A 230,686-nucleotide genomic window follows, 5' to 3' on the forward strand; every position below is an offset into this window, starting at 1 on the left:
CCGATTATTCTATTTACTCTTTTAACGGATAATCTGCTTCATACTTGGCAATTGACGGACTGGTTAGCGCAATTTAGCTTATGGTTAATTGAACCGCTTTCTCATTCTTGGATAACACTTTCTTTGCAAAACCAATGGCATTTGCTGGCCTTTAACGTGCTGATTTTGGTGGGAATTTATGCCAAAAGCTGGATGAAATCTTGGCAATTTTTTGCCAAATTCAGCACGATTTTAGCCTCTATTTATCTAGCGGGGCTTTGCTACCTGAAAAAAGATCATTACATTGAATGGGTTACTTTTGATATTGGTCAGGGTTTGGCCCAAGCCTTGATTTACCAAGATACAAGCGGTCAAAAACAAGCAATTTTTTACGATACGGGGGCAAGTTGGGGCGAAGGTTCGCAACGCAATTCAATGGCAAATTTAGAAGTATTGCCGTATTTAAAACGCAATAATATTCAAATTAAAGCGATTTTTATCAGCCACGATGATAACGATCACTCAGGAGGCGTTGCCGATCTGCTGGAGGCATACCCTCATGCTCAGCTCTTTTCAAGTGGACAAACGGCTTATGCTCAGCGTATTCCAGAGCCTTGTATTGCAAGCAAAGAATGGCAATTTGACAGCATAAAGCTGACTGCAATTTTCCCAGAACAAATAACAAAGCGAGCAGAAAACCAACATTCTTGCATTTTATTAGTCGAAATAGACCGCTTGAAATTGCTTTTTACGGGCGATGCAGGCGTAGCACAAGAGCGAATTTTTTCTCCGATAATTGGAAAAATCGATTTCTTACAAGTCGGGCATCATGGTAGTAAAACGAGCACAGGCGAGATTTTAGTGGCAATAACCAAACCTAATATTGCGGTGATTTCAGTTGGGCGTTGGAATGCGTGGAAAATGCCGAATAAAAATGTCGTCGAACGACTAGAAAAACATGGAGTGCAGATTTTAGATACATCCAAAGTGGGTATGGTGAAGATTATTTTTGAGGAAGGAAAATATCAGATAAAAACAAGCCGAACACGAAGTTCGGCTTGGTATCAAGGTTATTTTAATCACAACCCTAAGGATTAGTTCATTATAAAACGCCTTGTTCTAGCATCGCGGTTGCTACTTTTTTGAAGCCTGCGATATTTGCACCGTTTACATAGTTTACATAGCCGTCTGCTTCTGTCCCGTTTTCTACACAGTTTTCGTGGATTGCGGTCATAATGCCGAATAAACGTTGGTCAACTTCTTCACGGCTCCAAGATAGACGGATGGCGTTTTGGCTCATTTCTAAGCCTGAAGTTGCTACACCACCTGCGTTCGCTGCTTTACCTGGTGCGTAAAGGATTTTTGCTGTGATAAATACTTCCACACCCTCTAATGTCGTTGGCATATTCGCTCCTTCTGCCACACAGATACAGCCGTTTTTCACTAACTCTTTCGCGGCTTCGCCATCTAATTCATTTTGAGTTGCACACGGAAGAGCGATATCACATTTCACGCCCCAAGGTTTTTGACCTTCGAAGTATTGAATGCCTTGCTCTGCTGCATAAACTGATAAACGTTCACGGCGTTCATTTTTAAGCACTAATAAATCTGCTAATTGTTTTTCAGTCATACCTGAATCTGGGAATAACACATAGCCATTTGAGTCTGAAACCGTTAATACTTTCGAGCCTTTTTGGATTGCTTTTTCCGCAGCATATTGTGCTACGTTACCCGAACCAGAAATCACCACACGTTTGCCTTCAAAGCCTTGACCGCGTGTTGCTAACATCGCATCAGCAAAGTACACAGCACCGTAACCTGTCGCTTCAGGACGAATTAAGCTACCGCCCCAAGTTAAGCCTTTACCTGTTAACACAGAAGCAAATTCGTTGCGTAATTTTTTGTATTGACCATACATATAACCGATTTCACGACCGCCCACGCCGATATCGCCAGCTGGTACGTCTGTGTCTGCTCCGATGTGACGAGATAATTCAGTCATAAACGCTTGGCAGAAACGCATGACTTCCGCGTCAGATTTGCCTTTCGGATCGAAGTCAGAACCGCCTTTACCGCCACCCATTGGCAATGTCGTTAATGCGTTTTTGAAAACTTGTTCAAAAGCTAAGAATTTTAATACGCCTAAATCAACAGTTGGGTGGAAACGGATACCGCCTTTATAAGGACCAATCGCAGAGTTCATTTGTACGCGATAACCACGGTTCACTTGCACGTTACCTTTATCGTCCACCCAGGTTACACGGAAAGTAATTACACGTTCAGGCTCAACAATACGCTCTAAAATACCGTGTTTAGTATATTGCGGATTTTTTGCAAGGAACGGCGCTAAAGAACCGAAAACTTCTTCAACCGCTTGGTGGAATGGTGCTTGGTTAGGATCACGTTGTTTGATTTTTTGGAACAGTGCGTTTAAATCGCTCATGATGTACTCCTGTGTAAAGATAGTTTAAATTTGTTAAGAATGTTGTGTTTTGGAATGACTCGCAATGTATCAAAACTTTTTTGGCTTGAAAAGAGGGATAATAAAAAATAATGCAATAAATTAGAAAAATTAGGTTTAAGTGGTTATTTTTTGAACTTAAAACGTATTGAAATGGTTTAAAAGGAGCCTTTTTAAGCAAAAATAAGGGAAGGAAATAAATTTTATAAATAGAAATTTTATGATTAAAAATTCTAATGTTTAATTTTAGCAAAAAGAAAGCGGTCATTTTCTTACAACGTTTTGTAGAAATCTAACCGCTTATCATTTATTGTGCTTTTTTTTCAACTACTTTCTGATTTTTAATATCATCAAGTTTAATATCTGTCACAATACCTTTATTATCAAAATAAACTAACAGAGTGCGTTGGATAGGATCATTATGCCCTTCGCGTTTGATGAAAACATAATCCCAACGATTTTCTGCAAAAACATCTCTTAACACAGGTGTACCGAGTAAATATTGCACTTGAACTTGATTCATCCCAATTTGTAACTGATCAATTTTATCTTGCTCTAAATAGTTACCTTGAGGAACATCAATGCGATAAACCACTTTTTTTACAGTTGAACAAGCTGTAACGCCCATCGCAAGTAAAATTATCGCTAAAAGAGATTTCATTTTCATATCAATACCTTAATAAATTGAAATTTGTCCAGATCATACCGAAATTGGCTGAAAAAAACTATCATTTATTGCGTTCAAGTTGATCACGCAAGTTTGCGGGTAATCCTTTGATTGTTAAAGTATCATTTAGTTCATCCCAAATTAAACGCTCACCTAATAATTCTGCATTAAAACTAATTGTTACCCCTTTACCTGAACCTGAATATTTGGTTAAGCCTTTTAAAGCTCTACGAACTGGTGGGATAGAATCTTCCAAACCATACTCTTTTTCTTGAGTAAATTGAGCAAAATTTAACTCATTTAAGGTTGGTAAAGATTCGGAAAGCTCGTTGATCGCAATCTCTTCACCTTGATTGATTTGTCCTTTGCAATATTCAAATGCCTGTTTTTTAACTTCGCGAGTTTGTGGTACTGAAAGTTCACCTTGTTCACAGAAATCGTTTACCGCTTGCAATAAAGTTTGGTTTTGAACCTGTGGGTTTAACCCTTCTTCCGCACTTAAGAAATCCATAAAGAAATCAGCAACTTTACGCCCTACACGACCTTTAATAAAGGTAAGATAACGGTTTGAGGTGGCATTAATGCTAAGTTCCGTTAAGTTAATTCGGCAAGCAATATCGTATTGAGTGATGTCTAAATATTGAGTGCTTTTTACATCTAAATGGTCATCTACCAAGATGGAAGAACGGCTATCGATTAACGCAATAAAGAGATAATCAGTTGCTAAAAAATTATATCGACAGAGAATAAAAGTTCCGCCTGAAGCAAAAGGATATTTCGCTAATTCAGTCGCTAACATATTAGCAGATTGGTGGCTAAATGGTAGAAAATCAGTCTCTTTTTCCAGAAAACGATTAAGCTGTTGTGCAAATACAGATTCGCTCTTGAACACACCATAGCCTTTTGCTTTACTCTGATAGGCTTGGTGTAATTGCAACATCATTTGCTCGGCCGCAGGGCTAATAGGCAGTAATTCCTCACGCAATACCGTTTTGAGTTCCACATTCTCTCCTTCAACGTGATGCTGAATTTGGTGTAAAACAATTTCTTCTAAATTTATGCTCATAAAATCGACTCTCTTCTTTTCTGTTTATTAAAATTTACGCACAAATAGGAATAATATTAAAATGAGCTGACTGACTTGCTTTCCATAAATCATAGTTTGCTTGTTGATAAAGCCAGCTCTCTGCAGATGGGCTATTTTCACCAAGCCATTGATGCAAACGAAGTGCCATATCTGCACTAATTCCCATTTTTCCATTAAGCAAGCGAGAAAGTGTTACTCTATTTACACCAAGTTGTTTGGCTGCCTCTGTCACTGTAAGCCCAAGTTCAGGCAAAATATCTTCTTTTAAAACTTCCGCTGGATGCAGCGGATTAAACATACGCATCATATTTCTTCTAATGATAATCTTGATAATCAACAACTTCAGGATGACCGCTTTCAAATTTAAAGGTCATGTGCCAGTTTTCCATTTACTTTTACAGACCAGCATCCTGCTAAATTCCTACTTAATTGGTGAAGCACCCAACCAGGTAAATTCGTTGGGTGTTTTTGCGCTATCAAGTCGAGCTAATATCCTTGCTAGTTTTGACTTATTGACAACTTGAATACCTGCAGTTGAGTCTGTTAAGAAATGCTTCAGTCCTTTATGCTTAAATGAAATAATCATTATTATCCTCTCTTCTTACTTATTGTAGCCAGTTATGCAACAGCTGCAAATAAAAAAGAGATATTTTCTCTGTTTTAAAATAGAATTTTTTAGCATAAAATCGTATCGCTTATTTATTTTATTAAGATTAAGGAAATACTATGACTAAAGTCATTCACACAGAAAATGCCCCTGCGGCTATCGGACCTTACGTACAAGCGGTTGATTTAGGTAATCTTGTTTTCACATCAGGTCAAATCCCCGTTAATCCTAAAACAGGTGAAGTGTCAGCAGATATTACCGAGCAAGCACGCCAAGCGCTTGAAAATGTTAAAGCCATTTTAGAACAAGCAGGCTTGAGTGTTGCAAACATCATCAAAACAACGGTTTTTGTGAAAGATTTGAACGACTTCGCAACTGTAAATGCTGAATATGAAAAATTCTTCCGTGAAAATAACCACCCAGCGTTCCCTACTCGCTCTTGCGTAGAAGTAGCTCGCTTACCAAAAGATGTTGGCTTAGAAATTGAAGCGATTGCCGTTCGTCCATAAGCTTACAAGCGGTTGTTTTTTCAAAATAAAATGCAGAAATAAAAAGGGAGTGTGAATGAACGCAATTTATCCAAATTGGCAAGCACCGAAAAATATTAAAGCTCTCACGACCGTGAGATCGGGCGGTGTAAGTCTTCCGCCATTTGATAGCTTTAATTTAGGCGATCACGTTTGCGATGACCCAAAAGCTGTGCAACAAAATCGCTCTTTACTTGTGGATAAATTTGACTTACCTCATCAGCCCCTTTTTCTTACACAAACCCACAGTACGAAAGTCATTGAATTACCTTTTACGGGAAGCAATGTTGAGGCTGATGCGGTTTACACCCAACAAGCGAATCAAGTTTGTTTAGTAATGACCGCAGATTGTTTGCCTGTACTCTTCTTCAATAAAGAAGGCACAGAAGTTGCAGCAGCTCACGCAGGCTGGCGAGGTTTATGTGATGGCATTTTGGAAGAAACAGTCGCAAAATTTAAATGCCCAACTTCTGATATTATTGCTTGGCTAGGCCCCGCTATCGGACCAACCGCTTTCCAAGTAGGTGAAGAGATTATCGAACAATTTTGTGCCTTTGATTCTAATGCTAAACTAGCTTTTACACCTGATCTTACTACAAGCGGTAAATTTCTCGGCAATCTTTACCAACTGGCGACTCAACGCTTAAATAAGCTCGGCATTACCGAAATCTCAGGCGGAGGGCATTGCACTTACACAGAGCAAGACAAATTTTTCTCCTACCGCCGAGATAAGCAAACGGGCAGAATGGCATCTCTTATTTGGATTGAGTAGTTGCTTGCTTTTTAAACGAACAAGCCGAAAAAGATAGACGAAATCAGTACTTTCTTTTATAATGTAACTCTCTTTCAATCCCCCCTTAGCTCAGTCGGTTAGAGCAGGCGACTCATAATCGCTTGGTCACTGGTTCAAGTCCGGTAGGGGGGACCATTCGATTTTCTCTTCTTTTATCAATTCCTGATTTACTTATAAATTAGTTATTATGTATCTATATGCCTTTCATACTGCTAGGTAATAAAAAAGGACACCAACAGGTGCCCTAATTTTATCTAAACTTTAAATTAAAGTGCAGATTTTGCTTTTTCAACTAATGCAGCGAATGCTACTTTATCGAATACAGCGATGTCAGCTAAGATCTTACGGTCGATTTCAACAGAAGCTTTTTTCAAGCCATTGATGAATTTGCTGTAAGATAAACCGTTTTGACGTGCCGCAGCATTGATACGTGCAATCCATAATTGACGGAATTGACGTTTACGTTGACGACGGTCACGGTATGCATATTGACCAGCTTTAATTACTGCTTGGAACGCAACACGATAAACACGTGAACGCGCACCATAATAACCTTTAGCAGCCTTAAGAACTTTCTTATGGCGTGCTCTTGCAATAACACCACGTTTTACACGAGCCATTATTTAATCTCCTAATGTATATTTAAAAACTAAAATTCACTAAAGTACGTCTTCACGCAAACGCTTATGCGTATGGTAAACACGCTACTACTAATACTTGGTCTGCTTTCGCTACCATTGATTTGTGGCGTAAGTGACGTTTACGTTTAGTGGTTTTCTTAGTCAAAATATGACGTAAGTGAGATTGTTTACGTTTGAAACCGCCTGAAGCTGTTTTCTTGAAACGCTTAGCAGCACCACGTACTGTTTTAATTTTAGGCATTGTTTTAAAAACTCCGCATTGTTTTGTTAATCATTAGTAATTAGGCGAGCATTATTACTAATGTTGCTTGTTAAGCACTAATTACATCTCAAGCAATAAATATATTGCATTATTTAAATTAAAAGCGACTCAGGCTGCGTAGTGTGCCTGTTGTCATCTTTATTTTCTAGTAAAAGAAAACGGGGGAATTTTACAGAAACATTGCCTGTTCTGCAAGCGATAATTTTTGAAATAAAAAATGCAAGCTCACATTTTCTACCAGCTTGCATTCATTTAATTCATTGTAATGAGAAATTATTTTTTCTTCGGTGCGATAACCATTACTGCTTGACGGCCTTCTAATTTACCCGGTGCAGATTCAACCGCTGCAATTTCGGCGGTATCTTGTTTTACACGCTCTAATACATCTAAACCGATGTCTTGGTGAGCCATTTCACGACCACGGAAACGCACGGTAATTTTTACTTTATCGCCATCTTCCAAGAAACGCATAATGCTGCGTAATTTAACTTGGTAGTCGCCTTCATCTGTACCTGGACGGAATTTGATTTCCTTCACTTGAACGACTTTCTGTTTTTTCTTCTGCTCTTTTGCCGCTTTTTCTTTTTCATAAATGAACTTACCGTAGTTCATAATACGACAAACTGGCGGTTCAGCATTCGGGCTGATTTCTACTAAGTCTAACTCAGCTTCTTCCGCTCTCGCTAAAGCATCTTGAATTGACACGATACCAACTTGCTCGCCATTTTCATCAGTTAAGCGAACTTCCTTCACGCCACGGATTTCTTCGTTAAGACGGTGAGCGCGATTTGACTGAACACGTTTTACAGGTTTAATAGTATTATTCCTCTAGTTAGTTTATATGTAAGCTGCATCAAAGCAGATTTTGTTTAAATCGTTTGCATTTTAAGACAAAAACGGGCGGAATTCTAGCGGATCTAAAGTGATTATGCAATAGTCAATCGATTGAGGCACGAAAACTTATGGCAAAAATGGCATTTAAGCGTAAGGCTCGCTATAATAAGCCATTCTAATTTGAGGTTTTTATGAATTTACAGTGGCAAAAATATCCGCAAAACGCGAGAAAACTTTTTAAACTCACTATTCCTATTTTTATCTCCCAACTTTCCGCTTCAGGTATGGGACTTGCGGATATTGTAATGGCAGGCTTAGTCAGCGATGACGATGTTTCCGCCATCGCGGTAAGTAACTCGATTTATTTCCCCCTTTTCTTGTTTGTGCTGGGTTTATTGAATGCCATTACTCCAACGGTTTCTTATTTGAATGGCTCGAACCAACGCCATCTTATTGCTCACCAAGTGCGACAAGGCTTCTGGCTTGTGCTGACTATGTCCATTCCGCTGATTTTGATTTTCTGCAATAGCCATCTGATTTTGGACTATATGCATACGCCCGAATCGTTTTCAATTAAATCACAGCAATATTTGATGATTATGGCAATCGGTATTGTGCCTGCTTTGCTTGCCATCAATCTTCGCTGTATGAATGATGGTTTATCCAATCCAAAACCTGCGATGAGCATTACCTTTTTTGGCTTGCTACTGAATATTCCGCTTAACTACATCTTTATTTTTGGTAAATTTGGCTTGCCTGAAATGGGTTCCGTTGGCTGTGGTATTGCGACGGCTATTGTGAACTGGGTGATGTTCTTGATGATGTTCTATTACTGCTACACCAACAAATCGCAACGCGATATTGGCTTATTTAGTAAATGGATGGAAATGCCAAGCGGTCAAACTTTGCTAAAAATTTGCAAACTCGGCTTACCCATCGGCTTTGCGACTTTCACTGAAGTGATGCTGTTTTCCACCTCAGCACTTTTCCTTTCACCATTAGGTGCACAAGTAGTGGCAAGCCATCAAGCAGCATTACAAACTAGCTCGCTCTTTTTTATGATCCCGATGTCATTTAGCATCGCAACGACGATTGTAATCGGGCAAACTTTAGGACAAAAACGCTTAGACGATGCAAAAGTGTTAAGTTATCACGCCCTGCTTACAGGCTTAGTTTTTGCAACGATGGCGGCGGTAGTTATTGTGTTGCTCGACCAATACATTCCACTTGCTTTTACACGCGATCCGATTTCGATTTCGATTGCTGCTCACTTACTCTTATTTGCAGCGGTTTACCAAATTCCCGACGCACTCCAAGCCGTTGCGAATGGGGTATTACGTGGCTACAAGCACACGCAACCGATTTTGTATGTCACCATTATCTGTTATTGGATTGTCGGCATGCCGCTCGGCTATCTTCTCGCCAGAACGGATTTTATTACTGAACCGATGGCGGCACAAGGCTTCTGGACAACATTTTGCATCAGCTTAAGCCTTGCAAGCGGTCTATTAATTTGGCAAATTAGCAAAATTCAGAAAGTGCCGCACGAAGTGTTAATTCAGAAATTGGAACGGATAAAATAATCTATGCAAACGCTCAACCCTCTCACACTTCCGCTTAACTGTGCCAGCCTCATTGAAGCCTCGGCTGGCACGGGCAAAACACATACGATCAAAAACCTCTATCTTCGCTTATTACTGGGTATCAGCCACGATGGTGAACCTCTAGAACCATTAACAGTTGAGCAAATCTTAGTGGTAACCTTCACCAAAGCGGCAACTGAAGAACTTAAAGACCGTATCCGCCAAAATATTCAAGATTGCTACGCCTATTTTTCGGCAAAACTCACCGAGCAAGCGGTGAAAAATGATGATTTTTTTGCAGAACTTTTCGAGAAAGTCGAAAAGAAAGAGGAGGCGTTGCTCCGCTTGCGAATTGCCGAGCGAGAGATTGATTTTGCGAGTGTGTTTACTATTCACAGCTTCTGCCAAAAGATGCTCTATCAATTTGCATTCGATTCGGGTATCAGTTTTGAGTTTGAACTGCAACAAAACGAACAGCAATTGCTTAAACGCCTTGCCAAAGAAGTGTGGCGTGAGCAGTTCTACCCGATGAATTTGAGCGAAACACGCATTGTTGCGGATGAGCTCAAAACACCACAAGACGCATTGGATGCGGTGCGAGCTTATCTGACAGAAACTTTGCCTGAGTTAAACGACGATCAACAAGGCATTAACCAACCTTTTGCCGAGCATTTAAAAGCCTATCAACAATTATTGGCAGAAGTTCGCCAATATTGGCGTGCCAACCGTGAGGAAATTGTAAGCCCAATCATCAATGAACTGGATAAAAAATATAAAACTGGCGTGAAAAAAGCATTAAATCGCCGCTCATATCAAATGCGTTATGTGGAAAATTGGTTAAAATCGGTAGACGAGTGGGCAGAAAGTGAAGCCATTTATTTCCCCGCAGAGCATTTTTCACGCTTTTGCCAAACAAGTCTTATTGAAAAAGCAGAAGAGGGAGCAGAACCGCTAACATCAACGCATTTCGCAACTAATCAAGCATTTTTGACCGCTTATCAAAGTCAATTTGAAGCAAAACAGAAATCAGTCTTGCTTTATCAATTCTTAATGCATTTGCGGGAAAAATTGGCAGCTTATAAAGCCACACATACTGAAAAAAGTTTTGATGACTTGCTGATTATGCTCAATCACGCCTTAAAAAACACCCGTGGCAAGCAGTTGGCAAGCCAGATCCGCCAACAATATCCGTTTGCGATGATTGACGAATTTCAAGATACCGACCAAACCCAATATGAAATCTTTAGCCAAATCTATATGGCAGAAGAGGCTCAAAATCAGGGCTTTATTATGATTGGAGATCCCAAACAGTCGATCTATAAATTCCGTGGGGCGGATATTTTTACCTATTTGAAGGCATCAGAGCAAGCGGATGAAAAACGCACATTAGATAAAAACTGGCGTTCTTTGCCGAAGGTTGTTGAAGCCGTAAATCAGATTTTTACCTTCCCAGAAAATAGCGGAAACCATCCGTTTTTATATCAAGGCATTCCATTTCAAGCGGTAAAAGCCAAAACGCCAGAGGAAGAATTAATCGGTAGTGAAAATGTGGTTTGCTATTTGCAGCCTGAATTTAACGAGAATGAGGCGGCTGAACATTGTGCCGATCAAATTCAGAAACAATTAATGGCGATGCAAGCGGGTGAAATTTACCTAAAAGATGCAAAAGACAGTAGTCAAATTCGCTTTGAGGCGAAAGACATTGCGATTTTGGTGCGAAGCAATAATCAAGCCAAATTGATGAAACGTGCGTTAGCCAAACGAGGTTTGAAATCTGTTTTCCTGTCTGAGCGTAGTCGTGTTTATGAGAGCGAAGTTGCACCAGAATTAGCGTGGGTATTAAAAGCCTGCTTAAATCCGTATCAACAGAAAACCTTGCTCTGTGCCTTGGGTTCGAGCTTGTGGGGCTTAACTGCACAAGAGATTTATCAGCTTAAAAATGATGAGCAGCAATGGGAAAACTATGTTGATAAATTCGTTCATTATCAACAGATTTGGCAATCGCAAGGCGTGCTACCGATGTTGCATCAACTTTTCTTGCAAGAAGGTGTGATCGAACGATTGAAAGCACGAGCAAATGCGGATCGTTTATTAACCGACCTCTTCCACCTTGCGGAAATTTTACAATCGGCAATGCAAGAGGTGGAAAATGAGAGTGCCTTAGTGCGTTGGTATGAACAGACGTTAAACGACGCCAAAAATGGCGACGACACCCATACTTTGCGTTTAGAAAGCGAAGAGGCGTTGATTAAAATTGTGACCATTCACGGCTCTAAAGGATTGCAATATCCTGTTGTTTGGCTACCATTCATTGGTAAAAACAGCACCAGCGTAAAAGCATCTGCGCTTTCTATTTACCACGATGAGAATGCTCAAAAGCAGTGGGATTTTAGTGGAAGAGAGGAAGCCATCCAACAGCTCAAAAACCAAGCAGAATATGCGGAAGATCTACGTTTGCTTTATGTCGCCTTAACCCGTGCCGAATCGCAACTGAACTTGATTTTGCCAGCTCAATTTGGCAAAGGTTGGAATAGTATTCACTATTTGCTTAGCAATGGCGAAATCGGTTTAACAGGTACCGAAACAAGCAGTAGCACAGAAACCTATTTTGCAGAGAAAGGATTAAATTGCACGTTACAAACGCTTGCAGAAAGTGCCGAAGAACGTTTTTGGTCGCCAAGGCAAGAGACAGAAGCATTACTGCAAGTGCGTGAATTTAACCACACAATCCCGACAGTTCAAGGACAGATCACGAGTTTTAGTGCTTTAAGCAACTATAACGATTGGGCATTAGAAAGCCACAATAAGGCTCAAACAGATTACTTCACCGAAATCAACGATTTTGCACAAGATTACGATAATCAGACCGCTTACAACGAGTCATTATTTGAGATGGAGACTGAACAAGCGGGCGATTTTGTGGAGGATATTGCAAATAGTTTGAACGCTTACCAATTCCCGCACAGCACTAAAGTGGGGAATATTTTGCACCGTTTTATGGAGCATTGCGACTTCCAACAAGCGGTTAAAATTGAAGATGTTTTGCCAATTTGTGAACAGCTCAATTTAGGCGATGAGTGGCAAGAACCCGTTCAGCGATGGATGGAAGAAGTTCGCACTACGCCATTTGCCGAAAATTTAGCATTGAGTGATTTTTCCAATGAACAGCGTTTAAATGAGTGGCAATTCTTCTTACGCTTAAAAAATGAAGAGGGCTTACGCAAGCTCAATCAACTTCTACAAGAACATAGCGAATTGGCTCGCCAATTACCGCCATTGCGATTGCCACAACTTTCAGGCTATGTGCGCGGTTTTATTGACTGTATTGCCAAAGCGAATGGTAAATTTTATGTAATTGATTATAAATCGAACTTCTTAGGCTATTTACCGCAAGATTACCGCCAAACACGCCTTGCGAAAACAATCGGACAATATCGCTACGACTTACAATACTTGCTCTACACCCTTGCGGTACATCGTTACCTACGTGCTCGCTTAGGTGAGAGTTACGACTATAGCCGAGATTTTGGCGGCGTTGCCTATTTATTCTTGCGTGGAATGAATGGTGAGCCGAACAGTGGAGTATATTTCGATAAACCGAGCAAGGCATTGATTGATGGAATGGATTTGTTGTTTAGTTAATATATAAAGGGCAGTTTGAAATAACCAAACTGCCCTTGCTTCTAGTTTTTACGTCTCATCACCGCCAATGCCATAATCAACGTGCTCAAACTATAAAGCACCGTATTGCCCCATAAACTAAAAGGCGTTTTACTGATGACAGGAGAAACCTGAGCGATAAGCACTCCTTTCTCAAATTGCGGCAACTGCTGAACCACTTTGCCGTTTGCATCTACTATTGCAGTAATTCCTGTATTGGCAGAGCGAAGAAGTGGCTTGCCAAGTTCTAAAGCTCGCATTCTTGCCATTTGGAAATGTTGCCAAGGGCCAATAGAAGTTCCAAACCATGCATCATTAGTAATAGTTAAGAGATAATCGCTATTGTGGTTTTTTTGGTTTTGTTGCACTTGATCGCCAAAGATAATCTCATAGCAAATCGCTAAATTAAAACGGGTATTTTTCGTCTGTAATGCAGGCTGAACAAATTCCCCTTGAGATAAATTGATTGGCAGAATAAAGACCTCACGCATCCAATCTAACACCGAGCCAAAAGGCACGTATTCGCCAAAAGGCACGAGATGATGCTTTTTATAGCGAGGTACTTGTTCAGCATCATAAGGTTGTTCATTCAGTAATAACGCGCTGTTAAAGAGTTGATTTTGATTATCTTGATAAAGCGTGCCGATAATAATGTCACTTTGGCTTTCCATCGCAGCGTTTTGCATCGAACTAAGCAACGGTGAAATCTGATTTTCCAATGCTGGAATTGCCGATTCAGGCAGAATAATCACGTCACTTTTTCCAAGCAATGGACGAATAAGATCCACATAGGTTTGCACCGAATAGTCGAAATGAGCAGGATCCCATTTCATTTTTTGTTCAATATTGCCTTGCACAAGGCTCACGGTAAGCGGTTGTTTTTCAGCATCAATTTGCCAGAAATTGGCAAAACGTGTGGCAACGCCGACCGCTATGAGCAATGTAAAAGTCGCAAGCGGTTTAATTTTTCGATTTTCTTGCAAAATAAATTGAACAAGATAAGTAGCAATCACAATAATGAAGAAAGTAACACCTTCTACGCCAAAAATCGGGGCGATATGGGCAAAAGGGCTATCAACTTGACTATAACCGAGCTGAAGCCAAGGAAAACCAGTGAGAATGATGCCTCGGAGATATTCTGTTCCAGTGAAAAGGCTTGCAAGCACAAACGGATTTTTCAGCTTAAATTTATGCACACCCCAAGTAAATAGCAAATTATAAAGTGCTAAATAGCAAGCTAGAAGAAGAACTGCAAGATAGCTAATCACGACAGGCACACCACCAAATTGGATCATACTCACGTGAATCCAATTTACGCCAATCGCAAAATAGCCAATCGACCAAGCAAAAGTTGCCCACAATGCGGTTTTGCGTTGCGATAAAGTGGCTGACCAGATTAAGCCAAAGACGGAAACAAAGGCGATAATCCAGTAATCAAAAGGGGAAAAAGCAAGTGTGCCGATCGCACCAAAGAGAAAACTGATGATGCAAGCGGTTAAAAATGGGGGATTTTTTACGAAATTTGACATATAACGTAGGGCGGATGTTAATCCGCCAATAGGTAAGTTAAATAAAAGGCGGACTGAAGCCCGCCCTACGCATTATTGCTATTATTCTTCTTCAGCTTCTACCTGACGGCTTTCCATCCGTTCTAATTGCTCGTCTGAAACGGTTACACGCAATTGAATCAAACGACGGTTATCCGCAGAAGTCACTTTTACATCCATCTGCTCAAACTCAATCTGCTCACCACGTTGTGGCAAGTGTCCGAAAGCTTGCATGATTAAACCACCGAAGGTATCTACCTCTTCATCTGTAAATTCGGTGGCGAAAAACGCATTGAATTTTTCAATATCTGTTAAGGCAGAAACGGCATAAGTATGGCGAGAAAGCTGGCGGATTGGCTCGACTTCTTCTTCATCAAACTCATCCTCAATATCGCCCACAATTTGCTCTAAAATATCTTCAATGGTGACTAAACCAGACATCGCTCCGAACTCATCGACTACCAATGCCATATGGAAACGCTCTGAGCGGAATTCTTTGAGCATTCTATCCACGCGTTTACTCTCTGGCACAATTACCGCAGGGCGAAGGATAGCCTCCATATTAAATTCTTCCGCATCAGAACGGAGATATTTGAGTAGATCTTTCGCAAGCAAAATGCCTTGAATGCTATCTTTGCCATCATCTAAAATTACAGGGAAACGCGAATGGGCAGATTCAATAATAGTATCCACACAGGCTTCAAGTGGCAGTTTTGAATCAATTGAAATAATTTGAGGGCGCGGGATCATAATATCACGCACACGAAGTTCGGAAATTTCCATCACTCCTTCAATCATCTCTTTGGTATCGCTATCGATCAACTCATTTTCGACCGAATCACGGATCACTTCTACCAAATCTTCACGATTTTTAGGTTCTGTTTGGAAAATACCTAAAAACGACTGAATTAAATTCTTTTTCTCTGTTTTTTCTATTGAGCCGAGGCTCTGATATTCATCACTCATAATTATTCCTGTTAAAAAATTAGCGTGATTTTCCCACAAAAATAACGCTTTGATAATAAAATTATTTCTATTTTATTTAATTTAGCATAGCATAGGCATAACTTTTTTCAAATCCATGCAATTTAAGGAAGTATTATGAAATTAGCAAAATTGATGATGACTACAACCGCTTGTTTAGCTGCAACTTTTGCGACTGCAGGCACGTTAAAAACCCCTAATACCGTGGAAATGTTAGCCTTAGATGGTCAGTCGGTAAAACGTTGGGAAGATGTCCAAATTAACGATAACAAAACACACCAAGTGGTGGTGAGTGTAGGAGACATTGTAGATGGTAAATATTTCTCAATGAATCCAATCGTATTAACTTTTGAGGGAACACCTGAAGAAATGACACTTGTTGTGCCTCAATTCCGCTCATCTCACGATGTGAATAAATTTCAAGCTAATCCAACCTTTAAAATTCAAACTGCAGCTGGTAAAGAAATTCCCTTTAAACAAGATATGTTAAAAGGAGAAGGTTTCGCTCCAAATAGCCGAATTGAAGACAACCTTGCTAAATATAATGCTGGCAAAGGCGTAGCAGCTGTGCCAGAATTTGTAAATGCGACTTTTGAAGCAAAAGGTCAAATTGTGGTAGAAACCAAAAATATTAAAGAAGAACAATTGCAATTACTCTTCTCTAAAGCTGATAAAGAAACCCAAAAACGCTTCTTAGACTGGGCGAAGAAAAATGTAAAATAATTTACAAAATCATTTAATAACGAAAGACATAGTGTAGTGCTATGTCTTTATTTTTTTGCTAAAGCCGATTAGAATAAAAAGTTCTTTTAACAATTCATTAGGACTTATATGCAAACTCTTCTCAAACTTACGCAATTCATCAGCAAAACCTTCGCGCTCTGGGCGATCGTTTTTGCTGTTCTTGCGTTCTACTTTCCCGCTGAATTTAAAATCTTTGCGCCTTACATTCCTTACTTATTAGGCTTGGTTATGTTTGGTATGGGCATCACGCTTACCTTCAATGATTTCGGTGAAGTGGCAAAACACCCAAAATCAGTCGCGATTGGCGTAGTTGGACAATTTGTGATTATGCCCTCTATCGCTTTTGTTCTCGCTAAAGCCTTTGACTTACCACCTGATTTAGCTGTTGGTGTGATTTTGGTTGGTTCTTGCCCTGGTGGTACATCTTCAAATGTAATGACTTACCTTGCTAAAGGAAATACAGCACTTTCTGTTGCTTGTACAACGATTTCAACATTGCTTTCGCCATTATTAACACCTGCAATTTTTTACGTTCTTGCCAGCCAATGGTTAGAAATTGATGCATCCGCAATGTTCTTATCCGTATTAAAAATGGTACTTTTTCCAATCTTCTTGGGGCTAGTTGTGCGTGCATTATTTAAGAAAACAATTGAACAAGCCAGCCAAACCATGCCGTTAGTGTCAGTTATTTCAATCGTATTGATTTTGGCGGCTGTCGTCGCGGTAAGCAAAGATAAGATTGTAGAATCAGGTTTGTTGATTTTTACTGTAGTGGTATTGCACAACTGTTTAGGCTATTTAATCGGCTACTGGGCAGCTAAACTCTTCAAATTAAATGTCGCTGATAGCAAAGCAATTGCTATTGAAGTAGGGATGCAAAACTCGGGTTTAGGCGCCGCATTAGCTGCCGCACATTTCAATCCAATTGCTGCTGTACCAAGTGCTTTATTTAGTTTCTGGCACAATGTTTCAGGGCCAATTCTGGCGAATATTTTCTCAAATATGAAAAATGAGAAATAATAGATATAATATTGTTATTTAAGAAAAAAGAAGGCATTGTTTTCATCACAATGCCTTCTTTTTTTACGCTGCTTTCGCCATTTCAAACTCAATCAACATCATTAAAATGTGGATGACTTTGATATGGATTTCTTGCGTGCGGTCTGCATAACGGAAGTGTGGTACGCGAATTTCAACATCCGCAAGACCTGCCATTTGACCGCCATCTTTACCCGTCATTGCAATCACTTTCATTCCTTTTTCTTTGGCTGCTTTGATTGCATTTAAGACATTTTTAGAGTTGCCTGAGGTTGATAAACCGAAAAGCACATCGCCTTTTTGACCAACTGCTTCAACATAGCGAGAGAACACGTATTCATAACCGAAATCGTTACTTACACAGCTTAAATGGCTCACATCTGAAATCGCGATAGCTGGGTAACCTGGGCGATTTTCGCGGTAACGGCCGGTTAATTCTTCTGCAAAGTGCATAGCATCACAGTGTGAACCACCATTACCGCAAGAGAGCACTTTACCGCCTTGTTTGAAGCTGTTTGAGATAAGCAATGCCGCTTCTTGAATAAGCTGAATATTTTTTTCATCGTGCATAAATTTATCTAGCACATCTGCAGCCTCTTGTAGTTCGGCTTTGATTTGATCTAAATACATAAAAGTTCCTTAATAATGTAAAAAAAGAGGAAAAATTTTACCGCTTGTAGGGCAAAATGATTGTGGAAAAGTCTAGGGGATTAGGCTTGGAATGTAAATATAAATTTCATTGTTCTTGCTGTAAACAAAACTTTCCAAAAATAGATTTTCAGAGTATGATCTGCTCATCAATTTTGAGGATTTTACTATGAACACAACTCAGTATGCCACTCAGAACACTACGCCATTTGACCAAATCTTAACTCAATCTCCGAATATGCAAAATGTGATTGAGCAAGCTAAAAAGTTTGCTCTGCTCAATGCACCGCTGTTAATTGAGGGCGAAACAGGCACGGGCAAGGACTTACTTGCTAAAGCTTGCCATCAATTTAGCCATCGTGCAGAACAAAAATTCATTGCTGTGAATTGTGCGGGCTTGCCTGAAGAAGAGGCAGAAACGGAGATGTTTGGGCATCGAGGGACACAAAATGAGAGTGTGGGCTTTTTTGAATATGCGAATGGCGGTACGGTGTTGCTTGATGCTGTGTCGGAACTTTCGCTTGAAATGCAAGCGAAGCTGTTACGTTTTTTGAATGATGGTTCATTTCGTCGCGTAGGCGAAGATCAAGAACGCAAAGTGGATATTCGTGTGATTTGTACTAGCCAAAAACCGCTTAATCAGTTAGTGGCTGAGGGGAAAGTACGTGAGGATTTATATTATCGCTTAAATGTACTCACTCTTAAGTTGCCGCCCTTGCGTGAACGTTTGGACGATTTACCGTTGCTGGTAGAGCATTTTGTAAGCGAAATCAGCAATCAACTGGGTTTCTCAAAATTAGAGTACAATCACGCCTTTTTAAATGCCCTTTCTCGCTATAGCTGGGCGGGCAACCTGCGTGAGTTGCACAATGTGCTTTACCGAGCTTGCACCTTGTCACATAGCTATCGTTTATCTGTTAAAGATCTCAATTTACCCAATACAACCTTGAACACGGCAGAAATCGCCACTCATCTTCCCGAAACAGGTACCTTAGATGAAATGATGGCACAGTATGAAGCTGAGCTACTACGTAAATTTTATGCTGAATATCCAAGTACACGAAAACTCGCCCAACGGCTTGGCATTTCACACACCGCTATCGCCAATAAATTGCGTGCGTATGGAATCAACAGCAAATAGGATGGGGTAGTTATGAAATCTCTTGTTCAAGCGGTGAAATTTCTCTGTAGTTTTGCAATTCTTGGGCTAAATCCGACCGCTTATTCCGCGCCTCGCATACCTGATGAGCTGCGTGAGAGTAGTTTGATTTATTGCACCAATGCTTCTAGCTTTTCGCTCAATCCGCAACAGGCAGATATGGGCACGAACGTGAATGTAGTGACCGATCAACTGTATGACAAACTGTTTGAACTTGATCCAAAAACAAATCAGCTCAAGCCGATGCTTGTCGAGCATTACAATGTTAGCTCGGATGGGCTGACAATCACCTTGCATTTACGTAAAAACGTGTCGTTTCACAGCACGCGTTGGTTCACGCCAACGCACAAATTCAATGCGGAAGATGTGATTTTTTCACTGAATCGAATGATGGGCATTGCAGGCGATTTACCTGCGTTAAACCGTGAAAGTAGCGAAAGTGGTGAATTTCATCAGGCTCAAGCGATGGCATATCGCACTAAAGCGAATTTGGCGCACTATCCCTATTTTGAGAGCATTGCGCTAAAGCAAAAAATTGCTCAAATAAAAGACATTAGTACTCATACCGTACAAATTACGCTAACCGAGCCTGACCAAGCGTTATTATCGCACTTGGCGAGTCAATATGCGGTGATTTTATCGAAAGAATACGCATTGCAACTTAATGCGGATGAAAACTTACCTCAGCTTGATCTTTTGCCTGTTGGAACAGGTCCGTATCAGCTTACAAGCCTGACGCAATCGGACTACATCCGCCTGCAACTGCATCCAAAATATTGGGGTAAAAAGGCACATATTGAGAATATGGTGGTCGATTTTTCCTCTGATGGCACGGGCAGATTGGCAAAATTTTTAAACAACGAGTGTGATGTGGTGGCTTTCCCTGAACCAAGCCAGCTTTCGCAAATTCCAACCGAGCAACGCATTGAAAATGATGGGGCAAACTTAGCGTTTTTAGCCTTTAATATGCAGAGCTCTGTGATGCAAAATATCACGCTTCGCCAAGCGATTGCCCAAGCTGTTGATCGTCATCGTTTGGTTTCGCGTCTCTTTTTTGGCACAGCCCACGTCGCTGATCAAGTGTTGCCCGAAGTGTTATGGCAAGATCCATACGGCAAAGTGCCTTTTGATTACGCAACAAGCCATGCGCAGCCTTCGTTGCAAAAACCGCTTAAGTTTTGGGTAGTAGATGAAAAACGGGTGTTTAATTTGCACCCAATGAAAATGGCAGAAATGCTCCGCTTCGACCTTGCTCAAAAAGGGATTCCTACCACGCTCATTCCTGTGAATCGAGCCTATATTGCGCAACAATTGGCAAATGGCAAGGCAGATTACGATCTGATTTTAACGGGCTGGCTTGCGAATAATGCGGATTTAAATGGCTTTTTAAAACCCATTTTATCGTGCGATACCAAACGTGATGTGACCAATTTAGCGAATTGGTGTAACCCTTATTTTGACCTGTTGCTTAACCTAGCTAAAACCACATCAAGCAAGGCAACACAAAATATGATTTACCATCTCAGTCAATCGATTTTGCAACAAGAACTGCCAATTTTACCGCTTGTGAATGCCAAACGCTTGTTGTTGGTAAGCGATAGCGTGAGTGACATTGCGATTAATGCGATGGGGCAAGTAAAATTGTCGGAAATTCGGTTAAAAAAACATCATAAATAAAGTGATAAAACAATGCTTATTGCTCTCTTACGAAAATTTTTATTAACGCTGATTACGCTTATCATCCTCTCAATGATTAGCTACAATATTTTGCTTCGCGATCCGTTAAACTCGCTCAATGGTATTGGTGTGATGACGGGCTATTTCCGTTATGTCGCAAGCTTATTACAAGCAGATTTAGGAATTAGTTACATCAATGGCGAGCCTTTAACGGTGCAGGTGTTGAGCGTGTTTCCTGCAACTATCACGTTGTGTGTGTCAGCTTTGTTACTTTCACTGTTAATTGGCTTACCGCTTGGCTTTTGGGTGGCGTATATTCAAAAAAGTACGCTAGGCAAAGTGATGACTTGGTTGGGCTCATTAAGCTTTTCAATGCCCGTGTTTTGGCTGGCGTTACTGCTACTTTATAGTGCTTCCATCAACCGTTGGGAAATTGCCGCCGTTGGTGATCTGCATCCCATTTATGCAATTCAACCGCTTACAGGCTTTCGTATTTTGGATATTCTCTCAACCGACTCGCCTCATCAACTTAAAATGATGCAAAGTGCTTTACACCATCTGATTTTACCAACATTGGTACTTGGTATTCCGTCCATTTTGGAAGTGATGCGCTTTACCCAAGAACGGGCGAATTATGTGATGAAGCAGAATTATATCAAAGTAGCACAAACGCGGGGATGGTCGGCATTTCGGATTTTTCGTAGTCACGTGCTTGGCAACTCTTTACCTGCGTTAATTCCAACCATTGCTCGCCATTTTACCGTGATTTTTGCCTTTGGGATGTTGATTGAAAATATCTTTAGCTGGGGCGGTATTGGGCGCTGGCTGATTAACGCTTTAGCGGAGCAAGATTACAATGCGATTTCCGCAGGTGTAGTGGTCATTGGCGGATTTGTACTTTTGATTGATCTCTTTACCAGTTTTCTCAAAACGCTGTTAGATCCCTCACAGAAAAAGGATTGGTACACAAAATGATCGCAACGCAAAATAAAGAACCAGAATATTTCCGCGAAAGCCACTATTTCCTCTCCTTCTGGCAGAGCTTTCGCGAAGATAAAATCGCCCTTATCAGCCTCTATCTTTTTCTTGCTTTGTTAGTGTTAGTATTTGGCGGGGCATTTATTGCACCTTATCACTACGAGCAACAGTTTGTTGGGCTGGAATTGCAACCGCCTTCGTGGGATGCAAGCGGTCAAATTCGCCACTTTTTTGGCACAGACGATTTGGGGCGAGATATTTTCAGCCGAATCATTGCAGGTTTCTATTATACGGTTGGCGCTTCGCTGCTGGTTTGCCTTGCTATCGGAGTTATTGGCGGCATTATTGGCATTTTCGCAGGCTTGAACCAAGGGAAATCGGTGTCATTTTTGAGTCATTTATTCGATATTTTCTCATTTATTCCTGTATTGCTGATTACGATTATTATCGCAGCACTAATGGAAGCCAGCTTACCCAATGCGATGTTTGCGATTTTTTTAGCCCTTCTGCCGCATTTTATTCATCGTATTTATCAGGTAACCCAACTGGAGTTAAAGCGTGAATATGCGGTGACTTTACGATTAGATGGTGCGAACAAAAAAACACTTATTCGTGAGGTGATTTTGCCTAATTTAACTGTGGTAGTAATCAAGGAAATTTCGGTCTATTTTATCTTTAGCATTCTGGATATTACCGCGCTGAGTTTTATTGCCCTTGGGGCAAAAAGTGGCACGCCAGAATGGGGCATCATGCTTCGCGATTCAGCTGAATTGGTGTACATTGCTCCGTGGACGATTGTGCTCCCAGGGCTTGCGATTACCTTTAGCATTCTGATTATTACGTTATTAAGTAACAGCTTGATCCGCGTGCTTAAAAAGCATCGAGCGTCTTCCTATTTTTAATCGAGAATGGATGGTGATGAATGGCTCTTTTAGATATTCGACATCTCAGTATTGAGATCAACACGCCAAACGGACGCGTGAAAATGGTAGATAACATCAACCTGACTTTAGATGAAGGGGAGGTATGTGGCTTGGTGGGCGAATCGGGCTCGGGTAAAAGTTTGATTGCCAAAGTGATTTGCGGTGTACTCAAAGATGAGTGGATGGTCAGAGCGGATCGCTTCCGCTTTAATGATATTGAATTGCTCAAACTGCCTGTAGCACAACGCCGAAAAGTGGTAGGTGAGCAGATTTCAATGGTCTTTCAAGATGCGTTGTTAAGCTTAGATCCGAGTGAAACAATCGGCAAACAGCTCATTAAAAGCGTGCAATTTAAAGGCAAATGGTGGCAATGGTTTGGCTGGAAAAGGAGAAGATCCATTGAGCTATTGCACCGTGTAGGGATTCGTGATCACAAAGACATTATGCGGAGCTACCCAAGCGATATTACCGAAGGCGAAGCGCAAAAAGTGATGATTGCAATGGCAATCGCCAACCAACCTCGATTGTTGGTGGCGGATGAGCCGACCAATACAATGGAGGCAACCACGCAGCTACAAATCTACCGCTTGCTTTCCAGTATGAATAAAAACCTTGGCACATCAATTTTGCTAGTGAGCAGCGATATGAAAAATATTGCCCCGTGGGTAGATTCGTTTAACGTGCTCTATTGTGGGCAGACGGTCGAGATTGGCGATAAAGAGGATATTCTGACCAAGCCTTTGCATCCTTATACATCCGCGTTGCTCAATAGCATTCCTGATTTCTCGCAACCGCTTGTAAGCAAAAGCCATTTAAACACGCTCAAAGGTAGTATTCCTATGCTACAAGAGATGCCAATTGGTTGCCGATTAGGACCTCGCTGTCCTTTTGCGCAGAAAAAATGCATTCAAAAACCACCGCTTAAAAAGTTCAAACAACGCGAATTTGCCTGCCATTTCCCGATTAACTTTAGGGAGGTAAACGTAAACCGCAAGGCAGAGTTTGAGCCTGTTGTGGTGGAGATGGAGTAAACCTATCGTTTTCTATATGAAATAAGCGATAGAGTTTAAAACAATTTTGCAAAAATAAAGGGTAGCAGATCAGTGCTACCCTTTAAGTTAATGTTTGCTAGGCTGCAAATATTCCTCTCGATTTGGATCAACCGTTTTTGATTTTCTGATCATCGGTTCAATGGTTGAACCTTGTACGAGAATTGAGAACATTACGACGGCATAAGTCATCACCAAAATCAAATCTTTCACATCAATGGAGCCTGCAAACGCAGTTTTGCTTGGAATGGAAAGCGCCATTGCCAATGCTAAGCCACCACGTAAACCACCCCAGGTCATAATTTTAAGCGTGTAAGGGTTGTAGGTTCTGAATTGCTGCATTCCTTTAAATGGAATCCAGAGACTGAGATAACGCGAAATCAAACAAACAGGAATCGCGATAATCATCAGCACAATCCCGTAGAATTCAAAGTCTACTAACAATAACGCAAAGCCGATCAGGAAGAAGAGCAGTGAGTTTAAGAAGTGGTCGATCATCTCCCAGAAGTGATCGAGATAACGTTGGCTCTGTTCCGAGAAACCTGAACGACGCGTCCAGTTACCAATCATAATCCCTGCAACAACCATTGCCAAAGCACCAGAAACATGCAAGATGTTGGAAGCAAACATAAAGCCAGCGGTTGGGATGGTAAGAGTGATGAGAATTTCCATTGAGCCATCATCGGTTGAGGAAATCAGCACGTGGGCGATAAAACCGAGCAAGAAGCCGAATAAAATCCCGCCAATGGCTTCATGCATAAAAAGACTAAAAATATTGCCAATAGAAGTTTCTTGACCACCAAAAGCCACCGCAAAAACGGTTACGAAAATCACTAAGCCGACCCCATCGTTAAACAGCGATTCCCCTTCAACTTGCATTGAAAGACGTTTAGGAGCTCGTAGATTTTTGATAATTGCCAACACCGCGATTGGGTCGGTTGGAGAAATCAAGGCACCAAAAACGACGCAATAGATAAAGTCAATTGGCAAGCCGATAAGGTTGGCAGGTGCCCAAATCAATAATGCAATCAGGAAAGTGGAAATGAGGGTTGAGATAAGAGCGAATGCGGTAATTTCCCATTTTTGGTCTTTAAGCACGGGTAATTTTACTCCTAAAGAGCCGGCAAAAAGCAAGAAGCCCAAAATCCCGTTGAGCAAGAAACTTTTAAAATCGATTTGCTCCATCACATTTTTGGCGATAACGTCAATTTTAAACCAACCGAAAGAACCTAAGATCCAGACTAATAGCGAGCAAACCATTGCTGCTGCAGTAATAGCGATGGTTGATTGTACGCGAGCGGAAATTTTGCTTGTAATAAACCCAAGTAAGATAGAAAGTGCTGCCAGAAAGCAAATATAGGTATAAATATTCATCAAGAAAATCCTGTATGTTTCTGAATAGAGAAATGAAAAGAGCGTGCATTCTATCACAAATCAATTGATAAAGAATGGAAAAATCAGATTTGAGAAAAGTTGACTTTACAGTATAATTCACAGCATTTTCTGATTTTAAACTTAGGAAACTTCTATGATTGAAAAATGGCATGAAAAAAGCAACGGGATTGCTTTCAAAATTATTTTTGCCCTTGTATCGCTTTCGTTTGTGTTAGCAGGTGTAGGTACTGGATTTATTGGGGTAAATACCTCAGCGGTGAAAGTGAATGGTAAAGAGATTTCTCAGCGTGAATTTAGTGATGCAAAAAATCGCCAGCAACAAACGATGGCGAACCAAATGGGATCTCAATTCTGGGATTTAATGGATGATCCAAAATTTGCTGCGGAGTTTGATCAATCTGTTCTGAATAACCTGATTAATGATGAATTGCTTCGCCAATATATTGATGAATTAAAATTAGGCGTGAGTGTAGATCAAATTAAATCGGAAATTGTGCACAGCTCTTATTTCCAAAATAATGGCAAGTTTGATAATAATTTATATCAACAAACTTTACGTAACGCGGGCTTAAACGCTGACGGATATGCTCAAATTGTAGGACAAGGCATTCTCTTTTCTCAAATGGAAGAGGGCGTGTTAGGGACGAACTTCAATGTGCCTGCTCAAGAAGAAACTTTAGCCAAATTGTTATTCCAAAAACGCCAAGTGCGTTTAGCTTCTTACTCTTTAGCAAATGAAGTGAAAAAACAGACTGCTTCACAAGAAGAGTTGCAAGCTTTCTACGATAAACATAAAGCGCAATTAGTGTTGCCAGAGCAGTTTGTGGTGGAATATGTGACCTTATCGCCAAAACAAGTAGAAAATAAAGTCCAGATTACGGACGAGCAAATTGCAACTTATTATGAGGCGAATAAAGCGCAATATGTTACTAAAAGCGAATCTCAACTTGCACATATTCAAGTAGCAAATGAAAAAGAAGCACAAGCCATTGAACAGCAATTAAAATCAGGTACTGATTTTGCAACCCTTGCAAAAGAAAAATCATTAGATAAATTATCAGCAACCAAAGGCGGCGATTTAGGTTGGGCAAAAGCAGGGACATTCCCAACTGAATTTGAAAAGGCAGCAAATGCATTGCAAGTAGGGCAAGTTAGCCAACCTGTTAAAATGGGCAACGAATATCACATTATTAAAGTGTTAGATCGTAAACCGGAGACAGCTCTACCACTTGAAAAAGTGAAAGAAAACATTGTGAATACTTTGCGTCAAGAATTAGTTGGGGCTGAGTACTCAACGGTGACGCGTGATATGGCAACTTCTGCGTATGAAAATGCGGGCTCATTGGAAGCAGTCGCAAAAGTGGCAGATGTTGAAGTTCAAACTACCCCTATGTTTACTCGTGAGACATTGCCAGAAGCATTAAAATCTGATTCGGTAACTAAAGTACTATTTGAGGGTGATTTAGCTCAATCAGGTCAAAATTCAGAAGCGTTAGAAGTGGGTAATGAAAATGCATCTCGTACAATGTTTCTTCGCGTAAAACAGTATCAGCCACAGCGTGAGAAAACGTTTGATGAAGCAAAATCAGAAGTGGAAGCAATGGTAAAACGTGAAAAAGCGGAAACGGCATTATTAGCTCAAGCAGAGGCTCAAGTAAAAGCGTTAAGCGAAGGCAAAAATGAAGTTACTTTCGGCGGAGCTCAAACACTGGTTTATGTTCAAGCACAAGCAGAACAACCTGCATTTGCTAAAGCAGTATTTGCAATGCCAAAACCGACAGATAAACCAACTTTCAGTGTCGCCCATAATGCTCAAGGCGATGTGCTATTGGTGGCATTAGATAAAGTAGAAGATGGTTCATTAAGTGAATTTAAACCACTTCAAGCTCAATTTAGTGAAGCAAATCGCACCACGTTACGTGCTGATTTAATCAACAATTTACGTGAGCGTGCGTCAATTGATGTGAATGAAGAGTTTATGCAACAACTAAATTCTACAGCGCAGTAATCAGCTATTGCGTTATTTTAGGGCGGAGATAATTTCCGTCCTTTTCTTTATCAATTTTCCTAAATTAGCGTATAATAGCCATAGTTTAGAAATCTACTCAGGTATTTGTATGGCTTATTCTCTTTTTCAATCTCAAGCGGTGAAATTTGCAAAAAATCTTGCAATCTTTACCGCTTGTTTTTGTTTCTTTTTGCCTGCAAATGCCAAAACGGTGGAAAAAGTCTCTTCGCCAGCTAAACTTTGCACTTATTTTTACGATTTTAATTTTCATGATCCGCAGTTAAAAAAGCCTGAAGTTCGCCGAGCCATTAAAGCAATGATCTTTTCAAATCGAATTAAATACGAAAATGGCGAAACCAATCCCCATATTTTACCTAAATCGTTACAAGTTGAGACCGAAAGTTATTGGTCTCCTGCCGTTGTCGAACCGCCACTGACACAAAGTGGCATACGCCCCAAATCTCCCTTGCATTTAAATATTCTGTTTGAAAATCAAAAACCGCATAATGTGATTGGAAGGCAAATTAGCCGTGCATTAGCACAATCGGATCTTATTCGAGTAAATCCACAAGCGGTCAAAAAATCTGAACTGATTGCACAGCGAAATAAAGGTAATTATCAGCTTATTCGTAATGAGCAATGTATCGACAAACCTGATCCTACACTGTTCTTATGGCAATTTTATTCAAAAAGCAAAGAAAATAAGAATGGTTATGCAAATCCAGAGGTGGATAAATTACTCTCAAAACTACAACAGCAGAAATTGAGTAAATCTAAACGTCAGGCGGTGATTCGACAAATTGTTGAGCTATTAGAACAAGATGTGGCAATTTTGCCATTATATGAATTTTCTAAATAAAATTTTTAGCCCTTTTTAGGGATTGTTTTTCTTTATTAATTCGCATACTTTGCGGTAATTACCTGTATCAATTAAGGATTATTATGAACCAACTCACTGAACAACAACTAAACGACATTAAGTTTGTGCTCCAAAATTTCACGCATGAAACGTTACAGAAAGATTTAATTGCACTGAATACGCTTAAAAAAGCGGAGCTAGGTGCAGGCATTTTACGTCTTGAATTCACTATGCCCTTTGCGTGGAATAGTGGCTTTGAAGCCTTAAAACAAGCAACGGAAGTAAAGTTAAAAGAAGTCACTGGTGCAACCGAAATTAAGTGGATTCTGAACTACAATATCGCGACCTTAAAACGTGCAAATCAGCATCCTGCAGTTAACGGGGTGAAAAATATCATTGCAGTTACTTCAGGCAAAGGCGGTGTAGGGAAATCAACTACGTCGGTAAACTTGGCGTTAGCGTTAAAAGCACAAGGGGCTAAAGTGGGGATCTTGGATGCGGATATTTACGGCCCATCTATTCCACATATGTTAGGCGCGAAAGATCAGCGTCCGACTTCGCCAGATAATAAACACATCACACCAATTGAAACTTATGGCATTCAGTCAAACTCTATCGGTTATTTGATGGCGGAAGATAATGCAACTATTTGGCGTGGACCAATGGCGAGCAGTGCATTAAGCCAATTGCTTAACGAGACTTGGTGGAATGAGTTAGATTATTTGGTTATCGATATGCCACCAGGCACAGGCGATATTCAACTTACCCTTTCACAACAAATTCCAGTTACAGGTGCGGTAGTCGTAACAACACCACAAGACATCGCATTGCTTGATGCAATTAAAGGGATTTCTATGTTCCAAAAAGTGTCTGTACCTGTATTGGGTATTATTGAAAATATGAGTGTGCACATCTGCCAAAATTGTGGACACCACGAAGATATTTTTGGCACAGGCGGAGCAGAAAAAATTGCGAAACGCTACGGCACGCAAGTATTAGGGCAAATGCCGTTGCACATTCGTTTGCGTCAAGATTTAGATGCAGGAATACCAACCGTTGAGGCAGATCCAACCCACGAAATCAGCCAAGCTTATATTGAGTTAGCTGGCAAAGTGGCTTCTGAATTATACTGGCAAGGTCAGGTTATTCCGTCTGAAATTATGATTCGTGAAGTGAAATAATTCCTTTCAAAATCTTTTGAAAATTCTAAAAGGGCAATAGATAATAACGCTATTGCCTTTTCTCTTTTGAGCCGATGAAATAAGCTTATGAAACTAATCCGCGTTGCTTTACCCGTGCCATTAAATCGCTATTTCGACTACCTTTTGCCTGATTTTCTCTCAGTAATAAAAGGGGCGAGAGTCTCTGTGCCTTTTGGTTCGCAAACCAAAGTTGGCATTGTGATTGATTTTCCTGAAATAAGTGACGTTCCAGACGAAAAACTCAAGCCAATCAAAGCAGTATTAGATTTAGAACCGATTTTTGATGAAGAGATGTTTAAGCTGCTTAACTGGGCTGCAAGCTATTATCACGCCCCCATCGGCGAAGTATTGAGTAGTGCGCTGCCTGTTAAGCTTCGACAAGGTGATTCAACCCAGCGAACTCCGCCAGACTATTTTGTTGTGTCTGAACTCGGGCATTCCACCCTTGAATTAGGCAAGCTTAAGCGGGCGAAAAAGCAGCAAGATTTGCTAAATGAATTGGCACAATTGGAAAATTTGTTTGAAAAACCGACCGCTTGTAGCCCATCGGCTTGGAAAGGATTGCTTGAAAAAGGCCTTATCGAAAAAGTCAATATGTCATTTATACCGCAATCTTGGCAAGAAAAATTGGGAAATAGGCCGCTTGTCCATAGTCAAAATCGCTTGGTATTGAATAAGCAACAGACTTTAGTCGTCAGCCGTTTGAGTATTCGTAACGGGTTTGAAACTTTTTTGCTCAATGGCGTGACAGGTTCTGGCAAAACCGAAGTCTATTTGCAGGCGATTGAAAGTGTGCTTAATCGCGGCGAGCAGGTGCTTGTGCTGGTGCCTGAAATTGGTTTAACACCGCAAACCATTCAGCGTTTTAAAGCTCGTTTTAATGTGGAAATGGATGTGCTGCATTCCAATATGAATGAGACTGAACGCCTGAATGCGTGGCTTCGTGCAAGAAATGGTGAGAGTGCGATTGTAATCGGTACGCGTTCAGCACTTTTCACTCAATTCCAAAATTTGGGCTTAATTATTATTGATGAAGAGCACGATAGCTCATTCAAACAGCAAGAGGGCTGGCGTTATCACGCTCGTGATTTAGCGGTTATTCGTGCAAAAAATCTGGCGATTCCAATCATTTTAGGTTCAGCCACGCCAAGTTTAGAAAGTGTTCAAAATGTACAGAAAGGCAAGTTTACTGAGCTTACTTTAACTACTCGGGCGGGTAATGCTCTGCAGGTCAAGCAACAGATTATTGACTTAAAAACGCAGCGAGTGACAGCTGGGCTTTCTGAGCAGTTGCTTGCTAAAATGAAATCGCATTTAGCCAAAGGCAATCAAGTGATGCTATTTCTGAACCGTCGTGGTTTTGCTCCTGTTTTGCTCTGCCACGAATGCGGTTGGATATGTCAGTGTGAGGCGTGCGATAAACCTTACACTTATCATCAAAAACAGCGTGTGTTGCGCTGCCATCACTGCTCTTCGCAACGGGTTATTCCTCGCCAATGCGGTCATTGCGGTTCAACCAATTTAATCACAACTGGCTTAGGCACGGAACAGCTTGAACAAGTACTTATCGAACAATTCCCCGATTATAAAATCAGCCGAATTGACCGCGACTCGACCGTTCGCAAAGGTTCGTTAGAAACACATCTCAACGATATTCGTGAGGGCAAAAGCCAGATTTTGATTGGCACGCAGATGCTTGCAAAAGGGCATCACTTTCCGAATGTGACTTTGGTGGCGATTATCAACGTAGATTCAGCGTTGTTTTCAACCGATTTTCGAGCAGAAGAGCGACTTGCTCAGCTTTATTTGCAAGTTTCAGGACGGGCAGGACGTGCTGAAAAACAGGGGGAAGTTGTGTTGCAAACCCATTATCCAGACCATCCTTTGCTAAAAAGTTTGGTGGAAAAGGGCTACGAAGCTTTTGCAGAAGAAGCGCTAAAAATGCGTCAATTGATGATGCTTCCGCCATTCTCTTCGCAAGTGTTGTTTAAAGCGACGAGCAAAAACAGCGAACAAGCGGTACAATTTTTACAAGAACTGGCAAATTTCTTTGCTCAAAAAGCAAATAACTTGGGCTTACGAGATTTGCAAATCCGCCAACCTTTTTCTGCACCACTCGCGAAAAAGGCTGGCTATTACCGTTGGTTACTGCTCATTCAACATCCATCCCGAATGGTGTTGCAAAAACTACTGAACATGTTTGATGCTGAAAAAGAACAGATAGCTGTATCAAGTTCAATTAAGCTGGCAATGGATATTGATCCGATGGATCTTGGGTAACAAAGCTCTATATGAAAAAGACCACATTTCTCAATGTGGTCTTTATTTCTAATATTTCACCGTATGCCCGTAACTTTCAATAATGCCTTTGATGCGCTCTAGCGTCTCTTTCGGTGGTGGTAATACGCCTTCGAGTTCATATTTGTAACCTAAAGTTTCCCATTTATGAGCCCCTAAACGGTGGTAAGGAAGAAGTTCAACTTTTTCAATGTTTTCCATACCTTGAATAAATTTTCCTAAACGATGAGCAGAATCATCATCATCAGTATAACCTGGTACAACCACATAGCGAATCCATGTGCGTTTATTAAGTTTTTGTAGGTAACGAGCAAAATCAAGAGTGCGTTTGTTTGATACACCGACGAGATCCTGGTGAATTTCATCGTTGAGCTGTTTTAAATCAAGCATTACCAAATCGGTCACTTCCAACATTTCATCGACAACAGGACTATAATGACGCACAAAGCCATTGGTATCTAAGCAGGTATCAATGCCTTCAGCTTTACACGCTCTAAACCAATCACGTACAAACTCCATTTGAAGCACAGCTTCACCACCTGATGCAGTAACGCCACCGCCTGTCGCTTTCATAAAATGCTTATAGGTAATCACTTCTTTCATTAAATCTTCAACACTGATTTCTTTACCACCATCTAAATCCCAAGTGTCGCGGTTATGACAGTATTTACAACGCATTAAACAGCCTTGTAAAAACAAAATGAAACGGATACCAGGACCATCAACTGTTCCACAAGATTCATAAGAATGATAACGTGCCATAACTGACATAATTCTCTCCTAATACAATGCTGAAATTCGATAATATATTGAAATAAAGAATCTGTACTAGCTCATTTATTTCAAGACATTAAATGAAACAAGCGGTCAGATTATACAATAATTTTGCAGAACCTGACCGCTTTTCCTTAGAACACTAAGTGTTAATTACATACATTCTGTGAATGTACGAGTAATTACGTCTTGTTGTTGTTCTTTAGTTAATGAGTTGAAACGTACTGCGTAGCCTGAAACACGGATTGTTAATTGTGGGTATTTTTCAGGATGTTCAACCGCATCTAATAAGGTTTCACGGTTTAATACGTTTACGTTTAAGTGTTGACCACCTTCCACTTCTGCTTCATGGTGGAAGTAACCATCCATTAGGCCAGCAAGGTTACGTTTTTGTGCTTCGTAATCTTTACCTAATGCATTTGGTACGATTGAGAAGGTATAAGAAATACCATCTTTCGCATACGCAAATGGAAGTTTAGCCACCGAAGTTAATGACGCTACTGCACCTTTTTGGTCACGGCCGTGCATTGGGTTTGCACCTGGGCCGAATGGCGCACCTGCACGACGACCATCTGGGGTATTACCTGTTTTTTTACCATATACCACGTTAGAAGTGATAGTAAGAACAGATTGAGTAGGTACTGCGTTACGGTAAGTTTTGTGCGTTTGGATTTTTTTCATGAAACGTTCAACTAGGTCGCATGCGATGTCATCTACGCGGTTGTCGTTGTTACCAAATTGTGGGTATTCACCTTCGATTTCGAAGTCTAATGCTACGTTTGTAGCCACCACGTTGCCATCTTTATCTTTGATGTCGCCACGAATTGGTTTCACTTTCGCATATTTAATTGCAGATAATGAGTCAGCCGCAACAGAAAGACCTGCGATACCACACGCCATTGTACGATATACATCACGATCGTGGAACGCCATTAACGCTGCTTCGTAGCTGTATTTATCGTGCATAAAGTGGATGATGTTTAATGCAGTCACATATTGTGTTGCTAACCAATCCATGAAGTGATCCATACGGCTCATTACATCATCAAAGTCTAGGTATTCAGATGTAATTGGTGCTGTTTTAGGACCCACTTGTGCACCAGATTTTTCATCAATACCACCGTTGATTGCGTATAGCATTGTTTTCGCCAAGTTCGCACGTGCACCGAAGAATTGCATTTGTTTACCCACAACCATTGGTGATACACAACACGCGATTGCGTAGTCATCATTGTTGAAGTCTGGACGCATTAAGTCATCGTTTTCATATTGAACTGATGAAGTATCAATTGAAACTTTTGCACAATAGCGTTTGAAGCCATCTGGTAATTGTTCAGACCAAAGGATGGTTAAGTTTGGCTCTGGAGATGGCCCCATGGTGTAAAGGGTATTTAAGATACGGAAGCTGTTTTTGGTTACTAATGTACGACCATCTAAGCCCATACCGGCTAAAGTTTCAGTTGCCCACATTGGGTCGCCTGAGAATAATTGATCGTATTCAGGCGTACGTAAGAAACGCACCATACGTAATTTCATTACTAAGTGGTCAATTAATTCTTGTGCTTCTTCTTCTGTGATTTTGCCTGCTTTTAAGTCACGTTCGATATAGATATCTAAGAATGAAGAGACACGACCGAATGACATCGCTGCACCGTTTTGTGATTTAACTGCAGCAAGGTATGCGAAGTATGTCCATTGAACCGCTTCTTGTGCTGTTTCTGCAGGACGTGAAACGTCGAAACCGTATGAAGCAGCCATTTGTTTGATTTGACCTAAAGCACGGTGTTGTTCAGCAATTTCTTCACGTAATTGAATGGTTGCTTGAATATCTTCACCTGCTTCTAAACGAGGTTGTAATGATGCAAATTGACGTTGTTTGTCTTTCATTAAGAAATCTGCACCATAGATTGCTAAACGACGGTAGTCACCGATGATACGACCACGACCATACGCATCTGGTAAACCTGTGATAACACCTGATTTACGGCAACGTAAGATGTCTGGCGTATAAACATCGAATACACCTTGGTTGTGAGTTTTGCGGTATTCAGTAAAGATTTTTTCTACTTCAGGATTTAACGTACGACGATAAACATCGCAAGAACCTTTAACCATTTTGATACCACCGAATGGGATGATGGCACGTTTTAATGGAGCATCTGTTTGAAGACCAACGATTTTTTCTAATGCTTGGTCGATATAACCTGGTTTGTGAGAAGTAATCGTAGAAGGAATATCGCAGTCGATATCGTACGGTTCGTGCGTTTTATTCTCAACTTTGATTTTTTCCATCACTTCTTCCCATAATTTAGTGGTTGCAGCAGTTGCACCCGCTAAGAAAGACTCATCGCCTTCATATGGAGTATAGTTTTTTTGGATAAAATCACGCACGTTTACTTCGGTTTGCCAGTCACCAGCAGTAAAACCTTCCCATGCTTTTTGTTGAGCTTCTGTTAATTGAGTCATTTTAAATCCTCTATTTGTTTTAAATGAAATTTGTGATGCCGAAACATCGGAGTTTGTAAAATCTCTGCGAAATTTGACCGCTTACATCTCTGTTCAACTTCTCGCCAGATTTATAAATAGGTTATTTTTAGTGCTTACGAATATATAAGAACCACTGCACTAAGCCGATAAAGAATACGCCACCTACGATATTACCTAAGGTAACAGGAATTAAGTTCTTCACCACAAAATGATATAAATCTAAGTCTGCATATTGCATAGGATCAACACCAATCGCTGTCCAGAATGATGCATCTGAAGTATTAGCTATCACCATTCCCATTGGGATCATAAACATATTTGCCACACAGTGCTCAAAGCCAGACGAAACGAATAATGCGATAGGTAAAATCATGATGAATGCTTTATCAGTCAATGATTTTCCTGCATTAGCCATCCAAACCGCAATACACACCATAATGTTACACAAAATACCAAGGGTAAAAGCTTCCATCCAAGTATGATGAATTTTATGTTGGGCTGTTTTTAAAATAGTCAAGCCCCATTGCCCATTCGCTGCCATCATCTGACCTGAAAGCCAAATCAATACCACAACACTTAAACCGCCAACAAAATTACCGCCATAAACGACAAACCAGTTTCTAAACATTTGAAACCAAGTAATACGATGAGTTGCTTTTGCGACAGCAGTTAATGTAGATGAAGTGAAAAGTTCTGCGCCAAAAATTACGCACATAATCACACCAAGAGAGAACACGATACCGCCTACTAATTTAGATAAGCCCCAAGCAACATCCGCTGTACCTGTTTGCGTTGTGGTATAAAAAACAAAAGCCAGACCGATAAAACCGCCTGCTAAAATTGCAGAGATAAAAGAATAGAGTTGATGTTTAGTTGCTTTATAAACTGCACCATCTTCGGTAATTTTTGCCATTTCAGCAGGAGAAAACATGGATAATCCCTTTGTGTTAACATTGATGATTATTCAAAAACACTTCTGAATAAACTAAAATTGAAGACATAATAAGATTTGCGTGGAATTATAGACTTGTTCCGCTTGTCTGAAAATCAAAAACTTACCTATTTAAGGGGATTTGAGCATCTTTTTTTGATGTATCTCAACTTTATAAAAAATATCAAACTTTTGTTAAAATTTATTTAACTTTTTATTAACTTTTAACCAACTTTATGATCACAGATTACCTCACTTCTCTTTTTAGCTTGCTTTTTTCAAGCGAATATCAATTTGTCGTGATGTTTGTCAGTAGCCTAATTAGCTCATCATTATTACCAGGAAATTCTGAGATCGTATTTACCACTATTGCAAGCCAACTTATTATTTCAGAACGTTCACTTTACTCTTTTTCATTATTTGGACTAATAGCGGTTGCAACCATTGGCAACACATTAGGAAGCTTGATTACTTTTGCGATGGGAAAATTATTGCCAGAACCTAAAGCACAAGAAAATAAATATGCTGATTGGGCAATTGACAAGCTAAATCGCTATGGCACGTTAATGCTTTTATTAAGCTGGTTACCCATTGTTGGCGATCTGCTATGTGGATTAGCTGGTTGGTTACGCCTACCCATTCTGCAAAGTACGATTTGCATTTTGATCGGAAAATTTGCCCGTTATATAGTACTTTTAGTGGGCGTTTATCCGATTGTGAAGTATATAATGTAATTTAAAGATATTTTATTGCAAAAAATCCCGCTAAAATGACCGCTTTTAACGATCTTGCAATTGCTGAACGAGGGAAAAATGAGCGAATTTGATGCCAAAACGTTTTTAGCTAATGTGCCGCATCTGCCAGGGGTCTATCGAATGTATGATAGCAAAGGTACGATTATCTATGTGGGCAAGGCTAAAGATCTGAAAAAACGCTTGTCGAGCTATTTTCGCACCAACCTCGCCAGCCGAAAAACGGAAGCATTAGTTTCACAAATTGCCCATATTGAAACCACCATTACCCATTCCGAAACAGAAGCCCTGTTGCTAGAGCACAATTACATCAAGGAAAATCAGCCTCGCTACAATGTATTGCTCCGCGATGATAAATCTTACCCTTACATTTTGCTTACCAAACATAAGCATCCGCGATTAGCAAGTTTCCGTGGTAGTAAAAAAATTGCAGGCGAATATTTTGGCCCTTATCCGAACGCAGGTGCAGTGCGAGAAACGTTGAATTTACTGCAAAAAATTTTCCCGATTCGTCAATGTGAAGATAATTTCTACAAAAACCGCTCCCGCCCTTGCTTGCAATATCAAATTGGGCGTTGCCTTGCACCTTGTGTGGAAGGCTATTATTCGCAACAGGAATATGATCAACAAGTCAATCTGGTGCGACTCTTTCTGCAAGGCAAAGATAGCCAAGTGGTTGAGCATTTAATCGGCAAAATGGAAAAGGCAGCGGAAGAGTTGGATTTTGAAGTAGCCGCACGTTTTCGCGATCAGATCCAACAGGTGCGAGCGGTGCAAGAGAAACAGTTTGTCTCAAACGAACGTTTAGACGATTTGGATATTATCTCCATTGCCTACCAACACGGCATGGCTTGCGTGCATATTTTATTTGTGCGTCAGGGTAAGATTTTAGGAAATCGAAGTTACTTCCCGAAAGTGCCAAGCCATACCGAATTTGAAGAGCTGAGTGATACCTTTATTGGGCAATTTTATTTGCAGATGAACCAGCATCGTACTATTCCGCACCAGATCATTATTGACCATAAAGTGAGTGAAGCGAAGGCATTGGAAGAAGTGCTGTCTGAGCAAGCAGGGCATAAAGTGAGCATTACCGCGAATGTACGGGGCGAAAAAAGCCGTTATCTTGCCTTGGCGAAAACGAATGCACAAGCCGCATTGACACTGCAATTACAACAAGATGCTCACATTAAAACCCGCTACGAAGCCTTACAAGCGGTACTTTCTTTACCGAAAATTGCAAGAATGGAGTGCTTTGATATTAGCCATACGATGGGCAATCAAACTGTCGCTTCTTGCGTAGTGTTTGATGAAAATGGGCCACTAAAATCGGATTACCGCCGCTTTAATATTGAAGGTATCACAGGCGGGGACGATTACGCTGCAATGGAACAAGCCTTGCTGAAGCGTTATGATAAGCGACTTGAGCCAGAGAAAATCCCAGATATTATTTTTATTGATGGTGGCAAAGGGCAACTAAACCGTGCGTTGGAAACTTTTGCCAATTTGAAGGTGTCGTGGGATAAATCAAAACCACTTTTAATTGGTGTGGCAAAAGGTGTTGAACGTAAAGCGGGTTTGGAAACCTTGTTGATTAGTAAATGGGATAAGGAAATTCATCTCCCACCTGACAGCCCTGCATTGCATTTAATTCAGCATATTCGCGATGAGTCACACAACCATGCCATTACAGGACACCGTAAAAAACGCCAAAAAGCCTTTACCGAAAGCGGATTAGAAGCCATTGCGGGCGTTGGAGCCAAACGCCGCCAAGCCTTGTTGAAATATTTAGGTGGAATGCAAGGTGTGAAATCGGCAACGTTGGAAGAAATTGAATCTGTACCAGGAATTTCCAAAGCCTTGGCGGAAGTAATTTTTGATACGTTGCAGAATGGGTAAATTAAACTCATTTCTCTGTAAATAGTAGATATTCACAAGTTTATCAAATGAAAATAAAACTCTACCACTACACTATCCCTTGTCGCACAGGCGTCGTGCTTCGCAAACAGCCTTTAACCGAGCGGCAAGGCTTGATTATTCGCCTAGAGAAAAATGGCAATATCGGCTGGGGAGAAATCGCCCCACTACCAACTTTTAGCCGTGAAACCTTGGCAGAATGTGAAGCCCAAGTTCGCCAATGGCTTAAAAAGCCAACTGACTTGATGGATAACTTCGCTCCTTCTGTTGCCTTTGGCATCAGCTGTGCATTGGCAGAATTAAACGGAACATTACAGCCCGAAGGTAATTTCCGCTCTGCGATTTTATGCGATGGTGATGTTGCAAAATTTTCGGCAAAATTAACCGCTTGTCAGGCTCATTTAGGCAAAATCAAAATCGGGTTTAATGCGGAGAAAGAGGGTGAACTTGCCAACCTGTTGCTTATGCAGTTTCCTGATTTACAACTCAGATTAGATGCAAATCGTGTTTTCTCGCTCAAGCAAGCGGTAAAATTTGCCGAGAAAATTGCAAAACCACTGCGATCTCGCATTCAATTTATTGAAGAACCTTGCCAAACACCCGCTCTTTCCCGCCAATTTGCAGAGATGACGGGCATCCATATTGCGTGGGATGAAAGTGTACGTGAACCTCATTTTTTGGTAAAAGACAAACCTAATTTGACCGCTATAGTGATTAAACCAACATTAACAGGCTCGCTTGAAAAATGCGTTTCACTCATTCAACAAGCCCATTCGCAAGGGATAAGTGCGGTAATTAGCTCCAGTATTGAAAGCAGTTTGGGATTAACGCAGTTGGCACGCATTGCTAAACAATATACGCCTGACATGGTGGCAGGGCTGGATACGTTACATTTGATGCAGTGGCAATTGTTACGTCAATGGCAAGGATCAGATTTGCCTTTAATTGAGGAAAACAGCGAATTTTTGCGTTTAATTTTAGAAAGTGAAGATTAGGGCGTATAATAAATTCAATTGAAATAAAAATAAGAGAATACAATGCGTTTAGATAAATTTATTGCAGAAAACACAGGCTTAACCCGCTCACAGGCAGCGAAGGTGTTGAAAAGCGGTTTAGTGACCGTGAATGATGAAATTGTGAAAATTGGTTCAGTTAAAATTACCGAACAAGATCGGATTTGCTACGAGGGCGAACCGCTTGAATGGATGGACGAAGGGCAATATTTTATGCTTTACAAACCACAGGGATATATTTGTTCGAATGATGATGGCGAATATCCAACCGTTTATCAATTTTTTGATTATCCGCTGATGACGAAACTACATACAGCTGGGCGTTTGGATGTTGATACCACAGGCTTGGTGCTTTTAACCGATGATGGTAAATGGTCGCACCGTGTTACTTCGCCAAAGCATCATTGTGAGAAAACCTATTTGGTAACGTTGGCTGATCCTGTTGAAGATTTTTATGCTGAAAAATTAGCAGAGGGGATTTTGCTACGTGGAGAGAAAGATCCGTGCTTGCCTGCTCAATTAGAAATTATTGATGACTATAACGTGAACTTAACCATCAGCGAAGGGCGTTATCATCAAGTAAAACGAATGTTTGCAGCCTTGGGTAATAAGGTGGAAGCCTTGCACCGTTGGCGAATTGGCGATGTGGTTTTAGATGAAACATTAGAAGAAGGCGAATTCCGCACGCTTACAAACGAAGAAATTGGGAGTTTTTAATGAGTGAGAAAAAACCGCATCCGTGTTTTTTTATTATTTTAGGAATGATGGCAATGCTTCCACCGCTTGCCATTGATATGTATTTACCGTCATTTTTAGATATTGCGAGAGATTTAGCTGTTTCCCAAGAAAAGGTGCAAACCACCTTAGCGGTCTTTACCTTTGGCTTTGCAGTCGGTCAGCTTTTCTGGGGGCCTGTTGCCGATAGCTTCGGGCGTAAACCGATTATTTTGATTGGTTTAGCAGGGGCAGCATTAGCCGCCTATTTTTTAACGCAAGTAGAAGATATTAACACCTTCTATTTTTTACGTTTAACCCAAGGTTTGTTTGGAGCTGCACCTGCGGTAGTGCTTGGAGCGTTGGTTCGAGATTTGTTTGAGCGTAACCGCTTTGCACAAATGATGTCGGTGATTATGATTATTACCTTGCTTGCCCCGCTCGTTGCCCCTGTATTGGGCGGTTATATTGCTAAATATCTGCATTGGCACTCTATTTTCTATACGCTAGTTGCAATGGGGATTGCTTGTGTGGTGTTGGTGGCATGGAAAATCCCAGAAACGTTAGTGCCAGAAAAACGCCAATCGATAAATTTCAAACAGGTTCTCATCAACTATGCAAAACTGCTTTCGCATAAACCAACTTTGGGTTATGTGATTGTAGGCGGGCTTACTTTTGCGGGAATGTTCTGTTTCTTAACTTCTGGCTCGCTGGTTTACATTGGAATCTACGGTGTTTCGCAAGAGCACTTTGGTTACTTCTTTATGCTCAATATGGTGGTGATGATTTCCATGACGGCAATTAACGGTAAGTTAGTCACTAAACTTGGCTCTGAAACCATGCTCCGAATTGGTTTAATCACTATGTTAACAGCAGGTATTTGGTTGTCGATTGTAGCAACCTTTGAATTGAATTTCTGGTTAATGGTGGTAGCTGTACCGTTCTATGTTGGGATGCTTTCAACCGTCGGCAGTAATGCAACGGCAGCGGTGTTAGATAAATTTCCGCAAATGGCAGGCACGGCAAATGCGGTTGCGGGTACGATGCGATTTGGTATTGGCTCTCTTGTTGGTGCATTGCTTTCACAAATTGCAGTCACTAATGCTAAACCAATGCTTTATGCGATGGCTCTTTGCGTAGTTTTAGCTGCGATAATCTATTATGTTTGTTGTGTGAAAGCGGTTGAAAAAGCAGAGTAGTTTGCAAATTAACTCTATTAAGCTATAGAGATTGAGCATTTACTATATAAACAATACAATGCCCTCAAATAACGGAGGGTATTTTTATGTTTAAAAAGGTTATGATGAAATATATAAAATCCCCTTTTGCTCCCTTTTTATGCTATAATCCGCTCAATTTTCGCCTTTAGAAATAAATGAAATGAAGGCTATCTTTTTCACAAACTTGATTAGGAAATTTCAATGAGCGAATTAGCCAAAGATATTACCCCCGTCAGTATCGAAGACGAACTGAAAACGTCTTATCTCGACTATGCAATGTCCGTGATTGTTGGGCGTGCATTACCTGATGTGCGTGATGGATTAAAACCTGTTCACCGTCGCGTGTTGTTTTCGATGGATCAAAACAACAATACTTACAATCGCCCACACGTTAAATCTGCACGTGTGGTAGGTGATGTAATCGGTAAATACCACCCGCACGGTGATTCAGCGGTGTATGACACCATTGTGCGTATGGCACAGCCGTTCTCACTTCGTTATATGTTGGTTGACGGGCAAGGTAACTTTGGTTCGATCGATGGCGATGCACCAGCTGCGATGCGTTATACCGAAGTGCGTATGCAAAAAATTACGCAGGAATTGCTCACTGATTTAGATAAAGAAACCGTGGATTTCTCACCAAACTATGATGGCAAAGAGATGATCCCTGATGTGCTTCCAACCAAAATTCCAGCCTTGTTAGTCAATGGTTCATCAGGGATTGCGGTGGGTATGGCAACTAACATTCCTCCACACAACTTAAACGAAGTGTTAGATGGTTGCTTGGCTTATATCGAAAATGAAGAAATTTCGATTGATGAGTTGATGCAATATATTCCTGGCCCAGATTTCCCAACAGGGGCGTTAATCAATGGTCGTAAAGGGATTGTAGACGCTTATCAAACTGGTCGTGGTAAAGTATATGTGCGAGCGAAAGCAAGCATTGAAACGACCGATAAAGGTCGCGAGCATATTGTTGTGACTGAGTTACCTTATCAAGTTAATAAAGCCAAATTAATTGAAAAGATTGCTGAGCTCATTAAAGATAAAAAAATTGAAGGCATCAGCAAAATTGATGACTATTCCGACAAAAAAGGGATTTCCATTGTTATCGAAGTAAAACGCGATGCAGTTGCGGAAGTGGTATTAAACCATCTTTACTCGCTCACGCAAATGCAGGTGACTTTTGGTATCAATATGGTCGCACTAGACAACGGTCAGCCAAAAGTATTGAATCTCAAGCAGATCATTGCAGCCTTTATCAAACATCGTCGCGAAGTGGTGACGCGCCGTACTATTTTTGAACTTCGTAAAGCACGCGAGCGCGCACATATCTTAGAAGGTTTGGCAATTTCATTAGCGAATATCGACCCAGTTATCGCCTTGATCCGTAATTCAAAAACGGCGGAAGAAGCGCGTGAAGGTTTGCTTTCTCGCTCTTGGGAATTAGGTAATGTAGCGGCAATGTTAGATGCAGCCGGTGTTGATGCCTCTCGTCCTGAAGATCTACCTGAACATTTAGGCGTGCGTGGTAGCGAATATTACCTTTCTGAAGCGCAAGCTCGTGCAATTTTAGAATTACGCTTACACCGTTTAACAGGTTTAGAGCACGAAAAAATTGTTGATGAATACAAAGAATTACTCACTGAAATTGCGGAATTATTACACATTTTAAATAGCGCAGATCGCTTAATGGAAGTGATCCGTGAAGAGCTAGAAGTCGTAAAAGCAAGCTTTGGTGATGAACGCCGTACAGAAATTACGGCAGCTTCAGGCGATATCAATCTTGAAGATTTAATTGCCCAAGAAGATGTAGTGGTAACTCTTTCTCACGCAGGTTATGTGAAATATCAACCACTTTCAGACTATGAGGCACAGCGCCGTGGTGGTAAAGGTAAATCAGCGACGAAGATGAAAGAAGATGACTTCATCGAGAAATTATTGGTGGCGAATACCCATGACACCATCCTTTGCTTCTCAAGCCGTGGTCGCTTATATCAATTGAAAGTGTATCAATTACCGCAAGCAAGCCGTGGGGCACGTGGTACGCCAATCGTGAATATTTTACCGCTTGTAAAAGAAGAAAATGAACGTATTACCGCAATTTTACCAATTCCAAACGGTGAGTTCTCGGCAGATAAATTTGTCTTTATGGCAACCGCAAGTGGCGTAGTAAAAAAAGTTGCATTAGATGCATTTAGTAATGTGCGTGCGAACGGTCTTATCGCACTCACACTCCGCGAGGGCGATGAGCTTATCGGTGTTGATATTACCAACGGTGAAAGCGAAATTATGTTGTTCTCTGCGCAAGGTCGTGTGGTTCGTTTCGAAGAAAAAGCTGTGCGCGCAATGGGACGAACCGCAACAGGGGTGCGCGGTATTAAACTGGCAACCACAGAAATCAGCGATGAAGTGGAAGAAGCGGAAATCGTTGATATTGAAAGCGAAGAGAGTGATGAAAGCATCAATCTCAACACCGATAAGGTTGTTTCACTTGTCATTCCACATACTGAAGGCGACATCTTAACCGTTACCCAAAATGGTTATGGTAAACGTACCGTACTTGCAGAATACCCTGTGAAATCTCGAGCAACCAAAGGTGTGGTTTCAATCAAGGTGAATGAACGTAACGGTAAAGTGGTTGCTGCAGTTCAAGTGGCAGAAACTGACCAAATTATGTTGATTACCGATGCGGGTACATTGGTGCGTACTCGTGTTTCAGAAGTAAGCCTTGTTGGTCGTAACACCCAAGGGGTTCGCATTATTCGCACTGCAGAAGACGAGCAAGTGGTAAGTCTTGAGCGCATTTGTGATGCGGATGACGAAGAAATAGATGAAGCTACATCGGAAGAGTAAACTATCTATTTTTATTCGTTGAATAAAATAGCCCGTAAAGGGCTATTTTTTAGCCAATGCTAGCAATCGTTTGCGTAACCGTTTGCCTAAAAGGTTGCAAATCCGTATAATCCGCCTCAGTGTTTTTACTTTGAGGCTTATATGCAAACTTTACGTTATCCTGTTGATTCAAAACCTCCTTTCGGATTAACTCTTCTCTTAGCTCTTCAACATCTTCTTGCTGCACTTGGCGGCATCATCGCAGTTCCTCTTGTTATTGGCAACGTGTTAAAACTTCCAACGCCAGACACTATTGTACTTGTGAATGCTGCGCTGTTAGTTTCAGGCATTGTCACTATTATTCAATGTCGTGGGATTGGCCCTATCGGTTTGCGTTTGCCAAGCGTAATGGGCACCAGTTTTACGTTCGTCGCGGCGGCATTGGCTATTGGTTTTAGTGAGCACGGTGTAGCGGGCATTTTAGGGGCTTCATTAGTGGGCTCATTTGTGATGATCATTGGTAGCTTCTTTATGCCTTATGTGCGTAAATTATTTCCACCAGTAGTAACTGGCGTGGTGGTGGTGATGATTGGTTTAAGCCTCATTCCTGTGGCGGTAGACTGGTTTGCAGGTGGTCAAAAAGGCGATGTTAATTATGCCGATCCCGCTAATCTTGCGATGGCAACTTTTGTGCTTGTGCTCGTGGTTATTTTGGTGCAATGGGGTAAAGGAATTTTCTCGGCTGCGGCTATCGTTATTGGGATGATGGTAGGTTATGTGGTGGCATTAATTTTAGGTTGGATCAACTTTGAAGCGGTCAAAAATGCAGAAATTGTTGCAATTCCTCAACCTCTGCACTTCGGTTTAGCGTTCCCAATTTCGGGAATTATTGGGATGTCGATTGCTTATTTAGTTACCATTGTGGAATCAAGTGGTAACTTCTTAGCATTGGGTAATGCCACTCAAACAGAGATTACAGGCAAGCATTTACGCGGTGGCGTATTGTGTGATGGGGTAGGCTCAGCCTTTGCAGCAATTATGTCTACCACACCATTTTCATCATTCGCTCAAAATATTGGCGTGATTTCATTAACGGGTGTAGCAAGCCGCCACGTCGTGACGGTAATGGGCGTATTGCTCATTTTCGCAGGTATTTTCCCCTGGTTTGGGGCGTTAATTGTTTCTATACCAAGTCCTGTATTAGGGGGCGCTGGCTTGATGATGTTTGCAATGATTATCGCCGCTGGTATTCAAATGCTCGATAAAGTAGAGCGCTCAAAACGCAATGGCTTAATTATTGCGATTTCCATCGGCTGTGGTTTAGCGGTTACCACTCGTCCAGAATTGCTTGATAAATTGCCAAGTTTCTTTAAAGAAGTCTTTGGTTCAGGCATTACCGTAGGTTCAGTGTTAGCTCTTGTGCTTAACCTAATTTTGCCTAAAGATAAAGAGTAAAATTATCAAAGCAATTGGAAAAATAGACTTGAAATCGGTTGGTTGAAACCTTATCTTAACGCCAACCGAACACCACTGATTTCTCGGTGGTGTTTTTCTTTTATTTAAATAATGTAAACAAGGAATTAATTATGACTTTACAAGTTACCGATGCAACATTTGAACAAGAAGTACTAAAATCAGATGTACCAGTATTATTAGATTTCTGGGCACCTTGGTGTGGTCCTTGTCGTATGGTGGCTCCAATTTTAGATGAGTTAGCAGAAGAGTTTGCAGGTCGTGCGAAAATTGCCAAAGTGAATGTAGATGAAAATCAACAAGTGCCAGCCCAATTCGGTATTCGTTCAATCCCAACATTAATTCTTTTTAAAGATGGTCAAGTAGTTGCAACACAAGTAGGTGCATTACCAAAATCTCAATTAGCGGCTTTTGTTGAACAAGCGTTATAATTTCAGTAAAGATTAAATAAAAATAGCTAGGATTTATTTCCTAGCTATTTTTTTTATGCAGTTTGCAAACTAGAAACGAATTTCAACCGCTCCTGCAAAATTGCGACCTGGGGCGTAGAAACGTTCTAGGCCTTTGCGTTGTGGGTCAACGGCATCGGTTGTGCTAATATAATTGATACCACGTAAAGTATCCCAAGTATGATATTTACGATTCAATAAATTATATACACCTGCACGTAAAATTATATTTTTATTGACTTTGTAGAATCCATAAACATCAAATAAAGTCGCCGAACCATTCAAATAAGGGTATGTTTGAACACGTTTACGCCACAGAATTTGTGCGTCTTTCGCTTTTTTTGCACCTAAATAAGTTGCTCTTACATTTAAGCCCCAGCGTTCTTCAGGATCTTCATAACCAAAACCTACAATAACTTTTAATGGTTGAATAGACAGTAAACTGTTCTCGCTTCCTTTTAATCGAGCTTTAGAATAACCTAAATTAGCAAGGAGCTTCCATCCTTCAGGAATAACTGAGAACACTTGATCTAAATTCATTTTGCTATTTAGTTCAATACCAGAAATACTTGCTCTATCAATATTTACCATTTGTTGACCTAGTTGGTATTCAAATGGCTGTGCTCCATAATAAGCAGAATATTCATTGTAATCTGTATTTGCAACCAAATCCTCTGTTTCCTGTTCAATTAAGAAATCTTTATAGCGACTATGGTAGATGTTCATACCAAACAAGCCTATTCGATGTTCAGCTTGAATATTAATTGATTGGTTAAGTGCTTGTTCTGCTTTTAAATTAGGATTTGGATACCAGTTACCTAATTTATTAGTGAAAGAGAAATACATTTCTGATGCCGTTGGTACTCGATATCCAGTAGAAACATTATAGCCGACTTTCCAAGTATCGTTTAACTGAGCATCTAGTCCTAATGAACCACTTAAGCTTTGGAATGTATTAGATGCTGGTGTTGCAGTACATGCTTGACAAGGCGATTTTATATGTTGTGGCATAAGTTCTTCCCAATCATATCTCACCCCTAACTGACTAGAAAACATATCATTCCATACAACTTTATCTTGTAATTGGCTATAAAATGCTCTAGTTATTACTGGATGCTGAATTGAACCATTTTCTTTTAATGTTTTACCACCTCGATAAAGCTCTTTGTCGTTTCGGTTATCAAAATCTTTCTGAGAGATACCTGAACGAAGTGTAAAAATATGTGTACCCCATTTGGTTTCCCAAGATGCAGAATCTAAACGAATAGAAGCTCGTTTTACTTTAGTTAACATATGAGTATCTTGAAGCTCATCTGCACGCTTAATATAGATAAGTCTTTCATTCGCATCTCTATTATAAAGACCTTTATAATTTTTAGAGCTAATATCTGTTTCTTGCCAATCTATATCTGCACGTAAATAACCTAAATATTTATTATTTTCTGGAAAATACTCATACGCAAAATTGGCGGTATAGCGTGAATTGATATCATTAACTAAACGCCAACTACTTTCTGAATAACTATACGACTTTTCATCTACTTCATTGTTAAGTTTCTGACCATTAAAAGAAGCGCTGACTTTATGAGATGGTGTAATGAAATATCCTACTTTTGCTAAATAACTGTGATTTTTATGATAGGCTGGATCTGGTATTCCTCTTGCACTTCCTGTAATATCGTCTCCACTACCATTACTTTTCATTTCATGCCCGTTACGGTAAGAATAAAGCAAGGCAATATCTACTTTGTCATTTCTATAACCCGTTCCAACAGTGTGAGTCCATTCACGGTTTTTACTCGCGTAGCCATTTTTGAGTAACACGCCCCAATTATTTCCTGGCAAGATAATGTTATCTACACCTAGAGTACGATAGTTTACCGATCCACCTAACGCCCCACTTCCTGAATTAAAGGAGTCTGAACCTCGCATAATATCGATCCCCTGCACTAATTCAGGATCGATTCCTAAACGAGAGCTATTGAAGTTGCCATAACGGGCGTAAAGAGAGTTCTCTTCAGAATCAGGTAGATTTACACCATCTACACTAATACCAACCCGATTTCCCTCAACGCCTCTCATAGCAAAACCTTTCTTACGACGACCATTATCGCTAATACCGACATCTGTTGTATAACGCACTAAATCATAATTGTCCGCAATCAATTCCTCCTGAATTGCTTTACGCGTTTTTTTAATTTGGTTTGCTTTGATTTGAGTACCATCAACGCGGATGGTACCTAAAGTAGTTTCTTCTTGAGCATAGCTGTTTAATGCCATAGCAACACAAACAGCTCCCAATGATAGAACAAATTGACGAGCCATATTTTCACCTAAAATATAAAAAAGATATAAATTCAGTTTACGAAAATTTAATAAGTTTTACAAGAGTATTGAAAATCATTTTTGTTTAGTTTAATCTATTCAAAGTTTTCTTCTACTCTAATTACATAATATAGGTCACTATTATGAATAAATTTAAATTTACTTTACTTACTGTATCTTGTGCTGCTTTTTTAACCGCTTGCTCATCAAGCTCTAAAGGAGGTACAGATAATTCTGATCAAATTCGTAAAACAGAATCCACACTAACGCAAAAAATTGCGGATCTTACTCAGCAAGTAAAAACAGCTCAACAACAAGCTCAAAATAATCAATCAAATTACAATACAGCTAAGTCTGAAGCAGATAAAGCTCAAGCTACTGTAACTCAGCTCACTGCTGAAGTTGCCAAACTTACTAAAGAATTAGCTGAATTAAATCAAAAACAAGCTGAACTAGCAGCTGAACAAACTAATTCCCAACTAGCTAACGCAAAACAAAACCTTGAGAATCAAGACGCATTAAAAAAACTAGAAGAAAAAGCACAAAAAGCAGCAGAAGATCTGGCTAACGCAAAGCAAAATTTAGAGAAAGCTCAAAAAGATGCTGAAGTAGCAAACAAATCTGTTGAAGAACTCAATGCAAAAGCAGCTGAACAAGCGAAAAAACGTCAAGAAGCCGAAGAATATGCTAAACAGCTAGAAAATCTTCGTGCAGATGAAAAATCAAGAATTCCACTTAGCGATAAAGTATTCGGAGGAATTTCTGGCGTGATGACTGATGCTGTATCTGGTGGTGTCATTAACTTAAAAGATGGCAAAGCAACTGTTGAGCGTACCCAAGCTCGAGATATTCGTGATATTGCAATTGTTGATAGCTATGGTATTAGAGATCAAGTACTTTCTTTAGCTGATTCAGAATATAATGACTATATCGGACAGGTTGAATATAGTTCAAATATTGCTAATACAGGTGATTTCAAATCAACTACTTTTGGTATCTATGCAACAGATCCATACAACCCAACTGAAAAAATGATTTATGCCCAAGGTAAACCAACCGATGTATCTCAAATTCCTACTTCAGGTACAATTCAATACACGGGCGGAGCTGCATATGTTAAAGATGGTGTTTCATATGCTAGAACATCAAAAATGAATGCGACGGCTGATTTCGATAAAAAAGTAATTGATATTACAATTAATGAAAAAGTAAATACTTATTACAATACAGTTCAAGTGCCAAAAATGAACTTCGGCGGCAAAATTACTGGCAACAGTTTTGCTGGTGAAGTAAATGGCATTAAAACCCAAGGTGGTTTCTTCGGTGAAAATGCCAAAGAGTTATCGGGTATATTCACTAATGAAGCTGATAAATCACGTGGTGTATTTGGTGCAATTAAACAAGAAGCAGCTCAATAAGCGGTAGGATTTTATTGGAAAATGACAAATCTCACAGAAAAGATTACCGCTTATATTGCGGAAAATCCACAGGCGATCACACTGGATATGGCAGCCCATTTTGAGCTGCCTGAAGGTAAAATTTTAGTGGCACTGCCAGAACAATTTGTGCGTGTGTTTGAGGCAAATCGTGCCGAAGAGATTTTTGCCCAAATCGCCCAATGGGGCACCTTTACCACCATTATTGAAAAATGCGGTTCGATCTTTGAAATTAAAGATCGTTTCCCCGAAGGTATTGTAGGGCGTGGCTACTACAATCTGAATATGAAAGGCGATCAAGGTGCCTTGCACGGGCATTTGAAATTAGATGGCATTGCTCAAATTGCTTTTGTTAGCTTACCTTTCCGTGGTAAAGAGAGCTACAACATCGCCTTTATTGCTCATAATGGCGAGACCATTTTTAAAGTGTATTTAGGGCGTGATGAGCAACGCCAACTTTTCCCTGAACAAGTGGAAAAATTCAATGCCTTTCAATAGGGATTTTTATTAAGGAGAAAACAATGACTGCTCGTCAAGAAGTACTACAGAACCGCTTAGGGCCACAAATTCAAGAGTTGAAGGAACAATGCCGTACGATTATGTTGGCAACCTTAGATGAAGAAGGCAACCCAAACGTCAGTTATGCACCGTTTGTAATTCATAATGGCAAATATGTGGTGTTAATTTCAGAAATTGCACGCCACGCCCGCAATCTACAAAAAGTATCGAAAGTATCGTTGATGTTGATTGAAGATGAGAACTTAAGCCGTCAAATTTTTGCCCGCAAGCGGTTAAGTTTTGATGCAACTTCGCAAGTGATTGATAAACTTTCAGAAGAAGGTCAGGCTTGTTTAGCAGAACTTAAAGCCCGCCACGGTGATTTAATTGATGAGTTAGCACAAAATGCCGACTTTAAAATCTTCGGCTTCACACCAAGCCAAGGCTTATTCGTTAAAGGGTTCGGTCAAGCGTTCCAAGTAAGCCCATCTGATTTAGTTGATGTGGTGCATTTGGAGATTGGTCACATTAAAGAAGAGTAGCAAAAAGAATTTACTCAATTAAAGGCTGGATACTATATTTTGTAGCATTCAGCCTATTATTTTTTAAATAACCAACCGCCCAATTCCCGAATAAACCGTTGCTTTGCCTTTTCGGGTAAAGCCGAGTAAAGTAAATCCGTTTTCTTGTGCCATTTTGGCTGCCATTTCGGTGGCGGCGGAAATGGCACATAGCATTTCAATGCCTACTGCAACGCATTTTTGCACCATTTCAAAACTGGCTCGGCTGGTGACAAACACAAAGCCAAGTGGTTCGTTATTTGAAACGTACCAACCGATAAGTTTATCTAAAGCGACGTGTCTGCCGACATCTTCTCGAATGGCAAGTAATTCACCCTCGGGGCTAAAAAATGCGGCTGCGTGGCTTGCCCCTGTTTCTTTGGAAAGTTGTTGCGTTTGTTCGAGTTGCTCAAGTGAGTGATTAAAAATAAGTGGGTTGATATTCGACAAGCGGTCAGATTTTTTAGCTAAATTGCAACTCTGTTTTACCTGTTCTAATTGTTCAACGCCACAAATGCCACAGCCAGTTCTTCCTGTCATTGAGCGGCGTTTTTCTTTTAATTCAACAAAACGACGAGTGCTAATTTCTAATTGCACTTCAATGCCATCGCATTGTTCAATAATATCGATGCCATAAATTTCTGATTTGTTAGAAATAATTCCTTCCGAAAGTGAAAAGCCAATCGCAAAATCTTCTAAATTATTTGGCGTGCACATCATCACTGCGTGAGAAATGCCGTTATAAACCAGAGCAACCGCAATTTCACTAATTAGGTTATCTTCGCATGGTTTGGCTGTTATGACTTGATCAATCAAGGTTAAACGGGTAGCATTTATTTTGTGTAAAATATTCATATATTTTTTAATATTTAATTTTAATAAATAAGAATTATTCTCAATAATTTAATTTTAATAAATTAAATTTTAAATAGATCAAAAAATAATTAGATTTATTAAATTTACTAAAGATGGGGTATGGTTTATTATAGCTAAAGGTAAAATAATTGTTAAATAATACAACTCGATAAAATTGGGGTTGTAATATGACGATGTATTTTACATTTTAAACATCACATTGGCAAAATGTTGCTAATGTTACTAGTAGGAGTGATTTATGCAGGTCTCAAGACGTAAGTTTTTCAAGATCTGTGCAGGTGGTATGGCAGGGACTTCTGCAGCAATGCTTGGTTTTGCACCAAGTGAAGCGTTAGCAGCCCCTCGCGAGTACAAGCTTTTACGAGCTAAAGAAACTCGCCAATCCTGTACTTATTGTGCCGTAGGCTGCGGTATGTTGATGTATAGCCTCGGTGATGGAGCAATGAATTCACGTGGTAAATTGTTCCACGTGGAAGGTGACCCAGACCATCCAGTTAGCCGCGGGGCATTATGTCCTAAAGGGGCAGGGGTGCTGGATTATGTAAACAGTCCAAACCGCTTGCAATATCCAGAATATCGTGCGCCAGGTTCTGACAAGTGGGAACGCATTTCTTGGCACGACGCCATTCATAAAGTTGCGAAATTATTAAAAGAAGACCGTGATGCTAACTGGGAAGCCACCAATGCGGAAGGTACGCCCGTTAATCGTTGGGCAACCACAGGTTTCTTGACGGCTTCTGCTGCAAGTAATGAAACGGCACTTTTAACCCAAAAATTTGGTCGTGCCTTTGGTATGTTGGTTTTAGATAACCAAGCGAGTACCTGACACGGACCTACGGTAGCAAGTCTTGCTCCTAGTTTTGGTCGCGGTGCGATGACCAACCATTGGGTTGATATTAAAAATGCGGATGTTGTGGTAGTAATGGGCGGTAACGCTGCTGAAGCTCACCCTGTTGGCTTCCGTTGGGCTATTGAAGCGAAAAAACAAAATGGTGCGAAGTTAATGGTGGTTGATCCACGTTTTAACCGTACGGCTTCTGTGGCAGATTTCTATTCTCCAATTCGCTCAGGTACAGATATTACACTTTTATTAGGTGTGATTAAGTATCTTTTAGATAACGATAAAATTCAACACGAATATGTAAAACATTACACCAATGCAAGCTTCTTAATTCACGAAGGATTTGGTTTTGAAGATGGCTTATTCACAGGCTATAACCCTGAAACACGTTCTTATGATAAATCAACGTGGTCTTATCAATTAGACGAAAATGGTCAGCCAAAACGTGATATGACACTTCAAGATCCGCGTTGTGTTATTAATCTTCTGAAAAAACACGTTGAACGTTATACCCCAGAAATGGTGGAACGTATTTGTGGTACAAAACAAAAAGCGTTCCAAGAGTTTGCGGAAACCATTGCTTCAACGGCTGATCCAAAACGTACAACGACATTCTTGTACGCATTAGGTTGGACACAGCACACAGTTGGTACGCAAAATATTCGTTCAATGGCAATGATCCAGTTACTTTTAGGTAATATCGGGATGTCTGGCGGTGGTGTAAACGCATTGCGTGGTCACTCAAACGTACAAGGTACAACAGATATGGGCTTATTCCCATCTATGTTACCAGGCTATATTCCATTACCAATTGAAACAGATACTACTTTAGATGCTTTCCTAAAACGTATTACACCAAAAACAACGGTGGATGGTCAGACAAACTACTGGCAAAACACCCCGAAATTTATGGTAAGTATGCTTAAAGCCTTCTATGGCGAGAATGCAACTAAAGATAATGAGTTCGGCTACCACAATTTACCGAAACAATATAAGAAAAAAATGGACCATATGAGATTTATCGAATTGATGGATCAAGGCAAAATCAATGGTTATATCTGCCAAGGTTATAACCCATTAGCCTCTTATCCAGATAAGAATAAAATCTCAAGTGCGTTACGTAAATTAAAATTCTTAATTATTTGCGATCCATTAGCAACAGATACCTCTGAATTCTGGCAACATCATGGCGAATACAACGATGTAAACCCAGCCGATATTCAAACTGAGGTTATCCGTTTACCAACCATCTGTTTTGCTGAAGAAGATGGCTCAATTGCGAACTCTGGTCGTTGGTTACAATGGCACTGGAAAGCAGCTGAACCACCAAAAGAAGCAAAACCAGATGTGGATATTTTAGCGGAAATCCGTGAAGTGATGCTTGAAATGTATCACGAAGAAAAAGCTCAAGGTAAAACGCCAGTTTCACTTGAAACTATTGAAGCCATGACTTGGAATTACAAAAATCCATTAGAACCGAAATCGGAAGAGCTTGCTAAAGAGAATAATGGTTATGCACTAGAAGATCTTTATGATGCAAGCGGTAAATTAATTGCGAAGAAAGGCGAATTACTTTCAACATTTGCTCACCTTCGTGATGATGGTTCAACTTCATCGGCGATTTGGATTTACACAGGTCAATGGACAGAAAAAGGTAACCAAATGGCAAACCGCGATAACAGCGATCCATCTGGTTTAGGTAATACATTAGGTTGGGCATTCTCATGGCCTCTTAACCGTCGTGTACTTTATAATCGAGCCTCTGCAGACTTATCAGGTAAACCGTGGAACCCGAAACGCCAGCTTGTAAAATGGAATGGCAAAAACTGGAACTACATTGATGTCGCAGACTTCGGCACTGCTCCACCAAACAGCAATGTAACACCATTCATTATGCAACCTGAAGGTGTTAGTCGCTTATTTGGCTTGAATAAAATGGCGGAGGGACCGTTCCCTGAGCACTATGAACCGATTGAAACCCCAATTGGTACGAACCCACTTCACCCGAATGTGATTTCAAACCCAACAGCTCGTATTTTAGAGAGTGACAAAGATCGTTTCGGTGATGCAAGTCAGTTCCCTTATGTGGGTACAACTTACCGCTTAACTGAGCACTTCCACTTCTGGACCAAACAATCTAACCTCAATATGATTGCTCAGCCAGAACCGTTTGTGGAAATTAGTGAAGAGTTGGCAAAAGAGAAAGGCATTGAAAATGGTGATGTGGTAAAAGTCACTTCAAAACGTGGTTATATTAAAACCAAAGCCGTTGTAACAAAACGTGTTCGTTCAATTGATGCTGACGGTAAACGTATTCACACTGTGGGTATTCCACTCCACGGCGGCTTTGCAACAGTAGGCAAAAAATCATTCTTGGCGAATACCTTAACGGGACGTGTGGGTGATGCAAATACGCAAACCCCTGAATATAAAACGTTCCTTGTGAACATTGAGAAAGTAACGGAGGCAGTATAATGTCAGGTGTACAAGATCAAAACATTATTAAAGTATCTGCAACTTCGTTCGTAACACCACCACCACAAACACGTGATCACGTGGTGGAAGTTGCAAAGCTCATCGATGTTTCAGCCTGTATCGGCTGTAAGGCATGTCAAGTTGGTTGCTCTGAATGGAACGACATTCGTGCTCCGCAGGAAGAATGTGTGGGGGTTTATGATAACCCTCGCGATCTGAACGCAAAACAGTGGACGGTGATGAAATTCAACGAAGTGGAAGAAAACGACCGCTTGGAATGGCTGATCCGTAAAGATGGTTGTATGCACTGTGCTGAACCTGGCTGCTTGAAAGCGTGCCCATCACCAGGTGCGATCATTCAATATGCAAACGGTATTGTGGATTTCCAATCTGATAAATGTATCGGCTGTGGTTACTGTATTGCAGGTTGTCCATTCAATATTCCACGTATGAATGATGAAGATAATCGTGTGTACAAATGTACCCTTTGCGTGGATCGCGTGAATGTGGGCCAAGAGCCGGCTTGCGTGAAAACCTGCCCAACAGGTGCAATTCGATTTGGTTCGAAAGATGAGATGCTTCACTACGCAGAAACACGCGTGAAAGATCTGAAATCTCGCGGCTATCCAAATGCAGGCATTTATAACCCTGAAGGTGTGGGCGGAACACACGTAATGTATGTGTTGCACCACGCAGATAAACCTGAGCTTTATTCTGGCTTACCGAAAGATCCGAAAGTTGATGTGACGGTTGAGCTTTGGAAAGATATTCTCAAACCAGTTGCGGCAGTTGCAATGGGGGGCTTAGCACTTGCAGAAGTAGCTCACTATGTGACCGTTGGACCAAACATTGAAGAAGATGTGGAAGATCACCACGAACACTTAGAAGGTGAACATCAAGAAAAAGGAGGCAAAGATGAGTAAAAAAGTGGAAATCACGAATGATACCCGTATTATTCGCCATAAACCTCTTGCTCGTGTGAGCCACTGGTTCTTGGTTATTTCATTCTTTATGACAATGTTCACTGGGGTTGCATTCTTCTTCCCGGACTTCGCGTGGTTAACTGAAATTCTCGGTACACCGCAATTAGCTCGTGCAATCCACCCATTCACGGGGATTGTGATGTTTATTGCCTTTATCATTATGGCGTTGATTTATTGGGATCATAACATTCCAGAAAAAAATGACCTAAAATGGGCAATGAACGTGCACGAAGTGTTAAAAGGGAATGAGCACGCGGTGGCTTACAATGGTAAATATAACTTTGGTCAAAAAATGTTATTCTGGACATTAAATTTGGCAATGTTTACCTTGTTGATCACAGGGATCATTATGTGGAGAAAATATTTCTCGCATAACTTCTCTATCCAAACATTACGTATTGCGATTTTACTTCACTCTGCCAGTGCCTTTGCGTTATTTACAGGGATTTTAGTCCACATGTATATGGCATTCTGGATTAAAGGCTCAATTCGCGGTATGGTAGAAGGTTGGGTAACGGTTCGCTGGGCGAAAAAACACCACCCAAAATGGTATAACGAAGAAGTGAAACCTGAGCTCGAAAAAGAGCTTGCTGAAGAAGCAAGCAAAGGATAACTTCTGTTAAAGTGCGGTATAATACCGCACTTTCTTTTTAAGTAGGGCGTGAATAGCGTTTACGCACGCAAGCGGTTAATTTTATTCAATATTTTGCAAGCGTGCGTCCATTATCCCAATTCATCCCCTGCCTTTCATTTAAGGACACAAAATGAGCATCCGAATTTTACCTGATACTGAAATCAAACAAGCTGCAAGTTCCTTCGAACATCCACCACTTTTGTTCGCTAACCCTAAAAACTTATACGCACGCCGTGCAAAACGTTTACGTCAATTAGCGGAAGATAATCCGTTCAAAGATTATTTAGAATTCGCTGCAAATTTGGTTGAAGTGCAATTAGATCTGCTTGAAAATCACCCTATTGCAAATGAACAAGAAAAGTTGACCGCTTGCATTACTCAAACGCAAGGTAATAAACCACTGAATGCCAAAAATTTTCCACGTTCAAACGAATGGCAGAAACTTTTACTCGCACTCATTAAGAAGTTTAGACCTTACGCTAATGAAACCACTTTACCAACATTGGAATGGCTAGAAAAAGCGGCGTCTTCTGAGCTCGAAAAATTAGCGACAGATTTGTTTAATGAACGTTATGAACAAGTTGGTGCAGATAAAGCAGTCTTTTTATGGGCAGCTCTTTCACTTTATTGGGTGCAACTCACTCAACAACTGCCACGTAATACTATGACCGAAGTAGGCGAACGTCATACCTGCCCTGTATGTGATGCGGCACCTGTGGCAAGCGTAATTCATTTTGGTAGTGAGCAAGGTTTACGCTATATGCACTGCTCGCTTTGTGAAAGCGAATGGAATATGACCCGCTCGCAATGCTCTAGCTGCGATCAGAGTGGTAAATTAGATTACTGGAGTTTTGATAATGTCGATGCAGGCGTGAAATCTGAAAGCTGTGGTGATTGCGGAAGTTATTTAAAAGTAATGTATCAAGAAAAAGATGCCTATGTTGAACCTGTCGCAGATGATCTTGCTACCATTTTGCTTGATGCTGAAATGGAACAAAAAGAGTTTGCGAAGAGTGGGTTAAATCCTTTTCTTTTTCCTTAATGTTAATTGATTTATAAAATAAGGGTTGTACCTAAATATTGTTGGTGCAACCCCTAAATCATTCTAAATATTAGAATTATTTAAATTCTCCAATCATATTCAAAATCCGCTTATCAGAAATTGGGTATTTTGTGCCGATTTGTTGAGCGAAGAGGCTGACGCGCAGCTCTTCGATCATATAGCGAATTTCTAGCACTTCTGTTGGAATTGTTTTCGATTTTGGCAGTTTAGCCAGCAGCTGTTTGTAGGCTTCTTGAACCTGCTCAACACGTAGTATTTTAGCACGGTCAGTATTGGTATCTGTACCGAGTTTGTCTAAACGCTTGTCAATAGCGGTCAAATATCGGTAAAGATCTGCAAGACGTTGATAGCCAGTTTGAGTCACGAAATTTGGATACACCAAGCTTGCCAACTGGGCTTTAATATCCGACAACGCAAATGCCATCGTGAAGTCCATTTTGCCTTTCATTCGCTTGTTGAGTTCAAATGCTAAGGTTAAGCATTTTTCCACTTGCAAGGCAATTTCTGCGGTGGTGTCGTTCAGATTGGCACGCACAAACTCTTGCAGTTCACGGAATTTTTCTTCCGTCCAGACAAAACCGCCGAACTCATCAATCAACTTATCCACCGCACAGGAAATACAGTCATCAATCAGTTCTAATACCTTGCCAAACGGGGCGAAATATAAGCCAAGTTTAGCTTTATTCGGCAATTTTTCGTGTAAGTATTTAATCGGCGAAGGCACGTTCAGTAACAACAAACGACGTAAACCCGCTTGCATTGCTTGCACTTGCTCAGCTTCAGTTTCAAACAATTTTACTCCTACTGAAGTTTGCTCATCAACAATCGCAGGGTACGCCTTCACGCTGAAATGCTGTTTTTTGTGCTCGTAGCATTGCGGTAAATCCGCGAAGCTCCAGAGATGCAAACCGCTTTGCTCAATGCCATCGTCAGCGATATTAGAAAGTGTACTTTGCACCTGATCTTTGAGCTGGAATTTTAGTGCGTCTAAATCACCACTTTCGGCAATTTTTTTGTCCTTCTCATCAATCACGCGGAAAGTCATTTTCAGGTGTGCAGGCAGTTGTGAGTAATCCCACAATTCAGGCTCTACTGTTACCCCCGTCATTCGGCGAAGCTCGTAAGTCAGGCTTTCTAGTAATGGTTTAGCTAACGGTTCGGCACGCCCTAAAAAGGCCTCGGCATAGTTCGGTGCAGGCACAAAATTACGACGCATTGCTTTTGGTAAGGATTTAATTAGGCTCACCACTAATTCGTGGCGAAGCCCTGGGATCTGCCAGTCAAAGCCTTCAGGCTCTACTTGGTTAAGCAATGGCAGAGGAATATGCACCGTAACCCCATCGGCTTCTGAACCTATTTCAAATTGATAAGTGAGCTTCAATTTGAGCTTACCTTGATACCAGAAATTCGGGAAATCTAGCTCAGAAACCTTGTTTGCCCCTTCGTTCATCAGGAACGATTTTTCAAAATTGAGCAATTCAGGATCGGCTTTGCTTGCCTTTTTCCACCAGCTGTCGAAATGGCGACTAGAGACCACTTCTGTGCCTACACGCTGATCGTAGAAGTCGAACAACACCTGTTCGTCCACCAAAATATCGCGGCGACGAGATTTGTGTTCGAGGTCTTCCACCTCTTTGATCAAGCGGTTATTTTCTTTGAAGAATTTGTAATTATTGATCCATTCGCCTTCGACCATCGCTGAGCGAATAAAAATCTCACGACTGACGATTGGATCAATCGAGCCGTAATTCACTAAGCGTTTTGCCACAATCGGAATGCCGTAGAGGGCAACTTTTTCATACGCCATCACTGCCCCTTTGGACTTCGCCCAATGTGGCTCGCTGTAACTGCTTTTCACCAAATGCTGTGCTAACGGCTCGACCCATTCAGGTTCGATTTTTGCCACGGTTCTTGCCCACAGTTTAGTGGTTTCAACCAGCTCGGAAGCAATGATCCATTTCGGCTGTTTTTTAAAAAGCGCCGAGGTTGGAAAGATGAAAAATTGTGCATTTCTCGCCCCTAGATAGTGCATTTTTTCGCTATCTTTTAAACCTATATGCGAGAGCAAGCCTGCCAATAAAGCGGTGTGAATTTGCTGATAATTTGCTTCAAGCGTGTTAATCGGCAAGCCCATTTCACGCACCGACAAACGGAGCTGATGATAAATATCCTGCCATTCCCGCACGCGTAAATAGTTGAGGTAATCTTTCTGGCACTGCTTGCGGAACTGGTTTTTACTTAGCTCTTTTTGCTGGGTTTGAATGTAGTGCCACAGGTTCACAAATGCCAAGAAGTCCGAATCTTTGTCAGCAAAACGGCGATGTTTTTCATCTGATGCCTGCTGTTTTTCCTGTGGGCGTTCACGCGGGTCTTGAATAGAAAGTGCGGAGACAATCATCATCACTTCGTGCAAACTGCCGTTTTTTGCCGCTTCAATCACCATTCTTCCTAAACGAGGATCAATAGGTAATTGTGCTAATTGGCGACCGATTGGGGTGAGTTCACGTTTTTCGCCAAATTTAGTTTTACGAATGTGAAACGCTTGTAATTCTTCAAGCAAGCGAATTCCATCTTGCACTTGACGAACATCGGGCGAATCCACGAATGGAAACGCAGTAATATCGCTCAACCCAAGTGATGCCATCTGCAAAATAACCGAAGCTAAATTGGTGCGTAAAATCTCGGGATCGGTAAATTCAGGACGGCTGTTAAAATCCTCCTCTGAATATAAACGGATACAAATCCCCTCAGACACACGTCCGCATCGCCCTTTACGTTGATTGGCGGAAGCTTGTGAAATCGGCTCAATCGGCAAACGTTGCACTTTAGTACGATAGCTATAACGTGAAATTCGCGCTGTCCCTGTATCAATCACATATTTAATATTCGGAATGGTAAGTGATGTTTCTGCCACGTTGGTGGCTAAAATAATACGGTTCAAACTACTCGGACGGAAAATGCGTTGTTGCTCTTCGGCAGACAAGCGAGCGTAAAGTGGCAGAATTTCAGTAAAACGCAGATTCTGCTTTTGTAACGCTTCAGCAGTGTCGCGAATTTCACGTTCGCCGTTCATAAAGATCAGAATATCGCCTCGTCCTTCGGCTTGCAGTTCGTCTACCGCATTTAGAATACCTTGCAGTTGGTCTTGATCGTCCTCTTCTACAATCGGGCGATAACGTACTTCTACAGGGAAGGTTCTGCCCGATACTTCAATAATTGGTGCATTATTGAAATGGCGTGAAAAGCGTTCCACATCAATGGTTGCCGAGGTGATGATCACTTTAAGATCAGGGCGTTTATGTAGAATCTGTTTGAGATAACCTAAAATGAAATCGTTGTTAAGGCTGCGTTCGTGGGCTTCGTCAATAATCAAGGTGTCGTACTGATTAAGATAGCGGTCGTTTTGAATTTCAGCCAGTAGAATCCCGTCCGTCATCAATTTTACCAGTGTATTGTCGCTGACTTGATCGTTAAAACGGACTTTATAACCGACCGTCGCTCCTATCTCTGATTGCAATTCTTCCGCAATACGGTTTGCCACTGAGCGGGCAGCAATACGGCGAGGCTGGGTATGCCCAATCAAACCTTTCACGCCACGCCCTAGCTCCAAGCACATTTTCGGTAACTGGGTGGTTTTGCCCGAGCCTGTTTCTCCTGCAATCACTACGACTTGGTTCTCTGCAATTAGCTTGAGAATTTCCTCACGGCGTGACGAAATAGGCAGGTCAGGATAGTTGATGTTAAGGCTTTCTTGATGGGCTTTACGAGCAGAAAAATGGGCTTGTGCTGTGAGAATATCTTGTTCAATTTCTGTTTGAATTGCTTGTTTTGTTTCTGGCTTTTTCACATTTGACAAGCCATAAATCCGTGAACGCAAACGGCGATAGTCGTTAGTAGTCAGATCCTTTAGCTGGGCAATCAGAGCCTTTTGTGTGTTATCAAGCGGTTGGTTTTTAGGATTTTTTTGCGAAGATTGCGGCGAGTTTGGTTTCATTTTACGTTTAAGCATTAGATAGAAAAATTGGCATTATTCTAGCATAGATGTGAGATCGGGCATATAGCTCCACTTGTTACCCCTCTCCCTCCGAAAGGGAAGATGGTATAGTTACGAAAGTGGTTTTATTGTTTTCTTCCCTTGTGGGACAAACGCTTGCGTTTGAACATTGCCTTTGACAACGGTTGCGAAGGGGGAGCGAAGCGAATATTGAAACAGCTTGACACGATGTTCAGTCGTGGCAAGCAGAGAGAGGTGAGAAGATGAAGAGCAGAGCGGTTACTCTTTTTCATACCAAACTCGGTTAATAAACCACATCACTTTACCCGTTGGCGTTTGGACGGTAATTTCATCATCTTCCTGTTTACCAATTAAAGCACGGGCAACAGGGGAATCAATCGAAATCCAATTTTTCGCAGGGGCAAATTCATCGCATCCTACGATGCGATATTTCGCAATCTCACCCGCTTCGTTTTCCAATTCCACCCAAGCACCAAAAAAGACTTTGCCCTCTTGTTGCGGATGGTAATCGACGATTTGTAGCACTTCTAACCGTTTGGAAAGAAACCGCACACGACGGTCGATTTCACGCAAGCGACGTTTGCCGTAGATGTATTCCGCATTTTCGCTGCGATCGCCAAGGGCAGCTGCATCAGAAACGGCTTGGGTCACTTTCGGGCGTTCTTCTTTCCATAAGAATTTCAGCTCTTGGTCTAACATCTGCCAGCCTGAGCGGGTAATATAATTCGATTTTGCCATTCTTTTCCCTAAGCACTAAGCAATAAATTTGCTACTGTTCTTACACCAAGCCCTGTTGCACCAGCTGCCCATAAATCACTTGCGGTCTTACGGAAGGTAGCTGAAGCATCAATATGTAACCAATTTTGTTGGTAATTTTCCACAAAATAAGAGAGAAATGCACAAGCTGTGCTTGCTCCTGCCCCAACAGGCACCGAGCCAATGTTGGCAATATCCGCAAAGTTTGAGCTAATTTGTGATCGATGGAACGGCTCAAATGGCAAACGCCAGAAAGGTTCATTTTGATTTTTTGCGGCAGTGAATAATGCTGAAATCCAGTTTTCATCCATTGAAAGTACGCTGTGATAATCATTCCCCACTGCTACTTTTGCAGCACCTGTGAGTGTTGCTGCATCTAAAATCAACTGTGCATTTTGCTTACTTGCCTCAATTAAACCATCAGCCAACACCAAGCGACCTTCCGCATCGGTGTTTAAAACTTCAACCGTAACACCATTGCGATAGGTAATAATATCGCCCAATTTAAAAGCGTTATGGCTCACCATATTTTCTGCACAGCAGAGATAGAGCTTCACGCGTTTTTGCAAGCCTTGTGCAATCGCTAAACCTAATGCACCTGTAAGCATTGCCGCACCGCCCATATCAGTTCGCATTGTAGACATTGAATCACTTGGTTTTAAGCTATAACCACCTGTGTCAAAGGTAATGCCTTTGCCGACTAAACAGGCTAATACAGGCTCATCTGCCTTGCCCGTTGGATTGAAGTCTAACGCTAAGAAAGCAGGCGGATTTTCAGAACCTTTGCCCACCGTCCAAATGCCTGAATAACCTTGTTTTTTTAAATCTTCGCCTGAAATAATTTCCGCAGAAATTGCAGAATTCAAACCTTTTTTAACCGCTTGTTGAGTGACGAACTCGACCGCTTGTTCAGCTAATTGTACAGGTGTTAATTGGTCAGAGGGTTTATTGATGAGCGTGCGTGTAAATGTGGTGCATTCAAGGCGAGCATCAAATTCCGTTTGTGCTTCTCCCAAATTAGGGTATTGCACTGAGCCTACATTTTTCACGCTGACGTATCCTTGATGAAATGCCCAGCATTGTTCTAAATCCCAGCCTTCTCCTGCAAGCGTTACTGCTAAAATGCCTTGATTTTTAATTTTACGAGCGGCTTGCTGAATAGTGATAAATGCTTCGCTCTCAGGCTTTTCGTTAAGATGAATCGTCATTCCATTTTCATTGGCAGAAAGAATGGCTTTTTTGCCCCATTTTTCGGATGCGGGCGTATTTGACAGGGTGATTTGCATTGACATAATTATTCCTTATTCTGTAAATTGAATGAAGCGGTTGAATTTTAACAAGAATTTGTTAAATGTTCCTATTCATTTTTCCTTCATTTTCGGGTAATCTCAAGCCATTCTTTCTAAAATATCTCAAACACAATCCTACTCTATACAGGAAAAAAAGCATATGAATTTGCACGAATATCAAGCAAAACAACTCTTTAGCCAATACGGGTTACCTATCAATCGTGGCATTGCCTGCCATTCTATTGAAGAAACAGAGCAAGCTCTCAGCCAGCTAAGCGGTGATATTTTTGCCGTGAAATGTCAAATCCACGCAGGCGGACGAGGTAAAGCAGGTGGGGTGAAGTTAGTAAAAAATGCCGAACAAGCTCGCCAGTTTGCGGAACAATGGTTAGGCAAAAGAATGAGAACCTTCCAAACCGATAGCAAAGGCTTACCCGTAAATACCATTTATGTGGAAGAAACTTGCGAGATTGAGCGTGAACTTTATCTTGGGGCGGTTATTGACCGTAGCTCGCAAAAAGTGGTTTTTATGGCATCCAGTGCGGGCGGAATGGAGATTGAAGAGATCGCTAGAAATACGCCTGAGCTTATCCATAAAATTAGCCTCGATCCTCTCACTAATGCTCAACCCTTCCAAGCACGTGAACTTGCATTTAAACTCGGTTTAAAAGGCACAGAAATCCAACAGTTCGTTACCATTTTCCTTCAACTTGCCAAATTATTCCTTGAAAAAGATCTCTCCTTACTTGAAATAAATCCGCTGGTGGTAACTAAACAGCAAAATCTCATCTGTTTAGATGCCAAAGCGGTTATTGACAACAATGCTCTTTATCGTCACCCTGAACTAAAAGCACTTGAAGATGAGAGCCAAGAAGATCCTCGTGAAGCTTATGCTGCACAATGGGAGCTAAATTATGTGGCACTGAACGGTAATATCGGCTGTATGGTAAATGGTGCAGGGCTTGCAATGGGAACCATGGATATGATCAAATTACAAGGTGGCGAACCGGCGAATTTCCTTGATGTGGGCGGTGGTGCAACTAAAGAGCGTGTTGCTGAAGCATTCAAATTAATTTTATCCGACAGCCAAGTAAAAGCAGTGCTTGTTAATATTTTTGGCGGTATTGTACGTTGTGATCTGATTGCCGAGGGGATTATTTCTGCGGTGAATGAAGTGGGCGTAAAAGTCCCTGTAGTCGTGTGTTTAGAAGGTACAAATGCGGAACAAGGCAGGGCTATCTTAGCAAAAAGCGGGCTGAATCTAACGGTTGCTGAAACCTTAACACAAGCGGCGATTTCTGCCGTAAATTTTGCAAATCAAGCATAAAGACTAAAAAAGAAAGGATAGAAAATGGCAATTTTAATTGATAAAAATACGAGAGTGATTTGCCAGGGTTTCACGGGCAGTCAAGGCACATTTCACAGCGAGCAGGCTTTAGCCTACGGCACGCAATTAGTTGGAGGCGTTTCACCAAATAAAGGTGGCACAATACATTTGGGCTTACCAGTGTTTAATACAGTTCGAGAAGCGGTCGAAAAAACAGGGGCAACTGCAACCATTATTTACGTACCTGCCAGCGGTTGTAAAGATGCCATTTTGGAAGCCATTGATGCAGGTATTCAACTGATTGTGTGTATTACTGAAGGTATTCCAACGCTGGATATGCTTGTTGTTAAACAAAAATTAAACGAGATAGGCGTGCGAATGATTGGCCCAAACTGCCCTGGTGTGATTACGCCTGATGAATGCAAAATGGGCATTATGCCTGCTAATATTCACAAAAAAGGCAAAATTGGTATTGTATCGCGTTCAGGCACGCTGACCTATGAAGCGGTAAAACAGACGACAGATGAAGGATTCGGACAATCCACTTGCGTTGGGATTGGTGGCGATCCGATTCCAGGTTCTAGTTTTATTGATATTTTGCGTCTATTTCAAGATGATCCTGAAACTGAAGCCATAGTGATGATTGGCGAAATTGGTGGTTCAGCCGAAGAAGAAGCAGCTCAATTTATAAAAGCACACGTAACTAAACCTGTAGTAAGCTATATTGCAGGTGCAACTGCCCCGAAAGGCAAACGGATGGGGCACGCGGGTGCAATTATCAGTGGCGGTAAAGGCACGGCAGAAGAGAAGTTCCAAGCCTTAGAAGCAGCGGGTGTCACTTGTGTAAGAAGTTTAGCGGAAATAGGTAAGGCATTGCGAGAATGTTTAGCCTAAAATGAGCACTCTTTTATTTAGCCCGTGAAATATGCGTAAAAAAATGCTATATTTCTTGGGCTATATTTTTGCTTTATTTTTATTTATCTTACGGAGAAATCTCAATGGAACTTAACGCTTTAACAGCATTGTCCCCAATTGATGGTCGCTATCAAGACAAAGCGGCAGCCCTTCGCCCAATTTTTAGTGAATTTGGTTTATTAAAATTCCGAGTGACGGTAGAGGTTCGTTGGTTACAAAAACTCGCTTCTCACGCACAAATTGAGGAAGTTCCAGCTTTGTCTAAAAACGCAAACGATTACCTTAATGATATTGTGGCGAATTTTTCTATTGAAGATGCAAACCGTATCAAAACCATTGAACGCACCACCAATCACGATGTAAAAGCGGTGGAATATTTCTTAAAAGAGAAATGCGAAGCCTTGCCAGAGCTTCACAAAATCAACGAATTTATCCACTTTGCTTGTACATCAGAAGACATCAACAATACCTCGCACGCATTAATGCTTAAAACTGCTCGTGAAGAAGTGTTATTGCCAGAGTGGAAAAAAGTGATTGATGCAGTAGTTGAACTTGCTGAGCGTTACAAAAACATCCCATTGCTTTCTCGCACACACGGTCAGCCAGCCAGTCCAACAACGATTGGTAAAGAGATGGCAAACGTAGCTTACCGCCTAAAACGCCAATATAAACAGCTCGAGAATTTAGAAATTTTAGCGAAAATCAATGGTGCAGTAGGTAACTATAATGCCCATTTATCGGCTTATCCAGACATCGACTGGCATACTTTCAGCCAAGAGTTCATCGAACAATCTTTAGGTGTCACTTGGAACCCATACACAACCCAAATTGAACCTCATGATTACATCGCTGAGTTCTTTGATTGTGTCGCTCGTTTCAATACTATCGTGATCGACTTCGACCGTGATATGTGGGGTTATATCGCATTAAATCATTTCAAACAACGCACCATTGCAGGCGAAATTGGTTCTTCAACCATGCCGCACAAGGTAAACCCAATTGATTTCGAAAACTCCGAAGGTAACTTAGGCTTAGCGAATGCAATTATGAGCCATTTAGGTCAAAAATTGCCAATCTCTCGCTGGCAGCGTGACTTAACCGACTCAACTGTATTACGTAACTTAGGTGTCGGCTTAGGCTATGCGCTAATTGCGTATGCTTCAACCTTAAAAGGCATTAGCAAATTAGAGGTAAATGAGCAGCACTTACGTGATGAATTAGATCAAAACTGGGAAGTGTTGGCAGAGCCAATTCAAACGGTAATGCGTCGCTACGGCATCGAAAAACCGTATGAGAAATTAAAAGAGCTCACCCGTGGTAAACGTGTAACAGGCGAAGCAATGCGTGAGTTTATTGATGGCTTAAGCTTGCCAGAAGCAGAAAAAGCTCGCTTAAAAGAGATGACACCAGCAAGCTATATTGGCTATGCGGTGGAGTTGGTTGAGAAACTCTAATTAGCAAAACATTAAAAGAAAATCACCGCTTGACTTAGAATAAGACAAGCGGTGATTTTTTATTTTAAATTCAACACCAAAACCCGCGACTTCCGCTGATGATCGTAATGTTCGCGTTTATAGGCTGGCAAATCTTCTGTGCCTTTAATTTCAAAGCCTCGTTCTTGGAACCATTGTGTTGTACGAGTAGTGAGTACAAAGAGTTTTTCAATGCCCATTTGAATCGCACGGCGTTTAATAGCGTCTAGCAACACATCGCCACGGGAAGAATCGCGATAATCTGGATGCACTGCTACACACGCCATTTCTGCCATTTTTTCATCTAAATAAGGGTTCAATGCCGCACAAGCAATCACAATTCCATCTCGTTCGATAATAGTATAACGGCTGATTTCAACTTCTAATTGCTCGCGCGAACGTTTTACCAAAATGCCTTGTTCTTCAAGCGGTCGAATCAGGTTAAGCAAACCAGGGATGTCGTGCGAAGTCGCAATGCGGATATGCTCCGAACTCTCTTCAGAAAGCTGTGTGCCGATACCATCACGAGAGAAAAGTTCTTGCAAGAGTGAACCATCTTCTTTATAGCTCAGCAAATGTGAGCGTTTGATCCCTGAATAGGACGCTTCGATCGCCGCTTGTAAGAAACGAGCGGCAGAGTTGTGGTAATCGTTATTCTCAATAAATTTATTCAGGTAACGCTTTGCCTCGCGAGGGTGAATATCAGAAATCACTTCACCATTTTCATTCAGCAAACCTTGCTCGCCACAAAAACCAATTAGCTTATCGGCTTTTAGTTTAATCGCAATTTGCGTTGCAATTTCTTCAAATGGGAGATTAAACATTTCGCCCGTTACTGATGGGGCAATTGGTCCAATCATGACAATCGCATCTTGTTCCAACTGTTGCTGAATGCTTTCAACATTGATACGACGAATTTTACCGCTCAAACCAAAGTCGACACCATTTATCACGCCAAGCGGTTGGGCTAAAATCGCATTGCTGCTAACCACATTCAACACGGGCGAGTTTGGCAGGCGAAGAGAGAGTTTGGAGAAAATATCGTAATGCAAACCACCGATCGCTTGCTTTACGTATTCAAGTGTTTCAGGATCGGTCACGCGAATATGGTTGTGGTAGTGAGACAAGCGGTTGTTTTTTGCCAATAATTCGTCAATTTGTAGCCGTCCGCCAAATACAATGACCAACTTAATACCTAGACTGTGTAGTAGGCTGACATCGTTGGCGATACTCACAAAATTGGAATGAGCAATTGCGTTGCCATCTAGCATAATGACGAACGTTTTGCCTCTATGCATATTCACATAGGGCGAGGATTGTCTAAACCATTGGACTAATTCAGTATTACGCATAAGATTTTCTCTCAAATTTTGTGAGTAGTTATAGCTTAGTTTGAATAATTATGCGGATAAAATGAATATTATCTCACTGATAATTTCTCAAATTCCGAAAAATAAGTTGGGAAGGTTTTTGCGGTGCATTTTGGATCTAAAATCGTCACAGGCGTATTAGATAACGCAATCAATGAAAAACACATCGCCATTCGGTGATCGTTATAGGTTGCGATCTCTGCATGCTTGAATTTCTCTAATGCAAGCGGTTGAATTCGGATGAAATCTTCCCCTTCTTCCACTTCCGCCCCTATTTTACGTAGTTCGGTTGCCATTGCAGTTAAGCGGTCGGTCTCTTTTACACGCCAGTTATAGATGTTGCGAATAACAGTTTCGCCTTGTGCGAAGAGAGCGGTAGTCGCAATCGTCATCGCTGCATCAGGAATATGGTTCATATCCATATCAATACCGTGCAAATCGCCCTGTTCGGCTTGAATAAAATCGTCGCCCCATGTGATTTTTGCGCCCATTTTCTCTAACACATCAGCAAACAAGCGGTCGCCTTGGATAGAATTTTTACCAATACCTGTCACTTTCACATTGCCTTTAATTGCTCCAGCCGCTAAGAAATAAGAAGCAGACGAAGCATCGCCTTCCACCAAATATTTGCTTGGCGAAATATAACGCTGATTGCCTTTAACGCAGAAAGTTTGGTAGTTTTGGTTTTCAACGGTTACGCCAAAATCTTTCATCATCGCAAGTGTGATGTCGATATAAGGTTTTGAAACCAGATCACCAATAATCTCAATCTCCATATCGTCTTCTGCAAGCGGCGCTGCCATCAATAATGCCGTTAAGAATTGGCTAGAAATTGAGCCGTCAATTTTCACTTTACCGCCTTGCAAGCCTTTATTACGGATCGCAATAGGTGGGTAGCTGATATTTTCTAAATAGCATACATCAGCCCCAACCTGTTGCAGCGCATCAACCAAGTGCAAAATCGGGCGTTCTTTCATTCTTGGTTCGCCTGTTAAAATTACTTCGGCTTCCTGTTTGCCTTTTAAGCAAAGTGCCGCTGTTAATGGACGCATCGCTGTTCCCGCATTACCTAAAAAGAGCGATAATCCATTTTGCCAATCAAAGGCACCGCCAACGCCTTCAATAGTGCAAACGGTTTTATTTTCGGAAAGTTGGTAGTTCACGCCCAATGCTTTGAGGGCGTTTAGCATATGGCGGATATCATCGCTATCAAGCAAGTTGGTCACGATCGTGGTGCCCTGAGATAATGCAGCAAGTAGCAAAGCACGGTTTGAAAGGCTTTTTGAGCCAGGTAAGTTGATTTCGCCCTCAACACGAGCGATAGGTTGGAGTGTGATTTGTTCGAGTTGTTTTGTCATAAAGATCTAGTGATTAAATGTTGTGTTTGTATACATATCCCTTTCTCTGGCTGCAGATTCTGAACGAATCCGTAGCCTGTCTCTCTCCCACAAGGGAAGAGAGTGGATAAAAAGTAAGGCATAAATTTATGCTGGGTTATCAATATCTACAAAAGTGACATCCAGTTGATACTCTTTAGCAAGCCATTCACCGAGGGCTTTTACGCCATCGCGTTCGGTAGCGTGGTGTCCTGCTGCAAAGAAATAGATCCCTTGCTCGCGGGCTGAATGTGTGGTTTGTTCAGAAATTTCGCCTGTAATAAAGGCATCAATGCCTTTAGCTGCGGCTAAATCAATATAACCTTGTCCGCCACCTGTGCAGATTGCCACAGTTTTGATCAGTTTATGCGGGTAATCCGCAATAAATTCATCGCATACCGTTGGTTTACGGTTTAATGCTTTCTCAATTCGAGCAGCCATCTCTTTGGCAGAAATCGGCGTTTCCAGCTCGCCATAAACAGGGATCGAATGTGGCTTATCTTCCAAACTGACCAGATTACGCACGCCTAAATAGTTCGCAAGTTGGGCATTATTACCCAATTGAGGATGAATATCGAGCGGTAAATGGTAACCGAAAAGGTTGATGTCGTGAATTAAAAGCTGTTTGATGCGTTTACCTTTCATGCCACGGATACAAGGTGTTTCGCTTTTCCAAAAGTAGCCGTGATGCACCAAAATCGCATCGGCATTGAGCTCAATGGCCTTTTCAATCAGCGGAAACGTTGCAGTAACGCCTGTGACGATTTTTTGGATATGTTTACGCCCTTCGACTTGTAAACCGTTAGGTGCATAGTCTGCAATTTGTTTAGCGTTTAGTTTGGTATCTAAGATTTGTTCTAGTTCGAGATTGGTTAGCATGGGAATCCTTTATCTTTTATTTTATATTGCCGCTCTTATTTCGCTCTTCTCGCCTGAAACGAAAAGCATTGATACAGGGGTAATTGGGGCACTCGTGATGGGCTTGATTACCGTTAAGCTTCACAATAAATATCACAATATTCAATTACCACAAATCTTGGGATTCTTTGGTGGCTCGCGCTTTGTGCCTATTGTGACTGCCTTTTCAGCCATTTTTGTGGGTGCAATCTTCTTCCTCATTTGGTCAACATTCCAAAATTGATTGGTCTCAGTAGGTGAATATATTACCTCAATGGGGAGGGGGAATTGGCACTTACTTCTACGGTTTCTTAATGCGTTTATGCGGAGCGGTTAGTTTACACCATATGGTTTCCCCTTTGTTATGCTTGTTTATTTTTAAGGTTATTTATTCATAAATTGATTACTCAATGTAATCATTTGCAAGAACAATGCAAGAGGTGGTTTTTCGCTTTTAATTTGCACACCTTCTGCGTTGAAGTTTTCAACTTGTCCACGGCGATCTAGATGGAATTGTTCGCCGTCTGGCATAATCGCAACATTCCATTGGTGGTTGGACGCCAGTACCCAAAGGCGGTTATTCGGTTTAGATAAATCAATGCCTTGGGTGTAATCATTCGCAGGATTAAGCACACCAAAGAACTGGCTAAAGAGAGTTGGCATAATGTCTAAATGGCTAGAAAGCTGGTTGTATAATTGCCCTTCGCCTTGCCAATAGAACATCAATGGCACTTCTAATCGTTCTGTTGAGAAACTGTTTTTCATTTTCTCTGCGTTAGCTAAATCGGCAGTCAGTATCACCAAGGTTCTACCCATTAGAGCTTTGTTTTCAAGCTGTTGCCAGATTGTTTCAATTTGCTGATTAATCTGGTTTTCAGAGGTCATATTTAACTGTAGATAGCTAAAGAATGGCTTATTTGCTTCCTGTTTTGTCAGCCACGTTTGCCACGCATTCAGTGCTTGTTCATTATCTTCCGTTTTGGCTAAAGGCATATTTGCAAATAACGCACGGTGATAGAGCGGTTCAGCAAAGTTGTTTGCAGAGAATAAGGCGAATTGATAGCCATATTTTTTAAAGGCTGTCATTAACGGCGAACTCGTTTTTTCGTTCAATACCGCATCAATATATTTTCCGCTTAATCCGTAGAAAATCCCCAATGTGCTGGCCATTGGTGTATCGCCACTCGCATAGTGGTGCATAAAGCGGTAGGATTTTCCCGCTATTTTGCGAACAAATGGCATCTGCTCGCCATCAATCGCTTGATTGGTTAAGCCTGAGACGTTAATCAACAACACATTTACTTCAGGCGTTTTGGTCATTTGAAGCATTTGTTTTGGGTAGTCTAAATAGAAAGTATCTAAACGCCCTGTCTGCTCAATGGTTTGTTCCATTTTTTCCATATCGACTAAGCCGTGTTTTTCTAAGAAACTACGTGCTGTCATTGGGTAGGAAAGTGGGTAATTTGCCTTTTGCGAAGTAATTGGGCGATTGATGCTCATATCTGCCCATGCATAAATAAGGTGGGTCGCGATAAAGCAACTCAAGAAAAACATCGCAACATATTTGCCCCACGTTTGGCGGTTGAAACTACGTAATTTTTGCCAACACCAACGGGAGTAGAGCATTTCTGCCAGTAAAATCAGTGGCATTGGTACGAACAGTAATTGCCATTGGCGAGAGAGTTCGCCGTTGTCAGGATTGACTAATAAGTCCCAAACAAGCGGTGATAAATGTAGATAAAATTGCTTAAAGATTTCGGTATCAACCAAGAGCAACGTTTGCCCAATGGTAGCAAAAATGACCGAAAAGCCACGGAAACCGCGCTCATTGCGGATTAAAAAACTAAGTGGGAAAAGGCAGAGTAGATAAAAGGCAAAAACAACGAAGCTGAAATGACCAAAAAGGCTGATGAAAAAATAGAGTTTACCGACCAACGTATTCGGCCAGTCGGCATTAAAAGCATAACGAGAGGCAATTAAAATCGCCACGACAATATTAAAAAGTGCAAACCAATGCCCCCACGTAATACGCTGCGAGGTTTGTTCGCGGTATTGGAGTGTGTTGGTTGGAAATAATTGACGTAGGCGATTAAGCATAGGTTATTTTGCTTTTAAAGAGTGTTTTAACGAATTGGCAAAAGCCTCAGCAAGGCGTTCACGCTGTTGTTCATCTTGCACACGGTTTTGGATAATGTTAGTAACCATATTGCCAAGCACCATAAGTGATAAATCAGCAGGTGCTTTGTGTTGTTCTAATACGATAAATAAATCTTGTAATAAGGTATCGAATTGATTGTTTTGATATTTAGATTTTACAGCCATGTTGATTTTCTTGAGTGAATAATTGGGCAAATACTAGCATATTTTTAGTAAAATAGAGAGAAATAAGCGGTCGAAAATGGATTTTTCTTTGCAAAAAGAGGTAGAAATCTATAAAATGAACAACTGTTCATTTTGGAAAATGGAGAGTGAAATGCAGAAAACGGAAATACAAAAAAACGAAGTGCAAAGTTCATCAAAAGATGAGATGGCTCGCCAAATTCTTTCCGTGACTGAAATACTCATCGCAGAGATTGGCATTCAAAACCTTTCTATGCGAAAAATTGCAACCAGAGCGAACTTAGCATTAGGAACGCTCTATTTATATTTTAAGACCAAAGACGATTTATTAAATAAGCTGGCTTACGATTTATGTGACCGTTTTACGCATTATGTGCAAAATGGCTATGATGAAACTGACACGCTGTTTAATCGTTACCGCAAGATGTTTGAAAACAAGTTGGCATTTTTGCGAGATAACCCAACGGTCGCAACGAATTTATCGCAATATCAAGCGATGCTTGGCTTTAATGAGATTATTGAGCGATTGATTCACGATGATGATTTTATCTGGAATAAGTTTGTGCGAGATGGGCAGAAGCAGGGCGTCATCGCTCAAATGCCAGCGGAATTATTGCACGTTTTGGGTATTGGAATTGTGGTGGAAATTGCTTATTTACAGCAATTGACGCAAAAAGAGTATTCGAAGGAAACAATAGAACAAATGCTATTGTGTTCTTGAAAAGCAATTACGGTGTAAATCGTTTATTTTTATTTAAATATATTGGAGAAAACATGACAACAGAAAACCAAAAGCCTTCTCGTGGCAGAAAGTTTCTTATTGTAGTAACGCTATTGGTTGTGCTTGTTGCTTTTGCAGGCGTAGCAGGAATGCAACGTTTTATCGCAGGCAAGAAAGCGGAAGCTGCAGCGAATATGCCTGAAACGGTGAGTGAAATCACTGCAATGGAGGTGCAACCTCGCGAATGGACGCCTTACCTTTCAGCAGTAGGTTATGTTCGTCCGAACCAAGGGGCGATGTTAGGTGCGGAATCTTCTGGTACGGTAAAAAGTGTGAATGTGAAATCAGGGCAGCGTGTCAATAAAGGTGATTTATTGGTGGAGTTTGATGATGCTGTTGAAGTGGCGACTTTGAAAGCGTCTCAAGCACAATTGCCAAATGCCAAAGTTACCTTAGATCGTTATCGTAACTTAGTGGCATCTAACAGTGCTTCAAAAGCGGAATTAGACAATGCTCAAGCAACCTATAATCAATTAGTGGCAAATATTGAGTCATTAAAAGCTTCAATTGCACGCCGTAAAATTTATGCTCCATTTAGCGGTTTTGCAGGTATCGTGAATGTGAACGTAGGTCAATACATCACAACCGGTACAGAAATTGTGCGTGTTGAAGATCAAAGTTCAATGAAAGTGCGTTTTACGCTTCCTCAAACAGATGTTGAGAATATTTTTGTGGGTCAAAAAGTGACTGCAGAAGTGGATGCGTTAGTGGGGCAAACCTTCCCAGCGGAAATTGTAGCAATCGATCCTGCAGTTGATCGCAATACGGGTTTAATTAACGTTGAAGCGGTAATTACTGAAGGTGGTAACAAATTGCTTTCAGGTATGTTTGTGCGTTTAAATGTGGCATTGCCAACTGAAAAAGCACAAATCGTGGTGCCACAAATTGCGGTTACTTACACGATGTATGGTGAAACTATTTATGTGCTTGAGCAACTTTCAGATGAAGATAAAGCACTTGTAAGCAAAATGGCAGAGCAAAATCCGAAATTAGATGCAAATAAAATGTATCGTGCAAAACAAGTGGAAGTAAGAACCAAAGACCGTAACGGTATCTACGCACAATTAGCGAAAGGCGTGAAAGCGGGTGATGTTATCGTAACGGGCGGTTTCCAGCGTTTAAATAATCATTCACTTATCATTGTTTCTGATCAAGAAGCTGTTGGTGTAACCGTACCTGCGAAAAGTAGTAAACTTTAATTGAGGTAATCAATGAAATTTACCGATCTATTTATTAAACGCCCTGTACTTGCGGTGTGTATTAGCTTGCTGATTACGATCCTTGGCTTGCAATCCATCAATAAGTTACAGGTGCGAGAATACCCTGAGATGACTATCTCCACTGTAACCGTGAGTGTGAACTACTCAGGTGCGGATGCGAGTTTGATGCAAGCACTCGTAACTTCTCAAATTGAAGAAGCGGTTGCACAGGCGGATAACATCGACTATGTGACTTCATCAAGTGGACCAAGCACTTCAACCACTACGATTAAAATGAAATTGAACACCAACCCTCAATTGGCGTTGGCGGATATTTCTTCGAAAGTGAGTGCGATTCGTTCTAATCTTCCGAGCGGGATTGATGATCCATCAATCAGCGTTTCATCAGGTTCGAACGATGCGTTGATGTATATCCGATTTGTCTCTGATGAGTTAAATACGACCCAAATTACCGACTATATTAACCGTGTGGTTAAACCACAATTCTTTACGGTAAATGGGGTATCAAGTGTTGATATTTTCGGTGCAACGACCTTCGGTTTACGTATCTGGTTAGATCCTGACAAAATGGCGGGTAATAATCTCTCTGGTGCACAAGTGTTAGCGGCTTTAACGGCAAACAACTTAAACACTGCCGCGGGTAATGCGAATGGCTACTACACAGTTTATAAAAACAAAGTAGAATCAAGCACGCCATCTGTTTCAGAACTTGAGAACGTAACGATTTCAACCACATCAGACGGTAAAACCATCAAGTTAAAAGACATTGCAAAGGTTGAGTTAGATAAATATCAAGATGCCTCTCGTACTGTTGCAGACGGTAAAGAAGCGGTTGTTTTAGGTGTTTCTGCTGCAACTACAGCAAACTCCATCACTGTGGCTAAAGATATTTATCCTGTATTTGCACAAATGCAGAAAAATTTACCAGAAACAATTAACGGTCAGATTTTATACGACAAAACGATTGCCATTAATAGCTCTATCAATGAAGTTTATAAAACAATTATTGAAGCAACGGTGATTGTATTAGTGGTTATTATCCTATTTTTAGGATCACTGCGAGCGATGATTGTGCCGATCATTACCATTCCAATCTCGCTTATTGGGGTATTGTTCTTCCTACAAATGTTTGGCTTCTCGATCAATCTTTTAACCTTATTGGCGTTAATTCTTGCGATCGGCTTGGTGGTGGACGATGCGATCGTCGTACTTGAGAACGTAGAACGTCACGTGAAAGAGGGTAAATCGCCATTTGATGCAGCGATTATCGGTACGCGTGAAATTGCAATCCCCGTTATCTCAATGACCATCACACTTGGTGCAGTATATTCACCGATGGCATTGATGGAAGGGGTAACAGGTTCACTTTTCAAAGAGTTCGCCTTAACCCTTGCGGGTGCGGTATTCATTTCAGGGATTGCAGCATTAACGCTTTCGCCAATGATGTCGAGCCGTGTGTTAAAAGAACACAACGAAGAACACGAAAGCCGTTTTGCGAAGTGTATCAACGGTATGTTGGATAAAATGACCTCGTGCTACACCAATATGTTGCGTGGAGTTATGGCGGTGCGTTGGGCTATCGTGGTGTTTGCGGTAGTGATTTTTGGTACCTTACCAACCCTTTTAGGCTCACTTTCAAGTGAAGTTGCTCCAACCGAAGACCGAGGCTTTATCGTGGGTATTGGTAGTGGTCCATCAAATACCAACTTAGATTACACCCAAGCGGCAACAGAGAAATTCAACAAAGAAGTTGCTGAAATTCCAGAAGTCTCTGCAATGATGACGATTTCAGGCTTTAATGGCTCGAATAGTGCACTCTCTATCATCTCACTAAAAGATTGGAGTGAGCGTACTCGTGAACGAGCAGAAATTTCAAAAGATGTGGCAGCGATTGCAAAAAATGTTGTTCCAATGGACATCAATGCTATCGCCTTCCCTGAAATTTCCACAGGTGAAAGTGGTTTACCCTTCTCATTAGTGATTACCACAGCGGATAACTACACCAAGTTAGCCGATGTTGCAGGCGAATTCTTGAAAAAAGCACAAGCTTCAGGTCAATTCTTCTTTGCAAACTTAGACTTGAAATTTGATACAGTAACGATGAAATGGAAGTTCGACCGTGAAAAAATGGGGGCTTACGGGATCTCTATGCAGCAAGTAAGTAACACGCTTGGTGCTTACTTATCAGGAGCGATTATTACCCGTGTCGATATTGATTCCCGTGCGTATCCGATCGTATCACAAGCGGTTCGAAAAGATCGTTTAAATCCAGAAGATTTAACGAAATATTACGTAACAGCTGCAAACGGTGAAGCTGTACCATTAAGCTCAATCGTAAGTTTAGAGTTGACTACAGAACCATCTTCATTACCACGTATGAGCCAGCTAAACTCAGCAACGATTGGCGGTGTTGTGTCAGGTTCAATTGGTGACGCAGTAAACTGGGCGAAAGCGGAATTAGACCGAACGCTTCCACAAGGCTATCAATACGATTTTAAATCAGAAGCGCGCCAATATGTACAAGAAGGTAATGCAATGGTAATGACCTTTGGCTTAGCGGTAATTATCATCTACCTTGTACTTGCAATTCAGTTTGAATCTTGGCGTGATCCAATGGTAATTTTGGTATCTGTACCGTTAGCCGTGAGTGGTGCGTTATTAGTGCTTAATGTCTTAGGTATCGCCAAAGTGGCAGGGGCAACCTTGAATATTTACTCTCAGGTGGGTTTGGTAACCTTAGTCGGTTTAATCACCAAACACGGTATCTTAATGTGTGAAGTCGCGAAAGAAGAGCAGTTAAACAACGGTTTATCTCGTTTTGAAGCGATTGTTCACGCAGCAACCATTCGTTTACGTCCGATTATGATGACGACAGCAGCGATGGTGGCGGGCTTAATCCCTCTACTTTTAGCGTCTGGTGCGGGTGCGATTGCACGCTTTAGTATCGGTATCGTAATCGTCGCAGGTTTAAGTATCGGTACACTCTTCACCTTATTCGTATTGCCTGTGATCTATACCTTCTTAGGTCAAGAACACAAACCTTTACGCGAATTTGATGAAGAAAAATACGCCAACCAATCGGTTGAAAAATTAGAAAATCACGCAAATGAGGTGTAATTTCTAACCTTAAATCACAAGCGGTTAGCTTTTTGCAAAAGATTGCAAGAAACTAACCGCTTTTTCTATACAATTTCTGGTAAAATAACCAAAATTTTATTCCTTGTAGGGTATGTCAGCTTGCTGACGCACGTCAGTCAAAATGGTGCGTTAACTTTGTTCACACACTCTACGAGTTATCAAATGTTTTTAAATAAGGAAAATTTTATGACTCAACCATTAAGCGTGGTAATTTTAGCGGCGGGTAAAGGCACGCGTATGTATTCAGATTTACCAAAAGTATTGCACCCAGTTGCGGGTAAACCGATGGTGAAACACGTTATTGATACGGCAAAACAGCTTGATGCTCGTCAAATCAATTTAATTTACGGACACGAGGCGGATTTATTAAAAGCACGCTTGGCAGATGAGCCTGTGAATTGGGTTTTCCAAGCAGAACAATTGGGCACCGGTCACGCAATGCAACAAACTGTCCCATTTTTCGCAGACGATGAAAATATCGTAATGCTTTATGGTGATGCACCGTTAATTCAAAAAGAAACCTTAGAACGTTTAATCGCGGCAAAACCTGAAAATGGTATTGCACTTTTAACAGTGAAATTAGACAACCCGACGGGCTACGGTCGTATTATTCGCGAAAATGGTTCTGTGGTTGCGATTGTGGAGCAAAAAGATGCCAACGAAGAGCAGCTGAAAATCCAAGAAGTGAATACAGGCGTGATGGTGGCAAGCGGTGCGAGCTTCAAAAAATGGTTGGGTAATTTAAATAATAACAACGCACAAGGCGAGTATTACATTACCGATGTGATCGCAATGGCAAATGCAGAAGGCTTCCAAGTGCAGGCTGTTCAAGCTACAGAATATATGGAAGTAGAAGGTGCAAATAATCGTTTGCAACTAGCTGCATTAGAGCGTTTCTACCAACAAAAACAAGCAGAAAAATTATTGTTAGCAGGTGTGACGATTATCGACCCAAGTCGCTTTGATGTACGCGGTACAGTTGAACACGGCAAAGATGTGACTATTGATGTGAACGTGATTTTAGAAGGCTCGGTGAAACTGGGTAACAACGTGAAAATCGGTGCAGGTTGTGTGCTGAAAAACGTAGTAATTGGCGATAACGTCGAAATCAAACCTTATTCTGTGTTGGAAGATGCGGTAGTTGGGGCTAAATCAGCGATTGGTCCGTTCTCTCGTTTGCGTCCAGGTGCGGAATTAGCGGAAGAAACGCACGTCGGTAATTTCGTTGAAATCAAAAAATCAACAATCGGTAAAGGTTCGAAAGTAAACCACTTAACCTATGTGGGCGATGCAGAAGTGGGTAGCAATGTGAATGTCGGTGCAGGCGTGATTACTTGTAACTACGATGGGGCAAACAAATTCAAAACCATCATTGGCGACGATGTATTCGTAGGTTCAGACAGCCAATTAGTTGCTCCTGTTGAAATTGCCAAGGGCGCAACCATTGGTGCAGGAGCGACCATTACCCAAAACGTGGGCGAAAATGAATTAGTGATTACCCGTGTGGCACAAAAACATATTCAAGGTTGGAAACGTCCGACCAAACAGAAATAATCCCCCAAGCGGTCGAAATTTCTGTATAATTTGCAAAATTTTTTAAAGAGGAAAAATTATGGGTTTTTTAACTGGTAAACGCATTTTAATCACAGGTTTAGCAAGCAATCGTTCAATCGCATACGGCATCGCACAAGCGATGCACCGTGAAGGGGCAGAACTTGCATTCACTTATTTAAACGATAAATTAAAAGGGCGTGTAGAAGAGTTCGCAAAAGAGTTCGGTTCAGATATCATTTTACCGATGGATGTGGCACAAGATCAAAACATCACAGATTGTTTTGCTCAATTAAGCCAACGTTGGGAAAAATTTGATGGTTTCGTTCACTCAATTGGTTTTGCACCTGCAGACCAATTAGATGGCGACTATGTAGCAGCAGCAACACGTGAGGGTTTCCGTATCGCTCACGACATCAGTGCATATAGTTTTGTGGCAATGGCACAAGCGGCTCGCCCATTCTTAAACCCTAACTCAGCGTTATTAACCCTTTCATACTTAGGTGCTGAGCGTGCAATCCCTAACTACAACGTAATGTGTTTAGCAAAAGCGTCATTAGAAGCAAGTACACGCGTAATGGCAGCAGATTTAGGTAAAGAAGGCATTCGTGTGAATGCGATTTCTGCAGGTCCAATCCGTACCTTAGCAGCTTCTGGTATTAAAGATTTCAAAAAAATGTTATCGAATTTCGAGAAAACAGCACCTTTACGCCGTACCGTAACCATCGAAGATGTGGGTAACTCTGCAGCGTTCTTATGCTCAGACTTAGCTGGTGGTATTACTGGTGAAGTGGTTCATGTAGATGCAGGGTTCAGCATTGTCGCAATGGGCGATATTAGTGCAGAATAATTGCCAGAGCAACTGCTTAAGTTGAACTAAAATTAACCATTTTTTGCCCGCCCTTGTAGAGGGTGGGCTTTTTATTAAGAGAGAATTATGTTTTCAGATAACCCACTTTTAGCACAATTAAAGCAACGGATGGAGGCCAGCAAAGAGTATGCAGAAGGGCGTGTTAAGGCGACCGATAAATCTTATGGCTTTTTAGAATGCGAAAAAGAGAGCTTTTTTATTCCGCCTACGGAAATGAAAAAAGTGATGCATGGCGACATCGTAAAAGCGGTGGTAAAACGTGAAGGTGATAAGGCTTCAGTAGAAATTGATAGCTTAATTGAACCGATGTTAGAACGCTTTATTGCTCAAGTTCGTTATAATCGTGATGGTAAGCTACAACTTGTGGTAGATCATCCAAGCATCAAAAATAATATTCCAGCGAATCCGCATAAAAATATCAAAGAGAAATTAGCAGAAGGCGACTGGGTTGTAGCGCAATTGAAAACGCATCCATTGCGTGATGATCGCTTTTTCTTTGCCCAAGTGACACAATTTATCTGTGCTGAGAGTGATAACTTTGCCCCTTGGTGGGTAACGCTTGCTCGCCACGAACAACCGCGTGAGCCTGTGGCAACTGAGAAAATTTATAGCTTAAACGATGAACTAACACGCCAAGATTTAACCGATCTTTATTTCACCACCATCGACAGCGAAAGCACGCAAGATATGGATGATGCTTTATTCATTCAGCCAATTGAAGAAAATGGCACGCAAATTGGTTGGCGTTTGGCGGTGGCGATAGCTGATCCAACAGCCTATATTCCTGAAAATTCGGCGATTGAAAAAGCCGCTCGCCAACGTTGTTTTACCAACTATTTGCCAGGCTTTAACATCCCAATGTTACCACGTGAGTTATCGGACGATCTTTGCTCGTTAGTGCCAAATGCAAAACGCCCTGCGTTGGTGGGTTATATTGAAACGGATTTGGCAGGCAACATCAGTAAAGAAGTGGAATTTGTTTCTGCATGGGTGGAGAGCAAAGCTAAATTAGTTTACGACCACGTTTCAGACTATCTAGAAGGCGTAGAAAATGCGTGGCAGCCTGAAAATGAACAAGTCAAACAGCAAATCGACTGGTTGCATCAATTTACGCAAGCCCGTATCAACTGGCGTAAAGAAAATGCCTTGATGTTCAATGAACAAGGCGATTATTCATTCGAATTGAATGAAGATGGCTCGGTGCGAGAAATTCATTTGGAGTTCCGCCGAATTGCAAACCAAATCATTGAAGAGTCGATGATTATCGCGAACATCTGTGCAGCACAATTTTTAGCAAATCACGCTAAAACGGGCGTATTCAACACCCACGCAGGTTTCGACCCGAAAAATATGGAAGCTGTAAAGACCTTCTTGTTGAATACTTTAACAGATGAAATGACCGCAGAAGATAAGCTTGCGGCACTTAATGATCGTTATTCTGCGGAAAAATTGGCAACACTAGAAGGCTATTGTGCAATGCAACGCGATGTGCGTGAGTTCCCAGAAAATTTCTTGGAATTGCGTTTGCGTCGTTATCTCACTTTCGCTGAATTTAAATCTGAAGTTGCTCCGCATTTTGGCTTAGGGATTAGCCATTACGCGACTTGGACTTCGCCAATCCGTAAATATGGCGATATGGTAAACCATCGTTTAATTAAGCAAGTATTGGCAGGCAAAGAGGCAAATTGCGTTGAACAGAGCATTTTAGACCGCTTGCAAGAAGCACGTAAGCAAAACCGAATGGTAGAACGCGATATTGCAGATTGGCTTTACGCTCGTTACTTGCATCCAATGGTGGCACAAGCGGTTGAATTTGAGTGTGAACTTGCCGATGTTTCTCGTGGCGGTTTACGTGCAAGAGTGATTGAAAACGGTGCTTCTATCTTTGTCCCGTTCTCAACCCTTCATGATGAGAAAACTGAAATGGATTTCCGCCCTGAAGAGTTAGCGATTTACATTAAAGGCGAAAAAACTTACCAAATCGGGCAGAAAGTGAAAGTAAAACTCACGGAAGTGCGTTTGGATACCCGCTCGATTGTGGGGCAGTTAGTCGGCTAGCATACAAAAACCTCGCAACTGATTGCGTTTGCGAGGTTTTTTAGAGGGTTATTTCTCTTTCCAATACCCCAACCACTCTTTAAGCAACTGCATCATATTGTCCATTGCGCCCGATTGCGGGACGAAATACATAAAATTGATATATTCCCAAGGTGTTTTGCCATAGCCTACGCCAGCTGGTAGCACATCGAAACCTTGCTGTTCATAGAGCATTTTTGCTCGTTTCATATGCCAATTTTGTGTCACTAAAATGATTTTATTGATGCCTTCTTTTTCAAGCATTTGCTTGGTATAGAGAGCATTCTCTTTGGTCGTTTTTGCCTCACTTTCTTCCCATTTGGTTGACACATCAAAGAATTGTTGGAACTCTTTGGCAATCACTTTTGCTTCTGAATTACCGTTTGGCGATCTGCCTGTGGCTAAAATCGGCAAGCCTGTTTCGTTGTGTAAAAACGCAGCATAACGCATTCGTTCCAGTTCGTTATTGGTCACCGTAATATTTCCATACAACTCTGTGCTATCGCGTAAACCACCGCCAAGCACAACAATCGCTTGAGCTTGTTGGTAATCTTGTAGCGTGAGTTTATTCTCTTCAATCAAAGAATTGCTGAGCATTGTTGCCATAAAAGGCGTGCTGAGAAGATAGAGCATCGCAATGCCCAAAATAGTCAGAAAGCAGCTTATTTTCTTGTAATGCAAGCGGGTTAAAATCAGCGAAAAAATCCAAATCACCGCAATGTTAAAGGGAGGAAGGGCAATTGCAGTTAGAATTTTAGTTAGATAAAAAAACATAGGCACCTCAAAAAGATTTTTGCGTATTTTGCGTGAATTATTGCTAAAATGCACCATTATTTTGAGAGTTTTTAGAACGCTTTTGCGTGAGTGTGGTCTTATCCTCGCTCATTTTTTATTTTACTTTTTGAGAGATTACGATGAACCAAGTGCTTTTAGCATTAAAACAACAATTAAAACAGATTGAAGAAAAAATTATTGATAAAAATGATGTGCTTTATTTTGACTATCCTCTACATCAAAATGTCGGGGATTTATTGATTTACGCAGGCACGGAACAATTTTTCAAGGATTACCAAATCAATATTCGCTTGCGTCGCTGCTTGCAAGCTTTTAACTTAGCGGAAGTGCGTAAATTCGTGCATCCAAACACGACAATTTTATGCCACGGTGGTGGTAACTTTGGTGATCTTTATCCAAGTATTCAAAAAATGCGTGAAGATTTGGTGCAAGCTTTTCCAAATAATCGTATTATTTTGTTGCCACAAACAGCACATTTTTCAAATGAAACTGCGATGAAAAAATCAGCATCTATTTTTTCTCAGCACAAAGATTTGCATCTTTTTTCTCGTGATACAAATACCTTTGAGATGATGAAAGCACATTTTTCACCCAATGTCGCATTATCGCCTGATATGGCTCATCAGCTTTATGGCACATTACCACAAAAAGAAGAAACTTCTGGCAATAACACACTTTATTTCTTACGTAAAGATATTGAAAAGAGCCATATTGAGTCGGAAATTCAAGCGACATTACCTGATTTAAATAATGTTAAAGATTGGGATGATCTTTTATTACCTTCTGATATGAAATTTGAATTATGGTGTAGCCGTTTTTCTGTTTTAGCGAATAAATTTAATTTAGGTTTTGTAAAAGATAAAATTAATGATATGTGGTATCGTCATTCAATGGATGTTATTACCCGTTGTCAAAATATCTTTTTAAACTACGATAATATTATTACAAGTCGTTTACACGGACATATTTTTGCTTGTCTTTTAGGTATCCAAAACGAAGTTTGTGATAATTCTTATGGAAAAAATTCTGGGTATTACAACCAATGGACAAAAGATATTTCTTTTGCAAAATTATATGAGCACAAATCGTAATCTAATTCATCTCATTATTGTTACCCTATTAGGTATGGGATTAACGATGGTAAGTACACTGATACTTGCCCGATTATTATCAGTTGATGACCGCGGAGCTCATCAACTCTTTATTACATCTGTTTCTTATGCGGTAACTTTTGCAACAGGCGGGGTAGGCTTCTCATTTGCTCTTTCAATGCGAAATCAACAATATTTAGGATGGCGAAAATACCTTATCGTATTTTTATTATTAGCCTTAATTACCTCTACAATCGCAACGGCATTTTTTAATATAACAACATTTCATTTATTATTTGTTATCAATGTTTTATTAACAGCGATTATTACCATTACGCTAGAAAAAAGCAAAATTGATGAAAGCCTAAAAATTTATCGAGCAATCAATCTTCAGCAACCGATATTTTTAGTGCTTGTTTATGGAACGGCTTATTTATTATTAGGCGAGCAACCTCTTGAAATTGTTATTTATCTTTTAACTTTATATAGCATTATTCAATCTATTACTTGCTTATTCTATTTACATAAAATAGAAAATAAATTTAAAAAGAAAGAAAATCTACAACCTATCGAACGTAAGTTTTTCTTAAAAACGTGGATTAAGCAAAATCTATACCAAACCTTTGGTGCAACTACTGCTAGCATTGATAAATTTTTAATCGTCGCCCTTCTAGGGCATTATACTTTGGGACTTTATACCGTTTGTATCACTTTTGATTCCTTAGTTACAAAATTTATTAATATGTTGACTGATTACTATTATTCAGGTTTATTAAATAACTTAAATAGATTAAAAACAGTATTGGCAATTATTGCTTTGATGAGTTTGGGGGCCATTATTCTTGTTCCTATTTTAGCAGAACCCGTGATTAAGTTCTTTTTTAGTGCTAAATATATAGAGGTTGCACCAGTCCTTATTTTCTTTGTTATCAACTCTATTATTGCAGGCTTATCTTGGCTATTTTCACAAAATATGCTCATTCAAGGAAAACAAGTTCTGTTATTTATGAGTCAGATTATTTCCATTGCGGTCTTTGTGAGTTTATTCTACCTATTCAAAGGGTATCAATTATATGGCGTAGCCTATGCCTTGTTAGGGGCAAGTATTACGAGACTGATCATCTCAACCATTTATTATTTTAAATATCCTATCGAAAAGAATAAGATTCTAGGCAAATAAAATGAAAAAATATTTAATTTCGTTAGAAAAAGATACCAAAAGACGAGAGATATTTTTCTCTCAACCTGACACCTCTGATTTTGAAATCTTTCGTGCTATCAACACAATGGCGTTAGAAGAAACAGAGTTACAGAATAGATTTAACTTTGAGAAGTTTAAACAACGCTATCACCGCCCAGTCACTAAAGGTGAAATTGGTTGTACATTAAGCCATTTAGCTGTTTATCAACTGATTGCAGAAGATCAAACCATCAATGCTGGCGATTATGTTTTAGTATGTGAAGATGATGCGCTCTTCGCTGCAAATTTTCAGCAAAATTTAACCGCTTTATTAAAGCAAAATCTACAAGCGGATATTATTTTAGTGGGGCAATCGAAAATCTCAACTTTTGATGATGTAGAACTGAAGATTAACTATCCAAGTACATTTACATTCTGGCAAAAACGAATTGAAAATACAGGCTATACTTACTCTTATCCTTACAAAAATTATTTTGCAGGCACCGTAGCTTATTTAATTAAGAAATCGGCGGCGTTACGTTTTCTTGCAGAATTAGAAACGCATAAGCCATATTGGTTAGCGGATGATTTTATTCTATTTGGGCAAGATTTTAATTTAGATATTTTAGTTATTCGCCCACTAATGGTTATTGAAAACCCGAATCTTGGGAGTAATTTAGAAGACTTACGTGGTTCATTAAAAAATAATCTATTTAAAAAATTACTAAAACTACCGCTTAAGAAAGCGTTAGCTATTAAGAGAAATTTATAATGAGTGCTTTAGTAAGTCTTTTTTATTTATATGATCCGTGGTTTTTGCATTTTATCCGAATGGGGCTAATAACAGGCTCCATCGCTCTATTCTTTTTAGTTTATAAATGGTGGAATAAAAGTCAAAAAAGCGTGGTTATTCCGCAAGATAGCCTGATTGCTTGTATCGCATTGCTAATTATTTCTACGATTCCGCTTATCATTAACGGCACGAAAGAAATGGGCGTATTAAGTATGTATGCCAAATCGTTGTTTGTGTTTATCTTGGGGATAACGATTTATAATCTGTTCTACCAACACGAAAATGGCAAACCGCAACTTATCCGCGACCTAAAAATTGGTATTGGCGTGCAAGCATTTATTGGATTTTTTGCTTTAGTTGGCGTGCCGTTTATGATTGATTTTGCGATTAACACCAATTCCAATATGGGCGGGCATTTTGCTCGTTTTATTGGTTCAGAACAGGAATATCGGCTCTATAATTTAACCTCAGCGGCATTTTTCCCGCTTAGCGTGTTTTACGTGCTGTTGCTTCACTTTATGCTTGCTTATCACGCAAAAACTCAAGCATTAAATCCAATCTGGCTATTTTTACTTTTGTGTATCGGGCTGATTGCGGGGCGGTTATTTTTAACTTTTTCATTAGTTAGCTGCTTGCTCTACTTCCGCTCGCGTTATCTGCCTGCGTTACTCGCATTTGTTGCATTAGTGCTCTATTTGGCATATTTTCATGCAGAAAATCGCTATGTTGAACACGCACTCGAACCCGTTATTAACCTGATTAACGGCGGAGAACGACTAAGTTCTTCAACCGATACTCTTATGAACAAGCATCTTTTTATGCCAACAAATAAACAGCTCTTAATGGGTGATGGCTTATATTATCAACCGAATGGTTGGAGCTATTATGGTGGCTCTGACTCTGGTTTTATTCGCCAAGCCTTATATGGTGGCGTTGGTTATATGCTCTCTTGCTTTGCTTTCACCGCTTATTTTGTGAAAAGAGTTGCTGATAACTGGTTTAACGGTAGTTGGTTGTTTATTTTATCAACATTAGGCTTAATGACCATTTGGAACATTAAAGCAGATACTTACGCTTATCCAAGTGTAATGTTTGGCTTGCTGATGTTCCTCTCCTTATTTGGTACAAGCGGTAAAAATTTTATTATTTATTGCAAGAAAAAAGAGGAAGAAAATGTTTAGTATTATTGTCCCTTCCTATAGTCGCAACAGGGAAGTGCTTGAATTACTTGAGAGTTTAAAGGCTCAAACGGTTTATAATTTTGAAGTGATTATTGTTGATGACTGCTCCCCACAAGCTGTTGTTATTGAGCCAAACTATCCTTTTGAAGTGAAGGTTTTTCGTAACGAAACAAATCAAGGGGCAGCTGGTAGCCGTAATGTTGGTGCACAACTCGCTTCACAAGAATGGCTCTTATTTTTAGATGACGATGACCGCTTTGCCAATAATAAATGTGAAGTGATTAGCCAATATATTGAACAATATCCACAAATAAATTTTATTTACCATTCTGCTCAATGTGAAATGGTAAATGAAAAATTCCAATATTTTACAAGCCCAATTGAACCAAATAAAATCAATTTAGATCATATTTTATTAGCTAATAAATTGGGCGGAATGCCGATGATGGGGATTAAAAAATCCTTTTTCATTGCCTTAGGGGGATTAAATTCAGAATTAAAATCATTGGAAGATTATGAATTTGTGTTAAAAGTAGCAGATAGCCCCAATTTAAAAGCAGGATTTATTAATCAACCTTTGAGTATTTGTTACTTCCATACTAAGCGTTCAAGTGTTTCAACCAATACGGAGAATACCGAAAAGGCAATTGAATATATTGAGCATAAATATGTCAAAACAGAAAAGCAAAAACAAAACTTTGCCATTAACTCACTTTATATTCTCTCTTATATTTATGCGATGAATTTATCTCGCAAGGCGGCAAGTTATTATTTTAAAATATTTAAACGTAGCCATAATATAAAGCATTTTGCTATTGCAATTATTAGCTTTATTTCGCCTAAATTAGCAATCAATATGAAAAGGTTTTTCTAATGGAATTTTCAGTATTAATGTCTCTTTATATTAAAGAGAATCCACAATATCTTAAAGAATGTTTTGAAAGTTTAAAAAATCAAACCCTACCCGCAACCGAAATAGTCGTATTATTTGATGGTGCTGTAACAGCTGAATTAGAAGCAATTGTGACCGAATATGAGGCAATTTTACCGATAAAAGCGGTGAAATTTCCTCAGAATCGTGGTTTAGGTAAAACGCTTAATGATGGCTTAAATTATTGTAGCCACGAATGGGTTTTCCGTATGGATACCGATGATATTTGCGTGCCAGAACGTTTTGAAAAACAAGTAAAATTTATTCAGCAGCATCCAAATGTCATTATGCTTGGTGGGCAAATTGCTGAATTTGGCGAAAATATCAATGACATTGTGGCTTATCGTAACGTGCCCACCACGCAGAAAGAGATTGTGCGTTTTACCCGTTTACGTTGCCCGTTCAACCATATGACTGTGGCTTATAAAAAATCGAAAGTGCTTGAATGTGGTGGTTATCAAGGTTTGCAAGAAGATTACACGCTTTGGATTAAAATGGTAGCAACAGGCTTAAATGTAGCAAATTTATCAGATATTTTAGTTTATGCTCGCGTGGGAAATGGAATGGTTGGTCGTCGTCGTGGTTGGAAACAGTTCCAATATGAATGGGAAATTTATAGGCTTAAAAACCAAGTAAAAATCCAAAATCCAATTTCAGGGCTTGCGATCTTCTTAATGCGCGCAATTCCAAGAATTTTGCCGCTGAGTTTACTTCAAGAGGTTTATAAGCTCCTAAGAAAATAATCTAATACCTTTTCTGTTTTTCAGCTTACACTTGTTCTCTTTTTCTGGATTTCTCATTTCAAATCCAGTATATTAGCGAACAATTGTTAGCTGAAATATTAAGGTATTATTAGATGTCTGCTTTAGACTTTCACTTTGTTAATCGTCTTCGTCTTCAAGCAAAAAATTTCGCAAATCGCACCGCTTTACGCTTCCAAAAACAGGGAAAATGGTGTGATATGCAATGGTCTACCTTTCAACAAGAGATCGATAATCTCTCACTTGCTTTAATTGCTCAAGGTATTGAAATTCAAGATAAAATTGGCATTTTTGCTCACAATATGCCTCGTTGGAGCATTGCCGATTTTGGGGCAATGCAAGCACGTGTTGTGACCGTGCCAATTTACGCCACTAACACACCTTCTCAAGTTGAATATATTATCAACGATGCCGATATTAAAATTCTCTTTGTGGGCGAACAAGCTCAGATGGATTGTGCGATTCAAATAGCGAACAGTTGTACACAATTAGTTAAAATTGTGGCGATGAAATCAAGCATCAATCTTCATAATCATCCGCTTGCTTGCCATTGGGAAAGCTTCATTCAAGTAGACAAAAATATGACAGAGCTTGAAGCTCGTATTGCATCAAAACGTTTAGACGATCTTTTTACGCTAATTTACACCTCTGGTACAACAGGCGATCCAAAAGGTGTGATGCTAGATTATGCGAATTTAGCCCATCAACTTCAATCACACGATCAGGCACTCAATATTACCGAGCAAGATGTCTCACTCTCATTTTTACCACTTTCGCATATTTTTGAACGTGCTTGGGTTGCCTATATTTTCCATCGTGGGGCAACTAACTGCTATTTGGAAGATACCAATCAAATCCGCCAAGCCTTAGTTGAAACCAAACCTACGGTGATGTGTGCTGTACCTCGATTCTATGAAAAAATTTATGCAGCGGTGTTAGATAAGGTTGAAAAAGCACCATTTATCCGCAGAACGCTTTTCCATTGGGCGATACAAGCGGGCGAAAAACATTATCAATCTGCAATCCCTTCTCGCTGGTTAAAATGGCAACATAAATGGGCAGACAAACTTGTGCTTTCAAAACTACGTGCCTTATTAGGTGGACAAGTACGAATGATGCCTTGTGGCGGAGCGAAATTAGAACCTACCATCGGTAAGTTTTTCCATAGCTTAGGCGTGAATGTCAAATTAGGCTATGGAATGACTGAAACCACCGCAACCGTTTCTTGCTGGGAAGATCACGGTTTCAATCCAAATTCCATTGGCAAACTGATGCCAAATGTAGAAGTGAAAATTGGCGAAAACAACGAAATTTTGGTCCGTGGCGGAATGGTAATGCGAGGCTATTATAAAAAGCCTGAAGAAACCGCTAATGCCTTTACAGCCGATGGTTTCTTAAAAACAGGTGATGCAGGCGAGATGGATGAGAATGGCAATTTGCACATTACCGACCGTATTAAAGAGTTAATGAAAACTTCAAATGGCAAATATATCGCACCACAATATATTGAAGGAAAAATTGGCAAAGATAAATTTATTGAGCAAATTGCGATTATTGCCGATGCGAAAAAATATGTTTCTGCTTTGATTGTACCGTGCTTTGATAGCCTTGAAGAGTATGCGAAGCAGTTGAATATTAAATATCAGGATAGATTAGAGCTGATTAAACATTCTGAAATTATCCAGATGTTTGAAAAGCGCTTGCACGAAGTGCAGAAAGAGCTAGCAAGTTTTGAGCAAGTCAAAAGATTCACACTTCTGCCTCAAGCTTTCAGTCAAGCAATGGAGGAGATCACGCCAACACTGAAATTACGTCGTAAGGTAATTATGCAGCGTTATCGAGAGCAGATTGAACAGATGTATGAGAGAGTGTAGATATAAGCCTTTTTACCATCCAGCGTGGCTTTAGCTACTATTGACCCCGCATAGGCGATGTTGTTAAAGTTTACTAAGGTAGAATAGTTAAGTGTTTATTGTAGGGATAAATGTAATTTTCCCCTACAAATGAAATATATTGGAGCGTAAATAACCAATTTTGTGAATTTTCCTCTAAATTTAATCGCTTATTGTGAAGTTCGTCACATATTTTTTTTCATAAATCTTCTATACTCGCTCCAAAATTCCAACTAAATTCAATAGAGATATGATTATGAGTGAACAATTTGTCTTAAACGACCATCCGCATCGTCGTTTTAATCCATTAAAAAATCAATGGATCTTAGTCTCTCCGCATCGAGCAAAACGTCCATGGCAAGGACAGCAAGAAGAAGTGGTGGCAGATAATAAACCAAGCTACGATCCAACTTGCTATCTCTGCCCTGGCAATAAACGCATCACAGGTGAGCAAAATCCGCAATATACTAAACCGTTCGTGTTCAAAAACGATTTCTCAGCATTGCTTGCAGATACGCCAGCACCAGAGAAAAACGATGATCCACTGTTCCAAATTTCGCATACGCAAGGTGAAAGCCGTGTGATCTGTTTTTCTCCAGACCATAGCAAAACCTTACCACAACTTAACGTGCTGGAAATTGAGCAAGTGATCCAAGTATGGCAAGAGCAAGCACGTGAGCTAAAACAACGCTACCAATGGGTGCAAATTTTTGAGAACAAAGGCTCAATGATGGGCTGTTCAAATCCTCATCCACATGGTCAAATTTGGGCAAGTAATTTCCTACCGAATGAAATTGCGATTGAAGATGAATGCCAAGCAGAATATTTCAAAAAATATGGCTCACCATTGCTAGTTGATTATGCGAAACGTGAATTAGAAAAACGCGAACGTATTGTCGCTGAAACCGAAGATTGGATTGCAGTAGTGCCTTATTGGGCAGCTTGGCCGTTTGAAACCTTGCTATTACCAAAAGCAAAACAGTTCAAATCAATTGAAGATTTAAACCAAGCGGAACGTGAAGATTTAGCGTTAGCGTTGAAAAAATTAACCACGCGTTACGATAACTTATTTAACATCAGCTTTCCGTATTCCATGGGCTTCCACTTTGCTCCGTTTAATGGCGAAGAAAATGGACACTGGCAATTGCACGCCCACTTCTATCCACCGCTTTTACGTTCAGCCACTGTGCGTAAATTTATGGTAGGTTATGAAATGATGGCGGAAAGTCAACGCGATTTAACCCCAGAACAAGCCGCTGAACGTTTAAATGCAGTAAGCGATAGTGTTCACTATAAAGATAAAAAATAAGGAGATAGCCAATGACCCCACAACAAATTTCTCAACAAAAATTCACTGAGCATTATGGCTATAACGCAGAACAAACCGTTTTCGCACCAGGTCGCGTAAACATCATTGGCGAACATACCGACTACAACGATGGCTTTGTCATGCCTTGTGCGATCAACTACGGAATGGCGGTCAGCTTCGCAAAACGCAACGATAGCATTTGGCGTGTGTATGCGATTGATATTAACGAACAAGATGAATTCGATTTAAGCCAAGATTTCACCCAAAGTGAACATAAATGGGCAAACTACGTGCGTGGCGTGGTAAGATATATTCAAGAACAATGCCCAGAATTTAAACAAGGGGCGGATTTAGTGATGGCCAGCGATGTGCCGATGTCTTCAGGGTTAAGTTCTTCTGCTGCACTTGAGATTTCTATCGGTAAAACCTGTCAAGTATTAGGCGACTTACCGCTTTCGCTTGCTCAAATTGCGCTTATCGGACAAAAAGCAGAGAATAAATTTGTGGGTGCGAATTGCGGTAATATGGATCAACTTACCTCAGCATTAGGGCAAAAAGATCACCTTATTATGATCGATTGCAGAAGCCTTGAGATTACCCCAACCCCTGTGCCACAAGGCTATTCCATTGCGATCATTAATTCCAATGTAAAACACGATTTAGTGACAGGTGAATACAATAGCCGCCGCCAAGAGTGTGAACAAGCAGCAAAATTCTTTGGTGTGAAAGCCTTACGCGACGTATCACCTGAGCAATTCCACGCTCGTGAAAATGAGTTAAAAGCTGAAAGCGAATTGGCTTATAAACGTGCAAAACACGTAGTTTATGAAGATCAACGTGTGCTTGATGCGGTTCAAGCCTTAAAAGCGAATGATATGGTGAAACTCGGTCAATTGATGGGTGAATCTCACGACTCAATGCGTGATGATTTTGAGATTACCATTCCTGAAATTGACTACTTGGTGGAGCTTGCTCAAGTGGCGATTGGCAAAAATGGCGGTGCACGTATGACGGGCGGTGGCTTCGGCGGTTGTATCGTCTGTCTTGTGCCAAATGAGAAAGTAGAGGCGTTACGCCAGTTAATCGCAGATAACTACGAAAAACAAACAGGCATTAAAGAAACCTTCTACCTCTGCACTGCGAGTGATGGGGTGAGAGTGGTTTCATAAACTAAAATAAAATAATTTCTCCGTTTTTTCTTCTGCCAAATCTCCCCTCCCCCCTCTTTGCTAAAGAAGGGGGGAAATCTTAGAAGATTTTTAGATTATCTTTCTATACCACTAAATGTATATGAGGCTATAGCTCTATTTTTACTAAAGAATTCCCCTCTTTAGCAAAGAGGGGGAGGGGAGATTTGACAGTACTTATTTACGGAGAAATTAGTATATACAGCCTTTATTCTTTAAAAAGGAGTTCTCTATGAAAACCTTCACCCTCGAAAATAATCATCTCAAAATTACCCTTTCTAATTTCGGGGCTTCTTGGCTCTCTTGCGTTGTCAAACACCCAAAAGGTGATCGAGAAGTGTTAGTGACGACTACACCAGAACGTTGGGCAGAGCAGTCAGCCTACTTTGGTGCAACTGTTGGACGTTATGCCAACCGTATCGCAAACGGGGAATATCAACTCAATGGTAAAACTTATTTCCTCGCTAAAAATAACGGTGAAAATAATCTACACGGGGGGGAAAAAGGGGCAAGTTTTGTGGAATGGCAAGTGCTAGAACAGAGCCCACAAGCGGTAAAATTTGGCTACACTTTTGCCGATGGTGAGGAAGGCTTTGGCGGGGAAGTGAACGCAAAGGTGACTTATCGCCTAACCGATAATCAGCTGGAAGTCGATTTTGATGCCGTGAGCGACCAAGCAACCCCGCTTTGTTTAACCAATCACGCCTATTTTAACTTGGACGACAGCCCAACTATTCGCCATCATAGCTTGCAAATCAACGCTTCACACTATTTGCCTGTGGGCGAGAACGGCATCCCAAATGGTTTATTAAAATCGGTTGAAAACACTAGCTTTGATTTCCGAGAAGCCAAACGAATTGAAGAAGATTTGCTTGCTGATACAGACCAACGTTCGGTGCGAGGTTACGATCACGCCTTTTTAATTGCAAAAGAAAACCAAAATTTCACCGCTTGTTTAGGCGTTGAAGATTTAAAACTGCAACTAGATACCTCAATGCCAGTCGTGCAACTTTATACTGGTAATTGGCTTGCAGGACAACCTCGTGGCGAGAGTGGTGTGTGCGAAGATTACGCGGGCGTAGCGTTAGAACCAGAATTTTTCCCAGATAGTCCAAACCACCCTGAGCTTGCTGCATTTGGTGGGGTTTCGCAAGCGAATGAGCCATATCACCATAGTGTTTATTATCGGTTTATGTACTAAATTTTTTGTTCCTCTCTCTCTGAAAAATTTCGGCCCGAAATTTTTTCTGTCTCTCTCACAAGGGGAGAGAGTATTTTTTATGGAGATAAAAATGGCTTTACCTAATTACTTCCAAGACCCAAACACGCTTCACATCAACACCACGCCTCATCACGCCTATTTTATTCCGCATCAAACGCTAGAAACCGTTGATACTCGCGAGCAATCGCCTTATTTTACGCTTCTCAATGGTGACTGGGATTTTAACTATTATGAAAGCTATCATGATTTGCCAGAGGATTTTTTGAATACTGCCTTTGAGCACAAAATCCCCGTACCATCAAATTGGCAAAATCACGGTTTTGACCATCATCACTACACCAATATCAACTATCCGTTCCCATTCGATCCGCCCTTTGTGCCACATCAAAATCCATGTGGGCTGTATCATCGCACCTTCCAATTTGAGCCAAACGGCAACCGTTATTTGCTCAATTTTGAAGGCGTAGATTCCTGCCTGTTCCTGTATGTGAACCGTCAATTTGTCGGCTACAGCCAAGTTAGCCATTCCACTAGCGAATTTGATGTGACCGATTTCCTCACCCAAGGCACAAACCACTTGCACGTAGTGGTGTTGAAATGGTGCGATGGTAGCTATCTAGAAGACCAAGATAAATTCCGTATGTCGGGAATTTTCCGAGATGTCTATTTGTTAGAGCGTGGCTCTCATTATATTCAAGATCTTTTTATCAAATATGAGCTTTCCCCTAGTTTAGATAAAGTTACGCTTGATATAGAAGTATTTTATAATGAACTTACTGGGGGCGAATTGATATTTGAATTATGCAGTCCTGATGGACAGCGTGAATGTCAATTTATTCTAACTGATATAAATGAGTCGGTTAGCTCAATTGTTTCTTTATCTACTAAGGATGATTATTTCGATACAAAAGAGCCTGATGTGGTAGCAAATTTCCAAATTAATAACCCGATATTATGGAATGCGGAAAATCCACAGCTTTATACCTTAATTTTACGAGATGGAGATGAAGTTATCGTCCAAAAAATCGGCTTTAGAAAAGCGGAAGTGAAAGATGGCGTGTTTTATTTCAACAACCAGCCGATTAAATTTAAAGGCGTGAACCGTCACGATAGCGATCCGAAAACGGGCTATGCAATTAGTTATGCACAAGCGTTGAAAGATTTACAGCTAATGAAACAGCATAATATCAATGCGATTCGTACTGCACACTACCCGAATGCCCCTTGGTTCACTGAGCTTTGCGACCGTTACGGTTTTTACGTAATTGCCGAGGGTGATGTGGAATCGCACGGAGCTTCAATGTTAGCAGTAAAAACACCTGAGCTGAGCATTTTTTTAAACCATGAGAACGATCTAGAAACGGCTCGCATTCGTCAAGAGACAATTGATAATTTCAGCTATTTCGCTCGTGATCCTGCGTTTAAAAAAGCGATTTTAGACCGCCAACAAGCGAACGTAGAGCGTGATAAAAACCGTACCTCAGTGATTATTTGGTCGCTGGGTAATGAATCGGGCTATGGCGAGAATTTTGAATCAGCGGCTACGTGGATTAAACAACATGACCCGAGCCGTTTGGTGCATTATGAAAGCTCGATTTATCAACATTCAGAGTATCAAAACGATCTGTCCAATTTAGATTTTTACAGCGAAATGTATGGTTCAACTGAAGATATTGACTGCTATTGTGAAACGCTAAAAGCGAAGCCGTTTATTTTGTGCGAATATAGCCATGCGATGGGCAATTCGAACGGTGATATGGAAGATTATTGGCAAACTTTCCACCGTCATCCACAATCTTGTGGTGGCTTTATTTGGGAGTGGTGCGACCATGCTCCGTATCGTGAAAACGGGCAGTTTGGCTATGGTGGCGACTTTGGTGAAACTCCGCATGATGGCAATTTCTGTATGGATGGTTTGGTTTCGCCTGATCGCATTCCACACAGCAATTTGAAGGAAGTGAAAAACGTGAATCGCCCTGTGCGTGCTCGTTTTGATGATGGCAAAATTGTGCTGCATAACTACTTGGACTTCACCAATTTAGCGGATGTTTTAACCGTAAATTACGAATTTGTGCAAAATGGCATCACGACAAGCGGTGGATTTTTAGAGGTCGATTGTGAACCACATCAAAGCGTGATTCTACCGGTTGCCTTGCCTGAAAATAATGGCTCGCATTGGTTGCTCAACCTCTCTTACACGCAGAATTGGGATACAGAGTTGTTAGAGATGGAGCACGAATTAGGCTTTGACCAAATCAATTTGTATCCACAAAATAGCTTGAAAAAACAGCCTCTTGTGGCAACGCAAACGACATTTTTAGTGAATGAAACGGCATTAACTGTTGAAATTCGCAACGAAGATTATCGTTATCTTTTCGATAAACAGAAAGGGATTTTTAGCCAAATTGAGAAAGCTGGCGAGTCATTGATTGAACAGCCGTTAGATTTTCAAATTTGGCGAGCACCAACTGATAACGACCGCTTAATTCGTGCAGCGTGGCAAAATGCAGGTTACGATAATGCTTACACGCGAGCTTACGAAACTGTCGTGAATGTGAGTGAACAAGCGGTAGAAATTCGAGTAACATCTGCAATCGTGTCAATTTCTCGTGGCAGAATTTTAACCCTTGATCTGGTTTATACGATTTTGGCAGATGGACAATTTTCCGTAAAAATTAATGCACAGCGACCTGCATACTTGCCATTTTTACCTCGTTTTGGTTTGCGTTTTGCTTTATCAAAAAACATTGGTGTAGCAGAATATTTTGGTTATGGTGAGTTGGAAAGCTACATTGATAAACATCATCTTGCTAAATTAGGTGTTTATCGAACAACAGCAGAACAGAATCACACTGATTACGTGAAACCTCAAGAAAACGGCAGCCATTTGGGTTGTGAATATGTAAAATTCGACCGCTTGTATGCGACGGCGGATCAGCCGTTTAGCTTTAATCTTTCGCCTTATACTGCGGAAGAATTAACCGCCAAAACACACTGCTATGATTTAGTAAAATCGCCTTATACGATTTTTAATGTCGATCATAAAATGAGCGGAATTGGCTCTAATTCGTGCGGTCCGAATTTGAAAGACGAGTATCGTCTGAATGAGACGGAATTTGAGGTAGAATTTCAGTTTATTTTGGGTTAAAAACTTGTTTTACCTCAAAATGTTTAATGAAATAATTTGTTAAACTTCACCGAAACAAGGCAAAGGAAAGGAGAAAAAAATGTCTGAAGTTTTCCATTTAGGTTTAACCAAAGCGATGTTAAAAGGGGCGACACTCGCGATTATTCCGGGTGACCCTGCACGTAGCGAGCGTATCGCCAAACAATTAGCGAATCCAGAGTTTTTGGCAAGCCATCGCGAATTTAACTCGTGGTTAGGTTTTATTGGTAACCAAGCTGTTGTGGTTTGCTCAACAGGGATTGGTGGACCATCCACCTCAATCTGTGTTGAAGAGCTTGCTCAACTTGGTATCCGCACCTTCTTGCGTGTGGGCACAACTGGGGCAATCCAACCGCATATTGAAGTAGGCAATTTATTGGTTACTACTGGGTCTGTGCGTTTAGATGGTGCAAGCCAACACTTCGCACCACTTGCTTACCCAGCAGTGGCAGACTTTGAATGTACGACCGCACTTTATCAAGCAGCCCAAAAACGAGGCGTGAAAACCTTTGTTGGGATTACAGCCTCATCAGATACATTCTATCCAGGTCAAGAACGATACGACACCTATACTGGCAAAGTGTGTGCTCAATTTAGAGGCTCGCTCAAAGAGTGGCAAGATTTACACGTAATGAACTATGAAATGGAATCAGCGACGCTATTGACAATGTGTTCAGCATTAGGTTTACGTGCAGGGATGGTTGCAGGCGTAATTGTAAATCGCACACAACAAGAGATTCCAAATGAAGCTACAATGAAAGCAACTGAAGAAGCGGCAGTCGCTACGGTAGTAGAAGCAGCGAGAATTTTACTTGAGAAATAATGAAAAAGTGCTTAAACCCTAGATTGTCAGGATTTAAGCACTTTGTTTTATCTACAATATCGCCATTATGCCATCTGCTTTAAGCAACCTTACCCGCCTTCAATCTCGCAAAATAATCTTTTGTTTCGTTAATAATTACTTTACGCAATGCAATCAAGGCGATTAAGTTCGGGAATGCCATTAAGCCATTTACGATGTCGGCAATTGTCCAGATAGTTTGTAATTCCAAGAATGGAGCAGAAGCAATTAACACCACAAATAACAAGCGGTAGAATTTAATCCCTTTAGTGCGACCTTTTGTTAAGTAAACAAAGCAACGCTCGCCGTAATAGCACCAACCTAAAATAGTTGTGAATGCGAAGAACACTAAACCGATAGTCACAATAAATGAACCAACGTTGCTCTCTACCCCTTGATTAAAGGCAAGATTGGTCAGCTCTGCACCTTGTACACCTTGTGTCCAAGCCCCTGTAATCACAATTACAAGCCCTGTCATCGTACACACAATGATGGTATCAAGAAATGTTCCTGTCATTGAAATTAAGCCTTGGCGTACAGGCTCTTTGGTTTGTGCCGCAGCCGCAGCAATGGGTGCTGAACCTAAACCCGATTCATTTGAGAAAATACCACGTGCAACACCCAATTGAATGGCTTGCATTACGGTAAAACCAAATGCACCACCTAAAGCAGCTTCAGGATTAAATGCAGCATAAACAATCAACTTCACGGCTTCTGGGATTTTTTCTGCATTAAGTGCTAACACACACACAGACGCAGCCACATAAGCAATCGCCATAAATGGTACCACGACGCTTGCGATTTTAGAGATGCGTTTCACGCCGCCAAATACAATAGCGATAACAATTAACGTAAGCACAACGGCTGTAAGTACAACAGGAATATCAAAAGTGGATTGTAATGCATGGGTAATTCCGTTCACTTGCGGGAATGTTCCGATGCCAAGCAAAGCTACTAAAATACCAAAGAAGGCGAATGCTTTTGCGAGCCATTTCCACTTTTTGCCCATCCCCATTTCGATGTAATACATTGGGCCTCCTGCGATGAAACCAGAGCGATCACGACCACGGAATTTAATAGCAAGCAGACCTTCTGCATATTTAGTTGCCATTCCGAATAGTGCAATCAGCCACATCCAGAACAATGCGCCAGGTCCACCAGAATAAATTGCCGTTGCTACGCCCACGATGTTCCCCGTACCGATGGTTGCTGCTAATGCAGTAGAAAGTGCAGCAAATGCGGAAATATCGCCTGTTTGTCCTTGTCCTTTTTCAGGCTTAAACATATAGACGAACGCTCGGAAAAGTTGCGTAATTTGAATACCCTTAAGGCTAAGTGTAAAATAAACACCTACGCCAGAGAGCAAAATCAATAACGGTGCTCCCCAGATAAAACTGCTAATTTGGTTAAGAATAGTGTCAATTGACATTTGATGTTCCTCGTAAATTTTGCTTACAAGGAAAGAAAAGCGAAAGCAAGCGGGCGATTTTCGCAAAAGTTTTGCAGAAAATGACCGCTTGTTTATGGAATAACTTTTCTCCCCTGTCCTTTTGCCTGAGCGTTTCACACTTAACGGGCATTAAGCATTTTCGCCTTCGGCGTCCATTTTCTGCATTGCAGATTGGATCTCTCCAAGGGTTCGTCCAGTAACAGTCCTCGCACAATGTGCACCTGAAAGATTTTACCTCGTCGGTGAAATGTTAATTCATTTCTCTCCAGCTACCTTCATCCGAACAGTTCTTTATAAAAAAGAATGCCAGAATTCTAGCAATTCAATTTTTTCAGTCAAGTAAATAATTTAATATTATGTCTAATTAAATATGAGGTTAATTCACTTCTGCCAAATCTCCCCTCCCCTCTTTAGCAAAGAGGGGGAGGGGAGATTTGGCAGTTTTAATTAGCGAAGAAATTACATTGATAGTAAATCGGTTATCCAATCCAAACAAATTTAATCAAAAACAAGATCGACACCACGGCAACAGAAGGGTTGATCTCTTTAAATCTGCCTGTGCAAGCCTTCATCACGCAATAGCTGATAAAGCCGAATGCAATGCCTTCTGTGATGGAGTAAGTAAACGGCATCATTGCGGTAGTGATGAATGCAGGGGTGGCTTCAGTTAAGTCATCCCATTTCACTTCAATCAGGCTTGAAGCCATTAAAATGCCCACAAACACCAGCGCTCCTGCGGTTGCATAAGCAGGCACAACACTTGCCAGTGGAGAGAAGAAAATGGTCAGCAAGAAGAGCACACCAACTACAACTGCCGTTAAGCCTGTGCGGCCACCAACTGATACGCCTGAACCGCTTTCAATGTAAGTACTTACCGCCGATGTGCCCATTAACGAGCCCGCCATTGCTGCGGTGCTATCCACAAAAAGGGCTTGTTTCATACGAGGAAAACGCCCTTGTTTATCTGCAAAACCCGCTTTAGTGGTTACTGCAATTAGCGTGCCTGAGCTATCAAAAAGGTTAACAAGTAAAAATGAGAAAATGATACCAAGCAAACCTAAATCAAACGCACCAGCAACATCCACTTGCCCAACAACAGAATCTAAACTTGGTGGCATAGAAACAATACCGTGGAAAGCTACTGCAGGATCGAAAATCAAGGCAAGCCCTGTGATGAGTGCGATGGAAATTAATACGCCTGAATGAATGCCTTTTGCTGATAAAATCACAATTACAAAGAAGCCGAGCACACCTAACAAGACTTTTGGATCGTGCAAATCGCCCAAAGCAACTAAGGTATCAGCATTCGGCACAACAATGCCCATATTTTTAAAGCCGATTAAGGCAATAAACAAACCGATACCCGCACCAATCCCAACGCGCAAACCGTGCGGAATAGATGCCATAAACCAGTAGCGAATTTTAAGCAATGTGAGTAAGAATAAGCCGATTGAACCTAAGAAAATTGCCCCCATCCCAACTTGCCACGAGTAACCCAATTTTTGCACGACTACAAAAGCAAAAAAGGCATTTAAGCCCATCGCTGGTGCAAGTGCGATTGGAAGATTACTGAATACCCCCATTGCAATCGTACCGAACGCGGCGATTAAACAGGTAGTCACGAACACCACTTGTGTATCCATTCCCGCAATGCCTAAGATCGATGGATTCACAAACACGATATAAACCATTGTGAAGAAAGTGGTAATCCCCGCAATCACTTCAGTTTTAGCATTACTGCCTTTTTCTTTTAATGCGAATAATTTTTCTAGCATTCTCTTTGCCTCAATTAGTAATCTAACACCAATGCCAATAATTCAACCGCTAAAAATGCAAGGCTGAATTTTTGTTCATCGGCAACAGACCAGAACTGCAAGACATTTTCCTCTTTTGCAAGTAACTGGCTGATTTGCAACGCATTTTGCTCTTCATTTTCGCCATTTTTTACCGGCGTTTGTACTTCATTTTCGCTGAAATTAATCCAAGCATTATTTGCCCAATCGGCACTTAATGCTTCCACATCTAATTCATATTCAGACTGGACGGAAACCATTTGCGACACGCCATAGAACACAGGCACTTGCACGGAATGGAAGGTCACTGAAGCGGTTAAATTTGGCAAAACTTTTGCAAGTTGCAATTCAAACACACGCGAGAATGGCAGTCGTTTTTCTTCGCCTTGCACATTCGCAGGCACAACATCAAAGGCAATGCGTTCCACATTGTCATCAAACGGAATACCGTTTAATAAACGTGCGGTTTGCCCTGCTAATTCTTTCACTTTTTCTTCACCAAAATAGGCTGATGGCAGAAGTGAAGTCACGAAAATCTGGCTAAGTTGTTGGTCTAAAATCGGTTGTAGTGCGAGCACTAATTGCGAAATTTGCGGGTTCGCCAATGCCACAATGTTGTGTTCACGAAGGTTAATGAGGGCTTCATTATTCACATTTGGCACAATCACAGGCACATTACCAATCAGCGAGGTAATGCCGAAAAGATCGAGAATAATACAGCCAGCTTGAGCGGCTTTTGCTAAGGTTTCTGCTTGAGCCATTGGCGCAGCAAATAACACGTGGGTGAATTGCGACCAATCGAGGTTATCTAATTCAAATTGTTCAACGGCCTTCGTGCCGAAACGGAGGTTTTGCTCTTCGCCAAAAGGTTCGATTTCAACCGCGGAAACTTTATCAAAGGTCAAATTACTTTTTTCTAATGCTTCAAGTAATTTTTCAGCTAGGGTAAAATCAGCGGCAATGGCGAGATGAATTTGAGACATTTTATCTTCCTTATTTGCATTTAAAGTGCGTAGAGCATAATTATAACCTAATTTCAAGGAGTGAGTGATGACACCAGCGGTAAATCTTTTGAAAAAACAGAAAATTGCTTTCCAACTACACCCATACGAACACGATCCGAATAACACGAATTTTGGGCAAGAAGCGGTCGAAAAATTAGGCATTGATGCAAATCAAACGTTTAAAACGTTGTTAGTGGCAGAAAATGGCGATCAGAAGAAGCTTGCTGTGATGGTTGTGCCCGTTTCAAGCACTTTAAATTTAAAAAAAGCAGCTCACGCATTGGGCGTGAAAAAAGTCGAAATGGCAGATAAAGAAGTTGCTCAAAAAACGACGGGATACTTGCTGGGTGGTATTAGCCCGCTTGGTCAGAAAAAACGTTTACCAACCGTAATTGATGAGTCTGCCACTCAATTTGCAACGATGTTTGTTTCAGGCGGAAAACGTGGTTTAGATGTAGAACTTGCCCCACAAGATTTAGCGAAAGTGTTGGATGCGAAGTTTGTGGAGATTAAGGATGATTAGCAACGTTTTCAGAGAAAATAATCGCTTGTCTTTCCTTTAAGGCTGAAATCGTTATAATCTTGCTATTATTTATTTTTGAGAACAAATTATGTCCCTAGACCTAACCAATATCCGCACACAAATTACCAGCCTTGACCGCCATATTTTAAAGCTATTATCCGAACGCCATCGCTTAGCGTTTGATGTGGTGCGTAGCAAAGAGATTACGCAAAAGCCACTTCGCGATGTTGTTCGTGAGAAAGAACTTTTGCAAGAGTTAGTCAATTTTGCTGAGTCTGAAAATTACCAGCTTGATCCACAATATGTGACCCAAATTTTCCAACGCATTATTGAAGATTCTGTATTAACGCAGCAACATTACCTACAAAATAAATTGAATGAACAAAAAGAAGAGAGACTTTCCATTGCATTTTTAGGGATGCGTGGTTCTTATTCTAATATGGCTGCACGCCAATTTGTGAAGAAATACCAAGGTAATTTGGTGGAACTAAATTGTGCCTCATTTGATGAGATTTTTGCCAAAGTGGAAAAAGGCGAAGCGGATTTTGGTGTGTTACCGCTGGAAAACACGACTTCAGGTTCAATCAACGAAGTTTACGATTTATTACAACATACTGAACTGTCGTTAGTGGGTGAATTGGCTTATCCAATCAAGCATTGTTTGTTGGCAAATGGCAACGTGGATTTAGCTGAAATTGACACCATTTATACTCACTCACAACCTGCTCAGCAATGTAGCCAATTTATTCAAAGCCTTGATCGCGTGCATATCAAATATTGCGAAAGTAGCTCACACGCGATGCAGATGGTCGCACGCTTAAATAAACCAAATGTGGCAGCTATTGGCAATGAAGATGGCGGTAAACTTTATGGTTTAAGTAGTATTAAATCGGAAATTGCCAACCAAGTGAACAACATCACTCGCTTTATTGTAGTGGCAAAAGAGGCTGTTAAAGTCTCTCCGCAAGTGCAAACCAAAACGCTACTATTGATGACGACCACTCAACAAGCAGGTGCTTTAGTAGATGCGTTAGTGGTATTTAAACAATTCGGCATTCGTATGCTGAAATTAGAATCTCGCCCAATATACGGTAAGCCGTGGGAAGAGATGTTCTATGTTGAGCTTGAAACCAATATGCATAACGAAAACACGCAGAAAGCGTTGGAAGCTTTAAAAGAAGTAACCAGTTTCTTAAAAGTGCTAGGCTGTTATCCGAGTGAGATTATTGAGCCTGTAAAAATTTAAAAATAAAAAACGCCATTTGTATCACTTTAAATACAAATGGCGTTTTAATCGTAGTAAAATCGACTCTTTTATTTCCAATTATTCTTTTTAGCTTAATTTCATATTCTAAAGGTTTTTATGCTCCCTCGTTTCGTTCACCTCAAAGTTCACAGTGATTTCTCAATGATCAACGGCTTGGCGAAGGTCAAACCTCTGGTTAAAACCGCTGTGGCAGACAATATGGTCGCGATGGCTCTTACCGATTTCACCAACTTTTGTGGCTTGGTTAAATTCTATGGCGAAGCCCTCAGTTCGGGTTTAAAACCGATTATCGGGGCGGATATTCTTGTGCGTGCTACACCTGAATGTGAAGAGTTGGACGAGCTAACCCTCCTTGCTAAAAACAACACAGGCTATCACAACATCACGATGCTCCTTTCCAAAGCCTATCAGCAAGGTTATATAGACCTGCCAGTGGTGGAAAAAGAATGGCTGACTGAATTGAACGAAGGCATTATCGTCCTTTCTGGTGGACGATCGGGCGATGTGGGCAAGGCTTTACTCAAAGAAAATGCAAAAGAAGCAGAAAATCTGACCGCTTTCTATCAACAATATTTCCCCGAACATTTCTATTTGTCGCTCTGCCGTACGGGGCGAGCGGATGAAGAGAATTACATTAAAGCGGCTGTGCCTTTTGCCTCTCAGCACAACATTCCGTTGGTTGCGGTCAATGATGTGGTGTTCTTGAAACCTGACGATTTTGAGGCTCACGAAATCCGTGTGGCTATTCACGATAGCTACACGTTAGACGATCCGAAACGCCCGAAAAAATATTCCGCACAGCAATATTTCCGCGCCGAAGAAGAGATGTGTCGCCTATTTGCCGACATTCCGAGTGCTTTGGCGAATACGGTAGAAATTGCAAAACGCTGTTCGGTCACAGTACGTTTGGGCGAATATTTCCTACCGAATTTCCCAACAGGCGAGCTTTCAACCGAAGATTATTTGGTGCAAAAATCGCGTGAAGGTTTGGAAGAACGGCTTGAATTTTTATTCCCAGATGAAGAGGAACGCAAAAGCAAGCGGTCGGTTTATGATGAACGTTTGCAAGTTGAGCTGGATGTAATCAACCAAATGGGCTTCCCTGGTTACTTCTTGATCGTGATGGAGTTTATTCAGTGGTCGAAAGAAAACGGCATTCCTGTTGGACCTGGACGAGGTTCTGGAGCGGGCTCGCTTGTGGCGTATGCACTGAAAATTACCGACCTCGATCCGCTTGAATTTGATTTACTCTTTGAGCGTTTCTTAAACCCTGAACGTGTTTCGATGCCAGACTTCGACGTGGATTTTTGTATGGATGGTCGTGATCGCGTGATTGACCATGTGGCGGATACTTACGGTCGCCAAGCGGTATCGCAGATCATCACGTTCGGTACAATGGCGGCAAAAGCGGTAATCCGCGATGTGGGGCGTGTGCTTGGGCATCCGTATAGCTTTGTGGATCGCATTTCTAAATTGATTCCACCAGATCCAGGAATGACGCTAGAAAAAGCTTTTGCCGCAGAGCCAAAATTACCCGAGCTTTACGATAGCGATGAAGAAGTGAAAGCACTGATAGATATGGCACGTAAACTCGAAGGTGTGACCCGAAATGCAGGTAAACACGCAGGGGGGGTGGTAATTGCGCCAACAGCGATTACCGATTTTTCACCGCTTTATTGTGACTCGGAAGGGATGCATCCTGTAACCCACTTCGACAAAAACGATGTGGAATATGCGGGCTTGGTCAAATTTGACTTCTTGGGCTTGCGTACGCTCACCATTATTAAGTGGGCATTGGAGATGATCAATGCTCGAATGGAGGCAGAAGGTAAAGAACCTGTACGGATTGAGAGCATTCCGCTGGATGACAAAAAATCGTTCGATTTGCTGCTGCAATCGAAAACCACGGCGGTGTTCCAGCTAGAGTCTCGTGGGATGAAAGATCTGATTTCTCGCCTCAAGCCCGATTGCTTTGAAGATATTATCGCGTTGGTGGCATTGTTCCGCCCAGGTCCGTTGGAGTCGGGAATGGTGCAGAACTTTATCGATCGTAAGCACGGCAAAGAGGAAGTCTCTTACCCTGATGCACAATATCAGCACGAATGCTTGAAACCGATTTTAGAGCCGACCTATGGTGTTATCGTTTACCAAGAACAGGTAATGCAGATTGCTCAAGAACTGGCGGGCTATACGCTCGGTGGGGCGGACTTATTACGTCGTGCGATGGGTAAGAAAAAGCCTGAAGAAATGGCGGCACAGCGTGAAATTTTCGAAAAGGGAGCAATCAATAAAGGCATTGATGGTAATCTTGCGATGAAAATTTTCGACCTTGTGGAAAAATTCGCAGGCTATGGCTTTAACAAATCACACTCGGCAGCCTACGCTTTGGTTTCTTACCAAACACTCTGGCTTAAAGCCCACTTCCCTGCTGAATTTATGGCAGCGGTAATGTCTTCAGAGATGGATAATACCGATAAAATCGTAGGCTTATACGATGAATGTATGAATATGGGCTTAACTGTTGTACCGCCTGATATTAACAGCGGTAAGCACCGCTTTTCCGTGAATGAAAAAGGCGAAATTGTCTACGGTTTAGGCGCGATTAAGGGCGTGGGCGAAGGTCCGATTGATGCCATTTTATCTGCTCGCCAACAAGATGGCATTTTCAAAGATCTGTTTGATTTAACTGCTCGGGTGGATCTGAAAAAAATCAACCGCCGCACCTTTGATGCGCTGATAATGTCGGGAAGTTTGGATAAACTCGGTCCTCATCGTGCAGCTTTAATGAAAAACTTGGAAGATGCGCTTAAAGCTTCTGATCAACATTCTAAAATGGAAGCGCTTGGGCAGAGCGATATGTTTGGTGTGCTGACTGAAACGCCAGAAGAGGTACAAAATGCCTATGCTAATACGCCAAAATGGAGCGAGCAAACTATTTTAGATGGTGAGCGGGCAACATTAGGCTTGTATTTGAGCGGGCATCCAATTGGGCGATTCCTCAAAGAGCTCGCTCACTATGCGCCTGTGCGCTTAAATGAACTGCAACCGACTTTCCGTGGGCAGAATGCAACTGTGGCAGGAATTGTGGTTGGGTATCGTATCGCAGTGACTAAACGCGGTAGTCGCATTGGGATTGCGACCATTGAAGACCGTTCAGGCAAGTTAGATATTACGTTGTTCTCTGAAGCCTTAGAAACTTATGGGGATCTCATTGAGAAAGAGAGCATCATTATCGCAACAGGTTCAGTGCAGTTCGATGATTTTAGCGGTGGATTAAAAATGTCTGCTCGAGAAATTATGACGCTCGATGACGCTCGCACGCACAATGCCAAAAGCCTTGCCCTTGCAATTAATCAAGAACAATTAGATGCAAAATTTGTGAAGGATTTGACCGCTTGCATCGAACCTTATAAAGAAGGCACATTACCACTGCACTTCTACTATCAAAGCGAACAAGGCAGAGCCTTACTAAAAGGCGGCGTAGAATGGCGAGTAACTCCCAAAGAAGAAATGTTAGTAGGCTTGAGAACTCTGCTTGGCGAAGGGGCTGTTGAGTTGGAGTTTGAATAAAGAACGGTATTCTGTTTAGAATACCGTTTAAGCGGTTAAATTTGAGCAAATAATTCCCAAAATGCTTTAATAATCGGCTCTTGTAAGCGTTTTGTTTGTACACAAATGCCTAATTCGAAAGGCTCAATCGGCTTGTTTAAGTTGAGATAAGAAACCTGATTTGCCACGGGGCTATGCTTAATCACCACATCGGGCAATAATGCCACGCCACAACCTAATGCCACCATCGGGACTATCGCTTCGTGTCCTGCAACGGTGGCATAAATTTTAGGTTCTTTAATTTTCTGCGATTTAAACCACGCTTCAATACGCTGACGTGCGGAGCCTTCAAGCGGTAAGATAAACGGCATATTTTGCCAATCAATCGGGTTTTGCTGAAGCAATTGTGTTGCAGCGCAAGCCACGCGAGGAATAATCAACGAAAGTGTGATGTCATCAATATGCTGAAATTCAATATTATTCGGTAAGTTGTTTGGCTTACCTGCAAGGGAAATATCAGCTTGTAATGAATGAACGGAACTAACTGCGTGAGCTGGGTCGCCCGTAATCAGCTTAATTTCAACCTTAGGGTAACGCTGGCGGAATTTTTCCAAAATGCTTGGCAAATGGCTATAAGCGGCTGTTACCGAGCAGAAAAGTTGTAACTCGCCTTCTAATTCTCCTTGATGAGGCGAAAGGGCATTTTTCATCGCTTGCCAATCCGCCCAGCTCTGTTTTGCAAATTCTAAGAATTTTTCGCCCGCTTCTGTAAGATGCACTTGGCGGTTATCTCTTACCAAAAGCGGTTGCTCTATCTCCTCTTCCATTCGCTGAATATGGCGTGTAAGAGTTGAAGCACTCATATAGTTTTTTTCCGCGGTGCGGATAAAACTGCGGGTTTGAGTGAGGTCGAGAAAGAGTTTTAGGGATTGGAAGTCCATTATTCACACAACCATTCTGATTTTATTTGAGAAAAATCTAATTCATTCACACTTTTATTAAATCGTAAAATATGTGTTAGTGCTAAATTATTTGGTTGCCAATGATTAAAGTTTTCTTCATCTTGGCTATAAAATGCAATAAGTGGTTTATTAAAGCCGGATGCAATATGCACAATTGCAGTATCAGGTGAAATAACGCATTTTGCATTTCTAATTAATTCAATCGTATCAAAAACGGTTTCTGTTTTCTCATAAACAAAAATATTCTGGTATTCTTTTGCTAGAGCTTTCAATTTTTGTGTTACTTCAGGAAAGGTAAGTAATACTATATTCATAGTATTACTTGTTAGATTATCTAACAATGATTTCATTGCTTTGTTATTAAAGCTGCGAGAAGAACTTGCCCCAAAGAAATTAACTGTAACATAGTTCGATAAATTATTTTTAACTAAGAAATATTGAATATTTTTTTTTGCTTTGTCTGTAAATGGAATATCGTAAGCAGTTGAAACTTGTTTGAATCCTATCCGTTCAAGAGCCTGTTTATAAATCTCTGAAAAATGCACACCTTGAGCTGGAATACTTAAGTTAAATAATTTGTAATTTTCTTTTTGATAACCAATGTAATTTTTTGCATTGATTGTACGTAAAAAGAGTAAATCTCTGTTACGAAGTGTTACTGTTGGATCAATTAAAACATCATATTGCTCTTTAGCTAATATTTTACCGCAGCGAATATAATCTCTAATATCTTTTGTTTTAACAAAATAAAGTTGATCAATATAAGGATTTTGTTCAAAAAGATAAGCATTCTTTTTAGAACAAACTACGCCAATTTTGGTATTAGGAGCTTGTTTTTTGATTTCCCTGAAGACAAAAGAACTCACGACATAGTCACCAATCTTGCCATCATGGCGTAAAAATAGAATACTCTTAGGGGGGAATATAATACTGGCAAGCGGTGTTTTTTTATCAAGAATTTGCTTACCAATTTTTAGTCTTAATGTTCTCAGAAAAGATTTAATTGACATTTATATACCTAATTTCAATTTTATATTATAAATAAATTTATTGAGGTTATCTTTAGATAGTAAATACTCATAGCTTTTAACAAGATTTTTCTAAAGAATAGTATCATCTTCTAAGATGATTATATTTTTATTTAACTCAACACATTTTTTCCAAAGCAAGAAGTTACTAGCCCCCAAACATGAGTAAGTACATTGAATTCCCTTTTCTATTCATACGTTTTTCATCGTTATATTTAGAAAACAATGGATGATTTGGTTCTTCTATTCCATATATAGCTTTAAAAATGGATGTATAATCTCCTAAGAAAGAGCATTAAATTGGCTGATTATAAAAGAATGTCTTTCTTTGGATTTTTTTAGATTAATAATAAGTATTTTTGAATTTAAATCCATAACTTTAATTAATATATTTTGTAAATGATTTTATCTTTAGTTTCTTTAAATTTTCTTTTTAAGATTTTAAAGAAAGTAACACTTTCAACATACCAATGCTTAGGTTTATGCTCTAAACTATTCCAAGTTTTGTAAAAGTGTTCAGACTTATTATTTTGAGATTCTGAATGCCAAGGCTTTATTGGACCTGTATGATGGTATATACAAATAGGAAACTCACATAATTCATAATCTTTTAGTGTAATCTTACTCTTTTGATTTTCTTTTATTCTACTTCTATGATTAACTGTAAAATTAAACCTAGAGTTTAGATACATGACTTTCCCCTCGAAAACTCCATTTAAAATATCTTGATCCTGATAAGTAAAATTTTTATGTTGATTTATCCATTTAAGACACAATTGAAACATATTTTCTTTTCGGCATTTATCCAAATCGAAAATTATAATGCCTGCATTAAAATATAAATTACTATTTGACAAACCTATAAGCTTTTTATAATTGTTATTATTTATTTCAATAAAAGGATCTACACAAGCAGCGATAGATTGATTTTTCAGCCCTGTATTCCATAAACTTCTTAAGTCATCATTAACTATTATGTCAATATCAAGATAGATGGTTTTATCTACACCTTGAAGATAATCAGCAATTTTTAGCCTAGCGTAACTAGATTTAGAAATGTATTCAATTGTTTGAGGGAAAACATCGAAATCGCTTTGATCTACGGAAATAAATTTTATTTTTGAATTATTTTTATTTACAAGTTCTGAAATATAATTCTTACTTTCCTCTGAAATACCTAGATCTAATACATAAAAGTTAATTGAATATAATGAACTTCTTTTATCTAAAATATTTTTTATTAAAACAGAAAGATATGGGGAATAATTTTCATCACAATTAAAAGTTATATTCATAGTATGTGAAATAGAAAAAATATAGTTATATGATATAAATAAAAACCTCGCAAATGCGAGGTTCTTTTTACAAAATAGATTATTTTGTACTTGGAATGCTGAAACGTTTGTTGAAGCGTTCAACACGACCACCAGTATCAACAACACGTTGTTTACCAGTGTAGAACGGGTGGCAGTTGCCACATACGTCTAAGTTTAAGTTTTTACCCACTGTTGAGTGAGTTTTGATTACGTTACCGCATGAACATGTTGCAGTAATTTCAGTATATTCTGGGTGAATACCTTGTTTCATTGGAGAACCTCATAAGAAGCCATATCGCTGCTTATCTTGTTTCAACTATTATTTCAATTGAACCGCTGATAAGTACCATATGTGATTGATAATATGTTAAGCTTATGCCTAACGCCTAAAAGAGTGCGTATTCTAAGTGAAAGTTGAGCGAAGATCAACCGCTAATTTAATGCAGAATTTATGTGAACTAGATCACAAAAAGCAGATGATTTTTTTGAGTTTTGAAATAAACTTGATTACAATCACAAACAATCAAAAATAATCTTAATTTAATCAAAATGAATGGGAGAATGACGATGGCTGAGCGTAAAGTTTTAGCAAATGCGATTCGTGTATTAAGTATGGACGCCGTCCAAAAAGCAAATTCTGGTCACCCTGGTGCTCCAATGGGTATGGCAGATATTGCAGAAGTATTATGGCGTGATTTTTTAAAACATAACCCAAATAATCCAAAATGGGCAGATCGCGATCGCTTTGTGCTGTCGAATGGTCATGGTTCGATGTTAATTTATAGCCTTTTACATTTAACAGGCTACGATCTTTCTATTGAAGATTTAAAACAATTCCGTCAATTACACTCAAAAACGCCAGGTCACCCAGAATATGGTTATGCACCAGGTATTGAAACGACAACAGGTCCGCTTGGTCAAGGGATTACCAATGCGGTTGGTATGGCGATTGCAGAGAAAACTTTAGCAGCACAATTTAACCGTGAAGGTCACGAAATTGTGAATCACTATACTTACGCATTTTTAGGCGATGGCTGCTTAATGGAAGGTATTTCTCATGAAGCATGTTCATTAGCAGGTACGCTTGGTTTAGGTAAATTGATTGCGTTCTATGATGACAACAACATCTCAATTGATGGTCACGTTGATGGTTGGTTTACGGATGATACCGCACAACGCTTTGAATCTTATGGCTGGCAAGTGATCCGCAATGTGGATGGTCACGATCCTGAGCAAATCAAATTTGCAATTGAAAATGCACAAGCAGAAAAAGAGCGTCCAACCTTAATTATCTGCAAAACGATTATCGGTTATGGCTCACCAAATAAATGTAATTCTCACGACTGCCACGGTGCACCATTAGGCGAAGCAGAAATTAAGGCTGCTCGTGAATTCTTAAACTGGAAAGATGAACCATTTGTCATTCCATCTGAAATTTATGTAGAGTGGGATGCAAAAGTAAAAGGTGCAGCAGAAGAACAATCTTGGGATGCAAAATTTGCAGCATATTCAACCGCTTACCCAGAATTAGCAGCAGAGTTTAAACGCCGTATGAGCGGTGAATTACCAGCAAATTGGGAAGCAGAAAGCAAAGCATTTATCGAAAAATTACAGGCAAATCCTGCGAATATTGCAAGCCGTAAAGCATCACAAAATGCGATTGAAGCCTACGCTCACGTATTACCAGAATTTTTAGGTGGTTCTGCAGATTTAGCTAGCTCAAACTTGACTTTATGGTCTGGCTCTAAACCAATTCGCGCAGATCACAACATAGATGGTAACTATATCAACTACGGCGTACGTGAATTTGGTATGTCAGCGATTATGAATGGTATCGCTTTACACGGCGGCTTTATTCCTTATGGTGCAACCTTCTTGATGTTCTACGAATACGCCCACAATGCAGTGCGTATGGCAGCATTAATGAAACAACGTGTGTTATTCGTTTATACGCACGACTCAATCGGTTTAGGTGAAGATGGTCCAACTCACCAACCAGTTGAGCAGACTGCCGCATTACGCTACATTCCAAATCTTGAAACGTGGCGCCCAGCTGACCAAGTAGAATCTGCAATTGCGTGGAAAGCGGCCGTTGAACGTCAAGATGGTCCAAGTGCGTTAATCTTCACACGTCAAAATCTTCAACAACAAAATCGCACAGCAGAGCAATTAGCGAATGTAGCACGTGGTGGTTATGTGTTAAAAGACTCAGCAGGTACGCCAGATTTAATCTTAATCGCAACAGGTTCTGAAGTGGAATTAGCGATGAAAGTAGCAGAAGTGCTAGAAGCTGAAGGCAAAAAAGTGCGTGTGGTTTCAATGCCAAGCACCAACGTGTTTGATAAGCAAGATGAGGCTTACCGTGAATCAGTATTACCTCGTGCAGTGACTAAACGTGTTGCAATTGAAGCACAATTGTCTGACTTCTGGTATAAATATGTAGGCTTTGAAGGTCGTATCGTAGGGATGAATAGCTTCGGTGAATCAGCACCAGCAGGCGAATTATTCAAACTTTTCGGTTTCACCGTTGAAAATGTAGTAGCGAAAGCGAAAGAGATTTTGTAATAAACAAACAGATAACATAAAGGCATCAAATTGATGCCTTTTTTGTTAGCTCAACGAGCTTAATGGTTTCATAAAATGAGTGTTTTGGATAGTAAACTAATGCAACAATGCTAGGATCTTCTGCTCAATCCCTTCCGCATTTAACCCAATTTCTGCGTAAGCTTCTGGTTGTGTTGCTTGTGGGATGAAATGGTCTGGAATGCCGAGCATTGCAAGCGGTTTAATTTTGTTGATCGATTGCAAATATTCATTCACGGCACTGCCTGCTCCCCCTTGAATAGCATTTTCTTCAAGGGTTACCAATAAATCGTGCGAATCTGCGAGTTGTTTAATTAGCTCACCATCAATAGGCTTAACAAAACGCATATCAGCAAGGGTGTAGTTGTTACGTTCTGCAACGATTTGTGCTTCGTGCAACATCGTGCCGAAGTTTAAAATCGCGACTTTTTTACCTTTTCGAATAAGGCGACCTTTACCCACTTCCAACACTTGCATTGGTTGTAACTCTACACCTTGTGCATTGCCTCGAGGATAGCGTACTGCTGTTGGCGTATTCATTGAATAAGCCGTGAATAACATCTGGCGCATTTCATTTTCGTCTGATGGTGTCATAATCGTCATATTTGGAATGCAACGCATAAAGCTTAAGTCGAACGCTCCTTGATGGGTTTGTCCGTCTGCCCCCACAATACCCGCACGGTCAATTGCAAAAATGACAGGAAGATTTTGAATTGCCACATCGTGAATTAACTGATCGTAAGCACGTTGCAAGAAGCTAGAGTAAATTGCCACCACAGGTTTAAAGCCTGCAATAGCTAAGCCTGTTGCGAAGGTTACGGCGTGTTGTTCTGCAATCGCCACATCAAAATATTGCTCTGGGAAACGTTTGGAAAACTCCACCATTCCCGAACCTTCACGCATAGCAGGGGTAATGCCGATCAGCTTAGGATCTTGTATCGCTATTTCGCATAACCAGTTGCCAAAAATATCTGAATAGGTTGGAATGGTTTTGGTTTTTGGTAATTTTCCGCTTTCAGGATCGAATTTTGGCACGCCATGGAAACCGATTGGGTCGTTTTCTGCAGGCTGATAACCTTTGCCTTTTTTAGTGCGAATGTGCAAGAATTGCGGGCCTTTTAGGTCACGCATATTTTCCAGCGTTTTCACCAAGTCATCAATGTTATGCCCGTCAATCGGACCAATATAGTTGAAGCCAAGCTCTTCGAAAAGCGTACTTTCAGGCGAGAAAATCACGCCTTTCATATGCTCTTCGCTTTTCTTCATAAAGTTTTTAATGGTCGGCACTTTATCCAGAATTTTCTTACTGCCATCACGCATGGTAGTGTAAAGCGAACCTGAAAAAATGCGTGCGAGGTGGTTGTTTAATGCCCCCACGTTTTCGGAAATCGACATTTCGTTATCGTTTAGGATAACCAACATATCAGTATGTAATGCACCCGCATGGTTTAAGGCTTCAAATGCCATTCCTGCGGTAATTGCACCATCACCAATTACACAAACGGTTTTACGCCCTACATTCTCTTTTTCTGCTGCAACCGCAATACCCAAGCCCGCACTAATGGAAGTAGAGGAGTGCCCCACGCTTAATACATCGTAAACGCTCTCTTCACGCCAAGGAAAAGGATGGATACCATCTTTTTGACGGATGGTTTTGATTTGATCACGACGCCCAGTAAGGATTTTATGCGGATAGGCTTGATGCCCTACATCCCAAATAAGCTGATCAAACGGCGTTTGGTAGACGTAATGCAAGGCAACAGTCAACTCAACTACGCCCAACCCTGACGCTAAATGACCGCTTGATTGGCTTACGCATTCAAGCAAATAGGCTCGCAATTCGTCTGCAAGCGGTTGTAATTGATCTTTATTTAGCAAACGCAAATCTTCAGGCGAGTTGATTTGGCTGAGCAAAGGGTATGATTTTTGCATAAAAGATAATCCATTTGGGCGTAATGTAAAGATGAAACGGCTTTCGACCGCTTATCTGACTTATTTAAGATCTTCTGTTAATACAGGTTGAATGGTGCTTAAAATTTCTTTCACAACACGAGCTTGACCTACAACAAGGTTGCCTGATTTTAAGTAATCTGTACCACCTACAAAGTTGGTTACGATTGCACCTGCTTCACGAGCGATAAGCTCACCCGCGGCACAATCCCAAGGTTTTAAGCCGATTTCAAAGAAACCATCGACACGGTTTGCTGCTACATAAACTAAGTCTAACGCAGCTGAACCTGTACGGCGGAAATCTGCCACGCCATTGTTCATTAAGCCTTCAAGCATATTTAAATGTGCAGGGCGATATTTTGGATTTTTGAATGGGAAACCTGTTGCAAGCACTGTGCCGTTTAAGTCACGACGGCTTGTATCAACACGTAAACGAAATTCATTTAATTTTGCCCCTTCACCGCGCACGCCAGTGAAAAGTTCATTACGGATAGGATCGTAAACTACGCCAACTGTTGTGCGACCATTCTCGCGAACAGCGATAGAAACACAGAAATGCGGTAAACGTTTTACGAAGTTAGTGGTGCCATCTAATGGATCAATCACCCATTGCACACTGCTATCTTTACCTTCAACAATACCTGACTCTTCCGCAACGATAGAGTGATCAGGATAAGATTTACGGATAACCTCAATAATTGCAGCTTCTGCTGCTTTATCAATTTCAGTTACATAGTCATTTGAGCCTTTACGAGCCACTTCGGTATCTTGAGGTGCTTGCTCGTAACCTTTTGCGATAATATTGCCTGCTTTTCGTGCTGCACGAATAGCAATGTTTAACATTGGATTCATATTTCCACCAGATTTTAAAGAACAAAGAAAGATGGCGAATTATAGTATAAAAAGAGTAAGAGAGGAACGACAAGCGGTGGTTTTTAACCATTTATTTACAAAAAAATAGGCACGCACTGTGCCTATTCGTAAAATATTATGCAATTAAACCCGCTTGTTTTAATGCTGCCAACACTTTTGGTTGCGCTTCTTCAGAGAGAGTGGTTAATGGTAAACGTAAATTTGGTTCACTCACTAGACCTAATTTATAGGCTGCCCATTTCACAGGAATTGGGTTTGCTTCCACAAACAGATCGTGGTGCAATGCATTTAAACGTTGGTTAATCGCTTCCGCTTCTTCAAATTTGCCTGCTAGAGCCAATTCACACATTTTAGCCATATCAGCAGCTGCCACGTTATTGGTCACAGAAATAACACCTTGGCCGCCTAATTTCATTGACGCTAAACCTGTTGCATCATCACCGCTTAAGAAGATGAAATCCTCACCAGCTAATTCTTTGATGAGCGGTAAACGACTTAAGTCGCCTGTAGCTTCTTTCACACCAACAATATTTTCAATTTTTGATAAGCGACCAATAGTTTCAGGTTTTAAATCGCTGCCTGTACGACCTGGTACATTATATAAAATTTGCGGTAAATCAGTTGATTCTGCAATCGCTTTATAATGTTGATACATCCCTTCTTGGGTTGGTTTATTGTAATAAGGTACAACGCTCAAACAACCTGCGACGCCACTGTTTGCAAGTAATTTCGTCATTGTGACCGCTTCACTTGTCGCATTTGAGCCTGTGCCTGCAATAATAGGAATACGATCATCAGCAAATTCAACGGTTTTCTTAATCACTTTCACATTTTCATCAATGCTCAGCGTGGTAGATTCCCCAGTTGTTCCGACAGAAACAATCGCGTGTGTTCCAGCCTGAACGTGGTGTTCCACCAAATTTTTTAATTCTTCGTAGTTCACTTCACCGTGTGTCATTGGGGTAATCAGTGCTACAATACTACCGTGAAATAAGGGCATTGCCATAATTCGACTCCTGTTTTTATTATGATTGGCTTTCGTTCATAGATTGCAAAAATACTTCAAAATATGCAAGTGTTTTTTTGCAAGAGTTGTGTTTTTCATTACATTTTAATCGTAAAGGCTAAGATCGCTTTCATTCGGTCGTGTTTTAAAACGGCGGTGCAACCACATATATTGTTCGATCGCATTGAGAATTTCACCTTCAACTACTTTATTCATTTTAGTTGCAGTTTGAACATCATCTTCACAATCTGAAAAATCAACCGCTGGGCTGATTTTTACAGTATAACCCGAAAAATCCTCATTTCGTATTGGCGAAAATGGCACAACCTTTGTTTGTGGAGCAGATTTTAAAAGCATTCTTGTTCCCGCAGTGGTGCACGCTTCTTTTACCGCAAAAAATGGAACAAATACGCTGTTTTTTCGACCGTAATCGTGATCTGGGGCATACCAAATGGTTTCTCTAGCTTTTAATGCTTTAATCATTCCACGTAAATCACTACGATTGAGCATTGCTTTATTTGAGCGAATTCTACCCCGAAATTGGATCCAATCTAGCAATGGATTATCGTTCGGGCGATATACGCCAACGCCTTGATGATGTAATCCAACAATTCTCGCTCCCAGCTCAAGGGTTAAAAAATGCACGCCAACAAAGAGAATTCCGCTGTTCTCAGGCACATTTTTAAGGTGCTCAATCCCTTCCACTTTCGACCATTTTAAAATACGCTTATCTGACCAGAACCACGCCATTCCTGTTTCAATGATTGCCATTCCAACGGATTCAATGTTTTTCGCTAAAATTTGTTCAATTTGCCCATGCGTATAATCAGGAAAACACAATTCAAGATTGCGTTTAGCGATACGAATACGACGTTTTCCAAAGCCAAGTTTGGCAAATAGTTTGCCTAATCCTTTGCCTAAAAGTACTAACATAGGATAAGGTAGAGCCAAAATAAGCTTAAAAATACCAATCCCAAGCCATAAGCCCCAATATCGAGGTTTTAAGAAAGCAGGCTGAAAAGGAGGAAGTTGTTTGTTTTCTATCATAGATTATGTATGTTGATTTCTGTAGTGCTAAATTATAGCCAAAAGATAATAAAAAATGTTAAGTTGATCACAAATTTGAAATTTAATGAAAAATTATTCTTGAAAGGTTGGAGCAAAAGGCATATTTTAAAACCATCAAGAACAACTAAACTAACGAAGAGGAAAACGTTATGTCACTCAATATCTCTAGCAAACAAATGGACATTACCCCTGCAATCCGTACCCATATTGAGGAGCGTTTAGCGAAATTTGATAAATTTCAACTCCAATTGATTAACCCACATTTCATTATTATTAAACAGCCTAACAGCTATGAAGTGGATGCAACCATTGGTTCGCCTCTAGGTGATTTAGTTGCTAAAGCAGAAAATGAAGATCTATATAATGCAATCAATGATCTTGCGAAAAAATTAGAAGCTCAGCTCATTAAATTAAAAGAGAAAAAAGAGCACTAATCTTTAATCGATAAAATAAAATGCAAAAGCCAAGTGGCAAAACAAAATGCCATTTGGCTTTTTTGCATCTTTACTCTGGTAAAAATAATGGACCTAGTGCCGTTTTAGGAATGCCAAAATGCTCAGGATAATGCACATCGACTAAATATAACCCCTCTGCTTTTGCTGTTGGTGCAGCTAGACTGCGATCTTTTTGTTCAAGCAACCACTTAATCCATTCGATAGGTTGAGTCCCTTTACCCACTTCAATCAAACTGCCCACAATATTACGCACCATATGATGTACAAAGGCATTTGCTTGAATATCCACGATAATATAATTTCCCATTTGCGAAACATTGAGATGATGAATATTTCGCCAAGGCGTATGTGACTGACATTTGGCTGCACGGAAAGACGAAAAATCATTTTCACCCAATAAAAATTGCCCAGCTTCGTGCATCTTTTTGTGATCAAGATCGCAGTGATAATGGGAAACACCATGCGGTAAAATCGCAGAACGCAGTTTTCGGCTGAAAATAATATAACGATAGCGGCGAGCGGTTGCACTAAAACGTGCGTGAAATTCCGCAGGTACTTCTACCGCCCATTTCACTGAAATATCGTCAGGCAGATGTGCATTTGTACCGAAACACCAACTTTCTAAAGGACGTTGCACCTCAGTTTCGAAATGCACAACTTGCCCCGTACCGTGTACGCCAGAGTCTGTTCTTCCTGCACAAAACACTTCGATCGGAGAATTAGCGATGACGGATAACGCATCTTCGAGTTTTTGTTGCACGCTTAATACACTCTCTTGACGCTGCCAACCAAAATATTGGCTGCCGTCATACTCAATCCCTAATGCGATTTTCATTTGAGTTTATTTTTTAATTAACGTTAAAAATTCTTTGCGAACATCACGATCGTCTAAGAAAGCACCGCCAAAGGCAGATGTTACGGTATAGCTATTGGTATCTTTCACACCACGACATTTCACACAGAAATGAGTTGCTTTTACATAAACAGCCACATCTTCAGTTTCTAAAATCGTCTGGAAGGCAGTTAAAATCTGCTCAGTAAAACGCTCTTGCACTTGCGGACGTTGTGCGAAGAATTGCACCACACGATTGATTTTTGATAACCCGATCACCCATTTTTTCGGATAATATGCCACCGCCACTTTACCATCAATGGTCACAAAATGGTGTTCACAGGTAGATGTCAAAGTAATATCATCCACCAACACCATTTCGCTAACCTTCATTCGGTTCTCAATGTTAGTAATTTTCGGAAAAGTCGCATAATCCAAACCGCTGAAAATTTCATCAACATACATTTTTGCTAAACGATTTGGCGTTTCTTCAAGGCTATCATCTCGCAAATCCAAACCAAGCAATTCCAATACTGAACGCATATGCGCTTGAATTTCAGCACGACGGCTGTCTTTATCTTTGGTGTGTGATACAGTGGGCGTTTCAATACCTTTGGCAAGCAACGCATTACGCACTTTCTGTGCTTCGTCTGAAAGACCTAAAATAGGTGAGATCGTTGTCATTTGGTTTCCTCTCAATTTGAGGCGGAAATTTTAACAAATTGACATTAAAAAGCCTATAAGATTTGTGATGAAAAACGGCATTTCAAAATCAATAAATTTAACTATAGGCTTGTTCTATTATTTCTTTTAAAGCGAGAAATTCTAAAGCATTTGATAAAGCGATTTCATTTGATTTAACAATTTCTTGCGTGAAAACAAAAATTGCCAGCGGATTCCGCCAACTTGTTGCCAGAGAATACCTGCACGGATACCTGCAAGTAGCGTGGCACGGATTTTTTGCTGAATGTCTGGACGGACGAGGTAATCTTGCATACCCAATACGTGGATTTTAGTGCCAAGCGGGCTGATTATATCGCTATAGATGGCAGCAAGGTTGGCAACCATTTGGTCTGCCATAATATCGCCTTCATAAAGCGAAAGTTGTCGCTCGATTTGTTGCAAACGTTGTACAAGCTGGGCTTTGGCTTCAGGCGATTTATTCAGCTTTTGACTGAGTGATAACAGGCTAACCCAATAACGTCCGATTTCGGTATCGAGCTTGCCATTGCCGCCACCAAGTTGAGCGAGAGCAGTTTCAATGCCCGTTTTAAGATGGGCTAAATCATCGCCATAGATGGATCGCGTAGAATCTGGTTGAGTGGCCAGCAAGCTTTTCATCAATGTTGCCATATCTTCGTGGTCTTTAGCAAAACCGTTGTGTGCAAATTGTTGTACTAACGTTGCTGCTTGACAGGTTGCAGCAAATGCAATTGCAATATCTTGGTAGTTTTTTGCCATAAAAATTCTGATGTTTTAAATAAAATTAAGTCAATAATTGCCCGTTATCTATTCGATAAACACGGTCAAAGCGTTTTAATCCTTGCAAGCGATGGGTAATCATTAGCAATGTTCGTGTTTGGCAGTGTGTGAATATGAGCGTTAAGATTTGCTGTTCAGTTTCACGATCGAGCCCTTCGGTTGGTTCATCGAGTAAGACTAATTCTGCATTGCTCAAGAGCACGCGGGCTAATCCCAATCGGCGTTGTTCACCACCAGAAAGTGGTCTGCCACCTTCACCGAGCCATAAATCTAAGCCCTGCTCTTGTAAAAGATAAGCAAGCTCCACCTGTTCTAAAACCAATTTGAGGTGCTCATCCGTTGCGTGAGGATTTCCCATTAAGAGGTTGTCACGCAACGTTTGACTGAAAATATGTATGCGTTGGCTGAGGGTGACCAAATGCGATCTTAGCGTTGCTTCAGGGTAGTCAGCTACATTGCAATTTGCCAGCAAAATTTGACCGCTTGTTGGATCGTAATGGCGGTTAAGCAGTTGGAAAATGGTTGATTTCCCGCTGCCCGTTTTGCCTAAAATAGCCACTTTTTCTCCTTTGTTTACTTCAAACGAAAGGGCGTTTAATGCAGCTTGATGGCTTGCAGGGTAGCTGAAGGTAATATTTTCAAAACGAACAAGCGGTTGATTTTCAGCAATATTTTGCCAGCTTGCTGAGCCATTAAACGCGACAAGTGGGCGTTGTTCAATCACATCATTTAATCGTTCAGCCGCTGTAATAAGCTGACCTAAATGCAAAAATGCAATGCCAATTGGCATTAAAATTTCAGCTGATGCCATCACGCAGAAAATAACCAGAGCCACAAGGGCTTCGGGGGTATCTGCACTTGGGGCGTCAATTGCAGTAGCAACCAATAAAATAACGATGCACACTAACACGCCGTTCATAAAGGTCAGCAGTGCATTCGAAAAACCCGTTAATTGGTTTTCTTTGCTTTGTGAACTTAGCCAAGTTTGTTCGGTTTTTTCTAGTTTTTCAGTCATTTGTGGGACTAAACCAAAGAGTAAAAATTCCGCATTGAGCTGAACCCACTCGATAAATTGGCTACGATATTCCGCACGTGCCTGAATGATTTTTTTGCCTGATTTCTGCCCCAAGCGGTAGAAAATGGCAGGGAAAATGAAAAGCAAGGCAAGCAATGTGCCGCAGATGATGATTGTTAATAAACCTGAGATAAACGACAAGCCAATCGCCATAAAAGTAATGACCATAATTGCACTAACAAATGGCGATAGTAGGTTGAGATAAAGGGTATCGAGCGTATCTACATCTGCCACTAGACGATTCAGCAATTCGCTATTTCTAAAGCGATTTAGGCCGCTTGGACTGAGAGGAATCAGCTTTTTAAAGACGGAAATACGTAGTTCTGCAAGCACGCGGAAAGTTGCATCGTGTGTGACCAAGCGTTCGAAATAGCGCGAGATGGTTCGTCCAATCGCTAAGCCTCGCACCCCTGAAGAGGGGTAGAAGAAGTTAAATAAAATCGTTGAGCCAACTAAAAATGAAGCGGCTAAAAACCAGCCTGAAAGGCTGAGCAATCCAATGCTGGCGGAAAGGCTTGTAATGGCTAGGATTGTACCGAGCAACAAGCGCCCGAAATGGTTGCGATAAAGTGAAAGAAATGGAAAAAGTGGTTTCATGAAATTTTATAGAAACTGTGTAGTAGGGGCGTGTTGCACATGCCCGAAAATTTGAAAAAGGACGTGTACAACACGCCCCTACATCTACATAAGGGGGGGGGATTTTTTCTTCCGCCCTTTAAACCATTTAAAGGCAAAATAAATCGCCACTAAACCAAGCACCGTAAAAATAGCATGTTGACCATGTTCTACTTGCTCTTTTAACCAGTCTAATTGTTGAGCACCATAATCGCCCAAATATACCCAAACTGGCACAGAAATAATTGCAGCACAGAAATCGACCAACACAAAGCGGGTAAAGCTCACGCGGCGAGTAATACCTGAAACCAAATAAACTACGGCACGTAAACCTGGTAAGAAACGTGCTAAGAATAAGAGGCGGTTGCCTTGTTTTTCAAAGCGTTCTTGCACCATTTTGTAGCGTTCTTCTGTGATAATGTTTCGAATAAGCGGAAAATGACGGATTTTTTCACCATAAATATGACCAAGCCAATACATTGTGCTATCGCCAATCAATACGCCAAGCATACTCACGACTAACATCCAATGCACGTTGGTGTAACCTAAACCAGAAATAACACCACCTGAAACAAGGGTAATATCTTCAGGAATTGGCACACCAAATCCGCAGGCGATTAACACGAGGAAAACAGCCCAATAACCGTAACTACTAAAAAAGCTAATTAAAAATTCCATTACCTTTCCTCATTTATTTATGTTTTTGACAGAATGGCGTTTCACTAACTCAGGGTGAAACTCAAGTGTTTGTGGTAAAGCTGCCGTTTCTTCTTTCTTAATTCGCTCTAATAACAGATCCAACGCCTTAGTGCCTAATCGCGATTTCGATTGATGTACGGTCGTTAATGGGGGGGCATAAAAACGCGAATTGTGAATGTTATCGTAGCCGATAATGGAAATATCATTCGGTACAGAAAGTCCCCGTTCGGTAATCGCTGAGATTGCTCCCAACGCCATCACATCATTAAAACAGAAAATCGCAGTGGGCAATTCTTCCAAGCGGAACAGATTATTCATACATTCGTAGCCATCTTCTGGTTCAAAATCGCCTTCGACAACCCATTTGTCTTCAATAGGTAAACCCGCATCATTCATCGCTTTTAAAAAACCTTCAAAGCGGGTTCTAGCGGTCGTTTTTTCTAGATTTCCTGCAATCACACCAATTTTTTTATGGCCGTTTTCAATTAAATGCTGAGTCGCCAAATAACCGCCTTCGAAGCTATTATCTAAGATTCGATCGCTTTTTCCATCGTGTGTGCCCCAATCCATGACTACCATTGGTACGTTTGTGCCATTAAATAGTGCAAGTGATTTTTCGGTATATTCGGAACACATAACTAAAATGCCATCTACGCGTTTTTTGATCAACATATCCAAGTGGTTTTGGATTTTTTCTGGGTTATTTTGCGTGTTGCACAAAAAAAGCGAGTAGCCTTGACGGTAACAATATTCTTCCACCGCAAGCACAATCTCTGCGAAGAATGGAGCTTCGCTTGTGGTAATAATCATCCCGATAGATTTGGTGGTGTTTACTTTTAAACTACGCGCCACAGCGCTTGGGGAGTAGTTGAGGGCTTGCACTGCATCCCACACCGCTTTAGTGGTATCCTCCGCCACAAAACGGGTTTTGTTGATGACGTGTGAAACGGTTGTGGTGGAAACCCCCGCGTATTTCGCTACATCTTTAATTGTCGCCATAATATTTGTCTCTAAAAATAAAAATTAACGCTCTATTATAGCGAAAATTTCCGATTTTAGTGATAGGAAAACGATTTCTTTACATAATTGACGATGTTGTTTATCTATTCAACGCCTGCTTAATCAATGGCTCAAAAAAGGCATAATCGACTAAAAACGAGTCGTGTCCAAAATTAGAGTTGAGCTCGTGATAGGTTAAATTTACGCCCGCATCTTGCAATTGCTGACGACTTTTTTGTACATCGCGTAATTTGAATAGCTGATCGCTGATAATCGCAATTAGGGTGTAATTCGCCTTAATTTTATCCAAAGCGGTATTTAAATTTGGATAATTAAATGCAGGATCATAGAGATCTAATGCACGCAATAAACGTAAGTAGCTGTTGGCATCAAAGCGATCTAAGAATTTCACACCTTGATAGCTTAAGTAAGATTCTACTTGAAAATGGTCGCCCCAAAATTGCCCATTTTGCTTGGTTTCACGTCCAAAGGCTTTTGCGAGCTGCACATCGGTTCGATAGGTAAGCATCCCTAGCATTCGAGCAATTTTTAAGCCGTTGTCGGGCGCAATGCCATCGTAATAATCACCGTTGTTATAATGCGGATCGTTAATGATTGCCTGGCGCATTACATGGTTAAAACCAATTGCTTCGGCACTCATTGAAAGCGAGGAGCAAATATTGATAACATTATCAAGAAAATCAGGGTAATCAATCGCCCATTGGGTGGCTTGCATCCCACCGAAAGAGCCGCCGATAACCGCGTGTAAGTGGGAAATGCCTAATGTATCAATCAAGGCTTTTTGAACTTTTACAATATCTTGAACCAAAATGAGAGGAAATTGGCTACCGTAAGGTTTTCCAGTACTAGGATTGAGTGAAGAGGGGCCCGTTGTGCCTTTGCAGCCACCAAGAACGTTTGAGCAGATAAAAAAGTATTTGTTGGTATCAAATGCAAGATTTGGGCCGATAAAATCTTGCCACCAGCCTTTATCCATACCAGAAAGAGCGGGTTCTGCATCGCCTGTCAGCGCGTGGCAGAGTAGTATTGCATTACTTTTTTCTGCATTTAATGTGCCATAGGTTTGATATGCCACTTGAATAGGCGAAAGTTCGCCACCGAGCGCTAATGAGAGAGGTTTATCCTCAAATAGTGTAATACTTTGTGCCATATAACCTTGATTTGCAAAATAAAGCAGAAATTTTACCGCTTGCGAGATGAAATATGCGTAAGGTAGCGAGAGCGAGGTAGTTTGTCAAGAAATTTTAGCCGTCTAAACGTCTGGAAAGCTAATCTATAACTTGTTATTTTAAAGTGAGTTCAATAAAATCGGTTTGAGCCGTTATAAATTGTGATTGATTATGTTTAACCTATTCCTAAATAACACTATTAAAGTCCATTTAGCTCTTCTTCAAAGAGCCTTTTGGGCTGCCTTAAAATGGGGATTTTGGCTGCTTATTGCACTAAGTTTTTTACTGATTGTAATTGATATCGCAACAAGCTACTGGGTACGAGATCGTATTTATACTGATGTCAATAAACTACCTCATTATCAGACGGCAGTAGTGCTTGGCACGGCGAAATATTACACCACAGGTGCACCCAATCTCTATTATAAATATCGGATTGAAACCGCACGTGATTTGATTAAACAAGGCAAAGTACAACAACTTTTAGTTAGTGGCGATAACAAAACGCCTTACTATAATGAACCTCGGGTAATGGCGAATGATCTCCGAAGACAAGGCGTACAAGCGGTGCAAATTCAACAAGATTTTGCAGGTTATCGTACATTGGACTCCATTATTCGAGCTGATAAAGTATTTCGATTACCGCCATTTGTGGTGGTTAGTCAGCGTTTTCACTGTGAACGAGCGATGTTTATAGCGAAAACACGAAATATTGATGCAGTTTGTTTTGTTGCCCAATATCCAGAAGGACATTTCAAAGTGCGAATAAGAGAATTTTTTGCACGAGCGGGAATGGTGTTGGATTATTTGTTAGATAGGCAGCCTGAGCGTTTAGAAGAAGTACCACAAAAATTAACTAAGAATAGTGAAAAATAAAGGCTTAATATTAATTTATTAAGCCTTTATTTTAGGATTAATAATCCAACTGATCCTTATACAACGCATAATCATCTTTTAAGGCTTGGATGAGCTCAACAAAATCCTCTGGTAGAGAAGCGTGCCATTCCATCAATTCGCCAGTGATTGGATGCTCTAAACGTAGCATTGCAGCGTGTAGTGCTTGGCGTTGGAATGAACGTAATACCGCCAAAAATTCTTCGCTTGCTCCTTTAGGAGGGCGGGGACGTCCGCCGTAAAGTTGGTCTCCTAAAAGAGGGTGAGCAATGTGTGCCATATGTACGCGGATTTGGTGTGTACGCCCTGTTTCCAAGCGTAAACGCAAACGGGTATAGTTGCGGAAACGCTCCATAATGCGGTAATGCGTGACTGCAGGTTTACCCATTGGATGTACTGCCATTGCGGTGCGTTTAGTTGGGTGGCGTGCCATTGGCTCATCAACCTTACCACCTTGAGTCATAATGCCACTCACAACCGCTTCATATTCACGGGTAATTTGACGTTTTTGCAGTGCTGTCACTAAATGGGTTTGAGCGGGAATATTTTTCGCCACCACCATTAAGCCTGTTGTATCTTTATCCAGACGGTGCACGATGCCCGCACGTGGCACTTCTGCAATCGGTGGGTAATGATAGAGCAGTGCATTTAATACTGTGCCATCTGGATTACCCGCACCAGGGTGAACAACTAAATCTTTAGGTTTATTGATCACAATAATATCGTCATCTTCATACACGATATTAAGTGGGATATTTTGCGGCTCGAAACGCACTTCCTCTTCAATTTCTGCCAATACTTCAATCAGTTCGCCACCAAAAACTTTTTCACGTGCTTTATTGACTACTTTGCCATTTACTTTTACTAAATCGTTTTCAATCCAAACTTTTAAACGTGAGCGTGAGTAATCTGGGAAAAGTTGTGCAAGTGCCTGATCAAGCCTTGCACCTAATAAATCGGCAGAAACCTCTGCAGTTAGCGTCATCTGTTGAACCATTTGTCCATTCCTATTTAATCTATTATCTATTGCTTATTTGTGAGCGTGTTATAAAATAAGGCAATTCGTACGAACTTAATGAAGTGCCTTTGGTCTATTGTAAGTATTGTACATTAACTTTTGATCTTAGACACTTTTTATCTCTTTAAGGTAATATTATTATGCGTAAATTTACTTCTCTTGCTTCGCTTATGTTAGCGGGTTTATTCGTTGTGGGTTGCTCAAATTCAAATAAAGAACTCGAAGAGGCATCAGCTCAAGATCTTTATAATAAAGGTCAAACTTACTTGCAAGATGGCGATTATAACTCAGCGATCCGCTATTTAGATGCCATTGGAGGAAAAGGCAATGCTCAAGGGCAATTTGGTGAACAAACGCAATTGAGCTTGATTTATGCACAATATAAAGTAGGCGAATATTATAAAGCATTAGATATTGCAGAACGTTTTGTGCGAGCTTACCCAAATAGTGCTCATACAGATTATGTATTCTATCTAGCAGCACTCTCAAATGCTCGTTTAGGCGACAATTTTATTCAGGATTTCTTTGGTGTAAACCGTGCCTCTCGCTCAATTGATGCGGTGCGTAACGCTTACGGTAGCTTCCAAACCATCGTGCGTGATTTTCCAAACAGCAAATATGCGCCAGAAGCACAACAATGGATGGGCTATTTGCTAAACCGTATGGCAGAACACGAACTTGAAGTGGTGAAATTCTACGACAAGCGTGATGCTTATGTGGCAATGACCAACCGTGTAGAAGAAATGATGCGTTTCTATCCTGATGCAAAAGCAACTGCTGAAGCCTTACCTTATATGAAAAAAGCATTTGAACAAATGGGCTTAAATGATTCAGCTCAGAAAGTGGAAACCTTGATTGAAGCAAATAAGGGCAAAGAGTATCCAAACGTAACCAAACCTGCTTACGGCGAACAGTTCTAATTTAATTTCATTTTAATTTTGCCACAGCGGCTCAATGCTTCTGTGGCTTTAGTATTTAAAGCATAGTATGAAAATTCTCGGCATTGAAACTTCTTGTGATGAAACAGGCGTTGCCATTTATGATGAAGAAAAAGGCTTAATTGCCAACCAGCTTTACAGCCAAATTGAGATGCACGCAGACTACGGCGGCGTGGTGCCAGAATTGGCTTCACGTGATCATATCCGCAAAACCGTGCCACTGATAGAAGCTGCATTAAAAGAAGCAAATTTGACCGCTTGCGAGATTGATGGCGTGGCTTATACCGCAGGCCCGGGCTTAGTTGGTGCGCTATTAGTAGGAGCAACTATAGCCCGTTCGCTTGCCTATGCGTGGAGCGTCCCCGCACTCGGCGTACATCATATGGAAGGGCATCTACTCGCTCCAATGTTGGAAGAGACCCCGCCAGAATTTCCTTTTGTCGCACTACTTATTTCAGGCGGACATACACAATTAGTGAAAGTGGATGGTGTTGGGCAATATGAATTGCTTGGCGAATCTATCGATGATGCTGCGGGTGAAGCCTTTGATAAAACAGGTAAACTGCTTGGATTGGATTATCCAGCTGGTGTGGCAGTTTCAACATTAGCGGAAAAAGGCACGCCAAATCGCTTTGTTTTTCCACGCCCAATGACGGATCGTCCTGGCTTAGACTTTAGCTTTTCAGGCTTAAAAACGTTTGCCGCAAACACCATTAATACCAATTTGGATGAGAACGGTAAATTAGACGACGAAACCCGTTGCGACATCGCTCACGCCTTCCAACAAGCGGTGGTCGATACCATCATCATCAAATGCAAACGAGCCTTACAACAAACAGGCTATAAACGCTTAGTGATGGCGGGCGGTGTGAGTGCAAATAAACAGCTCCGTGCCGATTTAGCCGAAATGATGAAATCCCTTGTCGGAGAGGTTTACTACCCTCGACCGCAATTTTGTACTGACAACGGTGCGATGATTGCTTACACAGGCTTCCTTCGCTTAAAACATGGTGAGCAAACCGATTTAAGTGTGAGTGTAAAACCTCGTTGGGCAATGACGGAATTACCAAGTTTGTAAGCGGTCGAATTTTTAGAAAAATTTGTAAATGGTAATTTATGCAAAATATACAACACAATTATGTAATTAGTTTAACAACAGCAACTGATCGAAGAGAGCATATTACCAAAGAATTTGGTAAGCAAAATATTACCTTTGAATTTTTTGATGCTATTACCCCAAATAATTTAGAATTAAAAGCGAAAGAATTAGGCATTGATATTTCTAATAGCCCTCTTACTAAAGGAGAAATAGCTTGTGCATTAAGCCATATCGCTTTATATTTTTTAGCTAAAGAAAAAGAGCTTGATTACATTTGTATTTTTGAAGATGACATCTATTTAGGTGAGAATGCTAATTTATTACTAAATAATAACTATATTGATGATAATGTTGACATTGTGAAAATTGAGAAAAATTTTGATACTGTTATATTATCTGTTTTTTCTATTAAAGAATACCTAGGTAGAAAATTTTATAAATTAACCAAATCAAATTCTGGAACTGGAGGCTATATTGTTACTAAAAAAGGAATCGATTTTTTAGTTAAAAATATAAAGGAAATTAAAGATATTGAGATAGATAATTTATTATTTAAGCAACTTTTACTAAAAAAAGAATATACTGTATGGCAAATGCAACCTGCAGTATGTATCCAAGATTGCCTATTAAATCCTCAAACATCTAGTTTTGGTGTTATGGGAGGAGAAGGTGGTGAAAGAGATCAAAGAAGGGATAAGAAAAATAAAAAGAAATTACCACTTATTATTAGATTAGTAAAAGAAGTTAAACGCCCATTTGCAAAATTAAATAAAAAATTTTTTGGTAAAAAAGCTTATTTTAAATAAGGAATAAAAATGAACGTAGCACAATTTCACCAATTAGTTGAACAAACGTGGGACAAAATCGAAGAAAAAATTGATGATGAAGGTTTATCGGTTGATGCCGAAATTCAAGGGGCAGTTTGTACTTTAACTTTCGATGACGATTCACAAATTATCATCAACAAACAAGAAGCAATGCTTGAACTTTGGCTTGCAAGTAAACTGGGCGGCTTCCATTTCAAATATCTTGATGATGAATGGAAAACCGCTGAAGGACGTTCTTTCTGGCAGCATCTAGAAGAAGCATTCGCAAGACATGGGGAAGAGGTTAAATTTACTTCTTAATTCGTAGGGAGGGCTTTAGCCCNNGGGCTAAAGCCCTCCCTACATTCAATGCAACCATATTCCACCCCACAAACCGTACTACAAAACGTATTTGGTTATCAGCAATTTCGTCAAGGTCAGCAAGAGGTGATTGAATCCACGCTTGCGGGCAAGGACACGTTTGTTATTATGACCACTGGCGGTGGAAAATCGTTATGCTATCAAGTGCCAGCCCTCTGTTTAGAAGGGATTACCCTTGTGATTTCGCCGCTGATTTCATTGATGAAAGATCAAGTTGATCAGCTTCTTACAAACGGCATTGAAGCCGCTTATCTCAACTCAACCCAAACGCTTGAAGAACAGCGAGCCGTTGAGCAAAAAGCCTTAAATGGGCAGCTTAAATTGCTCTATCTTTCGCCCGAAAAAGTGATGACCCAAGGTTTCTATCACTTTATTTCTCATTGCAAAATCAGCTTTATTGCGGTTGACGAAGCCCACTGTGTTTCACAATGGGGGCACGATTTCCGTCCTGAATACACTCTTTTGGGCAATTTGCGAAATACTTTTCCAAATATACCGCTTATGGCACTCACCGCCACGGCAGACCCAACCACGCGTGCGGATATTTTGCACCATCTTCGCTTAAACGACCCGCACACTTATTTGGGTAGTTTTGACCGTCCGAACATTCGCTACACCGTGCAAGAAAAATTCAAGCCAATGGAACAGTTAGCAAAATTTATCGCAGGGCAAAAAGGCAAGAGTGGGATTGTCTATTGTAACAGCCGCAAAAAAGTGGAAGAGATTACCGAGAAACTGAGTGCCAGAAACATTTCCGTGATGGGCTACCACGCGGGTATGAGCGTGCAACAGCGGGAAACGGTACAGAATGCCTTTCAACGCGACAACATTCAAGTGGTGGTAGCGACCATTGCTTTTGGAATGGGGATTAACAAATCCAATGTCCGTTTCGTGGTGCATTTTGACTTGCCGAGAAGTATTGAATCTTACTATCAAGAAACGGGGCGTGCTGGACGTGATGATTTGCCTTCACAAGCGGTAATGTTTTACGACCCAGCAGATTATGCGTGGCTGCAAAAAATGCTGTTGGAAGAACCCGAAAGCGAGCAACGCGATATTAAACAACACAAATTACAAGCCATTGGTGCATTTGCTGAATCACAAATTTGCCGTCGCTTGGTTCTGCTCAACTATTTTGGCGAATCTCGTCAAGAACCGTGCAAAAACTGCGATATTTGCCTCGATCCACCGCGTAAATATGATGGGCTAGTTGATGCACAAAAAGTGATGTCGGTGATTTATCGCACAGGGCAAGCATTCGGAATGCACTACATTATTTCTGTGCTACGTGGCTTAAATCATCAAAAAATCCGCCAATATGGACACGACCAACTGAGCGTTTATGGGATCGGAAAAAGCCAAAGCCAAGATTATTGGGTAAGTGTGATTCGTCAGCTGATTCATTTAGGCTTAATTAAGCAAAACATTGTGAATAATTCAGCCTTGCAACTTACCGAAGAGGCACGCCCTGTATTACGTTCAGAAGTGAAGTTGGAATTGGCAACGCCTCGTTTAACTTTCTCAGCTTCTGCATATAGCCAGAAACAAGCTACTGCCCGCTACGACAAAGATTTATTTGCTCGCTTACGTTTCTTACGCAAACAGATTGCCGACAAAGAGAATATTCCGCCTTACGTAGTGTTCAACGATGCGACTCTCGAAGAAATGGCACAATTCACACCAACTACAAAAGCGGAGATGTTAGACATTAACGGCGTGGGTGAACGAAAATTAGAACGTTTTGGCGATGCTTTTATGAACTTAATTCAGTCGCATTTGGCGGCTAGGCAGTAAGCGGTGAAATTTTGTTACTAATTTGTGAAAAAGCGAAAGACTTTCTGGTAAATTTATTGCAAAATCTTACCGCTTATTTTATTAAAGAAGGAAGTGAAAATGACTAAAAAATTACCATTACATGCTGACACTGTTGGCTCTTATTTACGTTCTGATTCTTGGAAACAAGCTCACGCTGATTACAAGGCAGGCAAAATCTCGCTTGAAGCACGCGATGCAATTGTAGAACAAGAAGTGCGTAAATTAGTGGCAGCTCAACTTGAAGCAGGTATTCAAGTAGTTACCGATGGCGAATATCACCGTTCTTGGTGGCACATTGATTTCTTAGAAAACTTAAATGGTATTGAAGGTTATGTGCCAGAAAAAGCCTATGCATTCAAAGGTGTGGAAGTCCGCCCTTACAATACTCGCTGCTGTGGCAAAGTTTCTTGGAATCCAAATCACCCATTTATTGAGCATTTCAAAAAATTTAACGCAATCGTTGATGGTCGTGCGGTCGCAAAATTTACCATCCCAAGCCCTAACCAATTAATGTACCCAGTGCAATGGGATCACGGTGTGTATGCAACTCGCGAAGAATTTGCCAAAGATGTACAACAAGCTTATAAAGAAGCCATCAAAGCATTCTACGAAGCAGGTTGTCGCTACTTACAAATTGATGATGTGTATTGGGGCTCACTCTGTAACAATCACGCACAACCAACTTTTGAAGCTGATAAAGCCCAAGCAGTTGCGAACGTGCAAGCGATTCTTGCAGACAAACCTGCTGATATGATTATTACTACTCACGTTTGCCGTGGTAACTACAAATCGTCTTACTTATTAACGGGTGCCTATGATCCAGTGGCAGATAGCTTATTTGGTCAAACTAGCTACGATGGTTATTTCTTAGAGTATGATGATGAACGTTCAGGCGGTTTTGAGCCGTTAAAACATTTTGCGAACAACAAAGGTCGCGTGGTGTTAGGTTTAATCAGTTCAAAATTCCCAGAGTTGGAAGATAAAGAAGCCATCAAAGCACGTATTCAAGAGGCGGCAAAATATGTGCCACTTGAGCAACTTTGTTTAAGCCCGCAATGTGGTTTCGCTTCAACCGAAGAAGGTAACGTGATGACTGAAGCTCAACAATGGGCAAAAGTTCGCCACGTTGAAGAGATTGCCAAAGAAGTTTGGGTCGAAGATTAATTTTCCCATTTCATAGAAAAAATAACCGCTTATAGAGTATTCTATAAGCGGTTATTTTTATTTGTTCTATATGTCTCTTCTTTTCAAAAATTGAGAAAGGCTAACAGCTCTCACTGTTAGCCTTTGATTTATTTAATGATTAAAATTAAGCGTGGCAAGTTTGGCAAGCTGCTTGGAACATCCACACTAATTTTTCTTGCTCTTTGATGTAGTCACTCATTTGAGAATTTGTGCCTTCATCACCTGCTTCGCCTGCAAGTTCAAGAATTTCACGTTGTTGTTCAAGTAACACTTTTAAGCCTGCTAAAGTGCCAGATAAGCACGCTTGAGCACTGTTTACCGCAATGTCTTCTTGAATACGTGACACTTTTAAGTATTGGCTATATGCGTTATTTGGTGTGTAACCTAAAGTTAAGATACGCTCTGCGACTTCATCCACTTTCGTGATTAAATCTGTATAAATTTCTTCAAATTTAGCGTGTAATTCAAAGAAATTCACACCTTTGATATTCCAGTGATAACCACGCACGTTAGTATAGAACACTTGATAGCTTGCTAATAAATCATTTAATTTTGAAGCTAATTCTGCTGATGCAACTTTATCTAAACCGATTGATGTTTTTGACATAATTTGTTCCCTCTTTATGTAATGTTAAAAAATAAATCAAGGAGCCTTTGCTCTTTGTGCTGATAAGTATATGCCTTTCATTTAACAGATACAAATTACTTCACTCAATAAAATATATAGATAACACCTATCTGTTAATTACTTGTTAAAGTTTATGTCTATCAAACTTGTTCTTTAAATGTGATCGGGTTCACAGATTTCAAGATTGCTTGAGCGTAAAAAAGCGAACTTCTCGCAATAAAAACAAATTTCTGCTTTAATAACAATCGGTTAGATTTTAAATATTTTTACATTAGGAGAGATTTATGCAAAATGCTATTGTGCAAACGTTATCGGAAAATAGACCGCTGGATCAGGCTCTTCTTCACATGTTAAGCCATCAAAATTGGGAGGGGTTCCTTTCTCATCAACAAGTTCAGCAATTATGCCAGCAATTTAAGCTAGCCCCTTTAGCTCTGTCAATGCAACTTTTACCTGTTGCTGCTTGTTATAGCCATACCGACATTTCACATTTTCATGTTGGGGCGATTGCCATTGGCGAGCATGGCGATTTTTATTTTGGTGCGAACCAAGAATTTTCGAATGTAGAAATTCAGCAGACCATTCATGCTGAACAAAGTGCGATTAGTCATGCTTGGCTTCGAGGAGAAAAACGGATCACTGATATGGTTGTCAATTACACACCTTGTGGTCATTGTCGTCAATTTATGAATGAACTCTACCAAGCTGAAAAGATTTCCATTCACCTACCATATAGCCAACATAACCCACTGCATCGTTATTTGCCTGATGCTTTTGGACCAAAAGATTTAGATATTCATACGTTATTACTTAATCAAGAAAATCACCAACTTGATGAAAATCATCCTGACAATCTGGTTCAACAAGCTATCGGAGCAGCAAATCAAGCACACTGCCCTTATTCAAATAGCCCACATGGTGTTGCCATTTTGTTTAGAAATGGGACGATAATAACAGGGCGTTATGCAGAAAATGCTGCATTTAATCCGAGCCTTCCTGCCCTGCAAACAGCGCTAAATTATGCTTATCTTAATAACTTAGATTTAGCTGAAATTGAACGCATTGTATTGGCGGAAAAATCAATAAAACTCAGTTATAAGGGAATGTCAGAACAATTATTGACAACGATTTCAGAAGTAAAATTAGAATATATCCCACTTTAGTTAATATTCTTTTTAGTTATATGAAATGATTTTTAACCACTACACTTTTATCTAAAATGGCGTATGCTTACCCCAACTTTAACCTAATTCAAAATAAGGAATTTCCCATGACAATTTATGCAGACAACTCATACACCATTGGTAACACACCACTTGTTCGTTTAAAGCATTTCGGCAATAACGGCAATTTGGTAGTAAAAGTAGAATCACGTAACCCGAGCTTTAGCGTGAAATGCCGTATTGGGGCGAATATGGTATGGCAAGCGGAGAAAGATGGCATCTTAACCAAAGGCAAAGAAATCGTAGATGCAACCAGTGGTAACACAGGAATTGCACTTGCTTATGTGGCAGCTGCGCGCGGTTATAAAATTACTTTAACCATGCCTGAAACCATGAGCCTTGAGCGTAAGCGTTTATTACGTGGTTTAGGCGTAAATCTTGTATTAACCGAGGGGGCAAAAGGGATGAAAGGGGCGATTGCAAAAGCTGAAGAAATTGTGGCAAGCGATCCAAATCATTATGTAATGTTAAAACAGTTTGAAAATCCAGCGAATCCAGCGATTCACCAACAAACGACAGGCCCTGAAATTTGGAATGCGACTGAAGGTAAAGTAGATGTTATCGTGGCGGGCGTCGGCACGGGCGGTACAATTACAGGGATTTCTCGCCATATCAAACAAGATCAAGGTAAACAGATTATTTCTGTTGCTGTTGAGCCGAAAGAGAGTCCAGTAATTACGCAAACCTTAAATGGCGAAGAAGTGAAACCAGGTCCTCACAAAATTCAAGGTATCGGTGCAGGTTTCATTCCAAAAAATTTAGATTTAAGTTTAATTGATCGTGTAGAACAAGTTTCAAGCGATGAAGCGATTGCAACTGCACGTCGTTTAATGGCAGAAGAAGGGATTTTAGTCGGCATTTCATCAGGTGCTGCAGTGGCTGCTGCGAATCGCTTAGCACAACAACCAGAATTTGCGGATAAACTGATTGTCGCCATTTTACCATCTGCCTCAGAGCGTTACTTAAGTACAGCGTTATTTGAAGGTATTGAGGTTTAAATTCATATTTAGGAGATGCTAGTAAAGTATTGGCATCTCTTTTTATATTTATAAGCGGTCTAAAACTAGAAAAAATTTGCAATTTCTTACTATTTGGAGTATTCTTCGCAAGTCAAATTTATAGCAGGATGCTATATCTCTCATAGTAATATGATGTCCAATCTTCTTTATTTTTAACTTATCAAATCAAAATTCCTATGCATCTTACTCAGTTAAAAAATACCCCAGTTTCGGAGCTTGTCGAAATTGGTGAAAACCAAATGGGTTTAGAAAATTTAGCCCGTTTACGCAAGCAAGATATTGTTTTCGCTATTCTTAAACAACACGCAAAAAGTGGCGAAGATATTTTTGGTCAAGGCGTGTTAGAAATCTTACCAGATGGCTTCGGTTTCTTACGTTCAGCAGATAGTTCTTACTTGGCTGGCCCTGACGATATTTATGTTTCGCCAAGCCAAATCCGCCGTTTTAACTTACAAACGGGGGACAAAATTGAAGGTAAAATTCGTCCGCCTAAAGAAGGTGAACGTTATTTTGCACTACTCAAAGTAGATCTTGTCAATGATGACAAGCCAGAAGTTTCTCGTAGCAAAATCCTTTTCGAAAACTTAACCCCCCTTCATGCTAACTCTCGTTTACGTATGGAACGTGGTAATGGCTCAACGGAAGATTTAACCGCTCGTATCTTAGATTTGGCTGCACCAATCGGTAAAGGTCAGCGTGCGTTGATCGTAGCGCCACCAAAAGCGGGTAAAACGGTCCTTCTGCAAAATATTGCACAAAGCATTACCCATAATTACCCAGAGTGTGAGTTAATCGTGTTATTGATTGACGAGCGCCCTGAAGAGGTAACAGAAATGCAACGTACCGTGCGTGGAGAAGTGATCGCTTCAACTTTTGATGAACCTGCAACCCGCCACGTTCAAGTTGCGGAAATGGTAATTGAAAAAGCAAAACGCGCAGTTGAACACAAAAAAGATGTAGTGATTTTATTGGACTCTATCACGCGTCTTGCTCGTGCTTACAATACCGTGACACCTGTTTCAGGCAAAATCCTGTCAGGTGGTGTAGACGCTAACGCTTTACATCGTCCAAAACGTTTCTTCGGTGCAGCTCGTAATGTTGAAGAGGGGGGGAGCTTAACGATTATCGCAACAGCTCTTGTAGACACTGGCTCGAAAATGGACGAGGTTATTTTCGAAGAGTTTAAGGGAACAGGTAATATGGAACTGCATCTTTCTCGTAAAATTGCAGAACGTCGTATTTTCCCAGCAATTGAATTTAACCGTTCTGGTACACGTAAAGATGATCTATTAATGAGCCCAGAAGAGCACCAAAAAACGTGGATGTTGCGTAAAGTGCTTAACCCTATGGGTGAAGTGGAAGCTATGGAATGGTTAATTGATAAACTAGGCGTTGCAAAAACTAACGAGGAGTTTTTCGAGATTATGAAGCGCTCATAACCTCTATCATTTAGAAAAAATTAAGGGCTGTGATTAAACAGCCCTTTCTTATACCTAAAATTAAAGTGCTCTTAACACATTTACCATCTCTACCGCACCTAAAGCACATTCAGCCCCTTTGTTGCCTGCTTTTGTGCCTGCACGCTCAATCGCTTGCTCAATGCTTTCAGTGGTTAATACGCCGAACATTACTGGCACGCCAGTTTGTAATGCCACTGCACCAATGCCTTTTGCCGCTTCGTTACAAACGTAGTCGTAGTGGGTAGTTGAACCACGAATAACTGTCCCTAAACAGATCACAGCATCATATTTACCACTTTCTGCCATTTTTTTTGCCACTAGTGGAATTTCAAACGCACCTGGTACCCATACGGTGTCGATGTCTTCTTCTGCTGCACCGTGACGCACTAAAGCATCTACTGCACCGCTTAATAATTTGTCATTGATGAAATCGTTGAAACGAGCCGTTACGATACCGAATTTAATGCCCGTTGCCACTAGGTTACCTGTAATTTTTGCCATTTAGATGTTCCTTGTTGAAATAAAAATAAACCATTTGTAGGGGGTGTGGATTGGAGATCCACGCATGCTTTGCAAAACATATAGAAAATTATACCGCTTGCGAGCATGGATTTCTCAAATTCACACACCATACATTTTTTCTCTTATTAAAAATTAAACATATGCCCCATTTTGACTTGTTTAACTTTCAAGTAATCAATATCGTTTTTGTTGGGTTCGACTATAATCGGTTCACGGGAAATAATGTTCATTCCTTGCTCTTTTAAGCCTTCGATTTTCGCTGGATTATTGGTTAATAAACGAATGGATTTCACGCCGAGATTTTGTAGCATTTGTGCACCAATATAGTATTCTCGCTCATCCTCTTTGAAACCTAATGCCACATTTGCTTCAACCGTGTCCATCCCTTTATCTTGCAATTCGTAAGCTCGCAGTTTGTTGATTAAGCCAATGCCACGCCCTTCTTGGCGAAGATAAAGCACCACACCTCGCCCTTCTTTTTCGATTTGGGTCATGGCTGCGGCGAATTGTTGCCCGCAATCGCAGCGTTGCGAGCCAAATGCATCGCCGGTTAAACATTCCGAGTGAATGCGGGTGAGCACGTTTTTACCATCGGCAATATCGCCTTTCACTAAGGCAACGTGTTCTTTACCCGAAATAATTTCTACAAAGCTGTGTGCCATAAATTCGCCATATTTGGTTGGCATTTTTACCACAGAAACTTGTTTGACTAAACAGTCATGTTTACGGCGATACTCTTGCAGCTGGGCAATAGTAATAAATGGCATATTGTGTTTAGTGGAGAACTTTTGCAGATCAGGCATTGTCATCATTGTGCCATCTTCAGCCATAATTTCGCAGCATAAGCCTGCGGGTTTTAAGCCTGCAAGACGAGCTAAATCGACTGTCGCTTCAGTGTGACCATTACGCACCAACACACCGCCATCTTTCGCGATCAGAGGGAACATATGCCCTGGGCGGCGGAAATCAGTCGCTTTCGCATTGTCATCCATCATTTTTAACACGGTTAATGAACGCTCAAAGGCTGAAATGCCCGTGCTTGTATCGATGTGGTCAATCGTCACCGTGAAAGCTGTTTCGTGATTGTCGGTGTTTTTGGTCACCATCGGGTGCAAGTCTAATTTGCTGGCTAATTCTTGCGAAATTGGCGTGCAAATCAAGCCCTTACCGTGTGTTGCCATAAAATTGATATTTTCAGGTGTTGCGAACTCTGCCGCACAGATAAAATCGCCTTCATTTTCGCGATCTTCATCATCTGTTACTAAAATAATTTTACCTTCAGCAATCGCTTTGAGGGCTTCTTCTACGGTTGAAAATTGGAACATAATCTTTCTCTCTTTTTAATCTAACGTTAAACCACGCTATCAATCAATTCTTGGGTGGATAAAATCAACGCAAATTCTTCGTTTAACGTTGCAATGTTGATTTTATGAACTTGGTCGGCATCAATTTCCTCACCATCTGGCATTTTTAATGGGAAGGAAGCGGTCGCATTTTCAATCAGTTTTACCAAAAAGCCGTAATTGGCTGCCATTCTGGTCGTGGTAGAAACACAATGCGGTAAAGTTAACCCCGCAATCGCTAACTCCGTAATACCTTGGCTTTTCAAATAATCTAGCAACGCTGTGCCGATAAATGCGCTATTTACCTTTTTCTGAAAAACAGGTTCATTGGCTAATGGTTCAAACCCAGCTTGAAATGCCTGCGTTTCACCTTGATAAAACAGCGAATTTAGGTTATCTGAAACGTGCTGAATATGAATAACCTTTCGTTTTTTTACACGAAAATGTTGCAACAATCGCAACATGTTTTGCTCTGCATTCGGATTGTTCCGCTTGCCCCATTTCGGGTCGAAAAAGGCATTTTGCACATCAATCAACATCAAGGCTTGCATTTTGTTTCCTTAAAACCCTGCATTTTTCAGAAAATCAACCGTTAATTGGCTTGGTGGATTTTCAGGTTCTTTTTTCAGTAAAAACTGCTCAATATATTTTCCGACAATGTCGTTCTCTAAATTCACTAGGCTGCCGATTTTTTTCGAGCCTAAATTCGTTTCTTTGATCGTATGCGGAATAATCGACACGCGGAACGAGGTTTCATCGGTATCGACCACCGTCAAGCTAATTCCATCAATGGTAATTGAGCCTTTTTCGATAATATAACGCATCAATTTCGGGGTGGTTTGAATGCGATACCATATAGAATTATGGGCTGGTTTAATTTCCATAACTTCGCCTGTGCCGTCAATATGCCCTGAAACGATATGCCCACCAAAACGCCCATTTGCCGCCATTGCCCGCTCTAAATTCACGGGGCTACTTGGTTTAAGTTCACCGAGAGAAGTGCGTTTTAAGGTTTCGGACATCACGTCTGCGGTGAATTGGCTTTCGTTAAATGAAGTCACGGTTAAGCACACACCATTCACTGCAATGCTATCGCCTAAATGCACGTCTTGTAGCACTTTACTGGCTTGAATGGTTACTACCGCAAACTCACCTTGTTTGTTGATTTGCGTAATTTTTCCCACTTCTTCGATAATGCCTGTAAACATCATTCCACCTCATAATCAATCAAAATATCTTCTCCAACCATTTCCACTGAAATCAGCTTCAACTTCACGGCTTGGGATAAATCACCAATTCCCTCGCCACCAATCGGTGTTTTTGCCTGTTTGCCACCGACCAATTTCGGGGCAATGTAACAATGCACACGGTTTACCACGCCACTTTCTAAAGCACTGAAATTAAGGCTGGAACCGCCTTCAATCAAAAGGCTGTCGATCTGCATTTCGCCGAGCTTTTGCAAAAGATCGTCTAAATCCACCTGCTTGTTTTTCGCTTTACAAACCAGCACTTCTACGCCAAGCGGTCGATATTGTTCAATCTTTTGCAAATCCTCACAAACTGTCGCAATCACCGTACGATATTCATTCGCTGTTTGCACAAGCTGGCAATCTAACGGCGTGCGTAATTGACTGTCGCACACTACGCGAACGGGCTGTCTGGCATTCGGTATTCGGGAATTCAGCATCGGGTTATCCGCTAACACGGTTTCTACACCGACCATAATCGCACTATATTGATGGCGAGTTTCCTGCACTTTAGCGCGAGCTGTTTCGCCCGTAATCCACTTCGATTCACCCGTGCTGGTCGCGATTTTGCCGTCAGCAGTCATTGCATATTTCAGCAGTACATAAGGGCGTTTGGTTTGAATGTAGTGGAAAAAAATCGGGTTGAGTTTATCGCACTCTTCACGCATAAAATCTTCCACTACTTCCACGCCAGCTGTTCGCAACTGCTTTACTCCTTTACCAGACACTAACGGATTCGGATCGCGAGAGCCGATAAAGACTTTTTTAATTCCACGTTCAATCAATAAATTGGAACAAGGCGGTGTACGCCCGTGATGACAACAAGGTTCTAACGTCACATATGCGGTTGCCCCGGTGATATCAGCATTGCTATTTAAAATCGCATTGCGTTCAGCGTGCCAGCCCCCGATTTTTTCGTGGTAGCCTTCGGCAACAATTTTGCCATTTTTGACAATCACACAACCGACTAATGGATTTGGACTTGTCCAACCTCTGCCACGTTCGGCAAGGTTGATAGCACGTTGCATATATTTAATATCAGTCATACATTATATTTATAAAATAGATTTGTAGGGGGCACATGCCCTCTTTATTCAAGGCAGGATTAGACGTGTACAACACGCCTCTACAATGCTAGATAGAAATAAAAGCCTTGAAATCTCACGATCTCAAGGCTTGCAAAAAAGACATAGAAAACCACCGCTTGCACGGGGTTGTTTTTACGCTCTTCTTCCATCCAGACTATACTGTCGGTACTGGAGTTTCACCAGTTCCTGCCAAGTGTTTTGCTTAGCTCGCGGACTTTACCGCCGATCGGGAATTTCACCCTGCCCTGAAGATTTATAAATTACTAAGGATTTTGCTCGTATTTAGCAAGAATGTCAAGCCGTATGTTATTCATTGCACTTATTGAAAAAGTTAATAAAATCCCCTTGTTTTTCCATTTTTAAGCCTCATAATGAGAAATTATTTTGAAGTCAAAGAGAGAGCAAATTTATGGCGCCAAGAAAAAAGAAAACTATTGCATTGCCACTTTTGCCACTACGTGATGTAGTGGTGTTCCCGAATATGGTAATGCCATTATTCGTTGGGCGTGAAAAGTCGGTACTTGCACTGCGTGCTGCGATGGATGCGAACAAGCAGCTGTTTCTTGTTACCCAAAAAGATCCGCGAAATGAAAATCCGACATTAGATGATATTTATGACATTGGTGTAACGGCAAACATTATCCAGATGCTAAACCTGCCAGATGGTACGGTAAAAGTGTTAGTGGAAGGTCAAACTCGTGCAAAAATTGAGAAAGCTCACGATGATGAATCGGGTTTTTGGTCGGAATTAAGTGTGATTGAAACAACGGATAATGTTGAATCTGAAGAGTTAGATGCACTGGCGAAAACTACTTTTGCCGAGTTCGAAAATTACGTTAAAAATAACAAAAAGATTCCTGCTGAGATTTTAGTTAAATTACAAAAAATTACCGATCAAGAACGTTTAGTTGATACGATTTCAGCCAATCTTTTAACGCCGGTTGCGAAAAAACAAGAGCTTTTAGAAGAAAGTAGCTTGCTCAAACGTTTTGAAACCTTATTGATCGCAATGGCAACCGAACTTGATTCAATGCAGATGGATAGCCGTATTCGTGCTCGTGTAAAAGAGCAGATGGAAAAAAATCAGCGTGATTACTATCTAAACGAGCAAATCAAAGCGATCCAAAAAGAGCTAGGCAATAACGAAGATGTTGAGCAGAGCGAGCTAGATAAACTTAAAGCGAAAATTGATGAAGCTAAATTGCCTGCCGAAGTATTGGAAAAAACCGAAGCGGAATTTAAAAAGCTCAAAGTGATGCCACAAAGCTCGTCTGAAGCGGCAGTTATTCGAGGTTATATCGACTGGATTTTACAAATGCCGTGGCATAAAAAATCGGCGGTTAAAAAGGATTTAGCGAAAGCCCAAGAGGTTTTAGATAAAGATCATTACGGCTTAGAGCGTGTGAAAGAACGCATCGTGGAATATCTTGCGGTGCAAAGCCGTTTGAACAAGTTAAAAGGCCCAATTCTCTGTTTGGTCGGTCCACCTGGGGTGGGGAAAACCTCGCTTGGTCAATCCATTGCAAATGCAACGGGGCGTAAATATGTGCGTATGGCGTTAGGTGGCGTGCGTGATGAGGCAGAAATTCGCGGGCATCGTCGTACTTACATCGGCTCAATGCCTGGCTCATTGATGATGAAAATGGCAAAAGTAGGCGTGAAAAATCCGCTCTTCTTGCTCGATGAAATTGACAAAATGGCACAAGATATGCGTGGCGACCCTGCTTCTGCATTATTGGAAGTGTTAGATCCAGAACAAAACAAAGCGTTCAACGATCACTATTTAGAAGTGGATTATGATTTGTCTGATGTGATGTTCGTTGCAACTTCGAACTCAATGAACATTCCGCCTGCGTTATTAGACCGTATGGAAGTCATTCGTCTTTCAGGTTATACCGAAGATGAAAAACTACACATTGCACGTGAGCATCTAATTGCGAAACAGCAAGAAAACAACGGCTTGAAACAAGGTGAATTGACCATTGAAGATAGTGCAATTATGAGCATTATTCGCTACTATACCCGTGAAGCGGGTGTGCGTAACCTTGAGCGTGAAATTGCTAAAATCTGCCGTAAAGCCGTGAAAGCACTGGTGTTGGATAAAAAATTAAAATCTATTACCGTGAACGAAGATAACATTACCGATTACCTCGGCGTGAAACGTTTTGACTACGGCAAAATGGACAACCAAAACCGCATTGGTGAGGTGACAGGTTTAGCGTGGACAGAAGTGGGTGGTGATTTGTTAACGATTGAAACTGCCTCTGTACCAGGCAAAGGCAAATTCTCTTACACTGGCTCATTGGGCGATGTGATGAAAGAGTCTATCCAAGCGGCAATGATGGTAGTACGTGCGCGTGCCGATAAACTTGGCATTGCAGACGACTTCCACGAGAAACGCGATATTCACGTTCACGTTCCAGATGGTGCAACGCCGAAAGATGGTCCAAGTGCAGGTATTGCAATGTGTACTGCGTTAATTTCGAGTCTCACAGGCAACCCTGTGCGTAAAGAAGTGGCAATGACAGGTGAAATCAGCTTGCGTGGTAAAGTGTTACCAATCGGTGGTTTAAAAGAGAAACTCTTGGCAGCACATCGTGGCGGTATTACTACCGTGATTATTCCAAAAGAGAACGAAAAAGACTTGGAAGAGATTCCAGCAAATGCGAAAGCTGCACTTTCGATTTACCCGGTGGAAACCATTGATGAAGTCTTGGCAATCGCTCTTGAAAATCCACCGCTTGGTATTGAAATTGTGCCGAGTAAAGCGGTAAAAGTGAAGAAAACAACGAGAGCGAAGGCGATTCAATAAGCTCTAAAGCAAAATCCCTCAATATCAGTTGATATTGAGGGATTTTAGGTCTCATAGGATGAGAAATGACATTGTAGAGATAAATTACTTACAATGCCATTTTTAATCTTTAAGTTCTATCTCTTCGCTAAAATTTCTTTTAAAAATCTTGCCGTATGCGATTTTTTATCTTTAGCGACTTGTTCTGGTGTGCCTGTGACAATAATTTGTCCACCGCCAGAACCGCCCTCTGGGCCTAAATCGACAATCCAGTCTGCAGTTTTAATCACATCTAAATTATGCTCAATCACCACAATCGTATTGCCTTGATCGCGCAGTTTATGCAGCACCGAAAGAAGCTGTTTAATATCAGCAAAATGTAAACCTGTAGTTGGTTCGTCCAAGATATAAAGCGTTTTGCCTGTATCGCGTTTGGAAAGCTCGGTTGCAAGTTTTACCCGCTGAGCCTCACCGCCCGAAAGCGTGGTTGAAGATTGCCCTAAACGAATGTAAGAAAGCCCTACATCCATTAAGGTTTGTAATTTTCGTGCAATGGCAGGAATCGCATCAAAGAACTCACGGGCTTCTTCTACCGTCATATCCAACACTTGATGGATCGTTTTGCCTTTATAACGAATTTCTAGTGTTTCACGGTTGTAGCGTTTTCCTTTACAATGGTCGCAAGGCACATACACATCTGGTAAGAAGTGCATTTCCACCTTAATTACACCATCACCTTGACACGCCTCACAGCGCCCACCACGCACATTAAAGCTGAAACGCCCAACGTTATAACCACGAGCACGAGCCTCTTGCGTGCCTGCAAACAACTCGCGAATTGGGGTGAATAAGCCTGTGTAAGTCGCAGGGTTTGAACGCGGGGTTCGTCCAATCGGGCTTTGGTCAATGTCGATGACTTTATCGAAATATGATAAGCCTTCAATGCTATCGTAAGGGGCAACATCGCTGCGTTCAGCTCGGTTTAATGCATTTTGTGCTAGTGGGAATAAGGTGTCGTTAATCAAGGTTGATTTACCTGAGCCCGAAACTCCCGTAATACAAGTGAACAAACCAACTGGCACATCTAACTGCACACCTTTAAGGTTATTACCTCTCGCCCCTTTTAAAGTCAGTACCTTGCTTGCATCATAAGGCATACGTTTTGCAGGAATTTCAATTTTCTGTTTGCCTGATAAGAATTGCCCCGTAAGCGACTCTTCCACCTGCATAATTTCTTCTGCTGTTCCCTGTGCAATAACATTACCGCCGTGTACCCCCGCACCAGGTCCAATATCTACGATATGATCCGCCGCACGAATAGCATCTTCATCATGCTCAACCACAATCACCGTATTGCCTAAATTACGCAGATGAATCAATGTGTTTAACAAACGTTCGTTGTCGCGTTGGTGCAAGCCTATGGAAGGCTCATCCAACACATACATCACACCCACTAAGCCTGCTCCAATTTGACTTGCCAAACGAATCCGTTGAGCCTCACCGCCCGAGAGCGTTTCTGCCGAACGAGAAAGCGAGAGATAATTCAAGCCAACATTGACAAGGAAAGACAAACGCTCACGAATTTCTTTGAGAATTTTCTCTGCAATTTTGGCTCGCTGACCTGAAAGTTCAAGTGCTTCGAAGAACTCCAACGCTTCGCCAATAGATTTCTCTGCTACCATCGGCAAGTTGGTTTTCTCTAAAAAAACATAACGAGCCTCACGGCGTAAGCGTGAACCACCGCAATCCAAACACGGGCGGTTGTTGATATATTTCGTCAACTCTTCCCGTACCGCATTCGATTCAGTTTCTTTATAGCGGCGAGCCATATTGTTTAACACGCCTTCGAATGCATGCTTACGTTTAATTTTATCGCCACGATCATTCACATAAACAAACTCAATTTCCTCTTTCGAGCCATTCAAAATGATGTTTTGGAATTTCTTGCTTAACTGGCTAAACGGGGCTTCTAGATCAAAATCGTAATGATACGCCACCGATTTCAACAAGCCAAAATAGTAGAAACTTCTGCGATCCCAGCCCTTAATTGCACCGCTTGCAAGCGATACATCAGGATTTTGCACCACTTTATTGGGGTCAAAAAACTGCTCTACGCCCAAACCATCACAAGTTGGGCATGCACCTGCTGGGTTGTTGAACGAGAACAAGCGAGGCTCTAGTTCGTGCAACGAATAACCACAATGCGGACAAGCAAATGAAGAAGAAAAAACCAACTCTTCTGCGGTTGGGGCGTCCATATCCGCAATCACTGCGGTTGAACCCGATAAATCTAATGCGGTTTCAAACGACTCTGCCAAGCGAGTTTTGATATCTTCACGTACTTTGAAGCGATCTACTACCACCTCGATAGTGTGTTTTTTCTGTAATTCTAACTTCGGCGGATCAGACAAGTCGCAAATTTCGCCATCAATACGAGCTCGAATGTAACCATTAGCAGTTAAATTTTCTAAAAGTTTTACGTGTTCGCCTTTGCGATCTTTAACCACCGGTGCAAGCAACATTAAACGTTTGCCCTCAGGCTCTTCTAATACGCGGTCAACCATTTGTGAAATGGTTTGAGCCGTGAGCGGAATATCGTGATCTGGGCAACGTGGTTCCCCCACACGTGCAAATAATAAACGCAAATAGTCGTGAATTTCGGTTACCGTGCCCACAGTTGAACGCGGGTTGTGGGAAGTAGATTTTTGCTCAATGGAAATTGCAGGCGAAAGCCCTTCGATATGATCCACATCAGGCTTTTCCATTAAAGAGAGGAATTGGCGAGCATAGGCAGAAAGGCTCTCCACATAGCGACGTTGCCCTTCAGCATAGAGCGTATCAAATGCCAAAGAAGACTTACCCGAACCAGACAAGCCAGTAATCACGATAAATTTATCTCGTGGTAAAATCAGATTGATATTTTTTAGGTTATGGGTTCTCGCCCCACGAATGTCGATTTGCTTCATACGATCCCTTAAAGTATAGGTGGGAATTTTTTCACATTATATACTAAAAATAACGCTGTACAAAATATCAGTTTATTCTAGCTTTTTAGTTTGAAAGCGGTTAAAATGCCACTCAATTTTGTAATTCTAATTCAAGCTAAGAGGATTTTATGGCTGGAGTAAATAAAGTAATTATTGTGGGCAATTTAGGCAATGATCCTGAAATGCGTACTATGCCAAATGGCGAAGCAGTGGCAAATATTAGCGTCGCAACCAGTGAAAGTTGGACTGACAAAAATACAGGCGAACGCCGTGAAGCGACTGAATGGCACCGTATTGTATTCTATCGTCGCCAAGCAGAAGTAGCTGGTCAATACCTCCGCAAAGGCTCACAAGTGTATGTTGAAGGTCGCTTAAAAACCCGTAAATGGCAAGACCAAAATGGTCAAGACCGCTACACAACTGAAATTCAAGGTGATGTATTACAAATGTTAGGTAGCCGCAACCAAGGTGGTGAAATGGGCGGTCAAGGCGGTTGGAGCCAATCTAACAACCAAGGTGGCAACTGGAACCAAGCACCAGCATCAAATAACTACAACCAAGGTAATAGTTACAATAACAACTATTCACAAACGGCATCCAAACCAGTGGCGAAACCAGCACAAGCTGAACCGCCAATGGATAATTTTGATGATGATATTCCATTTTAATTATATAAAGAAAACCCAGCTTAAGCTGGGTTTTTTTGTATCTAGTCCTCATTAATCCGACTTGACACCGCACTTTGCTGATTTTTATATTTTGCATCTTTGCGAGCATTGTATGGTTTTCTAGCGTGCCCGCTTAAAACTTCAAAACTTAATGCTCCGATAGCCATATTGGGGCGAAGTGCAAGCGGTAATTTTCCTGCATTGAAAAACTCAAGCACAATACGCCCCTCCCAACCTGGATCGATGCGGTGAGCTGTCACGTGAACCATTAAGCCAAGGCGTGCTAGTGAAGAGCGACCATCTAGCCAACCAACGATGTTGGAAGGCAATTTTACTGATTCAAGAGTAACGGATAAGGCTAACTCTCCAGGATGAAGGAAAAAGGCTTCATCATCGCCGATAATAATTTCCTCACTCATTACCCGTTCAAGCTGTGCAGTTACCGCTTCACGTGGGCCACTGACATCAATATAAGGCGTTGAATGCTCGCGGAAAATACGGAATGAGTTGCCTAAACGAACATCAACGGTCGCTCCCGAAATTTTATCATTCGCTGGGCGTGGGGTAATTTCGATTAAGCCTTCATCTAAATAACGCTCAATGTCGGTATCACACAGACGCATCTTATTTTTTCCCTAATAATTGTTGAATTTGGGCTTTTAAGATATTGATCGCAATGCGGTTTTTTCCACCTTTTGGCACGATAATATCGGCATATTGTTTTGATGGTTCAATGAACTGCAAGAACATTGGACGAACGGTTTTACGATATTGCTCAATTACAGACTCCATTGTTCTACCACGTTCAACCATATCGCGCTGTAAACGGCGGATAAAACAGATATCAAGAGGTGCATCAACGAAGATAGAAACATTGATTTCATCTCGGATTTCTTCGTCGGTAAGTAATAAAATACCTTCAAGGATAATAATTTTTTTTGCATCAAAGCGAGTGGTAGAGGTTTTGCGGTTGTGTTCCGCATAATCATATTCAGGAATGTCGATAGATTTGCCTTGTTTTAATTGGCGTAAGTGTTCAACCAATAAATGGTGATCCATTGAGCTCGGATGGTCGTAGTTGGTTTTAATACGTTCTTCCATCGTCAAATGGCTTTGATCTTTATAATAGGCATCTTCTGAAATAATTCCGATGTCGTCCGAACCTAACTCTTCTTTTAGCTCTTTATAAATGGTTGAGGCGATTAAACTTTTGCCAGAAGCGGAGGCCCCTGCAATGGCAATCACGATACACGCTTGGTTTTCACTGATTACAGACATTTTCTTTTCTCTTGTCAAAATAAAATTCGGGCAATTATACCTTAATTTTGTAAAAAGTTGCGTATAATTGCCCGCTTGCTAAGTTAAATGGAGGAAAAATGGAACATTTTATTCAAGGTTTAATAGTTTGTTTTGGCTTGATTGTATCTATTGGGGCACAAAATGCCTTTTTATTAAAACAAGGTATTTTAAAACAGCACGTTTTTGCCGTCGCACTTTTATGCTTTTTAGGCGATGTGCTTTTGATGACAATCGGCATGCTAGGCTTGGGAGAATTGATTTCTCAATCGCCTCTGGTCAGTTTTTTAGTGGCGATTTTAGGTGTGGTTTTTCTGTTCACTTATGGCAGCCAATCTTTTATTAGTATGTTTAAACAGAGTGGTGCATTAAAAGAGAGTGATAGCTCGGCAACCAGTCTAAAAAGAACATTGATGATTACGTTTGTGATTACTTTTTTAAATCCGCACGTTTATATTGATACGGTAGTGATTTTAGGCGCAATTGGTGGAAAATTGGCATTTGCTGAAAAATGGATGTTTCTGGCAGGAGCGCTAACCTGTTCTTTGATTTGGTTCTTTGGTGTGGGCTATGGAGCTGGCTTTCTCGCCCCTTATTTTGCAAAACGCCGTGTTTGGCAAATCTTGGATTTCATTACTGGCGTGATTATGTATGCGATTGCGATTAGTCTTGTTATTTTTGCAATAGGTTTGTTTGATCAACTTTAATTGATTTTTATTCCAAAAAGTAGCAAACAATAAAAATTTACTCTAATTTTTTTGATCAAATGCTATTGAAATTCCCCGAATAATTCACCAAAATGGGGCGTAATTTTCAGAAATATTTTAAGAAGTGAAATTATGTGTCAATTATTAGGAATGAATTGTAATACACCGACCGATATTACTTTTTCTTTTGAAGGTTTTCGGCGACGGGCGGGGGTAACTGATCAGCATACGGACGGTTTTGGTATTGCTTTTTTTGAAGGTAAGGGTGTGCGTATCTTTCGTGATAACCGCCCTGGTGCATCTTCTCCAATGGCAGATTTAGTCAGCCAATATCGTATTAAATCTTTTAACGTGATTTCGCATATTCGTAAGGCAACACGTGGCGATGTGAATTTGGAAAACACCCATCCTTTTATTCGTGAACTGTGGGGCGAAAACTGGGTTTTTGCTCATAATGGCACGGTGGAAGGCGTTCGCCCTTGTGCTGATTGCCATTATCAACCGATTGGCACGACAGACTCTGAAGCGGCATTTTGTTGTATTGTATCGCGTTTGCGTGAACGTTTTGATAAAAAGCCGAGCGAAAAAGAGATTTTTGATGCTGTGGTCGAAATTACAGCAGATATTGCGACCCACGGTGTGTTTAACTTTATTATGTCGAACGGACATTGGATGATCGCACGCTGTTCAACCAGACTTTATTATGTGACACGTAAGGCACCATTTAGCAAGGCACTGCGCGATGATGATGTGGAAATTGATTTCAGCAAATACACCACCGAAAATGATAAAGTGACCATTATTGCCACTCAGCCACTTACAAAAAATGAAAATTGGATCAAAATGAAAAACGGTGGTTATGTCTTTTTCAAAAATGGCGAGTTAGTGGAGGAGATTGAAGGCACATTGCCAGATAATCAATCGCACGTTTAGCCATCGGCCTCATGAAAATTAAGACAAGCGGTGAGATTTCGAGTAGAATTTGAAAAATTTTACAGAAATCTCACCGCTTTATTATATGTCTATGCAAAGTATGAAAAAACTTTCTCTTCTTGGCTCGTTGAGCCTTTCGCTTTTTCTTGTTGGTTGCCAATCGGTGCTGGATGCGCCTACTCAAATTGAGCAGCCTGTCGTTCAAATTCCGCATAATGATCCTCTGTGGCAAGCTCATCTAGCTCAGCTTGAAAAAATCAGCGGTTATCAAGCCAAAGGGCAGTTTGGTTATATTTCGCCTGAAGAGCGTTTTTCTTCGCATTTTGATTGGCAATATAAAAATGCCAACAATTTTGGTTTGGAGCTTTCATCCAATCTTTCGAGTAAATCGTTGAAATTACACCGCAATGCGCGAGGTTTAACCGTTTCTGATAGCGAAGGCAATAGCCGTTCTGATCGCGATATTGATACGTTAATGCAAGAGATTATTGGCGTATCTTTCCCTATTGATCAGTTTGCGTATTGGCTCAAAGGTTTACCAGAAAAAGAGGGGAATTATATGGTCAATGAAAAACGCCAATTAGCACAATTTAGTTATCCGCTGAATGGAGTGGTGTGGAAAGTAACTTATGTTTCTTACGATGAAACGCGTCAGCCGAATTTACCGAAATTGATTGTACTCGAAAATGGTTCACAAACCCTAAAAATCCGTGTGGATAATTGGATACACTAATAGGAATAAGCCAATGAAATTACCAAGCCCTGCAAAATTAAACCTCTTTCTGTATATCACGGGTAAGCGGTCGGATGGTTATCATGAATTGCAAACGCTATTCCAATTCTTAGATTTTGGCGATGAATTGGAATTTGAGGTGACGGATGACGGCGAGATCGTGTTGCTTGATGAGTTGCCAGATGTGCCGAAAGATCAGAATTTGATTTATCGTGCGGCAAAACTTTTGCAAGAAAAAACCGCTTGTAAGCAAGGTGTAAAAATCCGTTTAACTAAAAATTTACCTATGGGTGGTGGCGTAGGGGGCGGCTCTTCTAATGCGGCAACGGTATTAGTCGGGCTAAATCATTTATGGCAAACGGGGCTTTCACTTGAGCAACTTGCAGAAATAGGCTTGTCGCTTGGGGCGGATGTGCCGATTTTTGTACGAGGTTTTGCCGCATTTGCGGAGGGAGTCGGGGAGGTTTTAACGCCTTGTGAACCTACTGAGAAATGGTATGTGGTGTTAAAGCCTGATGTATCAATTTCAACCCCTGCTGTTTTTCGCGATCCGAACTTGCCCCGTAATACACCTAAACGGACGATGGAAGCGTTATTAAATGCAAAATGGGAAAACGATTGCGAAAAAGTTGTTCGAGATCATTATTTCGAGGTTGAAGAATTGATGTCAAAGTTGGTAAAATATGCCACGTTCCGTTTAACGGGAACGGGGGCTTGTATTTTTGCTGAATTTGACAGTTTTGATGAAGCCAATGCCGTTTTTGTTCAAAGACCTGATAACGTGTTTGGCTTTGTGGCAAAAGGGCAGAACCTTTCACCGTTACACCAACGTCTTTTTTAATACACTTATCCTAAAGGATCTATTCCAATGCCAGATATTAAATTGTTTGCAGGTAATGCAACGCCAGAACTTGCAAAACGTATTGCAGAACGTCTTTATATTTCTCTCGGTGATGCTACAGTGGGACGCTTCAGTGATGGTGAAATCCAAGTTCAAATCAATGAAAATGTACGTGGTTCAGATGTATTTATCGTGCAATCGACTTGTGCACCAACGAATGATAACTTAATGGAATTGATCGTCATGGTAGACGCATTACGCCGTGCTTCAGCAGGTCGTATTACCGCTGTAATTCCTTATTTTGGTTATGCGCGTCAAGACCGCCGTGTGCGTTCAGCTCGAGTGCCAATTACAGCAAAAGTCGTAGCAGATTTCCTTTCAAGTGTGGGCGTGGATCGTGTTTTAACTTGTGACCTTCACGCAGAACAAATCCAAGGTTTCTTTGATGTACCAGTAGATAACGTATTCGGTTCTCCTGTGCTTATCAATGATATTCTTCAAAAAACTAACCTAAACAATCCAATCGTTGTATCACCAGATATTGGTGGGGTGGTGCGTGCTCGTGCAATCGCAAAATTATTAAACGATGCGGATATGGCAATCATCGACAAACGTCGTCCAAAAGCAAATGTTTCTCAGGTAATGCACATCATTGGCGATGTGGCTGGTCGTGATTGTATCCTTGTTGATGATATGATCGACACAGGCGGTACTTTAGTGAAAGCCGCAGAAGCGTTAAAAGAACGTGGTGCAACGAAAGTGTTTGCTTATGCTACTCACGCAGTATTATCAGGTACAGCAGCGAAAAACTTGGCAAACCCAGCGTTAGATGAAGTTGTGGTAACCGATACTATTCCTCTTTCTGATGAAATTAAAGCACTGAACAAAGTTCGTGCATTAACCTTATCTGGTATGCTTGCAGAAGCGATTCGCCGTATCAGCAATGAAGAATCGATTTCAGCAATGTTTGATGCTTAATTTTTTAAACCCAGTCGAAAGATTGGGTTTTTTTCTATGATTTTCGGGTTTATATGTACTCTCTTATTCGCAAATTTATCTTTTCTATGCAGCCTGAAACGGCACATAATTTCACCGTTCAATTACTCAAATTAGCAGGAAATCTGCCTTTTCCTATTTTACCTATGCCACAAAATCCAACCGAAGTAATGGGTTTAAAATTCAAAAATCCGATTGGTTTAGCCGCGGGAGCGGATAAAAATGGCGAGGCGATTGATGGCTTTGGTAAACTTGGGTTCGGCTTCATTGAAGTGGGGACGGTAACACCACTGGCTCAAGATGGGAATCAGAAACCACGTCAGTTCCGCATTGTGGAAGCTGAGGGCATTATTAACCGTAATGGCTTTAATAATTTGGGTGTAGATGTGCTAGTTAAGAATGTCAAAAAAGCGAAATACGATGGCATTCTTGGTATCAATATCGGTAAAAATGCGATTACCCCGATAGAACGAGCGTTAGATGACTATCAGATTTGTTTACGTAAAGTTTATGAGCATGCAGATTATATTACTGTGAACATCTCCTCGCCAAATACCAAAAACCTTCGTACTTTACAGTATGGTGAGGCGTTAGATGATTTATTAAAATCACTCAAAGCGGAACAAACTAAGCTTTCGCAAAAATTTGGCAAGTATAAACCGCTTGTGTTGAAGATTGCCCCTGATTTAAGCGAAGAAGAGATTGCATCGGTGGCGGATAGTTTGGTTCGTCATCAAATTGATGGGGTGATTGCGGGGAATACTACGCTTTTTCGCGATCCTGTGGAGGGGCTTAGAAATGCAGAGCAGCAAGGTGGCTTAAGCGGTAAGCCATTGCATGCGCTGAGCACGCGTTTAATCTGTACGCTTGCTAAGGAATTAAATGGCGCATTGCCGATTATTGGTAGCGGCGGTATTCATTCTGTCACATCGGGTCAAGAAAAAATTGATGCGGGGGCTAAATTGTTGCAAGTTTATTCAGGGATGATTTACGCAGGACCGAAATTAATTCAAGATTTAGCAAGAGAGATTAAGCTTGGTTAAACACTCATAGGCTCAGCTTATCTTTCCCCATTGCACAGGTCAAAAAAATAGACAAAACAACCGTTTTTTGTTATCTTTATTTAAAAATTTATCTACATTTTTACAACATTTTCACAAGCATCAGAAAATCCTTGTAAATCAAATAGATATAGATTGTGTGATAGGCTTTAACAATAATTTGTAAGGCAATTTAGTTGAGAGTGCAAGTTGTTGTTAAGGCTTATTGCATAAGCATTCAGCACACGATAGGGTTTATTTTTAGCCCTATTTCCATTCAATAATCAATACATTAAGGGAAAACCTATGTCAGAGATTTTAGTAAATGACGTAGATCCAATCGAAACTCAAGATTGGTTACAATCATTAGATTCATTAATTCGTGAAGAAGGCGTTGAGCGTGCTCAATACATCATTGAGCAAGTTATTGGTCAAGCTCGCACAAATGGCGTTTCATTACCTACAGGCGTAACAACAGATTACGTAAACACCATCCCAGCATCTGAGCAACCTGCTTACCCAGGTGATCACGCAATTGAGCGTCGTATCCGTTCTGCGGTACGTTGGAATGCGATCGCAATGGTTTTACGTAGTCAGAAAAAAGATCTTGACTTAGGTGGTCACATCTCAACATACCAATCTGCTGCAACCATGTATGAAGTGTGCTATAACCACTTCTTCAAAGCTGCAACCGAGAAAAACGGTGGCGATTTAATTTTCTTCCAAGGTCACGCTGCACCAGGTATGTACGCACGTGCCTTCTTAGAAGGTCGTTTAACTGAAGAACAAATGGATAACTTCCGTCAAGAAGCCTTTGCAGACGGTTTATCTTCATACCCACACCCTAAATTAATGCCTGAATTCTGGCAATTCTCAACCGTTTCAATGGGTTTAGGTCCAGTAAACGCGATCTACCAGGCTCGTTTCTTAAAATACTTAGATAACCGTGGCTTAAAAGACACCAAAGATCAAAAAGTGTACGCATTCTTAGGCGATGGTGAGATGGATGAAATCGAGTCTAAAGGTGCATTAACTTTCGCTGCACGCGAGCACTTAGATAACTTAATCTTCACTATTAGCTGTAACTTACAACGTTTAGACGGTCCAGTTAATGGTAACGGTAAAATCGTTCAAGAATTAGAAGGTTTATTCACAGGTGCTGGCTGGGAAGTTATCAAAGTATTATGGGGCAGCGAATGGGATAAATTATTCGCCAAAGATACTTCTGGCAAATTAACTCAGTTAATGATGGAGGTAGTTGACGGTGACTATTTAACCTTCAAATCAAAAGATGGTGCTTACGTACGTGAACACTTCTTTGGTCGTTACCCAGAAACTGCAGCATTAGTAGCGGATATGACAGATGATGAAATCTGGGCATTACGTCGCGGTGCACACGATAGTGAAAAACTTTACGCAGCGTATGCGAAAGCACAAAAAGCAACTAAACCAGTTGTAATTTTAGCACACCAAGTGAAAGGTTATAAAATCCCTGAAGCGGAAAGTAAAAACACTGCTCACCAATCGAAAAAAATGTCTTACGAAAGCCTTAAAGGTTTCCGTGACTTCTTTGAATTACCATTAACAGATGAGCAAGTAGAAAAATTAGAATACATTAAATTTGCTGAAGGCACGCCTGAGTATGAATACTTACATGGCCATCGTAAAGCATTAAACGGCTATGTTCCTGCTCGTCGTACTAAATTTGATGTTGAATATAAAGTTCCTGCATTAGAAGAGTTTAAAGCATTATTAGAAGAACAACCGCGTGGTATTTCAACCACAATGGCGTTTACTCGTGCATTAAACATCTTATTAAAAGATAAAAACATTGGTAAAACTATCGTTCCAATGATTGCGGATGAAGCGCGTACATTCGGTATGGAAGGTTTATTCCGTCAAGTTGGTATCTACAATCCACACGGTCAAAATTACGTACCTTCAGACCGAGACTTAGTGGCTTACTACCGTGAAGCGAAAGATGGTCAAGTATTACAAGAAGGTATCAACGAATTAGGTGCAACCGCATCTTGGTTAGCAGCAGCGAACTCATACTCTGTAAACAACCAACCGATGATTCCATTCTTCATCTATTACTCTATGTTTGGTTTCCAACGTGTAGGCGATATGATGTGGGCTGCTGGTGACCAATTAGCTCGTGGTTTCATGGTGGGTGGGACTTCAGGTCGTACAACCTTAAACGGCGAAGGCTTACAACACGAAGATGGTCACAGCCATATCCAAGCAGGTATTATCCCGAACTGTGTAACTTACGACCCATCATTCGCATTCGAAGTTGCAGTAATTATGCAAGACGGTATCAACCGTATGTACGGCGAAAAACAAGAAGATGTGTTCTATTATATGACCACATTAAACGAAGTTATGGATCAACCAGCAATGCCTGCAGGTGCAGAAGATGGTATCCGTAAAGGTTTATATAAATTCGAAACCGTTAAAGGTAAAGGCAAAGGTCATGTTCAACTATTAGGTTCTGGTGCGATTATGCGTCACGTTCGTGAAGCAGCACAAATCCTTGCAAATGACTACGGTGTGACTTCAGATGTGTTCTCAGCACCTTCATTCAATGAATTAGCACGTGAAGGTCACGATGCTGCACGTTGGAACTTATTACACCCAACAGCGGAACAACGCATACCATACGTTGCTCAAGTATTAGCAGATTTACCAACAGTGGCTTCAACGGACTATGTGAAAGCATACGCAGATCAAATCCGTGCATTCGTACCAAGCAAACACTATCACGTGTTAGGTACTGACGGTTTTGGTCGTTCAGACAGCCGTGCAAACTTACGTGAACACTTTGAAGTAGACGCACGTTATGTTGTGGTTGCAGCACTTTCACAATTAGCGAAGGAAGGTACAGTATCGAGCCAAGTAGTTGCAGATGCTATCGCGAAATTCGGCTTGAATGTAGATCGTATTAACCCGTTATACGCATAATGCAAGCGGTCTAAATAAGTTAGAATTTTGCAAAATAGGGTAGGGATTCCCTACCCATTTCAAAAAGAAGGATTACCAAAATGTCAAAACAAATTAATGTACCAGATATCGGTAGCGATGAAGTTACCGTAACAGAAGTGATGGTAAACGTGGGTGATACCATTTCTGCTGATCAATCAATCATCAATGTTGAAGGTGATAAAGCTTCAATGGAAGTACCTGCACCAGAAGCAGGTGTTGTAAAAGAAGTCTTAGTTAAAGTGGGCGATAAAGTAACCACAGGTTCACCAATGTTAGTATTAGAAGCAGCAGGTGTAGCACCAGCTGCTGAAGCCCCTGCAGCAGTGGCTCCAGCGCCAGTTGCAACAGCATCAGCAATTGTTGAAGTTAATGTACCAGATATCGGTGGCGATGAAGTTAATGTGACTGAAATTATGGTGAAAGTAGGCGATTCAGTAGAAGTTGACCAATCTATCATCAACGTTGAAGGTGACAAAGCTTCAATGGAAGTCCCAGCACCAATCGCAGGTGTAGTAAAAGAAATTTTAATCAACGTAGGTGATAAAGTTTCTACTGGTAAATTAATTATGAAATTTGAAACGGCATCTGCGGCACCAGTAGCGGAAGTTGCTCCAGCTCAAGTGGCTGCGCCTGCAGCGCCAGCAGTAGCAGCAATTAAAGATGTAAATGTACCTGATATCGGTGGCGATGAAGTAAACGTAACCGAAATTATGGTAGCGGTAGGCGATACTGTAACTGAAGAGCAGTCTTTAATTACCGTTGAAGGCGACAAAGCATCAATGGAAGTGCCAGCACCATTTGCAGGTGTAGTGAAAGAAATTTTAGTGAAATCAGGCGATAAAGTTTCAACAGGTTCATTAATTATGCGTTTTGAAGTGGCGGGAGCAGCGCCAGCTCCAGTTGCACAAGCAGCGGCTCCGGCTCCACAAGCTGCAGCCCCTGCTCCAGCAGCTCAACCAGCACAAAGCGGTAACGTTGCAGGCTTAAGCCAAGAGCAAGTGGTAGCAAGTGCAGGTTACGCTCACGCAACACCAGTGATTCGTCGTTTAGCACGTGAATTCGGTGTGAACTTAGATAAAGTGAAAGGTACAGGTCGTAAAGGTCGTATCGTTAAAGAAGACATCGAAGCTTATGTGAAAACTGCAGTGAAAGCTTACGAAAGTGGTGCAACAGCTCAAGCAGCGGGTAACGGTGTAGCGAATGGTGCTGGCTTAGGCTTATTACCATGGCCAAAAGTAGATTTCAGTAAATTCGGTGAAGTAGAAGAAGTTGAATTAAGCCGCATCAACAAAATCTCTGGTGCGAACTTACACCGTAACTGGGTAATGATTCCACACGTGACACACTTCGATCGTACCGACATTACAGAGTTAGAAGCATTCCGTAAAGAACAGAACAAGATTGTTGAAAAACAAAAACTTGATGTGAAAATTACACCAGTTGTGTTCATTATGAAAGCGGTTGCAAAAGCGTTAGAAGCGTTCCCACGTTTCAACAGCTCAATCTCTGAAGATGGTCAAAAATTAACAATTAAGAAATACATCAACATCGGTGTGGCGGTAGATACACCAAATGGCTTAGTCGTTCCAGTGTTCAAAAATGTGAACAAGAAAGGCATTATTGAGTTATCTCGCGAGTTGATGGAAGTCTCGAAAAAAGCACGCGAAGGCAAATTGACAGGTTCAGATATGCAAGGCGGTTGCTTCACGATTTCAAGTTTGGGCGGTATTGGTACAACCCACTTCACCCCAATCGTGAATGCACCAGAAGTGGCAATTTTAGGTGTATCTAAATCTGAAATGGCTCCTGTATGGAACGGTAAAGAGTTCGCTCCACGCTTAATGCTCCCATTATCATTATCATTCGACCACCGTGTGATCGATGGCGCTGATGGTGCTCGTTTCTTAAGCTACATCAACGGTGTATTAGCAGATATCCGTCGCCTAGTAATGTAATTAGGTCGTGTAACTTAGCAATGTAATCAATCTGTAAGCGGTCGGATTTGCAAGAAAATTGACAAAATCGACCGCTTGAAAAGGAAAAGATATGAGTAAAGAAATTAAAACCCAAGTAGTTGTACTTGGTGCAGGTCCTGCAGGTTATTCAGCTGCGTTCCGTTGTGCTGACTTAGGTTTAGAAACCGTTCTTGTAGAACGTTATTCAACTTTAGGTGGGGTATGTTTAAACGTAGGTTGTATTCCATCAAAAGCGTTATTACACGTTTCTAAAGTAATTGAAGAAGCAAAACACGCAACTAAAAACGGTATTTACTTTGGTGAACCAACTATCAATTTAGACGAAGTTCGTGCAGGTAAAGATGCTGTAGTCGCTAAATTAACAGGCGGTTTAGCAGGTATGGCAAAAGCACGTAAAGTGACCGTGGTTGAAGGCTTAGCAGCATTTACTGATCCAAATACATTAGTGGCACGTGATCGTGATGGTAATCCAACTACTGTTAAATTTGATAATGCAATTATTGCGGCGGGTTCTCGTCCAATTCAATTACCATTCATCCCGCATGAAGACCCTCGTATTTGGGATTCAACAGATGCACTTAAATTAAAAGAAGTACCGAAAAAACTTCTTATCATGGGGGGCGGTATCATTGGTTTAGAGATGGGTACAGTTTATCACTCTCTAGGTTCAGAGATTGAAGTGGTTGAAATGTTTGACCAAGTTATCCCAGCGGCAGATAAAGATGTTGTAGCAATCTACACCAAACAAATCGAGAAAAAATTCAAGTTAATGCTTGAAACTAAAGTAACTGCAGTTGAAGCAAAAGATGATGGTATCTATGTTTCAATGGAAGGTAAAGCATGTAACGATACTAAACGTTATGATGCAGTACTTGTTGCTATTGGTCGTACACCAAACGGTAAATTAATCGATGCAGGTAAAGCAGGTGTTGAAGTTGATGAGCGTGGTTTCATTCGTGTAGATAAACAAATGCGTACTAACGTACCTCATATCTTCGCAATCGGTGATATCGTTGGTCAACCAATGTTAGCACATAAAGGTGTGCATGAAGGTCACGTTGCAGCAGAAGTGATTGCAGGACAAAAACACTACTTCGATCCGAAAGTGATTCCATCAATCGCTTATACTGAGCCAGAAGTGGCATGGGTAGGTAAAACAGAGAAAGAGTGTAAGCAAGAAGGCTTAAACTACGAAGTGGCGAAATTCCCTTGGGTGGCATCAGGTCGTGCGATTGCTTCTGAATGTTCAGAAGGTATGACTAAACTTATCTTCGATAAAGACACTCACCGCGTATTAGGTGGTGCGATTGTAGGTAGCAATGGTGGTGAATTATTAGGTGAAATCGGCTTAGCAATCGAAATGGGTTGCGATGCAGAAGATATTGCATTAACTATCCATGCCCACCCAACGCTTCATGAATCTGTTGGTTTAGCAGCAGAAGTGTTTGAAGGCTCAATTACAGACCTTCCAAATGCAAAAGCGAAAAAACGTTAATTTACGTTGAGTTTTATAGCCTCCTTTATTGGGGGCTTTTTTATATTGTGTTGTCATATTTAAAAATGTGATAAGAGTAAACTCATAAAACTTAAAAAATGCGCTAAATTGATCTATAAAATCATTATATACTCGATTCAATCTAAATAACTTTCTTAGATGTTTATAAACTGGGATAGGGAATGTGAGCATTTAAAAGCTTGTTATACCATAAATTTAATATTGAATAAGCTGATTTAAGGTAAACAAAATAACTTGTGAGTTTTGAATTAGAGGGTGCAAGAGAATAAAAAACCTGATTGAAATTGCTCTCAATCAGGTTTTTTATTGTTATGATTTATTTAATTTACGCATTCAACGCTCTTAAAATATCATCCACACGTTCTTTCGCATCACCAAATAACATTTGGGTGTTTTCTTTGAAGAAGAGTGGGTTTTGAACGCCTGCGTAGCCTACTGCCATTGAGCGTTTGAATACCACTACATTTTGTGCTTTCCAAACTTCTAATACTGGCATACCTGCGATTGGGCTTGATGGATCGTCTAATGCTGCTGGGTTTACGGTGTCGTTTGCTCCGATAACTAATACTACATCAGTTTCTTCGAAATCGTCGTTGATTTCATCCATTTCTAATACCACATCGTAAGGTACTTTTGCTTCTGCTAATAATACGTTCATATGACCAGGTAAGCGACCTGCAACAGGGTGAATACCAAAGCGAACATTCACGCCTTTTTCGCGTAATTTTGCGGTGATTTCTGCCACAGGGTATTGCGCTTGTGCTACCGCCATACCGTATCCTGGAGTGATGATCACAGAGCTTGCATTTTTAAGCATTTCTGCTACTTCTTCTGCTGAAGTTTCGCGATATTCGCCTTGTTCTTCTTCGCCAGTGCTTGCTTTTACTTCTGTGCCGAAACCACCTGCGATTACGCTGATGAATGAGCGGTTCATCGCTTTACACATAATGTAAGAAAGGATTGCACCTGAAGAACCTACTAGCGCCCCTGTTACGATTAACAAGTCGTTGCTTAGCATAAAGCCTGCTGCAGCCGCTGCCCAACCAGAGTATGAGTTAAGCATTGACACCACCACTGGCATATCGGCACCACCGATTGATGAGACTAAGTGCCAGCCGAATGCAAGTGCGATTGCTGTCATAATTAATACAGGGAAGATATTATCTGGGCTGTTTAAGAATGACACCATTAAGAAAGCTGAAATCACTAATGCCGCAAGGTTTAATTTGTGTTTGTGCGGAAGGTTTAATGCCGCAGAGTTTACTTTGCGACCAAATAATTTACCGCTTAATTTACCAAACGCAACTAATGAACCAGAGAAGGTTACCGCACCGATGAAGATCCCTAAGAACACTTCCACGTTGTGAATGTTCGCAAGAGTTGCTTGTTCTGCGTGGAATGCAGCAAGTGCTACTTCATCTAAGTTTGCAGGTGCAACTGCTTCTACGTGTAAGCCCCAGCTGTTGAAGCCCACTAATACTGCAGCTAAACCTACAAAGCTGTGAAGAATTGCCACAAGCTCTGGCATTTCAGTCATTTCCACTTTAAGGGCTTTTTTCACACCAATGAAACCACCAATTGCCATTGCAATTAAGATCCAAAGTGTGCCTTGTGATTGTGGGCCAAAGATGGTTGCAACTAATGCAATTGCCATACCCACGATACCATACCAACAACCAGCTTTTGCGGTTTCGTGTCTAGAAAGTCCCGCTAGGCTCATAATAAAGAGGATAGCAGCAATAATGTACGCTGCGGTAACAAATCCAAATGACATCTTGCTTCTCCTTAACCTTTTCTAAACATTGCAAGCATACGTTGCGTCACTTTAAAACCACCAAAGATATTGATGCTTGCAACGAGAATCGCAATGAAAGCAAGAATATCAATGAAGAAATTACCTGTTGGTTGGCGAATTTGTAACACCGCCCCTACGATGATAATCCCTGAAACCGCATTGGTTACCGCCATTAATGGGGTGTGTAATGCGTGGCTAACGTTCCAAACTACGTAGTAACCCACTACGCAAGCAAGAACGAATACGGTAAAGTGAGATAGGAATGCTGCTGGTGCAACAGAAGCTAACCAAAGGAATAACACGCCAACACCTGCCATTACGCCATATTTCACGAGTGGATCGGTTGGTTTCTCTTCTTTTTTCTCAACTGGTGCTGCTGCCGCTTGTTTTTGCGGTTGTGCAGAAACTTGAATTGGTGGTGCTGGCCACGTTACTTCGCCTTCGCGAACAACGGTTACGCCGCGTAATACCACATCTTCAAAGTTAATGTTGATTTCACCATCTTTGTTAGGTGCTAATAGTTTTAATAAATTCACTAAGTTAGTACCGTAAAGTTGTGAAGATTGGGTTGGTAAACGTGCTGGGAAGTCGGTGTAGCCAATCACTTTTACTTGATTGTCTGTTATCACCACTTCGCCTGCTTTGGTATATTCGCAGTTACCGCCTGTAGCTGCAGCTAAGTCTACAACGACTGAGCCTGGTTTCATTGAATCTACCATCTCTTTCGTGATTAAACGTGGTGCTGCTTTACCTGGAATTGCAGCTGTCGTGATAATAATATCCACTTCTTTCGCTTGTTCAGCGTAAAGTTCCATCGCACGACGGTTGAACTCTTCTGACATTACTTTCGCATAACCATCGCCTGAGCCGCCTTCTTCTTCGAAGTCAATTTCTAAGAAATCTGCGCCCATTGATTTTACTTGCTCTTTTACTTCAGGGCGAGAGTCAAACGCACGCACAATCGCGCCTAAGCTATTCGCTGCACCAATTGCTGCTAAACCTGCTACACCTGCACCAATTACAAGCACTTTCGCAGGCGGAACTTTACCCGCTGCCGTAATTTGACCTGTAAAGAAGCTACCAAACGCATTTGCCGCTTCAATAACTGCGCGATAACCAGAAATGTTTGCCATAGAAGAAAGAGCATCTAATGCTTGTGCACGAGAGATACGCGGCACCGCATCCATTGCTAACACATTGATTTTCTTCGCACTTAATTTTTCCATCAATTGTGGATTTTGTGCTGGCCAAATAAAGCTCACAAGGGTTGCACCTTCTTTAATAAGGGCAATTTCCTGTTCAGTTGGGGCATTCACTTTAAAAATGATGTCTGCGTTCCAAACTTCTTGTGTTGTGCCAACAGACGCACCTGCTTTCGCAAAAGCATCATCTTCAAAACTTGCTTTAAAGCCAGCATCGTGTTCAACGATCACCTCAAAGCCGAGTTTTTTAATCTGCTCAACGGTTTTCGGTGTTGCAGCAACACGCGTTTCGCCGTCTAACAGTTCTCTTGGTACACCAATAAGCATAAAGACTCCTGTATTGGATTGGGGTTTATATAGTTAAGCTACTAATGTAGCCTTATGGTTTTTAAAAAATGCCATAACTCTACCATTAAAATTGTCAAATTTGTAAAAAAATTACGCCTATCAATTTAATTATTTGACGAAATTCATAATTTCATAATGAAACCGAAATTTGATAGAATTAGCCGATATAAAAAACGCTTCAAATAAAACCAAAATGAATATTTTAGATCAAATTCAAATTATCCTTGTTGAAACCTCTCTGCCCGCTAATATTGGCTCGGCTGCACGTGCAATGAAAACTATGGGGATTTCTCATTTACGATTGGTTGCACCAAAACAACCGCTTGATGAAGATGCTTTTGCATTATCGGCAGGGGCAAAAGATCTCCTTGAAAATGCTCAAAGTTTTGACAGCTTTGACGAAGCTATTGCCGATTGCCAGCTTGTGATTGGCACGAGTGCTCGTTTACGCCATCTACAAAATAGTTTGATTGAACCGCGCACCTGCGGAGAGTTAGTCGTAAAACGAGCCGAACAAGGCAAAGTCGCCCTCGTTTTTGGGCGTGAACGTGTTGGGCTAACCAATGAAGAATTGCTCAAATGCCATTATCATTTAAACTTTCCAACCAATCCTGAATATGGCTCACTCAACTTGGCTATGGCAGTGCAATTAGTAGCCTATGAAGTAAGAATGGCGTATCTTAGTCATCAACAAGCGGTCGAAAATTCGCAAAACTTTGCTAAAAACCAACCGCTTGCAGCAGTCGAAAAAGATTACCCGAACGCCGAAGCCTTAGAGCATTTTTACCAACACACAGAAAGGCTTTATAAAGCACTTGGCTTCATTCGCAATGATGCGGTTATGCTTAAGCTTCGCCGTCTTTATCAACGTGCTGAATTAGAAAGCAATGAATTGAATTTATTAAGAGGAATGCTAACGGCAGTTGAACGTAGCCAGAAAGCGTGTAATTAAAATATAAAGGTATGGGAAGTTGTAGAAATAGCCTTTCTTTTCCAATTTCTATTTAAACAGCTTTCCTGTACAATAAACCCCATTTTTGATGATATACGAATATGAGCCTTATGCTGAACGAAACTGCACAGAACGAATTGGCACACACTATTCCAGAGCTTATCCAATGGACGAAAGAGAGTGAGTTTTCGCTTTCGCTCCCGCCTGAACGCCTTGCCTTTTTATTGGCAATTTCTATTTTTAACCAAGAACAAATTGATGGTGAACTGCTTGAGAGTGATTTAATTGATCTGTTTCGCTATGTTTCTCAAACTTTTGAACACTCAGAATTTACGCTTTCCCAGCGTGCAAATAATGCGATCAACGATCTGGTAAAACAACGTCTTCTAAACCGTTTTTCGAGCGAATTTACCGAAGGATTGGCGATTTATCGTGTTACCCCGCTGGCAGTCGGCATTGCGAATTACTATATTCGGCAGCGTGAGTTTTCTAGCCTGCGTCTTTCAATTCAACTATCTATTGTGGCAAGTGAAATTCAAAAAGCATCGTTAGCCGCAGAAGAGGGCGGAGATGAACGTCATTGGCGAAATAATGTGTTTGCACCATTGAAATATTCGGTAGCAGAAATTTTCGATAGCATCGATCTTTCGCAACGCATTATGGATGAAAATCAGCACCAAATTCGTGAGAGAATTGCGAATCTTTTAAGTCAAAATTGGCACGAGGCGATCACGAGTTGTGAACAATTATTAGACGAAACATCGGGTAATCTACGAGAGTTGCAAGATACGTTAAATGCAGCGGGCGATAAATTGCAAGCACAACTGTTGCGTATTCAAAGCTGTTTAATAGGTCGTTACGATTTAGATTTCATCGATCAGCTAGTGGTTAATCTGCAAAATAAATTAGACCGCATTATGAGCTGGGGGCAACAGGCAATCGATCTTTGGATTGGTTACGATCGTCACGTGCATAAATTTATTCGTACCGCGATTGATATGGATAAAAACCGTGTATTTGGTCAGCGTTTGCGTCAATCTATTCAAGATTATTTTGATGCACCTTGGATGCTTTACACCGCGAAAGCGGAGTCGCTCCTGGATTTGCGTGATGATGAAACTGAATTTAACGAAGCAGAAGCGGTTGGTGAATTACCAACCGAGTTGGAATATCAATCCATCGGCGATGTACAAGAGCAAATCGTGGCAATGATGCAGGCTTATCTCGCACAATTTAGAGCTGAAGGTAAGCCAATCGACTTAGGTGTGGTTTTACGTGAACAATTGGCTCGCTATCCACATTCTCGCCATTTTGATGTGGCACGTATTATCGTAGATCAAGCAAGTAAATTGGGTATGGCAAGTTTAGATAGCCAAGCTGTTTATCCAGAATGGCAAGCGATTAACGAGACAGGGGCGGAAGTGCAAGCCCACGTGATTGATCAATACCAGTAATCAAGCAAAAAGAGAAAAATTATGACAGAAAATATTCAAGATGTGATTTCAACTAAATTAGCGGTGGCGATTGCAAACCCTATTTTTCCAAGCCTTGATAGCCAATTGCGTGCAGGTCGTCATATTAGTATTGATTTGCTTGATGAACACGCATTTTTGATGGATTTCCAAGCAGAACTTGAACAGTTTTACAACCGCTATCACGTGGATCTTATCCGTGCACCAGAAGGATTTTTCTACCTTCGCCCACGTGCTTCAACCTTGATTAACCGCGCTGCTATGTCTGAAATGGAGATGTTGGTGGGTAAAGTATTATGCTACCTCTATTTGAGTCCAGAGCGCTTGGCACAACAAGGCGTGTTTAGCTATGATGATGTTTATGAAGAGTTGTTGAACCTTGCCGATGAACAAAAATTGTTAAAAGCGGTAAATCCACGTTCTACAGGTTCAGATTTAGATAAGGCTAAATTGGTCGAAAAAGTGAGTGGAGCCTTGCGTCGCTTGGCTCGTATCGGAATGATTACCCGTATTGGCGATCAAAACAGCAAGAAATTTGTAATTTCCGTTTCCGTTTTCCGTTTTGGTGCGGACGTTCGCGCAGGAGATGATTACCGCGAAGCGCAATTACGCTTGATTCGTGATGGCGAGGCAACAGCCCCAAATCCTACAGCTGATACAGAAGAACAAGCGGTAGAAAACGAGGAAGATTTTGCAGAGGGTGAGGAATAATGTGTACGTTAATGCAAAAAGATGTGTTGATTGAGTTAATCGCAAGCACTCAAGCAGATTTAAGTAAAATTTTAGAATTACCACTCAATGAAGATCAACTTTTTCTTAGCTGTTTAAGAGGGCAAGTATATCGTACCGAACCTGAGGAGATCGACTTCGAGTTGCTCTCAAGCCAAGTGAAAGAGATTGGTGCTAAATACCATTCATCACGAGCAATTTAGAGGTTTTATGCAAAACTTTGATATCAATGCTTATGATGTTGAGGCTGATGTTGAGCGAAATTTCCCTAAAATTTGGGCAAATTTGCTAGCTGAAAATCTGGTTACCCCACAAGAGTACCCTGTTGCTATTTTACTGGGTGGACAACCTGGTGCTGGAAAATCCTTCGGTTCTCTTGCAATGGGTAAGCGTTTAGATTTCAATTTGCTGATAATTAACGGAGATGAATTTCGCCCTTACCATCAGTATTACCATGAAATTTATCAGCAATATGGTAAAGAGGCTTCGAAATATACAGGCGAATTTACAGGTAAAATGGTGCAACGTATTCGAGATGAAGCTGTAGCACATCGTTTTAATTTATTGATTGAAGGGACTTTTCGCACCGCTGATGTGCCTCTTAAAGAACTTGCAAATTTTAAGCATTATGGTTACCAAACCAATGTGTTAATTTGTACTTGCCCTAAAGAGCAGAGTTGGAACAGCACACTAAAAAGAGCAAAGGAACAAGCACTTCAAGGTATGCAACCTCGTTATGTACCAAGAGAACATTTCGACTTTGTGATTGCTAATTTAGCAAATAATGCAGAACGCGTTTTGCAAGAGGCAAAACCGGATGGCTTTGAAGTATATTCTCGATCTCAGAAATTATTTGATATTAAAGATACACCAGCAGATCAATTAACCGCTACTATCAATACAGAATTAAATAGATAAAGGAAAAATCCTAATGAGTAACACGGATTTAATTTTAGAAGAGAACGCACAAGAGACAATGATTGTGCAACCGACAATTCAGCCACAACAGATTGAACGCGGCAAATTCCGCTCCTTAACACTGATTAACTGGAACGGTTTTTTTGCTCGTACTTTTGATTTAGATGAATTGGTCACCACGCTTTCGGGCGGTAATGGTGCGGGTAAATCCACCACGATGGCAGGTTTTGTGACTGCCTTAATTCCTGATTTAACGCTTTTAAACTTCCGTAATACCACTGAAGCAGGTTCAACTTCGAGTTCTCGCGATAAAGGGTTATACGGTAAATTAAAAGCGGGTGTTTGTTATGCGGTGTTGGAAAGCGTGAACTCTCGTGGTCAGCGTGTTATCACAGGCGTGCGCTTGCAACAGATTGCTGGGCGAGACAAAAAAGTGGATATTCGTCCATTTTCATTACAAAACGTACCCTTTGATCAGCAGATTATCTATGTTCTGACTGAACAAATGGGCGTTAAAGCACGCGTGCTGGCATTGAATGAAGTAAAAGAAAAGTTTGAGCAATCGGACGTTCAATTCAAGCAATATCAATCCATTACCGATTACCACAGCTTTATGTTTGATGTGGGCGTATTGCCGAAACGTTTACGTTCCGCAAGCGATCGTAGTAAGTTCTACAAATTGATCGAAGCATCGCTTTACGGCGGTATTTCAAGTGTGATTACCAAGTCGCTACGTGATTACTTATTGCCAGAAAATACGGGCGTTCGCCAAGCATTCCAAGATATGGAATCGGCATTGCGTGAAAACCGTATGACGCTTGAAGCGATCAAAGTTACGCAGTCAGATCGCGATATGTTTAAGCAGTTGATTACCCACTCAACCGATTATGTCTCGGCGGACTATATGCGTCATGCAAACGAGCGTTTAGGAAATATTCAACAGGCGTTGGGTTTCCGTCAAGCGTGGGCGAATTTAAAATCGAAGCGTGAGCTTGAGCAACATCGTTTAGTAGAATTTAGCCGTGAATCGGCGGAAATTGAGGCGACTGAACAAGGACTAGAGGCAGAATTTAATTCTGCGAACGATCATTTAAACTTGGTGCAAAATGCGTTACGCCATCAAGAGAAAGTAGAACGTTATCAAGATGACGTTGAAGAGCTCAACGAGAAGCTTGAAGAGCAACAGATGGTGATTGAGGAAGTTTCTGAAGCGGTGGAAATGGCTCAACACCAAGCTGATGATGCGGAAGCACACGTGGAAGATTTGCGTGCTCAGCTTGCGGATTATCAGCAAGCATTAGATGCTCAACAAACACGTGCTTTGCAATATCAACAAGCGGTTGCTGCCCTTGAAAAAGCAAAACAGCTTTCAGGTTTGGCGAATTTAGACTTACACAATATTGAAGATTATCACTCAGAATTTTCAGCCCAAGCCGATGAAATTACCGACCAAGTGTTCGACTTAGAACAGCGCTTATCTGTTTCAGATATGGCGAAAGAGCAGTTTGAAAAAGCCTATGAATTAGTTTGCAAAATTGTGGGCGAAACAGACCGCTTGCGAGCGTTTGAGGAAGCTAAATCACTGCTTAATGCTTTCCCAGAACAAAAAATGCGTGCGACACAAGCGGTCGGATTACGCCAGAAATTGCACGAGCTTGAACAACGCTTGCAACAACAACAGCAAGCAAAGCGCTTGTTGGCAGAGCTTAATCAAAGAACGCAAAGTGAGTTTAGCCACGCAGACGAGCTTGAAAATCACTTTGAAGAGCAACAGGCAAAACGCGAAGATTTAGAAACGGAACTTGCCGAGCTTGTTGAAGTTCGTTCAAGCCAACGCCAACAGCTACAACAGCTCCAAAATCAATATAACCAATTGGCAAAAAATGCTCCTGCGTGGCACACTGCTCAATCTGCTTTAACCCGTTTGGAAGAGCAGTGTGGCGAAACATTTGAAGTAAGCCAAGCGGTGCTGCAATTTATGCAAAATATGCTGGCAAAAGAGCGTGAAGCAACGCTTGCTCGTGATGCGTTGGCACGCAAAGAACAGCAATTAAGTGATGAGATTTCACAACTGAGCCAGCCAGATGGTTCGGAAGATCCGCGTTTAAATCAGCTGGCAGAACGCTTTGGTGGCGTGTTGCTTTCTGAGCTTTATGATGATGTATCACTTGAAGATGCCCCTTATTTCTCGGCATTATATGGCGAGGCTCGTCACGCGATTGTGGTACGCGATTTAGAGACCGTAAAAGCACAGCTCGAAACCTTAGATGATTGCCCAGACGATCTCTATTTAATCGAAGGCGATCCAACTGCCTTTGATGACGCTGTCTTTAGTGCTGATGAGTTGAATGAGGGCGTAGTAGTAAAAGTTTCAGAGCGTCAATGGCGTTATTCGAAATTCCCTGCTGTGCCGTTGTTTGGTCGTGCCGCTCGTGAAAAACATGTTGAAGTATTGAAAGCTGAACGCGATGAAGTGGCGGAAAAACATGCAGAACTTTCGTTTGATGTGCAAAAATGCCAACGCTTGCATCAACATTTAAGCCAATTTGTTGGCACGCATTTAAATATTGCGTTCCAAGAAAACCCAGAAGAGGCGATGCAAGCGGTTGTGGCAGAGCGTAGCGAAATTGAGCGTGAGCTTAATCAAGCGGTCGGAAATGAACAGCAACTTCGCAATCAATTGGATGCGGTCAAAATACAATTGCAATTGTTAAGCAAAATTTTACCGCTTGCCGATTTACTTGATGACGATGTGTTAATTGAGCGTGCAGAAATTTGCCGTGAACAATTGGCGGAAGCGGAAGATGATGAGCAATTTGTGCGTCAATATGGCAACTATATCGCTCAGCTTGAGCCAATTGCCAGCTCACTTCGTAACGATCCAATCCGTTTTGAAGAGCTGGAAACGGAATACAATCAGGCGAAACAGACCCAAAAAGCATTGCAACAAAAGGTGTTTGCGCTTTCAGATGTAATGCAACGCCGTGTACATTTCAGTTATGAAGATGCGGTGGGAGCGGAAGGTTCTCGCTTAACCGAACAGCTACGAGCGGAGTTGGAACAGGCTCAACAAATGCGAGAGCAGGCTCGTCATCAATTGCGTCAAGCACAATCGCAATACAGCCAATACCATCAAACCTTAACCGGGTTACGCAGTGCCTATGAGGTGAAAAATCAGATGTTGGCAGAGCTTATCCGTGAGATGGATATGCTGGGGGTACGTGGTGATGCACAGGCGGAAGAGCGTGCTATTGAGCGGCGTGAAGAGTTACATCAACGCTTAAGCCAACAACGTGCGCGCAAAACGTTCCTTGATAAACAGTTGGGCAGTATTGAAGCAGAAATTGAGAACCTTAGCCGCGAATTGCGTAAAGTTGAACGTGATTATAAAAATCAACGTGCCACTGTGGTAGCAGCGAAAGCTAGCTGGTGCTTGGTGTTACAACTTTCTCGCAACAGCGATGTAGAAAAACGCTTGAACCGCCGTGAATTGGCGTATCATTCATCGGATGAATTGCGTTCGATTTCGGATAAAGCGTTGGGTGCATTACGTACCGCTGTGGCGAATAACGAATACTTACGTGATAGCTTGCGAGCATCTGAAGATAGCCGTAAACCAGAAACGAAAGTAGCATTCTTTATTGAAGTTTATCGCCATTTACGTGAGCGTATTCGCCAAGATATTATCAAAACAGATGACCCAATTGATGCGATTGAGCAGATGGAAATTGAGCTTTCTCGCTTAACCAGTGAACTGACGAATCGTGAGAAAAAATTGGCGATCAGTGCAGAAAGTGTGGCAAATATTTTACGTAAAACCATTCAGCGTGAGCAAAATCGTATTCTTCAATTGAACCAAGGTTTACAAAATATCGCTTTCGGTCAAGTAAAAGGGGTGCGTTTAGATGTGAAAATTCGCGATACACACGCGATGTTGTTGAATGCATTGAGTCAAGATCGCGAACAGCACAAAGATCTGTTTGAGAGCGAAAAACTCAGCTTCTCAGAAGCACTTGCGATGTTGCATAAACGTGTGAACCCTCATATTGATATGGGACAACGTACACCGCAAACCATTGGCGAAGAGTTGTTAGATTACCGCAATTACCTCGATCTAGAAGTCGAAACCGACCGTGGTGCAGATGGCTGGCAACGTGCGGAAAGTAGTGCACTTTCAACGGGTGAGGCGATCGGTACGGGGATGTCTATCCTGTTAATGGTCGTGCAAAGCTGGGAAGAAGAATCTCGTCGCCTACGAGCGAAAGATATTCTCCCTTGTCGCTTGCTATTCTTGGATGAAGCTGCGCGACTTGATGCGATGTCTATCAATACGCTCTTCGAGCTTTGCGGGCGCTTGGATATGCAGCTGCTAATTGCTGCTCCAGAAAATATCAGCCCAGAACGCGGTACGACTTATAAGTTAGTGCGTAAGATCACCAATAACCAAGAGTTGGTTGAAGTGGTTGGATTGAAAGGGTTTGCGTAAAATCTAAATGTATTAAGGCCTTTATAGCGAAAAGCGATAAAGGCTTTTTTGTTTGTAAAACACGAATAAAAATTTACCGCTTGTTGAATATTTATATTTCAAGAGAAAAGTCATTGTGAAAGACCGAGTTTGAGATAGCAGAATGAGCTAGTTTATCGAGCAGTTTTATTTTATAATACTGCGATTTTTGTTTTCACTTCACAGAGGCAATTAAAATGAGCAAACCGATTTATAAACGCATTTTGTTAAAATTAAGTGGCGAAGCTTTACAAGGTGATGAGGGCTTTGGTATTGACCCATCGATTTTGGATCGTATGGCACTTGAGATTAAAGAGTTAATTGAAATGGGCGTGGAAGTTGGCGTCGTAATCGGTGGCGGTAACTTATTTCGTGGGGCGAAATTAGCGAAAGCGGGGATGAACCGTGTTGTAGGCGACCATATGGGGATGCTTGCAACCGTGATGAACGGTTTGGCGATGCGTGATGCGTTGCACCGTGCGGATGTTAATGCGAAGTTGATGTCTGCATTCCAATTAAACGGGATTTGCGATACTTACAACTGGTCTGAAGCGATTAAAATGTTGCGTGAAGGTCGTGTGGTGATTTTCTCAGCGGGAACAGGTAGCCCATTCTTTACCACAGACTCAGCGGCTTGCTTACGTGGTATTGAAATTGAAGCGGATGTAGTGTTAAAAGCGACAAAAGTGGATGGCGTGTATGATAAAGATCCTGCAAAATTTGCTGATGCAGTGTTATATAATCAATTGACTTATGCTGAAGTGATCGACAAAGAGTTACAAGTAATGGACTTAGCAGCATTCACCCTTGCACGTGACCACGGTATGCCAATTCGAGTGTTTAATATGGGTAAAGCGGGTGCATTACGCGAAGTGATTACGGGAACCACTGAAGGTACAACCATTTCTTAATTTAGCTGTTCTAAATTTATTCAATCAAAGGAAAAATAGATGATTAACGAAATCAAAAAAGATACGCAACAGCGTATGGAAAAAAGCTTAGAAGCGTTAAAAAGCCACATTTCTAAAATCCGCACAGGCCGTGCACAACCGAGCCTTTTAGATGGTATTCAAGTGGAATATTACGGTGCAGCAACACCACTTCGTCAATTAGCAAACGTGGTAGCAGAAGATGCACGTACTTTAGCGGTAAACGTTTTCGACCGTTCTTTAATCTCTGCGGTAGAAAAAGCGATTTTAACCTCTGACTTAGGTTTAAACCCATCTTCAGCGGGTACAACAATCCGTGTTCCGCTTCCACCATTAACAGAAGAGCGTCGTCGCGATTTAATCAAAATCGTAAAAGGTGAAGGCGAGCAAGGTAAAATTGCGATCCGTAACGTGCGTCGTGATGCGAACGATCAAATCAAAGCGTTGTTAAAAGACAAAGAAATCAGCGAAGATGAAGAGCGTAAAGCACAAGATGAGATCCAAAAAATCACTGATGGTTTCATCAAGAAAGTAGATGAAGTGCTTGGTGATAAAGAGAAAGAATTGTTAGATTTCTAATTAAAAGCAAGCGAAGAAAAGTGGGTTTAACGCCCACTTTTTTATTTTAACTTTATGTTATTTTAACGATGGAAAAACAATACGCAGAATTAGTAAGACGCGCTGCTATGTTTGCGATTGCGGTGGCGTGTTTTCTTATTTTATTAAAAGCCTTTGTTTGGTGGAAAACTGGTTCAATCACGATGTTGGCAGCGATGACCGACTCGGTGCTAGACTTATTCGCCTCACTGGTGAGTATGTTCGTGCTCAAATTTGCCTTGCAACCTGCCGATGAAAATCACGCATTCGGGCACGGCAAGGCAGAATCGCTTGCGGCGATTGCTCAAAGCGCGTTTATCAGTGGTTCAGCGATTTTCATTTTACTGCAAGGCTTCCATAAACTGACAAATCCGCAATTGATTGAAGATTCGCAACTGGGGATTTTGGTGAGTATCATCTCCATTATTGTGACCGCAGTGTTGGTTATTTATCAGAAAAAAGTGGTAAAGCTAACGCAAAGTCCTGCTATTCAAGCGGATTCTCTGCATTATCAAACCGACTTATTGATGAACGTAGCAATTCTGATTGCGATGGTGCTCAACTTATTTGGCTTGATTTATGCTGATGCGATTTTCGCGATTTTAATCGCTCTTTATATTGCCTTTAATGCATTGAAAATGCTTTGGGAAGCGGTCAATATTCTGCTAGATATTGCATTGCCACCTGAAGAGATCGATCAAATTGTGATGATGGCGACCAAACACCCGAATATCATTGGCGTACACGATATTCTTACTCGTCGCTCAGGCGCAGTACGTTTTATTCAGATGCATTTGGAATTGGCAGATCATCTCACGCTGTTAGAAGCACATGATATTGCTGATAGCCTTGAGCAGAAAATTTTGGCAGCATTTCCGATGTCGGAGGTTATCATCCATCAAGAGCCGACTTCAGTGGTGCAACAAGAGAGGAAAAAAGCCTAATGTATCAAGCCGTAGCGTATTTTAATTATGCGAATTTTGAAACCGATCCTGTCACTGCCATTTCGCAAATTATCAATCAATGGCGTTACAACGGGCAGATTATTGGGCGTGAGTTTGGTGTAACTTATCATCAAGATCATTTTGAAGCGAGAGTGTCAATTCCCGAACAAGAAAGTCTATTGCCGAAATGGAACAATGAATGGGTCAATGAGGCGTTCCAACAAGCGGGCGAAATTGGCATAGAATTTGCAGGTTTTGAAATTATCGGGCAAGATTATCAGGCAGACGAAACCAGCCGTGATGAACAGCCAGAATTTCTGATGCTTTACACTACCTATTTGGATAGCTGTTCGCCGATTAAATCGGGCAATAGCTTAAAACCTGTGCCACTTTACCAACTTTTACGACAAAATCCACCGCTTGCGGAAGCGGTAATCAAATGGCAAGAGAGTTGGCAAGCATGCGATCAGCTGCAGATGAACGGCGGTGCATTAGAACAAACGGCTCTTGCTGAAATTAGCGAATATCAGAGCGAACTGAGCCAACAAGGTATGGCACTTGCTCGTCAGATTGAACAAGAAGTGGGTGTACCTGTCTATTATTATCTCTACCGTTTAGGCAATGATGAACAAGTCGAACATCATCGCACCTGCCCTTGTTGTGGTGGGGATTGGAAATTAGCTAAGCCATTGCACGAGATGTTCTATTTTCAATGTAAGCCGTGTCATTTAGTATCTAATTTGAGTTGGGCGTTGTTGTAAAGAGTCCTATGGCTACAAGCCATAGGTTACTTATAAATCAGCCTCTACGAGGCTGGGAAGTTATGAAGAAGTGGAGCCCTATAAGGACTCATTTATACGTAACCTAGGGAGAGAGCCCTAGGCATATAGGAAACAAAATGAAATTAATAAGAACTGTTTTAGTATCAAGCTTAGCACTATTTTCTGCAACTACTGTTGCCACCCAATGGGAAAAGATCCGTACACCTATTTCAGGACAGCCACAATCTATCGGTGGATATAGCAATGGCTGTATTATCGGTGCTAAGCCGCTTGCCTTAAAAGGCGAAGGTTACCAAGTGATTCGTTCGGTGAAAAACCGTTATTACGGGCACCCACAGTTGCTCGATTACCTCACGAAATTAGGTCAACGCAGTAAAGCAGCTGGCTTGCCACCGATTTTAATTGGCGATATGGGAATGCCAGCAGGTGGGCGCTTCTCTTCAGGACACGCCAGCCATCAAACAGGATTGGATGCAGATATTTGGTTGCGTTTCGGGCCAATGGATGATGAAACAGCACGTAATCCTGCAGGGTTAGCGACATTGATGGTCGATCGCGATAGACAGATTGTCGATGAGCGGGTGTGGACGCCGAACCAGTTCAATTTAATTAAATTAGCCGCACAAGATAGCCGTGTGAACCGCATTTTTGTGAACCCTGCGATTAAAGTGAAATTGTGCAACAGCGAGAAAGCAGATCGTAATTGGTTACAAAAAATCCGCCCCTGGTATGGACACGATTCACACATTCACGTGCGTTTAAGCTGCCCGCAAGATGCAAAAAATTGTGAAAATCAAGCCGTTTTACCTGCAGGTGATGGCTGTGGGGCTGAATTGTATTCGTGGTTCGAACCAGCACCAAAATCAAGCACACCCAAATCAAAAGTATTACCTGCCACACCTTATCAGTGCCAGATGATTCTTTCTTCGCAGGGGTTAGAGTAGTAAACGGTTAAATTTCTTTATAAATTGACAAAGAGCGTTTTAATTGTCTTAAAACGCTCTTTTTATTTTAGCGATCAGTGTTCTTCTAATATCTCAATCGCTGCCAAACATTTTTCTCTTCTAAATTCGGTTTCTTGGATTTGTTGCTGGTAGTGGATTCTTTCAGCATCATTTTGAGCGTGATATTGCTTATCAAGTAACCAGCTGATTTTGTCATTGAGTATCCTTAATGCTTTTCTGTATTCAATTAAGCGTTTTTCTACAGGTAAGGCGTGGACGTTTTTGGGGAAACGGTAGTTGGAAGAAAAAGAGGCCAATTTGCTTTTTTTCTGAATAGATTTTACCGCTTTTTGTAAAGCGTCAACCTGTTCGAGCAATTTTTTAGCATAAATTTCAGCATAAGCAACCTCATTTTGCTGGCTTAATATTGCTGCGGTATGTCGAATTTCACCAATAAAAAATGAAATTTTGGCTTCATTTTTAGCAAAATAATTGCCGAAAACGGCCGCTTGTTCGTCTTCAAATGGGGTAAATTGTGCAAGATTTTCTTCAACTTTTTCGATAAAAGCATTCATATATTGGCACTCATTATTCGTTTTAACTTGGTCTTGAAATCATTATACCTGAGCTTTTTTAGGTTTCAATGTGTAGGGTTTGTTGAAAAAATAGACATTTTTCTAATTAAATATCAAAAATGTGATCTAAGTCACAAAATATTTTTTATTTTTGTCTGAACTTTATTTCTAAAAGAAAAATGAAATAAAACTCTTTTAAAATCAAAGGTTTAGTTTTGATTTGTTTTGTGAAGTGGAATGCAAAATAAATTTATTTTTAGCTCCATTTTTTATAATTGATTTGTAACATATTGATTTTAAAGCATAATTTTATGAGTGCAGCTTTTCGCCAAACTATTGACACCGTATTCGCTTTTTGCCATTATTCGCTTGCACAAACATCTAGCCAAATGTAAAGGATTAGATGTTCGCAAGTTTTTAAGATGGTTCTTTAGTTTTAAAGGACGTATTACTAAAACAAACCTTATAGATAGGTGGTCATTATGAAAAAAACATTAGTTGCATTAACAGTAGCAGCATTAGCAGCAGCTTCAGCACAAGCGGTAACCGTAGTAGACGCAGATGGTACAAAAGTTGATTTCGACGGTTCATTACGTTTAATTGCTGAAAAGGGTAGCGTAAAAACTAATTATCATCAAGGTAAATGGGTTGATGGCACTCGCTATCAAGCAGGTTCAACAGGTAAAGTATCAAGCTCAGCATTACGTAACGCAGGCACACGTTTTGGTGTAACGGCTAAACACCAATTAGGTGAAGACTTCTATGCATTAGGTCGTTTAGAATTCCGTTTTGATAATACGGAATCACGCGACCAATTCGGTAGTTTATATGCTAAACGTGCGTACGTTGGTTTGGGTAGCAAAGCATATGGTAACATCACTTTTGGTCGTCAAGTAACTATCGCAGATGACTTAAGCCAAACTAACGATTATGAATACGGTTTAATTCCAAAAGGTGGCTATATCCCAACTTCTGGTACTGGTGTAATCCGTTATGACTATAAAGGTATCGAAGGTTTACATGCTAGTGCAAACTACAACTTTGGTCAAAAACATAATGACAAAGGTAACCCTTTAAAAACAATTAAAGATGCACAAGGTAACGATACTGGTGTAGCAGATATTACTGGTAATATCAAAAATGCATACGGTGCAGGTGTTTTATTTGCACAAGATAACTATGATGTTCGTTTCGCTTATGGTCACACAAACTATGAAACAGGTGTAGATAACAAAACTACCCGTAAAGATGGCTACTTAGCATCTGCAAGCTATACTTTAGGTGATTTCACTTTAATTGGTGACTTCGGTTATGCACACCAAAAAGCTGAAACAACAGCAGTGAAAACTAATAAATTCTATGTATCACCTGGTTTCGAATATCAAGTAATTCCAGCATCTAAAGTATATGGTAACTACTTATACGAACGTTCTAAATCAGAACAAAACTCTGTTGATACAGCAAAAAATATCAAACACGGTTTTTTACTTGGCGTTGACTACAAATTCCACAAACAAGTGGTTGCATTCGTAGAAGGTAAATACGTTCGTACTAAAGACTACAATGTAAATGCTACTGGTGGTTATGCTTTAAAAACTAAAGAAGCTGACAAAGCTATCGGTGTAGGTATGCGTGTATTCTGGTAATCTCTGATTGCTTAGATTAAGTTAAAAATAACCCCCGATCAGAAATGGTTGGGGGTTTTGTTATAGTATGATTGATGGGTTATTTAACCGCAATCATCGATCCAAAATTAAAGCATTGGAACCAAAGTTCAATTTGGCTAAAGCCAGCTTCTTGTAAGCGTTGTTTATGGGTTTCAATACTATCGGTGAGCATTACATTTTCCAATGCCGTGCGTTTTTGACTCACTTCTAGCTCGCTATAGCCATTTGCGCGCTTGAAGGTGTGGTGTAAATCAATCAGCAACTCATTCATCGTTTCATTTTCAAAGGTGAATTTTTCTGAAAGTACTAAAATGCCGTTTGGGTTTAAGCCTTGGTGGATCTTTTTCAATAAAGCTAAACGATCAGCACGAGGTAAAAATTGCAGGGTAAAATTTAGCACCACCATTGAAGCATTTTCAATTTTGACTTGGCGAATATCATCGCATAAAACCTCAACAGGTACATTAGAATGATAGGCATTGATATGTGCTCGGCAGCGTTCAACCATCGCGGGAGAATTATCAACCCCGATAATTTGCGCTTGTTTCTCCTGAATATTGCGGCGGATAGATAAAATCCCTGCACCGCGAGAGCAGCCCAAGTCATAAATATTGGAATTATCAGTCACAAAGCGTTGAGCCAACATTCCAATTGCAGTGATAATGTTTGAATAACCTGGCACGGAGCGTTGGATCATATCAGGGAAAACTTCTGCCACCGCTTCATCAAAGGTAAAATCACCCAATTTCTCAATTGGTGCGGAAAAAATCGTATCTTTCATATTGTTCCTATTTTCTATTAGTTCTTCTCTAAAAATTTTTGAATGGCACGTACAACAGTTTCAGCTTTTTCGGCGTGCACCCAATGGTGTGCATTCGCGACAACAAAAGAGGTCGCTTTCGGGAATTGTTCTAAAATCGTTTGCGTATCCTTTGCTTGGATGTAATCAGAAGCGCCACCTTTAATAAAGAGCGTCGGCTTATCAAAATAGACTGCTTGCCAGTCCATAATATTGAGATAATTTGCTTTAATGCCTGTGAGATTAAAACGGAAATAGTCAGGTTTTTGCGGGGCAAAGGCTTTCAGCATAAATTGTTGTTCGCCTTCATCTTTCACAAACTGGCTAAGCACTGCTTTTGCCTCTTGTCGGGTGGTAGGTTTTGCCTCTTTTACCGCAAATAAACCTGCAAAATTAGCATCGTGGCGATGTGTTGGGTTCTTTGTTGGAGCAATGTCAATTACCACCAATTTATCCACCAGTTCTGGTGCGATATGCGCTAAGGTCATTGCCGTTTTCCCCCCCATCGAATGACCAATCACAATAACATTTGATAATTTTAGAGCCAGCAGCAGATTTTTCAGATCTTCAGCCATCAAGGTGTAATTCATTTCATCTGCGTGAAATGACGCCCCGTGATTGCGAAGATCGACCCGTAAAATATTAAATTGTTCAGCAAAACGGCGAGCAATAATGCCAAGATTATTCATATCGCCAAATAAGCCATGCAAAAACACCATGGTTTGAGCGTTTGGTTTTTTGATGGCAGGTTGGAGTTGATAATTTAAAAGTAAATTTTTATTCATAAGTTATTCTTTTCACTAAAATTGAGTGATTTTTATCTACAAAAAGATCCTGAACTTGATTATAATGCCAAGCTATATTCGCTCAGTAAAATTCAAGTAAATTAAGGGGATAAGATGAAAAATATCGAAATCGATGATGAATTATATCATTACATTGCGAGCAGAACACAATCAATTGGCGAAAGTGCCTCTGATATTTTGCGTCGTCTATTACGTTTACCTTCATCACCTCAGCCATTTGCACTGGTTCAGCAAAATGTGATTGATGAGCTCAAAGAAATGGCAAAACCAAAAGAGAAAAAACATTCGCACTACCATGAACCTTCTGTTAAGTTAGAAGTTAAGCGATCTTCTAATGAGCAGTTGGAGAAAGTGCTGAACTCAGCGTTATTTACTGAACCAGCAAAAGGCGTAGTGCGTTTTCTGAGATTGCTTGAGGCTTTATATAAACATAATCCTGATGCATTTGCAAAAGCAACAGAAATGGTAACGGGCAATTCAAGAACTTATTTTGCTAAAGATGAAGCTTCATTATTAAAGCACGGCAATAGCGTAAAAGCGAAACAAATTCCAAGCTCGCCATTTTGGGTGGTAACCAATAACAATACTAACCGTAAAGGTTTGATTGTCACTAATGTGATGAGTGAAATGGGGTTGCCTGAAAAATTGATTAAACGCGTGCAAGGTTTATTTGTTTAAATTGCTATGCTGAAATCTTCGCATTTTTTTACCGCTTGTTGGGGAAATAAAGCAGGCGGGCAAGCAAGTGATAAGGCGAATGTTGAACGCATCGCTATTGTTTGGGAAAAAGGGAAAAGTGGCTTTTTCCCTTTTTTGCCTGAGCAAATTTGCTGGCAAGATTTTCACCATCTCATTGCTCAAACGGCGACTTTTCTCTCTTCTCAGCCCTCCTTTTTACAGGCTCAATTAATTGGCTATCAAGGCTCGCATCGCTTAATTGGGTTGCTCTGTTATTGTACGGTAATTGCTTTAAATAAGCAGATCTTAATGCTTAATCCTGCATTTTCATCAGAACAAACAACGCAACTTTGCGAGCAATATGGCATTCAGTTTTTGATTACCGATCAGCTTTTTACAAATTTTGATGAAAATCTTACCGCTTGTGAATTGCCTGCTTTAGATTATGCCTCTCCTGCTACTTTAACGCTCACTTCTGGCTCATCAGGTTCGCCAAAAGCCGTGGTGCATAGCATCAAAAACCATCTAGCGAATGCGGAAGGTGTGTGTAAATTACTCGATTTTAAACAAAGCGATAGCTGGCTACTGAGTTTGCCGTTGTTTCACGTTTCAGGGCAGGGGATTGTGTGGCGTTGGCTTTCACAAGGGGCAACGCTCTATGTGAATGAAGATAAAGCAGATTTTTTTAAGCTACTTTCTCAAGTTTCGCACGCCTCCCTTGTGCCCACCCAAATGCAACGTTATTTGGCATCAGCGGAACTTCACAAGCGGTCGAAAAAGCAAACTGTTTTGCTTGGTGGAGCTGCTATTCCTGCGGAATTAGTTCAACAAGCGAAAGTGCAGGGAATAACTACTTTTTCGGGGTATGGTATGACCGAAATGGCTTCGACGATTTGTGCTGTAAAAAATGAGTTAGGCAATGTGGGTAAGCCATTGAAAAGGCGGGAAGTCTGTTTGGTTGATAATGAAATCTGGGTAAAAGGCGATTGTTTAGCACTGGGTTATTGGCAAAAAAATGCCGAGATTCGACCGCTTACCAATGCTCAAGGTTGGCTGCAAACGAAAGATCTTGGGCAGTGGAATGAGCAAGGTCATTTGATTGTTAAAGGTCGATTGGATAATATGTTTATTTCGGGTGGGGAGAATATTCAGCCCGAAGAGGTAGAAAAAGTGTTGTTCGCTTCAGATTTACTCAGGCAGATTTTTATTGTACCGATTGCAGATGTTGAGTTTGGAGAACGCCCTGTGGCGGTGGTGGATTTGCTCGAACCATTCTCAACACAAGCGGTCGAAAAACTACAAAAGTTTGCGACACAGCATTTAGAAAGATTTAAACACCCGATTTGCTACTTGCCGTTAGATGAAAATTTACAACAAGGTGGCATTAAAATTTCCAGACAACAACTAAAATCTGAGGTTGCCGTTAAACTAAGGCTCACCCGTAAGGATAATTTATGATGAAGAAATATTTTTTCGTTTTTGCTACGATGATTTTTGGTATTTCACTCGCACAAGCCGATTTACCGAGTGAAAAAGCATTGCAGGCACAGATTGCAACGTTGCAAAAAGCGGAGCAAACCGATGCAACGAAAGCAACATTAAAAACCTTGCAAGATACTCAATCGTTGTTGGCTCAAATTGCGAAGCAGAAAGCGGATAATGAAGCGTTAAATAGTGAAATTGAACATTCCAAAGCGAGTTTAAAAAAGAGCCAAGACAATCTTACCAAATTAAAAAATAGTACGGTGACAGTGCCGTCATTTGAACATATTTCGTTAGATGATTTGCAGGGGTTGCTTTCAGCTAAGCAAGATGCATTGAATAATTTACAAACAGAAATGGCATCGCTAAATGGAAAATTAGTCATCCAAAATGCAGTGCCTGATAAAGCACAAACTGCTTTGAGTAACAATGTCACGCATAAGCAAGCAATTAATTCTGCTTTGTTAGGGGCAAACGTCAGTGATGAGCAAAAAGTGAATTTTACCACAGAATTGGCGTTGTTAGATTTACAAAATAGCTACAACCAAACATTATTGCGAGGCAACGAAGATCTTTCGGCACTCTATAATAGTCAGCTGGAAGAGAAAAAATTACAACAGCAACAATTGCAAAATGAACTTGCTGCAATTCAGCAAGCGATTAGCGAAAAATTGATGCAGGCATCTAAAGTCAAAGTAGAGCAAGCAACGGAAACGCTTGAAAAAAATGTGAATGCGGAGAGCAATCCTGTGATTGTTCGAGCATTGGATTTTAATGCCAAAATGTCACAAGAATTGCTTGATCAAACCACCAAAATGAATGAGCTTTCGCAAGAAAATTTGCGTATTAAAGGTGTGTTGGATAACTTAGAGCAAACTCAACGTAACTTGGATGAGCAGATTAGTTCTTTGCAAGGCTCGCTTGTGCTTTCGCGTATTATCAATAAGCAGCGTGCGGCTTTGCCACAAGATGAGATGATCAAAGGTTTGGCAGAACGTATTAATGAACTCCGTGTGAATATTTTTGATATGACTGAGTTCAAAGATAAAATTGCGGATCCTAAAAGTTATATTGCGAAGCTTGAAAAAGAGGAGAAAAACACTTTTACAGATGCTGAAAAGAAACAGCTAACGGAGATTTTATCAGCTCGTACGAAAACTTTTGTGGAATTGATTAAATCGATGAATGCTCAGTTGAACTTGGCGATCAACATTGAACTGACACAGAAACAGGTTCAAACCATCAGCGATGAGTTGCAACAAAAATTGCAACAGCAAAGCTTTTGGGTAAAAAGTAATAATGCGATTGATTTTGCGTGGTTTACGAAACTAGGCCCAACACTTGGATTTCAGTTAGAAGAGATTGGCAAACAGTTCGATTTTTCAAATTGGCGTGACAATGTGATTCCTGCCACATTCTTAATTGGTAGTTTATTATTGCTAATTGGCTTGATTTTGCGTCAAAAAGAGAACATTAAACGCCAATTAACCGAGATCAATAACAGAATGAAATCGGTAGAAACCGATAGCCAATGGAATACACCTAAAGCGATTCTTTTAACCACGATTTTATGCTTGCCAAGCACCTTTATGTTTTTAACGGTGTTTATTTTGGTGACTTACATCTGTTTCCAAGATCCACTTCCGATCTGGCCGTGGGGCTTAAAAATGGCGGGTTATTGGTTCTGCTTTGCCTTTATGATGGCAATTCTTCGTCCCCATGGCATTGGTTATCAGCATTTTGATATGCCACAAAAAAGTAATGAGTTGTTCTATAACATTCTAAAACGCTCAGTTTGGGTGATTGGTTTATTGTTGAATACCTCTATTTTTGCCAATGTGGAAACGGGCATTACGTATGATGTATTGGGCGAAATTATGACCATTACTGTTTTGGCAATGACAGTCTTTATTATCGCCCCTGGGTTTAGAAAAGCAATTTCAACGTATCAAAACACAGCAGAGGATATTCACGCACCCAAAGGAGCATTAAGTTTTGTGCGTTTGGTCTTGTTGCTGGCACCGATTGCGTTGATCGTGTTGATTGTGATGGGGTATTACTACACATCATTAGTCATCATTGAACATCTGATTTCAACTTATTTTGCGGTAACTACTTGGATTATCGTGCGAAATGTATGTTATCGTGGCTTTACGGTTTCTTCCCGCCGTTTAGCACATCGCCGTTTGCTTGAGAAAAAAGAGTCTTTAGCGAAACAGGCAAGCAATGAACAAGCGCATAACTTCGGCGAAGAGGATGTACCATTCGAAATCAAAGCAGATGAAATGGCTGTGAGTGAAATCAAAAATCAGATGCTGAAAGTAACTGATTTTGTGCTCTGGGTTGGCTTATTTGCAGCGCTTTATTGGGTTTGGTCTGATCTTATTACCGTTGCATATTACTTAAAAGGCGTAACACTCTGGCAACAAAGTGTGACGACTGACACGGGCGTGGTGATGGAATCGATTACCTTGCTTAATCTATTGGTTGCTCTAGTGATTATTGTGGTGACCTATGTGTTGATTAAGAACTTAAGTGGTTTACTGGAAACGTTTGTTTTCCCGCATCTTTCGCTTTCTCAAGGTACGCCTTATACCATCAGTACCTTATTAACCTATTTATTAGTGGTGTTAGGGGCAGCTTTTGCCTTCTCAACCTTGGGAATGTCGTGGTCTAAGCTACAATGGCTCTTTACGGCATTATCGGTTGGTTTGGGTTTCGGTATGCAGGAAATTTTTGGGAACTTTGTTTCAGGCATTATTATTTTATTTGAACGTCCTATTCGTGTTGGCGATATGATCACCATCGGTTCATTTAATGGAACAGTGTCGAAAATCCGTATTCGAGCAACTACTTTAATCGACAATGACAAAAAAGAAGTGATTGTGCCAAACAAAGCTTTTATTACTGAACGCGTGGTGAACTGGGCATTAACCAATTCAATGACTCGTTTAGTGATTAGTATCGGTGTAGCATATGGCTCAGATTTAGAGTTAGTGAAGAAATTATTGCTTCAAGCTGCCGAAGAAACTACTACAGTAGTTAAAGATCCTGCACCTATGGCATATTTCCTCTCCTTTGGGGCAAGCACATTAGATCACGAGTTGCGTGTTTATGTGGGGCAATTAAGCGAACGTATTCGCACCATTGACCAACTAAACCGCCGTATTAACGAACTTTTCGAACAGCACGGAATTGAAATTGCCTTTAATCAGTTGGATGTTTTTATCAAAAATCAAAACACCAATGAAGAAGTGAAATGGGCAACTGAAGATTTAACTGCAAGAAATTAGAATAAGCATGTTTAAGAAAACCGCCATCATACTTTTTTTCTGTTTAGTTAGCCTCTCGCTTTTCTCCCATAAGGCTTGGGCAGAAGCGTCTCAAAACCGAGCGGAAGAGAGCGTAAGGCAGCAGATTAGTGCATTAAGATCGGGCACGTTAGAGACAGCGGAAACGAGTGCTCAAGATCAAAACTTGGAGTTAACCAAGCGTTTTAATGATCAAACCTTAAAGCAAAAGGCAGATATTGCGGCATTAGAAAAGCAGTTGCAAACCTTGCCTCAAGATCTCGCACAGGTGCAAAAACGGACAGAAGAGAATAAAAAAGAGACGAATGTGGTTTCAGCAAATAGCTTTAATGTGCTTTCATTAGCCGATCTTATTAAGCAACAAGAGAGCATTGAAGCAGATTTGCAGAGTGTGCAGTCTCAGCTTTTAGCACTAGATGCCCAAATTTCGAACGATCGTAACCTGCTTAAAAATAACCAACGTTTATTGGATGAAAATAGTGCACGGTTGCAAGAGATTAACCGTGTAAAAAGCTTGCCTCCACAGAGCCATTTACCGAATGCAATGGAGCGCTGGGATGCTGAAATCCGTTTTATTGAAGAGAGCAATCGTTATAACAATTTACTCAGCAATAATGCAGAGCGATTGATTGCTTTTGATGAAGCAAAACGAAGCGAGGCGGCAGCACGTCAAGCGTTAATGCAAAAGCAGTTATCGGTGTTGCAAGAGGTGCTTAATACTAAGCGTTTAGAAGATTCCGAGCAAAAGGCAAAAGATGTCGCTAGTCAACGCATAGCAAGTAGCATTGAGAATTTCTTAATTACAGATGAGCTAGATCATAACAAAGAATTAAGCCAATTTTTGGTGCAACAAACTAAGAAATTAAACACGCTTTCGCATGACGATTTACGGATGCGAAATGTGTTGGAAAGCCTTACTCAAACGCAACGCAATATTGATGAGCAAATTAGCGCATTGCAAGGCACGCTTGTGCTTTCCAAGGTGATTAATAAGCAGAAACAAACGTTGCCTACCGAAAAAATCAACAACGATTTAGCGAAATCGATTTCAAATGTGCGGGTTAATCTGTTTGAATATTCGCAACAACGCGATGAGCTTTATAACATTGACGATTATGTTCGAAACCTAACGCATAATTTGGAGGAGCCTTTAACGAGTGAGGAAAATAGTGCGTTAAATAATATTCTCAAAGAGCGTCAAAAACTGCTCGATGAGATTATTAAGTCGTTAAATAGCCAGCTCAATCTTTCGATTACGATTGAAAATAACCAACGCCAAGCCTTGGCGATTGGCGATGCCCTGCAACGTAAACTACAACAGCAAAGTTTCTGGGTAAACAGCAATAATCCGATGGATTTTGCGTGGCTTAAGGCTTTTCCTGCGTTAGCATTTGCAGAAGTAGGTGTTTTGACCGATTATGTTGGGATTGAAAACGTACAGCCGAATTTATTATCTACGGTGTTGTTTACTTCTATTTTCTTGTTGATTGCATTACTTATCAATTGGAAAAAATCGGTAATAAAAGACCGCTTGGCAAGCCTTGCTTCACGAGTAAACACCCTGACTAACGATAGTCATTGGTTGACGCCAGAAGCGATGTTTTGGACAGTATTGTTGGCTTTACCAAGTACGCTGATGTTTTTCACCGCTTATAATGCGATAGGTTTTCTTTTCTTTAACGACCCGATTGCAATTGGGCGTTGGGGTATGCGAGTAACGCTTTATTGGTGGTTCTTTGCGACGGTACTTTCATTACTTCGCCCAAATGGTTTAGCATTCCGTCATTTTGGCATGCCGCAAGAGAGTAACCGTATTTTCCAACGTATTATCAAGCAATCAATTTGGATTGTTGGTTTATTATTGGTGTCGTCTATTCCATCGCAAATTGATGAGATCGGTTATCTCAATGATGCCATTGGGCAGGTAATGTCGATTATTGCTTTGGCGCTTTGCCTTTTAGTGGTTCGTCCACTGCTAAACCGCGCGATTCGAGAATACCAAAAAGCGAAGAAAGAAGAGGGTGCAACGAATACGAGTATCGGCTTGTTCCGACTATTACGCCTGATTTTAGTAATTGTGCCTATCTCATTGATTATTCTCATTATTTTAGGCTATTACTATACGGCGGTTTACCTCATTACGCACTTGCTTAATAGTTACTTTGTGATTTTGCTTTGGGTTTTTGGGCGTTATTTTGCGTATCGTTTTGTGGCAATTTCTGCCCGCCGTTTGGCATATCGTCGTTTGCAAGAAAAACGTCGTAAATTGCGCGAACAGGTATTAGAAAATAGCACTAAAGAAGAGACAAAAGAGGACGAAACGATCAAACTTTCGGTAGTGAACCAACAGATTTATCGTGTCACCGATTTGATTGGCTGGGTGGTGTTGTTTGCATCGCTTTATGTGATTTGGTCGGATCTGATTAGTGTTGCCTACTACCTTGATGGTGTGATTTTATGGGAAAGTAATGAGGGCAGTCAGGTTGAGTCAGTAACACTGCTTAACTTAATGCGTGCCTCGCTTTATGTAGTTGTTACCTATGTGTTGATTAAAAACATTGCGGGTATTTTGGAAGTGACGGTTTTCTCAAAAATGCACCTCTCCAAAGGCACACCTCAGACGATAATTACTTTCTTAACCTACATTATTGTGATCTTCGGTAGCGTATCGGCATTTTCGGCATTGGGAATTTCGTGGACCAAAATTCAATGGATCTTTACCGCCCTTTCAGTTGGTTTGGGCTTCGGAGTGCGAGAGATTTTTGGTAGTTTCGTATCGGGCTCTATCTTGCTATTTGAACGCCCAATTCGCGTAGGCGATAAGGTAACAGTGGGGCAGTATACGGGGATTATCACGAAGATTCGCTTGCGTTCAACCACCTTGCTGAATTCGGAACATATGGAAGTGGTGTTACCAAACCAAGCGTTCGTGACTGATCGTTTTATTAACTGGACGTTGAATAATACTATCACTCGCTTACAAATTTTCTTTAAAGTGAGTTATGATACCGACCTTGACTTAATGCAACGATTACTTCTTCAAGCAGTGAGCGAAGCACCGAAAGTGTTGAATGAGCCAAAAGTGGAAATCAATATGCTTCATTTTGGCGATAATGCATTAGAACATGAGTTGCTCGTGTTTGTGGGCGAATTGGGTGATCGCATAGAGACAATGAACTTCTTGCAATATCGCATCAATCAGCTATTTAGAGAAAATGACATCCGTTTGGCACTCAATCAGCTTGATGTTCACTTGCATTCTGAAGATAATCAGACGACACAAGCGGTTAAAGTCTCATAGAATTTTGCAAATAACAATAAAAGGAAAGCAATATGGCAGGCAACAGCATTGGACAATTATTTAAGGTAACCACTTTTGGCGAATCGCACGGGATTGCACTAGGTTGTATTGTGGATGGCGTACCACCGAATATGGCATTGAGCGAGGCGGATTTGCAACCCGATTTAGACCGCCGTAAACCTGGGACATCCCGTTATACTACCCCTCGTCGTGAAGATGATGAAGTACAGATTTTATCGGGCGTATTTGAAGGGAAAACCACGGGTACGAGTATCGGGTTAATTATCAAAAATGGTGACCAGCGCTCCAAAGATTACGGCGATATTATGGACAAATTCCGCCCTGGTCACGCGGATTACACTTACCAACAAAAATATGGTATCCGTGACTATCGCGGTGGCGGTCGCTCTTCTGCGCGTGAAACTGCAATGCGTGTGGCTGCAGGGGCGATTGCAAAAAAATATCTGCGTGAACAATTTGGTATTGAAGTACGAGGCTATTTATCGCAAATTGGCTCGGTTAAAATTGATCCTGCAAAAGTGGCAGATATCAGTAAAATTGATTGGAATGAAGTGAATAGCAATCCGTTTTTCTGCCCTGACCCTGTGGCGGTAGAGCAGTTTGAAGAACTTATTCGTGAGCTGAAAAAAGAGGGCGACTCTATCGGAGCGAAACTCTCAGTGATAGCTGAAAATGTACCTGTTGGTTTAGGCGAACCTGTTTTTGATCGCCTAGATGCGGATTTAGCCCACGCATTGATGTCTATTAATGCTGTGAAAGCGGTCGAAATTGGCGATGGTTTTGCAGTGGTTGAACAAAAAGGCAGCCAACACCGCGATGAAATGACCCCAGAAGGCTTTTTATCGAACCACGCAGGTGGCATTTTAGGTGGTATTAGTTCGGGGCAGCCAATTATTGCCAATATTGCGTTAAAACCAACTTCAAGCATTACCGTGCCAGGTCAAAGCGTAAACTCAAATAACGAACCTGTGGAAGTGGTAACTAAAGGCAGACACGACCCTTGCGTTGGCATCCGAGCCGTGCCAATTGCTGAAGCAATGATGGCGATTGTGTTACTCGATCATCTCCTTCGTTTTAAAGCGCAGTGTCGATAAAACATATCATAATAAACCCAGTCTTAGGCTGGGTTTTCTTTATCAAATTATTTTATTGCTTTTTAAATAAACCGGAAGAGCCTTCGGAATAATCTCGAGGTTGGTCTTCTTTAGTTGTAAGTTTAAAAAATTCGGTTTGATGCTCTTCTGGTAAAAGCTCTGCAGAGCCGTTAGCTAAATGGTCGTAGAGCTTTTTATAATCCGTTGCGAGAGTTGCTAATAATTCAGCAGACTAAATCAGCTTCCAGTTGTAGTTGTTTTTGCACGTTACGGCTTGCCATGCGGGTTACAAGTACTCCGATGAAAATACCTACAATAAATGCTGCGCCTAAAGCACCCCAAACGGCAATAGTCCATTCTGTCATAAAAAATCTCTTATTTGCTGGGTAATAAATATGTAACGAGTTGTAACATTTTCCGAGTGAGAAAGGAATAGCCAAGTAGTTAAAAATTCAGTTTTACTGACTAAACGCAAAAAATTGGTGAAAGTATTAGATTTTTAATACAAAATCTGTATAATACGCACACCCTGTTTTTGTTTGGACTTTCCCGCCAAACAAGTTGGTCTAAATAAGACTCGAAGGGGTCGGATTTAGCCGAAAAATTAATAGGTAATATCCACTAGGATATTGGGTTTAAACTTTAAATTTTGGTATTTAATTAATGAAAACTTTTGTAGCAAAACCAGAAACAGTAAAACGTGACTGGTATGTAGTAGATGCGACAGGTAAAACTTTAGGTCGTTTAGCTACTGAATTAGCACGTCGTTTACGTGGTAAACACAAGGCTGAATATACTCCACACGTTGATACAGGTGATTACATCATTGTTATCAATGCAGAGAAAGTAGCTGTAACAGGTAAAAAAGAAACTGATAAAATCTACTACTGGCACACTGGCTATGTAGGTGGTATTAAAGATGCAACCTTCAAAGAAATGATTGCACGTCGTCCAGAAGCAGTGATCGAGATCGCAGTAAAAGGTATGTTACCAAAAGGTCCTTTAGGCCGTGAAATGTTCCGTAAATTAAAAGTTTACGCAGGTAACGAACACAACCACGCTGCACAACAACCACAAGTTTTAGACATCTAATCACGGAGCATCAAAATGACAGCAGCAAATCAAAACTACGGCACAGGTCGCCGCAAAAGCTCTTCAGCTCGTGTATTTATCAAACCGGGCAGCGGTAACATCACTATTAACCAACGTTCTTTAGACGTATACTTCGGTCGTGAAACTTCACGTATGATCGTGCGTCAGCCATTAGAATTAGTTGAATTATTAGATAAATTAGATTTATACATTACTGTTAAAGGTGGTGGTATCTCTGGTCAAGCAGGTGCAATCCGTCACGGTATTACACGTGCATTGATCGAATACGACGAAACTTTACGCCCAGCACTTCGTGCAGCTGGCTTCGTTACTCGTGACGCACGTCGCGTTGAACGTAAAAAAGTGGGTTTACACAAAGCACGTCGTCGTCCACAATACTCAAAACGTTAATTTCGAGTATCTATACGAAAGTATTATCGCAAAAGGCAGGTTTTTCCTGCCTTTTTTGTATTTCATTTTTGAAAGGAATTACCTATGCTTGCCATTATCTCCCCTGCGAAAACCCTCGATTTTGAAACACCCGTGCCTCAATTTGTATTTTCTCAACCAAATTTGACCGCTTACAGTCAAGAATTGATTGAAATTTGTCAGCAATTTAGCCCAGCGGAATTAGGATCGTTAATGTCGATTAGCGATAAATTGGCGAGTTTAAATGTAGCACGTTTTGCTGAATGGCAGCTTGACCATAATGAGACAAATGCCAAAGCTGCACTTTTTGCGTTTAAAGGAGATGTTTACATAGGGCTTGAAGCGGAAACGCTAAGCCGTGAGCAGGTCGAATATGCACAGAAGCACTTGCGTATGCTTTCAGGCTTATATGGCTTGCTAAAACCGCTTGATTTGATGCAGCCTTATCGTTTGGAAATGGGCACGAAATTGACTAATCCTAAAGGCAAAGATCTGTACGCATTTTGGGGCAATACTATAACCGAGTATTTGCAACAGGCGATTGATGAACAGGGCGATAGCGTGTTGGTGAATCTTGCTTCAGATGAATATTATAATGTAGTAAAACCGAAAAATCTGAATGCGACCATTGTAAAACCTGTTTTCTTAGATGAGAAAAATGGCAAGTTTAAACAGATTTCATTCTATGCCAAAAAAGCTCGAGGAATGATGGTGCGTTTTATTTTAACTGAGCAACCAACTGAAATTGAACAACTTAAAACCTTTAACTATGGCGGTTATTGGTTTGATGAGGAGAGCTCAACGGCAACTGAATTGGTTTTTAAACGCGAGGAGCAGTAATGAATATTTTTCGTTGGGGTAGCTTTGCACTTTTTTCCTTATTTTTGACCGCTTGCCAGTTTAAAACGGGCGGTTTTGATCTGCCTGATGCAGTAACATTCCAGAAACAGCGTTTTGAAAAGGTAACGCAAAGTCAGATTGATGAGATGCAACAACTGCTTTATTTGCCTGCTGAAGGTACAAAAAATCCCGAGAATTGGCAGAAAGGTATTTTGATTTTTGTAGATAAAAATAGCAAAAGGATGAGTTTAGCTGATCGTGCATCATTGCGTCAAAATGCGTTTGCTCATCAGGAGGATACGCAAGCGAAAGTTGAAGTGGTGCAAAATGAACTGCGTAGTGAGGTGCTTTATCCGCCAACGGAGCGTTTTAATGATGTGCAGTTAGAGGTTTCGCGCGGGCGAGATTTGCAATGTGGTTATGCACAGATGCAGTTTTCTGACAAGCGGTCCGCTTTTGCAAAAAAATCGCAAAATTTAACCGCTTACCAACAGGTATTAAGCGAGCTTGCAATTGAGTTTAGCCGATTAGCTTGGCAGGTGAATTGTAAATAGCACAATAGAGCATTTCCTTTGAAATAACCGTGAAATTCAAGTAGAATTGCACGGTTATTTTTCCCTAAATTTTTAAAAACAGGACATTTATTGCCCGATGAATATGAAGAACATTCGTAACTTTTCGATTATTGCCCACATTGATCACGGAAAATCCACGCTTTCTGACCGCTTGATTCAAACCTGTGGCGGTTTGTCTGATCGTGAGATGGAAGCGCAGGTGCTAGACTCAATGGATCTTGAGCGTGAACGTGGGATTACTATTAAAGCACAAAGCGTAACCTTAAATTATAAAGCGAAAGACGGCGAAACCTATCAATTAAACTTTATCGATACACCAGGACACGTAGACTTCTCTTATGAGGTTTCGCGTTCACTTGCAGCCTGTGAAGGTGCATTGTTAGTCGTTGATGCAGGGCAAGGCGTAGAAGCACAAACCCTTGCAAACTGCTACACAGCGATTGAAATGGATTTGGAAGTAGTGCCAATTCTAAACAAAATTGACTTACCTGCGGCAGATCCTGAACGCGTGGCAGAAGAGATTGAAGACATAGTTGGGATTGATGCGATGGACGCAGTGCGTTGTTCTGCAAAAACAGGTGTGGGGATTGAGGATGTACTAGAAGAAATCGTGCATAAAATCCCAGCACCAGAGGGCGATCCTGAAGCACCATTACAAGCCTTGATTATCGACTCTTGGTTCGATAACTACTTGGGTGTTGTGTCACTTGTGCGTGTAAAAAATGGTACACTCAAAAAAGGCGACAAAATTAAAGTAATGAGCACGGGGCAGTCTTACAATGTGGATCGCCTTGGTATTTTTACGCCAAAACAAGTGGATACGACTGAGCTTAATACGGGCGAAGTAGGTTGGGTAGTGTGTGCGATTAAAGACATTTTAGGTGCACCAGTAGGCGATACTTTAACCCATCACCATAATTCGGCAACGGAAGTGTTACCTGGTTTTAAAAAGGTCAAACCACAGGTTTACGCAGGCTTATTCCCAATTAGCTCAGACGACTATGAAGCCTTCCGTGATGCGTTAGGTAAATTGAGCTTAAATGATGCTTCTTTATTCTATGAGCCAGAAAACTCAACGGCATTAGGCTTTGGTTTCCGTTGTGGTTTCTTGGGCTTGTTGCATATGGAGATCATTCAAGAACGTTTAGAGCGTGAATACGATTTAGATCTCATTACCACAGCACCAACGGTAGTCTATGAAGTAGTGCAAACGAATGGGGAAACCGTTTATGTGGATAGTCCATCGAAATTGCCACCGATTAGTAACATCAGTGAAATTCGTGAGCCAATTGCAGAGTGTAATATGCTTGTGCCTCAAGAGTATTTGGGCAACGTGATTACCCTTTGCGTGGAGAAACGTGGCGTGCAAACCAATATGGTTTACCACGGCAATCAAATTGCGTTAACCTATGAAATCCCAATGGGCGAAGTGGTGTTAGATTTCTTCGACCGTTTGAAATCAACTTCACGTGGTTATGCTTCATTGGATTATGGCTTCAAACGCTTCCAAGCAGCGGATATGGTGCGTGTGGATATTATGATCAATGGTGATCGTGTTGATGCGTTAGCACTTATCGTTCATAAAGATAACGCCCCATATCGTGGTCGTGAATTAGTGGAAAAAATGAAAGATTTAATTCCACGCCAACAATTTGACATTGCGATTCAAGCAGCCATCGGTAACCACATTATTGCGCGTTCAACCGTAAAACAGTTGCGTAAAAACGTATTAGCGAAATGTTACGGTGGCGACGTAAGCCGTAAGAAAAAACTTCTACAAAAACAAAAAGAGGGTAAGAAACGAATGAAATCCCTCGGTAACGTAGAAGTGCCACAAGAAGCGTTCTTGGCGATTCTGCACGTGGGTAAAGATTAATCCCCAAAAGGGAATTTTGCATTAATCAAGCGGTCGAATTTGCAGATGAATTTGTAAATTTAACCGCTTGTTAATCTAAAAGGAGAAATTATGGCACAGATTGCCTCTATTATTTTTATCGGGATTTTATACGGCATTTGGAAATGGTTAGATTCAATGCAGTTGCCGAATACTATTTCTATTTTGTTGGTCGGCTTAGTAGTTGTTTGTGGCAGCTTTTGGTTCTACAATAAATTTAATCCAAACAAGAAAAATGGCTTTACTGATTTCTTCGGTTCCCTTTTTGGCGTGTTGGCATTAGTAACTATTTTACGTTCATTTGTGTTTGAACCTTTCCAAATTCCAAGTGGTTCAATGGAGCCAACTTTGCGTGTTGGCGATTTTCTTGTCGTGAATAAATTTAATTACGGCATTAAAGATCCGATTTGGCAGAAAACGCTTATTGAGAACGGACACCCAGAGCGTGGCGATATTATTGTGTTTAAAGCACCACCGCAACCGCATGTTGATTACATTAAACGAGTTGTTGGGATTGGCGGTGATACGGTGAAATACGATATGGCGACCCAATCGCTTACTGTTACTAGCAAAGATGGTTCGGTGAATGTATTTAAATATGAAAATGCGAAACCAAATGCTGATTTCTTCTATCATGGTGAAATGCAGGTAGAAAAAACGGAAGTTGGCAGCGTAACGCATCAGATTTTGAATAATCCATCGCCATTTAACTATGCGCCTTATTTCTTCAAGCAAGAGGGACAAACTGACGGCGAATGGGTGGTGCCAGAAGGGCATTATTTTGTGATGGGTGATAACCGTGATAACAGCGAAGACAGCCGTTTTTGGGGTTTTGTGCCTGAGCAAAACATCGTAGGCAAGGCCACATTTATTTGGTTGAGCTTAGATAAAAAACCGAATGAATTCCCTAAAGGATTACGTTTCGACCGAATGTTTACTTCCATTCAATAATTTCAAGCGGTTGAATTTGCAAAAGATTTTGCAAATCTGACCGCTTTCATTCCATTTTAATGGGGGAAACCCCAAAAAATTATGCAACTAGAACGATTACAGAAAAAATTGGGTTATCAATTTGAAACCCTTGATTACCTCACTCAAGCCTTAACGCACCGCAGTGCGGCATCAAAAAACAACGAACGCCTTGAGTTTCTTGGAGACTCTATTCTGAATTTTACCATCGGCAAAGCCCTATTCGATAAATTCCCGAAAGCCAATGAAGGCGAATTAAGCCGTATGCGTGCCACTCTTGTACGAGAGCAAACTTTAGCCATTATTGCCCGTCAATTTGACTTGGGCGATTATATGAAGCTTGGCGCAGGCGAGCTTAAAAGCGGAGGTTATCGTCGTGAGTCCATTCTTGCAGACTGTATAGAGGCGATTATTGCCGCTATCTATTTAGATAAAGGCATGGATCAGGCAATGCAGAAAGTGAATGATTGGTATACCACATTCTTAGCTGAAATCAGCCCAGGTGATGCACAGAAAGATCCTAAAACTCGCTTGCAAGAGTTTTTGCAAGGTCGAAAACTGCCACTGCCTGAATATGAGGTGATGGATATTAAAGGCGAAGCACACAACCAAACTTTTAAAGTGACTTGCAAAGTGAAAAACGTGGATGAGGTTTTTATAGGTATTGGTACAAGTCGCCGCAAAGCAGAACAGAATGCAGCGGAGAAGGTGTTAAACGTATTAATCAAGTAGTGGGTATGGATTAAAAATACACGTATGCAAGCGGTTGAAATGTGAAAAGCCTTTGCAAAAGCGTGCGTGAAACTAGTTTCACACGCCCTACAAAAAGGAACAAAAAATGACAGAAAATCAAAAAACATATTGTGGCTTTATCGCCATTGTGGGTCGCCCGAATGTGGGGAAATCGACCTTACTCAACAAAATTCTTGGGCAAAAAATTTCTATCACTTCGCGTAAAGCTCAAACCACACGCCACCGTATTGTGGGAATTCAAACCGAAGGCGCGTATCAAGCGATTTATGTGGATACACCTGGGCTTCACATTGAAGAGAAACGTGCGATTAACCGTTTGATGAACCGTGCAGCAAGTTCAGCAATTGGTGATGTAGATTTGGTGATCTTCGTGGTTGAAGGCACAAAATGGACCGATGATGATGAAATGGTGCTAAACAAATTGCGTGCGGCGAAAGCGCCTGTGGTGCTTGCGATTAACAAGGTTGATAACATCAAAGAGAAAGATGCACTGTTGCCGCATATTACCGAGCTTTCACAAAAATTCGATTTTGCCGAAATCCTGCCTATTTCAGCCCAACGTGGTAAAAATGTCCATCTGCTTGAGAAGATTGTACGTCAATCTTTACGTGAAGGCGTACACCATTTCCCTGAAGAATATGTAACCGACCGTAGTCAGCGTTTTATGGCATCAGAAATTATCCGCGAAAAATTGATGCGTTTCACGGGCGAAGAGTTACCTTATTCGGTGACAGTAGAAATTGAGCAGTTCAAAGTGAATGAGAAAGGTATTTTCATTATTAATGGCTTGATTTTAGTTGAGCGTGAAGGTCAGAAAAAAATGGTGATTGGCGCGAAAGGCGAGAAAATCAAAACCATCGGGATCGAAGCCCGTAAAGATATGGAGCGTTTGTTTGATGCACAAGTTCACTTAGAATTATGGGTGAAAGTGAAAGCAGGCTGGGCGGATGATGAACGTGCATTGCGCAGTTTGGGTTATATTGACGAGTAGTCTTGTAGGGTGGGCTTTTAGCTCACCATTTTTATCATTAGTGATTAAATGAGCAAAAACTTTGAAGTCCAGCCCTTACAGCGGGCGTTTGTCTTGCATCGGCGAGAATATAGCGAAAGTAGTCTGTTAGTTGATTTCTTCACGGAACACAATGGGCGGATGACGCTATTAGCAAAAGGGGCTAGACGACCCCGCTCTCCACTAAAAGCTTTGTTGCAACCTTTTACACCGTTATTGCTGCGTTGGACGGGTAAGAGCGATTTAAAAACCTTAACCCAAGCAGAAGCCGCATCACTTACTTTACCAATGGAGCCAATGGCACTATATAGCGGATTTTATGTAAATGAAATGTTGGTAAGAGTGTTGGAAAATCAGACCGCTTACCAAGAGCTTTTTAACCATTATTTGCAGTGCGTTACGCGATTAGCCAGCAATACAGAACAACTTGAGCCCATTTTACGAACCTTTGAATTTCAAATGTTACGGGCATTAGGTTATGGCGTTGATTTCTGCCATTGTATGGCAACAGGCGAAGAAGTTGATCCTGAAATGTGGTATCAATTCTGTGAAAACGAGGGCTTTATTGCCTCCCTTTTGCAAAATAATTTGAGTTTCTTAGGCAAAGATTTGTTAGCTTTTGATTTGCTAGATTTTTCTGAAAAATCCACTCAACAAGCAGCAAAACGCTTTACTCGCATTGCGCTGAAACCTTATTTAGGTTCACAGCCCTTAAAAAGCCGCGAGCTATTTCAATCTATCCTACCAAGTAAATTAAAAGGGGCGTAAGCCTCTTTTTTGTGTTTATTTTCATTGAATAAAAATATTTTTCATTTGAGAGCGATTTTTATTTAGGTTATGTGTATAATAGCTACGTTTTTTATTTCCCTTTAGTCTTTATTACAGGAATCTCTGAATGAAATTTAAACATTCTTTAGTTTACACTTCGTTATTTATGTTGCCCGTAGCGGCAATGGCGGAAAACACATCACTTTCAGAAGTTACCGTCACAGAAAATGCATCTAATGCGGCGGAAGCAAATAACGGTAGTTACCAATCTCGTGTGAGTAACATTGCGAATAAAGGTGCAACACCATTAATTGATTCACCTCAGACAGTGAATGTAGTAAATAACCGACTTATCGAAGATCGTAAACCAACGAGTATTGATGAAGCGTTAGCGACTGTCAGTGGCACAACTCAAGCAAATACTTTGGGTGGCTTAATGGATGCGGTGTTAAAACGTGGCTTTGGTGCAAACCGTGATAACTCGATTTTGCGTAATGGCGTTGTAGCTGGCCCATCGCACAATTTCTCTGCAACGACAGAACGTTTGGAAGTGTTAAAAGGCCCTGCTTCTGTGTTATACGGTATTCAAGATCCAGGCGGTGTTATCAATATCGTAACCAAAAAACCACAGCAAGAAGCGAAACACGTATTAGGTGGTTCTGTGGGGTCAAATAATGCTTGGGGTGTGAATTTTGACTCAACGGGCGGTTTAGGTAATGGCTTTGCATATCGCTTTATTTATGACCAAAATGACAAGGATTATTGGCGTAATTTTGGCAAAATTAAACGTGGTTTATATGCACCATCGTTTTCTTGGTCAAATGATAAAACAGAAATCGTAGTAGGCTACGAACATCAAGATTATACCGACCCATTTGATCGCGGTACTTACATTATTGCTAACAACACCCCAGCAAATGGGCGTGGGCAGATTGTCAATATTCCAGCAGAGCGTCGTTTAGATGAACCATTTAATAGTGTTGTAGGCAAAATTGATATTGTGACGTTACAAGCTAGTCACAAATTAAATGATGCTTGGAAATTAAATACAAATTACGCTTACACCAAAGATAGTTACAATTATTGGCAAGCACGTGTAACTGCAATTAACTTGGCTAACAACCGTGCAACGCGCCAAATTGAGGGAATTCAAGGCTCAACACAACGCAACCATAGTGCAAGCTTTAATGCTGTAGGTGAAGTGGTAACGGGCGATATTGCACATCGTATTGTAACGGGTGTGGATATGGGCTATACCAATTTAGATATTGGTCGCTATCAAGCAGCGAGTAATAGTGCAATTTCTATTATCAATCCTGTTTATGGACAAGTAAGCACGGATAATATGCCGTTAGCAGCTGCAAATGGTCACCAATTTGCGAAATTAAAAACCATTGGTGTTTATCTTCAAGACTCTGCTTATTTAACAGATAAATTGATTTTATCTGGCGGTTTACGTTATGAGTATTACGACCAAGAAGCTGGTCGTAGCGGTCGTACAACACCAGAGCGTTTATACACCGATTATCATGGCGGAAAAATGCTTTATCAGGGCGGTTTAGTGTATAAATTCACGCCAGATTGGTCTGTGTATGGTAACTATGCTCAATCATTCCGTCCGCAATTAAGCCGTGCGGCAGTCACAGAAGGTTTAAAACCAGAAGAGGGAGAATCTTACGAAGTAGGTACTAAATTTGAGAATGGTTATTTTAGTACTAACTTAGCTCTCTTTAATATTGAGAAGAAAAATATGTCTGCGACAGAAAGCCGTAATGGAACAAACTATACCTATTTAATTGGTAAAGTACAGTCACGTGGTGTGGAATGGGATATTAGCGGTAAATTAACTGATCGTTTAGGTGTAACGGCAACTTATGCTTATACAGATACCGAAACGAAAGAAAACCTCAATTTACCTTATTTAGCAGGCAAATCACTTGAGGGTGTGCCGACACACCAAGCAAGCGTATTTGCAACTTATGATTTAGGTAATTTTGCAAACGGTCAATGGCGAATTGGTGCAGGGGCACGTTATTTAGGTTCTTGGAACGTATATAACACACGTAATGCAACTGGCAACCAGGTTGATTACCGTGAAACTTATAAAGTACCTCACGCCATTGTAAGCGATGCGTTTATCTCTTACCAAACTCAGCTTGCAGGCAAAAATGTACATTTACAGCTAAACGGTAAAAACTTAGGCAATAAACGCTATTATGTTTCTACTCAAGGTTTAAACAACAACGTCATTCCACTGGCTTATGGTTATGAACGTGAATTTATCTTTAATACCAAAATAGAATTCTAATCTTAATTCTGGTTTACAAGCGGTTAAATTTTTCTTACGCTTTGCATTGCAAATTGAATGAAAAATTTGACCGCTTTATTTTTAGGATTTAAATAATGATGACCAAACAATCTTATCGAAAACTCGCTTTAATGCGGGTTTTTGTCTTTTCACTTTCCGCTTTTATTTTTAACACAACCGAATTTGTGCCTGTTGCACTGCTTTCAGATATCGCTCTAAGTTTTGAGATGGAAACCGCAATCGTTGGGCTGATGATTACCGTGTATGCGTGGATGGTGTTTCTTGGCTCGTTGCCGTTGATGTTGCTTACCGCAAAGGTAGAACGCAAGAAATTACTGCTTTTGATTTTCGCACTCTTTATTGTCAGCCATATTCTTTCCGTGGTAGCGTGGAATTTCTGGGTATTGCTCATCTCTCGGATCGGCATTGCTTTAGCACACGCCATTTTCTGGTCGATTACCGCCTCACTCGTGATTCGAGTTGCACCGAAAGATAAAAAGCAACAAGCGTTGGGTTTGCTTGCATTGGGTAGTTCATTGGCAATGATTTTAGGCTTACCACTTGGACGGATGATTGGGCAGGTATTGGATTGGCGTTCTACTTTTGCCGTGATTGGTGTTATTGCAACGCTGGTTATACTGTTAATGTGGAAATTGCTTCCGTATTTACCAAGTAAAAACGCAGGCTCGCTTGTAAGTTTGCCTATTTTGGCGAAACGCCCGCTTTTAATTGGGATTTATCTGCTTGTGATGATGATTATCTCAGGACACTTTACCACTTACAGCTATATCGAACCTTTTGCTATTAAAATCAGCCAGTTCACTTCTGAAATTGCAACAATGATGTTATTTATTTTTGGTTTAGCTGGTATAGCAGGCAGTTTTTTATTTGGGCGTTTATATGCAAAAAATCCACGAAAATTTATCGCTTGTGCCATGCTTTTAGTGATAGTGCCACAACTTTTGCTTTTCCCACTTAAACACGTGGAAATGGCGATTTTCTTACTGGTTTTCTTATGGGGAATTGGGATTACTTCACTAAGCATTGCCTTACAAATGTGCGTACTAGAACTGGCCCCCGATGCGACCGATGTCGCAACCGCGATTTATTCTGGCATTTATAATGTGGGTATTGGGGCAGGTGCACTCTTTGGTAGCATTGTTATTCATCAATTAGGGTTGGAATATGTTGGTTTAATTGGTGGTGGATTGGGATTGCTGGCGTTAATTTGGTTAGGCATTATGACGATAAAATTCGGTAAGAAAGCCTAGAAAAATTTAGGCGGGATTTCCCGCCTAATTGTTTGGAATTATTTCGTCCCAAAAATCTTATCACCTGCATCACCTAAACCAGGGACGATATAGCCATGTTCGTTTAGGTGGCTATCGATTGATGCCGTGTAAAGTTCGATGTCTGGATGGCTTGCTTTTAAGGCTTCAATACCTTCAGGAGCGGCAACAAGCACTAATACTTTAATGTGTTTACAACCCGCATTTTTAAGTAAATCGAGGGTAGCGATCATTGACCCACCCGTTGCTAACATTGGGTCAACAACAATAGCTAAGCGTTCTTCTACATCGTTTGCCAATTTTTTGAAGTATGGTACAGGTTTTAAGGTTTCTTCATCACGGTAGATCCCTACCACGCTGATACGTGCACTTGGGATGTGTTCTAACACGCCATCCATCATCCCTAAACCTGCACGTAAAATTGGCACCACGGTGACTTTTTTACCTTTAATGCGGTCTACCTCTACTTTACCGCACCAACCATCTATTTCTACTTTTTCTGTTTCTAAATCTTTAGTCGCTTCATAAGTTAAAAGGCTGCCAACTTCGGTGGCAAGTTGGCGGAAATCTTTGGTACTGATTTCAGCAGCACGCATCAAGCCTAATTTATGGCGTACAAGCGGGTGTTTGACTTCAACAATTTTCATCTTCATTCTCCTTTCTGGATTTGGCTAGGATTTAATATTTAACTTGGCAATTTCTTCATCACGGAGCACGCGACGTAAGATTTTACCTACATTGGTTTTTGGTAATTCGTCCCTGAATTCAATCTCTTTCGGGATTTTATAGCCAGTGAGGAATTGGCGACAGTAAGAACGCAACTCTTCGCGGGTTAAACTTTCATCTTTTTTGGTGACGAAAATTTTGATAATTTCGCCAGAAACAGGGTGGGGCACACCTACGGCAACCACTTCATTCACTTTCGGGTTATGTGCCACCACATCTTCGATCTCGTTTGGGTAGACATTAAAGCCTGAGACGATGATCATATCTTTTTTGCGATCGACAATGCGTAAGTTGAGATCTTGCCCCATCTCGACAATATCACCTGTTGCCATCCAGCCATCATGCAAGACTTCGGCGGTATCTTCTGGGCGGTTCCAATAACCTTTCATCACTTGTGGACCTTTTACCCAAAGTTCGCCACGTTCACCTATTGGCACTTCATTGCCTGCGTCGTCCATAATGCGAATATCCGTATTCGGCACAGGCACGCCAATGGAGCCTGTGTGTTCGGTGGAATCCCAACGAGAAGCAGCGATCAATGGTGAACATTCGGTCATTCCATAGCCTTCGATAATATGGCAGCCTGTGGCTTCAAACCAGCGTTTTGCCACAGCACCTTGAATTGCAGCTCCACCGCCTACGCTTAAACGCAGTGCCGAGAAGTCTACCTCTTTGAAATGTTCGTTATTCAGTAGAGCATTAAAGAGTGTATTTACACCACAAAGTGCCACAATACGTTGTTTTTTCAGCTCTTTGACAAAACCAGGAATATCACGTGGGTTGGTAATTAATAAGCCCGTTACGCCTAATTCGATAAAGAGTAGACAGTTTACTGATAAAGCAAACACGTGATACATCGGCAATGGAATCGCCGCTACTCGAACTTTGGCATCTTTTAATAATGGCTGTGCTACCCATTTAGCTTGGAAAACATTGGCAACCATATTGGCGTGTGTGAGCATAGCACCTTTTGCCACGCCTGTTGTGCCGCCCGTATATTGTAGGAAAGCAAGGTCGCTACTTTCTAAATTTGGTTTTACATATTGACGCTGTTTCCCAATGCTCAAGGCTTCGCGAAAACTCACTGCGTGCGGGAGTTTATATTTGGGCACGAGTTTTTTGATGTATTTCACCACGAAATTCACCAGCGTGCGTTTTCCAAATGAGAGCTGATCGCCCATACGGGTTAAAATCACATGCTCCACTTGAGTGTTGAAGACCACTTTTTCGAGTGTAGCAGCAAAGTTAGATACGATGACAATTGCTTTCGCACCGCTGTCGTTGAGCTGATGTTCCAATTCGCGAGGCGTGTAGAGTGGATTAACGTTTACGATCACAAGGCCTGCACGCAACGCTCCAAATAAGGCAATCGGATATTGCAACAAATTTGGCATCATCAATGCTACTCGATCACCTTTTTCCAAACGCAATTCATTTTGTAAGTAAGCAGCAAAAGCACGGCTACGTTCTTCCAATTTGCGGAAGGTTAAAACTTGCCCCATATTGATATAAGCAGGCATATCAGGATGGCGTTTTACGGCTGCTTCAAACATCTCTACGAGAGATTCATATTTCGTTACATCAATCGTTTTTTCTGCGTTAGGTGGGTAATTATCAAACCAAATTTTTTCCATTTTTGTTTAGTCTCCTGCCCCGAAAGTGTTACTTTTGCCTAAGAAAATCGGGGTAAATTTTGTTAATGGTTGATGAGCAGTAATCAGTTTTACCGCCCAAAAGCTGCAAGCGGTTAAAAAAATCACACCGCTTGCAACCAGAAGTTCGTTGCTAAAAAGAGTAGAAAAAAGGAGTGTTGATCCAATAAGCATCATTAAAGGCACGCAATAAACCCAAAACACGCTCATTAAAAGCGTATTTTCTGCCAAACCGAGCTGGATTTGATCACCTGCTTTTAAGACTTGATCCACTTTAATTTCAAAGCGTGGTGCGGTTTTCTCGCCAGATAAGCCTGATAAAGCTTTACTTCCACAATGATTTTGTGCAGCACAACCACCGCAGCCGCTTTTGGCATAGCATTGCACCAAGGCTTTACCGTTTTCGTAGCTCAGCACTTTGGCTTTTTCAATCATCATATTGCACTCCTTATTGTTGAAATACTACACTTTGTGCGATGCGTTCTGCCACGTTCATTGGAATATCGCCAATGACTACCACTTCACGATTACCAAGTACATGAGTGAACAAAATCAATTTTTCTTGGCGAGCGAATTGGTTGTTGAACTCTTCATCACCTTGCGAACGAAGATAGACAGTAAAGGTTGAGAGCCCATCGCTAAAAAGTTGGCTTTCGACCTCTTCCTGCCCTTGTCCAACGGGAATTACTTGGCGAGAACTAGAGATAGGCTTAAAGCCAACGGGTAACCAATTCACCTGCCATTCAAGCGGTGTATTTACCAAACTGTTTTGCGTATTCACAGGCGGTAATAGCATCGTTTTCAGTTGCGGGATCAGGTTGTCGAACTGCTCATTTACGCGTTGTTCAATCACTCTAAATTGTTCTAACAGTGTGTTTTGATTATCGAACAGTTCACTTTTAAGCAATAGATAATTTTGTTCATCAATCCAAAGTGTGTAACTAAAACGGGTGCTGTCGGAAGGCACTATTTTAATTACATTCGCGATACGATCTGCCACGCGTGATTTACCCAATGGCACAAAATCGTAATGGTTTAGCTCGTTAAAATTGGCGTGAAAAACCGCAGGTAAGGCATCTAAAATCTTTGTGCCTTTTAAACTGAATGGGGTGAAATTAAAGCCTAAATAGCTAATTGCATTATTGCGTAGCAAGATAGTTTCGTAAGCGTTATCAAGGCTTAATAGCTGAGCAAATTCGTGATTATCTTCCAGTGCGTGATGATATTTCATTGATTTGATATTATCACTGTGTTGGAGAATATAATGGATCTCATAGTTGCGATTTTTATGTGCTTCCATCATTGCATTGAGTAGATCAATTGGATGGGTCAGCTCCGCTTTCACAGGCAAAACAAAAAGAAATGTGAGACAGAATAAAATAAATTTTTTCATATTAGCCTTTTTCATTCTTATAAACATTGAGGCATAAGCGGTAGAATTTTACCAAAAATTTGCAAAAAAATCGCAAAAAGTTACCGCTTGCAGGTAATTAAGCGACACAATTGGGCAAAAATAAAGCCACTCATATAAGCATATATGAGTGGCAGAATTTATTTATTACCTGAATTATTTTTGTAAATGTTTCTCTGTTACGGTTGAAGAGGTTTGTGCTTTCGCTTTTTCTTCATCGGTTAACGTCACATTTTGAGTACGGCGTTGGATTTCATAATTTTGCAATAATGAATCTAAACGATGTTGTTGTTGTTCAAGTTTTTCTGGGGTCACTAAATCTTTGCTTGGTGCATTGTAGCTTACCGCTTGAACTGCATTGCTAAATGGTATTGTTTGCAACGTAGGCTCAGTTTGAGCCACTTCTTCTGAGCTGTTCATCATATTCACACCTACAAGTGCAACTAAGCAAACAGATGCCGCAATCCCAGCTTGCATAATTGGGGTTGCCCAACGTTTAAGTTTCACCACTAAACCACGAGGTTTCTCTTGTGCAGATTCGATGGTTTCGTTCTCAAGCAAGGCTTCCATTTTGGCAGAAAAATCTGCACCGAGTAATACCTCTTCGCCTTGCATTACGTTTCGAATCGTATGATAGCTTGCCCATTTTGCTTTTAATTCAGGGCTATTTGTGAGCGTATCGGCAAACTCTATGCCATTCGCTTGCCCGTCCATATAAGCTGACAAGGTCTCTTTTTGTTGCATAAAAAACTCCAATTAACTTGAAATAGACGTGTTTCTCAACACAAATAATAGATAGTTAAGCTGCCATAAGCGGTTGAATTTTGGCATCAATCGTTTCCCTTGCACGGAAAATACGCGAACGTACTGTACCAACAGGGCAACTCATCACTTCAGCAATCTCTTCATAACTTAATCCTTCGATTTCACGAAGTGTGATTGCCATTTTTAATTCTTCAGGCAGATTCTCAATCGTTTCAAACACCACCCGTTTTAGCTCATTCGATAAAACTAAATTTTCAGGAGTGTCAGTTTCACGCAACTGCGTGCCAGCATCATAACTTTCCGCATCTTCGGCTAAAATATCTTCTTTGGGCGGTCTGCGACCTAATGCAGTTAAATGATTTTTTGCCGTGTTTACCGCAATGCGATAAAGCCAAGTATAAAATGCACTTTCGCCTCTAAATGAAGCTAAAGAGCGATAAGCCTTGATGAAAGATTCTTGCACAATGTCAGGAATATCATCACGGGAAACATAACGAGTAAGTAAACCAGCTACGCGGTTTTGATAGCGGACTACCAATAAGTTAAATGCTTTTTTATCACCTTGTTGTGCTTTTTCAACTAATTCTTGGTCGGTGATTTGTTCGCTCAATTTGCGGACTCCTAAATATATAATCAATTTATCTTAATCATCGCCATCTCTTTCACAGCTTTAGTGTGTCGTTTTTGGCAATAGTTCAAAAAAGTTTAAAAAATTTTCAAAAAGTATGTTTTTATGAAAATGTAAAGAAGAGCGATTTTACTGAATATCGGTAAAAGATCAAAATATATCAGTGTATTTTGGCTAACTTTGCTATAATTCGGCAAATTTTATCTCTTATATGGAAACCGATGATGAAACCTGTATTTAATGAACGCACGCCAAAATTCAAAACCACTGAAGAAAAAAGTTTTAAACGTAATGAACGATCTCAAGAATATTCAACGGAACGCCTGCAAAGATCGCCAAAAGGCAAACTGTCGCTTTCTCGCCAAAATCAGCGTATCAAGCCAGAAAACATTTACCCAACTGAAGCACGTAAAGCCAACGGGCAAGGGCAGGTAACAATTAATGTGAAACAATCTGCTTTTTTGCAAAAAGAGAAAAAAACCGGACCGCTTTCGCCTCGAGCACCAGAAAAAATCAAGAAAAACCGTGCGGAAGAGATGAAAATTTATGGCGAAAATAGTTGTTTAACCCTATTCGCACAACGCCCAACTTCAATTGTTCGCCTTTGGGCAACGGTAGAGGGTGCGAAAAAATTAGGCGATATGTTGAGTTATCTTGCTGAGCACAAAAAAGCTTATCACATCGTTTCTCGCGAAGAGATGGAAAAAGTAACAGGCTCAGAGCATCACGGTGATGTTTGTTTGCTTGTGAAGAAAAACCGCACTTACAGCTTGGAAGGCTACTTACAATTAGCACATGCCCAAGATTGCCTTGTATTATTAGATGGCGTAAACAACGCCCAAAATATCGGTGGCATCGTCCGCACCTGTGCTTTCTACAGTGTAAAAGGCATTATCAGCGAAAATGGCGAATGCTTAAACTCAAGCGCTGCCGCACGTGTTGCCGAAGGTGGTTTGGAGTTTGTCCATACACTTGAAACTAAAAATAAACAGATCGCCCTGCAACAATTACGCCAAGCGGGCTATCAAATCGTGCACCTCACCCGCCACAAACAAGCCCCATCCCTTTCAAAAGTGAAATTAGCGAAAAAAGTGGTGTTTGTATTAAGCGAGGTAGTTTCTAACGATATTGAATACAGCGAAGATACTACCGTGCAACTTTCTGTAAATAACCCTCTTGCAAGCGGATTGAATGTTGCGGTAAATGCCGGGGTGTTGTTGAATCAGTGGTATATGAGCCAAGTGTTATAGAAAAAGTAAGCGGTTAAAATTTGTAGAAATTTCTCAAAATTCCCTTCTGTGCGAATTAACTGTGCAGAAAACTTTGCTAAAATAGCCTCGAATTTTTCATGTTCGAGGCTATTTTTATGCAAGACAATTACACCACTTTTCAAGTAGAGCATATCGACCAACTTTTCAATAATCTTAAACAAGATGAAACCCAAAATGCATTGGCAGAACAAGCCGAAAATGCACTTTTTACGAATGATGAAGCGAAGAAAAATACCTTTCAAACTATTAATGCATTCTTAGATGATTATCTGATTAATGGTCGTCATCAGCCGATTGATCAGTGGCTGAAGTTCCGTTTTGATCAATATCCAGATATTTGGGAAAACGAGCAAGAAAAAATAGAGACAGCTAACACTATTATCAATACGATTGAACGTTTAACTGTCAATCAGGTGGAGTTAGAGAAACATCTCAATAAACGTAAAACTATTGAAAATTTTTATCAAAAGAAAATTGATACTTTATCTGAAGAATATCAACTTAATTCAACTGAACTTGCTCAAGAAGTAGATAATGCATTATCTGATGCAAATCGCAATTACTTTGGCTTTTTGACTGGGCAAGAAATATCCTTACCTATGGAGGATGAAGCACTCAATCAGAAAACGATTAAACGAGCTAAATTAAATGCTCAATTAAATTTGATGGGCTGGGGATTAAAAAGTGTAGGTTCACGTTTAGTAAATTCTTTTTTAGGCAAGAAAAATTTGTCTCACGGAGAAGAATTACAAAAAATTCTTCGTAGTGCTGTGGATACTGCTGAAAATAAAGGTGTACAAATTGCTGTTTCGGGTGGCGTGGTGGTTTCTGCTAAAAAAGGTTGGATTAAAGATGCTTTCGCAGGCTTAGATAAACTGGAAAAAGTTGTAGGCAAAGCAGGGAGTGTATTAAGTCGCGTGCAAGATTTAACTTTGAGTGTTGCTAATGGTTGGGATGACATTCGCTTATTTGATCGGGTTGAGCGAGGTGTACTAAAGGCAGCGGATGTGGCGGCAGAGAAAGCAAAATTTGTTGTTGCTCAAACGATTACTAATTTAGAACAGAAAGCCGATCTTTTCTTGCGTAAAAATGGAGCAAAATTAGGTGCGAAGATAGGAGCTACAGTCGGTTCATTAGCCGGTCCTGTTGGTACGGCTATCGGTAGTGCGGTTGGCGGTTTTCTTGGTGAAAAAGTTGGCGGTTTGGTCAGTGATAAAGTTGTTAAACCTGTGGCAGAAACAGCCAAGAAAGTAGCGGATAAAGTGATTGATACAGTGAAAGATACAGTAAAAACAGCGATTTCTAAGGGAAAAGAACTTGCTCAAAATACTTGGAATGCAGTAAAAGAAAGTAAATGGAATCCTTGTAATTGGTTTTAATGGATAGGGTGTGTGGATTTGTTAAAATCCACGTATGCTTTGCAAATTACTTTTAAATATACACTGCTTGCGTGAGTGACATTTCATTTCACATACCCTACGAGGAAAAATATGAAAGAACAAAATTTAACACAACAAATTATTGATTATATTCAAGCAGGCTACACTGCCTTTTATTTAAAAACAACCGAATTAGCTCGTGCGGATAGATTAATTAGTGAGGTGGCTAATCAGCTTCGATTTAATGTTATTGAATATAATTTAGCTTATGGAAGAGTAAAGTTTGAAAACAAAGAAATTATTGATGACAGTCTAACGAGTTTTGAGAAGATTTTTAATCATCTTCGCCATGAAGATTTAGAAAATAACTTAATTTTAATTAAAGATGCCAAACTGGGTTTGGAAAATAACTCTGTGGCATTAGCTCGTTTAAAATACCTATTAGATCAGCTAAATTTTTATAAAGGCGAATGTGCGGTAATTTTACAATCTGCCGATGTGTATTTGCCGAATGAAATTGAACCGCTTGTGACTCTTTTAGAATTGCCATTACCAGACCAAAACCAAATACAAGTGGTGTTAAAACAAGAAAATATTGCTAATGAATTAACAGATCGATTAATTACTGCACTTTCTGGTTTAAATGAATTAGATATTCAGCAATTATTAAATTTACTCAAAAATAAATATAGTGAATTAACTGTAGAAAATGAAAAAGTCATTCTTACTGAAATTCAACAGCAAAAAGAGCAAATTATTGCGAAAAGTGGTGTGTTGGAAATGGTGAAAGTGAATGAAGAAATTGAGGATATCGGTGGTTTAGAAAAGCTCAAAGCGTGGTTGCAAGATCAAAGCTATATCGTCAAAAATCTTCAAGCTGCAAAAGAGTTTGGCGTAAAAGCTCCAAAAGGGACATTAATTGCAGGGATGCCAGGTTGCGGCAAATCATTGACCGCAAAAGCGGCTGCAGCATTATTCCAACAACCGTTGTTGCGTTTAGATATTGGTTCGTTGCTGGGTAAATATGTGGGTGAAAGCGAAACCAATATGCGAAAAGCGTTAGCGATGGCAGAAAGCATCAGTCCGTGCGTGTTATGGGTAGATGAACTCGAAAAAGCTTTTGTGGGAATGACGGGCAACAATGCCTCTGAAGTCAGCTCTCGTCTATTGGGTTATTTCTTAACGTGGCTACAAGAGAAAACTGCACCAGTATTTATTATCGCAACTGCCAATGATATTACCGCACTTCCACCTGAATTATTACGCAAAGGGCGTTTTGATGAGATTTTCTACGTAGGTTTCCCAACCAAAAAAGAGCGGAAGAAAATTATTGAAATTCATCTTGTCAAAGCTAAACAAGATGCAAGCCAATTTGATATTGAGGACTTAGCCAAAGAATGTCGAGACTATGCGGGTGCTGATATTGAAAATGCGATTTTTGAAGCCGTAAAAAAAGCCTTTATTCAGCAAGGGGAACTTACTCAAGAGTTATTATTAGAGGCGATTCGTAATACCACACCATTACGTAAAACATTAAAAGATAAAGTGGGTGAATATGAGAAAAAATTTGATGAATTGTATTTATCGCCAGCGTCTGAAAATGATGATTTAAGTATTCCGCAAATGATTAAAATGGCGGAAGATACTAACTATTTAGAACGTTTAAAAGTGGCTAAACAATGAAGACGTTACTGAAGAAATTTTAGAAAGACTTGCAAAAGATGAGAATTTAGACGTTAGAATAGCAGTATTCTCAAATCCACGTTGTCCAGCTAAGTTAGTGAACTGGAAATTACAATTAAATGAAAAAGATAAAGATTTTGATAAAGATTTTAGAGATATTTTATTGTTTAATCCAAATGTTTCCTTTGAATTGGCTATTGAAAAATACCCAACATTTTTAAATATTTTAAGTTGTAATTCTGGATTAAAAAATAAAGAAACACAAAATATATTATTTAATTCTGGACGAGATGATTGTATCAAAGTTCTTGTTCAGAGTAGATTTATTTCTGAGGAAATTCAATTTAAGATACTTGAACTCAATAATTATAAATATAAAGATCTTTTATTAAAAAATCCTAGTTTATCTTTTAGAGTTAAAGAAAAATTAGATAAAGAGAGAGAAAGCTTGCAAAAAGCAGAAGATAAATTACAGAGAGAAAAAGAAATGTCTTCTATAGCTGCGCTTGGCTCCGTATCAGAACAACTAGCTTTAGCTAGAAGTAATACTATTAATCAACAACAAATTCAGGATTTATATAAGTATTCTACAGATCCTAAAGTTTTAAGAGCTCTTTATTTGAATTCTAAAACACCAGAGCGTATTAGAGAAAAACTTAGAGATAATTGGGGGGAAACATATCTAGAAAAAAGAAGGGAAAATCGATATTTCGCTTTTAACTCGTTCTCGTAGCCAGCAAAATTGCAGAAGGTCTTTGAATTGTTGTTTACGATTCAGTGTGATGAAGATTTTTATCATAAAAAGAACGCGTTCAAGAAGTGGCTACATGAGATTCTTTTGAAGATATTTATAATGTATATGTTAGATACTAATACAGTGAGCTATTTTTCCGTAAAGTGCCTTCTGTGGTAGAACGATTAAGGCAGCTTAATCCTGAAATCCTCTGTATTTCTCTGTTACCACCGCTGAATTATTTTATGGTGTGGCAAAGTGTAATAATCAGCAACTTTCACTGTTTCTAGATACATTTTTATCTGAGATTTCTATTGTAGAATGAGATACGAAAACTGCTGAAATTTATGGCAAGCTAAGAGCTGAAATGGAAAAAGGAGGAAAAGTAATGGGCGTTCAAGATCAGATGATTGCTGCTCACGCTTTAGCTAATGAGAGTGTTTTAGTCATGAGTGATAAAGCTTTCGAGTTTTTACCCAACTTGATTTCAGAAAATTAGAGTAGTGTTTAATTTAGCAAGCAGCCAAATTTCGCAAAAGTTTTACAGAACTTGGTCGTTTTTATTTCATTCCGCGTTCTGTTGGTATTGAAAGTGAACTGCACCCCAAAACCTGGACACCTAATTTGAGGTGCAGATTATGTCTTACTCTTATCAATTTCGTTTGAAAATTATCAAACTCGTCACCGAACAGGATTATAGTATCCGTGAGGTGGCTAAACTTCATCAAATTTCCCATGCTCTCGTCATTTATTGGCTAAAAGCATTTCGAGAAATAGTGCTTGATGGCGTAAAATCGCCTTATACAAACCTTTACCCCCCGAAAATAGTGAAGCCAAAGATGAAAAAGAAAGACATTGAAATTCCAGAAACCACGGACTTTTCACCTAAAGCGTTTAAAAAGCTGCAGCGAGAGCTCGCCTTGGCTCGTGCGGAGATTGCTTACCTAAAGGAGTTGGAGGCGCTCGACCGTCAAAAACAACGACAGAAAAAAGAAAAATCATTGAAAGATTGAAGCCAGACCATGCGTTAAATGATTTACTTCATGTGTCTAAAATGCCTTGCTTAAGCTTTTATTATAAAGAGGTTAAGAGAAATTATCACGAGGTAAAAGAGGCTATCTTATCGCTGTATAAAAAGAACAAAAACCGAGATGGTTATCGCCCAATGACACTCAAATTACGCCAAAGGGGTTTAATTTGAATCATAAAACGGTGTTAAAGCTGATGAACGAGTTAGGTATTCATTCCATTTTACGCAAGAAAAGCTTTATTTTTCACTGTTGATGGACTTGGCTAACCGAGAAATTATTGCCTATAACTTTGCGACACGCCCGAAGTTTTCATCGGTAAAAAAGAGGTTAGAACAAGGGCTTAGTCGGGTTAAACCGACAGAATGCCCGATTATTCATAGTGACCAAGGTGTATTGTATGGCACGGAGGAATGGGTAAAGATGTTGGAGGGTAAAGCGGTTCAAAGTATGAGTCGCTGAGTAAATTGCTACGATAATGCGGTGATTGAAAGTTTTTTTGCGATACTAAAATCAAAGTGTTTTTACTCACGGACTTATCATTCAATTGCTGAATTACAGGCTGAAATTGAAGAATATTTAGTGTATTACAACCAAAAACGAATTAAACTTGGTTTAAAAGGATTGAGCCCAGTGCAATACCGAGCTCAATATTTAAGTTAACTAACCTGTCCAACTTTTGGGGGGCAGTTCAGGATAAGTTAATCTTTGAGGAAATAACTTTTGATCGTCTTTCTGCTGTTATGTCTGGAAAAATTCGAGCAAATTTAAGCAAACAAGGCACGCCAATTGGTCCTTACGATATCATGATCGCAGGGCAAGCTGTGGCACATAATTTGATTTTGATTACACACAATGTAAAAGAATTTCAACGTGTTGCAGATTTAAAAGTCGAACATTGGATTAGCTAAATACGCTTTGTTTTGAGTATTTAATAGAGTAGAGTATAAGAGCCAGAATTTAGATATAAAAAAGCACATTAAGGTGCTATCATTTATTTTCTATTGAAAGAAATGGAGCGGGAAACGAGGCTCGAACTCGCGACCCCGACCTTGGCAAGGTCGTGCTCTACCAACTGAGCTATTCCCGCATAATTTTAGTTATTTTAAATGGTGCCCGAGGCCAGACTTGAACTGGCACGCCCCGAAAGGCGAGGGATTTTAAATCCCTTGCGTCTACCGATTCCGCCACTCGGGCAACGTTTAAATTATCAGCGTTGCTAACTGATGGGGCGTATTATAGAGATTTCCGTTTTGCTGTCAAACAGATTTCTTTTGATTTTTTTAGAAAACACTTCAAGTGGTTTGTTTTTAGGCATATCTTGCAAATTTTCGCCAAAAACATACCGCTTGAAGTATGCTTTCTTATTTTGCCAATGTTTCTACAAGCTCAGTAACGAACTGCAATCGCGCTTCATTGTTTTCTAATGGCTTTGTGAATTTAAATTTTAACGGCCCATCAAATTTATAAGCCGTTTTATCTTGCTGAATCAGTTGCAAGAATTTCATCGGGTCAGGCGTGGCGGTTGCTTTAAATTCTAAGAAACCACCGTTGATGCTCGCTTCAATTTTCTTTAAGCCCAATGTTTTCGCTAAATGGCGAATTTGGGTAATCTGGAATAGATTTTTAGTTGCCTCTGGCAATAATCCAAAACGGTCGATGAGTTCAACTTTTAACTCTTTCAATGCCTCCCCATTTTCCGCACTCGCAATGCGTTTATAGAACGATAATCGCATATTCACATCTGGCACGTAATCATCCGGCAAGAGAGCAGGAATGCGAAGATCAATCTCCGTTTGATTTTGGGTAATTTCATCCAAACTCGGCTCTCGCCCTTCTTGCAACGCTTTCACTGCATTTTCGAGTAAGTCCATATAAAGTGAGAAACCGATAGACTCAATCTGCCCGCTCTGTTCGCTTCCTAACAATTCACCAGCCCCGCGGATTTCCAAATCGTGGGTAGCCAATACAAAGCCAGCACCTAAGTTATCAATCGAACTTAAGGCTTCCAAACGCTGTTGCGCATCTTTGGTCATCATTTTCGGATGCGGTGTGAGCAAATAAGCGTAAGCCTGTTGATGCGAACGTCCTACTCGCCCACGTAGTTGATGCAATTGTGCTAAGCCAAATTTATCCGCGCGTTCAATAATGATGGTATTTGCGGTTGGTACATCGATCCCTGTTTCAATAATGGTCGAGCAGACCAAAATATTAAAACGTTGATGATAAAAATCACTCATCACCCGTTCGAGTTCACGTTCACGCATTTGCCCGTGCCCGATGATAATGCGTGCTTCTGGCACAAGTTCTGCCAATTTCGAAGCGCAATTTTCAATCGTTGCGACATCATTATGTAGGTAATAAACTTGCCCGCCACGCAGAATTTCACGCAGAATTGCCTCGCGAATAATCAAATCATCGCTTTGTCGTACAAAGGTTTTAATTGTTAAACGGCGTGCAGGTGGGCTGGCGATAATCGACAAGTCTCGCATGCCATTTAATGCCATGTTGAGCGTACGTGGAATCGGTGTTGCGGTGAGCGTAAGAATGTCAATATTCGCACGCAACTGCTTGATTTTCTCTTTCTGACGCACGCCAAAACGGTGTTCTTCATCAATCACTAACAAGCCTAAATTATGGAACTGCACATCTTCTTGCAACAATTTATGCGTACCGACCAAAATATCAATTTTCCCCTCAGCCACTTTCTGCAAAATCTCTTTTTGCTCTTTTGCGGTTTTAAAACGTGAGAGCACCTCAATATTGATCGGATAATTCGCAAAACGATCTTTAAAATTATCAAAATGTTGTTGAGCGAGCAGCGTAGTCGGAACCAAAATCGCTACTTGTTTATGGTTCATTACTGCAAGAAATGCGGCACGTATTGCCACTTCGGTTTTACCAAAGCCCACATCGCCACACACCAAACGATCCATTGCTTTCGGTTGGCACATATCGCTCACAACGGCATTGATCGCCAATTTCTGGTCTTCAGTTTCCTCAAACGGGAAAGTTTGGCTAAATCGCACATATTCTTCTCGGTTATACTCAAAAGCAAAGCCTTTTTGCGATTCACGTTTGGCATAAACATCGAGCAATTCTGCTGCCACATCACGGATTTTCTCCGCTGCTTTTTGGCGAGATTTTGCCCAAGCTTCCGAGCCTAATTTATGCAATGGTGCAGTTTCATCCGCCCCGCCAATGTAGCGAGAAATCAGATGCAATGAAGCAACAGGCACATAAAGTTTCGCTTCGTTGGCATATTCTAGCACTACATATTCCGCTTTCACCCCGCCTGCATCAAGCACAGTTAAGCCTGCATAACGCCCCACACCATTTTCTAAATGTACTACCGCTTGCCCGATTTTAAGCTCGGCAAGATTACGAATCAGCGTATCAGGGTTTACTGTTTTGCGTTTATCGGCTGATTTTGGTTGATGCACACGTTCGCCCAATAAATCCGTTTCGCAAATGATTGCCAGATTTTCACCGCTTGTTTCTTCTGCATTTTCAATCACAAAGCCTTGATCGAGAGCTGAAATCAGCAATGAAATTGGCTCTTTGATCTCATTAAGCGTTTTCATTTGTTTTGGTTTGAGCTTAAGCGGTGCAAGCAAATCCTGTAATGTTTCACGTCTGCCTTCAGTTTCCACTGAAAAAATAATGTTGCCATTAAATTTTTTACGGAACTGTTCAAAATTGTCAAATGGATTTTTTAAATGCGGATTGATTGCCAAATCAGGTAATTTTGCCACATTTAAATTGCTTTTCGCTGCACTTTTGCGTACTTTTTCTGGAGTGAGCGTTAAGCGTGGATAGCCCTTCAACAAGCGGTTGATTTCTTCCAACGAAAACCAAAGTTTGTTTGGTTCAAGTAACGGGCGCATCGGATCAATACGATTTTCAAAGCGTTTTTGTGCATCTTGGCGGAATTGTTCCGCTTTCTCTTGCAAGCCATCAAAGGTGATAAACAGTGAATTTTTCGGTAAATAGTCAAACAGGCTTGCCATCTCCTCAAAAAAGAGCGGTTGCCAATACTCAATGCCTGCATTCAAAATACCTTTGCTGGCTTGATGATAAATGTGCTCTGGCTCGTGGCGAATATTGGCAAAGGTTTCGCGGAATTTGCCACGAAAAAACTCAATCCCTTTGCTATCGGTTGGAAATTCGTGTGCAGGTAAAAGATTGATTTCAGGAATTTCGCTAATTGTGCGTTGCGTGTCTACATCAAAAGTGCGGATGGAGTCAATCTCATCATCGAAAAAATCCAAACGAAATGGCTGAGTTGCCCCCATTGGGTAAAGATCGAGCAACGAACCACGCACCGCATATTCGCCGTGTTCCAAGACCTGTTCTACCGAGCGGTAACCTGCATTTTCAAGCTGCAAACGTAATTGTTGAATGCTAGTTTGGTCGCCTTTTTTAATCAATAAAACGTGATTAGCCAAATAACTTGGCGGACAAACTTTCTGCAAAAGCGTGCTAATTGGTAGCAAAAAAATCTGTTTTTTGCCTTGTTGCAATTGATAAAGAGCCGAAAGACGAGCGGAAATAATCTCTTGGTGAGGAGAAAAATTATCGTAAGGCAGCGTTTCCCAATCGGGGAACATTGCTACAGGTAGCTTGGTAAAGGCTGTCAATACTTTTTCAAGGCGAAGTGCGGTGCGGGTGTCTGGCGTAACTACCACAGTAACGCCTTGAAATTGCTCAGAAGATTGTGCAATAACGAGTGTGTCAGAATGCCCGATAATATTGCCAAGCGTTTGGTGATCTTGATGTGTTGTGTCGGTTTTAGGTAATGAGAATTGGAGGTTTGTGTGCATAGATGTAATTTATTTAAACGAGAGAATGCTTGTAGTTAATTATCTTTGAATTTCGATTATAGGTCTACAAGATTAGTTTTTGGTTAGTGTTTATTTTAAAAACTATTTAATTGATTCTTATCAATAGGATGAGTTTAAAATTTATTATATAACTTATTAACTCATTAACGGCATTGGAATTTTCAGTGTAGGACATTAAATATCTACTTAAGAAAATAAAACTTATGAAAAATCAACACTCTGGCTTTATCAGATAACCCATTTCAGCAATAACCATTGCTCTATATTCTACATTAACATTTTCTCAAACAGCTTTTGCAGATCCGCTTTCAGAAGAGCAATTTAATGCATTTGCAACACTGTATTGATCGTATGGACAAACGTGTCGATGCAGGCACAGCGTCTACGATTGCACAAGTAGAGAATCCTCAAGCATCTAAACCAGGTGCAAGCGGTTAAATTTGCGAGAAAAATTGCAAATTCCTGTGAAATCTCCTAAAATTATCGTACTAGTTTAATAGTATGGTTATACAATGGATATTCTCGTTCACTTTCTCCAGCCGTTTTTAAGCAATATCTCTTGGATTGGAGCGTTGGAGCTTGGTTTGATTTATGCTCTTGTTGCTTTGGGCGTGTTGATTTCTTATAAAATTTTAGATTTCCCTGATTTAACTGCAGATGGTGCTTTCCCTTTAGGCGGAGCAGTTTGTGTGGTTTGTATCTTGCAAGGTCTAAATCCTTGGACTGCGACACTTTTAGGTACGTTCGCGGGTGCATTGGCAGGTGTGATTACGGCAAGCCTTTACATTGGCTTTAAAATCGAAAAATTACTTTCTAGTATTTTAATGATGATTGCTCTTTATTCCATCAACCTTCGCATTATGGGAATGCCGAATCTTGCCTTACTTGGCGAAGCGACCATTTATGATGTGATGCCAATTGAAGATGATGTGCAACTTGCATTGGTGCGTTTGTTGATGGCGTTTTTTGTGGTGATTATTGCCAAAATTTTATTTGACCTTTTCTTCTCAACTCAAATAGGCTTGGCTGTAAGAGCGACAGGCACTAATACCAGAATGGCAAAAGCACAAGGAATTAACATCAATAAAATGACCATTTTAGGAATGGCAATTTCTAACGGTTTAATTGCATTAGGGGGCGCATTATATGTACAAAGCAACGGTGGTGTAGATATTTCCATCGGTGTGGGCACGATTGTGATTGGTTTGGCAGCAGTGATTATTGGTGAGGCACTTTTCTCAGCCAAAAGGATTATCTGGCTAACCACTGCTGTAGTCATTGGCTCGGTGTTGTATCGTGGTTTTATTGCATTAGCCTTAAATAATGAGGCGTTAAATTCGATTGGTTTTGGGCCACAAGATCTGAATTTAATTACAGCACTTTTGGTCGTTCTTGTGTTAGTATTACCAAAAATAAAACAACGCTTTTTGGCAAAACGAGGTTAATGATGATTGAGCTTAAAAATGTATTCATTACCTTCAACAAAGGCACAGCCATTGAAAATCCTGTATTAAAAGGCTTGTCATTAACGGTTGAGCAAGGCGAGTTTGTTTCTGTGATTGGTAGTAACGGAGCTGGGAAGTCCACAATGTTAAATGCGATCAGCGGCGATTGTTCGGTAGATAGCGGTGAGATTTTAATTCAAGGTCAGAATGTGAATCAGAGAAGCAGCTGGCAACGTGCGAATCGCGTCGCTCGCGTGTTTCAAGACCCAATGGCGGGCACGTGCGAAGATTTAACCATTGAAGAGAATATGGCGCTTGCCTATCAGCGCGGGCAAAAACGTGGCTTTTCATTTGCTATTAAACGTCAGCAACGTGACATTTTCCGTGAAAAATTGGCTTTGCTTGGTTTAGGCTTAGAAAACCGCTTAACAGACCGAATGGGGCGTTTATCGGGCGGTCAGCGTCAAGCAGTGAGCTTGTTGATGGCATCTCTTCAGCCTTCAAGCATTCTTTTGTTAGACGAGCATACGGCTGCACTTGATCCGAAAACGACTGATTTTGTGATGCAACTGACCGATAAAATTGTTCGCGAACAAAAACTCACGACCTTGATGGTAACCCATTCGATGAAACAAGCGCTGGAATATGGCGACCGTACGGTAATGTTACACCAAGGACAAGTTGCGTTTGATGTGTCTGGCGAAAAGCGTAAACAAATGGATGTGCCCGATCTATTGCAACTTTTCCAACAAAACCGCCGCGAACAATTAGCGGATGATGGATTGCTGTTGGGTGTTTAATTTATTAATTAAGAAATTGTAGCAACTGTGTTGCTCTTAGCGTAGGGGCGTGTTGAACACGCCCTTTTATGATCTAGATAAATACGATGAAATACACAGACAAAATTGACCATGCTTTCAGTAAAGATGGTTGGTTAAGTACCAATATTCAAGGCTTTCGCCCACGAGCTGCCCAGCTTGAAATGGCACAAGCGGTCGGAAGAGCAGTAAAATTTGCAAGCCCTGTAGTAGTAGAGGCTGGGACAGGTACGGGGAAAACTTTTGCCTATTTAGTGCCTGCCTTGCTTTCGGGCAAGAAAACAATTGTTTCCACAGGCTCAAAAAACTTACAAGATCAGCTGTTTAATCGCGATTTGCCTACCATTCAAAAAGCCTTGAAATATAAAGGCAAGGTCGCCTTACTGAAAGGGCGTGCGAATTACCTCTGTTTAGAACGTTTAGATCAGCTGATTGCGATGGGTGTGGCAGGCGATCGTTCGGTGCTTAATGATCTTTCAAAAGTTCGAAAATGGCATCAATCCACTAAAACGGGCGATTTAAGCGAATGCACGACGATTGCCGAAGATAGCCCGATTTTACCGCAATTGGTCAGCACAACAGAAAGCTGTTTAGGTTCAGACTGCCCGAATTATAAAGATTGCCATGTGGTACAAGCACGCAAAAAAGCGATGGATGCGGATATTGTAGTTGTCAATCATCATCTTTTTTGTGCGGATATGGCAGTGAAAGAAACAGGCTTCGGTGAGCTGATTCCTGAAGCTGAGTTAGTGATTTTTGACGAAGCTCATCAGCTGCCCGATATCGCCAGCCAATATTTTGGACAATCGCTCACCTCTCGTTTGCTTTTCGACCTTTGCAAAGATTGCAACATTGTTTACCGCTCGGAGTTAAAAGATTTAGCCCAGCTTGGTAAAGCAGCGGATCATTTACAAAAAACCGTGCAAGATTTCCGTCTCTTAATGGGAACAGATGGTCAAGTTCGAGGTAATTTACGCGAGTTATTTGCTGATCAAAAAGTAGTAAATGGTTTAACCAAAATCAGCGAAAACATCGACTTTTTGATTGAAGTGATCAAAAAATCGCTTGGGCGTTCAGAAACGTTGGATAAAATTTTTGAGCGATTAGCGGAAGTGAAAGTACTTCTGAAAAAATTTGGCGATACCACAGTAACAGGCTATTGTTACTGGTATGAAGCTAATGGGCGTTCATTTGGTTTACATATTACTCCATTAACGGTGGCGGATAAATTCAGCGAACAGATGAAAACATTACAATCAGGCTGGGTTTTTACTTCTGCAACGCTTGAAGTTGGTGGAAGTTTCGACCATTTTTGCTATCGTTTAGGCATTACAAATGCAGAACAACTGGTGTTGCAAAGCCCGTTTGATTATGAACAACAATCACTGCTTTGCGTGCCTCGTTATCTACCTGATAGCAATAAATCGCATACGCTGACAACGCTTGGTGAAATGCTTAAGCCTGTGATTGAAGCCAACAAAGGGCGTTGTTTTTTACTTTGCACCTCTTATTATATGATGCGAGGGTTTGCCGATTATTTGCGTGAGCATACCAACCTGAATGTATTACTGCAAGGCGAAACCAGCAAAGCAAAACTACTCGAAAAATTCGTGAAGGAAGAGCATTCTGTGCTAGTGGCTACTCAAAGTTTCTGGGAAGGTATTGATGTGCGAGGTGATGATTTATCGCTGGTAATCATCGACAAACTGCCGTTTACTTCGCCTGACGAACCGCTTTTTAAAGCAAGAATGGAAGATTGCCGTTTACAAGGTGGCGATCCGTTTAACGATATTCAAATTCCCGAAGCGGTTATTACCTTAAAGCAAGGGGTAGGGCGATTGATTCGCGATGTCACCGACCGCGGGGTAGTGATCATCTGCGATAACCGCTTGGTAATGCGCAACTATGGTGCAACCTTCCTCAAGAGTTTACCGTCTTCAAAACGGACACGAGATTTAGGGAAAGTGATGGATTTTCTAAAAGCAAAGAAAAATGCATAGATTGCAAAGTTAGTTTATTATTGAATGCGTGAATATTAGATACTCACGCATTTCTTCTAGACTATAGCAAACCTAATCTCTTTTTATAATGCTTACGACAAACCGATAAATACGTATCGTTGCCACCGATTTGGATTTGATCGCCATCTTTTACTGCATCTCCTTTCTCATTCATTCTAATTACAAAATGTGCTTTTCGACCGCAATCGCAGATGGTTTTTAGCTCTTCTAATTCGTCTGCCCAAGCAAGTAGATAATGGCTGCCTTCAAAAAGTTCGGCTTGGAAATCCGTGCGTAAACCATAACAAAGTACGGGGATATTTAATTTATCGACTATATCAGTCAGTTGATAAACTTGTGCTTTAGTGAGAAACTGAGCTTCGTCAATTAAGATACAATGTAACGTTTTTGTTTGATGGGCTTGTTTGATTTCATCAAAAAGCGGTGTGTCTTGGTTAAATAAATTGGCATCTTGCGAAATGCCGATGCGAGAAGTGACTTTGCCAACGCCATAACGATCATCAATCGCTGCGGTATAAACTAACGTATTCATTCCGCGTTCTTGGTAGTTATATGAAGATTGGAGTAGCGTGGTGGATTTTCCCGCATTCATTGAAGAGTAATAGAAATAAAGTTTTGCCATAAGAATTGGAAATGTAGCACGAAAAAGAAACGGCTAATTGAATATTAGCCGTTGAGATTGAAGATTAAACGTTGTCGATTTGACCTAAAAGAGAACGTAAGCGGTCTTGGAAACTTTGTTGTTCAGCTTTTAATTGCTCGTGTTCTTGTTGTAACGCTTCATTTTCTTTCTTCGCTGTTTCATTTTTCTCTTTTAATTCTTCAATTTCTAATTGAAGTAATTGGATAGTTTCAACAGCCTGTTTAATTTTTGCTTCTAATTCATCAAGAATTGTTAATGACATAAGATTCACCTCTGAAATTAAATGGATAATTTTTAAATAGTATACATCATTAAGATGTTGATTTCATTGAAAAGTTCGCGACTTTTTGGAAATTTGTTTGTTTGAGTAAAATTTCCTAAATTTTTATAACGAAATCGTTTGCGAATTGGTAGAATAGCGGTCGATTTTAGCGTTTAACTTGAGGAAAATTAAAATGAAACGTTCTACTGCTTTTGAATTCTCTCGTGTGACTGAAGCGGCAGCATTGGCTGCATTTAACTGGATTGGGCGTGGTAATAAAAATGCGGCGGATGATGCGGCAGTAAAAGCAATGCGTGCGTTGTTAAACAAAATGGAAATTCGCGGTGAGATAGTCATTGGCGAAGGCGAAATTGATGAGGCTCCGATGCTCTATATTGGCGAAAAAGTAGGGCGTTCTGAACCACAAGATGAAGAGGTCGCTATTGCAGTCGATCCAATTGATGGTACTCGAATGACAGCAATGGGGCAGGCAGGGGCGATTGCGGTTCTTGCTGCAGGCGGAAAAAACACTTTCTTACGTGCACCTGATATGTATATGGAAAAATTAGTGGTAGACAGCGAAGCGAAGGGAATGATTGACCTAAATCTACCGCTTGAACAAAATATTCGCCGTGTAGCGTCGAAAAAAGGCAAATTGCTTTCACAAATGACAGTCGCTATTTTAGCTAAACCTCGCCACGATGAAATCATCAAAAAAGTGCAAGAGTTGGGTGTGCGTGTGATTGCTATTCCTGATGGTGATGTGGCTGCATCAGTGCAATGCTGCTTGCCTGATAGTGAAATTGATCTAGTTTACGGCATTGGTGGCGCACCAGAAGGTGTGGTAACAGGGGCGGCGGTTCAAGCGTTGGGGGGCGATATTCAAGGCAGACTCATTCCTCGTAATCAAGTGAAAGGTAACACGCCAGAGAATATGCTTGCTGCTGAAAAAGAGATTGCACGTTGTGCGGAAATGCAAGTGCCTGTCAATCAAGTGCTAAAAATGGAAGAGATAGTAAAAGATGATAATGTGCTATTTGCCGCCACGGGCATTACCACAGGGGATTTACTCAAAGGCGTTCACCGCAAAGGGAGTATGCTGTTTACCGAAACATTGTTAATTCGCGGTCGCTCTCATACTATACGCCGTGTAGAATCCTTGCACGATGTTTCGCGTATGGATGATTAGTTCTCTTTTCATTTGCAAACAAGCGGTCAAATTTGACCGCTTTTTTACAGGTTATTCTTGAGCTAGAGCTGTAATTGGATTTAACTTCGAGGCATTTTGGGCGGGCATATAACCGAATATCACACCAATTAAGGTGGAGCAGAACACCGCAAGCACTACGGATTCAGGCGAGAGTACCATTTTGAAATCGCTGCCAAGAGTGTTAAATGTAGTGATAATTGCAATGGCAAAAAGAATGCCAATCACGCCACCAAGTAGGCAGATCAAAATTGCTTCAATTAAGAATTGTTGCAAAATATTGCTCTGTTTCGCACCAATCGCCATTCGCACGCCAATCTCTTTCGTGCGTTCGGTTACTGAAACTAACATTATATTCATCACGCCAATGCCTCCCACAACAAGTGAAATCAATGCAATCGAAGAAATCAGTAACGTCATTGTGTTGGTGGTGCTGGTAATGGTTTGCTTGATGGTATCCGAGTTCATAATAAAGAAATCTTTCTTGCCGTGTTTGGCTGTCAGCAACTCAGTAATGCTTTTCTCAGCCGTCTGGCTTTCCACATTATCTTTAATTTTGACGGTAAGCGAATCAATAGACTTCTCGCCAGAAATACGTTGCATTAGCGTTGTGTAAGGTGTCCAGAGCTTCAGACTGGTTTGGTTCATATTGTTAGACTCTTCTGCCAAGCCGATAATGCGAAGCGGCTTTTTACCCACCAAAATAATTTTGCCTTCAACAGGGGAAGTGAAGCCAAGATCTTTCTGGGTGTTGGCATCAATTACTACTACTTGAGCTGCTTCGTTCACTTCTTCTTCACTGAAAAAACGCCCTGAGCGCATTTTAATGCCTCGCACGGCGGCATATTGTTCGCCTACGCCATTTACTGAGCCTGTTACATTCGTATTGCCATAAATCAATGTTGTGTTAAGTGAACTAGAAGGAGTTGTATTATTCACGAAATTCTGTTTACCTAGCATCACCGCATCGCTAATCGTAAGGTTTTTGGTCAGATTAGCCCGTCGGTCACCAAAGCCCGTACCGTTCATTATGGTCATTGTATTGGTGCCGAGATTGTTGATATTGGATAAAATCTGCTCTTGTGATCCTCGTCCTAATGCTACAACGGAAATCACAGAAGTAATGCCAATCACAATTCCCAACATCGTTAATAAGGCTCGTAATTTATGGGCAAAAATAGCACTAATTGCCATTTTGAATGATTCGGCAAGTTGATCCAAAAAGCGAGGTTTTTTATGCAATGGTAGCATTCGTTGTGGCTCTACGGCATGAAGTTGTTGGCGTTTATCACGAATGATTTGTCCATCTTTGATTTCAATCACACGGCTTGCGGTCGCGGCAATTTTCGGATCGTGGGTCACCATAATGATGGTATGCCCCTCTTTATGCAGATCTTGCAAAATGTCTAACACAGTTTGACCGCTATGTGAGTCCAGCGCCCCCGTAGGTTCATCGGCAAGAATAATTTCTCCACCATTCATCAACGCTCGTGCAATACTAACCCGCTGTTGTTGCCCGCCTGAAAGTTGGTTCGGTCGATTTTCAGTTTTATCTGCAAGCCCAAGTTTGTCTAACAGCTGGTTGGCTCGTGCTTTACGAGCAGAGCTCTCCATTCCTGCATAAATCGCTGGCAGAGCAACGTTTTCATTTGCATTTAACGCACTTAAAAGATTGTAGCGTTGGAAGATAAAGCCAAATTTACGTTGGCGGAGATCTGAAAGTTCATCTGCGGTCATCTGCTGGGTTTCTTTGCCCGTAATACGGCAAATGCCAGAACTTGCTGTATCAAGGCAGCCGATAATATTCATTAGTGTTGATTTACCCGAACCAGAAGCCCCGATAATCGCCACAAAATCGCCTTGCTGAATGTTGACATTGATATCTTTTAAGATGTGGGCACGGTTTTCGCCTTCGCCAAAGTATTTATTAAGCTGTTCAATTTCTATTACGTTCATAAGTATTTGTAAAAATTTAGGAAAAATTAACCGCTTGTGAGTTGCCACAAGCGGTCAAAAAGAGAGAAAAGCTTGCTTATTCGACTAACAAAAAAGCAATAAGTTCAGCTTATTCCATCCAGAGTGGTAGGTGAATTTCGACACGTAAACCACCTAATTCACTTTTTATTGCCTTGACTTTACCTTGGTGTTGTTGAACAGCATTGGCCACGATTGTTAAGCCTAATCCCGTTCCCCCTGTTTGTCTTGCTCGTGCTTCATCAACACGATAGAACGGTCGGAAAATATGTTCTAATTCGTGATCTGGTACGCCTTCGCCATCATCATCTACTACAATAAATAGAAGATCCTGCTCTTGCTCTTGAGTAATGGATATTTGGACTTTTATGATACTTTTTGCATATTTTTGTGCATTACGAATAATATTTTCTAGTGCACTTGATAATAAGCCAGTATTTCCATTTAATTGGTAATGCTCTTTGGTATTAAGATTATTTTCAACCATTAGGGTTAGCCCGTGTTGTTCCGCTTCGAATTTAGCATCGGTTAAAACTTCTCTCCAAATGGCTTCAACAGGAAAAACAGAACGAGAAGTGTGTTGATCAAGTTGTAAACGAGACAGCGACAGTAAATCTAATACCATGTTATTCATTTTTTGAATTTCATTCTCAATACGCTCTGTTTCTTTGGTTTCCCCATTTTTCTTTTTTAAAATAGCAGTTGCAAGCTGTAAGCGCGCAAGCGGGGTTTTGAGCTCGTGGGAAATATCGGACAGCAAGCGTTGTTGATTGTTATGAGAATCTTGCAAAGAGTAAATCATATAATTCAAACTTCGCCCTACAGATCTAAATTCTTTAATGCCTTGAGTTTCAATTTTAGGATTTACAACCATTGAACCGTGCGCAACAGCATTGGCGGTAGCTCGTAATGCTTTTAATGGACGGGTAATTTTCCAAGAAAGAAGAAAAATAGTGGGTA

Annotated in this window: 187 protein-coding genes, 3 tRNA genes, 6 pseudogenes and 2 riboswitches (2 of these 198 only partly in view); of the genes and pseudogenes, 122 read left to right on the plus strand and 74 right to left on the minus strand. The window is 40.7% G+C overall.

Features of this window, described 5'->3' with window-relative positions; all coding sequences use genetic code 11:
* Positions 1-1,077, plus strand: the final stretch of a protein-coding gene (locus tag B0184_RS06020; RefSeq protein WP_005708884.1) for a DNA internalization-related competence protein ComEC/Rec2. It extends 1,236 nt beyond the left edge of the window; only the last 1,077 of its 2,313 coding nucleotides appear in the window; its start codon lies beyond the left edge, outside the window; the stop codon is at positions 1,075-1,077.
* A 4-nt stretch (positions 1,078-1,081) separates the two neighbouring features.
* Here the strand turns inward: B0184_RS06020 and gdhA are convergent, their stop codons facing one another.
* The 5 genes and pseudogenes from gdhA to B0184_RS06045 form a co-directional block, all read right to left on the minus strand.
* Positions 1,082-2,422 (minus strand): NADP-specific glutamate dehydrogenase, encoded by a 1,341-nt coding sequence (gdhA, locus tag B0184_RS06025; RefSeq protein WP_005708832.1) that lies wholly within the window; start codon positions 2,420-2,422, stop codon positions 1,082-1,084.
* A gap of 325 nt (positions 2,423-2,747) precedes the next feature.
* Positions 2,748-3,107 carry an outer membrane protein assembly factor BamE gene (gene bamE, locus B0184_RS06030; RefSeq protein ID WP_005708693.1) on the minus strand — a complete coding sequence of 120 codons (360 nt, stop codon included), beginning with the start codon at positions 3,105-3,107 and terminating at the stop codon, positions 2,748-2,750.
* 61 nt (positions 3,108-3,168) lie between these two features.
* Complete coding sequence (yejK, locus tag B0184_RS06035; protein WP_005708746.1) at positions 3,169-4,173, minus strand: nucleoid-associated protein YejK; 1,005 nt, start codon at positions 4,171-4,173, stop codon at positions 3,169-3,171.
* 34 nt (positions 4,174-4,207) lie between these two features.
* Positions 4,208-4,498 carry a HigA family addiction module antitoxin gene (locus tag B0184_RS06040; protein ID WP_039851375.1) on the minus strand — a complete coding sequence of 97 codons (291 nt, stop codon included), beginning with the start codon at positions 4,496-4,498 and terminating at the stop codon, positions 4,208-4,210.
* A 10-nt stretch (positions 4,499-4,508) separates the two neighbouring features.
* A pseudogene (locus tag B0184_RS06045) lies at positions 4,509-4,780 on the minus strand (type II toxin-antitoxin system RelE/ParE family toxin).
* Between the two features lie 140 nt (positions 4,781-4,920).
* Here B0184_RS06045 and B0184_RS06050 point away from each other — a divergent pair.
* From B0184_RS06050 to B0184_RS06060, 3 genes are all read left to right on the plus strand, one after another.
* On the plus strand, positions 4,921-5,310 hold the full coding sequence (locus B0184_RS06050; protein ID WP_005708821.1) for a RidA family protein: 390 nt from the start codon (positions 4,921-4,923) through the stop codon (positions 5,308-5,310).
* Positions 5,311-5,365: 55 nt separating this feature from the next.
* A complete protein-coding gene (gene pgeF / locus B0184_RS06055; RefSeq protein ID WP_005708761.1) occupies positions 5,366-6,100 on the plus strand; it encodes a peptidoglycan editing factor PgeF in 735 nt (244 codons plus the stop codon).
* Between the two features lie 79 nt (positions 6,101-6,179).
* A tRNA-Ile gene (locus tag B0184_RS06060) sits at positions 6,180-6,256 on the plus strand.
* 131 nt (positions 6,257-6,387) lie between these two features.
* On the opposite strand, the gene rplT is transcribed toward B0184_RS06060, so the two are convergent.
* From rplT to infC, 3 genes are all read right to left on the minus strand, one after another.
* Positions 6,388-6,741 (minus strand): 50S ribosomal protein L20, encoded by a 354-nt coding sequence (gene rplT / locus B0184_RS06065; RefSeq protein WP_005596075.1) that lies wholly within the window; start codon positions 6,739-6,741, stop codon positions 6,388-6,390.
* Between the two features lie 64 nt (positions 6,742-6,805).
* A complete protein-coding gene (gene rpmI, locus B0184_RS06070; RefSeq protein WP_005596065.1) occupies positions 6,806-7,003 on the minus strand; it encodes a 50S ribosomal protein L35 in 198 nt (65 codons plus the stop codon).
* A 294-nt stretch (positions 7,004-7,297) separates the two neighbouring features.
* A complete protein-coding gene (gene infC / locus B0184_RS06075) occupies positions 7,298-7,840 on the minus strand; it encodes a translation initiation factor IF-3 (RefSeq protein ID WP_078177651.1) in 543 nt (180 codons plus the stop codon).
* 209 nt (positions 7,841-8,049) lie between these two features.
* Here infC and B0184_RS06080 point away from each other — a divergent pair, with 209 nt between their 5' ends.
* Both B0184_RS06080 and recB read left to right on the plus strand, forming a co-directional pair.
* Positions 8,050-9,441 carry an MATE family efflux transporter gene (locus B0184_RS06080; protein ID WP_005708824.1) on the plus strand — a complete coding sequence of 464 codons (1,392 nt, stop codon included), beginning with the start codon at positions 8,050-8,052 and terminating at the stop codon, positions 9,439-9,441.
* 3 nt (positions 9,442-9,444) lie between these two features.
* Entirely contained in the window at positions 9,445-13,083 is a 3,639-nt protein-coding gene (recB, locus tag B0184_RS06085; protein ID WP_005708863.1) for an exodeoxyribonuclease V subunit beta, read from the plus strand.
* A 41-nt stretch (positions 13,084-13,124) separates the two neighbouring features.
* Here recB and lnt read toward each other — a convergent pair whose 3' ends face one another.
* Both lnt and corC read right to left on the minus strand, forming a co-directional pair.
* The gene (lnt, locus tag B0184_RS06090; RefSeq protein WP_005708846.1) at positions 13,125-14,630 is read right to left on the minus strand and encodes an apolipoprotein N-acyltransferase; all 1,506 of its coding nucleotides are present in this window, start codon (positions 14,628-14,630) and stop codon (positions 13,125-13,127) included.
* 81 nt (positions 14,631-14,711) lie between these two features.
* Positions 14,712-15,614 (minus strand): CNNM family magnesium/cobalt transport protein CorC, encoded by a 903-nt coding sequence (gene corC, locus B0184_RS06095; protein ID WP_005708885.1) that lies wholly within the window; start codon positions 15,612-15,614, stop codon positions 14,712-14,714.
* A gap of 135 nt (positions 15,615-15,749) precedes the next feature.
* On the opposite strand from corC, the gene B0184_RS06100 reads away from it, so the two are divergent.
* Together B0184_RS06100 and B0184_RS06105 are read left to right on the plus strand one after the other, a co-directional pair.
* Complete coding sequence (locus B0184_RS06100) at positions 15,750-16,355, plus strand: DUF2057 family protein (protein ID WP_005708717.1); 606 nt, start codon at positions 15,750-15,752, stop codon at positions 16,353-16,355.
* 108 nt (positions 16,356-16,463) lie between these two features.
* A complete protein-coding gene (locus B0184_RS06105) occupies positions 16,464-17,396 on the plus strand; it encodes a bile acid:sodium symporter family protein (RefSeq protein WP_005708737.1) in 933 nt (310 codons plus the stop codon).
* A 63-nt stretch (positions 17,397-17,459) separates the two neighbouring features.
* Here the strand turns inward: B0184_RS06105 and lpcA are convergent, their stop codons facing one another.
* A complete protein-coding gene (gene lpcA / locus B0184_RS06110; protein ID WP_005708813.1) occupies positions 17,460-18,044 on the minus strand; it encodes a D-sedoheptulose 7-phosphate isomerase in 585 nt (194 codons plus the stop codon).
* 187 nt (positions 18,045-18,231) lie between these two features.
* Between lpcA and B0184_RS06115 the strand changes: the two genes are divergently transcribed.
* The 5 genes from B0184_RS06115 to B0184_RS06135 are packed head-to-tail and all read left to right on the plus strand — an operon-like array spanning position 18,232 to position 23,830.
* Complete coding sequence (locus tag B0184_RS06115) at positions 18,232-19,203, plus strand: sigma 54-interacting transcriptional regulator (protein WP_005708772.1); 972 nt, start codon at positions 18,232-18,234, stop codon at positions 19,201-19,203.
* Between the two features lie 12 nt (positions 19,204-19,215).
* A complete protein-coding gene (locus B0184_RS06120; RefSeq protein ID WP_005708696.1) occupies positions 19,216-20,898 on the plus strand; it encodes an ABC transporter substrate-binding protein in 1,683 nt (560 codons plus the stop codon).
* A 12-nt stretch (positions 20,899-20,910) separates the two neighbouring features.
* Positions 20,911-21,873, plus strand: coding sequence for an ABC transporter permease subunit (locus tag B0184_RS06125; RefSeq protein ID WP_005708852.1), 963 nt, complete (start codon positions 20,911-20,913; stop codon positions 21,871-21,873).
* Positions 21,870-22,778, plus strand: a complete 909-nt coding sequence (locus B0184_RS06130) for an ABC transporter permease subunit (RefSeq protein ID WP_005708751.1) — start codon at positions 21,870-21,872, stop codon at positions 22,776-22,778. The genes B0184_RS06125 and B0184_RS06130 overlap by 4 nt, the downstream gene beginning before the upstream one ends.
* A gap of 20 nt (positions 22,779-22,798) precedes the next feature.
* The gene (locus tag B0184_RS06135) at positions 22,799-23,830 is read left to right on the plus strand and encodes a peptide ABC transporter ATP-binding protein (RefSeq protein ID WP_005708790.1); all 1,032 of its coding nucleotides are present in this window, start codon (positions 22,799-22,801) and stop codon (positions 23,828-23,830) included.
* Between the two features lie 87 nt (positions 23,831-23,917).
* Here the strand turns inward: B0184_RS06135 and B0184_RS06140 are convergent, their stop codons facing one another.
* Complete coding sequence (locus tag B0184_RS06140) at positions 23,918-25,222, minus strand: cation:proton antiporter (protein ID WP_005708720.1); 1,305 nt, start codon at positions 25,220-25,222, stop codon at positions 23,918-23,920.
* A gap of 154 nt (positions 25,223-25,376) precedes the next feature.
* Here B0184_RS06140 and B0184_RS06145 point away from each other — a divergent pair, with 154 nt between their 5' ends.
* The 4 genes from B0184_RS06145 (at position 25,377) to priA (ending at position 31,592) form a co-directional block, all read left to right on the plus strand.
* Positions 25,377-27,251 carry a SurA N-terminal domain-containing protein gene (locus B0184_RS06145; RefSeq protein ID WP_005708882.1) on the plus strand — a complete coding sequence of 625 codons (1,875 nt, stop codon included), beginning with the start codon at positions 25,377-25,379 and terminating at the stop codon, positions 27,249-27,251.
* Positions 27,252-27,360: 109 nt separating this feature from the next.
* A complete protein-coding gene (locus B0184_RS06150; RefSeq protein ID WP_005708806.1) occupies positions 27,361-28,110 on the plus strand; it encodes a periplasmic substrate-binding domain-containing protein in 750 nt (249 codons plus the stop codon).
* Positions 28,111-28,193: 83 nt separating this feature from the next.
* Positions 28,194-29,291 (plus strand): iron-sulfur cluster carrier protein ApbC, encoded by a 1,098-nt coding sequence (apbC, locus tag B0184_RS06155; protein ID WP_005708686.1) that lies wholly within the window; start codon positions 28,194-28,196, stop codon positions 29,289-29,291.
* Positions 29,292-29,378: 87 nt separating this feature from the next.
* The gene (priA, locus tag B0184_RS06160) at positions 29,379-31,592 is read left to right on the plus strand and encodes a primosomal protein N' (protein WP_005708778.1); all 2,214 of its coding nucleotides are present in this window, start codon (positions 29,379-29,381) and stop codon (positions 31,590-31,592) included.
* Between the two features lie 48 nt (positions 31,593-31,640).
* On the opposite strand, the gene pflA is transcribed toward priA, so the two are convergent.
* The 3 genes from pflA to focA form a co-directional block, all read right to left on the minus strand.
* The gene (pflA, locus tag B0184_RS06165) at positions 31,641-32,381 is read right to left on the minus strand and encodes a pyruvate formate lyase 1-activating protein (RefSeq protein WP_005708874.1); all 741 of its coding nucleotides are present in this window, start codon (positions 32,379-32,381) and stop codon (positions 31,641-31,643) included.
* Positions 32,382-32,537: 156 nt separating this feature from the next.
* Complete coding sequence (gene pflB / locus B0184_RS06170) at positions 32,538-34,850, minus strand: formate C-acetyltransferase (RefSeq protein ID WP_005708787.1); 2,313 nt, start codon at positions 34,848-34,850, stop codon at positions 32,538-32,540.
* Positions 34,851-34,977: 127 nt separating this feature from the next.
* On the minus strand, positions 34,978-35,802 hold the full coding sequence (gene focA / locus B0184_RS06175; RefSeq protein WP_005708702.1) for a formate transporter FocA: 825 nt from the start codon (positions 35,800-35,802) through the stop codon (positions 34,978-34,980).
* Positions 35,803-36,038: 236 nt separating this feature from the next.
* Between focA and B0184_RS06180 the strand changes: the two genes are divergently transcribed.
* The 8 genes from B0184_RS06180 (at position 36,039) to trxA (ending at position 46,154) form a co-directional block, all read left to right on the plus strand.
* Entirely contained in the window at positions 36,039-36,536 is a 498-nt protein-coding gene (locus B0184_RS06180; RefSeq protein ID WP_005708840.1) for a YqaA family protein, read from the plus strand.
* Positions 36,537-36,614: 78 nt separating this feature from the next.
* The gene (gene uvrC, locus B0184_RS06185) at positions 36,615-38,450 is read left to right on the plus strand and encodes an excinuclease ABC subunit UvrC (protein WP_005708770.1); all 1,836 of its coding nucleotides are present in this window, start codon (positions 36,615-36,617) and stop codon (positions 38,448-38,450) included.
* A 47-nt stretch (positions 38,451-38,497) separates the two neighbouring features.
* A complete protein-coding gene (menC, locus tag B0184_RS06190; protein WP_005708729.1) occupies positions 38,498-39,463 on the plus strand; it encodes an o-succinylbenzoate synthase in 966 nt (321 codons plus the stop codon).
* A gap of 42 nt (positions 39,464-39,505) precedes the next feature.
* Positions 39,506-40,198, plus strand: coding sequence for a 16S rRNA pseudouridine(516) synthase RsuA (gene rsuA, locus B0184_RS06195; RefSeq protein ID WP_005708744.1), 693 nt, complete (start codon positions 39,506-39,508; stop codon positions 40,196-40,198).
* Positions 40,198-41,394, plus strand: coding sequence for a Bcr/CflA family multidrug efflux MFS transporter (locus B0184_RS06200; RefSeq protein ID WP_005708701.1), 1,197 nt, complete (start codon positions 40,198-40,200; stop codon positions 41,392-41,394). The genes rsuA and B0184_RS06200 overlap by 1 nt, the downstream gene beginning before the upstream one ends.
* 222 nt (positions 41,395-41,616) lie before the next feature.
* The gene (gyrA, locus tag B0184_RS06205; protein WP_005708740.1) at positions 41,617-44,271 is read left to right on the plus strand and encodes a DNA topoisomerase (ATP-hydrolyzing) subunit A; all 2,655 of its coding nucleotides are present in this window, start codon (positions 41,617-41,619) and stop codon (positions 44,269-44,271) included.
* A 141-nt stretch (positions 44,272-44,412) separates the two neighbouring features.
* Positions 44,413-45,705 carry a nucleobase:cation symporter-2 family protein gene (locus tag B0184_RS06210; protein WP_005708725.1) on the plus strand — a complete coding sequence of 431 codons (1,293 nt, stop codon included), beginning with the start codon at positions 44,413-44,415 and terminating at the stop codon, positions 45,703-45,705.
* Between the two features lie 131 nt (positions 45,706-45,836).
* Positions 45,837-46,154, plus strand: a complete 318-nt coding sequence (gene trxA / locus B0184_RS06215) for a thioredoxin (protein ID WP_005708771.1) — start codon at positions 45,837-45,839, stop codon at positions 46,152-46,154.
* Between the two features lie 69 nt (positions 46,155-46,223).
* On the opposite strand, the gene B0184_RS06220 is transcribed toward trxA, so the two are convergent.
* On the minus strand, positions 46,224-48,497 hold the full coding sequence (locus tag B0184_RS06220) for a TonB-dependent hemoglobin/transferrin/lactoferrin family receptor (RefSeq protein WP_005708715.1): 2,274 nt from the start codon (positions 48,495-48,497) through the stop codon (positions 46,224-46,226).
* 143 nt (positions 48,498-48,640) lie between these two features.
* Here B0184_RS06220 and B0184_RS10555 point away from each other — a divergent pair, with 143 nt between their 5' ends.
* Genes B0184_RS10555 through hutZ form a run of 3 tightly spaced genes read left to right on the plus strand, consistent with a single transcriptional unit; the run spans position 48,641 to position 50,973 of the window.
* On the plus strand, positions 48,641-49,915 hold the full coding sequence (locus tag B0184_RS10555) for a transferrin-binding protein-like solute binding protein (RefSeq protein WP_005708865.1): 1,275 nt from the start codon (positions 48,641-48,643) through the stop codon (positions 49,913-49,915).
* Between the two features lie 21 nt (positions 49,916-49,936).
* On the plus strand, positions 49,937-50,431 hold the full coding sequence (gene hutX, locus B0184_RS06230) for a heme utilization cystosolic carrier protein HutX (protein WP_005708779.1): 495 nt from the start codon (positions 49,937-49,939) through the stop codon (positions 50,429-50,431).
* Positions 50,432-50,454: 23 nt separating this feature from the next.
* Positions 50,455-50,973 carry a heme utilization protein HutZ gene (gene hutZ, locus B0184_RS06235; RefSeq protein WP_005708848.1) on the plus strand — a complete coding sequence of 173 codons (519 nt, stop codon included), beginning with the start codon at positions 50,455-50,457 and terminating at the stop codon, positions 50,971-50,973.
* Positions 50,974-51,036: 63 nt separating this feature from the next.
* Here hutZ and fdhD read toward each other — a convergent pair whose 3' ends face one another.
* Positions 51,037-51,846: a formate dehydrogenase accessory sulfurtransferase FdhD gene (gene fdhD / locus B0184_RS06240; RefSeq protein WP_005708811.1), complete on the minus strand. Its 810-nt coding sequence runs from the start codon at positions 51,844-51,846 to the stop codon at positions 51,037-51,039.
* Positions 51,847-52,105: 259 nt separating this feature from the next.
* On the opposite strand from fdhD, the gene fdnG reads away from it, so the two are divergent.
* The 4 genes from fdnG (at position 52,106) to fdhE (ending at position 57,842) form a co-directional block, all read left to right on the plus strand.
* Complete coding sequence (gene fdnG / locus B0184_RS06250; protein ID WP_081479305.1) at positions 52,106-55,183, plus strand: formate dehydrogenase-N subunit alpha; 3,078 nt, start codon at positions 52,106-52,108, stop codon at positions 55,181-55,183.
* Positions 55,183-56,106 carry a formate dehydrogenase subunit beta gene (gene fdxH, locus B0184_RS06255; RefSeq protein WP_005708896.1) on the plus strand — a complete coding sequence of 308 codons (924 nt, stop codon included), beginning with the start codon at positions 55,183-55,185 and terminating at the stop codon, positions 56,104-56,106. Before fdnG ends, fdxH begins: the two co-directional genes overlap by 1 nt.
* Positions 56,099-56,779 carry a formate dehydrogenase subunit gamma gene (locus B0184_RS06260; protein ID WP_005708747.1) on the plus strand — a complete coding sequence of 227 codons (681 nt, stop codon included), beginning with the start codon at positions 56,099-56,101 and terminating at the stop codon, positions 56,777-56,779. Before fdxH ends, B0184_RS06260 begins: the two co-directional genes overlap by 8 nt.
* Positions 56,780-56,930: 151 nt before the next feature.
* The gene (fdhE, locus tag B0184_RS06265) at positions 56,931-57,842 is read left to right on the plus strand and encodes a formate dehydrogenase accessory protein FdhE (protein WP_005708802.1); all 912 of its coding nucleotides are present in this window, start codon (positions 56,931-56,933) and stop codon (positions 57,840-57,842) included.
* Positions 57,843-57,918: 76 nt separating this feature from the next.
* Here the strand turns inward: fdhE and hrpA are convergent, their stop codons facing one another.
* The 3 genes from hrpA to pepB form a co-directional block, all read right to left on the minus strand.
* A complete protein-coding gene (hrpA, locus tag B0184_RS06270; RefSeq protein WP_039851395.1) occupies positions 57,919-61,857 on the minus strand; it encodes an ATP-dependent RNA helicase HrpA in 3,939 nt (1,312 codons plus the stop codon).
* 279 nt (positions 61,858-62,136) lie between these two features.
* A complete protein-coding gene (gene greB, locus B0184_RS06275) occupies positions 62,137-62,616 on the minus strand; it encodes a transcription elongation factor GreB (protein ID WP_005708708.1) in 480 nt (159 codons plus the stop codon).
* Between the two features lie 8 nt (positions 62,617-62,624).
* A complete protein-coding gene (gene pepB, locus B0184_RS06280) occupies positions 62,625-63,920 on the minus strand; it encodes an aminopeptidase PepB (protein WP_039851392.1) in 1,296 nt (431 codons plus the stop codon).
* A 163-nt stretch (positions 63,921-64,083) separates the two neighbouring features.
* Here pepB and sucC point away from each other — a divergent pair, with 163 nt between their 5' ends.
* The 3 genes from sucC to purB all read left to right on the plus strand — a co-directional run bounded on the left by sucC (position 64,084) and on the right by purB (position 67,619).
* A complete protein-coding gene (sucC, locus tag B0184_RS06285) occupies positions 64,084-65,250 on the plus strand; it encodes an ADP-forming succinate--CoA ligase subunit beta (protein WP_005708684.1) in 1,167 nt (388 codons plus the stop codon).
* Between the two features lie 24 nt (positions 65,251-65,274).
* The gene (gene sucD, locus B0184_RS06290; RefSeq protein WP_005708793.1) at positions 65,275-66,144 is read left to right on the plus strand and encodes a succinate--CoA ligase subunit alpha; all 870 of its coding nucleotides are present in this window, start codon (positions 65,275-65,277) and stop codon (positions 66,142-66,144) included.
* A gap of 104 nt (positions 66,145-66,248) precedes the next feature.
* Entirely contained in the window at positions 66,249-67,619 is a 1,371-nt protein-coding gene (purB, locus tag B0184_RS06295; protein WP_005708674.1) for an adenylosuccinate lyase, read from the plus strand.
* 59 nt (positions 67,620-67,678) lie between these two features.
* Here purB and argA read toward each other — a convergent pair whose 3' ends face one another.
* The 3 genes from argA to B0184_RS06310 all read right to left on the minus strand — a co-directional run bounded on the left by argA (position 67,679) and on the right by B0184_RS06310 (position 71,262).
* Positions 67,679-68,989, minus strand: coding sequence for an amino-acid N-acetyltransferase (argA, locus tag B0184_RS06300; RefSeq protein ID WP_039851370.1), 1,311 nt, complete (start codon positions 68,987-68,989; stop codon positions 67,679-67,681).
* A 68-nt stretch (positions 68,990-69,057) separates the two neighbouring features.
* On the minus strand, positions 69,058-70,365 hold the full coding sequence (aroA, locus tag B0184_RS06305; RefSeq protein ID WP_005708909.1) for a 3-phosphoshikimate 1-carboxyvinyltransferase: 1,308 nt from the start codon (positions 70,363-70,365) through the stop codon (positions 69,058-69,060).
* A gap of 126 nt (positions 70,366-70,491) precedes the next feature.
* A complete protein-coding gene (locus tag B0184_RS06310; protein ID WP_005708758.1) occupies positions 70,492-71,262 on the minus strand; it encodes a Nif3-like dinuclear metal center hexameric protein in 771 nt (256 codons plus the stop codon).
* A gap of 25 nt (positions 71,263-71,287) precedes the next feature.
* Between B0184_RS06310 and B0184_RS06315 the strand changes: the two are divergent.
* Positions 71,288-71,642, plus strand: a pseudogene (locus B0184_RS06315) (PTS transporter subunit EIIC); the annotation flags it as partial.
* 22 nt (positions 71,643-71,664) lie between these two features.
* Here B0184_RS06315 and B0184_RS06320 read toward each other — a convergent pair.
* Complete coding sequence (locus B0184_RS06320; RefSeq protein ID WP_005708795.1) at positions 71,665-73,377, minus strand: DUF3413 domain-containing protein; 1,713 nt, start codon at positions 73,375-73,377, stop codon at positions 71,665-71,667.
* A 3-nt stretch (positions 73,378-73,380) separates the two neighbouring features.
* Positions 73,381-73,602: a YejL family protein gene (locus B0184_RS06325; protein WP_005708797.1), complete on the minus strand. Its 222-nt coding sequence runs from the start codon at positions 73,600-73,602 to the stop codon at positions 73,381-73,383.
* A gap of 76 nt (positions 73,603-73,678) precedes the next feature.
* Here B0184_RS06325 and B0184_RS06330 point away from each other — a divergent pair, with 76 nt between their 5' ends.
* The 6 genes from B0184_RS06330 (at position 73,679) to B0184_RS06355 (ending at position 83,239) form a co-directional block, all read left to right on the plus strand.
* Positions 73,679-74,341: a TetR/AcrR family transcriptional regulator gene (locus B0184_RS06330; RefSeq protein WP_005708807.1), complete on the plus strand. Its 663-nt coding sequence runs from the start codon at positions 73,679-73,681 to the stop codon at positions 74,339-74,341.
* 53 nt (positions 74,342-74,394) lie between these two features.
* Complete coding sequence (locus B0184_RS06335; protein WP_005708721.1) at positions 74,395-75,600, plus strand: efflux RND transporter periplasmic adaptor subunit; 1,206 nt, start codon at positions 74,395-74,397, stop codon at positions 75,598-75,600.
* A gap of 12 nt (positions 75,601-75,612) precedes the next feature.
* Complete coding sequence (locus B0184_RS06340; RefSeq protein WP_005708782.1) at positions 75,613-78,738, plus strand: efflux RND transporter permease subunit; 3,126 nt, start codon at positions 75,613-75,615, stop codon at positions 78,736-78,738.
* Positions 78,739-78,945: 207 nt separating this feature from the next.
* A complete protein-coding gene (gene glmU, locus B0184_RS06345; protein WP_005708845.1) occupies positions 78,946-80,313 on the plus strand; it encodes a bifunctional UDP-N-acetylglucosamine diphosphorylase/glucosamine-1-phosphate N-acetyltransferase GlmU in 1,368 nt (455 codons plus the stop codon).
* A gap of 58 nt (positions 80,314-80,371) precedes the next feature.
* Complete coding sequence (gene fabI, locus B0184_RS06350; protein WP_005708732.1) at positions 80,372-81,160, plus strand: enoyl-ACP reductase FabI; 789 nt, start codon at positions 80,372-80,374, stop codon at positions 81,158-81,160.
* Positions 81,161-81,247: 87 nt separating this feature from the next.
* Positions 81,248-83,239 carry an exoribonuclease II gene (locus B0184_RS06355; protein ID WP_005708842.1) on the plus strand — a complete coding sequence of 664 codons (1,992 nt, stop codon included), beginning with the start codon at positions 81,248-81,250 and terminating at the stop codon, positions 83,237-83,239.
* A 48-nt stretch (positions 83,240-83,287) separates the two neighbouring features.
* Here B0184_RS06355 and B0184_RS06360 read toward each other — a convergent pair whose 3' ends face one another.
* Positions 83,288-84,031, minus strand: coding sequence for a YdcF family protein (locus tag B0184_RS06360; protein ID WP_005708704.1), 744 nt, complete (start codon positions 84,029-84,031; stop codon positions 83,288-83,290).
* Between the two features lie 140 nt (positions 84,032-84,171).
* Between B0184_RS06360 and B0184_RS06365 the strand changes: the two genes are divergently transcribed.
* The 13 genes and pseudogenes from B0184_RS06365 to udp all read left to right on the plus strand — a co-directional run bounded on the left by B0184_RS06365 (position 84,172) and on the right by udp (position 99,588).
* The gene (locus B0184_RS06365) at positions 84,172-85,143 is read left to right on the plus strand and encodes a polysaccharide pyruvyl transferase family protein (protein WP_005708768.1); all 972 of its coding nucleotides are present in this window, start codon (positions 84,172-84,174) and stop codon (positions 85,141-85,143) included.
* A complete protein-coding gene (locus B0184_RS06370) occupies positions 85,127-86,323 on the plus strand; it encodes a lipopolysaccharide biosynthesis protein (RefSeq protein ID WP_039851366.1) in 1,197 nt (398 codons plus the stop codon). The genes B0184_RS06365 and B0184_RS06370 overlap by 17 nt, the downstream gene beginning before the upstream one ends.
* Position 86,324: 1 nt before the next feature.
* Positions 86,325-87,095, plus strand: coding sequence for a glycosyltransferase family 25 protein (locus B0184_RS06375; RefSeq protein WP_005708719.1), 771 nt, complete (start codon positions 86,325-86,327; stop codon positions 87,093-87,095).
* Positions 87,095-88,297: a hypothetical protein gene (locus B0184_RS06380; RefSeq protein WP_005708843.1), complete on the plus strand. Its 1,203-nt coding sequence runs from the start codon at positions 87,095-87,097 to the stop codon at positions 88,295-88,297. The genes B0184_RS06375 and B0184_RS06380 overlap by 1 nt, the downstream gene beginning before the upstream one ends.
* Positions 88,290-89,171, plus strand: a complete 882-nt coding sequence (locus B0184_RS06385; RefSeq protein ID WP_005708900.1) for a glycosyltransferase family 2 protein — start codon at positions 88,290-88,292, stop codon at positions 89,169-89,171. Before B0184_RS06380 ends, B0184_RS06385 begins: the two co-directional genes overlap by 8 nt.
* Positions 89,171-89,971, plus strand: coding sequence for a glycosyltransferase family 2 protein (locus B0184_RS06390; RefSeq protein ID WP_005708677.1), 801 nt, complete (start codon positions 89,171-89,173; stop codon positions 89,969-89,971). Before B0184_RS06385 ends, B0184_RS06390 begins: the two co-directional genes overlap by 1 nt.
* Positions 89,972-90,084: 113 nt before the next feature.
* Positions 90,085-91,863 (plus strand): AMP-dependent synthetase/ligase, encoded by a 1,779-nt coding sequence (locus tag B0184_RS06395; protein ID WP_005708867.1) that lies wholly within the window; start codon positions 90,085-90,087, stop codon positions 91,861-91,863.
* Positions 91,864-92,137: 274 nt separating this feature from the next.
* Positions 92,138-93,190 carry a galactose-1-phosphate uridylyltransferase gene (gene galT / locus B0184_RS06400; RefSeq protein WP_039851363.1) on the plus strand — a complete coding sequence of 351 codons (1,053 nt, stop codon included), beginning with the start codon at positions 92,138-92,140 and terminating at the stop codon, positions 93,188-93,190.
* Between the two features lie 11 nt (positions 93,191-93,201).
* Positions 93,202-94,359, plus strand: a complete 1,158-nt coding sequence (gene galK / locus B0184_RS06405) for a galactokinase (RefSeq protein ID WP_005708804.1) — start codon at positions 93,202-93,204, stop codon at positions 94,357-94,359.
* 250 nt (positions 94,360-94,609) lie between these two features.
* A complete protein-coding gene (locus B0184_RS06410; RefSeq protein WP_005708902.1) occupies positions 94,610-95,578 on the plus strand; it encodes a galactose-1-epimerase in 969 nt (322 codons plus the stop codon).
* A 91-nt stretch (positions 95,579-95,669) separates the two neighbouring features.
* Positions 95,670-96,327, plus strand: a pseudogene (locus B0184_RS10870) (sugar-binding domain-containing protein); the annotation flags it as partial.
* On the plus strand, positions 96,306-98,747 hold the full coding sequence (locus B0184_RS06415) for a glycoside hydrolase family 2 TIM barrel-domain containing protein (RefSeq protein ID WP_416036919.1): 2,442 nt from the start codon (positions 96,306-96,308) through the stop codon (positions 98,745-98,747). The pseudogene B0184_RS10870 and the gene B0184_RS06415, both read left to right, overlap by 22 nt.
* Positions 98,748-98,826: 79 nt before the next feature.
* Entirely contained in the window at positions 98,827-99,588 is a 762-nt protein-coding gene (gene udp / locus B0184_RS06420; protein WP_005708853.1) for a uridine phosphorylase, read from the plus strand.
* Between the two features lie 79 nt (positions 99,589-99,667).
* Here the strand turns inward: udp and B0184_RS06425 are convergent, their stop codons facing one another.
* The 3 genes from B0184_RS06425 to B0184_RS06435 all read right to left on the minus strand — a co-directional run bounded on the left by B0184_RS06425 (position 99,668) and on the right by B0184_RS06435 (position 103,832).
* Positions 99,668-101,035 (minus strand): alanine/glycine:cation symporter family protein, encoded by a 1,368-nt coding sequence (locus tag B0184_RS06425; RefSeq protein WP_005708738.1) that lies wholly within the window; start codon positions 101,033-101,035, stop codon positions 99,668-99,670.
* Between the two features lie 103 nt (positions 101,036-101,138).
* Positions 101,139-101,251, minus strand: a riboswitch (glycine riboswitch).
* 284 nt (positions 101,252-101,535) lie between these two features.
* Positions 101,536-102,831, minus strand: a complete 1,296-nt coding sequence (locus B0184_RS06430; RefSeq protein WP_005708878.1) for an NCS2 family permease — start codon at positions 102,829-102,831, stop codon at positions 101,536-101,538.
* 14 nt (positions 102,832-102,845) lie between these two features.
* Complete coding sequence (locus tag B0184_RS06435; RefSeq protein ID WP_005708760.1) at positions 102,846-103,832, minus strand: oxidoreductase; 987 nt, start codon at positions 103,830-103,832, stop codon at positions 102,846-102,848.
* A 67-nt stretch (positions 103,833-103,899) separates the two neighbouring features.
* Between B0184_RS06435 and ybaK the strand changes: the two genes are divergently transcribed.
* From ybaK to dnaE, 3 genes are all read left to right on the plus strand, one after another.
* Positions 103,900-104,376, plus strand: coding sequence for a Cys-tRNA(Pro)/Cys-tRNA(Cys) deacylase YbaK (gene ybaK / locus B0184_RS06440; protein WP_005708691.1), 477 nt, complete (start codon positions 103,900-103,902; stop codon positions 104,374-104,376).
* 88 nt (positions 104,377-104,464) lie between these two features.
* Positions 104,465-105,622, plus strand: a complete 1,158-nt coding sequence (locus B0184_RS06445; protein WP_005708908.1) for a chorismate mutase — start codon at positions 104,465-104,467, stop codon at positions 105,620-105,622.
* Between the two features lie 117 nt (positions 105,623-105,739).
* A complete protein-coding gene (dnaE, locus tag B0184_RS06450) occupies positions 105,740-109,213 on the plus strand; it encodes a DNA polymerase III subunit alpha (protein WP_005708801.1) in 3,474 nt (1,157 codons plus the stop codon).
* A gap of 35 nt (positions 109,214-109,248) precedes the next feature.
* Here the strand turns inward: dnaE and ilvY are convergent, their stop codons facing one another.
* The 5 genes from ilvY to rpmE form a co-directional block, all read right to left on the minus strand.
* A complete protein-coding gene (gene ilvY, locus B0184_RS06455; protein ID WP_005708873.1) occupies positions 109,249-110,133 on the minus strand; it encodes an HTH-type transcriptional activator IlvY in 885 nt (294 codons plus the stop codon).
* Entirely contained in the window at positions 110,133-111,164 is a 1,032-nt protein-coding gene (locus B0184_RS06460; protein WP_005708838.1) for a glycosyltransferase family 9 protein, read from the minus strand. The genes ilvY and B0184_RS06460 overlap by 1 nt, the downstream gene beginning before the upstream one ends.
* 90 nt (positions 111,165-111,254) lie before the next feature.
* A complete protein-coding gene (locus B0184_RS10875; RefSeq protein WP_425268600.1) occupies positions 111,255-111,341 on the minus strand; it encodes a glycosyltransferase family 25 protein in 87 nt (28 codons plus the stop codon).
* A 224-nt stretch (positions 111,342-111,565) separates the two neighbouring features.
* Positions 111,566-112,600 (minus strand): glycosyltransferase family 8 protein, encoded by a 1,035-nt coding sequence (locus B0184_RS06470; RefSeq protein ID WP_157779385.1) that lies wholly within the window; start codon positions 112,598-112,600, stop codon positions 111,566-111,568.
* Entirely contained in the window at positions 112,557-112,769 is a 213-nt protein-coding gene (gene rpmE / locus B0184_RS06475) for a 50S ribosomal protein L31 (protein ID WP_005708849.1), read from the minus strand. The genes B0184_RS06470 and rpmE overlap by 44 nt, the downstream gene beginning before the upstream one ends.
* A gap of 296 nt (positions 112,770-113,065) precedes the next feature.
* Between rpmE and tkt the strand changes: the two genes are divergently transcribed.
* Complete coding sequence (tkt, locus tag B0184_RS06480) at positions 113,066-115,063, plus strand: transketolase (protein WP_005708748.1); 1,998 nt, start codon at positions 113,066-113,068, stop codon at positions 115,061-115,063.
* A gap of 96 nt (positions 115,064-115,159) precedes the next feature.
* On the opposite strand, the gene dxs is transcribed toward tkt, so the two are convergent.
* The 4 genes from dxs to B0184_RS06500 form a co-directional block, all read right to left on the minus strand.
* A complete protein-coding gene (dxs, locus tag B0184_RS06485; RefSeq protein ID WP_005708685.1) occupies positions 115,160-117,013 on the minus strand; it encodes a 1-deoxy-D-xylulose-5-phosphate synthase in 1,854 nt (617 codons plus the stop codon).
* Between the two features lie 60 nt (positions 117,014-117,073).
* Entirely contained in the window at positions 117,074-117,883 is an 810-nt protein-coding gene (gene suhB / locus B0184_RS06490) for an inositol-1-monophosphatase (RefSeq protein ID WP_039851359.1), read from the minus strand.
* Positions 117,884-118,019: 136 nt separating this feature from the next.
* Positions 118,020-118,910: a 4-hydroxy-tetrahydrodipicolinate synthase gene (gene dapA, locus B0184_RS06495; protein WP_005708763.1), complete on the minus strand. Its 891-nt coding sequence runs from the start codon at positions 118,908-118,910 to the stop codon at positions 118,020-118,022.
* A gap of 105 nt (positions 118,911-119,015) precedes the next feature.
* The gene (locus B0184_RS06500) at positions 119,016-119,957 is read right to left on the minus strand and encodes a Kdo(2)-lipid IV(A) acyltransferase (protein WP_005708812.1); all 942 of its coding nucleotides are present in this window, start codon (positions 119,955-119,957) and stop codon (positions 119,016-119,018) included.
* Between the two features lie 170 nt (positions 119,958-120,127).
* Between B0184_RS06500 and hpf the strand changes: the two genes are divergently transcribed.
* On the plus strand, positions 120,128-120,412 hold the full coding sequence (hpf, locus tag B0184_RS06505) for a ribosome hibernation-promoting factor, HPF/YfiA family (protein ID WP_005708841.1): 285 nt from the start codon (positions 120,128-120,130) through the stop codon (positions 120,410-120,412).
* A gap of 70 nt (positions 120,413-120,482) precedes the next feature.
* On the opposite strand, the gene truA is transcribed toward hpf, so the two are convergent.
* From truA to metX, 7 genes are all read right to left on the minus strand, one after another.
* Positions 120,483-121,268 carry a tRNA pseudouridine(38-40) synthase TruA gene (gene truA / locus B0184_RS06510; protein WP_005708894.1) on the minus strand — a complete coding sequence of 262 codons (786 nt, stop codon included), beginning with the start codon at positions 121,266-121,268 and terminating at the stop codon, positions 120,483-120,485.
* A gap of 6 nt (positions 121,269-121,274) precedes the next feature.
* Positions 121,275-121,949 (minus strand): GTP cyclohydrolase I FolE, encoded by a 675-nt coding sequence (gene folE / locus B0184_RS06515; RefSeq protein ID WP_005708774.1) that lies wholly within the window; start codon positions 121,947-121,949, stop codon positions 121,275-121,277.
* Positions 121,950-122,090: 141 nt separating this feature from the next.
* Positions 122,091-122,726: a high frequency lysogenization protein HflD gene (gene hflD, locus B0184_RS06520; protein WP_005708861.1), complete on the minus strand. Its 636-nt coding sequence runs from the start codon at positions 122,724-122,726 to the stop codon at positions 122,091-122,093.
* A 25-nt stretch (positions 122,727-122,751) separates the two neighbouring features.
* Positions 122,752-124,419 carry a heme ABC transporter ATP-binding protein/permease CydC gene (cydC, locus tag B0184_RS06525; RefSeq protein ID WP_005708880.1) on the minus strand — a complete coding sequence of 556 codons (1,668 nt, stop codon included), beginning with the start codon at positions 124,417-124,419 and terminating at the stop codon, positions 122,752-122,754.
* An 84-nt stretch (positions 124,420-124,503) separates the two neighbouring features.
* Positions 124,504-125,115 carry a DedA family protein gene (locus B0184_RS06530; RefSeq protein WP_005708752.1) on the minus strand — a complete coding sequence of 204 codons (612 nt, stop codon included), beginning with the start codon at positions 125,113-125,115 and terminating at the stop codon, positions 124,504-124,506.
* Positions 125,116-125,124: 9 nt separating this feature from the next.
* Positions 125,125-126,135 carry an HTH-type transcriptional repressor PurR gene (gene purR, locus B0184_RS06535; protein WP_005708862.1) on the minus strand — a complete coding sequence of 337 codons (1,011 nt, stop codon included), beginning with the start codon at positions 126,133-126,135 and terminating at the stop codon, positions 125,125-125,127.
* Positions 126,136-126,235: 100 nt separating this feature from the next.
* Complete coding sequence (gene metX, locus B0184_RS06540) at positions 126,236-127,306, minus strand: homoserine O-acetyltransferase MetX (RefSeq protein ID WP_005708742.1); 1,071 nt, start codon at positions 127,304-127,306, stop codon at positions 126,236-126,238.
* A gap of 190 nt (positions 127,307-127,496) precedes the next feature.
* Between metX and B0184_RS06545 the strand changes: the two genes are divergently transcribed.
* Positions 127,497-128,201 carry a SanA/YdcF family protein gene (locus tag B0184_RS06545; RefSeq protein WP_005708781.1) on the plus strand — a complete coding sequence of 235 codons (705 nt, stop codon included), beginning with the start codon at positions 127,497-127,499 and terminating at the stop codon, positions 128,199-128,201.
* A 37-nt stretch (positions 128,202-128,238) separates the two neighbouring features.
* Here the strand turns inward: B0184_RS06545 and rluD are convergent, their stop codons facing one another.
* Positions 128,239-129,216 carry a 23S rRNA pseudouridine(1911/1915/1917) synthase RluD gene (gene rluD, locus B0184_RS06550; protein ID WP_005708870.1) on the minus strand — a complete coding sequence of 326 codons (978 nt, stop codon included), beginning with the start codon at positions 129,214-129,216 and terminating at the stop codon, positions 128,239-128,241.
* A gap of 161 nt (positions 129,217-129,377) precedes the next feature.
* On the opposite strand from rluD, the gene B0184_RS06555 reads away from it, so the two are divergent.
* The 6 genes from B0184_RS06555 to B0184_RS06580 all read left to right on the plus strand — a co-directional run bounded on the left by B0184_RS06555 (position 129,378) and on the right by B0184_RS06580 (position 135,440).
* Positions 129,378-130,157: an outer membrane protein assembly factor BamD gene (locus B0184_RS06555; RefSeq protein ID WP_005708799.1), complete on the plus strand. Its 780-nt coding sequence runs from the start codon at positions 129,378-129,380 to the stop codon at positions 130,155-130,157.
* Positions 130,158-130,224: 67 nt separating this feature from the next.
* The gene (gene tsaD, locus B0184_RS06560; protein WP_005708733.1) at positions 130,225-131,253 is read left to right on the plus strand and encodes a tRNA (adenosine(37)-N6)-threonylcarbamoyltransferase complex transferase subunit TsaD; all 1,029 of its coding nucleotides are present in this window, start codon (positions 130,225-130,227) and stop codon (positions 131,251-131,253) included.
* Between the two features lie 38 nt (positions 131,254-131,291).
* Complete coding sequence (locus B0184_RS06565; RefSeq protein WP_005708822.1) at positions 131,292-132,080, plus strand: glycosyltransferase family 25 protein; 789 nt, start codon at positions 131,292-131,294, stop codon at positions 132,078-132,080.
* Positions 132,081-132,089: 9 nt separating this feature from the next.
* Entirely contained in the window at positions 132,090-132,401 is a 312-nt protein-coding gene (cyaY, locus tag B0184_RS06570; protein ID WP_005708735.1) for an iron donor protein CyaY, read from the plus strand.
* Positions 132,402-132,449: 48 nt separating this feature from the next.
* Positions 132,450-134,255, plus strand: coding sequence for an ATP-dependent DNA helicase RecQ (recQ, locus tag B0184_RS06575; RefSeq protein WP_005708718.1), 1,806 nt, complete (start codon positions 132,450-132,452; stop codon positions 134,253-134,255).
* Between the two features lie 99 nt (positions 134,256-134,354).
* Positions 134,355-135,440: a 5-methyltetrahydropteroyltriglutamate--homocysteine S-methyltransferase gene (locus B0184_RS06580; protein ID WP_005708875.1), complete on the plus strand. Its 1,086-nt coding sequence runs from the start codon at positions 134,355-134,357 to the stop codon at positions 135,438-135,440.
* Between the two features lie 145 nt (positions 135,441-135,585).
* Here B0184_RS06580 and B0184_RS06585 read toward each other — a convergent pair whose 3' ends face one another.
* Positions 135,586-136,068 (minus strand): Dps family protein, encoded by a 483-nt coding sequence (locus B0184_RS06585; protein ID WP_005708724.1) that lies wholly within the window; start codon positions 136,066-136,068, stop codon positions 135,586-135,588.
* Between the two features lie 305 nt (positions 136,069-136,373).
* Between B0184_RS06585 and cdd the strand changes: the two genes are divergently transcribed.
* From cdd to rho, 3 genes are all read left to right on the plus strand, one after another.
* Positions 136,374-137,252, plus strand: coding sequence for a cytidine deaminase (gene cdd, locus B0184_RS06590; protein ID WP_005708803.1), 879 nt, complete (start codon positions 136,374-136,376; stop codon positions 137,250-137,252).
* A 107-nt stretch (positions 137,253-137,359) separates the two neighbouring features.
* Positions 137,360-138,310, plus strand: a complete 951-nt coding sequence (gene cysK, locus B0184_RS06595) for a cysteine synthase A (protein ID WP_005708712.1) — start codon at positions 137,360-137,362, stop codon at positions 138,308-138,310.
* A gap of 197 nt (positions 138,311-138,507) precedes the next feature.
* Positions 138,508-139,770 carry a transcription termination factor Rho gene (gene rho / locus B0184_RS06600; RefSeq protein ID WP_005708792.1) on the plus strand — a complete coding sequence of 421 codons (1,263 nt, stop codon included), beginning with the start codon at positions 138,508-138,510 and terminating at the stop codon, positions 139,768-139,770.
* A 60-nt stretch (positions 139,771-139,830) separates the two neighbouring features.
* On the opposite strand, the gene ribH is transcribed toward rho, so the two are convergent.
* The 5 genes from ribH to ribD form a co-directional block, all read right to left on the minus strand.
* Positions 139,831-140,292 (minus strand): 6,7-dimethyl-8-ribityllumazine synthase, encoded by a 462-nt coding sequence (gene ribH / locus B0184_RS06605; RefSeq protein ID WP_005708850.1) that lies wholly within the window; start codon positions 140,290-140,292, stop codon positions 139,831-139,833.
* Between the two features lie 146 nt (positions 140,293-140,438).
* Complete coding sequence (locus tag B0184_RS06610) at positions 140,439-141,638, minus strand: bifunctional 3,4-dihydroxy-2-butanone-4-phosphate synthase/GTP cyclohydrolase II (RefSeq protein ID WP_005708868.1); 1,200 nt, start codon at positions 141,636-141,638, stop codon at positions 140,439-140,441.
* A gap of 26 nt (positions 141,639-141,664) precedes the next feature.
* Entirely contained in the window at positions 141,665-142,207 is a 543-nt protein-coding gene (locus tag B0184_RS06615) for a cysteine hydrolase family protein (protein ID WP_005708773.1), read from the minus strand.
* Between the two features lie 9 nt (positions 142,208-142,216).
* Positions 142,217-142,864, minus strand: coding sequence for a riboflavin synthase (ribE, locus tag B0184_RS06620; RefSeq protein ID WP_005708694.1), 648 nt, complete (start codon positions 142,862-142,864; stop codon positions 142,217-142,219).
* Complete coding sequence (gene ribD / locus B0184_RS06625; RefSeq protein ID WP_005708727.1) at positions 142,864-143,949, minus strand: bifunctional diaminohydroxyphosphoribosylaminopyrimidine deaminase/5-amino-6-(5-phosphoribosylamino)uracil reductase RibD; 1,086 nt, start codon at positions 143,947-143,949, stop codon at positions 142,864-142,866. Before ribD ends, ribE begins: the two co-directional genes overlap by 1 nt.
* A gap of 175 nt (positions 143,950-144,124) precedes the next feature.
* Positions 144,125-144,248: riboswitch (FMN riboswitch) on the minus strand.
* Between the two features lie 152 nt (positions 144,249-144,400).
* Here ribD and lon point away from each other — a divergent pair.
* On the plus strand, positions 144,401-146,803 hold the full coding sequence (gene lon, locus B0184_RS06630) for an endopeptidase La (RefSeq protein ID WP_005708780.1): 2,403 nt from the start codon (positions 144,401-144,403) through the stop codon (positions 146,801-146,803).
* A 116-nt stretch (positions 146,804-146,919) separates the two neighbouring features.
* On the opposite strand, the gene uvrA is transcribed toward lon, so the two are convergent.
* Positions 146,920-149,748: an excinuclease ABC subunit UvrA gene (gene uvrA, locus B0184_RS06635; RefSeq protein WP_005708897.1), complete on the minus strand. Its 2,829-nt coding sequence runs from the start codon at positions 149,746-149,748 to the stop codon at positions 146,920-146,922.
* Between the two features lie 149 nt (positions 149,749-149,897).
* On the opposite strand from uvrA, the gene B0184_RS06640 reads away from it, so the two are divergent.
* On the plus strand, positions 149,898-150,437 hold the full coding sequence (locus B0184_RS06640; RefSeq protein ID WP_005708828.1) for a single-stranded DNA-binding protein: 540 nt from the start codon (positions 149,898-149,900) through the stop codon (positions 150,435-150,437).
* Between the two features lie 41 nt (positions 150,438-150,478).
* Here the strand turns inward: B0184_RS06640 and dcd are convergent, their stop codons facing one another.
* Both dcd and udk read right to left on the minus strand, forming a co-directional pair.
* A complete protein-coding gene (gene dcd / locus B0184_RS06645; RefSeq protein WP_005708730.1) occupies positions 150,479-151,060 on the minus strand; it encodes a dCTP deaminase in 582 nt (193 codons plus the stop codon).
* 1 nt (position 151,061) lies between these two features.
* Positions 151,062-151,715 (minus strand): uridine kinase, encoded by a 654-nt coding sequence (udk, locus tag B0184_RS06650; RefSeq protein ID WP_005708776.1) that lies wholly within the window; start codon positions 151,713-151,715, stop codon positions 151,062-151,064.
* Between the two features lie 98 nt (positions 151,716-151,813).
* On the opposite strand from udk, the gene B0184_RS06655 reads away from it, so the two are divergent.
* The 9 genes from B0184_RS06655 to lpdA all read left to right on the plus strand — a co-directional run bounded on the left by B0184_RS06655 (position 151,814) and on the right by lpdA (position 163,439).
* Entirely contained in the window at positions 151,814-152,440 is a 627-nt protein-coding gene (locus B0184_RS06655) for a LysE/ArgO family amino acid transporter (protein WP_005708866.1), read from the plus strand.
* Positions 152,441-152,572: 132 nt separating this feature from the next.
* A complete protein-coding gene (locus tag B0184_RS06660) occupies positions 152,573-153,373 on the plus strand; it encodes a class II glutamine amidotransferase (protein ID WP_005708769.1) in 801 nt (266 codons plus the stop codon).
* A gap of 100 nt (positions 153,374-153,473) precedes the next feature.
* On the plus strand, positions 153,474-154,106 hold the full coding sequence (gene lolB / locus B0184_RS06665; RefSeq protein WP_039851355.1) for a lipoprotein insertase outer membrane protein LolB: 633 nt from the start codon (positions 153,474-153,476) through the stop codon (positions 154,104-154,106).
* Between the two features lie 13 nt (positions 154,107-154,119).
* The gene (gene ispE / locus B0184_RS06670) at positions 154,120-154,947 is read left to right on the plus strand and encodes a 4-(cytidine 5'-diphospho)-2-C-methyl-D-erythritol kinase (protein WP_005708810.1); all 828 of its coding nucleotides are present in this window, start codon (positions 154,120-154,122) and stop codon (positions 154,945-154,947) included.
* Positions 154,948-154,974: 27 nt separating this feature from the next.
* The gene (locus B0184_RS06675; protein WP_005708697.1) at positions 154,975-155,925 is read left to right on the plus strand and encodes a ribose-phosphate pyrophosphokinase; all 951 of its coding nucleotides are present in this window, start codon (positions 154,975-154,977) and stop codon (positions 155,923-155,925) included.
* A gap of 53 nt (positions 155,926-155,978) precedes the next feature.
* Entirely contained in the window at positions 155,979-156,986 is a 1,008-nt protein-coding gene (pyrD, locus tag B0184_RS06680) for a quinone-dependent dihydroorotate dehydrogenase (protein WP_005708791.1), read from the plus strand.
* A gap of 303 nt (positions 156,987-157,289) precedes the next feature.
* Entirely contained in the window at positions 157,290-159,947 is a 2,658-nt protein-coding gene (aceE, locus tag B0184_RS06685; RefSeq protein ID WP_005708678.1) for a pyruvate dehydrogenase (acetyl-transferring), homodimeric type, read from the plus strand.
* Between the two features lie 80 nt (positions 159,948-160,027).
* Positions 160,028-161,923: a pyruvate dehydrogenase complex dihydrolipoyllysine-residue acetyltransferase gene (gene aceF / locus B0184_RS06690; protein WP_005708854.1), complete on the plus strand. Its 1,896-nt coding sequence runs from the start codon at positions 160,028-160,030 to the stop codon at positions 161,921-161,923.
* A 91-nt stretch (positions 161,924-162,014) separates the two neighbouring features.
* A complete protein-coding gene (gene lpdA / locus B0184_RS06695; RefSeq protein WP_005708823.1) occupies positions 162,015-163,439 on the plus strand; it encodes a dihydrolipoyl dehydrogenase in 1,425 nt (474 codons plus the stop codon).
* Between the two features lie 346 nt (positions 163,440-163,785).
* On the opposite strand, the gene pntB is transcribed toward lpdA, so the two are convergent.
* Together pntB and pntA are read right to left on the minus strand one after the other, a co-directional pair.
* Positions 163,786-165,234, minus strand: a complete 1,449-nt coding sequence (gene pntB / locus B0184_RS06700) for a Re/Si-specific NAD(P)(+) transhydrogenase subunit beta (RefSeq protein WP_005708901.1) — start codon at positions 165,232-165,234, stop codon at positions 163,786-163,788.
* Positions 165,235-165,245: 11 nt separating this feature from the next.
* On the minus strand, positions 165,246-166,784 hold the full coding sequence (gene pntA / locus B0184_RS06705) for a Re/Si-specific NAD(P)(+) transhydrogenase subunit alpha (RefSeq protein WP_005708819.1): 1,539 nt from the start codon (positions 166,782-166,784) through the stop codon (positions 165,246-165,248).
* Between the two features lie 214 nt (positions 166,785-166,998).
* Here pntA and trmJ point away from each other — a divergent pair, with 214 nt between their 5' ends.
* The 11 genes from trmJ (at position 166,999) to mepA (ending at position 179,576) form a co-directional block, all read left to right on the plus strand.
* Positions 166,999-167,757 (plus strand): tRNA (cytosine(32)/uridine(32)-2'-O)-methyltransferase TrmJ, encoded by a 759-nt coding sequence (gene trmJ / locus B0184_RS06710; protein ID WP_039851383.1) that lies wholly within the window; start codon positions 166,999-167,001, stop codon positions 167,755-167,757.
* A gap of 110 nt (positions 167,758-167,867) precedes the next feature.
* Positions 167,868-169,211 (plus strand): chromosome partition protein MukF, encoded by a 1,344-nt coding sequence (gene mukF, locus B0184_RS06715; protein WP_078177658.1) that lies wholly within the window; start codon positions 167,868-167,870, stop codon positions 169,209-169,211.
* A 21-nt stretch (positions 169,212-169,232) separates the two neighbouring features.
* Complete coding sequence (gene mukE / locus B0184_RS06720) at positions 169,233-169,940, plus strand: chromosome partition protein MukE (RefSeq protein WP_078177653.1); 708 nt, start codon at positions 169,233-169,235, stop codon at positions 169,938-169,940.
* A complete protein-coding gene (locus tag B0184_RS06725) occupies positions 169,940-170,161 on the plus strand; it encodes a hypothetical protein (protein WP_005708682.1) in 222 nt (73 codons plus the stop codon). The genes mukE and B0184_RS06725 overlap by 1 nt, the downstream gene beginning before the upstream one ends.
* 7 nt (positions 170,162-170,168) lie before the next feature.
* Entirely contained in the window at positions 170,169-170,876 is a 708-nt protein-coding gene (locus B0184_RS06730; RefSeq protein ID WP_005708800.1) for a zeta toxin family protein, read from the plus strand.
* Positions 170,877-170,934: 58 nt separating this feature from the next.
* Positions 170,935-175,362, plus strand: a complete 4,428-nt coding sequence (mukB, locus tag B0184_RS06735; RefSeq protein WP_416036917.1) for a chromosome partition protein MukB — start codon at positions 170,935-170,937, stop codon at positions 175,360-175,362.
* A gap of 215 nt (positions 175,363-175,577) precedes the next feature.
* On the plus strand, positions 175,578-176,291 hold the full coding sequence (pyrH, locus tag B0184_RS06740; protein ID WP_005708728.1) for a UMP kinase: 714 nt from the start codon (positions 175,578-175,580) through the stop codon (positions 176,289-176,291).
* A gap of 39 nt (positions 176,292-176,330) precedes the next feature.
* Positions 176,331-176,888: a ribosome recycling factor gene (gene frr / locus B0184_RS06745; protein WP_005706753.1), complete on the plus strand. Its 558-nt coding sequence runs from the start codon at positions 176,331-176,333 to the stop codon at positions 176,886-176,888.
* Positions 176,889-176,956: 68 nt separating this feature from the next.
* A complete protein-coding gene (locus tag B0184_RS06750) occupies positions 176,957-177,850 on the plus strand; it encodes a cation diffusion facilitator family transporter (RefSeq protein ID WP_039851353.1) in 894 nt (297 codons plus the stop codon).
* Positions 177,850-178,611, plus strand: a complete 762-nt coding sequence (locus B0184_RS06755) for a Zn-ribbon-containing protein (protein ID WP_005708764.1) — start codon at positions 177,850-177,852, stop codon at positions 178,609-178,611. Before B0184_RS06750 ends, B0184_RS06755 begins: the two co-directional genes overlap by 1 nt.
* 137 nt (positions 178,612-178,748) lie before the next feature.
* Positions 178,749-179,576: a penicillin-insensitive murein endopeptidase gene (gene mepA / locus B0184_RS06760; RefSeq protein ID WP_005708883.1), complete on the plus strand. Its 828-nt coding sequence runs from the start codon at positions 178,749-178,751 to the stop codon at positions 179,574-179,576.
* A 74-nt stretch (positions 179,577-179,650) separates the two neighbouring features.
* Here the strand turns inward: mepA and priC are convergent, their stop codons facing one another.
* Positions 179,651-180,151, minus strand: coding sequence for a primosomal replication protein PriC (gene priC / locus B0184_RS06765; protein ID WP_005708679.1), 501 nt, complete (start codon positions 180,149-180,151; stop codon positions 179,651-179,653).
* A gap of 482 nt (positions 180,152-180,633) precedes the next feature.
* Here priC and B0184_RS06770 point away from each other — a divergent pair, with 482 nt between their 5' ends.
* Entirely contained in the window at positions 180,634-181,797 is a 1,164-nt protein-coding gene (locus B0184_RS06770) for a porin (protein ID WP_005708681.1), read from the plus strand.
* A gap of 79 nt (positions 181,798-181,876) precedes the next feature.
* Here the strand turns inward: B0184_RS06770 and cmoA are convergent, their stop codons facing one another.
* Positions 181,877-182,599, minus strand: a complete 723-nt coding sequence (gene cmoA / locus B0184_RS06775; RefSeq protein WP_005708814.1) for a carboxy-S-adenosyl-L-methionine synthase CmoA — start codon at positions 182,597-182,599, stop codon at positions 181,877-181,879.
* A gap of 17 nt (positions 182,600-182,616) precedes the next feature.
* Complete coding sequence (locus B0184_RS06780) at positions 182,617-183,402, minus strand: alpha/beta fold hydrolase (protein WP_005708731.1); 786 nt, start codon at positions 183,400-183,402, stop codon at positions 182,617-182,619.
* A 114-nt stretch (positions 183,403-183,516) separates the two neighbouring features.
* Here B0184_RS06780 and seqA point away from each other — a divergent pair, with 114 nt between their 5' ends.
* From seqA to aroC, 5 genes are read left to right on the plus strand one after another with little or no spacing between them, the layout of a single operon-like run.
* Positions 183,517-184,101 (plus strand): replication initiation negative regulator SeqA, encoded by a 585-nt coding sequence (seqA, locus tag B0184_RS06785; RefSeq protein WP_005708860.1) that lies wholly within the window; start codon positions 183,517-183,519, stop codon positions 184,099-184,101.
* A gap of 6 nt (positions 184,102-184,107) precedes the next feature.
* On the plus strand, positions 184,108-185,559 hold the full coding sequence (menE, locus tag B0184_RS06790) for an o-succinylbenzoate--CoA ligase (protein WP_005708762.1): 1,452 nt from the start codon (positions 184,108-184,110) through the stop codon (positions 185,557-185,559).
* Complete coding sequence (mscK, locus tag B0184_RS06795) at positions 185,556-188,876, plus strand: mechanosensitive channel MscK (RefSeq protein WP_005708907.1); 3,321 nt, start codon at positions 185,556-185,558, stop codon at positions 188,874-188,876. The genes menE and mscK (B0184_RS06795) overlap by 4 nt, the downstream gene beginning before the upstream one ends.
* A gap of 7 nt (positions 188,877-188,883) precedes the next feature.
* Positions 188,884-192,195 (plus strand): mechanosensitive channel MscK, encoded by a 3,312-nt coding sequence (mscK, locus tag B0184_RS06800; RefSeq protein ID WP_005708676.1) that lies wholly within the window; start codon positions 188,884-188,886, stop codon positions 192,193-192,195.
* 32 nt (positions 192,196-192,227) lie between these two features.
* Complete coding sequence (gene aroC, locus B0184_RS06805) at positions 192,228-193,310, plus strand: chorismate synthase (protein WP_005708833.1); 1,083 nt, start codon at positions 192,228-192,230, stop codon at positions 193,308-193,310.
* A 52-nt stretch (positions 193,311-193,362) separates the two neighbouring features.
* Here the strand turns inward: aroC and B0184_RS06810 are convergent.
* A pseudogene (locus tag B0184_RS06810) lies at positions 193,363-193,675 on the minus strand (Z-ring associated ZapG family protein).
* A 298-nt stretch (positions 193,676-193,973) separates the two neighbouring features.
* On the opposite strand from B0184_RS06810, the gene rplM reads away from it, so the two are divergent.
* The 11 genes from rplM to B0184_RS06865 all read left to right on the plus strand — a co-directional run bounded on the left by rplM (position 193,974) and on the right by B0184_RS06865 (position 205,218).
* Positions 193,974-194,402, plus strand: coding sequence for a 50S ribosomal protein L13 (gene rplM / locus B0184_RS06815; protein ID WP_005596850.1), 429 nt, complete (start codon positions 193,974-193,976; stop codon positions 194,400-194,402).
* A 15-nt stretch (positions 194,403-194,417) separates the two neighbouring features.
* Positions 194,418-194,813 (plus strand): 30S ribosomal protein S9, encoded by a 396-nt coding sequence (rpsI, locus tag B0184_RS06820; RefSeq protein ID WP_005708818.1) that lies wholly within the window; start codon positions 194,418-194,420, stop codon positions 194,811-194,813.
* Between the two features lie 84 nt (positions 194,814-194,897).
* On the plus strand, positions 194,898-195,671 hold the full coding sequence (yaaA, locus tag B0184_RS06825) for a peroxide stress protein YaaA (RefSeq protein WP_005708775.1): 774 nt from the start codon (positions 194,898-194,900) through the stop codon (positions 195,669-195,671).
* Positions 195,671-196,225 (plus strand): hypothetical protein, encoded by a 555-nt coding sequence (locus B0184_RS06830; protein ID WP_005708886.1) that lies wholly within the window; start codon positions 195,671-195,673, stop codon positions 196,223-196,225. Before yaaA ends, B0184_RS06830 begins: the two co-directional genes overlap by 1 nt.
* 103 nt (positions 196,226-196,328) lie before the next feature.
* Positions 196,329-198,122, plus strand: a complete 1,794-nt coding sequence (lepA, locus tag B0184_RS06835; protein ID WP_039851381.1) for a translation elongation factor 4 — start codon at positions 196,329-196,331, stop codon at positions 198,120-198,122.
* A 90-nt stretch (positions 198,123-198,212) separates the two neighbouring features.
* Complete coding sequence (lepB, locus tag B0184_RS06840) at positions 198,213-199,091, plus strand: signal peptidase I (protein ID WP_005708722.1); 879 nt, start codon at positions 198,213-198,215, stop codon at positions 199,089-199,091.
* An 81-nt stretch (positions 199,092-199,172) separates the two neighbouring features.
* Positions 199,173-199,841 (plus strand): ribonuclease III, encoded by a 669-nt coding sequence (gene rnc / locus B0184_RS06845; RefSeq protein ID WP_005708831.1) that lies wholly within the window; start codon positions 199,173-199,175, stop codon positions 199,839-199,841.
* A gap of 106 nt (positions 199,842-199,947) precedes the next feature.
* The gene (gene era / locus B0184_RS06850) at positions 199,948-200,853 is read left to right on the plus strand and encodes a GTPase Era (RefSeq protein WP_005708759.1); all 906 of its coding nucleotides are present in this window, start codon (positions 199,948-199,950) and stop codon (positions 200,851-200,853) included.
* A 48-nt stretch (positions 200,854-200,901) separates the two neighbouring features.
* Positions 200,902-201,639: a DNA repair protein RecO gene (gene recO / locus B0184_RS06855; RefSeq protein ID WP_039851345.1), complete on the plus strand. Its 738-nt coding sequence runs from the start codon at positions 200,902-200,904 to the stop codon at positions 201,637-201,639.
* Between the two features lie 127 nt (positions 201,640-201,766).
* Complete coding sequence (locus tag B0184_RS06860) at positions 201,767-203,947, plus strand: TonB-dependent siderophore receptor (RefSeq protein WP_005708706.1); 2,181 nt, start codon at positions 201,767-201,769, stop codon at positions 203,945-203,947.
* Between the two features lie 95 nt (positions 203,948-204,042).
* Positions 204,043-205,218, plus strand: a complete 1,176-nt coding sequence (locus B0184_RS06865; protein ID WP_005708703.1) for a sugar transporter — start codon at positions 204,043-204,045, stop codon at positions 205,216-205,218.
* Positions 205,219-205,256: 38 nt separating this feature from the next.
* On the opposite strand, the gene upp is transcribed toward B0184_RS06865, so the two are convergent.
* From upp to rpoE, 6 genes are all read right to left on the minus strand, one after another.
* Entirely contained in the window at positions 205,257-205,883 is a 627-nt protein-coding gene (gene upp / locus B0184_RS06870; protein ID WP_005705829.1) for a uracil phosphoribosyltransferase, read from the minus strand.
* 24 nt (positions 205,884-205,907) lie between these two features.
* A complete protein-coding gene (gene fadD / locus B0184_RS06875) occupies positions 205,908-207,596 on the minus strand; it encodes a long-chain-fatty-acid--CoA ligase FadD (protein WP_005708699.1) in 1,689 nt (562 codons plus the stop codon).
* A gap of 6 nt (positions 207,597-207,602) precedes the next feature.
* On the minus strand, positions 207,603-208,052 hold the full coding sequence (locus tag B0184_RS06880; RefSeq protein WP_005708834.1) for a SoxR reducing system RseC family protein: 450 nt from the start codon (positions 208,050-208,052) through the stop codon (positions 207,603-207,605).
* Positions 208,053-208,062: 10 nt separating this feature from the next.
* Positions 208,063-209,007 (minus strand): MucB/RseB C-terminal domain-containing protein, encoded by a 945-nt coding sequence (locus B0184_RS06885; RefSeq protein ID WP_005708753.1) that lies wholly within the window; start codon positions 209,005-209,007, stop codon positions 208,063-208,065.
* Positions 209,008-209,181: 174 nt separating this feature from the next.
* Positions 209,182-209,769 carry a sigma-E factor negative regulatory protein gene (locus B0184_RS06890; RefSeq protein WP_005708856.1) on the minus strand — a complete coding sequence of 196 codons (588 nt, stop codon included), beginning with the start codon at positions 209,767-209,769 and terminating at the stop codon, positions 209,182-209,184.
* A gap of 55 nt (positions 209,770-209,824) precedes the next feature.
* Entirely contained in the window at positions 209,825-210,400 is a 576-nt protein-coding gene (rpoE, locus tag B0184_RS06895; protein WP_005708892.1) for an RNA polymerase sigma factor RpoE, read from the minus strand.
* Between the two features lie 242 nt (positions 210,401-210,642).
* Between rpoE and B0184_RS06900 the strand changes: the two genes are divergently transcribed.
* The 9 genes and pseudogenes from B0184_RS06900 to B0184_RS06935 all read left to right on the plus strand — a co-directional run bounded on the left by B0184_RS06900 (position 210,643) and on the right by B0184_RS06935 (position 217,423).
* Positions 210,643-211,668, plus strand: a complete 1,026-nt coding sequence (locus tag B0184_RS06900; protein WP_005708851.1) for a TrmH family RNA methyltransferase — start codon at positions 210,643-210,645, stop codon at positions 211,666-211,668.
* Positions 211,669-211,784: 116 nt separating this feature from the next.
* A complete protein-coding gene (locus tag B0184_RS06905) occupies positions 211,785-213,068 on the plus strand; it encodes a glycine zipper domain-containing protein (RefSeq protein ID WP_005708723.1) in 1,284 nt (427 codons plus the stop codon).
* A 111-nt stretch (positions 213,069-213,179) separates the two neighbouring features.
* A complete protein-coding gene (locus B0184_RS06910; protein WP_005708739.1) occupies positions 213,180-214,751 on the plus strand; it encodes an AAA family ATPase in 1,572 nt (523 codons plus the stop codon).
* 97 nt (positions 214,752-214,848) lie between these two features.
* On the plus strand, positions 214,849-215,484 hold the full coding sequence (locus tag B0184_RS10750; RefSeq protein WP_005708859.1) for a hypothetical protein: 636 nt from the start codon (positions 214,849-214,851) through the stop codon (positions 215,482-215,484).
* A gap of 120 nt (positions 215,485-215,604) precedes the next feature.
* Positions 215,605-215,983, plus strand: a pseudogene (locus B0184_RS10825) (PIN domain-containing protein).
* A gap of 139 nt (positions 215,984-216,122) precedes the next feature.
* A complete protein-coding gene (locus B0184_RS06920; protein ID WP_078177654.1) occupies positions 216,123-216,497 on the plus strand; it encodes a transposase in 375 nt (124 codons plus the stop codon).
* Positions 216,498-216,773: 276 nt separating this feature from the next.
* Positions 216,774-216,974: a hypothetical protein gene (locus B0184_RS10670; protein WP_208609339.1), complete on the plus strand. Its 201-nt coding sequence runs from the start codon at positions 216,774-216,776 to the stop codon at positions 216,972-216,974.
* 18 nt (positions 216,975-216,992) lie between these two features.
* A pseudogene (locus B0184_RS10880) lies at positions 216,993-217,175 on the plus strand (IS3 family transposase); the annotation flags it as partial.
* Positions 217,176-217,216: 41 nt separating this feature from the next.
* Positions 217,217-217,423 carry a PIN domain-containing protein gene (locus B0184_RS06935; protein ID WP_425268601.1) on the plus strand — a complete coding sequence of 69 codons (207 nt, stop codon included), beginning with the start codon at positions 217,217-217,219 and terminating at the stop codon, positions 217,421-217,423.
* 103 nt (positions 217,424-217,526) lie between these two features.
* On the opposite strand, the gene B0184_RS06940 is transcribed toward B0184_RS06935, so the two are convergent.
* The 3 genes from B0184_RS06940 to mfd form a co-directional block, all read right to left on the minus strand.
* Positions 217,527-217,602, minus strand: a tRNA-Gly gene (locus B0184_RS06940).
* Between the two features lie 20 nt (positions 217,603-217,622).
* Positions 217,623-217,709: transfer RNA gene (locus tag B0184_RS06945), tRNA-Leu, on the minus strand.
* A gap of 167 nt (positions 217,710-217,876) precedes the next feature.
* Positions 217,877-221,335 (minus strand): transcription-repair coupling factor, encoded by a 3,459-nt coding sequence (gene mfd / locus B0184_RS06950; protein WP_005710056.1) that lies wholly within the window; start codon positions 221,333-221,335, stop codon positions 217,877-217,879.
* Between the two features lie 533 nt (positions 221,336-221,868).
* On the opposite strand from mfd, the gene B0184_RS06955 reads away from it, so the two are divergent.
* The 3 genes from B0184_RS06955 to yoaA all read left to right on the plus strand — a co-directional run bounded on the left by B0184_RS06955 (position 221,869) and on the right by yoaA (position 225,619).
* Complete coding sequence (locus B0184_RS06955) at positions 221,869-222,801, plus strand: ABC transporter permease (RefSeq protein WP_005709841.1); 933 nt, start codon at positions 221,869-221,871, stop codon at positions 222,799-222,801.
* Between the two features lie 2 nt (positions 222,802-222,803).
* Positions 222,804-223,601 carry an ABC transporter ATP-binding protein gene (locus B0184_RS06960; protein WP_005709958.1) on the plus strand — a complete coding sequence of 266 codons (798 nt, stop codon included), beginning with the start codon at positions 222,804-222,806 and terminating at the stop codon, positions 223,599-223,601.
* A gap of 86 nt (positions 223,602-223,687) precedes the next feature.
* The gene (yoaA, locus tag B0184_RS06965; RefSeq protein WP_005710022.1) at positions 223,688-225,619 is read left to right on the plus strand and encodes a DNA repair helicase YoaA; all 1,932 of its coding nucleotides are present in this window, start codon (positions 223,688-223,690) and stop codon (positions 225,617-225,619) included.
* Positions 225,620-225,680: 61 nt separating this feature from the next.
* On the opposite strand, the gene B0184_RS06970 is transcribed toward yoaA, so the two are convergent.
* Positions 225,681-226,262 (minus strand): thymidine kinase, encoded by a 582-nt coding sequence (locus tag B0184_RS06970; RefSeq protein WP_005709908.1) that lies wholly within the window; start codon positions 226,260-226,262, stop codon positions 225,681-225,683.
* 64 nt (positions 226,263-226,326) lie between these two features.
* Entirely contained in the window at positions 226,327-226,545 is a 219-nt protein-coding gene (gene zapB, locus B0184_RS06975) for a cell division protein ZapB (protein ID WP_005709994.1), read from the minus strand.
* A 193-nt stretch (positions 226,546-226,738) separates the two neighbouring features.
* On the opposite strand from zapB, the gene glpX reads away from it, so the two are divergent.
* Positions 226,739-227,734, plus strand: a complete 996-nt coding sequence (gene glpX, locus B0184_RS06980) for a class II fructose-bisphosphatase (protein ID WP_005709889.1) — start codon at positions 226,739-226,741, stop codon at positions 227,732-227,734.
* A gap of 51 nt (positions 227,735-227,785) precedes the next feature.
* Here the strand turns inward: glpX and B0184_RS06985 are convergent, their stop codons facing one another.
* Positions 227,786-229,708 carry a MacB family efflux pump subunit gene (locus B0184_RS06985; protein ID WP_005710055.1) on the minus strand — a complete coding sequence of 641 codons (1,923 nt, stop codon included), beginning with the start codon at positions 229,706-229,708 and terminating at the stop codon, positions 227,786-227,788.
* A 109-nt stretch (positions 229,709-229,817) separates the two neighbouring features.
* A protein-coding gene (gene cpxA, locus B0184_RS06990) for an envelope stress sensor histidine kinase CpxA (protein WP_005709943.1) crosses the window boundary here: on the minus strand, positions 229,818-230,686 show its 3' portion. Its footprint extends 541 nt past the window's final position; 869 of the gene's 1,410 nt are visible here — the last part of the coding sequence; the start codon falls outside the window, past its right edge; the stop codon is at positions 229,818-229,820.

Origin of the sequence: Haemophilus paraphrohaemolyticus, from assembly GCF_002015045.1 — a bacterium.
GTDB lineage: Bacteria > Pseudomonadota > Gammaproteobacteria > Enterobacterales > Pasteurellaceae > Haemophilus_A > Haemophilus_A paraphrohaemolyticus.

Excerpts from the sequence above, each read along its gene's own strand:
- menE (WP_005708762.1), top strand. The coding sequence starts at position 184,108 with ATGCTGAAATCTTCGCATTTTTTTACCGCTTGTTGGGGAAATAAAGCA.
- aceE (WP_005708678.1), top strand. The coding sequence starts at position 157,290 with ATGTCAGAGATTTTAGTAAATGACGTAGATCCAATCGAAACTCAAGAT.
- B0184_RS06040 (WP_039851375.1), bottom strand. The coding sequence starts at position 4,498 with ATGCGTATGTTTAATCCGCTGCATCCAGCGGAAGTTTTAAAAGAAGAT.
- hutX (WP_005708779.1), top strand. The coding sequence starts at position 49,937 with ATGACAAATCTCACAGAAAAGATTACCGCTTATATTGCGGAAAATCCA.
- B0184_RS06120 (WP_005708696.1), top strand. The coding sequence starts at position 19,216 with ATGAAATCTCTTGTTCAAGCGGTGAAATTTCTCTGTAGTTTTGCAATT.
- B0184_RS06150 (WP_005708806.1), top strand. The coding sequence starts at position 27,361 with ATGGCTTATTCTCTTTTTCAATCTCAAGCGGTGAAATTTGCAAAAAAT.
- dcd (WP_005708730.1), bottom strand. The coding sequence starts at position 151,060 with ATGCGTCTGTGTGATACCGACATTGAGCGTTATTTAGATGAAGGCTTA.
- upp (WP_005705829.1), bottom strand. The coding sequence starts at position 205,883 with ATGAAAATTGTTGAAGTCAAACACCCGCTTGTACGCCATAAATTAGGC.
- mscK (WP_005708907.1), top strand. The coding sequence starts at position 185,556 with ATGATGAAGAAATATTTTTTCGTTTTTGCTACGATGATTTTTGGTATT.
- aroA (WP_005708909.1), bottom strand. The coding sequence starts at position 70,365 with ATGACAAAACAACTCGAACAAATCACACTCCAACCTATCGCTCGTGTT.
- pyrH (WP_005708728.1), top strand. The coding sequence starts at position 175,578 with ATGAGCAAACCGATTTATAAACGCATTTTGTTAAAATTAAGTGGCGAA.
- pntA (WP_005708819.1), bottom strand. The coding sequence starts at position 166,784 with ATGCTTATTGGTGTACCAAGAGAACTGTTAGACGGCGAAACGCGTGTT.
- pflB (WP_005708787.1), bottom strand. The coding sequence starts at position 34,850 with ATGACTCAATTAACAGAAGCTCAACAAAAAGCATGGGAAGGTTTTACT.
- ribH (WP_005708850.1), bottom strand. The coding sequence starts at position 140,292 with ATGGCAAAAATTACAGGTAACCTAGTGGCAACGGGCATTAAATTCGGT.
- trmJ (WP_039851383.1), top strand. The coding sequence starts at position 166,999 with ATGAATATTTTAGATCAAATTCAAATTATCCTTGTTGAAACCTCTCTG.
- sucC (WP_005708684.1), top strand. The coding sequence starts at position 64,084 with ATGAATTTGCACGAATATCAAGCAAAACAACTCTTTAGCCAATACGGG.
- aroC (WP_005708833.1), top strand. The coding sequence starts at position 192,228 with ATGGCAGGCAACAGCATTGGACAATTATTTAAGGTAACCACTTTTGGC.
- lpdA (WP_005708823.1), top strand. The coding sequence starts at position 162,015 with ATGAGTAAAGAAATTAAAACCCAAGTAGTTGTACTTGGTGCAGGTCCT.
- lolB (WP_039851355.1), top strand. The coding sequence starts at position 153,474 with ATGAAAAAACTTTCTCTTCTTGGCTCGTTGAGCCTTTCGCTTTTTCTT.
- B0184_RS06425 (WP_005708738.1), bottom strand. The coding sequence starts at position 101,035 with ATGTCAATTGACACTATTCTTAACCAAATTAGCAGTTTTATCTGGGGA.
- rho (WP_005708792.1), top strand. The coding sequence starts at position 138,508 with ATGCATCTTACTCAGTTAAAAAATACCCCAGTTTCGGAGCTTGTCGAA.
- dnaE (WP_005708801.1), top strand. The coding sequence starts at position 105,740 with ATGCTCCCTCGTTTCGTTCACCTCAAAGTTCACAGTGATTTCTCAATG.
- metX (WP_005708742.1), bottom strand. The coding sequence starts at position 127,306 with ATGGCACAAAGTATTACACTATTTGAGGATAAACCTCTCTCATTAGCG.
- fadD (WP_005708699.1), bottom strand. The coding sequence starts at position 207,596 with ATGGAAAAAATTTGGTTTGATAATTACCCACCTAACGCAGAAAAAACG.
- B0184_RS06385 (WP_005708900.1), top strand. The coding sequence starts at position 88,290 with ATGTTTAGTATTATTGTCCCTTCCTATAGTCGCAACAGGGAAGTGCTT.
- pepB (WP_039851392.1), bottom strand. The coding sequence starts at position 63,920 with ATGCAAATCACCCTGTCAAATACGCCCGCATCCGAAAAATGGGGCAAA.
- ispE (WP_005708810.1), top strand. The coding sequence starts at position 154,120 with ATGAAATTACCAAGCCCTGCAAAATTAAACCTCTTTCTGTATATCACG.
- B0184_RS06900 (WP_005708851.1), top strand. The coding sequence starts at position 210,643 with ATGAAACCTGTATTTAATGAACGCACGCCAAAATTCAAAACCACTGAA.
- argA (WP_039851370.1), bottom strand. The coding sequence starts at position 68,989 with ATGCGTAATACTGAATTAGTCCAATGGTTTAGACAATCCTCGCCCTAT.
- B0184_RS06365 (WP_005708768.1), top strand. The coding sequence starts at position 84,172 with ATGAACCAAGTGCTTTTAGCATTAAAACAACAATTAAAACAGATTGAA.
- recB (WP_005708863.1), top strand. The coding sequence starts at position 9,445 with ATGCAAACGCTCAACCCTCTCACACTTCCGCTTAACTGTGCCAGCCTC.
- fdhD (WP_005708811.1), bottom strand. The coding sequence starts at position 51,846 with ATGAATATTTTACACAAAATAAATGCTACCCGTTTAACCTTGATTGAT.
- B0184_RS06130 (WP_005708751.1), top strand. The coding sequence starts at position 21,870 with ATGATCGCAACGCAAAATAAAGAACCAGAATATTTCCGCGAAAGCCAC.
- greB (WP_005708708.1), bottom strand. The coding sequence starts at position 62,616 with ATGGCAAAATCGAATTATATTACCCGCTCAGGCTGGCAGATGTTAGAC.
- fdhE (WP_005708802.1), top strand. The coding sequence starts at position 56,931 with ATGAGCATCCGAATTTTACCTGATACTGAAATCAAACAAGCTGCAAGT.
- seqA (WP_005708860.1), top strand. The coding sequence starts at position 183,517 with ATGAAAAATATCGAAATCGATGATGAATTATATCATTACATTGCGAGC.
- B0184_RS06615 (WP_005708773.1), bottom strand. The coding sequence starts at position 142,207 with ATGCAAGCCTTGATGTTGATTGATGTGCAAAATGCCTTTTTCGACCCG.
- lpcA (WP_005708813.1), bottom strand. The coding sequence starts at position 18,044 with ATGTATTTAGATCAAATCAAAGCCGAACTACAAGAGGCTGCAGATGTG.
- B0184_RS06360 (WP_005708704.1), bottom strand. The coding sequence starts at position 84,031 with ATGTTTTTTTATCTAACTAAAATTCTAACTGCAATTGCCCTTCCTCCC.
- mscK (WP_005708676.1), top strand. The coding sequence starts at position 188,884 with ATGTTTAAGAAAACCGCCATCATACTTTTTTTCTGTTTAGTTAGCCTC.
- cysK (WP_005708712.1), top strand. The coding sequence starts at position 137,360 with ATGACAATTTATGCAGACAACTCATACACCATTGGTAACACACCACTT.
- B0184_RS06610 (WP_005708868.1), bottom strand. The coding sequence starts at position 141,638 with ATGTTCCAATTTTCAACCGTAGAAGAAGCCCTCAAAGCGATTGCTGAA.
- B0184_RS06050 (WP_005708821.1), top strand. The coding sequence starts at position 4,921 with ATGACTAAAGTCATTCACACAGAAAATGCCCCTGCGGCTATCGGACCT.
- B0184_RS06390 (WP_005708677.1), top strand. The coding sequence starts at position 89,171 with ATGGAATTTTCAGTATTAATGTCTCTTTATATTAAAGAGAATCCACAA.
- B0184_RS06380 (WP_005708843.1), top strand. The coding sequence starts at position 87,095 with ATGAGTGCTTTAGTAAGTCTTTTTTATTTATATGATCCGTGGTTTTTG.
- B0184_RS06340 (WP_005708782.1), top strand. The coding sequence starts at position 75,613 with ATGAAATTTACCGATCTATTTATTAAACGCCCTGTACTTGCGGTGTGT.
- bamE (WP_005708693.1), bottom strand. The coding sequence starts at position 3,107 with ATGAAAATGAAATCTCTTTTAGCGATAATTTTACTTGCGATGGGCGTT.
- B0184_RS06330 (WP_005708807.1), top strand. The coding sequence starts at position 73,679 with ATGGATTTTTCTTTGCAAAAAGAGGTAGAAATCTATAAAATGAACAAC.
- B0184_RS06200 (WP_005708701.1), top strand. The coding sequence starts at position 40,198 with ATGAGTGAGAAAAAACCGCATCCGTGTTTTTTTATTATTTTAGGAATG.
- B0184_RS06545 (WP_005708781.1), top strand. The coding sequence starts at position 127,497 with ATGTTTAACCTATTCCTAAATAACACTATTAAAGTCCATTTAGCTCTT.
- lepB (WP_005708722.1), top strand. The coding sequence starts at position 198,213 with ATGGCACAGATTGCCTCTATTATTTTTATCGGGATTTTATACGGCATT.
- priA (WP_005708778.1), top strand. The coding sequence starts at position 29,379 with ATGAAACTAATCCGCGTTGCTTTACCCGTGCCATTAAATCGCTATTTC.
- B0184_RS06730 (WP_005708800.1), top strand. The coding sequence starts at position 170,169 with ATGCAAAACTTTGATATCAATGCTTATGATGTTGAGGCTGATGTTGAG.
- B0184_RS06880 (WP_005708834.1), bottom strand. The coding sequence starts at position 208,052 with ATGATGATTGAAAAAGCCAAAGTGCTGAGCTACGAAAACGGTAAAGCC.
- udk (WP_005708776.1), bottom strand. The coding sequence starts at position 151,715 with ATGTCTGTAATCAGTGAAAACCAAGCGTGTATCGTGATTGCCATTGCA.
- B0184_RS06865 (WP_005708703.1), top strand. The coding sequence starts at position 204,043 with ATGATGACCAAACAATCTTATCGAAAACTCGCTTTAATGCGGGTTTTT.
- rpsI (WP_005708818.1), top strand. The coding sequence starts at position 194,418 with ATGACAGCAGCAAATCAAAACTACGGCACAGGTCGCCGCAAAAGCTCT.
- mepA (WP_005708883.1), top strand. The coding sequence starts at position 178,749 with ATGAAATTAATAAGAACTGTTTTAGTATCAAGCTTAGCACTATTTTCT.
- era (WP_005708759.1), top strand. The coding sequence starts at position 199,948 with ATGACAGAAAATCAAAAAACATATTGTGGCTTTATCGCCATTGTGGGT.
- gdhA (WP_005708832.1), bottom strand. The coding sequence starts at position 2,422 with ATGAGCGATTTAAACGCACTGTTCCAAAAAATCAAACAACGTGATCCT.
- yejK (WP_005708746.1), bottom strand. The coding sequence starts at position 4,173 with ATGAGCATAAATTTAGAAGAAATTGTTTTACACCAAATTCAGCATCAC.
- galT (WP_039851363.1), top strand. The coding sequence starts at position 92,138 with ATGAGTGAACAATTTGTCTTAAACGACCATCCGCATCGTCGTTTTAAT.
- B0184_RS06310 (WP_005708758.1), bottom strand. The coding sequence starts at position 71,262 with ATGCTAACCAATCTCGAACTAGAACAAATCTTAGATACCAAACTAAAC.
- truA (WP_005708894.1), bottom strand. The coding sequence starts at position 121,268 with ATGAAAATCGCATTAGGGATTGAGTATGACGGCAGCCAATATTTTGGT.
- aceF (WP_005708854.1), top strand. The coding sequence starts at position 160,028 with ATGTCAAAACAAATTAATGTACCAGATATCGGTAGCGATGAAGTTACC.
- B0184_RS06655 (WP_005708866.1), top strand. The coding sequence starts at position 151,814 with ATGGAACATTTTATTCAAGGTTTAATAGTTTGTTTTGGCTTGATTGTA.
- cyaY (WP_005708735.1), top strand. The coding sequence starts at position 132,090 with ATGAACGTAGCACAATTTCACCAATTAGTTGAACAAACGTGGGACAAA.
- pyrD (WP_005708791.1), top strand. The coding sequence starts at position 155,979 with ATGTACTCTCTTATTCGCAAATTTATCTTTTCTATGCAGCCTGAAACG.
- frr (WP_005706753.1), top strand. The coding sequence starts at position 176,331 with ATGATTAACGAAATCAAAAAAGATACGCAACAGCGTATGGAAAAAAGC.
- B0184_RS06890 (WP_005708856.1), bottom strand. The coding sequence starts at position 209,769 with ATGCAACAAAAAGAGACCTTGTCAGCTTATATGGACGGGCAAGCGAAT.
- B0184_RS06750 (WP_039851353.1), top strand. The coding sequence starts at position 176,957 with ATGGAAAAACAATACGCAGAATTAGTAAGACGCGCTGCTATGTTTGCG.
- pntB (WP_005708901.1), bottom strand. The coding sequence starts at position 165,234 with ATGTCATTTGGATTTGTTACCGCAGCGTACATTATTGCTGCTATCCTC.
- trxA (WP_005708771.1), top strand. The coding sequence starts at position 45,837 with ATGACTTTACAAGTTACCGATGCAACATTTGAACAAGAAGTACTAAAA.
- uvrA (WP_005708897.1), bottom strand. The coding sequence starts at position 149,748 with ATGAAGCAAATCGACATTCGTGGGGCGAGAACCCATAACCTAAAAAAT.
- galK (WP_005708804.1), top strand. The coding sequence starts at position 93,202 with ATGACCCCACAACAAATTTCTCAACAAAAATTCACTGAGCATTATGGC.
- glpX (WP_005709889.1), top strand. The coding sequence starts at position 226,739 with ATGAAACGTTCTACTGCTTTTGAATTCTCTCGTGTGACTGAAGCGGCA.
- B0184_RS06210 (WP_005708725.1), top strand. The coding sequence starts at position 44,413 with ATGCAAACTTTACGTTATCCTGTTGATTCAAAACCTCCTTTCGGATTA.
- B0184_RS06125 (WP_005708852.1), top strand. The coding sequence starts at position 20,911 with ATGCTTATTGCTCTCTTACGAAAATTTTTATTAACGCTGATTACGCTT.
- B0184_RS06105 (WP_005708737.1), top strand. The coding sequence starts at position 16,464 with ATGCAAACTCTTCTCAAACTTACGCAATTCATCAGCAAAACCTTCGCG.
- B0184_RS06905 (WP_005708723.1), top strand. The coding sequence starts at position 211,785 with ATGCAAGACAATTACACCACTTTTCAAGTAGAGCATATCGACCAACTT.
- tsaD (WP_005708733.1), top strand. The coding sequence starts at position 130,225 with ATGAAAATTCTCGGCATTGAAACTTCTTGTGATGAAACAGGCGTTGCC.
- B0184_RS06460 (WP_005708838.1), bottom strand. The coding sequence starts at position 111,164 with ATGTCAATTAAATCTTTTCTGAGAACATTAAGACTAAAAATTGGTAAG.
- B0184_RS06430 (WP_005708878.1), bottom strand. The coding sequence starts at position 102,831 with ATGCTAGAAAAATTATTCGCATTAAAAGAAAAAGGCAGTAATGCTAAA.
- B0184_RS06885 (WP_005708753.1), bottom strand. The coding sequence starts at position 209,007 with ATGAAAAAATTTATTTTATTCTGTCTCACATTTCTTTTTGTTTTGCCT.
- hpf (WP_005708841.1), top strand. The coding sequence starts at position 120,128 with ATGTCACTCAATATCTCTAGCAAACAAATGGACATTACCCCTGCAATC.
- ribE (WP_005708694.1), bottom strand. The coding sequence starts at position 142,864 with ATGTTTACAGGCATTATCGAAGAAGTGGGAAAAATTACGCAAATCAAC.
- tkt (WP_005708748.1), top strand. The coding sequence starts at position 113,066 with ATGGCTGAGCGTAAAGTTTTAGCAAATGCGATTCGTGTATTAAGTATG.
- priC (WP_005708679.1), bottom strand. The coding sequence starts at position 180,151 with ATGAATGCTTTTATCGAAAAAGTTGAAGAAAATCTTGCACAATTTACC.
- yoaA (WP_005710022.1), top strand. The coding sequence starts at position 223,688 with ATGAAATACACAGACAAAATTGACCATGCTTTCAGTAAAGATGGTTGG.
- rplM (WP_005596850.1), top strand. The coding sequence starts at position 193,974 with ATGAAAACTTTTGTAGCAAAACCAGAAACAGTAAAACGTGACTGGTAT.
- ribD (WP_005708727.1), bottom strand. The coding sequence starts at position 143,949 with ATGACTGATATTAAATATATGCAACGTGCTATCAACCTTGCCGAACGT.
- B0184_RS06675 (WP_005708697.1), top strand. The coding sequence starts at position 154,975 with ATGCCAGATATTAAATTGTTTGCAGGTAATGCAACGCCAGAACTTGCA.
- fdxH (WP_005708896.1), top strand. The coding sequence starts at position 55,183 with ATGTCAGGTGTACAAGATCAAAACATTATTAAAGTATCTGCAACTTCG.
- B0184_RS06585 (WP_005708724.1), bottom strand. The coding sequence starts at position 136,068 with ATGTCAAAAACATCAATCGGTTTAGATAAAGTTGCATCAGCAGAATTA.
- pflA (WP_005708874.1), bottom strand. The coding sequence starts at position 32,381 with ATGTCAGTTATGGCACGTTATCATTCTTATGAATCTTGTGGAACAGTT.
- hutZ (WP_005708848.1), top strand. The coding sequence starts at position 50,455 with ATGACTGCTCGTCAAGAAGTACTACAGAACCGCTTAGGGCCACAAATT.
- B0184_RS06395 (WP_005708867.1), top strand. The coding sequence starts at position 90,085 with ATGTCTGCTTTAGACTTTCACTTTGTTAATCGTCTTCGTCTTCAAGCA.
- focA (WP_005708702.1), bottom strand. The coding sequence starts at position 35,802 with ATGTTTTCTCCTGCTGAAATGGCAAAAATTACCGAAGATGGTGCAGTT.
- B0184_RS06370 (WP_039851366.1), top strand. The coding sequence starts at position 85,127 with ATGAGCACAAATCGTAATCTAATTCATCTCATTATTGTTACCCTATTA.
- B0184_RS06375 (WP_005708719.1), top strand. The coding sequence starts at position 86,325 with ATGAAAAAATATTTAATTTCGTTAGAAAAAGATACCAAAAGACGAGAG.
- B0184_RS06985 (WP_005710055.1), bottom strand. The coding sequence starts at position 229,708 with ATGAACGTAATAGAAATTGAACAGCTTAATAAATACTTTGGCGAAGGC.
- dxs (WP_005708685.1), bottom strand. The coding sequence starts at position 117,013 with ATGCAAAAATCATACCCTTTGCTCAGCCAAATCAACTCGCCTGAAGAT.
- B0184_RS06580 (WP_005708875.1), top strand. The coding sequence starts at position 134,355 with ATGACTAAAAAATTACCATTACATGCTGACACTGTTGGCTCTTATTTA.
- dapA (WP_005708763.1), bottom strand. The coding sequence starts at position 118,910 with ATGGCAATGCCCTTATTTCACGGTAGTATTGTAGCACTGATTACCCCA.
- B0184_RS06410 (WP_005708902.1), top strand. The coding sequence starts at position 94,610 with ATGAAAACCTTCACCCTCGAAAATAATCATCTCAAAATTACCCTTTCT.
- udp (WP_005708853.1), top strand. The coding sequence starts at position 98,827 with ATGTCTGAAGTTTTCCATTTAGGTTTAACCAAAGCGATGTTAAAAGGG.
- B0184_RS06660 (WP_005708769.1), top strand. The coding sequence starts at position 152,573 with ATGTGTCAATTATTAGGAATGAATTGTAATACACCGACCGATATTACT.
- ilvY (WP_005708873.1), bottom strand. The coding sequence starts at position 110,133 with ATGGACTTCCAATCCCTAAAACTCTTTCTCGACCTCACTCAAACCCGC.
- rplT (WP_005596075.1), bottom strand. The coding sequence starts at position 6,741 with ATGGCTCGTGTAAAACGTGGTGTTATTGCAAGAGCACGCCATAAGAAA.
- menC (WP_005708729.1), top strand. The coding sequence starts at position 38,498 with ATGAAAATAAAACTCTACCACTACACTATCCCTTGTCGCACAGGCGTC.
- B0184_RS06145 (WP_005708882.1), top strand. The coding sequence starts at position 25,377 with ATGATTGAAAAATGGCATGAAAAAAGCAACGGGATTGCTTTCAAAATT.
- B0184_RS06830 (WP_005708886.1), top strand. The coding sequence starts at position 195,671 with ATGAATATTTTTCGTTGGGGTAGCTTTGCACTTTTTTCCTTATTTTTG.
- B0184_RS10555 (WP_005708865.1), top strand. The coding sequence starts at position 48,641 with ATGAATAAATTTAAATTTACTTTACTTACTGTATCTTGTGCTGCTTTT.
- B0184_RS06770 (WP_005708681.1), top strand. The coding sequence starts at position 180,634 with ATGAAAAAAACATTAGTTGCATTAACAGTAGCAGCATTAGCAGCAGCT.
- mukF (WP_078177658.1), top strand. The coding sequence starts at position 167,868 with ATGCTGAACGAAACTGCACAGAACGAATTGGCACACACTATTCCAGAG.
- mfd (WP_005710056.1), bottom strand. The coding sequence starts at position 221,335 with ATGCACACAAACCTCCAATTCTCATTACCTAAAACCGACACAACACAT.
- B0184_RS06640 (WP_005708828.1), top strand. The coding sequence starts at position 149,898 with ATGGCTGGAGTAAATAAAGTAATTATTGTGGGCAATTTAGGCAATGAT.
- cdd (WP_005708803.1), top strand. The coding sequence starts at position 136,374 with ATGCAAAATGCTATTGTGCAAACGTTATCGGAAAATAGACCGCTGGAT.
- apbC (WP_005708686.1), top strand. The coding sequence starts at position 28,194 with ATGAACCAACTCACTGAACAACAACTAAACGACATTAAGTTTGTGCTC.
- gyrA (WP_005708740.1), top strand. The coding sequence starts at position 41,617 with ATGAGCGAATTAGCCAAAGATATTACCCCCGTCAGTATCGAAGACGAA.
- B0184_RS06755 (WP_005708764.1), top strand. The coding sequence starts at position 177,850 with ATGTATCAAGCCGTAGCGTATTTTAATTATGCGAATTTTGAAACCGAT.
- cmoA (WP_005708814.1), bottom strand. The coding sequence starts at position 182,599 with ATGAAAGATACGATTTTTTCCGCACCAATTGAGAAATTGGGTGATTTT.
- B0184_RS06100 (WP_005708717.1), top strand. The coding sequence starts at position 15,750 with ATGAAATTAGCAAAATTGATGATGACTACAACCGCTTGTTTAGCTGCA.
- recO (WP_039851345.1), top strand. The coding sequence starts at position 200,902 with ATGAGCAAAAACTTTGAAGTCCAGCCCTTACAGCGGGCGTTTGTCTTG.
- cydC (WP_005708880.1), bottom strand. The coding sequence starts at position 124,419 with ATGAAACCACTTTTTCCATTTCTTTCACTTTATCGCAACCATTTCGGG.
- rnc (WP_005708831.1), top strand. The coding sequence starts at position 199,173 with ATGCAACTAGAACGATTACAGAAAAAATTGGGTTATCAATTTGAAACC.
- B0184_RS06970 (WP_005709908.1), bottom strand. The coding sequence starts at position 226,262 with ATGGCAAAACTTTATTTCTATTACTCTTCAATGAATGCGGGAAAATCC.
- hflD (WP_005708861.1), bottom strand. The coding sequence starts at position 122,726 with ATGGCAAAAAACTACCAAGATATTGCAATTGCATTTGCTGCAACCTGT.
- B0184_RS06355 (WP_005708842.1), top strand. The coding sequence starts at position 81,248 with ATGTTTTCAGATAACCCACTTTTAGCACAATTAAAGCAACGGATGGAG.
- B0184_RS06140 (WP_005708720.1), bottom strand. The coding sequence starts at position 25,222 with ATGAATATTTATACCTATATTTGCTTTCTGGCAGCACTTTCTATCTTA.
- recQ (WP_005708718.1), top strand. The coding sequence starts at position 132,450 with ATGCAACCATATTCCACCCCACAAACCGTACTACAAAACGTATTTGGT.
- B0184_RS06500 (WP_005708812.1), bottom strand. The coding sequence starts at position 119,957 with ATGATAGAAAACAAACAACTTCCTCCTTTTCAGCCTGCTTTCTTAAAA.
- lepA (WP_039851381.1), top strand. The coding sequence starts at position 196,329 with ATGAAGAACATTCGTAACTTTTCGATTATTGCCCACATTGATCACGGA.
- mukE (WP_078177653.1), top strand. The coding sequence starts at position 169,233 with ATGACAGAAAATATTCAAGATGTGATTTCAACTAAATTAGCGGTGGCG.
- B0184_RS06920 (WP_078177654.1), top strand. The coding sequence starts at position 216,123 with ATGTCTTACTCTTATCAATTTCGTTTGAAAATTATCAAACTCGTCACC.
- B0184_RS06080 (WP_005708824.1), top strand. The coding sequence starts at position 8,050 with ATGAATTTACAGTGGCAAAAATATCCGCAAAACGCGAGAAAACTTTTT.
- sucD (WP_005708793.1), top strand. The coding sequence starts at position 65,275 with ATGGCAATTTTAATTGATAAAAATACGAGAGTGATTTGCCAGGGTTTC.
- glmU (WP_005708845.1), top strand. The coding sequence starts at position 78,946 with ATGACTCAACCATTAAGCGTGGTAATTTTAGCGGCGGGTAAAGGCACG.
- lon (WP_005708780.1), top strand. The coding sequence starts at position 144,401 with ATGGCGCCAAGAAAAAAGAAAACTATTGCATTGCCACTTTTGCCACTA.
- B0184_RS06115 (WP_005708772.1), top strand. The coding sequence starts at position 18,232 with ATGAACACAACTCAGTATGCCACTCAGAACACTACGCCATTTGACCAA.
- lnt (WP_005708846.1), bottom strand. The coding sequence starts at position 14,630 with ATGTCAAATTTCGTAAAAAATCCCCCATTTTTAACCGCTTGCATCATC.
- purR (WP_005708862.1), bottom strand. The coding sequence starts at position 126,135 with ATGGCGACAATTAAAGATGTAGCGAAATACGCGGGGGTTTCCACCACA.
- pgeF (WP_005708761.1), top strand. The coding sequence starts at position 5,366 with ATGAACGCAATTTATCCAAATTGGCAAGCACCGAAAAATATTAAAGCT.
- B0184_RS06180 (WP_005708840.1), top strand. The coding sequence starts at position 36,039 with ATGATCACAGATTACCTCACTTCTCTTTTTAGCTTGCTTTTTTCAAGC.
- mukB (WP_416036917.1), top strand. The coding sequence starts at position 170,935 with ATGATTGTGCAACCGACAATTCAGCCACAACAGATTGAACGCGGCAAA.
- corC (WP_005708885.1), bottom strand. The coding sequence starts at position 15,614 with ATGAGTGATGAATATCAGAGCCTCGGCTCAATAGAAAAAACAGAGAAA.
- yaaA (WP_005708775.1), top strand. The coding sequence starts at position 194,898 with ATGCTTGCCATTATCTCCCCTGCGAAAACCCTCGATTTTGAAACACCC.
- B0184_RS06220 (WP_005708715.1), bottom strand. The coding sequence starts at position 48,497 with ATGGCTCGTCAATTTGTTCTATCATTGGGAGCTGTTTGTGTTGCTATG.
- zapB (WP_005709994.1), bottom strand. The coding sequence starts at position 226,545 with ATGTCATTAACAATTCTTGATGAATTAGAAGCAAAAATTAAACAGGCT.
- fabI (WP_005708732.1), top strand. The coding sequence starts at position 80,372 with ATGGGTTTTTTAACTGGTAAACGCATTTTAATCACAGGTTTAGCAAGC.
- B0184_RS06555 (WP_005708799.1), top strand. The coding sequence starts at position 129,378 with ATGCGTAAATTTACTTCTCTTGCTTCGCTTATGTTAGCGGGTTTATTC.
- rpmI (WP_005596065.1), bottom strand. The coding sequence starts at position 7,003 with ATGCCTAAAATTAAAACAGTACGTGGTGCTGCTAAGCGTTTCAAGAAA.
- B0184_RS06565 (WP_005708822.1), top strand. The coding sequence starts at position 131,292 with ATGCAAAATATACAACACAATTATGTAATTAGTTTAACAACAGCAACT.
- B0184_RS06780 (WP_005708731.1), bottom strand. The coding sequence starts at position 183,402 with ATGAATAAAAATTTACTTTTAAATTATCAACTCCAACCTGCCATCAAA.
- B0184_RS06135 (WP_005708790.1), top strand. The coding sequence starts at position 22,799 with ATGGCTCTTTTAGATATTCGACATCTCAGTATTGAGATCAACACGCCA.
- B0184_RS06335 (WP_005708721.1), top strand. The coding sequence starts at position 74,395 with ATGACAACAGAAAACCAAAAGCCTTCTCGTGGCAGAAAGTTTCTTATT.
- B0184_RS06860 (WP_005708706.1), top strand. The coding sequence starts at position 201,767 with ATGAAATTTAAACATTCTTTAGTTTACACTTCGTTATTTATGTTGCCC.
- B0184_RS06910 (WP_005708739.1), top strand. The coding sequence starts at position 213,180 with ATGAAAGAACAAAATTTAACACAACAAATTATTGATTATATTCAAGCA.
- rsuA (WP_005708744.1), top strand. The coding sequence starts at position 39,506 with ATGCGTTTAGATAAATTTATTGCAGAAAACACAGGCTTAACCCGCTCA.
- B0184_RS06960 (WP_005709958.1), top strand. The coding sequence starts at position 222,804 with ATGATTGAGCTTAAAAATGTATTCATTACCTTCAACAAAGGCACAGCC.
- suhB (WP_039851359.1), bottom strand. The coding sequence starts at position 117,883 with ATGAATCCAATGTTAAACATTGCTATTCGTGCAGCACGAAAAGCAGGC.
- purB (WP_005708674.1), top strand. The coding sequence starts at position 66,249 with ATGGAACTTAACGCTTTAACAGCATTGTCCCCAATTGATGGTCGCTAT.
- B0184_RS06445 (WP_005708908.1), top strand. The coding sequence starts at position 104,465 with ATGTCCCTAGACCTAACCAATATCCGCACACAAATTACCAGCCTTGAC.
- rluD (WP_005708870.1), bottom strand. The coding sequence starts at position 129,216 with ATGGTTCAACAGATGACGCTAACTGCAGAGGTTTCTGCCGATTTATTA.
- B0184_RS06725 (WP_005708682.1), top strand. The coding sequence starts at position 169,940 with ATGTGTACGTTAATGCAAAAAGATGTGTTGATTGAGTTAATCGCAAGC.
- hrpA (WP_039851395.1), bottom strand. The coding sequence starts at position 61,857 with ATGAAACCAAACTCGCCGCAATCTTCGCAAAAAAATCCTAAAAACCAA.
- uvrC (WP_005708770.1), top strand. The coding sequence starts at position 36,615 with ATGAGCGAATTTGATGCCAAAACGTTTTTAGCTAATGTGCCGCATCTG.
- B0184_RS06435 (WP_005708760.1), bottom strand. The coding sequence starts at position 103,832 with ATGTCTCAAATTCATCTCGCCATTGCCGCTGATTTTACCCTAGCTGAA.
- rpmE (WP_005708849.1), bottom strand. The coding sequence starts at position 112,769 with ATGAAACAAGGTATTCACCCAGAATATACTGAAATTACTGCAACATGT.
- B0184_RS06320 (WP_005708795.1), bottom strand. The coding sequence starts at position 73,377 with ATGCTTAATCGCCTACGTCAATTATTTCCAACCAACACACTCCAATAC.
- ybaK (WP_005708691.1), top strand. The coding sequence starts at position 103,900 with ATGACACCAGCGGTAAATCTTTTGAAAAAACAGAAAATTGCTTTCCAA.
- B0184_RS06260 (WP_005708747.1), top strand. The coding sequence starts at position 56,099 with ATGAGTAAAAAAGTGGAAATCACGAATGATACCCGTATTATTCGCCAT.
- folE (WP_005708774.1), bottom strand. The coding sequence starts at position 121,949 with ATGACAACGATCTCACCTATTTTAGGTCTTTCAGACGAAGCACAGAAA.
- B0184_RS06955 (WP_005709841.1), top strand. The coding sequence starts at position 221,869 with ATGGATATTCTCGTTCACTTTCTCCAGCCGTTTTTAAGCAATATCTCT.
- B0184_RS06325 (WP_005708797.1), bottom strand. The coding sequence starts at position 73,602 with ATGGCTGTAAAATCTAAATATCAAAACAATCAATTCGATACCTTATTA.
- B0184_RS06530 (WP_005708752.1), bottom strand. The coding sequence starts at position 125,115 with ATGGAATTTTTAATTAGCTTTTTTAGTAGTTACGGTTATTGGGCTGTT.